The sequence below is a fragment of the Sphingomonas sp. IC-56 genome (assembly GCF_021043375.1).
Taxonomy (GTDB): Bacteria; Pseudomonadota; Alphaproteobacteria; order Sphingomonadales; family Sphingomonadaceae; genus Sphingomonas.
In genome coordinates this window covers 396,139-624,415 of sequence record NZ_JAJNDV010000001.1, presented here as the reverse complement: position 1 = coordinate 624,415, position 228,277 = coordinate 396,139, and the positions used below count along the sequence as shown (strand labels likewise).

The window sequence follows — 228,277 nt, the reverse complement described above, 5'->3', positions numbered from 1 at the left end:
CAGCCCACGGAACAGCGCCCGGGGCGAGCGCGACAGCACCAGCACCGCAACGGTGCGCCCGTTCACCACCACCGGCGCGGCATGATGGATGCGCAGGTCCGACGCGCGGCTGAGCCATTCCATGCGGTAGCGCGGCTGATAGTCGCCATTGCGCCGCAGCACTGTCGACGGCGCGCCTCTCCGCGCGGCATCGACTTCGGCGACACCGGAATAGCGCAGCCCGTCCTCAGGCCCGAGCAGCACGCGCCCCTGCGCATCCAGCAGCCGGATCGACGCCAGCGTCGTTCCCGCAGTTACGCGCAGCACCGGTGCCACCCGCGCCGCCGCCGTCCGCGCTTCCACACTGGCCGCGCCGCCGCTGGCAAGTGGGGCAGGACGCTCGGGCAGCACCTTGGTCGAGCGCAGGTCGATCGTCGACAGCGCGCCCCCGGCCAGATCCGCATCGCCATCCCCGACCGGCGGCACCACCCGAATCGTGCGCGCGCCGGGCCAGGCCGCACCCACCGCCGCAGACAGCGCTGCGCTCTGCGCGATCAGCTCAGCCTCGGTCTGGCGCACCAGCGTGTTCTCATAGACCCGCAGGAACAATGCGCCGATACCAGGCAGCGCCGCCACGAACACAAAGGTGATCAGCAGCAGCGTGCGCAGCCGCAGCCTTGGCCAGTGCCGCCGCACCGGGGCCTTGAAGGCTTCGATCAGCCCGCGCATGCGCCGATGCGATAGCCGATGCCCGCTCGCGTCTCCACGATGTCCTGGCACCCGGCTTGCGCGAACTTGGCGCGCAGGTTGCGGACATGGCTGTCGATCGTGCGGTCGGTGACGGCAAAGCCCGGCCCACGCAGCCGGTCGATGATCGCATCGCGGCTGAACACCTTGGCCGGCATCACTGCCAGCGTGCGGAGAATGCCGAACTCGGTCGCGGTCAGCGTTACCGGCGTGCCTGCCCAGCTCGCCTGCCACCCCTCGGGGTCGAGCGTCAGCTGACCATGCCGGATCGTCGTGCTCGCCTGCTCCACCTGGGGCGGGCGGCCCGCGACGCGGCGCAGGATCGCCATCACCCGTGCCACGACCTCACGCGGGGAGAACGGCTTGGTGACATAATCGTCGGCGCCCAGCTCGATCCCCAGGATGCGGTCGATCTCATCGTCGCGCGAGGACAGGAACAGGATCGGCACCTCGCCGCTCGCGCGCAGCCGCCGGCACACCTCCAGCCCATCCATGCGCGGCATGTTGATGTCGAGCACGATCAGGTCGGGCGCATGCGCCTCCGCCATTGTCAGCGCCTCTTCGCCGTCCGCCGCCTCCAGCGTGCCGAGCCCCGCCTTGGCCAGCGCGAACACCAGCAGCTGGCGGATATGCGGATCGTCGTCGGCGACAAGGATGGTGCGCGGCATGGGGCACAGGATCATTGCCGCGCCCCTGCGGTCAAGGGCGCAGGCGCAGGCTGGGGCAGCACCACCGCGCCGTCGCACCCGCGAGAGGCGCCGGCGGGCTGCGGCGCGGAGCGGGCAGGGGCGGGCCCGATCAGGCTGCGCACCTGCGCCAGCCGCTGGTGCCCGCGCATCGTCCAGCTATGCCAGTCCGCCTGTTGCCGCTCCAGGTTGGGCAGGATGTCCTGGCGCACGGCGCGCACCCGCGCGCGGAATTCGGGCGTCAGCGGCCGCGACTCCAGCTGGATCAGCGGCACCAGCGCCGCGCTGCCCATGCGCCGCATCTGGCACAGGTCCAGCGGCACGGCCTTGCCACCCACCTCGCGAGCATGCCGCACGTTCCACCGCGCCGCGACGGCATCCAGGTCGACGATCGTTCCCGTGCTCAGCACCAGCGTGGCGGCGAGCGCGTTGGCATTGATCAGCCACGCCGCGCTCTTGCCGGTGAGCATCCGCCAGCAGATCAGCACGAGCCCGAGCGCGACCAGCCCCATCCACACCAGCGCCGCGATCCGCCAGGCAGTCAGCATGTAGAGTTCGATGTAATCGCAGGTCCGCAGCACGCTCGACGCCACCAGCAGCAGGTTCTGCGCGATCCAAACCACCACCAGCCGCCGGATCAGCGGGTTCTCGGCCGTCGAGGAACCCGGCTTGAGCGTTCCCAGCACGAAGATGCCCGCCAGCAGCGCGGTCACGATCAGCGGATAGGCGCCCCGGTGCGCATATTCCGCCAGGGTCATGCCATCGGGCAGCGGCGCCCCGCTCCACAAAAAGGCGAGATCGAGTCCGTTCTGCACCGCGAACACCAGGTTGAACAACGCCAGCGACACCAGCACCGAGGCCGAGGAGGCCCCCGGCAGCGTCACCGCGATCCTGGGCAGCGCCCCTACGATCCGCGTCGCAAAGGCACGCGGCCGCAGGCTCGGCCACACCAGCACGACGACAAAGCCCCACAGCACGATCCGCCCTGCCGATGGCAGCGTCAGCCCCTGGAGCGCACGTTCGATCAGCGGATTGGCGCTTGCGAACAGCGCCACGAACAGCGCGGTCATCGCCAGCGGCAGCACCAACGTCGTCACCAGCCGCATCGGCCGTCCGCGCCCCCGCAGCCGCGTCAGCCGCCCCAGGTCGAGCAGCGGCGCGAACGGCCCGCTCGCGCCGTGCGCCGCCAGCCGCAGCGCCCAACGCCAGGCGTCGTCGAACGCGCCAACCCGCGGCATCAGCGCCGCCATCGACAGCGCCGCCCAGAACATCACCCACGCCAGCGGTCCAGGGTCATAGGCCAGCACCAGCGCGAACCCGCCCGCCGCCGCCAGCGCCCACACCCCGGGGCTCCGCCGCACCGCAGGCCGCACCAGCCCCAGCGTCACTGCCCAGGCGAGCATCGCCGCCCCCAACCAAGAGCCGACTTCGCCGACCAGCAAATCGGCGGCGACGATCGCCGCCACCAGCGCCAGCATCTTCACCCAGAAACTGAACCGCACGCCCATGCAAACCTCCCGAGGATCGCAGGCCGTTCTGCCCACGCGCCATGCAGCTCCACCCGCGGCGCCCATGGAAAGTCCGTGTAGAAACCGTGCAGGCGGCGGCTTTACGCCCGCATGCCCGCTGGCCTAAGCCTGCGCCCATGAAGCGCATCCTCCTCGTGCTCGCCGCCCTTGTGCTCCTCGGCGCAGGCTGGTTCCTGTTCGCCCGCACCCCCGGCGGCGTGCCCGTCTATGGCGTGGAAACCGTCGCGACCTTCAAGCACGACCCCCAGGCCTTCACCGAAGGGCTCTTCTTCCACAACGGCCTGCTTTACGAAGGCACCGGCGAGGAAGGCAGCTCGGGCATCCGCAAGGTGAAGCTGGAAACCGGCGAAGTGCTTCAGGAAGACCAGCTTCCCTCCCCCTATTTCGGCGAAGGCATCGTCGCCTGGAAGGATCGGCTCTACCAGGTCACCTGGAAGGATCAGGCCGGCTTCATCTACGGCCTGGACGACCTCGCCCCGCGCGGCAGCTTCTCCTACACCGGCGAAGGCTGGGGCATGACCCAGAATGGCGAGTCGATCATCCTGAGCGACGGCACCTCGAACCTGCGCTTCCTCGATCCCGAGACGATGGCGCCCAAGAGCACGCTCGCCGTCACCGCCAATGGCTGTCCGGTCGCCAAGCTCAACGAACTCGAATGGATCGACGGCCAGATCTACGCGAATATCTGGCAGACCAATCTGGTCGCGCGGATCGACCCGAAGACCGGCCACGTCCAAAGCTTCCTCGACGTCGGTGCGCTCGGCCCCAAGACCCGCGGCATCGACGACGTCGCCAACGGCATCGCCTATGACGCCAAGGCCAAGCGCCTGTTCGTCACCGGCAAGCGCTGGCCCGAGCTTTACCAGGTGAAGCAGGGCGGCACCGTGGATTCGCAGGAAGCCCAGACGCTGATGTCCTGCGCGCGCTGATTTGGTTCACGCGAAGGCGCGAAGCTCGCGAAGAAGTTTAGAGGTTCGCGCAGAGGCGCGGAGGCGCAGAGATGCTTGGCCCGCTTCATCGTCGGGAGACTATCGCGAGCTCGGCGCCTATCTATAGCGTTGTTCCTGCCGCTGCCGCGGCGGCTGAACCCCTCTGCGCCCTCTGCGCCTCTGCGCGAACAAACCCCTTCTTCAACCTTCGCGAACTTCGCGCCTTCGCGTGAACAATCCCAACTGCGGGCCTGAGCTCACCGGTCAGGGCCTGGCATTCGATGACGAAGCGGTGCTCGCTACCCCCGTCGCGCGCTAAATCGTTTCCCCCGGATGACCGGTAGCGTTACCAATCCAGGATGAAGGCGGCCGAGACCGGCACGGCTTTCAGCCACGCGGCGGGATAATCGGCAAAAGCCGGACCTGAAGCGGTTCAGCGTTGGAGAGGTCATGGCAGGAACCGGAAACAGCATTGTCGCGGACGCGGCGCAGCGGGTGGGGCGCTACCGCTGGATGGTGGTAGCGCTGCTGTTTGCGGCCACCGCGATCAACTATATCGATCGCCAGATGATCGGGCTGTTGAAGCCCACCATGATGGACGATCCGGCGCTGGGGCTCGATGAGCGCAGCTATGCCGACATCGTCGTGTGGTTCCAGGTTGCCTATGCCATCGGCTATCTCGGCTTCGGCAAGGTGGTCGACGCGATCGGCGCGCGGCTGGGCTATGCCGCGGCGGTGGTGGTCTGGACGATCGCCCATATGGCGCATGGCGGCGCGTACAGCGTGACCCAGTTCGCGATGGCACGCTTCGCGCTGGGCGTCGGCGAATCCGGCAACTTCCCCGCCGGCATCAAATCCGTGACCACCTGGTTCCCGCAAAAGGAACGCGCCTTTGCGGTCGGCATCTTCAATGCCGGCGCCAATGTCGGCGCGATCGCTGCGCCGCTCCTGTGCTTCGCGCTCGTGCCGATGATCGGCTGGCGTATGACCTTCATCGTCACCGGTACCTTCGGCGCGCTGTGGCTGGTCGCCTGGCTCGCGATGTACCGCGACAATCCCGCTTCCCATCAAAAGGTCGGCGCCGCCGAGCTCGCCCATATCACCCAGGATCCTGCCGATCCCGACGTGAAGACGCCGGGTCTGTGGCTGCGCCTGCTTGCCCAGCGGGAGACCTGGGCGTTTGCGCTGGGCAGGTTCTTCATCGACCCGATCTGGTGGTTCTACCTGTTCTGGCTGCCGGGCTATCTGGGAACGCAATACGGGCTGGACTTGAAGACCTGGTCCACCCCCACCGCCGCGCTGGCGCTGGGTGGCATCTACCTCATCTCCGACATCGGCAGCGTCGCGGGGGGCTGGCTCTCTGGCCGGCTGATCCATGCGGGCATGAGCGTCAACAAGGCGCGCAAGCTCACCATGTTGATCTGCGCCTTCTTCGTGCTACCGGTGGTGTTCGCCACCTCGGTGCCCAGCCTGTGGGCCAGCGTGCTGATCATCGGCATCGCGGCGGCGGCGCATCAGGGCTTCTCGGCCAATCTCTACACGCTTCCGTCCGATACCTTCCCGCGCTTCGCGGTGGGTGCGGTGATCGGCATTGGCGGCACGCTTGGCGCCATCGGCGGCGCGCTGTTCTCCAAATATTCGGGCGACGTGCTCGATCGGGTGGGCAGCTATGCGCCGATGTTCATTGCGGCCGGCGGCGCCTATTTCCTTGCCGTGCTGTCGGTGCACCTGCTCTCTCCGCGCCTCAAGCGCGTCGAGCATTTCCGCCGCTCTACGCCCTGGGCGGTGATCGTGGCTGTGCTGGCCGGGCTGATCGGCGCGATGATCTTCCTGGTCTCGGGCAAGAATGTGGAAGGCTGCATCCCCGTCTGGATGGGCCCGGCCACCCCATGCTTCCAGCCGGGTAGCTATTACACCATGCTCGCCATCTGCGCGGCGATCGCCATTGCTGCGATCATCGTGAACACGGTGATGCGCGAAAAGTTGGAGGTATAAGAAAGACCATGTCCAGGCCGTTGATACTGGATCCCGACCGGCTGTTTCCTGCCGACGAGCGCACACGCAGCATCGCACGCGCACTCTACGCGCAGGTCGCCGACCTGCCGATCATCAGCCCGCACGGGCACACCGATCCGCGCTGGTTCGCCACGGACGCAAACTGGTCCAACGCGACCGAGCTGCTGCTCGCGCCGGACCATTACATCTACCGCATGCTCTATTCACAGGGGATCGCGCTCGATGCCCTCTGCGTGCCCAGCAAGGCCGGGGTGCCCGCGACCGATCCGCGCGCGGCGTGGCGGACCTTTGCCGAGAACTACTTCCTGTTCCGGGGCACGCCCTCGCGCATGTGGCTCGACCATGTCTTTGCGGAAGTCTTCGGCTTCGACGTCGCGCTCGAGGCGTCGACGGCGGACCTGTATTACGATCGCATCAACGAAGCGCTGGCAACCGATGCACTCAAGCCGCGCGCGCTGTTCGACCGCTTCCGCCTGGAGTTCCTCGCCACCACCGAGGGGCCGCAGGACGATCTCTCCCACCACCATGCCATCCAGGCGAGTGGCTGGCCGGGCAGGGTGGTCACCACCTATCGCCCTGACGCGGTGATCGACGTGGAGCATGAACAGTTCGTCGGCGCGATGCGGACCTTTGCCGATCTGACTGGCGAGGACGTGTACAGCTGGGATGGCTATCTCGCCGCGCACCGTAAGCGCCGTGCCGACTTCCGCGCCGCTGGCGCCACCGCCACCGACCACGGCCATCCCACCGCGCGCACCGCAAACCTCAGCCGCTCGGAGGCCGAGGCGCTGTTCCGCAAGGTGACGGGCGGCGACTGGACCCCCGCCGATGCCGAGCTGTTCCGTGCCCAGATGCTGACCGAAATGGCGGCGATGAGCGTCGAGGATGGCATGGTCATGCAGATCCATCCCGGCTCCTTCCGCAACCACAATGGCGGCCTGTTCCACAGCCATGGCCGCGACAAGGGCGCCGACATTCCGACGCGCACCGACTATGTCCATGCGCTCAAGCCCTTGCTCGACCGCTTCGGCACCTCGACCGATCTGTCGATCATCCTCTTCACGCTCGACGAGACGACGTACGCGCGCGAGCTCGCGCCGCTGGCCGGTCACTATCCCTGCCTGAAGCTCGGCCCGGCATGGTGGTTTCACGATTCACCCGAAGGCATGCGCCGTTTCCGCGAAAACACGACCGAAACCGCCGGTTTCTACAACACGGTCGGCTTCAACGACGACACCCGCGCTTTCCTCTCCATCCCCGCGCGCCACGATGTCGCGCGGCGCGTGGACGCCGCTTTCCTCGCCCGTCTAGTTGCCGAAGGGCGGTTGCTGGACTGGGAAGCCGTTGAATTGATTGAAGAACTGACTTCGGGCCTGGTCCGCCGAGCCTACCGTCTCTGACTGCTATTCTGCCTCTACGGCACACTCAACTTGGGAGTCCCCATGCGCAACGCCACCGCCTCATATCCCCGCAAAAGGCTGCCAAGATGACCGATAACCGCCCCATCGCGTTCTTCGGCGAAGTGATGCTGCGCATCTCCCCGCCCGGCCGCGAGCTGTTGCTGCAGACCAACCAGTTCCAGGTGCATGTCGGTGGTGCCGAAGCGAATGTGGCCACGGGCCTTGCATCGCTCGGCCACGCCACGCGCATGGTCACGGCGGTGGCCGATAACCCGATGGGTGCGGCGATTACGCGTGAGCTGCGGGGACGGGGTGTGGATACCTCCACGATTGTCGCGGAAACAGGGCGCGTGGGTCTATATTTCCTCCAGCCCGGCGCTGGGCTGCGCGCTTCGGAAGTGATCTACGACCGATCGCATTCCGTGTTCGCCGACCGTTCGCCCGACGCGTGGGATTGGGAGGCGGCGCTCTCCGGCTGCCAGCGGCTGCACCTGTCCGGGATCACCCCAGCGATCGGCCCCAAAACCGCCGCGGCTGCCGTGGCGGCGGCGGAAGCGGCCAGTGCGCGCGGGATCCCCGTCTCGTTTGACGGCAATTACCGCGCCAAGCTCTGGGAAGCGTGGGAGAGCGATCCCAAGTCGGTGCTGACGCAGCTGGTCGGTCATGCCGACATCTTGTTTGGCAACCACCGCGACGTGTCGCTGCTGCTCGGCAAGACTTTCTCCGGTGATGGCCCCGAGCGCCGACGCGAGGCGGCTGAGGCGGCCTTTGCCGCGTTTCCGAAGCTCCGGCTGATGGCTTCGACTGCGCGGCATGTGGACGCCGCCGACAGCCACCGCGTCTCGGCGCGGGTCGACACGCGCGATGGCGGGTTCCAGACCCGCGAGGTACTGATCTCCGGCATCGTCGACCGGCTTGGTGCCGGCGACGCCTTTGCGGCGGGCGTGCTGCACGGGCTGCTCGAACGCGGCAATCCCGAACAGGCGGCGCGGGCCGGCCTTGCGCTGACCGCGCTCAAACACTCGCTGCCGGGCGACGCGAGCCTGTTCACGCGCGCCGATCTTGCCGCGTTCGAGAGCGGCGTGATGGACGTGCGGCGGTGACCATCGCGGCCGAGCGGGTGCGCGCACCGGCAGGGTGCGGGTCGGCGGACTCGGCGCGGGATATCCTGACGTCGAGTTGAACCTTTGGCGTAGCGCGCTACACCCTGGCGAAAAGGGGATTGCGGATGGCCAGCCTGTTTCGTTTGAAGCCTATCATCGCGGAGGGGGAGCGGCGATCCGAGCACCAACTGCGGCGAACCTTGTCGTGGCCGCATCTGGTCGCGCTGGGCGTAGGGGCGATTGTGGGCACGGGCATCCTGACGCTGATCGGTGTCGGCGCGGACCGGGCGGGGCCGGCGGTGATCGTGTCTTTCGTGATTGCCGGAGCGATCTGCGCGTGCGCGGCGCTGGCCTATGCCGAAATGGCGACGATGATCCCCACGTCGGGGAGTGCCTATACCTATAGCTATTCGGTGCTGGGCGAAGTCGTGGCCTGGGTGGTCGGGTGGAGCTTGCTCGCCGAATATACGCTGGTGGTGGCCACGGTCGCGGTAGGCTGGTCGGGATACACGACTGGCTTTCTGGCTGGACTGGGCGTGCATTTGCCTGCCGTGCTCACCCATGGGCCGGTGATGGCCGGCGGTGCCGTTGCCGAATGGGGGGTCAACGTGCCGGCGATGTTCATCGTGGCGGTGGTCGCTGGGCTGCTGATCGTCGGTACGCGGGAAAGCGCGACGCTGAACGCGATCCTGGTGGTAGTGAAGCTGATCGCGCTGGCCATCTTCGTCGCGGTCGCCTTGCCCTATTTCGACGCGGGCAATCTGGAGCCGTTCGCGCCGTTCGGCTTTTCCAAGCACCTGAGCGCCGACGGCGTGGAGCGCGGAGTGATGGCGGCCGCGGCGATCATCTTCTTTGCCTTCTATGGCTTCGACGCGATCTCGACCGCGGCCGAAGAGGCGAAGAACCCGAGCCGTGACCTGGCGATCGGCATTGTCGGGTCGATGCTGGCGTGCGTCGTGATCTACATGCTGGTGGCGGTGACGGCGGTGGGCGCGCTCAGCTATACCCGCTTTGCCGACAGCCCCGAGCCGCTGGCGCTGATCCTGCGCGAAATCGGCCAGCCCTTTACCGCCACGGTGCTCGCCGCCTCGGCGGTGATTGCGCTGCCGACGGTGATCCTGGCGTTCCTTTATGGACAGAGCCGCATCTTCTTCGTGATGGCACGCGACCGCATGCTGCCCGAGAGCCTGGCGCGGGTATCGCGGCGGGGGACGCCGGTGCGGATCACCATCTTCACGGCATGCGTGGTGACGTTCTTCGCCGCGTTCTTCCCGATCGACGAGATCGCGGCGCTGGCCAATGCGGGGACGTTGACGGCATTCGCGGCGGTGGGCCTTTGCATGCTGGTGATGCGGCGGCGCGCGCCAGAGGCGGTGCGGCCGTTCCGGACGCCGGCGCCGTGGCTGGTGGGCTTGGGGGCAATCTTTGGTTGCCTGTACCTGTTCGTCAGCCTGCCTGGGCAGACCCAGTTGCTGTTCGGCATCTGGAATGTGGTCGGACTGGGCGTCTACTTCGCTTACTCGCGCCGCAACGTGGACAAGGCAGCGTGAGCGGCTGGACCATTGGGATCATCGGCGGCTCCGGGCTCTACGGTGTCGACGGGATCGAGGAAGGCGAATGGGTTGAGGTGGCGAGCCCCTGGGGTCTGCCATCGGACAAGCTGTTCCGTGGGCGAGTCGGGCATGCCCGCGTGGTGTTCCTGCCGCGGCACGGGCGCGGGCACCGGATCAGCCCGTCCGAGCTTAACGCACGCGCGAATATCGACGTGCTGAAGCGCGTGGGCGTGACCGATGTGCTGGCGATCTCCTCGGTCGGCAGCCTGGCTGAGGATCGGCCGCCGGGGAGCTTCACGGTGGCCGACCAGTTCATCGACCGGACCAAGGGGCGATCATCGAGTTTCTTCGGAACCGGCATGGTGTCGCATGTGTCGATGGCAGACCCGGTTTGTCCGCGGCTGTCGGCTTTGGCGGCGCAGGCGGCCCGGGCTGCCGGGGCGCAGGTGCATGACGGAGGCACCTATCTGGCGATGGAGGGGCCGCAATTCTCCACCCGCGCCGAGAGCAGGCTGTACCGCAGCTGGGGTTGCGACATCATCGGCATGACGGCGATGCCCGAGGCCAAGCTCGCTCGCGAAGCCGAGCTTCCTTACGCACTGGTGGGGATGGTCACCGATTATGACTGCTGGCGCGAGGACGAAGCGGTTGTGGACGTTGCGCAGGTGATGGCGCAGCTTTCCGACAACGCCGCCAAAGCGCGCGGGCTGGTGACGCACTTGCTGCGGAACCTGCCGGTGGAGCGGCCGGCTTCGCCCATCGATACGTGCCTCGATGCGGCGCTGATCACCGCGCCCGGCGCGCGCGATCCGGCGGTGCTGGCGAAGCTGGATGCCGTGGCGGGCCGGGCATTGCGCCGGGCGGAAGTTTAGAAAAGTTTAGACCAAGTGCGTGTGTGGCAGCAGCGCTGGCTGGCTGGCTGGCTGGCTTTGCGGCGCCGCGAAGTCGAGAAGTTGCGGTCTCGCGCGGTTTGCGTTGGAGACGGCATGGGGCGCGACGGTGAGAAAGAGTGCTGCGCAGGCCAGCAGCGCAAATCCTACATTGCAAGCCGGCGGCTTTCCGGGAATGTCGGCTGCAATCGATTTGAGAGGAAGTGCGACGTGAAGAAGACGTGGGTGGTGGTGCTTGGGGTGCTGGGTCTTGGCGCGGCGGGGTTCGCAGTGGCGCAGACCGGGGAGCAGGGGCCGTCGCAGGACGCCGCATGGCACAACCGCCAGTCGCTGGCACTGGCCCAACTGAAGGCAAGCGACGGCTGGCAGTCGCTGCCGGGCGGGCTGCGCTGGCGGCGGGTGAAGGGCACCGGCACGGGCGCGCATCCGGTGGTCGAGGACACGGTCACGATCCATTATGCCGGCACGCTGATTGACGGCACCGAGTTCGACAGCTCCTATGCCCGCAACGAACCGGCCACCTTCCCGCTCGGCGCTCTGATCCCGGCCTGGCAGATGGCGGTGCCGATGATGGGCGTGGGCGACACCATCGAGATCGCGTCGCCGTCCGACCTGGCTTATGGCCCGGTAGGCAAGGGGCCAATCCCGGGTGGCGCGACGCTGCTGTTCAAGATCGAGCTGCTGGGGATCGAGGGGAAGTAAGGGCCCCTTAGGCTGGTGGCGGTTCCACGGCCGGGTTCGACGACGACAGCTACCGCCCAGTTGCAGACTCTTGCGACTTGCGCGACACCGGGCCATGCGTTGGACGGACCTTATGGCAGCCCCGATCGCCGCGGCTTGGAGCTACCTTCTTATCGCCGGCGTCGACGGTCTGATTGGCATTCAATCGCAGCACGTCGAGGGATATCCGGCTTCGGGTCAAGTGGTCCTGTATGCCGGTGTGCCCACCTTATTCTTGCTCCTACTTGCCAGCGCGGTTGTTTTCTCGCGCAAGGTCCGCTGGTTTCATGACGCGTACCCCTTCGCTATCGGGCTGTTAGCCTTCGCTCTCTTCCCAGTTCTGATGGTGTGGGGCGGAGGGGTCTAGGCGGTAAACGCGCCTGAACGTCGCCTAACCACCCAAATGCAGTCGTTGGACCCAGGATGCAAAAAGGCCGCGGTGGATGCCACCGCGGCCTTTTCTGTTGGGCTTCGCGTTCGCTTATGCGGCGAGTTTCCGCAGCACGTAGTGGAGGATGCCGCCGTTGAGGAAATACTCCAGCTCGTTGACGGTATCGATCCGGCAGCGGGTCTGGAAGGTCTCGGTGGTGCCGTCGGCGCGGGTGAGGGTGACTTCGACGTCCTGGCGGGGGCGGAGGTTGGCCACGCCGGTGATCGTGAAGGTTTCCGAGCCGTCGAGCTTGAGCGTCTGGCGGGTCACGCCTTCGGCGAACTGAAGGGGAAGCACGCCCATGCCGACCAGGTTCGAGCGGTGGATGCGCTCGAAGCTTTCGGTGATGACTGCGCGGACGCCGAGCAGGTTGGTGCCCTTTGCCGCCCAATCGCGCGAGGAGCCGGTGCCATATTCCTTGCCCGCGACGATCACGAGCGGGGTGTTGTCGGCCTTGTGGCGTTGGGCGGCGTCGTAGATCGGCATTACTTGATCGCCGTAGCGAGTCATGCCGCCTTCGATTCCGGGGACCATTTCGTTCTTGATGCGGATGTTGGCGAAAGTGCCGCGGACCATCACTTCGTCGTTGCCGCGGCGGGCGCCGTAGCTGTTGAAGTCCTTGCGGCTAACGCCGTGATCCTGAAGGAAACTTCCCGCAGGGCTGTCCGCCTTGATCGAACCGGCCGGCGAGATGTGGTCGGTGGTGATCGAATCGCCCAGGATCGCCAGCGGCTTGGCCCCGACGATATCCTGCACGGGTGCCGGGGTCATCGTAAGCCCTTCGAAATAGGGCGGATTGTGGATGTAGGTCGAGTTGGTCGGCCAGCTATAGGTGTCCGAACCGGTCACGGTGATGCCCTGCCAGTGACGATCGCCCAGATACACGTTGCCGTAGCGCGAGCGGAACATCTGGTCGTCGATGTTGGCGTTGATGAGGCCCTGGACCTCCTCATTGCTCGGCCAGATGTCCTTGAGGAACACCGGACCGTTGGTGCCCTCACCGATCGGCGTTTCGTACATGTCCTGCGTCACCGTGCCCTTGAGCGCATAGGCGACCACGAGCGGCGGCGAGGCGAGGAAGTTGGCGCGCACGTCCGGGCTCACGCGGCCTTCGAAGTTGCGGTTGCCCGAAAGGACCGAGGCCGCGACGATGTCGTTGCCGTTGATCGCGGCCGAAATCGGCTCGGCCAGAGGCCCCGAATTGCCGATGCAGGTGGTGCAACCATAGCCGACGAGGTTGAAGCCGATCGCGTCGAGATCTTCGCTCAGCCCAGCCTTGTTCAGATAGTCGGTCACAACCTGAGAGCCGGGGGCCAGCGAGGTCTTCACCCAGGGCTTGCGCGTGAGGCCGAGCGCGCGTGCCTTGCGCGCCACCAGGCCCGCGGCGATCAGCACCGACGGGTTGGAGGTGTTGGTGCACGAGGTGATCGCGGCGATCACCACGTCGCCGTCGCGGATGCCGTGATCGGCGCCCTCGACCGCGACTTCGGCGGCACGCTCCTTCTTGTACACCTTGGTCAGGTCACCGTTGAACACCTCGTCCACGCTGTCGAGGCTGACGCGGTCCTGCGGACGCTTCGGGCCGGCGAGCGACGGGCGCACGCTGCTCATGTCGAGCTCGAGCGTGTCGGTGAAGATCGGCTCGGGGCTGTCGACGTCGTGCCACATGCCCTGTGCCTTGGCATAGGCCTCGACCAGCGCGATCGTCTCGTCCGGACGACCGGTGAGACGCATATAGTCCATGGTCTTTTCATCGACCGGGAAGAAGCCGCAGGTCGCGCCGTACTCGGGCGCCATGTTGGCGATGGTCGCACGGTCGGCGAGCGTCATCGAGTGGAGGCCGGGGCCATAGAACTCGACGAAGCGGCCAACCACGCCACGCGCGCGCAGCATCTGGGTGACGGTGAGCACCAGGTCAGTGGCGGTGATGCCTTCCCCAAGCGCGCCGGTCAGCTTGAAGCCGACGACTTCGGGGATGAGCATGGAGACCGGCTGGCCGAGCATCGCGGCCTCAGCCTCGATCCCGCCCACGCCCCAGCCGAGCACGCCCAGGCCGTTGACCATGGTGGTGTGGCTGTCGGTGCCGACCAGCGTGTCGGGATAGGCGATGGTGGCGCCGTCGGGCGCGGTCGAGGACCAGACCGACTGCGAGATATATTCCAGGTTCACCTGGTGGCAGATGCCGGTGCCGGGGGGAACGACCTGGAAATTGTCGAGTGCCTTGGAGCCCCACTTCAGGAACTCATAGCGTTCGTTGTTGCGCTGATATTCCAGCTCGACGTTGTCCTCGAACGCCTTGGGCGTGCCGAATTCGTCGACCATGACCGAGTGATCGATGACGAGGTGGACGGGCACCTGCGGATTGATCTTGGCCGGGTTGCCGCCAAGCTTGGTGATCGCGTCGCGCATCGCGGCCAGATCGACCACGCAGGGAACGCCGGTGAAATCCTGCATCAGCACGCGGGCGGGGCGATACTGGATCTCGCGGTTGGAACGCGCGTCCTTCTGCCAATCGACCAGCGCCTGGGCATCGTCCTTGGTGACGGTGACGCCGTCTTCGAAGCGGAGCATGTTTTCCAACAGCACCTTCATCGAGAAGGGCAGGCGGGAAATGTCGCCCAGCTTCGCCGCGGCCTTGGGCAGCGAGTAGAAGGCATAGCTCTTGCCGGCGACGTCCAGCGTGTCGCGGGTGCCGAGCGTGTCGTTACCAATGGCGGTCATGGGTCTACGGGTTCCTTCCCAAATTCGTTCCGGCAAGGAACGCCTGGGGTCCGCAGAAGGGGCCGCGCGGGCGCGCCGGATGGCAGTTGAATACGAAGATTCGGGAGGGCCTTAGCGCGGCTTGGGGTGCGGGGGAAGGGGAGGGGTGTGAAGGTCAGCCTTGGCGACTGCTTAAAAAGAAGGCGCTGCCTACCGGCAGCGCCTTCATCGAGTGCGTCGCCTTTATTTACTCAGTCGTTTCATCATTCGATTGATTGATTCAGGGCTCCCTTCTGCAGTGAAGCCGTTACTGGTTTTCTGAACGCGTACGCCCGGGGGTGCCGCCGTCTTGATCGAGTGTTCGATAGCTGACTGAAACGACTTCTCCATCTCACGTCGAAGCTGACTAGATGAAGTGATGTTCTTCCCGTTGAAGGTAAGTTTGACCATCGCTCAGCCTTTCGGTGGAAAGGGGTCGTTTCCGTAGCTCCAGCTCTCGCGGAATTGAGAGTTTCTGCCTTGGATCCGGAGCTCAGAGGCTTGGTTCCGCGCAATGCCGCGAGCGATACCGATTGCCTCTGCCTGCGTGTCGCATCGTGCCGTCAGGCGAGAGTTCCCCTCGCCTCGAACGCCCCACGAACTTCCATTTCGGACAACGTACTGATTTTTACCGCTCATGTTCGTTCCTCTTACTTCTGACTGCCGCATCCTATTGACTTGTAGGAGCCGGCATGGTTCCTCCGTTTCAAGGATAAGGCAGTTTCAGCCGTAAGGCGACTTGTCTTACAACTGAGACAGTAGGGGCTGCCGACCCCTGAGTCAACGATGCTCTGGAGTTTTTATGACCCTTCCGATTGAGGATTTAGGGCGCCTGATAGCGCGGAAGCGAGGTGCCCGCGGCATCCGTGCCGCAGCCGCAGAGGCGGAGGTAAGTCCTGCCACTCTCTCCCGGGTGGAGAATGGGCATCTTCCTGATCTGGCAACCTTCGCGAAAATCTGCCGTTGGTTAGAAGTTGACCCCGCGCGCTTTTTGGGTGTCGAGCGAAAGCAGGACAATGAGGCTGGCGTTCGGGCAGTCGCCCACTTTCGTAAGACTTCAACAGTTTCGCCGGAAACTGCCACCTCGCTGGGGGCGTTGATTATAGCTGCGCAACGAGCACGACGTGCTCGCGCGGAGCTAGAGAGCGGCTCCTGATGCGGAGGGGGTTTAAGGCGAGTGCAGAACGGACCTCGCTGGCCGTGCGGGATCAGATGGGGCTCTCAAGCGAAGCTCCGCTATGCCCATGGCATTATGCCGACACGCTAAATGTCATCGTTTTTGAGGCGACCGACCTCGACTTAGATCCTGAACATGCTGAGCAGCTGCTAGTCAAAGATTCCTCAAGTTGGTCTGGAATGACCCTATTTGAGGAAGGAGTGTACGTTGTGGTGCTGAACTCCGCTCACTCGCGTGAGCGGCGTGCGGCTACCCTTATGCATGAACTAGCGCACATCATCCTTGAGCATGTTCCTGCAGATGTTGATGTTTCTCCCAGTGGCCTCGTCTTATTGTCTGATTTCTCTAGGGATCAGGAAGACGAGGCCGACTGGCTAGGAGGTGCGCTCCTTTTACCTGAAGCTGCTCTTACAAAGAGTAGATATAGTGGTATATCTATCATAGATATTGCCAAAAAATATGGTGTTAGTGAGCAACTATGTTCATGGCGTTGTAAAATGACCGGTGTGGAAAAGAGGTTATCTTTCCGCCAAAGATCATAAATGCATGATAGTTAAAGGTTTAGTGTATTCAAACTGAATATTCCAAAATTTCGCCATCTGGCGTTTTGATGGAAACGGAGAATGATCCGCCGATGGCCCGGCTCAATCTCCATAGCGCATCTAAGTCGGGCTCTGAGCGATTTTCAATTTTAGATACATTCGCTTGAGTGGTGCCCAGCAACTTTGCAGTTTCAACCTGAGACATATTCAAGGCCTTCCTCGCTCTTCGGAACAGGTCTGCTCCTTCGACAAACTCAGCCTTTACTCTCTCATAACGTTGAAGGTCTGCACCTTCTAGCTCTCGGCGCCACGCCGCTCCTTTCGTCTCATGTGTCATAACAGTTTCCTCCGGGGCTCGGTTTCCCGAGCCCCTGTTACAGTGACCATTCAGGCCAAGCTAAGCAGCAGCATCTCCGGCTTAACTTCAAGCCGGAGCCGCAGGCTGATACGCTGGAGCTGAAGCCAGAAGATTGCCCAAGCTAAGTCGGAAATCTCTGCTGGATCGCTCCACTCCACGGTTATCCGTGAATGCGCGGGGACTCCTGGTCCCCCAATTACATCGTGCCCCACTTGGACAACAGCATCGAAGAATGCTTGGAAGATGACGTAGTCATCAATCGGCAAACTGCGTATCGTTGAACCAAGATCAGGCGTTACATCGACAACGTGCTTGGACATGGTGTTGATAACCTTTCCGCGCGTAGGCGCTTACCAATTAAATATTTCATACTCATTCTCCTGTCTGCGCCCCGGCCTGTCCGAGGCGGCCACTTGCAATATGGTATATTCCGCATAGGAATACAACCCCCGGTTGTATTTTCTGATTGTGGATTTGCCCAGAGGTGGCGCTGGTGAGTTAGGAATGCGGCGGATTGGTGCCTGATCAGATCTTAGTCACCCGATCTTGCGCGGGCCCCTGCTCCTTGATCTGTCGGAAAGAAGAAGCGGGACGACGGCTCACAGCCCGAATGATGATCGGATTGGCGGGTGCGTTCGGCCCCGCGTGTTCCCATCTTGTTCTTGTCTTGTAGGATTTCGGGGCATAGCTGGTTGGCTCCTTTTGGCAGTGGGAGCGAGTCGGTGGGACAGGAGAAGAAGATCGGGGTGGCGCGCGAGCATCGGGTGCGCAGCGATGGGTGGACGCCGCTGCGGCAGCGAGCGTTCCTGCGGGCGCTGACCGAAATGGGCTGTGTGTCGGACGCGTGCAAGAAGGTGCAGGTTTCGACCACCTCGGCCTATCGGCTGCGCGCCAAGTCGAGCGAGTTTGCCGCCGCCTGGGCCAAGGCGCAGAAAAAGGGGCGGGCGGTGCTGGAAGAGGCGGCCTATTCCCGCGCGGTCGAAGGCTGGGACGAAGTGGTCGAGAAGGACGGGCAGGAAGTGTCGCGCAAGCGGCGCTATTCGGACTCGCTGCTGCGGCTGCTGGTGCAGCGCGGCGACCTGCAAAGCGGCTTTGGCGGCATGAGCCCGGACGAGCGCGAAAAGGCCGCGCACAAGGCGGCGGAAGCGGCGGGGGGATGCTTCTCCACGCCCAAGAGCGAAGGCAGCGCGCGCGAGCGGCTGGAGAAGAAGCTGCTTGAGATGGAGGCGCGGCTGACCCGGGGGACGATCCCGTGCCCGGATCACCACCCGTGCCCGACCTGCGACGGGGCCGGTCGGATCGACGATCCGGACTATGGCCGCGGGCATGGCTGAACAGTTGGGGCTTGGAACCGGGCGCGGGGCGGTTCATTACCCGGGACACATTCACTTCGGGAGTTGGGTTATGGTGCGCATGGGGCTGATGGCGGCGCTGGCCGTGAGTGCGTTGGGCGTGAGCGGCTGTGCGACGCCCGAGCAGAATGCGCGCTACATGGCGGGCAAGTTCCGCGCCCAGGCCGACCTGCGCAACGCCGCTGGCGAGACGGTGGGCACGGCGGTGGCCGAGGAAGTCGACGGCGCGATCCGGGTGATGGTGGAAGCGCGCGGACTCCCGGCGGGCGAGCATGGCACACATGTCCACACCACCGGCAAGTGCGTGGCGCCCGACTTTGCGAGCGCCGGGCCGCACTGGAACCCCACCACGCACCAGCATGGCAAGGAAAACCCGGCCGGGCCGCATGCCGGCGACATGCCCAATCTGAGCGTCGGCGCGGACGGGAGCGACCGCACGATCTTCACGCTGCCGGCCGGCACCTTCCAGCAGCTGATGGACGAGGACGGCGCGTCGCTGGTGATCCATGCCGGCGAGGACGACTACAAGACCGACCCGTCGGGCAATTCGGGCGGGCGCATCGCCTGTGGGGTGTTCCAGAGCGTCTAGATACTTTCTCCTGCTTGCCGGGCGCGGGCTTCGCGGCTCGCCTCGGCGGCGGGGACCAGACGATAGGCTGCGATCGCGGCGGCCACCGCCAGCGGCACGCTGAACAGCAGCGAGAGGATGCCGGTGGCCAGACTGCCGGTCAGGTCGGCGATGCGGCCGGCGAGATAGGGCCCTAACGCCAGGCCGATCAGCGTGGTGCCGATGAAGAAGGCCGCGGTCGCGGTGCCGCGCATGCGGGGCAGGACCAGATCCTGCGTCGCGGCGGCCGAGGCGCCGAGCGCTCCACAGGCGAGGATCTGGGTGAGCGGGAGCATCGCGTAGAAGAGCGGCTTGGCTGTAGTGGTGAAGGCGATCGCCATCGGGATGATCGGGGCCAGCGCGCCGAATAGGACCACCATGATGCGGCCCGAGGGGTGCCGTGCGCGCAGCCGGTCGGCGGCGATGCCGCCTCCGGTGACGCCGAGGAAGCCGGCCAGGATCGCCGGGCCGCCGATCATCAGCCCGGCTTCGCGCGCGCTGACCGCGAAGACCTGCGCGGCGTAGCTGGGGGCGAGGCCGGCGACGGCATAAGCGAGGAAGGCGTTGAGGCCATAAGCGAGCACGACGCAGAGGAAGGCGGGGGTGCCGACGATCAGGGCGAAGGTGGGCGCGTCGCGGTGGCGCAGCGCTGCCGCCCAGGAATAGACCGCATAGACGCCGATTCCGACCGCCAGCCACTGCGGCAGCGGCTCGCCGAGTGCGATCAGGCCCGCCACCGCTGCGGCGACGAGGCCGAGGACGAGCAGATTGCCGGGCAGCGCGCGGTTGCGGGCGGCGCCGATCAAGGTGAAGGGCGGGATGATGGTCAGCAGCTCGGCCGCGAAGCTGCGGAACGGGGCGGGGTGGGGCGGCGTCGCCAGCCCCTCCGACAGCCCGCGCGGGGGTTCGCGCAGGGTCGCTACCCACAGCGCGAGCAGGATGCCGGGCAGGCCAACGGCGAGGAAGGCGGCCTGCCAGCCCACCAGCCCTGCCGGGCCGCCATGGGGATAGGCCGCGTTCCAGCCATCGGCGATCGACCCGCCGATGAAAAGCGAGAAGCCCCCGCCGAAATAGATGCCGGCCGAATAGATGGCGAGCGCGGTGGCGCGCTGGCGCTTGGGGAACCAGTCGGACAGGAGCGAATAGGCCGAGGGGCTGGCGGTCGCCTCACCGATGCCGACGCCGATGCGCGCGCCGGCGAGCTGGACGCCCGAGCGCGCGAAGCCCGACAGCGCGGTCATCGCCGACCAGAGCGCCAGGCCCAGCGTCATCAGGCGGACGCGGTGCCAATTGTCGGCGAGGCGACCGAGCGGAATGCCGAACAGCGCGTAGAACACGCCGAACGCGGTGCCGTAGAGGAAGCCGATATCGGCATGGCTGAGCCCTAAGTCGCGGCGGATGTGGGGCGCGAGGATGGTCAGGATCTGGCGATCGATGAAGTTGAGCGCATAGACCAGGAACAGGACGAAGAGGACGTACCAGGAATAGGGGCCGGCCTTTTCGGGGGCGGTGGGAGCCATGCGTTCCTCTCCGTGCGGTTGGGTCTGATGTGCAGGCTACGCGCCATACCGATTTTACGAAAGGGGTGTTTTGAGGCCCGACTCATTGCCGTTATTGCGCTGAACCCTCACCCCGACCAGCATCGGGTAAACAGCGCCCCGCGCTGTTTAAGACGTGCGGGGCACGTCCGACCCGATGCTCCCGCAAGCGGGAGAGGGAGTTTGTTGTACTTGTTTCGAGGGATCGGGCTGATAGGCTGTTCGGGAGGGGGATAAACATGGTTGCTTATTTCGTCGACACGTTGCCGCATTTCCTGGCCTATTTCGCCGCGGCGGTGGCGTTGGCCGTGGCGTTTCTGGCTGTGTATGTGCTGATCACGCCGCACCGGGAGTTCGCGCTGATCGGGCAGGGGAACACGGCCGCGGCGGTGCAGGTGACGGGCACGTTCCTGGGTTTTGCGGTGCCGGTGGCGATGGTGATCGGCCATTCGGTAAGCATCCCCGACATGCTGATGTGGGGGGCGGTGGCAGCGGTGGTGCAGTTGCTGGTGTTCTTCGTGATCGCGCGGCTGATGTTCCGGTCGATCTCGCAGAAGATCGTAGAGGACTGCATGGCCTCGGGCGTGTTCGTGGGCGGCATGGGGCTGGGCTTCGGCGTGCTCCAGGCCGCGTGCATGGTTCCTTGAGCAGGAAGGCGGGGCCATGCGCAAGCAATTGACGATGACGACCGCGATGGCGGCGGCGCTGCTGGCGCTGCCGGCCTGTTCGTCGCGCAACGACGACTGGGAAGCGGTAACCGATCGCGACACGGCGGTATGCGTCGACAAGGACGGCAAGCGTGTCGACGACCGCCAGTGCAACCCGCAGGCGCGGGGCGCCTATGGCGGGGGTGGCGGCGGCATGTCGAACGCGTTCCTGTGGTATTATCTGGGACGCAACTCGGCGGTACCGTTCTACGGCGATTCCATTCGCGACCCGCGCTATGCCGGCCGCGGATCGTTCACGCCGACACAGGGCGTGCGCTATGCCGATGCGCCGCGCGCGAGCCGGATGACCCGGTCGCAGGCGGTGTCGCGCGGCGGGCTGGGCTCGCGCGGGCGCAGCTTCGGTTCCGGCCGCTCCTGAGGTGCAGCGCCACAGCATCGCGCCGCGGCCCGACTGGCAGAAGACCGTCGAGGAACAGGGGCTGATCTGGCACAGCGAAGGCGAAGGTGAGGGCGGCGGGCGCTATTGGGACGAGAGGGCGTACTATTCCTTCACGCTGGACGAGATCGAACGCATCGAGGCGGCGAGCGAGACCGTCTACCAGCTGTTCCTGGAGGCCGGCGAGCGGATCGTTTCCGATCCGGACGTCATGGCGCTGTTCGGCATTCCCGACTGGTGCCATGGCGCCGTTAAGGCGGCTTGGAAAAACGAGCCGCCGGCGCTGAACTATGGCCGGTTCGACTTCGGTTATGATGGGACGGGCGAGCCCAAGCTGTTCGAGTTCAACTGCGACACGCCGACTTCGATGCTGGAAGCCGGGGTGATCCAGTGGGAGTGGAAAGAAGACGTCTTCCCCGAGCTGGACCAGTTCAACAGCCTGCACGAAAAGCTAATCGGGCGCTGGGCCGATATCCGCGCGCGCCTGCCCGGACAGCGAGTGTGGTTCACCCATGCCGCCGACCCGTCGCACGAGGACACGATCACCACGACCTATATGCGCGACCTGGCGAGCCAGGCCGGGTTGGAGACGCTGGGCGTCGTGATCGACGATATCGGGCTCGATCCGTCGGGACGCGCGGTGGACGCCGATGACCAGCTGATCACCGCGATCTTCAAGCTGTATCCCTGGGAATGGATCGTCAGCGAGGAATATGGCCGCGACATCGTGCGCCATTTGCCTGAGACCGCCTGGATCGAGCCGATCTGGAAGATGCTGTGGAGCAACAAGGCGGTGCTTCAGGTGCTATGGGCGATGTTCCCCGGGCACCCGAACCTGCTGGCAGCCTCGGTAATCCGCGAGAAGATCGGTGGGGACTATGTCGCCAAGCCGTTCCTGGCGCGCGAGGGCGCGAACATCGAAGTGGTTGCCGGTGGCGCGACGCTGGCGCGGAGTTCCGGCGCGTATCGCGAAGGGCTGACCATGTATCAGGAACTGTATCGGCTGCGCGACTTCGGTGCGGGGTATCCGGTGCTGGGATGCTGGGTGGTGGATGGCGCCGCGGCCGGCATGGGGATCCGCGAGGATGGGCTGATCACGGGGAACGGCGCACGGTTCTTGCCGCATGTCATTCGGGGGTAGTTGCGGGCTCCTGCCCGGGAAGGGGAGGGGGCACGCACGATGGTGTGTGATCGAGGGGGACGCGGTAGGCGGCCTGCTTGTGGCGAGCCCCCTCCACCATGCTTGCGCATGGTCCCCCTCCCCGTGCCGGGGAGGATCTAGAAGGGGGTAGGTCATGGGGCGGCTGAGGGCGGCGACGGATACGTTGAAGGAACTCGCGGTGGTGTATCTGGCGCTGCTGTTCGCGGCGGCCGGTGCGTTTTGCGTGCTGGAAGGGCGGACGTTCCTGGAAAGCCTGTACTGGGCGGGGACCACGGCGACCTCTACCGGCTATGGCGACATCAGTCCCAAGACGCTGGCCGGGCAGGTCGTGGCGTTGGTGCTGATGCACGCCTCGATCTTCATGGTGGTGCCGTTGATCGTGGTGCGGCTGATCGACCGCATGAACGAGGACCGCGACGCGTTTACGCATGAAGAGCAGGTGCGGATCCTGGACAGCCTGGCCCGGATCGAGGCGCGGTTGGCGGAGCGGGAGCGTGACGATCCTCCCAGGAACGGGGAGGGGGACCGCGCACGCTAGTGCGTGGTGGAGGGGGATTGCCGCAGGCGACCCGCTTGTGGAGAGCCCCCTCCACTATGCGCCGACGCCTTGGAGCCCATCGCATGGTTCAGTGATCCTCCCCCGGAGGGGGAGGGGGACCAGCGAAGCTGGTGGAGGGGTAGTTTCCACAAGCGGGGGTCCACGAGGCGAATACCCCTCCACCACCAGCTTGCGCTGGCGGTCCCCCTCCCCCTCCGGGGGAGGATCGAGAAATCCGCCCCACGCGATCCTCAGGCCTCCCCCATCCGAGAGGATCTTCTAGCCTCTTAGTGGATAGCCTTCGACCGTTTCGTAGCTGGCGGCGTCGCGGCCGAGATGGCTTTCGAACAGGAGGAAGTGATCGAGCGTGAAGGGTGCACTCGACAGGCTGGCCTGCGCCTGGAGGAAGCTGTCGGTCAGCGCAGTGCCGGGCTTCATGCGGGCAAGGGTGATGTGCGGATGGTAGGCGCGGCGTTCCGGGGGCAGGCCGCAGCGGACCAGAGCCTGGTCGACCTTGCGGTGCAGGTCGGCGAGCGGGGCCTGCGGGGCGACGCCGGCCCAGAGCGCATGGGGGCGCCCCCGCGTGTCGAACTGGCCGACGCCCGATAGCGCGATGTCGACCGGTGGGGCGTGGATGTTGGCAAGCGCCAGCGCGATGTCTTCAGCCATCGGGCGGTCGACTTCGCCGATGAAGCGCAGGGTCACGTGAAGCTGCTCGTCATTTTGCCAGCGCGCGCCCGGGACGCCGCCCATCGCATCGAGGAGCAGCGCGCGAATGGCCGGGGGCGGCCGCAGGCCTACGAACAAACGGTGCATGGTCAGCAACATTAACTCACAGAACCGCCCGGCGCTCCCGGCGGTTTTGCTTGAAAAGGGTCGTTTCAGGCCCGATATTCGCACGTATCCGGATATTGTCCGGGCAAAGGAGTTTATAATGGCGAATTGGTCGGATCCCCGGACGGGCGCCGCGCCCTACGCGGCCGCAGGTGCACGCACCGAGGCACGCGATGCGGGGCTGCGGTCCTATATGCTGTCCGTTTACAACTACATGCTCTCGGGCGTTCTGCTGACGGCGATCATCGCGATGGTCTTCGCCAAGTCGAGCCTGATCGGCCTGCTGGTCCAGCAGACCGCGCGTGGCTACAGCCCGTCGATGCTCGGCTGGATCGTGACGCTGTCGCCGCTGGCGATCGTGTTCGCGATGAGCTTTGGCCAGAACCGCATGTCCGAAGGCACGCTCAAGGCGCTGTTCTTCGCCTATGCCGGCCTGTTGGGCGCGTCGCTCTCGACGATCTTCCTGACCTATACCGACACGTCGATCGCGCAGGTGTTCTTCGGCACCGCCGCCGGCTTCGGTGCGCTGAGCCTGTACGGCTACACCACCAAGAAGGACCTGTCGGGCTTCGGCACCTTCCTGATCATGGGTCTGGTCGGCCTGATCGTGGCGTCGATCGTCAACCTGTTCCTGCAGTCGAGCGTGATGAACCTGGTGATCAGCGTGATCGGCGTGCTGATCTTCGCAGGGCTCACCGCCTACGACACGCAGAAGATCAAGAGCATGTATGCCTATGTCGGCGGAACCGACATGCAGGGCAAGGCCGTGATCATGGGCGCGCTGACGCTCTATCTCGACTTCATCAACATGTTCCTGTTCCTGCTGCGCCTGTTCGGCAGCTCGCGCGACTAAGCCTCGCGCCACAGGATGAAGCATTTGCGGCCCGGCGGGGAAACTCGCCGGGCCGTTTTGCGTACCGAGCCTTTCAGCGGCGGGAACGCGAGCCGAAGACGGTTCGTTACAGGGCGGCAACGCTCAGGAGAGTGACCAATGACTTCGACCCCGAACCAACCGAACTCCATCGACAATGCGATGGACAAGATGTCGGTAGCGCCGGGCCCCGAGAGCGACGGCAGCGCCAAGGCCCCCGTCGGATCGGCGGATGCCGGTACCGACAAGTCCATTTCCGAACGGCTCGCCCGCAATCCGGACAACAAGGATGCGCGGCTGGACTGCGCGCTGGACGAGTCCATGGATGCGTCGGACCCGCCCTCGACCACGCAGCCGGGCCGTGGCGATGACTTGCCGGAGAGCTCGGGCTTCGACCCCAAGGCCGAGAAGAAGCTGGCCGGGGGCGATCAAGGCGGCGTGATCGACAAGATCAAGTCCGCGATCGGCCTCGGCTGACCGGTGAGCGCGTCGCCTGCGTCGGGGTGGCGCGCCAACATCGTATTGTATGCGGCGCTGGCCGCGAATGTCGGGATCGCCATCGCCAAGTTCGTGGCGGCGGCGATCACCGGTTCTTCCTCCATGCTGACCGAGGGCGTGCACAGCCTGGTCGACAGCGGCAACCAGTTGCTGCTGTTGTACGGCAAGCGCCGCGCGACGCGACCACCCGACGCGGTTCACCCCTTCGGCTATGGCCGCGAACTGTATTTCTGGGCGTTTGTGGTCGCCATCCTGATCTTCGGGCTGGGTGCGGGCGTGTCGGTCTATGAAGGCTGGAAGCACATCCAGTCCCCCGAGCCGTTGCAGGACCCGCTGGTCAACTACATCGTGCTGGGCGTGGCAGTGCTGCTCGAGGGCTCGTCCTGGATCGTCGCGGTGCGCGAGTTCGGCCGGGCCAAGGGCGCGCATGGCTGGTGGCAGGCGATCCGCGTTTCCAAGGATCCGACGACCTTTATCGTGCTGTTCGAGGATTCCGCCGCGCTGCTGGGCCTTATGGTGGCCGGCATCGGCATCTGGGCCAGCCATGCCTGGGGCGACCCACGCATCGACGGCGCGGCGTCGATCGTCATCGGGCTAATCCTAGCGGCGGTCGCGGCGCTGCTGGCGCGCGAGTCCAAGGGGCTGCTGATCGGCGAGCGCGCCGATCCCGCGCTAGTGGAGCAGATCCGCGCTTGCGTGAAAGCCGAGCCGCAGGTCACCGCCGTCAACCATGTCCGCACCATCCACACTGCGCCCGAGAGCGTGTTTGTCGCGATCAGCGCCGATTTCGAGCATACATTGCCGATGGGCGAGGCGGAGACCCTGATCGGGGATATGGAGCATCGGCTGCGCGCCACGCTGCCCCAGCTAACGTCGATCTATATCCGGCCGGAAAAGCGCGAGGATGCGCCGCCGATCGGGTGAGTGCAGGGCTATGGCTGGGCTATGGGCGCGGCTTTAAGCGCGCGCCCGCTCAGGCTGCGGGCGCTTCGCCGCCTTCTACGCGCGTCTGGCGGAGGTCCGTCTGAGCGTCGGCTTCGTCGATCGCCCGCAACAAGTCCTCGAACTTCTGGTCATCGGAAACGGGGAAGCAGCGCCTGAAGCCGCTCCCCAATCTCTCCAGGTCGCGCGTGGTCAACAGACCAACGGCGACGATCCGGTCCTGCGCCAATACTCCAACTCCGGCGAAAAATCTCTCCACGTCCCAACGTGGGTTAGCTCGGTTTGTGCCAACCGTTACGCTTTGTTGCTGTGAAATGACGATTCCGGCCGGGTTCAGCGCTTGAGAATGTCCAGCGCCGCGGCGGTCATCGCCTCGGTCGCGGTGCCCACCACCGCCTCGGCATCGGGGGCCCAGAAGGCGCTGTGCAGCGAGGGGAGCGGCGCCTTGCTGGCCTGCGCCGCTTCCCATTTCGCCGTCGGCACGCCCCCGACCCAGAAGATGGTGCTCTGGATCGATTGGTCGGCCAACCAGTAGCGGCTGAAATCCTCGCCGCCCATCACCGCGGGCGTGGTCGCGACGCGATCCTTGCCGAAGCGCGTGGTGAAAAGCTGGGTCAGGCGGTTCGAGAGCGGCTGGGTGTTGAAGGTGGAGGGGGTGAATTCATCCTTCACGGTCACCACCGGCATGCGGTCCTCGGGCATGCCCGCCGCGATCGCCTCCCCCTTGGCGATGCGGGCGATGCCGTCGAGCAGCTGCTTGCGGACCTCGGGTGTGAAAGAGCGTACGGTGAGCTGCATCGCCACTTCGCTGCCGATGATGTTGTGCTTCGACCCGCCATGGATCGAGCCGACGGTGACCACGGCGGACTGCTGCGGATCGATTTCGCGGCTGACCAGGGTTTGCAGCGCGCCGACAATGCGGGCGGCGAGGACGACGGGGTCCTTGGTGGTCTGGGGATAGGCGCCATGGCCGCCGACGCCCTTCACCAGAATGTCGACCGAGTCGACATTGGCGAGCGCATAGCCCGGCGTGATGCCGATCTGGCCGGCGGGCTGGCTGGCGCTGTCGTGAAAGGCGATGGCGAATTGCGGCTTGGGGAAGCGGGTGTAGAGCCCGTCGTCCAGCATCATCCGCGCACCCATGCCGCGCTCCTCGGCGGGCTGGGCGACCATCACCACCGTGCCCTTCCACTGCGCCTTCATGGCGGACAGGTTGCGCAGCGTGCCGATCCAGCTCGCCATGTGCGTGTCGTGGCCGCAGGCGTGCATGACGCCGGTTTCCTGGCCCTCTTCGGTGGTGGCGCGAACCTTGGACGCGAAGGGCAGGCCGGTGTCCTCGGTGACCGGCAGCCCGTCCATGTCGGCGCGGATCAGCAGCACGGGGCCGGGACCGTTCCTGAGCACGGCGACGACGCCGGTGCCGCCGACCTTCTCGGTCACTTCGAAGCCTGCCTTGCGCGCTTCGGCGGCGAGCTTGGCGGCGGATTTCACTTCGTGGAGGCTGAGTTCGGGGTTGGCGTGGAAGTCGCGGTAGAAGGTCATCAACTCGGGCATCGCCTTCTGCGTCGCGTCGTGGACCGGGTCGGCGGCCGCCGGCGCGGCGAGCGTGGCAGTGGCGGCGAGAAGGTAGCGCAGCATGAGGGTCCCCCGGGTTGTTGCCGGGAGTGTTGCGGGGGCGGTGAGGGGAGTCAAATGGCGAGCAATCCTCCCCCTCCGGGGGAGGATCATGGGGCGGGAACCAGCTCCGTCACGTCGAGCATGGGCTTGAAGCGCGGTAGGGCAGGGCCAGGCGCCATCGGCGCTCGCCGATGCGGTTCATGTAGCCGATCACGTCGACGCCGTAGGGCTGTGGGGTGCTCTGATCGCCCGGGACAGCCGCCGTCCCTCCGTCATCCCGGGCTCGACCCGGGATCCGCTTCTTCTGTCCCGCTGCCTCGAGGAGAAGCGGGACCCCGGGTCGAGCCCGGGGTGACGAGGAGAAGAACGGGTGGGTCGAACGGACGCTTAGCCGGCCGGGACCAGCTCCACGACGTCCAGCGTGGACTCAAAGCGGGGATAGGGCAGTACCAGCCGCCAGCGCTTGTCGCCGATGCGTTCGACATAGCCGATGATGTCGCGGGTGGCGTCGACGCCGTAGCGTAGCGGGGAACTCTCGTCGCCGAGCACCAGTGTGCCGAGGAACACGGCGCGTGCGTCGGTATCGGTGAAGAGCAGGCCGGTGGGACGTTGCGAGCCGGTGGCCTTATGCAGGCTCTTCACTTCGCCTTCGTCGCCGATGCGGCATTCGAACCAGGGATAGGCGGTGAAGTCGCGCATCGCCGTGCCCTGGCCGCCGAGCTTGAAGGTGCGGCAGCGATATTTGCCTGCGGGCGGGAGCGCGCCGGGCAGCGCCCGGTCGGGATCGAACAGCAAAGGTTCAGCGGCGATCGCCCTGCGGTCGGCGGCGCGCGCCTTGGGCAGCGCGACGCTCCAGGCGCGGCGCCAGTGGCGCAGGCGGTCACGGTCGGCCGGAGTCGCAATGGTCTGCCACGCCGCGCCGGTCGGCAGGCGCGTCGAGGTTGCCTCACGATACACGCTGCAGCCGGTGAGGCCGATGCCGATGGCCGCCGCGGGCAACATCCATTTGATCGCGCCAGCCACTCTGTGTTCCTTCATGCCGCCGTCCAGCCGCCGTCCATCGAATAATTGGCGCCGGTGATCGCGGCGGCTTCGTCCCTGCAGAGGAATAGCGCGAGGGCGGCGACTTGTTCCGGCAGCACGAACTGCTTGGTCGGCTGCGCGGCGAGAAGGACGTCGTTCATCACCTGCTCGCGCGTGAGGCCGCGGGCCTGCATCGTGTCGGGGATCTGGTTCTCGACCAGGGGCGTCCAGACATAGCCGGGCGAAATGCAGTTCACGGTGATGCCGTGCTGCGCGACTTCCAGCGCGACCGTCTTGGTCAGGCCGGCGATGCCGTGCTTGGCGGCGACATAGGCGGCCTTGTTGGGGCTGGCGACAAGGCTGTGCGCGCTGGCGGTGGTGAGGATACGGCCCCAGCCGCGGCGCTTCATGCCGGGCAGTGCCGCGCGCATGAGGTGGAAGGTCGAGGACAAGTTGATCGCGATGATCGCGTCCCACTTTTCCACCGGAAACTCGTCCACCGGGGCGACATGCTGGATGCCGGCGTTGGAGATCGCGATGTCGACGCTGCCGAATTCCGCCTCCGCGCGTGCGACCATTGCCGCAATCTGATCGGGCTGCGTCATGTCGGCGGGATCGTACAGCGCGCGGGTGCCGCTGGCCGCTTCCAACTCGGTGCGCGCCTGTTCGATGGCGTCGGCGTCACCAAAGCCGTTGATCAGGACATTGGCGCCTTGCGCAGCCAGCGCCCGGGCATAGGCCAAGCCGATGCCCGAGGTGGAGCCGGTGACGATGGCGGACTTGCCTTGAAGGAACATGCGACCCCGCGTTCGGTGAAGCCACAGGTCTAGGCCCATCCGCCGCCCCCGTGCAACGCTTCGCTGGTTGGGGCATTGTTGCGAACAGCCAACGAGAGGGAATGCCGATGCGGCTCGACGATCTGGATCCGACCGAACATGCCCGTGATCTGGGGTCGGGCGGCGGCGGAGGCGGCGGTTTCGGGCTGCTGGGATTCCTGCCGCTGCTGCTCGGGCGCGGCATGGGTTGTGGCAGCATCGGGCTGATCGTGGTCGTCGGCCTGATCTATCTGGCGATGAGCGGCGGCGGCGGCTTGCTGAGCGGCGGCGGTGGCGCCCCTGCAACCCAGCAGAGCAGCAGCCGCGGCGGCGGATCGGGCGCGGCCGTGTGCAACACCGCCGAGCGGCGCTTCTCGTGCCAGGTGATGACCAGCACCGAGCAAACCTGGGACACCATCTTCCGCAGTTCGGGCCAGCGCTACCAGCCCGCGACCATCAACTTCTACACGCGCGGCGTCCAGTCGGGCTGCGGCGCAGCGTCGTCGGCAGTGGGGCCGTTCTACTGCCCCGCGGACCAGGGCGTGTATCTCGACACGAGCTTCTTCGACGAACTGGCGCAGCGCTTCGGCGCCAAGGGCGACTTCGCCCAGGCCTATGTCATCGCGCACGAAGTCGGTCACCATGTCCAGAACCTGCTGGGCACCTCGACCGAAGTATCGCGGGCGCAGGCGCGGGCATCCAAGGCCGAGGGCAACCGCCTGTCGGTGCAGCTTGAGCTTCAGGCGGATTGCTTCGCTGGCGTCTGGGCGGCGCGCAACCGCAGCCGGATGGAGCCGGGCGATATCGAGGAAGGCATGACGGCCGCAAATGCGATCGGCGACGATACCTTGCAGCGGCAGGGGCAGGGCCAGGTGGTGCCGGAAACGTTCACCCATGGCAGCTCGGCGCAGCGCATGGAGTGGCTGCGGCGTGGGCTGGAGACGGGCGATCCGGCGCAGTGCAACACGTTCGAGGCGGTGCGGTAGAGAAGTCGCCGCTCCCAGAGGTGCATCTTCCTTCTGTCACCCCGGTTCAAGGCCGGGATGACGAAGAAGGGTGGGAGGCTGCGGCCTGCGCGGCTACACTGCGCGCCATGACCGACATGCTGCAAATCCCTGGGCGTCCAGCGCTCGCTTATCATCACACCCCCGGCGCCGGGCCGACGGTGGTGTTCCTGTGCGGCTATGCGTCGGACATGAACGGCACCAAGGCGCTGGCGCTAGAGGAATGGGCGCGGCGGGAAGGGCGCGCCTTTCTGCGCTTCGACTATGCCGGGTGCGGCGAAAGCGAGGGCGCGTTCGAGGACCAGACGCTCGCCGACTGGCGCGACGATGCGCTGCGGGTGATCGACCAGGTGGTGCAGGGGCCGGTGGTGCTGGTCGGCTCTTCGATGGGCGGCTGGGTGATGCTGCTGGTTGCCAAGGCGCGTGCGGAGATGGTCAAGGCCATGGTCGGCATCGCCGCGGCGCCGGACTTCACCGACTGGGGCTTCACCGAAGCGCAGAAGATGCGCATGCTCCAGGACGGGCGACTGGAAGAGCCTTCGCTCTATTCCGACAAGCCGACGGTGACGACGCGCGGCTTCTGGGCTTCCGGGGAGGCCAATCGCGTGATGATCGGCCCCATCGCGTTCGACGGGCCGGTGCGGCTGCTCCAGGGACAGCGCGATGCCGAAGTGCCGTGGGAGCGGGCGCCGGCACTTGCGGCGCTGATCCGTTCAGACGCCGTGCATACGGTGCTGGTCAAGGATGGCGATCATCGGCTTTCGCGCGAGGGTGACATCGCGCTGATCCTCCACGCGGTTCAGGATGTGCTTGCGCTATGTTCCTCTCCCTCCTCCTGAGCCTTCAGGCCGCTGCCGAGCCGCCGCGCTATTCGGCGTGCATGGACCTGGCGAGCAGCGATCCGGCCGCCGGGGTGCTGAACGCCTCGCGCTGGCGCGTCGATGGCGGCGGCATGCTGGCGCGGCAGTGCCTGGGCGTGGCCTATGCCAATCAGGAGAAGTGGAGCGCAGCGGCAGCGGCGTTCGAGGAAGCTGCGCGCGAGGCGATGGCAGCCAAGGACGCGCGGGCGGCGAATTACTGGGCGCAATCGGGCAACGCATGGCTGGCCGCCGGGGATGCAGCGAAGGCGCGGCAGGCGATCGACGCGGCGCTGGCCGGCGGCGGGCTGACCGGGCTGGCACTGGGCGAGGCGCATCTCGATCGTGCCCGGGCGCTGGTGGCGGCGAACAACCTGGAGGGTGCGCGCGACGACATCGACAAGGCACTGGTCGATGCCAAGGAGGACCCGCTCGCGTGGCTGTTGTCCGCAACGCTGGCGCGGCGGCAGGGCGACCTGCCGCGCGCGCGCCGTGACATCAGCGAGGCGCTGAAGCGGGCGGGGAACGACGCATCGGTGCAGCTGGAGGCAGGTAATGTCGCCGCAGCCGAGCGCGACGAGGCAGGTGCGCGGGCGGCGTGGGGCCGGGCGGCCGAATTGGGGCAGGATGGGCCCGTGGCGGCGGCGGCGCGCAAAGCGCTGGAGCAGTTTAACGCTAACTAGATCCTCCCCCGGAGGGGGAGGGGGACCAGCGAAGCTGGTGGAGGGGTGTTGGCCGCGGGTGGTGTCGCTTGTGGCGCTCCCCCTCCCCGTGCCGGGGAGGTTCTGGGTTGCTTGGCGTTGGTTCGCCCCTATCTCCGGCTGCGAACCTAATCACGGAGCCTCCATGCGCTATCTCCACACCATGATCCGCGTCACCGATCCCGACGCGACGATCGCCTTCTTCAATCTGCTCGGCCTCCAGGAAGTGCGGCGGATGGAGAATCAGGCGGGTCGCTTCACGCTGATCTTCCTCGCGACCGAGGCAGACATGAACGGGCCGGGCGAGCGGGCCAAGGCCGAGGTGGAGCTGACCTATAACTGGCCGGCCGAGGATGGCAGCGCACCGGAGGTGTACACCGGCGGGCGCAATTTCGGGCACTTGGCCTATTATGTCGACGACATTTACGAGACCTGCCAGCGGCTGCAGGACGGCGGCGTGACGATCAACCGCCCGCCGCGCGACGGCAACATGGCGTTCGTGAAGACGCCCGACGGGATCTCGATCGAACTGCTCCAGGATGGCCCCGCGCTGCCGCCTGCCGAGCCCTGGGCGTCGATGCCGAACACCGGCACCTGGTAAGCGCGATGCTCGAAATCGTCCGCATTCCCGTACTCAGCGACAATTATGTGTGGCTGGTCCATGACAGCGTCTCGGGCGAGACGATGGTGGTGGACCCGGGCGAGGCCGCGCCGGTGCTGGCGGAAGCGCAGCGGCGCGGCTGGACGATCTCGGCGATCTGGAACACGCACTGGCACCCCGATCACACCGGCGGCAATGCCGAGGTCAAGGCGGCCGCCGGCGCGCCGGTGATCGCGCCCGCCGCCGAGGCCGCAAAGATCCCCACTGCCGACCGTCTGGTCGGGGAGGGCGACACGGTGCGGCTGGGCGACCATGCTGCGGCGGTGCTGGAAGTGCCCGGGCATACCGCCGGGCACATCGCCTTTCACTTCGCCGAGGATGGGGTGATATTCACCGGCGACACGCTGTTCGCGATGGGCAGCGGGCGGCTGTTCGAGGGTACTGCCGAGCAGATGTTCGGCAACATGGCTCGGCTCAAGCAGCTGCCGCCCGAGACGCTGGTCTATTGCGCGCACGAATATACCCAGTCGAACGGCCGCTATGCGCGTGTGGCGGAGCCGGACAACCAGGCGATCGTCGAGCGGATGGTGGAAGTCGACGCTCTGCGTGCCGCAGGCGAGGCGACGGTGCCCACCACCATTGCGCTCGAACTGGCGACCAATCCGTTTCTGCGCGCGCCAAGCGCGGAAATCTTCGCCGAACGGCGCGCGGCCAAGGATGCATTTCGCGGCTGAAGGGTTGTAGCATGCGAGGACTGAAGAAAGAGGTTCGCATGATCCGCCTTGCCGTTCCCGCCATGCTGTTGCTTTCGCTGGGCGCCACCAGTGCCGAAACCCAGACCCGGGCTCCGGACGGGGCGACCGCGCGGGTGGAGAGGACGCTGGCCGGGCTGACGTCTGGCGCGCCGCAGCGCTGCCTGCGCCGCGACCGCGTCACCGAGCTTCGCACCGCTGCCAAGGTCATCCTCTATGTCGGCGGCCGGGATCGCGTGTGGCGCAACGACGTGGTCGGCGAAGGCTGTGACCGCGGCCTGCGGCGCGGCGACATCGTCGTCTCGCAGAGCCTGGTCGGCGACTCCTATTGCGAAGGCGATCTGGTTCACACACGCGTGCGCACCGGCGGCTCGCTGACCGGCAGCTGCTCGCTGGGTGCGTTCACGCCCTATACCCGCAACCGATAAACACAGGAGAGGTGCCATGCGGACGATGTGGATCATGGGTGCGCTGGCACTGGCCGGCTGTACGACGAATACGGAGATGCGCGCGTCGCAGCAGGCCGAGTCGAACGCGGCGCTGACCAAGGAACTGGAAGGGCGCGTTGCCGGCGCGCCGGTGAACTGCATCGGCAACAGCACCACCACGCGGCCGATGATCATCGACGAGACCACCATCCTCTATCGCGAGGGCGGGCGCGTGTACCGCAACACGCTGCCAGCCGCCTGTCCGCGGCTGCGCCCGTACAATACCATGATCACCGAAGTGCAGGGCGGACAGCTGTGCCGCAACGACCGTTTCCGCGTGCTGGAGCCGGGGACGTCGATCCCGGGTCCTTATTGCCGGCTGGGCGAGTTCGTCCCCTACGAGCGGCGGTAGTTTAATCCTTCCCGGAATGGGGAGGGGGGCCGGCCGAAGGCTGGTGGAAGGGGACCGCCACTGGCGAACCGCTCGCGGAAAGCCCCCTCCACCACCAGCTTTCGCTGGCGGTCCCCCTCCCCGTGCCGGGGAGGAGTGGCTTACTTCACCTCCAACTGATCCAGCACAAAGGCGGTCCATTCCGCCTGCTGGCGATAGCGTTCGAACCGGCCCGACTTGCCGCCATGCCCGGCTTCCATGTTGATGCGATAGACCAGCGGATTGCTGTCGGTCTTCTTCGCGCGCAGGCGAGCGACCCATTTGGTGGGCTCATAATATTGCACCTGGCTGTCCCATAGCCCGGTCGAGACGTACATCGCCGGATAAGCCTGCGCCGCGACATTGTCGTAGGGCGAGTAGCTCAGCATGTAGTCGTAGTACTGCTTCTGAGCCGGGTTGCCCCATTCGTCGAACTCGCCGGTGGTCAGCGGGATCGAGGTGTCGAGCATGGTGGTTACCACGTCGACAAACGGCACCTGCGCGACCAGCACCTTGTAGTCCTTGGGCGCGATGTTCGCGACGCCGCCCATCAGCAGCCCGCCGGCGCTGCCGCCCATCGCGCCGACGCGATCCTTGGCGGCATAGCCGTTGGCGACAAGATGCCGCGTCACGTCGACAAAATCGGTGAAGCTGTTCTTCTTGTTGAGCATCTTGCCCTGGTCGAACCAGGCGCGGCCCATTTCCTGGCCGCCGCGGATATGCGCGATGGCATAGACCATGCCGCGGTCGAGCATGCTGGGCAGCGCGGACTGAAAGGCAGGGTCGGACGAATAGCCATAGCTGCCATAGGCGTACTGGAAGAGCGCGGCGGTGCCGTCCTTCTTGAAGCCTTTGGCGTGCACCAGGCTGACCGGGATCTTCGTGCCGTCGCGCGCGGTCGCCCACACTCGCTCGGTGACGTATTTCGATGCGTCATAGCCCGGCACCGGCTGAACCTTGAGCACGCGGCGCTCGCCGGTCTTGTAGTTCACTTCGTACGTCGTGTTCGGCGTCACCAGCGAGTCATAGGTGTAGCGCAGCCAGTCGCTGTCCGGCTCCTCGTTGGTGCCCAGCGTCATCGCAAAGGCCGGCTCGTCGCTGGCCACCGCCTCGCTCTTCCCGCCGGGCTGAAGCACGCGGACGCGCTTGTTGCCGCCGGCGCGTTCCTCGATCGCCAGGAAGTTGTTGAAGGGCTGGAAATTCTCGATGAACACGATGTCGCTGGTGGGGACCAGGTCCTGCCACATCGCGCGGCCATGGCTGGCATGCGCTTCGTTCACCGTCATCAGCCGATAGTTCGGCGCCTGCCAGTTGGTGCGGATGATCCAGCGGTCGCCGAGATGGTCGGCCTGGTAGAGGAACTCGCGCTCACGCGGGGCAATCACCTGAAACGCGGCGGGGTTGGTGGTGGGCGCACAACGCTGTTCGTCGCTCGCAGTGCTGTGCAGGTAAATGCAGACGAAGCGGTCGGACGAGGTCGTGCCTATCCCCATGTAGAAGGTCTCGTCCTTCTCCTCATAGAGCAGCTTGTCGGCTGAGGCGGGGGTGCCGAGCACGTGTGCCTTCACCCGCTTGCCGAGCAGGGTGGTCGGGTCCTTCTCGACATAGAGGATCGTCTTGTTGTCGGCGCCCCAGGCGAAGCCGGGCTCCACGTTCGGGATGCTGTCGGAAAGCATCTTACCGGTGGCGAGATCCTTGATCTTCAGCACATATTGGCGGCGGCCGACCACATCCTCGCCAAAGGCGAGCAACTGGTTGTTGGGGCTGACCCGCGTGCCCGCGGTCGAGAAGAAGCTGTGCCCCTTGGCCATGGCCGGCTGGTCGAGCAGCACCTCTTCGGGCCCGGTCATGCTGCCCTTGCGGCGGGCGATCACCGGATAGTCGGCACCGGTGGCGAAGCGGGTGTAGTAGTAGTATCCGCGGCGCAGATAGGGGACCGAGCTGTCGTCCTGCTTGATGCGGCCGACAATCTCTCCGTACAGCTTTTCAGCGATCGGCTTCTGCGCCGCCAGCATCGCGTCGGCATAGGCGTTCTCGGCATTGAGATACGCCAGCATCTCCGGGTTCTTCCGCGTGTCGTCGCGCAGCCAGTAATATTCGTCGTTGCGGGTGGCGCCGAACGGCGCCTTGACCTGGTACGGCTTGGTGGCGGCGACCGGCGGCTTGGGCGCGTTTTGCGCCAGCGCGGCAGGCGCGGTCGTGGAAAGAAGGGCCGCAGCGGCCAGCAGCTTGGTCATGGAATTCCCCCGAAAACGCGAATCGCGATTGGAGGAGTGTGCCAAAGCCTTAGCCCAGTGGGTAGAGTGCTCCGGCGACCCAGCGCAGTTCGGCGCGCAGTACGCCCCAGGCACGGGCGGCGGCGCGGCTGTCCATGATCTCGATGCCGATGCCGCGGGCGGCAAGCGCCTTGGTGAGGGCGACGGGCGGGCGGACCAGACGATCGCCGGTGCCGAGCAGGATGAACTCGGGCTGGGGGTCGAGCGCCAGGGCCGGGGCGAGGTCCGCCTCGGTCAACTCGGCGATGGGCGGGGGCGCCCAGCCATCGGCGCGCTGGGGCGTGATGGCGAGGCCTTCGTATACATTCTCGTCGACGCGGAAACCGCGCCCCGAGAAGCCGGAGATCACCGGCCCATCGGCGCTGCGGCGTTCCATTTTCATCCTTCGCGCGGTCCGACGCGTTCGGCGTTGGAGGCGACGCCCGGCTTCTCGTCGCGCGGGCCGGGCTTGAGGCCCAGCGTGATGAGCAGAGACGAGGACACGTAAATCGAAGAATAGGTACCGACGACCACACCCAGCATCATCGCCGCGGTGAAGCTGCGCAACACATGGCCGCCGAAGATCAGCAGCGAGGCGAGCGCGAGCAGGATGGTGAGCGAGGTCATCACCGTGCGCGGCAGGGTCTCGTTGACCGACAGATCGATCAATTCGGCCATGCCCATCTTGCGGTACTTGCGCATATTCTCACGAATACGATCGTCGATCACCATCTTGTCGTTGATCGAATAGCCGATGATCGTCAGCACCGCCGCGACGATGTTCAAGTCGAACACCATCCAGGTGAGCGCGAAGAAGCCCAGCGTCATCAGCACGTCGTGGATGATGGCCACGGCCGTCGACACGCCGAACTGCCATTCGTAGCGCAGCCACGAGAAGATCGCGATGCCGATGATGGCAAGCAGCACGGCGAGCACGCCGTTGCGGATCAGCTCGTCCGACACCTTGCCCGACACGGTGGAGTAGTTGGAGAAGGTCGCGCCGGGGAACTTGGCCGCCAGCTCGGTCTTCACCCGCTCCACCATCTGGTCGACCGCGTCCGGAGCGTTAGAAGCCGGCAGCGGCATGCGGATGGTGACCGTGTTCTTGCCGCCCAGCTGCTGGAGCGTCGCTTCGCCCAGGCCCAGGCCGTTCACCGTGGAGCGGACCTCGTCGAGCTGGGGCGGCGTGGCGAACTTTTCCTCGATCGATACGCCGCCGACAAAGTCGACGCCCATGTTGAGGCCGCGGATGCCCACGATCGCCACTGCGGCGATGGTGAGCAGCAGCGTGATCGCGAAGGCGATGTGGCGGATGCGCACGAACTGGATGTTCGTGTTGTCCGGGATGATCTTGAGGAGCCGCATGGGATGCGTCCTTAAATGTTGATTTCGGTCGGCCGGTTACGGCGCAGCCAAAGCGTGACGAGCATGCGGGTAAAGACCACGGCGGTGAACACCGAGCTGGCGATACCAATCAGCAGCACCACCGCGAAGCCGCGAACCGGGCCGGAACCCAGGATCAGCATGATCACGCCGGCAATGGCGTGCGTCACGTTCGCTTCGAAGATCGTGCGGCTGGCTTCCTTGTAGCCCAGTTCCACCGACTGCATGATGCTGCGGCCGCGGCGGCGTTCCTCGCGGATACGCTCGTTGATCAGCACGTTGGCGTCGACCGCGGTACCGATGGTCAGCACGAAGCCGGCAATGCCCGGCAGCGTCAGCGTGGCGTTGAGCATGCCCATGACCGCCAGGATCATCAGGACGTTCAGCGTGACCGCGAAGGTCGCGTAGATGCCGAAGCGGCCATAGGTCAGCACCATGAAGGCGATGACCGCGACGATCGCGATGATCGATGCGGTGATGCCGGCGCGGATCGAGTCGGCACCCAGTTCAGGGCTGACGGTCGACTCCTGCACGACCTTCAGGTCGACGGGCAGCTTGCCCGAGCGCAGCGAAATGGCGAGCTGGTTGGCGCTCTCCACGGTGAAGCCGCCGTTGATGACGGCGCTGCCGCCCAGGATCGGTTCGTTGATGCGCGGGGCGGAAATGACGACATTGTCGACGACGATGGCGAAAGGCTTGCCGCTGTTTTCCTGCGTCACCTTGGCGAAGCGGCGCGAGCCGGCGCCGTCGAGCTGCAGCGTAACGCCCGGGGCGCCGCTCTGCGGGTCGAAGGACTGGCTGGCATCGACCAGCATGTCGCCGGTGATCATCGCGGTGCGCTGCACGGCGATGGGGCCGCCGCCTTCGGCATAGGGGAGGACGATCGAGCCCGCCGGCGCGACGCCGCGGGCCAAGTCTGCCGGATTGGCAGTGGTGTCGACCAGGTGGAAGGCGAGCTTGGCCGTCTTGCCGAGCAGGTTCTTGAGTGCGGTCGGATCCTGGAGACCCGGGACCTGGACGACGATGCGGTTGCCGCCTTCGCGCACCACGGTCGGCTCCAGCGTGCCGAGCGCGTTGATGCGGCGATCGACGACTTCGCGTGCGTCGTTCATCGCGGTTTCGATTGCCTGGTTCACGCCCGCCGTGGTGGGGGTGAGCACGAAGCGCGACGAGTCGATGACGGCGATGTCCCAGTCGCGCTGGCCAGTCGTTCCCACGCCGCTGGTCAGCGGCAGCAGCTTTTCACGCGCGGCGTCGACCTTGGACGAGTCGCGGACCATGAAGCTGAGCTTCCCGCCCTGAACCGAGATGTCGCCGATCTCGATACGCGGATCGCGGCGCATTTCGCTGCGGACCTGCTCGCGCATCTGTTCGAGACGGGACTGGGCCACGTCCTTAGTCTCGGCTTCCAGCAGCAGATAGCTGCCGCCGGCGAGGTCGAGACCCAGGTTGATCGCTGGCTTGGGAATCCACGAGGGCCAGGTTTCGCGCACATTCTTGGGCACGAAGCTCGGCACGGCGAGGAGGACCATGACCGCCAGGAAGGCGGAGATGGTCAGCACTTTCCAGCGCGGGAAATCCAGCATCAGTCGTTCGCGGGCTTGCCGCCCAGCGGGCGGACTTCGGCGATGCTGCCCTTGAGCGAGCGCACCTTCATGCCCGGGGCGAGCTCGACTTCGACTTCGCCTTCCTCGACGCGGGTGACCTTGCCGATCAGCCCGCCGCCGGTGACGACGGTGTCGCCCTTCTTCACGGCTTGGATCGAGTCCTGAAGCGACTTCATCCGCTTTTGCTGCGGACGGATCATCAGGAAGTAGAAGACGACAAAGATCAGGACGAGCGGCAGGAGCGACACGATCGCGCCTGCGGTCCCGCCGCCCTGGGCTGCCGCGCCTGCGGCCTGTGCATATGCTGGAGTGGCGAACATGGTTTCCGGATGCCAAAAATGGGGGGCGAAGACCGCCCCTTTGAAGCCGCGGGCGCTAACATGCGTGCTGGTTGCGTGCAACTATTGTCACGGACGCTTGCATCGCGCGGCGAAGCGGCATAGAGGGCGCTCCCTCGGTCGGGGCGTAGCGCAGCCTGGTAGCGCATCACACTGGGGGTGTGGGGGTCGCAGGTTCGAATCCTGTCGCCCCGACCAAGAGACACTAGCAAAAGCGGTGGGTTAAGGTGGGTCTGCTGACAGCGTCAGCGGGGCCCCATCGTGCTGTCTGGCGCATGCGTAACACCGGGACCGCCGGGTGCACGATTCGCGCATCCGCCGTTCATAGCAGCGGCTGGGGCTGAAGGCGCCGGCTGCTGGGCAGCGCTGCATGATCGAGCATCGGGGAGCTTAAAGGCGAACAGGTGGCGCGGGGCCGTAGCGAAGCGCGCTCAAGCGCTTCATCTCTGCCGGGGCGATTGAGCTCGTCCAGGACCTGGGTGGGGAGAGGGGACTAGTCCCTGATCTCGGCAGTCCAGCCCCGCTCGGTCAGATCCACCTGGTCGGCCGCGAAATGCTGATCGAAGCCTGCTTCCCACGGGAATATACCCGCACGATCCGGCCACACGATCTGTAGGCAGCCGAAGGAGTCGCCGCGGTAGAACCATCGGCTCCAGCCCAGGTAATCGGCGTAATGCCGTGGTGCGACGGGGAACGCATACGCAGGCAGGTTGGAGAAGAACGCATCTGTTCGCCTGCCGAGCGGCAGGGGCTGCCCGGCCTTCGCGCGTCTGAACAGGACCCAGAACATCTCATGCGCAACCGCATCGGCGGTGCTGAAAATCATGAGTTCGGGTTGTCCCGTGTTTACGGCAAAGCCAGTGGTATAGGAGAAGCCAGGCTTCTCCGGCTCGGCCAAGGCGGCGGTGCGAAGCCAACCGTGCCGACGGATATTGTCGACGAACGACAGCTCCGCATGATCCAATCGATCAGCGTCCCAATCCAGGGTCGTGATCACGGGTGGATCGCAGGCTGCAACGTGCAATCGTGCGGTACGCGGGCCCTCATGGTTCCATGCAGCCCCAGCCGTCGGGAAGCCCTCCGTACTCAGCCGCAATCGCGGCGAGGCGCTGTTCGGTTGCCGTGATGAACGCGCACGTTGGTATCACGGCCTGTGTTGTGACCGTCACGTCGAACGGAAAGCCCGGTTTGTCATAGGGCCGTACTACCGGCGTGAGCCCTTCCGCATCGGTTCGCCGCGCGAAAGCGATTGCGCCATCGCGTGTTGGGAAGAGATGATTGAAATCCATCGGCCGCGGTTGGCCGAGCTTGTCGCCGGCTGCCGCCATCGCCCGCAGGACGTCGGCATTCTCATCGTAAAGTGACATTTTGACAGCCTGACCGGCGCGCCTTTCCTTTCGGTTAAGCTGCCGGTTCGGCCCAGTCCGTCTGCACGATCGAGAACCGCCCCCCGCAGGCGGCGCCTTTCGGCACGCCTGCGGGATCAGCGGCGGCTCAGCCTAGCCTTACTGGCAGGCCAGGCACTCGTCATAGTCGGTGCTCTCGCCCAAGTTGAACTGGGGCTTTTCGATCGTGTTGTCGGCTTCCACGCCGCCGGCAAAGCCCGCGCGCTGCACCGACTTGGAGCGCAGATAATAGAGCGACTTGATGCCCAGTTCCCAGGCGCGGAAGTGCAGCATCAGCAGGTCCCACTTCTCCACATCCGCCGGGATGAACAGGTTGAGCGACTGCGACTGGTCGATATAGGGCGTGCGGTCCGCGGCGAGTTCGAGCAGCCAGCGCTGGTCGATCTCGAAGCTGGTCTTGTAGCAGTCCTTTTCCTCCTGCGCGAGGAAGTCGAGATGCTGCACCGATCCGCCCATTTCCAGGATCGAGTGCCACACCGCTTCGGAATTCTTGCTCTTTTCGATGAGCAGCTTTTCCAGATACGGATTGCGCACTACGAACGAGCCCGACAGCGTCTTGTGGGTGTAGATGTTGGCCGGGATCGGCTCGATGCACGCGCTGGTGCCGCCGCAGATGATTGAGATCGACGCCGTCGGCGCGATCGCCATCTTGCAGGAGAAGCGCTCCATCACGCCCATGTCGGCAGCGTCGGGGCAGGGGCCGCGCTCGACCGCGAGCTGCATCGAGGCTTCGTCGACCTGGCCCTTGATCTGCTTGAACATGCGCAGGTTCCACGACTTCGCCATCGCGCCCTCGAACGGGATGCCGCGCGCCTGGAGGAAGGAGTGGAAGCCCATCACGCCCAGACCCACCGAGCGCTCGCGCGCGGCGGAATAGGCGGCCTTTTCCATGCCCGGCTCGGCACGATCGATATAGTCCTGGAGCACGTTGTCGAGGAAGCGCATCACGTCCTCGACAAAGCCCTTCTCGTCCTTCCACTGGTCCCAGGTTTCCAGGTTCAGCGAGGACAGGCAGCACACCGCGGTGCGATCGTTGCCCAGGTGATCCTTGCCCGTGGGCAGGGTGATCTCGCTGCACAGGTTCGACGTCGAGACCTTGAGCCCCAGATCGCGGTGATGCTTGGGCATGGTCGAGTTCACATGGTCGGCGAAGACGATGTAGGGCTCGCCGGTGGCCAGGCGGGTTTCGACCAGCTTCTGGAACAGCGCGCGCGCGTCGACCTTGGACCGGACGCTGCCGTCCTTGGGGCTCTTCAGCTCCCATTCGGCGCCGTCGCGCACCGCTTCCATGAAGGCGTCGGGGATCAGCACGCCATGGTGCAGATTGAGCGCCTTGCGGTTGAAGTCGCCCGAGGGTTTGCGGATCTCGAGGAACTCCTCGATTTCGGGATGGCTGACGTCGAGATAGCAGGCCGCCGAGCCGCGGCGCAGCGAGCCCTGGCTGATCGCCAGGGTGAGCGAATCCATGACGCGGACGAACGGAATGATGCCGCTGGTCTTGCCATTGAGGCCCACCGGCTCGCCGATGCCGCGGACATTGCCCCAATAGGTGCCGATGCCGCCGCCGCGCGAGGCGAGCCAAACATTCTCGTTCCAGGTGTCGACGATGCCGTTCAGGCTGTCGGGCACCGAATTGAGGAAGCAGCTGATCGGCAGGCCGCGGCCCGTGCCGCCGTTCGACAGCACCGGCGTAGCGGGCATGAACCACAGCTTGGAAATATAGTCGTAGAGCCGCTGGGCGTGCGCGGCATCGTCGGCATAGGCCGAGGCCACCCGCACGAACAGGTCCTGGAAATTCTCGCCGGGCAGCAGGTAGCGGTCCTTCAGCGTTTCCTTGCCAAATTCCGTCAGCAGCGCGTCGCGCGAATGGTCGACCTCAACCGCGTACAGGCTGGGGTTGATGGCGCGGCTGTCCCGCTCCTTGGGCGCCGCCTTGGGGGCGGCGGTGGCGGCTTCGGCGACGGTTTCGTTCACGCTGGTTTTCGTGTCCCTGAATTCCATAGACTTAGCCCCTCCATCACGCGTTTCCCGGCCCGCCGATCCGGGCAGCCAGGTGCGACTCAAGGGGCGCGATCTGCAGCCTAGGCGTGAGAACAAAACAAGTCCATCGCTCTCAGGCCAGCCCTTGGCGACGCCGTTCCTGCATATGGGCATGCAGTCGGCGCCTCACCAGCGCTAGATGCTGCTCCTTGGTGCAACCACTACAAATTGTGCCAAAGCGCCGCGGGGCACAAGCGTTAAATCGGCGGAAAGGTTCGGGCACGCGACGGGTACGGCGCCCGCACCGGCCGCGACGCATGGTCAATCCTTGGCTTTGCGAAAGGCAAGAGAACACAGGCGGAACCGAAAAAATAATGGCGTGGAGGAAGTGGGCGGCTGGACCCTCCAGAACCTTCCCGGCACGGGGAGGGGGACCGCCGCCGTCAGGCGGTGGTGGAGGGGCTGCCCCAGATCGTGTCGCTGGTGGAGGGCCCCCTCCACCATGCTGGCGCATGGTCCCCCTCCCCGTGCCGGGGAGGATTGAAACACTCATCAAATGCACCCCGTGCAACCGCTAATCTGCATCAGGCACTGGATCGAAGCAGGCGCTCCCGCTTTATGCGCCCATGGCGACAGCGACGGCACCGGCGGGGCAGCAGGAGGAATGGCAACCCGCGCCGCACGAGCGCTCCCCCATTCCCGGCTCGCCGCCCACGCCCTGGCACCCGCCCGGGCGGCGCGTGGCCTATGCGGTGGTGGCGATTCTGGTGCTGATGGCCGGCTCGCTCGGCAACGCGATCGTCGCTGCCAATCTGACGACGCTTCAAGGGTCGCTGGGGCTCTACCAGGCAGAGATACAGTGGCTGCCTACGGTCTACGTCATGACCAACATCTCGGCGAACCTGGTGCTGATCAAGTTCCGCCAGCAATATGGCATCCGCCTGTTCACGCAGATATTCCTGATCCTGTTCGTGGCCGTCACCGCCGCGCACCTCATCACCCATAACTTCGCGACCGCGGTCGCGGTGCGGGCGATCAGCGGAGTCGCCGCGGCGGCGTGCAGCACCGTCGGCTTCCTCTACATGATCCAGGTGCCGACCCCGGCGCACCGGCTGAAGGGCATCGTCTTCGCCATCACCCTGCCGCAGACGGCGATCCCGCTTGCCCGGCTGTTCCCCAGCGAAGCGTTCGATGCCGAACGCTGGGAGACCATGTACCTGTTCGAACTGGGCCTGGCGCTCGCCTGCCTGGCGGCGGTGCGGTTGCTGGCGCTGCCGCCGGTGCAGCGGATCAAGTCGTTCGAGAAGATGGACTTCGTCACCTTTCCCTTCTTTGCAGGTGGCATGGCGCTGCTGGTCGCGGTGCTGGGCATGGGGCGCACCTTGTGGTGGTTCGAGGCGCCGTGGATCGCGCCGGCGCTGATCGGCGCGGCGATCCTGCTGCCGATCGCCTTCTTCATCGAGCACAACCGCCGCAACCCGCTGCTCAACACGCGCTGGCTGGCGAGCGGCGACATCCTCCGCTTCGCGCTCGTGTCGATCCTGGTGCGGGTGGTACTGTCCGAACAAAGCCTCGGCGCTTCCGGCCTGCTCACGGTGGTGGGCATGGGGCCGGAGCAGATCCGCACGCTCTACCTCGTGATCCTGCTGGGCACGGTGGCGGGCGCGATTGTCAGCGCCTGGACGATCGATCCGACCTTCCTTGGGCGGCCGATTCTGATTTCCCTGGCGCTGATCTGCGTCGGGGCCTTGCTCGATTCGAACTCGACCAATCTCACCCGGCCGCACGACATGTATGTCAGCCAGGCGCTGTTGGGGTTCGCCGCCGCGCTGTTCATCGGCCCGGCGATGATGGTCGGGCTCACCCGCGCCCTGGCCCACGGCCCTACGCACTTCGTCAGCTTCTTCGCGCTGTTCAGCATCACCCAGAGCATCGGCAGCCTGTTCGGCTCCGCGATGCTCGGCACCTTTCAGGTGGTGCGTGAGCGCGTGCACAGCGCGGACATCGCCGCGAACCTGGTCGCCGCCGACCCCCAGATCGTCCAGCGGCTTCAGCAGAATGCCGGGGCCTATGGCCGCGTGCTGGTGGACCCGGCGCTGCGGCAGGCGGAAGGCGCGGCAATATTGGCGCAACAAGCAAGTCGTGAAGCGAACATCCTGGCCTATAACGATGTTTTCCTGCTGATCGCGGCGATCGCGGCGGGGACCATCATCTGGGCCTCGGCACATATCATGCGGGTGCGGCGGGAAAACCTCGCCAAGGCCGCTGCACAGGCAGGAGCGAATTGATGGCTGAACGGGCGCCGCCCTCCACGGAAGCAGAACCGGTGGACCAGGCGACTGCCGCCACGACAGAGGGCGGCGATCCGCCGCCTGCGCCCGCCGCGCGCCGCTGGCATCCGCCACGCCCGGGCGCCGGCTCGCTGATCATTGCGGGCGTGATCCTGCTCGCGGCGGCGATCGCGATCCTGATGGCGCTGCGGGCAGGGCCGTTCGCCACCGACGAGCAGTCGACCGAGAATGCCTATGTCCGCGGTCAGGTGACGATCATCAGCCCGCAGGTCAGCGGCTATGTCGTCGACGTGCCGGTACAGGATTTCGCCCAGGTGCGGGCAGGGGCGGTGCTCGCGCGGATCGACGACCGCATCTATCGCCAGCGTGTCGACCAGGCGCTGGCGAGCGTCGCCAACCAGCGCGCGCAGCTCGCCAATTCCACCCAGGCCGCCGCCTCGCGCGCGGCTGGCGTCGGATCGCAGGAAGCCACGGTGCAGAATGCCCGGGCGCAGTTGCTGCGGGCACAGGCCGACATGGCGCGGGTCAACGACCTGGTCCGCGACGGATCGGTGTCGCTGCGCGAGCGCGACCAGACGCTGGCCTCGCTTCGCCAGGCGCAGGCTGCCGTCAATCAGGCGCTGGCCGCGCGCACCATTGCGCAGCAGGAAGTGCGCACGGTACAGGTCGGGCGCGGCGGGCTCGAGGCCGGGGTGCAGGGCGCGCAGGCCGCGCTGCGCCTTGCCCAGATCGATCTTGCCAACACGGTGATCCGCGCGCCCGTCGACGGGCAGCTGGGCGAGGTCGGCGTGCGGCGCGGGCAATATGTCACCGCGGGCACGCAGTTGATGGCGGTGGTGCCGCGCATGTTGTGGGTCACGGCCAACTTCAAGGAAGCGCAGACCGGCAAGATGCGCCCAGGGCAGCGCGCCAGCTTCACCGTCGATGCGTTGGACGGCGCCCGGCTGACCGGCCGTGTCGAACAGCTTGCGCCCGCTGCAGGCTCGGAGTTCGCGGTGATCCGCCCGGACAATGCCACCGGTAATTTCGTGAAGGTCCCGCAGCGCATCGCGGTGCGCATCCGTATCGATCCCAACCAGCCGCTGGCCGATCGCCTGCGCCCGGGCATGTCGGTGCGCGCGCGGGTGGAGGGGCTTCAGTGAAGCGCGCGCTGATCCTTGCCTTACTGCTGGCAAGCTGCGCAGGGCCCGGACCGCGCACTGCGCCGCCCCCCGGGCCGCAGGTGCCGCAGGGCTGGCGCGAGACCGGGGGAACGGGTGTCGCCGTTCAGCCAGGCTGGTGGAACGCGTTTGGCGATCCGGTGCTGAGCGACCTGGTCGCCCGTGCGCTTGCCAACAATCCCGACATCGCCCTCGCAGCCGCGCGGATCGAGGAGGCGCGCGCGCAGGAACGGCTCGCCCGTGCCGTGCTGTCGCCCGACGTCAGCGCCGGGGCATCGGCGGCGCAGTCTCGCTCGGTCGGCGCGCTCGGTTCGCCGATCGAGCAGACTCAGGCCTCGCCGACGCTGAGCGTCGCCTATGAGCTCGACCTGTTCGGCCGCAACCGGCCTGCGCGCGAGGCCACCCGGCTGGGCACGGTCGCTGCGCAAGCCGCACGCGACGCCGCCGCCCTGACGATCGCCTCCACCACAGCCTCCAGCTACCTGACGCTGCGCGCGCTGGACTCCCGTTTGCAGGTCGCCCGCGACACACTTGCTGCACGCAGCGAAGCGCTTCGCGTTGCCCGGCGGCGTGCGGAGACCGGCTACACCTCGCGCCTGGAGCTCAACCAGGCCGAAGCCGAATATCGCGCCACCGCGCAGGTCGTGCCGCAGACCGAACTCGCTATCCGCCGATCGGAGAACGCGCTGAGCGTGCTGCTTGGCGTCGCGCCTGCGGCGATCCCGCGCGGACGGACCCTTGCCGAACTGGTGCTGCCAGCGGTGCCGGGGGGACTGCCCTCCGATCTGCTCCGCCGCCGTCCCGACATCTTCGCGGCGGAAGCGCGTATTGCGGCCAGCGATGCGCGGCTGGAATCGGCGCGCGCCCAGTTCCTGCCCCGCATCAACCTGACCGGAACCGCGGGCGTGGCGCTGTCCTCCGTTCTTGCCGACCCGATCTCGCTATTCTCGCTGGGCGGCAGCATCCTTGCGCCGATCTTCGATAGTGGGCGCCTGCGCGCGGGGGTGGAGACCGCCGCCTCGCAGCGTGACCAGGCCGCGATCCAGTACCGCACCAATGTGCTGACGGCGTTCCGCGAAGTCGAGGACGGCTTGGCGGCGGTGGATCGCCAGGCCCGGGTAGAAGCCGAGGTCCGAGCCCAGCGCGCCGCGCTGGCCGAGGCGCTGGTCCATGCCAGCAACCGCTATCGCGCCGGCTACGCCTCGTACATCGAGCAGCTGGATGCGCAGCGCGGGCTCCTCTCGGCGGACCTGACGCTGATCCAGGCGAGGCTGGACCGCCTCACTGCGCTGGTCGACCTCTACCGCGCGTTCGGCGGCGGATGGGAAGGGGCGCCGGTCCGCTAGAGGCCCTCTTGCCAATCGCAAATCACCCTGTAGCTTCAGCGCTTTAGGGGGAAGCTATGCGACACGGTACCTGGGCACTGGCAACGGCACTCGCCATCACCACACCTGCCATCGCACAGGACCTTCCGCCTTCGCTTGCCACGTTCGAAGAAAAGTCGATCGACGAATTGCAGGCGATGATGGCCTCTACGGCACACTCCAGTGCCGAGATCACCGAGCTGTATATCCAGCGCATCAAGATGCTGGACCAGCGCGGCCCCACGCTGCGGTCGGTGATCGCCATCAGTCCGAATGCGCTGGAACAAGCCCGCGCCAGCGACGCCCGGCGCAAGGCCGGCAAGCTCAAGGGGCCGCTCGACGGCGTGCCCGTGCTCATCAAGGACAATATCGAAACCCGTGAGCTTCCCACCACTGCGGGCAGCCTGGCGCTGAAGGACAATTGGACGCGCCGCGATGCGCCGCTGGTCGCGCAGCTGCGGGCACAAGGGGCGGTGATCCTGGGCAAGACCAATTTGAGCGAATGGGCCAATATCCGCTCCACCAACTCCATGAGCGGTTGGAGCGCCGTCGGTGGTCTGGTCCGGAACCCCTATGCGCTCGACCGCACCTCCTGCGGTTCCTCCAGCGGCTCTGGCGCGGCGGTTGCCGCCAGCCTGGCGCCGGTGGCGGTGGGCACCGAGACCGATGGTTCGGTGGTGTGCCCTTCGGCAATGAACGGGCTGGTGGGCCTGAAGCCCACGCTGGGGCTGGTCAGCCGTACCCGCGTCGTGCCCATCAGCCATAGCCAGGATACGCCCGGGCCGATGGCGCGCACGGTCAAGGACGCCGCGATCCTGTTTTCCGCGATGGTGGGCAGCGATGCCGAAGACGCTGCGACCAAGGATGCGGGGCGGTACCGCCGCGACTATGCCGCCGGCCTGTCCGACACGGTGCTGCGGGGGATGCGGGTGGGCGTGTGGCGCCCGCAAATGGCCGCCGACCTGGGCGCGAAGTTCGATGCGGCGCTGGAACAGCTACGGCTTGCCGGGGCGGTGCTGGTCGACGTGAAGCTGCCCGAGTTGAAAGGGCTGGGGGAAGCGGAATCGCTGGTGCTTTATACCGAGCTCAAGGCCGATCTTAACGCCTATCTCGCTACCACGCCGGCGTCGGTGAAGACCCGGACGCTGGCGGAGGTGATGGCCTTCAACACCGCCAATGCAGCGGCCGAGATGCCGTTCTTTGGCCAGGAAGGCTTTGTGCGCGCGGAGGGCACCAAGGGGTTGGCCGATCCCGAATACCTGGCGGCCCGCGCAAAGTCGCAGCGGCAGGCGAGCGTCGAGGGGATCGATGCGATGCTGAAGGCCGGTAACGTGCAGCTGCTGGTGACGCCCACCTATGGGACGCCGTGGCTCAGCGATCCGGCCCATGGCGACCAGTTCACCGGACCTTCGGCCAGCGAACTGCCGGCGGTGTCCGGTTATCCCCACCTGACGGTGCCGATGGGGCTGGTCGGTGGCCTGCCGGCGGGACTTTCGTTCATCGGAACGGCGTATTCCGAGCAGATGCTGCTGAACGCCGGCTATGCCTATGAGCAGGCCAGCCATGCTCGGGTGGTGCCGACCTACCGGCCCAGCGTGCCGGCCGATCTGGGGCCGCGCGGCAACTAGGCGGAGGCGCTCAGCCGTCGGGCGAGCCGTGCCTGCCAGAGCAGGAGCAGCGGCATTTCGACCAGCTCGATCCCGAGCCCCGCGATGTGCCCGGGCGAGGGCAAGCCGACGCTCGCCAGCGACCAAAGCCGTGCGGTACCGCCGAGGATCACCATGGCGCCGAGCATCCGCGTCCGGCCGCCCTTGTGCTCCACATTCGGGATGCAGCTGGCGAAGAGCAGCAGCATGGCCAGGAACAGCCCCGAGACATAGCGGAAGTGGCTGTCGAGATCGGCGGGGATCGCGGGCGGGTGCCCGAGGAAGCTCGGTCCGCCGATCACGCCGGCCAGCGCAGCACTGAAGGGCAGCGGCAGGGTGAGCACCATTACGGCCTGCAACAGCCGCTTTTCGGCAGGGGGGGTCACTTGGCGTCCAGTTCGAGCAATTCCTCACGCACATGGATCGCGCCCAGCGACATGCGTACTTCGATTAGGAAATAGATCAGGCACGCCATCAGCAGCACCATCGAAACCACGAATGCCGCGGCGATGACCGCGCCGACGTGCAGCGCGAACAGCCGCGACACGAACATCATGGCCACCACGAAGCAGGTCGCCAGCGCGCTGGACACGCACAGGAAGATCGCCGTGTTGATCACCGAAATGCGCCGGTTGATCAGCCGCAGCTCCATGACGTGGCGCTCATGCTCGGGCCCGGTCGAGCTGGGGTGAAGCTGCTCGAGCTTGCGTGCGCGGTCGACGATGCGGGCGAGCCGCCCGACCATGACGTTCAGGATGGCGCCGAGCCCGGCCAGCAGAAACACCGGCGCGATCGCGGTTTGGATCGTGGCGGCGACGGTCGAGAGATACGGGCTTTCCATGCGGGCAGGTTATGGCGGCGGCGAACGCCTCGCGTCAAACCTGTTGGTAACCCGCCGTGGCTATGGTGCCGGCATGACCAAGCCGATGCCGTCCGCCAGTTTCACGCGCCTGACCCCGGCGCTGGGGCTGGAGTGTGTCGACGGCCTGGCGCTCGAGATCGACCAGGTGGCGGCGGGCGCTGCGCCGAGCCACCAGTTCCTGCGGCATGGCTGGTTCGCCGCCGCGCTGGAGGCGTATGGCGGCCAGGCGCGGACGCTGATCGTCACGCGGGAAGGCGAGCGGGTGGCGACGCTGCCGCTGGTGGCAGCGGGGCCGCGCCGGCTGGGCCTGATGGCCGTGCCGGGATGTTACTGGCCCTTTCGCAGTTTTCCGATGCGAGTGGATGCTGGCGTCGAGGAAGCCGGCGCTCTGCTGGACGGACTGGCCAGCCATGCCAGGGGGCTGCGGCTGGGGCCGGTCTATGATGGCGATCCGGCGCTGGAATTGCTCAAGGCGGCGGCGCGGGCGCGCGGATGGGCGGTGCTCGACCGGTTCCTGGGGGACAGCTTCGTGTTGGACCTCGCAGCGGTGAAGGCGCAGGGGCCTTGGCCACGAAGTTCGACGCTACGCAGCAACCGATACCATGAGAAGCAGCTTGGCAGCCTGGGTGCGGTGCGCTGGGACGTGGTGTCGGGCGAGGGATGGAGCGAGGCGGCGTTCGCCGATCTGGCGGAGGTGGAACGCAAGAGCTGGATTGCGACGCGCACCGACGGGTCGGGCGCCAAGTTCATCCGCGATGGGCACGGGGCCTTCTGGCGCGCGGCGGTGCGCGATCCGGTGATCGCGCAGATGCTGTCGGCGGCGATGCTGCATGTCGATGCCGCGCCCGCGGCGTTTTCGTTCGACCTCCATGCCGGGGCGCTCAAATATGTGATCGCCAATAGCTATGATCCCGCCTTTGCCAGGCAGTCGCCGGGCAAGCTGCTCTACTATCGCAACCTGGTTCGGGCGATCGGCGATGGCGTGGCGAGCGTGGACTGGGGTGCGGGTGACAGCGGCTACAAGCAGGGCACGGGTGCGCAGCGGGGGCCGGCGATCCGCGACTGGCTGTTCATCCGACCCGGGCTGCCGGCGATGGGCGCCAACCTGCTCAAGGGGGTGTGGCGGCGCAGCGGGAACGTCGAGGCTCGTTGAAACGGAACCGATCGCGCCGCCAGGGTATGAACCAAGGTGCGGATCGCGACCTACAATGTAAACGGCGTCAATGGACGCTTGCCCGTCCTGCTACGCTGGCTGGCGGAGAGCCAGCCCGACGTGGTGTGCCTTCAGGAGTTGAAGGCGCCCGACGAGAAGTTCCCGGAAGCCGCGATCCGCGACGCGGGTTATGGCGCGGTGTGGCACGGGCAGAAGAGCTGGAACGGCGTGGCGATCCTGGCGCGGGGTTGCGATCCGGTGGAGACCCGGCGCGGGCTGCCCGGAGAGCCGGAGGATGTGCAGAGCCGCTACCTTGAGGCGGCGGTGAACGGTGTGCTGGTGGGTGGGCTATACCTGCCCAACGGCAATCCCAAGCCGGGGCCGAAGTTCGACTACAAGCTGCGCTGGTTCGAACGGCTGATCGCGCACGCCGAGACGCTGATCGGGATGGACGCGCCGGTGGTGCTGGCGGGCGATTTCAACGTGATGCCGACAGAGCTGGACGTGTACAAGCCCGAGCGCTGGGTGGACGACGCGCTGTTCGCGCCCGAAGTGCGGGAGGCCTATGCCCGGCTGCTCGGCCAGGGCTGGACCGACGCGCTGCGCACGATGCATCCGGACGAGCGCATCTACACCTTCTGGGATTATTTTCGGAACGCCTGGGGCCGCAATGCGGGGCTGCGGATCGACCATCTGCTGTGCAACGCGCCCGCTGCCAAGCGGCTGAAGACCGCGGAGGTCGACCGGTTTGTGCGGGATTGGGAAAAGACCAGCGACCATGCGCCGGTGTGGATCGAGTTAGGCGCGTGATGTGACGCCCTTTGCATTGAACACCCCGGCGGCTCAGCCGTTCGACCGCCCGGGCGATCAGGAGATGCCATGTTCTTTTTCTTCTCGCGCAGGCTGGGCTGTGCCGGGTCCATCGCAGTATCGCTGGGGCTGACATTGCTGTTGCTGTGGCTGCTCGGGTGGCTGTGACGCGACGGTTCCTCGCATGGGCGGCGTTGCCGGCCGCGTGCCTGCTCGCGGCGTGCGGAAGCGGCGAGCCCGCGCAGCCTGCGCCGGAGATCACGCAGGAAGACCGCGACTATGGCGCGGAACATCATCCGCAGCTGCTGGCGGAGTTCGGCGGCGCCTATTCAGGGTCGCAGGCGCAATATGTGCGCTCGGTCGGCGAGCGGATCGCGCACGCTGCGCAGCTGGACGGTGAATGCACCTTCACGCTCGTCAACAGCGATGTCGTCAACGCCTTCGCGGTGCCAGGGTGCTACATCTATCTCACGCGCGGGCTGATGGCGGTGGTCACCAGCGAGGCGGAGCTTGCCTCCGTGCTGGGGCATGAAGTGGGGCATATCGTGGCCGAGCATTCGCAGCGGCAGGAACAGCGTTCGGTGTGGCGCAAGCTGGGCGTGATCGCGGTCAGCCTGACCGGCTCGGAGCGGCTGACCCAGCTGGCCGGGCAGGCGGCCCAATATTTTGGACTGCGCTATTCGCGGCGCCAGGAATATCAGGCCGACGATCTGGGCGTCGGCTATCTGCGCGCTGCCGGCTATGATGTGTATGCCGCCGCCGAGATGCTCGCCGATCTTCAGCGGCAGGAGCGGTTCATGCAAGCCACCAACGGCCGCGACGCCGCGCGCAGCATACCCGAATGGGCACTGAGCCACCCGCTGACGGAGAACCGGATCGAGCGGGCGCGCGAGACTGCGCGCAAGACGGGCCTGAAGGACGACGCGCTGCCCGAGAATGCGGATGCCTTTCTCGCCCGGGTGGACGGGCTGCTGTATGGCGATGATCCCGAACAAGGCTTTGTCATCGGCCGGCGCTTCGCCCATCCGATGATGCGGATCGGGTTCGAGGCGCCGAGCGGGTTCTCGCTCACCAACAGCCCCCAGGCAGTCGGGCTCAACGGTCCGCAGGGGCTGTCCGGCGAGTTCGGTGGGGGCGCGATCCCGGCGGGCGGACTGAAGGCCTATGCCGAGGCGCTGGCCGGCAAGGTGCTGGGCGATACACCGGCGCAGGTAGAACGGGCAGCCGCCACTCGGATCAACGGATTGCCGGCGATCCTGTTGGAGATGCGAGTGGCCGTGCGCGACGGGAGCATTCCGCTGTCCATTGCCGCCTATGACGGTGGCGGCGGGGAAGCCTATCACTTCATCATCGTGTCACCGCCCGGGGATCCGCAGGCGGCGGCGGTCACGGCGCTGTTCCAGTCCTTCCGCCGGCTGACGGCACAGGAGGCGGCGACTCTGCGGCCGAGAGTCATCCGCGCGGTGCGTGTGGGGGCAGGCGACACGCCCGACACGCTGGTGCGGCGCATGGCTGACCCCGCGCCTCGCGCGCTGTTCGAGCTGTTGAACGGCCGTGACGGTGGCCGGCCGCCAAGCGCGGGCGAGTTGGTGAAGATCGTGACCTACCGGGACGCGCGGTGAACCCGAACGCGGCCCGCCGCTTTCCTTCCGAACTGTATTGATGTTGAGCTTCGAGAGCACCCCTCCCTTCCAGGGAGGGGAAACTTAGGGCTCAGCTGCCGGTGTAGCGCACCCGCCATACCGTGTTGCCGACATCGTCGGCGACGAGCAGTTGTCCGGCCCGGTCAACCGCGACCGAGACCGGCCGGCCTCGTGCCTTGCCATCCTTCAGGAAGCCCCTGACGAAGTCGACCGGGTTGCCGGCGGGGCGGGCGCCGCGGAAGGGGATGAAGGCGACCTTGTAGCCGTGCGGCTCGCTGCGGTTCCAGCTGCCATGTTCGCCGACAAAGGCACCGCCGCGGAACTGCGCAGGGAAGGTCTGCCCGGTGTAGAAGGTGAGGCCGAGTGCTGCGACGTGCGAGCCGAGCGCATAATCGGGGGCAATCGCGCGTGCCACCAGGTCTGGCCGCTGCGGGCGCACCCGCGGATCGACGTGCTGACCGTAATAGCTGTACGGCCAGCCATAGAATGCGCCCGGTCGGACCGACGTCATGTAATCCGGCACCAGGTTCGGGCCCAATTCGTCACGCTCGTTGATCACGGCCCAAAGGGTGTTGGTGCCGGGGTAGAAGGTCAGGCCGTTGGGGTTGCGCAGTCCGCTGGCGAAAACCTTCGACAGGCCGGTAGCCGGATCGACTTCCAGGATCGCGGCGCGGTTCTTCTCGGCCTCTACACCACGCTCCATTGCGTTGCTGTTCGAGCCGACGCTGACATAAAGCCGCGTGCCGTCGGGACTGGCGGCCAGGCTCTTGGTCCAGTGGTGATTGATCGGGCCGGCGGGCAGGTCGACTACCTTCACCGCCGGCGCGGTGATCCGGGTTTCGCCCGGCGTGAAGGGGTAGCGCACGATCGCGTCGGTATTGGCGACGTACAAGGCGTTGCCGATCATGGTGATGCCGAACGGCGCGTTCAGGCGATCGATCAGCACGGAGCGACCGTCTGGGCGGCCATCGCCATTGGCGTCGCGGATCAGCGTGATGCGGTTGCTCGGGCCCGGTGCCTGGCCGCTCTTGGACTGGCCGTGCGCGCGCGCCATGACCCAGTCGCGGATCGGATCCTTGGGCCGCTGAACGGGCTCGCTGTTCTCGTTCCTGGATTCCACCACCAGAACGTCGCCGTTGGGCAATGGGAGGATGTTCCGCGGGTTGGACAAGCCGGTGGCGATCGCTTCGATACTGAAGCCGGCGGGGACGCTGGGCGTCTCTCCAGATTTCCAGCCGACGGTTTCATAGACGCCGACATCGGCGATCAGTTGCTCATGCGGCTCGGGAAGCAGGGGCGTCGCCCCATATTGCTTGGCTTCATCGAACGTGTCGCCGCCGCCACAGGCGGCGAGCGGCAGGAACGCGAAGGCGGCGGCGATCCGAATGTTCATCGCCGATCTCCCCGATTGGCCGTTTGCCAGAACCATCCGGCGAGCAGGCTGAGCACCACCGCGATGATCGACAGCGTCAGCCCCGTCGGAACCACGGCGGTCCAGCCGTCGCGGGCATGGATGAAGGAATTGAAGACCTCGACCACCCAGGCGGCGAGCAGCAAAATGAAGTGGAGCAGGAGGGCTCGGCTGCGCCCGCGCCCGGCGCGGAAAAGCTCCAGGATCAGGATCACGCCGGCAAAGCCGCCGCCGATGAGCCCGGCAAGAAGCAGCCAGCTCGAGAAGTCGATCCACATCATCTCGGGCGAGCCCGTATAAGCGATGTCCGTGATCAGCGCGCCGATGAAGCACACTATGGGGATCGGCAGCAGGGCGGTGTAGATCGGGTGCCCGGCTATCGCCAGCCAGTCACGACCATTCAAACGGGTGCCTTGCGCCATATCCACCTCTTGGTCAGATGCGGGGCTCTACGGGTGAGGAACCTGGTTGTTCCGCAGGGCCCGATCGCGCCGCGATGCATTTCGCGTGCGGAGGCGCTATCGAGCGCGGCATGGCTAAGAAGAAGCGTTACCTGACCGCGACCATGCCCGATGGCTATGTGAAGACGATCGGACCGACCTCCGCGCCCTTTACGCACTATTGGCGGATCGTCGCGTATCTCAGCAACGGCAAGACCGAAGTGTTCTGGGGGCATGCCAAGTCGCTGAAGGAAGCGCTGGGCAAGAAGGCGGCGACCGGCGAGGCCGCCCGTCAGCGGGCCTGGGAGCGGTTCGATTTCGAAGTGGTCGAACTCACCGAAACGCAGGGCTGAACCCCGGCGCTGCGGTTACCGGCGGTTCTTCCGCAGGATGCCGACGACGATCAGCAGGAAGGCGGCGAGGCGGCCCAGATATACCCAGGCGCGATACTCGTCGGACACGCTTTCGAGCGACAGGACCAGCTGGCTGATGCCCAGGAGCAGGAACGCCGCCGCGAAACACAGAAACAGCCCGTCGCGCGTGTCGCGCCAGAAGCGCAGGAAGAACAGCGCGGCGATGGCGAACCCGGCCGTCACCATTCCGGCGAGGATGTTGGCCAGGATCACGCGTCGTCCTCCAGATCCCAGATGAAGCCGAACAACAGGACCGCAACCGCCGCCAGCGACAGCAGCAGGCGCACGAGCCGGAAGTCGATCCAGGCGATCAGCAGCATGTCGATGACCAGGAACAGGTTGTTGACCGCCAGCAGCGCGAAACAGGCGGTGCTCCAGAGCAGCAGCCGCGCGCCGCTGACGCGGTAGCTGCGGCCAAGCAGCACGGCGCACAGCGCACTGGTGGCGAAACAGAGCAGATAGACCACGGCCGGGAAGATCGTGGCCATGCTCAATCCCTCCGCAGCTTGAAGGCGTCGGCGAACTGGCTGACCGAGGACGATCCGGCGGACACGATCATGCGGCGCACCGAGTCCGGGCGCTGCGCGTAGAGTTCTTCGGCAGCGGTGGCGAGGCGGTCCACCTGCTCGTTTACGGGGCAATAACGGATGGCGTCGGGCGTTTCCCGGACCAGCAGTCCAGCCGCAACGAGCGCGTCCGCACTCTGCGATACGACGAGGTCGCTGCTACGCATCGCGACGACCAGTTCGGCAAATCGCCAGGCGCGGTCCTGGTGCTTCCGAAGGAAACACAGCAACTCCAGCGACCACACCGAGCGAAAGGTGGATCGGATGAAACTGGAAACTTCTTGCTTGGCCGGCATGCCTCGGGCCGTCTCCCACCACGATCTCCCCCGTCCCCGGGAGGTTCCTAGCGCCTGCCGTCGATGCTGCAACCTTTTCAGGTCAAACCGTCGTTCACTTCCCCTAAATTCAAGGGCCTGCTATATATTCCTGCTTGGGGCAGGGGCCATGGATCGCCTCTGAACAACCCGAGCCGCAATGGAGAGTGATTCGTGAACGTTGAACCGGCCCGGGACGCACTTGATCGCCGTCAGCTCGTGGCCGCGCTTCGCAGCTTGCGGCGCGGCGACTTCTCGGTGCGTCTTCCTGAAGATCTGCCCGGCGTGGATGGCGAGATCGCGGCGCTGTTCAACGAAGTCGTGACGCTTGAAAACGACATGACCGACGAGTTCGACCGGCTGTCGCGCGTGGTCGGCAAGGAAGGCAAGATCACCCAGCGCGGCCATGTTCGTGGCGCGACCGGCGGCTGGGAGACCAAGCTGCGCGCCGTGAATGAACTGATCGACGACATGGTCCAGCCGACCGCAGAAGTCAGCCGCGTGATCGGCGCGGTGGCGAAGGGCGACCTGTCGCAGTCGATGACCGTCGAGATCGACGGCCGGCCGCTGCGCGGCGAGTTCCTGCGCATCGGCAAGGTGGTGAACACCATGGTCGAGCAGCTCGCCTCCTTCGCGTCGGAAGTGACCCGCGTGGCGCGCGAAGTGGGTACCGAGGGCAAGCTGGGCGGCCAGGCGACCGTGAAGGGCGTCGCCGGCACCTGGAAGGATCTGACCGACAACGTCAACGCGATGGCGACCAACCTGACGGGGCAGGTCCGCAACATCGCCGAAGTGACCACCGCCGTGGCCTCGGGCGACTTGTCCAAGAAGATCACCGTGGAAGTGAAGGGCGAGATCCTGGAGCTCAAGAACACCATCAACACCATGGTGGACCAGCTCAACTCCTTCGCCTCGGAAGTGACCCGCGTGGCCCGCGAAGTGGGTACCGAGGGCAAGCTGGGCGGCCAGGCGCGCGTGGAAGGCGTCGCCGGCACCTGGAAGGATCTGACCGACAATGTGAACCTGATGGCCGACAATCTGACCGGCCAGGTCCGCAACATCGCCGAAGTGACCACCGCCGTGGCGTCGGGCGATTTGTCCAAGAAGATCACGGTGGACGTGAAGGGCGAGATCCTGGAGCTGAAGAACACCATCAACGTGATGGTGGATCAGCTGAACGGCTTCGCCTCGGAAGTGACCCGCGTGGCGCGCGAAGTGGGTACCGAGGGCAAGCTGGGTGGTCAGGCGCAGGTGCCCGGCGTCGCCGGCACGTGGAAGGATCTGACCGACAACGTGAACCTGATGGCGGACAATCTGACCGGCCAGGTGCGTAACATCGCCGAAGTGACCACCGCCGTGGCCTCGGGCGATCTTTCCAAGAAAATCACGGTGGACGTGAAGGGCGAGATCCTGGAGCTGAAGAACACCATCAACGTGATGGTGGATCAGCTCAACGGCTTCGCGTCGGAAGTGACGCGCGTGGCGCGTGAAGTGGGTACCGAGGGCAAGCTCGGCGGCCAGGCGCAGGTGCCCGGCGTCGCCGGCACCTGGAAGGATCTGACCGACAACGTCAACCTGATGGCCGCGAACCTCACCGGCCAGGTGCGTAACATCGCCGACGTGACCACCGCCGTCGCCAAGGGCGATCTTTCCAAGAAGATCACCGTGGAAGTGCGCGGCGAGATCCTGGAGCTGAAGAACACCATCAACGTGATGGTGGACCAGTTGAACGGCTTCGCCTCGGAAGTGACCCGCGTGGCCCGCGAAGTGGGCTCCGAAGGCAAGCTCGGCGGCCAGGCCCAGGTGGAGGGCGTCGCCGGCACGTGGAAGGATCTGACCGACAATGTGAACCTGATGGCCGGCAACCTCACCGGCCAGGTTCGCAACATCGCCGAGGTGACCACCGCCGTGGCGCGGGGCGACTTGTCCAAGAAGATCACGGTGGACGTGAAGGGCGAGATTCTGGAGCTGAAGAACACCATCAACGTGATGGTGGATCAGCTCAACGGCTTCGCCTCGGAAGTGACCCGCGTGGCCCGCGAAGTGGGTTCGGACGGAAAGCTAGGCGGCCAGGCGCAAGTGCCCGGCGTCGGCGGCACGTGGAAGGATCTGACCGACAATGTGAACGCGATGGCCGCGAACCTTACCGGCCAAGTGCGTAACATCGCCGAAGTGACGACCGCGGTGGCAAAGGGCGACTTGTCCAAGAAGATCACCGTGGACGTGAAGGGCGAAATCCTGGAGCTCAAGAACACCATCAACACGATGGTGGATCAGCTGAACGGCTTCGCGTCGGAAGTGACTCGCGTGGCCCGCGAAGTGGGTACCGAGGGTAAGCTGGGCGGTCAGGCGCAGGTGCGCGGCGTCGCCGGCACCTGGGCGGATCTCACCGACAATGTGAACCTGATGGCGGCCAACCTGACCGGTCAGGTCCGCAACATTGCCGAAGTGACGACCGCGGTGGCGAAGGGCGACTTGTCCAAGAAGATCACCGTGGACGTAAAGGGCGAGATCCTAGAGCTGAAGAACACCATCAACACGATGGTGGACCAGCTGAACGGCTTCGCCTCGGAAGTGACCCGCGTGGCGCGCGAAGTGGGCACGGAGGGTAAGCTCGGCGGCCAGGCGCAGGTGCCGGGCGTGGGCGGTACCTGGAAGGATCTGACCGACAACGTCAACCTGATGGCGACCAACCTCACCAACCAGGTGCGCGGCATCGCCGACGTGGTGACCGCGGTGGCGCAGGGTAACCTCAAGCGCAAGCTGACCGTGGACGCCAAGGGCGAGATCGCCGCGCTGGCCGAAACGATCAACTTCATGATCGATACGCTGTCGACCTTCGGCGACCAGGTGACCAACATGGCCCGCGAAGTGGGTATCGAGGGGCGGCTGGGCGGCCAGGCTCGCGTGCCCGGCGCCGCCGGCCTGTGGCGCGATCTTACCGACAACGTGAACCAGCTCGCCGCCAACCTGACCAACCAGGTGCGCTCGATCGCCGACGTGGCGACCGCCGTCACCAAGGGCGATCTTACCCGCTCGATCGCGGTGGAAGCCTCGGGCGAAATGGCCGCGCTCAAGGACAACATCAACGAGATGATCCGCAACCTCAAGGAACAGACCTTGAAGAATGCGGAGCAGGATTGGCTCAAGACCAACCTGGCGCGCTTCAGCCGCATGCTCCAGGGCGAGCGCGATCTGTCGACCGTCTCGAACCTCATCATGTCCGAGCTCGCGCCGCTGGTGAACGCGCAATATGGCGTGTTCTACGTCACCGCGCGTGAGGGCGACGAGACCACGCTCCAGCTCGCCGCCAGCTACGGCGCGGAGAGCAAGGACCAGCTCAAGTCCAAGTTCGCCCTTCGCGAAGGGCTGGTCGGCCAGGCCGCCGCCGACAAGAGGCCGATCCTGCTCGAAAACGTGCCCGGCGACTTCCTGCGCATCGGTTCGGGCCTGGGCCATGCCGCCCCGGCCAACGTCACCATCCTGCCGGCGCTGTTCGAGGATGAAGTGAAGGCGGTGATCGAGCTCGCCTCCTTCAACGACTTCAACGAAACGCACCAGAGCTTCCTCGATCAGCTGATGGAATCGGTCGGCATCGTGCTCAACACGATCGCCGCCACCATGCGTACCGAGGGGCTGCTCAAGCAGTCGCAGCTGCTCACCCAGGAGCTTCAGGCCCGCCAGACCGAGCTGACCACCAAGCAGGAAGAGCTCCACAACACCAACGAGGAGCTGCAGGAAAAGGCGCAGCTGCTCGAAAACGAGAAGCGCCAGGTGGAGGCCAAGAATCTCGAAATCGAGATGGCCCGCCGCGCGCTGGAGGAAAAGGCCGAACAGCTCGCGCTCACCTCCAAGTACAAGTCCGAGTTCCTGGCGAACATGAGCCACGAGCTGCGTACCCCGCTCAACTCGCTGCTGATCCTGTCCAAGCTGCTGTCGGACAATCCACAGGGCAATCTGAACGAGAAGCAGGTTGAGTTCGCCCGCACGATCAATGGCGCGGGATCGGATCTGCTCAACCTCATAAACGACATTCTCGACTTGTCGAAGATCGAGTCGGGTACGGTTTCGATCGAGCTTGGCGAAATGCCGATGGCGGGGCTCAAGCAGCATATGGAGCGGACCTTCCGCCAGCTGGCCGCCGACAAGAATCTCGACTTCAACGTCCAGTTCGACGCGGGTCTGCCCGGCACCATCCGCACCGATGAAAAGCGCCTGCAACAGGTCGTGCTCAACCTGCTTTCCAACGCCTTCAAGTTCACGGCGAGCGGGTCGGTCACGCTGGCGGTGCGCACCGTGGCGAGCGGCTGGAGCACCAACCATGCGCTGCTCCGCAATGCCGACCGGGCGATCGCCATCGCCGTCACCGACACCGGCATCGGCATCCCGCAGGACAAGCAGAAGCTGATCTTCGAGGCGTTCCAGCAGGCCGACGGTACCACCAGCCGGAAATATGGCGGCACGGGGCTGGGCCTGTCGATCAGCCGCGAAATCGCGCGGTTGCTCGGCGGCGAGCTCCAGGTGCGCTCCAATCCGGGTGAGGGCTCGACCTTCACGCTGTTCGTGCCGCTCCAGGCGGTGGCCCCGGCGGGCGTTCCGCAGATCGGCACCACCGCGCGCTACGACAATAGCGGGGCGATGGTGCCGACCGCGCTTCCCGCCGCATTCGAGCTCTCCGACGATCGCGACGCGCTTCAGGGGGATCCGTTCGTGCTGATCGTGGAGGACGATCCCACCTTCGCCTCCATCCTGCTCGATATTGCGCGCGCTGCCGGGCTGAAGGGGATCGTGTCGACCGCCGGCGCCGGCACGCTGGCGCTGGTGCGCAAGCTTCAGCCGAATGCGATCACCCTCGATCTCGGCCTTTCCGACATCGACGGCTTCGTGCTGCTCGATCTGCTCAAGCATGACCCGCAGACCCGGCACGTGCCGATCCACGTCATCTCCGGCGCGGACAAGGTGGCCAAGGCGCTCGATCTGGGCGCCGATGGCGTGACCGAGAAGCCCGCGGACAAGGATGCGCTCGCCGCCGTCTTCCGCGATCTGGCCGAACAGGTCCGCACCGCGCCACGGGTCGTGCAGCTTGTCCCCGAACAGGCCGAGGCCCTGCACCAGGTCAGCCACGCCGTGCCCGAGCTTGCCGGCGCCAAGATCCTGATCGTCGACGACGACATCCGCAACATCTACTCGCTCACCAGCGTGCTGGAGAGCTATGGGGTAGAGGTGTCGCACGCCGAACGCGGCCGCGACGGCATCCTGATCCTCGAACAGACGCCTGGAATCGACATCGCCCTGATCGACATCATGATGCCTGAGATGGACGGGTACGAGACGATGCAGCAAATCCGTCAGCGCCCGGCGCTGGCCGACTTGCCGCTCGTCGCCGTGACGGCCAAGGCCATGAAGGGCGACCGTCAGAAGTGCCTCGACGCCGGCGCCTCCGATTACATTGCCAAGCCCGTCGATATCGACTTGCTGCTTGCCCTGCTCCGCGTGTGGATCGCCCGATCGCGCGAGGCTGCGCGAACGGTCGATCTGATCATCGCCGAGCCGAACTGAGGTAGGAATGCACGCAACCTTGTCGCCTGCACAGACGCTGGCGCTTTCCTCTGCCGAGGAAGGCCCTGTGCCGCGTGCCCGCGTGCTGCTGGTCGACGATGACGAGCGTAACCTGCTCGCCGTCTCCACTGTGCTGGAAGATGTGGCCGATGTGGTGGTCGCCAATTCGGGCGAGGAGGCGCTGCGCCAGCTGTTGAAGGGCGAGTTCGCGGTCATCCTGCTCGACGTCTACATGCCCGGCATGGACGGCTACGAAACCGCCCAGATCATCCGCTCGCGCGACCAGACCAAGCGCGTGCCGATCGTGTTCCTGTCGGCGGTGAACAAGGAAGCGCAGCACCTGATCCGCGGCTATTCGATGGGCGCGGTCGATTATGTCTTCAAGCCGGTCGACGCGACCATCCTGCGCTCGAAAGTGGCGGTGTTCGTCGACCTGTTCACCATGACCAAGGAGATTCAGCGAAAGGCGCGCCAGGAACAGGCGCTGCTGGACGCCAATCTGCGTGCCAATGCCGAACGGCTGCGGGTTGAGCAGGAGCTGCGCCGCGCGCAGCAGCGTCAGGAAGCGATCATCGAATCGCTGCCCATCGTCCTGTATCTCGAGGACGTGCACGCCAGCCCGCGCATGCCCAAGTTCGTCAGCGGCAATTTCTCGGCCGTTACCGGCTATGCGTTCGAGGAGATCGCCCGCGATCCATCGATGTGGATCGATCGGCTTCATCCCGAGGATCGCGCGCGCGTGATCGAGGCCATGGCGGGCCGGCCCTTCGGCCGGTCGCTGTCGGTCGAGTATCGCTGGCAATGCGCCGATGGTCAGTACAAGCATTTCCTCGACCAGGCCGTGCTGCTGCGCGACCCGCAGGGCAATCCGGTCGAATATGCCGGCACGCTGCTGGACGTCACCGAGCGCAAGGAGCTGGAAAGCCAGCTTACCCAGGCGCGCAAGATGGACGCGATCGGTCAGCTGACCGGCGGCATCGCCCATGACTTCAACAATCTGCTCGCCGCGGTTCTGGGCGGGCTCGGCATGATCGAGCGGCGCGTCGCGTTGACCGACGACCAGCGCAAGATCGTCGGCATGACCCGCCACGCCGCCGAGCAGGGGGCCGGGCTGGTCAAGCACCTGCTCGCCTTCGCCCGCCGGCAGAAGCTGGCGCCCGCGGTGATCGAAATCGACAAGCTGTCGGTCTCGGTGACCGATCTGCTCGCCCACACGCTGGGCGGACTGGTCGAATTGCACTGGGCACTCGAACCCGACGTATCCCCGGTGTTCGCGGATTCCGCCCAACTCGAACTCGCGCTGATGAACCTCGTCATCAACGCGCGCGACGCGATGCCGGACGGCGGCTCGATCACCGTTTCGGCGCGCAATGCCGAAATCGCCGCGGCCCAGCCGGGCGTCGATCTCGCCCCCGGCCGCTATGTCGTGCTCTCGGTCCAGGACACCGGCTGCGGCATTGAACAGCATCTGCTCGACCAGGTGCTCGAACCCTTCTTCACGACCAAGGCGGTGGGCAAGGGTACGGGGCTTGGACTCAGCATGGTCTATGGCTTCGCCCAACAGTCGGGCGGCGTGGTCCGCGTCGACAGCGAAGTGGGGAAGGGCACCTGCGTCGAGATCTGGCTGCCCGAGGGTGCGGCCCAGCAGGCGGACGTCATTCCGCTCATGGTCGAGAATTTAGGCTCGCCGCCAACGCTTAACATCCTGCTGGTCGACGATCACGACGCGGTCCGCACGACGACCGCCGCCTTGCTCGAGGATCTCGGCCACCGCGTGACGCACACCGCCGACGCGGGCTCCGCAGTGGAACTCGCGCGGCAGGATCCTCACGCGTTTGACCTGCTCATCACCGACTATGCGATGCCGCGCACCTCGGGCACCGAACTGGTGCGGCAGCTCCGCACCGTCTGCCCGGCGATCCCCGCGCTGATCATCACCGGCTATGCCGACGCGGACAAGCTGGCTGCCAGCGACTGCGCCGCGGTTCTCGAAAAGCCGTTCAGTCCCGAGCAGCTGAAAATGGCCCTTTACGGTACCACGCCGTTGCTACGGCAGGCGCAGTCGGTGGATCGGGAGGCTGTGGCTTAGGGACGATTGGCACCGCTCAGAGAGCTTGCACCAGCATCTCGCGGTTGATCTCTCGGACGGAGCGGGCGCCGCACAGCGCCATGGCGACCCGCATCTCGGCTTCGATTAGCCGCAGCATGTGCGAAACGCCTTCTTCGCCCCCGCCGGCCAAGGCATAGGCCCAGGCACGGCCCAGCAGCACCCCGTGGGCGCCAAGTGCCAGCATCTTCACGACGTCCAGGCCCGAGCGGACGCCTCCGTCCGCGAGGATGGTCAGCCGGTCACCCACGGCGTCGACAATCCCGGGCAGGACCGTGGCAGTGGCAGGGACTCCGTCGAGCTGCCGCCCGCCATGGTTGGACACGACGATGCCATCTGCCCCAAGCGCAGCGGCCTGTAGCGCGTCCTCCGGGTCGAGGATGCCCTTGATAACCAGCGGGCCGTCCCAGCTCTCACGAATGAAGTCCAGGTCGCGCCACTGGATCGACGGGTCGAAATTGTCGCGCATCCAGCCGAGGAAATCCTCCAGCCCGGTGCGGCCCGCGAGCGCCGGTGCGACATTGCCCAGATGGTGCGGCCGCCCAAACAGGCCGACATCCCAGGCCCAGCGCGGGCGCCGCATCGCCTGGCCAAGCCTGCGCAGGCCCCCGCGGAGCCCGGGGGCACCCGCAAGCCCGGACCGATAGTCCCGGTAGCGTGTGCCTGGCACCGGCATGTCCACTGTGAAGACAAGCGCCGAGCATCCCGCCTCCCGCGCCTGCGCCAGGAGATCGCGGACAAGGCCCCGGTCTCGGATCATGTAGAGCTGGAACCAGAGCGGATCGGTGCTGGCGTGGGCGACCTCGCCCAAAGGGCAGACGGACACGGTGGATAGGCAGAAGGGGACACCGGCCCTGTTCGCGGCGCGCACGGCCATGGTCTCGCCCCGCCGCGCGTTCATGCCGGCAAGGCCGATCGGTCCGAGCGCAACCGGCAGCGTCTGGCGCATGCCGAACAGGTCGGTCGAAAGGTCCAGCGCCGACACGTCGCGCAGCACGCGCTGACGCAGCGCGAGCTGCTCCAGCACGGTCACGTTGCGGCGAAGCGTCACCTCGGCATAGGCGCCGCCGTCCATATATTCGAACAGGAAGTGCGGCAGCCTCCGCCGGGCAAGCGTGCGATAGTCGAAAGCCGAGGCTGCCTTCACCATTGGGATCAGTCCGCCAGCACGCGCTGCTGCTGTTGTCCAAGCTTCTCGATGCCCAGCCGCATGACGTCGCCGCCCTTGAGGAAGAGCGGTGGCTTCTGGCCCATGCCGACGCCAGGCGGGGTGCCGGTGGAGATCACGTCTCCAGGCTGAAGCGACATGAACTGGCTGACATAGCTGACCAGGAAAGCGGGCTTGTAGACCATGGTGGCGCTGGAGCCGTCCTGGAAACGCTGGCCGTTGACCTCCAGCCACATGCCGAGGCTGCATGGATCACCGACTTCGTCCTTGGTAACGAGCCAGGGGCCGATCGGGCCGAAGGTGTCGCAGCCCTTGCCCTTGTCCCAGGTGCCATGACGTTCGAGTTGGTACTCGCGCTCCGACAGATCGTTGACGACGCAATAACCCGCGATGCATGCCTCGGCTTCTTCCTCCGAGACATATTTGGCGGTGCTGCCGATCACGACCGCCAACTCGACCTCCCAGTCGCTCTTGGTGGAGCCGCGGGGCAGGTGGACATCGTCATTGGGACCGATGATCGCGCTGGTCGCCTTGGTGAACAGGACAGGCTCAGGCGGGACGGTGGCGCCCGTTTCCGCGGCGTGATCCGAATAGTTCAGGCCGATGCAGAGGAACTTGCCCACTTGGCCAACGCATGGTCCGAGGCGCGGCTCGCCCTCGACGGGGGGCAGGCTGGCATGATCGAGCGTGGCCAGCCGGGCGAGGCTGGCGGGACTGATCGCGGCACCGGCGATGTCATCGACATGGGCGGACAAGTCGCGCAGCGCGCCGGTGGCGTCGATCAGGCCGGGCTTCTCGGCGCCGAGGGGGCCGTAGCGGACGAGCTTCATAAAGGGTCTCCTAAAGGCTGAGGCGGTAGATGCGGGCGGCATTGGCGCCGAAAACCGCGGGATGGTGGGACGCCGGTACGAGGCTGCGGGCGAGGTCGAGCCAGTCCGTATAGGAGGCGGCGAGGGTGAGCACAGGCCAATCGCTGCCCCAGATGAGCCGATCTGGCCCGAACATCTGCCATAGCATGTCGAAGGCGGGGCGGATTGCCTCCGGGTCCGCGCCGGGGGACAGTTCGGTAAGCAGGCCGGACAGCTTGCAGGCGGCGTTCGGATGCGCGGCGAGGGCCGCCATTCCGTCAGTCCAGGGTGCGAGATCGCCGAAGTCGGGCTTGGCAGCATGGTCGACGACGATCTGAAGGCTGCCGTGACGATCGGCCAGCCGCGCCAGGGCGGGGAGGTGGCAGGGGCGGATCAGCGCGTCGAGAACCAGTCCGTTGCGCTCGATCGCGAGCAGGCCGGGCGCGATCTCCAAGCGGTCGTACCAGTCGGCGGGCTGGTCCTGCACCATCGGGCGCAAGCCCTTCAGCTTAGGGTGGCGCGGGAATGTCTCTGGCCGAGTAATATCGGCCCAGCCGACCACGCCGCGCACGCGTGGGTTCGTGGCCAGGGCGAGCAGCCATGCAGTGTCAGCGGGGTGTTCCTGGGTCTGCACCAGGATCACGTCCTGCGCCGGCGTGGGCAGGTCCTCCAGGATGAAGTCGCGGTAGATCGGCTGTAGATCGGCTGTCGGCCAGGCGCAGCCATGCCGGCCCAACTGCCAGAGATGGACATGGGCGTCGATCACGCGGTCGCGCGGCGCGCCCTGAGCGCAAAGAGAACCACCACGGCGAAGCAGAGCGCGGGCACGAGCATTGCGTTCAGTATGGAACCGCTCACGTCCGAGACATAGCCCATGATCGCGGGGAAAACGGCGCCTCCGACAATTGCCATCACCAGGAGCGCCGAGGCGGACTTGGTGCGCGGTCCCAGGCCGTGAACGGACTCCGCGAAGATGGTCGGGTACATGATCGACATGAAGAAGCTGCTGGCAACCAGCGCGCCCAAGCCCATCATGCCGCCCGTCAGGGTCGCGGCAACGCACAGCAGTCCTGCCATTGCCGCAAATCCGGCGAGCAGCGGCAGCGGCGACAGTCGGCTCATCAGCGCGGCGCCGGCGAACCGCCCGACCATGAACAGCATGAGGGAAAGAGTCAGATAGCCCGCTGCTTGGTGCTCGGTGGTGCCGGGAACCGCCACTTCGGCATAGCGGATCAGGAAGCTCCAAATGCCGACCTGCGCACCGACATAGAAGAATTGAGCAGCTACGCCGGTGATCACGCGCGGGTTACGGAGAACGGAGCCGAAATCCTGCGCGGCGCCGACGCCTTCCTCCACCTCGCGTTCGGTGGCGATGGCGGGAAAGGGGGTGAAGCGGATCAGAAGCGCCCATAGCAGCACGCCCAGCCCAATGAGGAGATAGGGCATCTGCACCGCCGCAGCCTCGGTCGCGCGGAAGGTGGTGAGCGCGTCGGGGGTCATGGCTGCCATCTGCTCGGGCGTGACGGACACGCCAGACAGGATGAACCGGCTGCCAAGGACGACGCCAGCGATGGAGCCGAGCGGGTTGAACGCCTGAGCCAGGTTCAGCCGCCGTGAGGCCGTGTCTTGCGAGCCTAAGCGCGCGATCAGCGGGTTCGCGGAGGTCTCCAGAAAGGCAAGGCCGCTGGCGATCACGAACAGGGCGACAAGGAAGAAGGGATAGCTTTGCGCGCCTGCGGCCGGCCAGAACAGCAGCGCCCCCGAGGCATAGAGGCACAGGCCGAGCAGCACTGCGGCGCGGTATCCATAGGATCGCATGAACAGCGCGGCGGGGATCGCGAGGCAGAAATAGCCGAGATAGAAGGCCGACTGCACCAGCCCAGCCTGAAAATCGCCGAGCGTGAACAGCTTTTTGAAGTGCGCGATCAGCACGTCGTTGAGGTTGTTCGCGACACCCCACAGGAAGAACAATGCAACGATCAGGGCGAGGGGCAGCGGGCCGGCGACTGCGCTCCGGCGTCCTGTGTCGCTCATGCGTGGATACCCCGTCCGTCGATCCGAACCACCGGCACGAACCCGCCGGCGGGCTTTGGCGGCAGCGTCAGGTGAAGCCCCGCGCCATCCCTGCGATGGCCGACCACTCCGCCGCCTAGCAGTGTCACCTGCTCCACTTCACCCTGCCACTTGCCGCGGGCCAGGGAGGTGATGGTGATAGGACCTGTGGGCCAGGCGAGCATCGCTGCGTAGAGCGAGCCCTTGTTGGTCGTGAAGCGGATGTCCTGGGGCTTGAAGGCAGACGCGCTGTCCTCGTTCTGCATGCCCGGAGTAAGCACCGTGGGACCCTCGCCAAAGCGGCGCCAGGGCCGGGAGCCGTAGATCGCCTCGCCATTCACTGCGATCCAGCGGGCCATGTCGTCGAGGATCTTTTCTTCCTCTACGTCGATCGAGCCATCGCCGGGCTGGGGGATCGACAGCAGGAGGTTGCCGTTCTTCGACACCACGTCGGCCAGGCGCTGGATGACCATCTCTCCGCTCTTGTAGCTGCGGTCCCTCAGACGCGCGACATTATAGAACCAGTCACCGATGCAGGTGTCGGTCTGCCAGGGCTCGTCCCACAACCGGTCGGTGAAGCCTCGCTCGACATCCTGCACCACGCCGAAGCGCTCATGCGCCTTCAACTGCTTGGCGGTGATCACGACATCGATCTTGCCGTGCCACTCGATCGATCGGTTGTAATAGTCCGCCGCGGCTTCAAGCCCGACGGGGCCGAACGGAAGGCCGTAATCGTCGAAATAGACCATGTCCGGCCGGTATTTCTCGATCATGTCGGTTTGGCGGAGCAGCCAATTGGTGACGAAGCGCGTGTCGTTTGGCGGCCCATGCTCGACCCACTGGCCATTGTTCGCATCGTGCCACTTGTTCATAGCGTCGATGCTGTCGATGCCGTTGGGCATGACGGCATGGGCGCCCGTATAGAGCTCTTGAGGGTCGAGGCCGTCCCACCACTGCCCGGCGCCATCGTCCTTGCGAAGGCGGAAGGCGTCGTAGCGCTCCCCCTTGTGGGGCCCCACAGGATCATAGCCATAGGCCGGCTGGTACCAGTGCCACGCATGGGCGACATGGTTGGAGATGCCGAACTTCAGGCCAGCGCTGCGCGCCGCCTTTTTCCAGATGCCGATTACGTCCTTCTTCGGCCCGACCCGCGTGGCGTTCCAGGCGTGATAGCGGCTGTCGTAGCAGTCGAGATTGTCGTGGTGGCAGCCCAGCGACATGAAGTATTTCGCGCCGGCCTTCACGAAGCGGGCCATCAGCGCCTCTGGATCCCAGCGCTCGGCGGTCCAGAGGTTCTGGATGTCCTTCATCCCGAACTTGGAGGGATGGCCGTAAGTCCTGAGGTGGTGCTCGTACATGGGGTGCCCCTGCATGTACATGAAGCGGCCGTACCAATCGCCCTGCTCCGGCACCGATTGCGGGCCCCAGTGCGACCAGATGCCCAGCTTGGCGTCGCGGAACCAGTCGGGATAGCGGTAATTGTCGATTAGCGAGGGCCAGTTGGCCTGAACCGGGCCGCGCGCCTGACCCATGGGGCTCGCGGCGCGCGCCGCCTGCGCCATGCCGAGTGCGGCAGTGCCTGCAAGAAAGCCGCGGCGTCCAATGTGCATCGAGCGTTCCTTACTTCGCGCCGAGCGTGGCGCGGATCGCTGCCAGCGCGAGCGGCCGCATGATGGCATAGCCCTCCGGCGTCGGGTGAATGCCGTCGGTCGAAAGGCCGGCCTTCATCGCGCCGTCGGCCTGCGCCATGGCATGGTGATAGTCGACAAAGGTGAAGCCGTTCTCCGCTGCATAACCGCGCAACCAGTGGTTCATGATCGCGACCTGCGGAGCCGGCTGCTTGTCCTTGGCCCAAGGGAAGGCGCCTGCCGGCGGGATGGAGGCCAGGATGACCTTGATCCCATGTGCGCGGGCCAGTTCCGCCATGCTGCGGATATTGCCCTGGACCGTCTCCATCGTGGCAGCGCCGGTGTTGCCAGCGATGTCGTTGGTGCCGGCCATGATGTGCACCGCCTGCGGGCGAAGGTCGATTACGTCCTGACGGAAGCGCACCAGCATTTGCGGCGTGGTCTGGCCGCTGATGCCACGATCGACCAGTCCGTCCGTGAAGAAGGATCGGTCGTTGTTGATCCAATTGTCGGTGATGGAGTCGCCCATGAAGACGACACGAACCTTTTCCCTGCGAAGCGCTGCATTCTGGCTGCGATAGCGGCACAACTGGCCGAAATCGCGGGTCAGCATGTGCAGGTTCCACATCTGCCAGCCGGCGCCGTCTGACGGGGCTGCGTGCGTCGGGCAGGGGTCTGCGACGATGCCCGAGGGATCGTCGGCATGCGGGTCGCCAGGCAGCTTGGTTTGCGCAGCCGCGGGCACTGTGAAGCCGAAGAGCAACGCCGCGGAGGCTGATAATAGGTACCGTTGCGCCATTCGCTCGCTCTCCCGGCTGGACGGATCGATGTGCCGTCGCTTTTCCGTTGTGGTACCTTATGCCTGAACCTGTGCGCTAATAAAGAGGATATTCACAGGTGAACGAAAGGAGTGTTTCTGCTCCCCGCTTCATAATGCTGACGGGCGCGGATACACCAGCAGCCGAATCCAGGGGGAGCGGGCGTGAGCAAGGACGAGCAGGACAAGACCAGCGGAGTCGATCCGCGTTACCGTGCTCCCGCGCTGGAGAAAGGCTTGGACATCCTCGAGTTGCTCGCGGCCGAACCCAGGCCGATGACGCTGACGACTATCGTCAACAGCTTGGGCCGGTCGCATGGCGAGCTGTTCCGCATGGTGCAGGTGCTCGAGCATCGTGGCTATATCGAGCAGGATGGCTCGAACGACGGCTATCGGCTGACCGACCGGTTGTTCTCACTGGGCATGCAGCAGCCGCGCACGAAGAACCTGATAGAGGTTGCGCTGCCGGTGATGCGTGAGCTTGCTGCCAGCGTTTGTCAGTCCTGTCACCTGGCGCTGCACACGCGTGGCGAGATGGTGGTGGTGGCGCGGATGGAGTCCGGAGAGCAGCTCGGCTTCTCGGTTCGAGTCGGTTACCGGCGGCCGTTGATGCAGGCAGCATCAGGTGCGGTTCTCTACGCCTTTCAGCCAGACGATGTTCGGCAGCGTTGGGAGGCGTTTTTCGATCCCAAGCCCGACGCCGATGAACTCGCCGCGTTCCGGGCGCACGCTGACGGCATTCGCGAGCGGCATGTCGAGTTGACCCCGAGCAAGTTCGTGGCCGGCGTTACCGACATTTCCGCACCGGTGATGCGGGGCGGAATCGCCGCGGCGGCGCTCACGGTCCCGTACCTCAAGAAGCTGCAGGCGTCCCCCTCCGCCAAGGATACCGCTTTGCTGGTCCGCCAGGCGGCGGACCGGATCTCGGACCAGCTTGTCGAGGGGGACAGCCGCGTTTGATCCCGCGCTGCGGAGCGGCGACCTTGGTCTAGGCCGTCCACCCGCCATCGATCACGTGAATCTGCCCGGTGGTGAAGGCAGACTCGTCGGAAGCCAGGTAGAGCGCCAGCGCGGCGATTTCCTCTGCCTTGCCAACGCGGCCCATGGGCTGGCGGGCGTTGAAACTCGCCCAGGCGCCTTCATAGTCGCCCGTGTCGCGCAGGCGCTGGTGGAGCGATGGCGTATCCACCGTCCCAGGGCAGATTGCGTTGCAGCGCACGCCTTTCCCGACGAAATCGGACGCGACCGACTTGGTCAGGCCGATCACCGCTGCCTTGGAGGCGCCATAGGCAAAGCGGTTCGGCACGCCCGTGACTGAGCTGGCCACGGATGACATGTTGACGATCGAGCCGCCTCCCGCCGCGATCATCGCTGGAAGTGTCGCGCGGATCGTGCGGTACATGGCAGTGACGTTCAGGTCGAAGGAGAAGGCCCAGTCCTGCTCCGAGCAATCGAGGATGGTGCCCGCCGCGACATAGCCGGCGCAGTTGAACAAGATGTCCAGCGGCCCCGCCTCGGCAAGGACAGACTCGATCGCCTTTGAATCGAGCACGTCCAGTGCGCGATGGGCGGCGCCAAGCCCCTCCAGAAGCGCAGGGTCGCGATCCGTCGCCCAGACGGTTGCACCCTCGGCTGCGAAGATCTCAGCGGTGGCGCGTCCGATGCCTTGGCCTGCGCCGGTCACCAGCGCGGTCTTGCCTGCGAGCCGGCCCGTCATGCGGCGACCTTGGGCGCAGGCGTGGGCGCATTGGGTGCGAGCAGGGCTTCATGCCTCAGTTCGGCCCACAAGTCGGCTGGGATGTCGAATGCAACGCGGTCCATGGTTTCCTGCACTTCCTTTGCGCTTGCTAGTCCCGGAATGACACTGGCAACGGCCGGGTGGGCCATCGCAAACTGGAGCGCCGCGGCGCCCAGCGGTACGCCGTGACGTGCGCATACGGCCGCGATGCGCTGCGCGTTGTTCAGCACCTCTACCGGGGGCGGGGCGTAGTTATAGTGGCGTGCCGGTGCAGAGCCGCCAGCGAGCAGGCCCGAATTATAGGGGCCGCCGATCACGACAGCGGTGCCGGCCCGGGCACAGGTGGGGAACAGGTCATCGAGGGCGCCCTGTTCCAAAAGCGTATAGCGGCCCGCGAGCAGGATTATGTCGAGCGGCGCATGATCGAGCAGCTCCAGGCAAACTGGAATTTCGTTTACGCCGGCGCCGACCGCCCGCACCGCACCTTCATCGCGCAGCCGTTGGAGCGCGCGTAGTCCGCCGCCTTTCGTTAACTGTTCCCAATACTGCGCGTGCGCTTCGCCATGAGTGAGGCGCCCGATGTCGTGGATGTACAGGATATCAATGCGGGCGAGGCCGAGCCGCTGCAGACTGGCTTCGTGCGAGCGCAGGATGCCGTCATGGCTGTAATCGAAGCGCGCCTCGAACGGCATGGGCGTGTGGAAGCCATACCGCTCCGCGCCGGTGTCGGCGTCCGGCGCGGGGAAAAGGATGCGTCCGACCTTGGTCGATACGGTCGCCTTGCGCCCGCGGACTGCATCGCCCACGCGGCGTTCGCTGAGGCCCAGGCCATAATGGGGAGCGGTGTCGATATAGTGCAGGCCGAGGTCGAGCGCTGTGTCGAGTGTCGCGCGGGCATCGGCATCGGAGATCGCCCGGTACAGATTGCCGAGCGGAGCAGCGCCAAAGCCAAGCGCCGGTAGCTGAAAGCCCGACGTGCCGATCGGCCGCATGTCCACGCTCATTGCTCGGCCAGGCTGAAAATACGGTCCATCGGCACCCATTTCTCGCCAGCGGCGGCATGGGCCAGCGGCTTCTGAAACTTCCACATGAGGTCCTCCCATGCGGCGTTCTCCGGTGGAGGCGTGACGATGCGGGGAAAGTCGTCGGCCACTTCGGCGATCATCACCAGCCGGTCGGCCGTGCGCCAGATCTCCATCGCCTCGAAACCTTGGGCCCGTATGTGTGCCATCACTTCGGGCCAGATCGCCCCGGGGCTGTGGCGCGCCTCATATTCGGCGATCAGCGCGTCATCATCGACCAGGTCGAGCGCAAAGCAGAGGCGGCGGCTCATCGTGCGGCGAACCCTTTGGGCATGTAACTCTCCTTGCCGGCCACGTGTGGGGTGGTCTTCTTTGAATGGTCGAATAGCATATCAGCGTGCTTGCGCCAGCGATTGTTCACACATATGAAAACTGACAGCACCAGCAAAACGACGCTGGCAGCGAGAACAAGATGCCGCCCCTCGGGCTGCGGCCAGTGAGAGGGCAGTTCAGTCGATGCGGCACAGCGCGCACACCCGGTCCGAGGCTCGTTGCGGGCGATGACCAAGATTACAAAGCTTCGCGTCGTCGACGTCCGATTTCCTACGTCGCAGCATCTCGACGGCTCGGACGCGATGAACCCGGATCCGGATTACTCGGCTGCCTATTGCATGCTGGAAACCGATCAGAATGGGTTGGTAGGACATGGCCTGACCTTCACCATCGGGCGGGGCAATGATATCTGCTGCGCGGCGATTGAAGCGTTGGCGCCACTGGTCGAAGGGCTGGACCTCGACTGGATCAAGGAGGATGCCGGACGCTTCTGGCGGCATATCACCGGCGATAGCCAATTGCGCTGGATCGGACCCGAAAAGGGCGTGATCCATCTTGCCACCGGCGCGGTGGTGAATGCGGTGTGGGACCTTTGGGCTAAGGCCGAGGGCAAGCCGCTGTGGCGGTTGATCGGCGAGATGAGCCCGGCAGAGATCGTCCGGCTGATCGACTTCCGCTACATCACCGACTGCATCACTCCGGACGAGGCCGTCGCGTTGCTGACTGAGCGGATGGCGGGCAAGGCCGATCGCGTCGCCGCGCTCGAGGCCAGGGGATATCCTTGCTATACCACCTCCGCGGGTTGGCTGGGCTATTCGGACGAGAAGCTGGAGCGGCTATGCCGCGAAGCGGTCGACGAGGGCTTCAACCATGTGAAGCTGAAGGTTGGGCGCTCGCTGGAGGACGACATTCGCCGCGTGCGGATTGCTCGCGAGGCGCTCGGTCCCGAGCGGAAACTGATGATCGACGCGAACCAGGTCTGGGAAGTGGGCGAGGCGATCGACCATGTCCGCGCGCTTTCCTTTGCGCAGCCCTGGTTCATCGAGGAGCCGACCAGCCCGGACGATGTCGAAGGGCACCGCACGATCCGCGAGGCGATCCTGCCCGTGCAGGTAGCGACTGGCGAGATGTGCCAGAACCGCGTCTTGTTCAAACAGTTCATCATGCGACAGGCGATCGACGTGGTGCAGATCGACGCGTGCAGGCTGGGCGGCGTCAACGAGATCCTCGCGGTACTGCTCATGGCGGCCAAGTACGATCTTGCGGTGTGCCCGCATGCCGGCGGCGTCGGCCTGTGCGAGTATGTTCAGCATCTCTCGATGATTGACTATCTCTGCTTCTCGGGCACGACCCAGGGGCGCGTGGCCGAGTATGTGGACCACCTGCACGAGCATTTCGTCGAGCCCTGTGTGGTCAAGGGCGGCGCGTACATGCCGCCGCAAGCGCCAGGCTTCTCGATCGAGATGAAGATGGAGTCGATCGCGACCTACACCTGGGGCGGAGAAGCCTGAGGATTGGTCCTGCCGGGGCCGGCGAGGCTAATCCTCAGGGCATCGGGTCGCCGTAGATCACCCCGCGTCCGTCCGTGCCAAGATACACGCGCCCGAACGCCCAGGGGTCGCCCGAGATCACCCGGAAGCGGTTGCCCCATTGATGCGCGTCGTCGTTGATCCGGCGCCAGTTTTTGCCGCCATCAAGGCTGCGCCAAATGGCGGTCCTGCCTGCGCGCGCGGCGACGGTGTAGACGGCGGGCTGCCCCTTGGTTGTTCCCAAGCCGAGGCCGAACAGGGCGATATTCAGGTCGGCGGAGATGCGCGCGAACCGCTCGCCTCCATCGGTGCTGCGATAGAGCGCGCCGGCGCAATTGAGGAACAGATCCTCGGCTGCGAAGGGGGAGGCGACCAGCGCCGCCTGGCTTTCGCGGTTGCGCGGCCGGGCTGCGCCTAGATCTGGGCAGGCGCCGCGCGCGGCAACGGCGCTGAAGTGCAGCCCTCCGTCGATGCTGCCCAGCAAGCGGTTGCTGTCATGGTCGATTGCCCAGGCGCGGCGGGGATCGAGCTTGTCGGCGGTCACGCGGGCATTGGCGGGCAGTCCGGTGATTTCGGTCCAGTGCGCGCCGCGGTCCCGGGTGAGGAGCGGCCGTTCGGCGCCGACATAGAAGCGCTCGCCGTCCGCTGACACGCTGATAGGCGCCCGGCCATTCTCCTCAAGTGCGGTGCCGTCGCCTCGCCAGTTGGGCGTGCGGAGCGGGTGCCAACTGCGGCCGCCATCCGCCGACCAGCCCAGCCCAGCTTCGAGATGCTGCTTGGCGTGGACATTGCCGCTGCGGACGAGCACCAGCGGCGCCTTGCCGGCGTAATCGAGTGTGTTGGTGTTGGTGTTGCGCGGGTTGAGGTGCATGCCCGGTGGTGAGCGTCCCAGATCTTCGTGGATGAAACCGCCGAGATCGCCAAAGCCGGTGACCAGATGCGCGCCGCCAGTCGGGCTGGTGAGGGTGATGACCGCGGTCTGCTCAATGCCCTTCACCCAGGGCGTCCAATCCAGCCGTTGCTGGGCCGCGTTGAGTGTGACGTAGAGGGTGGCGCCGGTGGTATAGGCAAGCCGCGAGGGCCGGAAGGGATCGAGTGCCAGGCCAGCGATCCAGTGGCCGAACTCGGCTTCGGGTTTGCCCCAGTTCAGGAAGGGGGTGGTGCGGGTGTCGCGGTGGCTGCGGGGGCCGAGATCGGCCCAGCTAGAGCCTCCATCAGTCGAGCGCCAGATGGTGTCGCCTGGCCTCCAGCGGTTGAAGGTAGAGACGTAGAGGGTCCCGGCACGGCGCGGGTCGGCGGTGACGCCGAGATAGCCGCCCTCTGGCGCTCCAGGCCCCTTTTGCGGGGTGATGTCGCGGGATTTACCGTCAGCGGCGAGTGCCCAGACGGCACCTCGCAGCACGCCGTTCGGGCCGATGCCATCGGCATAGGTGATGTAGAGGGTGCCAGCACGGTCCATTGCCGCCTTGATCGGGAGCAGGTCGGCGGGGCCGCCTGGAACGCGAGTCCAGCTGCGGCCGGAATCGGCCGATTGGTAGAGTGCCTGGGCGCCTCTATCGGCGACGGAGGCGAAGACTCGGGCCGAACGCGGGTCGAAGAGGACGAAGCCGACGCCGCCATGGGTGCTGCGCGGGGCGGCAGCGCCGGCGCCGACATAGGGAAAGCTGGCGACGCGGGACCAATGGGCACCGCGATCGTCACTGCGCCACAGGCCGTCATGGCGCGAGCCGAACAGCAGGGTGGTGGGGCGATGGGGATCGACCGCGAGGCGTTCGCCAAGGCCCCGGCCATCCTCGTTGCCGCCCATGCGGAACGGGACGGGGTACGTCGTCCAGTTGGTTCCGAAATCATCCGAACGGAGGATCGCCGACGCGCCGCGGGCATGCATGCCGACGGCTGCGTAGACGCGCCGGGGCTCTGCCGGGTCGGGGGCGATGCTCTCCACACCATAGAAGCTGCCTTCGGCAAAGCCGTCCATCAGCGGAACCCAGCGCCCGGCGCGGTCCTCCCAGCGATAGGCGCCGCCCATGTCGGTGCGCAGATAGGCGATGCCGGGCGCGGCGGGGCTGAAGACGATGCCCGGCGCGAACCCGCCCGCGCCCACCACCACGTTGGACCAGCGATAGGGGACCGGATCGTGCGCGGCCTGTTGGCTGGTATTGGCGAGGCATAGCGCCGCGATGCCGAGAAGGGCGATGGTCCGGATCATGGAGATCAGTTCTGCCGGTCGGAAGCGGCGCAGTTCTGCGCGATGAAGTCGGCATGCGTCGGAATGGCGCCGACGCCGCGCAGGATCGTTTCGCGCATACGGTTTAGGGTCGAGCGCAACTGCTCGAACGAGACGCCGGAGGCAATCGGATCGAACCCGGCAGGCACGATCCCCTGGCCTTCAAACACCGCCTGCCAGCTGGTGGCGGTGAACAATTCGTCCTCGAACCGGAAGAAGCGGCCGCGGCTTCGGTACAGGTCGATCTTGTGCGCAAGGCTGTCGGGAATCGCCATCGTCCGACAGCGATCCCAGAAGGGGAGCCCGGTTCGCTCGTTGGCGACATAGTGCAGGATCAGGAAGTCGCGGATCCGCTTATATTCGACGGTGGAGGCGCGGTTGAACTGATCGATGTCGGCCTGGGCGAAGCCGGTATCGGGGAACATCGTCATCAGCCGCGTCAGCCCGCTTTGAATCAAGTGGATGCTGGTCGATTCCAGCGGTTCCATGAAGCCGCCGGCCAAGCCCAGTGCCACCACGTTGCGGTTCCAGAACTGGTGGCGGCGGCCGGTGGTGAAGCGGAGCAGCTTCGGGTCGGCCAAGGGGCGCCCTTCAATGCTCCCCAGCAGGACCGCGCAGGCTTCGTCGTCGCTGACATGGTCGCTGCAATAGACATGCCCGTTGCCGGTACGATGCTGAAGCGGGATGCGCCATTGCCACCCGGCCTCGCGCGCGGTGGAGCGGGTGAAGGGAGGCGGCGGGCCAGCACTTGCCGAGGGAACCGCGACTGCGCGGTTGCAGGGTAGCCAGTGGCTCCAGTCCTCGTACCCGGTACCCAAGACCTGCTCGATCAGCAGCCCGCGGAAGCCCGAGCAATCGATGAACAGCTCGGCGTCCAGCCGTCGGCCATCCTCGAGCCGCACCGCCGCGACAAAGCCGCGCTCGTCCAGTTCGCCATCGACGACGCGGCCCTCATGCCGGACCACGCCGCGCGCCTGGGCATATTCGCGCAGATAGCGGGCATAGAGGTTCGCGTCGAAATGAAAGGCGTATGCCAGGTTGGACAGCACGTTCTTGGGATTGGGATCGGGGCGCATGAACTTGCCCGCCCGGGCTGCGGCGCTAGGCAGGCTGTAATCCTCCAGCGTACCGGCTTCGTCGCCGATCAGGTCGCGCAGCCGGCGCCAGTAATGCGCGAAGTCGACATGACCGACATCGGCGCCGTAGCGACCGAAGGGATGGAAGTAGCGTGCGCCCTCCTGCTTCCAGCCGACAAACTCGATGCCCAGTTTGAAGGTGGCCTGTGTCCGCTGAATGAAAGCGTTCTCGTCGAGCCCGAGCACCCGGTTCAGATCAAGGATCGGCGGGATGGTAGCCTCGCCTACGCCTACCGTGCCGATCTCGTCCGACTCGACGAGTTCGATGCGGCAGGGCTGGTCCTCCAGCAATCGGGCAAGCGTCGCCGCGGCGATCCAGCCGGCAGTCCCGCCGCCGACGATCAGCACCTTGGAAATGGGCGCGAAGGGCACGTGCTTCTCCTCTCCCCGCTATTTCCGCAAATTGATGCGATTTTCATATCTGGGGAAGATTTTTGTAGACGATATCTTCAGCAGGGTGTAGCCCTAACCTGCTCAAAGTCCTCCGGCGGGTCCGCGCCCGCACAAAATAGAGGGGATGAAGGCGATCGGGAGGGGCGGAGTCCTAAGCTGCGAGGCCGCATATCGGCTCGCTTCTCCTCAATCAGTCTCCGGCTGGTGCAGCGTCCCGTGCGGGCGCGCTGCATGTCGGCGGCACCGGGAGGAAGACACATGGGCTCGACAGCCGGACAAGGGAAAAACTCGATGGAACAGACGCTTCGCCGCGCGTTGATGCTCGGCGTTTCGGTGGCAGCGCTGGGCGTAGCGCCGCATGCGATGGCGCAGGCTGGCAACGGCGGGCAAGCGAGCGGGCAGGATGCAGCTGTTACCGCGGGCCAGGAAGTTCCGCCCCGCATGGGCGCGACGCAGGACGAGGCTGCCATTGCAGAGGCCGATGAGGTCGTCGTCACCGGGCTTCGCGCCTCGCTCCAGTCCGCGCAGGCGATCAAGCAGAACGCCGACCAGTTCGTCGACTCCATCACCGCGATCGACATTGGCAAGCTGCCCGACAAGAACGTCGCCGAGACGCTGCAGCGCATCTCCGGCATCCAGATCACCCGCAACCGCGGCGAAGGCTCCGGCATTGCGATCCGCGGCCTGACTCAGGTGCGCACCGAGATCAATGGCCGTGACGCGTTCAGCGGCTCGGGTGGCCGCTCGCTGAGCTTCGAGGACGTGCCGTCCGAACTGCTTGCCGGCGTCGACGTCTACAAGAACCCGTCGGCCGACCTGATCGAAGGCGGTATCGGTGGCACGGTGAACCTGCGCACGCGCATGCCGTTTGACGAGCGTGGCACTGACTGGGTGGTCGCCGCCACTGTCGGGGCCAACAATTACGACCTGGTGGGTGACACCAAGTTCAACGCGTCGGGCCTGATCAGCAAGCGCTGGAGCACCGGGATCGGCGACATCGGCATCCTGTTCGATGCGTCCTATTTCGGCGGCGCCTTCCGCACCGACGAACTAGTGATCGAGCCGTATCGCAGCACGTCCGCAATCGACGGCACCAGCCGTTCGGTGCCGGTGGGCGCGGGTATCGGCGTCACCTACGGTGAGCGCGAGCGCAAGGGCTATTATGGCGCAGTGCAGTGGGCGCCGAACGAGAATCTTGAATTCTACGCAACGGGCCTGCGGTCTGAATATTATATCGAGACGCCCAATTATACGTCGTTCGTCACCCGCGGCACCGACACTGTTGGCCTTTCGGGCCTGACACCGTTGCCAGGCTTCCAGTTCGACGAGGATGGTGTGTTCCAGGCCGGCGGGTTCTCGGGCTTCACGCCCGATTGGTCGCTGCCGCCGACCTACGACAATCGCAACCAGCTCAACCTCGCCAACAACAGCCAGCTTTCGTACAACGATAGCGCGACGACCGATTTCTCGGGCGGCATGAAGTGGAAGATTAGTGATCGGCTGCGGCTGAACGTTGACCTTCAATATGTGAAGGCGAAGTTCGAGAACCGCAGCTACACCGCGTTCGGACAGCGCGACCTGGCATCCTACGCCATCGATCTGACCGGCGACCTTCCCCAGATCACCTTTGGCGGCCTCCCCGGCTCCGCCTCGATCAGCGAGCCGAGCAGCTACCGCATGACCGCGCTGATGGACCACAAGGAAGACAGCGACGCGGAGCAGAAGACGGCGCGCGCGGACCTCACCTGGGACTTTGAAGAGGGCTTCCTGAAGAGCATTTCGGTTGGCGGACGCGTGACCGATCGCACCGCGATCAACCGCAGCACTCCCTATAGCTGGTCCGGTGCAGTGGGTTCGGCGCTGCTGAACGATTCGCGTTTCAACGCAGTGGGTAATCCGTTCGCCGGTGACTTCTTCCATGGCAACAGCACCAGTGTCGGCAACGTGCCGTTCGTTGGCATATCGGCGCTGAGCGAAGGGACGGTGGCCGGCCTGTTCCAGAGCGTGGTGGGCCGCGGGCTGACCGACTATGGCACGCAGGACATCAACACCCAGGCAGAGAACACCTATGCCGGCTATGCCATGGTCCGGTTCGAAGGCGGGCCGATCGACGGCAATATCGGTGTGCGGGTCATCAAGACCAAGAACGAGGCGATCGGCAGCACCCGCCTGACCTATCGTCCGGACCTGTTGCCGACCACGGCGCAGGTGACGGTCGACCAGCCGTTCAATGCCGAACAGGATTACACCAAGGTCCTGCCGACGCTGAACCTGCGGGCGCACATCACCGATACGTTGCAGGCGCGCTTCGCGGCCGGCAAGGCGATGGCACGCCCGGCATTCGGCGATCTGCGCGCGATCCGCACGCTGTCGCTCAACTATAATCAGACGACGGCACCCGACGGCACCGTCACCGGGTATATTCCGACGACGCGGACCGGTGGGGGCGGCAACCCGTTGCTGAAGCCGGAGGAAAGCAAGCAGATCGACGCGGCGCTTGAATGGTACGCCAAGCCAGGCACGCTGCTGTACGGAACGGTCTTCTACAAGGACCTGACCAACTTCATCTACGACTCGGTGTTCGACGTGCAGTATGCGGTGCCGAACGGCACAGCGCAGACGTTCCAATATACCGGGCGTTTGAACGGCACGAACGGGTCGGTTAAGGGCTTCGAAATTGGCGGCAATACCTTCTTCGACTTCCTGCCGGGTGCGCTGTCGGGCTTCGGCGTACAGGCGAACCTGACCTATGCGGACTCCGATGCGCCGGGCAGCGGCGGTACGCTGCAGGACGGCGAGCGCGTCTCGACGCCGCTCCAGGGACTTTCCAAGTGGAGCTACAACCTGATCGGCATGTATGAGAAGTACGGCTTCACCGCGCGTGCTGCGTACAACTGGCGTGACGATTACCTCGAGACGGTGGCGGGCAACGGCACCGGCGGGGTTCCGATCTATCGCAAGGCCTATGGCCAGCTCGATGCGTCGATCTCGTACGACTTCTCGGAAAAGGTCTCGCTGACGCTGGACGCCGTCAACCTGCTGCGTCAGCGGCAGGAGAGCTACCAGAATGTCTCCACCAACCCGCGCTTCATCCGCTTGGAAGATCGCCGTGTTGGTCTGACTTTCCGTATCCGTAACTGAACAAGAAGGGCCGGTCGCAAGCGATGACTTCCTTTACCCGCCTGGCTTCGGCTCTTCTCCCCCTCGTGATCGCCGCCGCACCCGTTGCGGCGGCGGCGCAGGACGTGCCCCGCATCGCCACGCGCGAAGGCAAGCACGCCCTGATGGTCGACGGCGCGCCGTTCCTGATGCTCGGCGCGCAGGCGAACAATTCGAGCAACTATCCCGACGCGCTGCCCAAGGTGTGGCCGTTCCTGAAGCGGATCCACGCCAACACGCTGGAGATGCCGGTCGCCTGGGAGCAGGTCGAACCGGTCGAGGGACAGTTCGACTTCTCCTTTGTCGATACGCTGGTGGAGCAGGCGCGCGCCAACGACATGCGCCTGGTGCTGCTGTGGTTCGCGAGCTGGAAGAACACCGGCGCTACCTATGCGCCGGCCTGGGTGAAGTCGGACACGCGTCGGTTCGCGCGCATGACCAAGCCCGATGGCACCCCGCATTATGTGATCAGCCCGCATGGCCGCGCCACGCTGGAAGCCGACAAGCGCGCGTTCGTGGCGCTGATGACGCACCTGAAGCGGATCGATCCGCAGAACACCGTGATCATGGTGCAGCCGGAGAATGAAAGCGGCAGCTATGGGCTGGATCGCGACCATTCGCCCGAAGCGCGCAAGCTGTTCGCCGGCCCCGTTCCCGCGCCGCTGCTCAAGGCGATGCACAAGCAGCCGGGGAGCTGGAGCCAGGTGTTCGGCACCAGCGCCGACCGGTACTTCAATACTTGGTACTACGCGAAATATATCGGCGAGATCGCCGCGGCGGGCAAAGCCGTGAAGCCGCTGCCCATGTATGTGAACGCAGCGCTGGGTGACGCCTTCGATCCTGCCAAGGGTGCAGGCCCTTCGGGCGGGCCCAACTGGGACGTGATGCCGATCTGGAAGACCGCGGCGCCCGCGCTCGACCTGATCGCGCCGGATATCTACAACCGCAATCCCGAACAGGTGACCGGCTTCTTTGCCGCCTATGCCAAGCCGGACAATGCGCTGATGGTGCCCGAGATTGGCAATGCTGCCGAATATGGCCGCTTCCTGTGGCCGGCACTCGGGCATGGCGCGATCGGCTTCGCGCCGTTCGGCATGGATGAGACGGGCTTCTTCAACTACCCGCTCGGCGCCAAGCGCTTCGACGACGCGACGGTTGCTGCCTTTGCCGAACCCTATCGCCTGTTGCACCCGATCGCACGCGACTGGGCCAGAATCGCGTTCGAGAACCCGACCTGGGGAACGACCAAGGGAAGCGACGGCAAGGACCAGTCCCAGGTGCTCGGACGCTGGCGCGTCACGGCGCAATATGGTCACTGGCAGATGGGCGAGGCGAGCTGGACCTGGCTGAAGCAGGACAAGCATCCGATGGCCGACCAGCCCGAGGGTGGGGCCCTGGTCGCGCAGCTTGGTCCCGACACTTTCCTGCTGACCGGCCGCCATGTCCGCATGCGGCTGGGGTTGGCCGAGGGCAAGCAGGCCACGCAGATCGTCAGTGCCGAGGAGGGCACGTTCGTCGGCGGCCAGTGGCGGATGTCGCGGCGCTGGAATGGCGACCAGATCGACTATGGGTTCAACTTCACCGACAAGCCCGTGTTGCTGAAGGTGACGATGGGGACCTATCGCTGAGCCGATTGGCCGGCGAGACGGAACAACGAAGGAGTTTGAAGACGTGAAGCACTGGTTCCTCGGCGCTGCCGCAGCGCTGGCTCTGGCCCCCGGCGTCGCCGCTGCGCAGACCGTCGAGCGTATTCCCAACGGCGTGCTCGTCACTCCCGCTGAAGGCACGGCCAAGCGCGTGCGCGTGCTGGTCTATGGCGATGACAGCTTCCGAGTAACGGCTTCGCCGGCCGAGGACCTGAACCTGCCCACCAGCCTGATGGTGGTGGCCAAGCCGCATGGCGATTATGCGGTGAGCGAGGCCAACGGCGTCGTGACGGTGAAGGCACCGCGCGCCTCTGCGGAAATCCGGCTGCGCGACGGCCATGTTCAGTTCCGCAACGCCGCGGGCACGGTGGTGCTCGGCGAAACGCAGCGCGGCTTCACCCCGGTGAGCGTGGAGAACAAGCCCTTCCTCGCCACCCACCAGCAGTTCAACCGCGGCACCGATGAAGGCTTTTATGGCCTGGGTCAGCATCAGTACCGTCAGATGAATTACAACGGCCAGGACGTCGAACTGGCGCAGCACAACATGGACATCGCCGTCCCGTTCCTGGTGTCCACGCGCAACTACGGGCTGCTGTGGGACAACAACTCGATCACACGCTTCGGCAATCCCAAGCCCTATGACCATGTGGGGCAGGGGCTGAAGGTCACCAGCGGCGGCAAGCCAGGTTGGAAGGCCGAATACTTCCTCGACGGCAAGTCGGCGGTCACGCGCCAGGAAGCCTTCATCGACTATCAATTCATCAAGGACCAGAAGAACTGGCCCGAGGCCGGCAAGGCGAAGACCGTCGCATCGGCGAATGCGGGGCAGAACACCGCCGGCGTCGTAGTGGGCAAGCAGAACGTGGTGTGGACCGGCACCGTCCATCCCGAGGCTACCGGCGTTCACAAGTTTCGGCTCTATTCGTCGAGCTACATCAAGGTCTTTGCCGACAACAAGTTGGTCTATGACGGCTGGCGGGTGAACTGGAACCCGTGGTTCGAAAATATCGACCTGCCGATGACCAAGGGCAAGCCGGTTAACCTGCGCATCGAGTGGGAGCCTAATGCAGGCTATCTCGCGCTCTTCCATAGCGATCCGCTGCCCAAGCAGGACCGCAACTCGTTGTGGATGTCGTCGGAAGTCGGCCACTCGATCGACTATTACTTCGTCGGCGGCCGCAACATGGACGACGTGATCGCCGGCTATCGCGATCTTACCGGCAAGGCGTCGATGATGCCGAAATGGGCCTATGGCTTCTGGCAGAGCCGCCAGCGTTACGAGACGCAGGACCAGCTGGTCGGCGTGGTGCGCGAATACCGCAACCGCCAGATCCCGCTCGACAACATCGTTCAGGACTGGTTCTACTGGCCCGAGGACCAGTGGGGCAGCCACGACTTCGACAAGAAGCGTTTCCCCGATCCCGACAAGATGGTCGACGACGTTCACAAGATGAACGCGCGGATCATGATCTCGGTCTGGCCGAAATTCTATCCCAACACCGACAACGCCAAGGAACTGGCGGCAAAGGGCTATCTGTATCGCGGCAACCTTGATGCGCGCGAAAAGGACTGGGTCGGCCCGGGGTACGAGAATACCGACTATGATCCCTACGCGCCCGAAGCGCGGCAGATCTACTTCCGCCAGGTGCGGGACAAGCTGGTCAGCAAGGGCTTTGACGCGTGGTGGATGGACGCGACCGAGCCCGACATCCACTCCAACCTGTCGATCGACCAGCGCAAGGAGCGGATGGGGCCAACGGCGATCGGGCCGGGTGCAGAGCTGTTCAACTCCTTCCCCCTGGTCCACGCCGATGGCTTCGCCGAGGGTCTACGCAAGGCCGAGCCGGACAAGCGGCCGTTCATCCTGACGCGTTCGGGCTTTGCGGGCACGCAGCGTGCGTCCTCGGCGTTGTGGTCGGGCGACGTGGCGGCGCGCTGGGAAGATTTCCGCGACCAGATCTCGGCCGGCGTGAACCTGTCCATGTCGGGCATCCCCAACTGGACTCACGATATCGGCGGCTTCTCGGTCGAGGAGCGCTATACCGAGCAGCTGCCCGAGGCGATGCCGGAATGGCGCGAGCTCAACCTGCGCTGGTTCCAGTTCGGCGCCTTCTCACCGCTATTCCGCAGCCATGGCGAGACCCCGTTCCGCGAGATCTATGAGATCTCGAAGGGCGACGCGGCGATGTACGATTCGATGCTGTGGTACAACAAGCTGCGCTATCGGCTGATGCCCTACATCTACACCGTGGGCGCCGACACGCACTTCAAGGACGGCACGATCATGCGCGGGCTGGTCATGGACTTCCCGCAGGACCGCAAGGGCTGGAACGTCGACGACCAGTACATGTTTGGCCCCTCGCTGCTCGTGGCGCCGGTCACGCAGTTCAAGGCGCGGTCGCGCAGCGTCTATCTGCCGGCCGGCACCGGCTGGTACGCGATGGAGAGCGGCCGCTTCTTCAAGGGGGGGCAGTCAATTACCGCGGACGCGCCGCGTGAGCGGATGCCCCTGTTCGTGCGGGCAGGCTCCATCGTGCCGACCGGCCCCGACATCCAGTACACCGCGCAGGATAAGGGCGGGCCGCTGGTGCTGCACGTCTATACCGGTGCGAACGGCGAATTCTCGATCTACGAGGATGACGGGACTAGTCGGGATTATGAGAAGGGCCAGTTCACCCGCATTCCCGTGCAATGGAACGAGGCAGCCGGCACGCTGACGATCGGCGCCCGCCAAGGAAGCTACGACAAGATGCCGCCGCGCCGGAGCATCTCGGTCCGCTTCCACAATCCGGAACAGGCGACCGCGCTCAGCTTCGACACGGGACCGCAGGCATTCGTCTATGACGGTAAGCCCATCACGGTGCGGCGCCCCTAGCCGCGTCACGGACAGGTGATTACCCGCCCAGTAGCCTACTGGGCGGGTCGTCGCTGTTCTAGCTCATGTCCTATGATCGGAATATGCACGGCGACTGCGAGCCGGTTGTTCGGGCGAAGATAACCGCAGAAGCCGGCGATTCGTGCGGTATCAAACGCGCGTGTACCTGAAGTACCAGACCTCATGCCCCTGACGGCGGGCCTTGCGCTCGTAGCGGGTCTCGGGCCAGTCGTCGGGGCGCACCAGGAAGTCCTGCGCACTCTGCGCCTGCCAGACGAAGTCGCGGCGCTGCTCCATCACCATCATCGACCAGCGGCAATAAGTGGGATCATCGGTCCCCAGGCGGAACTCGCAGCCGGGCTTCAGCTTGCTGGCGATCAGGTCGAGCGGGCCATGGTTCATCATCCGCCGCTTGGCGTGCCGCGCCTTTCGCCAGGGGTCCGGGTGCAGCAGATACACGCGGGTAAGGCTCGCGTCGGGCAGGCGCTCCAGCACTTCCAGGGCGTCGCCCATATGGAGCCTGACATTGGTGAGGCTATCGTCGCGAATGTGGTTTAGGGCGCCCACGACGCCGTTCAGAAACGGCTCGCAGCCGATCAGGCCGTGATCGGGCCGCATCGCCGCCTGTCCGGCAAGATGCTCGCCGCCGCCAAAGCCGATCTCGAACTCGAGCGGGCGATCGTCGCCGAACAACGTGACCGCGTCCAGCGGGCCGGCATCGGGCACACTGACCTGCGGCAGCAATTCTTCGACAAGCGTGGATTGGCCGGCGCGCAGCTTATGGCCCTGGCGGCGGCCATAGAGGCGGCGGATGGAAACGGGATCGGACACGCGCGCCTGTTAGCGTGCCCGCCGGCAGGTGCAAGCTAGACTGCGACCGCCAGCGCCGGCTGCGCCGCGCGGTGGAGCGGAAAGGGCGCGCGCTGGTGATGGGCGAGGCGGCGATGGGTGGGCTGCAGGCTGCGCGGCTCGCGGCGGGGTATGTCGGCCTGGGGCAGCGGCAGCGGGCGTTCGGCCTGGACATGGCGCACGCCGATCGCCGCCAGGACGCGGCACTCGCCGGCACTCTCGGCACCGCGCGCGACCACGGTCACGCCCATGCTGCGGCACAGACGCATCACGCCTTCGGCGATCAGGCGGCGGGAAGGGCTGGCATCGATGTTGCGGACCAATGCCGGATCCAGCTTCACATAGCGTGGCGTGAAGCTGCTGAGCAATTTAAGCGCGATCGGACCGGCAGCGAACCCGTCGAACGCAATAGCCACGCCCCGTCCGGTGCAGACCCGCGCCAGCGCCGCCGCGCTGTTCAGGTCGCCGCGTTCATCCACGCTGATCTCCACGATGATGCGCTCCAACGGGAAGCGATAAGCGAGTGCGGTGCGGAACAGGTGCGACAGCAGCGGCTCGGCCATGCCGGCAGCCGCGCCAATCGGCACGGCGAGCAGGGCGTCGCTTTCGCGAAGCCCAGCGGCCACGGCCGCTTGAAGCGTTAGGGCGATGCGGCTGGCCTCAAGCGCGGGGCGCTGTTCGAGCGGCAGCGCCGCCAAGGCTGCGCCGAAGCTGCCGCCATCGGGTGCAGTGGCCAATGCCGCGTAGGCAAAAGCCTGGCGCAGGCCGGTCGTGGCCATCGGTTGAAACGTGATGCGGAGGTCGAGACGCGGATCGATGGCAGAAACGGTGCGGACGGTCATTGGCTTCCCCTTTCGAGCGGTGAATTATTGGTTAATGCCGCGTCCGAACACTCCGTGCGTCGCCGCGTTGGATTCCCCCCGATAGGGATTCTCCCGAGGCCGGGCCTCCGCGAACGGGAGGCTCGGCAACAGTTTATAACGACCCTGCCGGCGAACCTTCGCGGAAGCGGGGGGTTGTCAGGGCATGGGAAAGAACACGTCGAAGGGTTCGCAGCTTGCCGCGCGCGCCAGCAAGGTCGAGCGGATCGACGCCAGCATCGCCACCGCCGCCGTGGCGCATCGCGACAACCCAGCCGTGCGGGCCGTCGGGGCGCTGAGCGAGCTATCCGACCAGCCGCCCTTGCTGGCTGCGTCGGCCGTGACGCTCGCCGCCGGGCTGGTGCTGCGCCGGCCACGGTTGGCGCGGGCCGGGCTACGGATGCTCGCGAGCGAAATCGTGGCGACTGCGATCAAGGCCGGGATCAAGCGCTATGTCGCGCGCACGCGGCCGCACAAGATGCTGGAGGATGGGCGCTACCTGCTGCACCGGGACAAGAACGCCGACAAGAATGAGGGGCCCTGGAACAGCTTTCCGTCCGGGCACACGGCCGGCGCGGTGGCCGTTGGGCGGGCGCTCAGCCGCGAATACGCGGGTGCGTCCCATGCCGCTGCAGGCCTCGCCGCTGCAGTTGGTCTGGTTCAGCTGCCGCGCGGCACGCACTTTACGAGCGACGTGATCGCCGGCGCGGTGGTGGGATGGGTTGCCGAGGCGGCCGTGAACAAGGCCGTGAACGCCGGCACCGGGGCGCTCACTACGCGGATGGAGTAGCCACTACGGTTAGGCGGCGGCGCGGCGCAGCTGTGGAGCGGGAAGGGTGCCCGCTTCGGGCTTGGCGATCGCCTCGCCCTGCACCAGGTGCAGGCCGAAGCCGCCCAGTTTTTCCAGCACGGTCGGGCAATCGACGCCGGTGGCAATCGCCTTGAGCCCAAGGCTGCGAAGCCTGGGCGTCAGGTCCTCCAGGAGGATGCGGCGCGACCAGCTTGACGCGATCCCGGAGACCAGCTCCGGCTCCAGCTTCACCAGATCGGGCTTGTAGCGGCCGCAGGTGCCCAGGCCCGATTGCCCCGGACCCAGGCCCACAAATGCGGTCAGGCAGCCCAGCTTGCCATAGACATGGACGATCTCGGCCAGATGCGGTCCGCTTACCGCCTCGTAATCGTGGATCGCGAAGATCAGGCGCTCGGGAATCACCCCGCAGGCGCGTGCCGCCTGGAGCGCAGGCAGCAGGTGCTCGCTCGGTGCCGTGATCGCATCGGCAAAGGTGGGAATGCACAGCCGCGCGCCGCTCGTGCCAAGTCCCGCCGCCGCCGCCCAGCGAATCGCCGCAACGGCGCAGCGCCGGTCGAAGTTCACGCGCGCTTCGGCATCCATCGACGCGCGGATCTCCTGCGCGCTCGTGTCGCCAGCGCCACGCAGCACGGCCTCATAGGCATAGACTCGGCCGGCGCCGGTGTCGGCGATCGGCTGAAAGGCTATCGTGTTTGCGTTCTCGGCCATTCGACGGGGCTCCCCCTGCGACTCCATCATCCCATTCCTTTCCCGCAATCCTGCATGAAGAAACAGGATTACCGAAGCGTTTACGATGCTTCCGTAGAACCCGACTCTGCGGGAGCGGCCCCAGCTAATCGTAGACGCTTCTCCAAAAGCGAATGCTGTGCAGACAAGAAAAAGGCCGGAGGATCGCCCCTCCGGCCCGCTTTTCTTCAGGAACAACGTGTCAGGCGAGTGCCGCCTTCAAGTCCTCGGCCAGGTCGGTCTTTTCCCAGGGGAAGAAGTCGCCCTCTGCCTGGCGGCCGAAATGGCCATAAGCAGCGGTGCGCTCGTAGATCGGCTTGTTGAGGCCCAGGTGGGTGCGGATGCCGCGCGGGGTCATGCCGCCCAGCTTCTCGATGCCCTGGATTGCCGCCTCGATCTTGTCATCGCCCACCGTGCCCGTGCCGTGCGTGTCGACATAGAGCGACAGCGGCTTGGACACGCCGATCGCGTAGGCCAACTGGATCGTGCAGCGCTTGGCGAGTCCTGCGGCGACGATGTTCTTGGCGAGATAGCGGGTGATGTATGCTGCCGAACGGTCGACCTTGGTCGGGTCCTTGCCGGAGAACGCGCCGCCGCCATGGGGGCTGGCGCCGCCATAGGTGTCGACGATGATCTTGCGGCCGGTCAGGCCGGCGTCGCCGTCCGGGCCGCCGATCTCGAACGATCCGGTCGGGTTGATGTGATAGACGGTCTCGTCCGACAGCAGCTCGGCCGGGATCACATCCGCCACGACCTTCTTCACATAGGCCTTGAGCTCGGCTTCGTTGTCGCCTTCGTCATAGCCCTTGCCATGCTGAGTCGAGACGACGATCGCAGTGGCTGCGGCCGGCTTGCCATTCTCGAAGCGCAGCGTAACCTGGCTCTTCGCGTCGGGCTCCAGGAACGGCGCCGCGCCCGAATGACGGTCGGCGGCCATGCGCTCCAGGATCTTGTGGCTGTAGTACAGCGTGGCCGGCATCAGGTCCGGAGTCTCGTCGCAGGCGAAGCCGAACATGATGCCCTGGTCGCCGGCGCCTTCGTCCTTGTTGCCGCTGGCGTCCACGCCCTGCGCGATGTGTGCCGACTGGCCGTGCAGGTTATTCTCGAAGCGGAAGGTCTCCCAGTGGAAGCCGTCCTGCTCATAGCCGATGCGCTTCACCGTGTTGCGGACGGTGCGTTCGATCTCTTCCTGCGCGCCCTCAGCCCAGGCGCCGTTCTCGTACACGCCCTTGCAGCGGATTTCACCGGCAAGCACGACCAGCTGGGTGGTGGTCAGCGTCTCGCAGGCGATGCGCGCCTCGGGGTCCTTGGACAGGAACAGGTCGACGATAGCGTCGGAAATCTGGTCGGCGACCTTGTCGGGGTGGCCTTCCGAAACCGATTCGGACGTGAAGAGATAATTGGAACGCATGATTTTCCTCGAGCGGGTGGGAGGAAAGCAGGCCGTTGCCATGCCATATAAAGCTTTCCTTATATCCCTGCCCTAGCTGGCCCGGCGGCGGATGGCAACGGCCAAGAGCAGCAGCACCCCGGCAGCGATCAACACCATCCAATTGCCGACCCGCGAGAAGAGCGTCGGCGGCAGCGGGCGGGGCAGGGGCATTTCGATCGCGCCCTGCTGGCTTGCGGGAACGCTGCCCAGCACGTGCCCGCGCGCGTCGATCACTGCGGAAATGCCGGTCGGGGTGGAACGGAGTACGGGCAAACCTTCCTCGATCGCCCGCAGCCTGGCTTGGGCAAGATGCTCGGGCGGACCCCAGCTACCGAACCACGCGTCGTTGGAGGGATTGAACAACATGTCCGGTCGGTTCTTCGGGTCCACCACCTGCCCGGAGAAGATGATCTCGTAGCAGACCTGCACGCCAATCTTGCCGAAGCCGGGGATGCTCAGGGTCGCCGGACCAGGCCCAGGCACATAATCGACATCCCCCATCACCAGCCGCGACAATCCCAGCGGCTCGAGCAGCCCGCGCATTGGCAGATACTCGCCATAGGGCACCAGATGCGCCTTGTCGTAGCGCTGGCCGAGCATGCCGGAGGGCTCCAGCGGCCAGACGGAGTTTCCCGCGCCGGTCAGCGTGCCGCTGCGATCGAAGAACAGCGCGTTGCCGCTGACCAGCGCGATATCGCGGGGCCCAAGAATAGCCGCGATCTTGCCACGCACCCAGCGCGGATCGCCGCGGCGATAAAAGCGCGGATCGGGATAATCGTCCTCGACATAATGGTTCACCATCCCCTCGGGCCACACGACCAGGCGGGGCACGGCGCCGGGCTGGCCGCTGCCCTGCATCAGCTGCTCGATGGCGCGCTCGGGATAGTCGGGGGCGCTGACATTCTCTTGGCCGAGATTGGGCTGGACCACTCGGACATGCGGTGTGCCCGCGGGTGCTTCCGGTGCGCGGTCGGGCAGCAGGAAGCATGCCGCGAACACTGCGGCGCTGACGCCAAGCGGAACGAAGCGGCGGGTCGCTGCCAGAAGCAGCGTGCCCGCAGCGAGCACCGCCACGCCCGACAAGGCATAGGTGCCGATCCACGCTGCGATGTGCGCCACTGGCGTCGGCAGCCACAGCACCCCCAGCGGATTCCACGGATAACCGGTGAACAGCGTGCCCCGCAGCCATTCGGTGACGATCCAGGCCGCGGCGGCGGCCAGCACGCAGGGAAGGTCGGGCAGCTCGCCCCGGGACCGAACCGTGCGGCTGAACCGCCATGCTAGCCCCATCGCCAGCGCCGGAAACACCGCCAGGTACAGCGCTAGCGCCACCACCGCGAAATAGCCCAGCACCGGCGGCATCCGATCCTGATAGTCGAAGGCGTGCTGAATCCAGTTATTCCCGATGGTGAAGTGCCCGACGCCGAACACCCACCCGCGCGCCAAAGCCGACTTGAGGCTCGGCGCCTGATGCACCAGCCACAGCAGCGCCGCGAAGCAGGCGAGTGTGACGAACCACAGGTCCAGCGGCGCAAATCCGACAGGCGACAAAAGGCCGATGGCCAGGGCGAGGAGCAGCGGGCGGCGGAGCATGTGCTGCCTCTATCAAAAGGCGCTGCAAAGCGGGAGAGTGAGAACGAATGTCAGTCCAGATCCGAAACGATCACATGGTTTTCCCTCTATAAACCATAGAGGCCCATGATTTTTCGACGGGTCCAGCATCTAAGAGGGACACCATGACATTTGGCGGCTTCATCCAGCCTGACGAGCAGGCACAGGATCAGACCAAGCTAGCAGAGCATTTCGGGATCACCATCTATTCCGGCTATCAGTCGGTGTCTCAGTCGCGCAAACATGCCGGACAGAACCGTATTTACGACCGCGTCGCTGATCGGCTTGCGGCGCTCGATCTCGGGTATGAGGATCAGTGCTCAGCCAAATACTATTACGACCTCGTCCGCACACTGCGCGATCTGAATGGGCAGTTTGATCGGGTCGTCGAAGTTGGCGTCTTCATGGGCGGGTCGACCTCCTATCTTGCCGGGTGCATGCAGCCCTTCGATTTCGACCTGGACCTGGTCGATGTCAGTGCAGACTTTCTGCGGTTCAGCTATGAGCGTGTTCGCCGCATGTATCCGGAAGCCGCCACCAGGATTCGCCTCTTCCACGGTGACTTGCCATCCTATGTCCGTCACGGGATGTTGGCGAATACGACAAGCCGTTACATCATCCATCACGATGGCGCGCACGACTTCAATCAAGTTGTAAAAGACATGGCCTCGCTATCCTTCGTCAGGGACAAGATCGAAGCGATAATCGCCCAGGATACGCATCTACGCGGCACGATTGACCACATGAACTTCGTCGATATGGCTCTGTTTGCCGTATTTGGCATGGATTTGAAGTTCGCGACGATCGGAGAAGCGTATCCGGAGGGTCCGATGACGCAGCCCAACGCGTATCAGGGCAACTACTTCCTTCCCGGTGCCGCAGAGGGTGTCGTACTGCCGATGGCGGCGAACACCTTCCAGTATCCCCATCCCATGCTGCTAATGGATGACTTCCTGCCACCAGCGCTTGAGCACGCATCCGCTTCGGCCGCTTGAGGCAGGATCGCGCTTCGCTCGCAATCCATCTTCGAGTAGGAGCGGGGGCATGTCTCTGCGCCCGTTCCATCTCGCCTTTCCGGTCCACGACCTTGCTGCGGCCCGCACTTTCTACGGTGACGTGCTCGGCTGCCCGGAGGGGCGCTCGTCCGATCACTGGATCGACTTCGACCTGTTCGGGCATCAGATCGTCGCGCACTTGGATACCGCCACTAAGCCGGTGACCGCCGCCAGCGCCGTGGACGGCCATGACGTGCCGGTGCCGCACTTCGGCGTGGTGCTCACGATGCCGGACTGGGAAGCGCTGGCCGCGCGGGTCGAGACAGCCGGCATTCCCTTCGGCATCGCGCCGCATGTCCGCTTCAAGGGCCAGGTCGGCGAACAGGCGACGATGTTCTTTCGCGACCCCAGCGGCAACGCGCTCGAGTTCAAGGCGTTTGCCGATGACTCCCTTCTATTTGCACGCTGAGGTACTCCGTGGCTGATCCGATTACGCTCGACATTCCCCACAAGCTGGGCCGCGACGCCGCCAAGACCCGCATCGGCGGCGGCATCGGCAAGCTGGCCGACATGTTCCCCGGCGGCGGCACTGTCGATCAGCGCTGGGAAGGCGACACGATGCACTTCACCGTGAGCGCCATGGGCCAGAAGGTCGCCAGTCGGCTGGAGGTATTCGAGGACAAGGTCCACGCCGTGGTCGACCTGCCGCCGATGCTCGCGCTGTTCGCGGGCAAGATCCGCGAGAAGCTCGCGCGCGAAGCGCCCAAGCTCCTGAAGTAACCCGCCGCTGCCGGCGCGGGCGGTACGCTCAGTCCTGTTCTGCCGCCAGGGTGTGGGCCACCAACGCATTGGCATGGCCATGCCCCATCTGGTGATCGTTCTTCAGCATGGCGACCAACTCCACATGCTTGGCCGGAAGATGCGTGCGGATCAGCGCCTGCCACTCGGCAATGGGCTTGCCATATTTCTGCTCGATCGACGGGAAGTAGGAAGCGGGTCCCTTTGTGGGTTCGTCAGCCATGGTTCGCCTCCTCTCCATTTTGCGATCCAAAGCCTGGGCGCAGGGGACCTGGACGACAAGGCGGGTGCGTCGCGCCCAGGATCCGGCGCCGCTACTGCGCCGCGCTGACCCGCCAGATCATGTTGCCGACATCGTCTGCGACCAGCAGCGCGCCGGTGGCGTCGGTGATGACGCCGACGGGGCGGCCCTTCACCGTCTTGCCATCGGGGTTGATGAAGCCGGTGAGCACGTCGACCGGCTTGGCATCACGCACCGGGAAGCCGTTGTCGGCGAACGGCACATACACAACCTTGTAGCCCGAAGGCGGCGTGCGGTTCCACGAGCCGTGCAGGCCGACAAACGCGCCATTGCCCCAGCTTCCGCCAAGCTTGGCGTCGCTGGCGAAGCTCATGCCGAGCGGCGCAGTGTGCGCGCCGAGCGCGAAGTCCGGGCGCTTGGTATATTCGCGCAGATCGGGCCGTCCCGGCTCGACGCGCTTGTCTTCATAGCCGCCCCAGAAATTCCAGGGCCAGCCATAGAAACCGCCGAAATCGACCTGGGTCAGGTAATCGGGCGGCATGTCCGATCCGAGCATGTCGCGCTCGTTCACCACGGCCCACAGCGCGCCGGTGTGCGGCTCGAAGCCCATGCCGTTGACGTTGCGCAGGCCCCAGGCGAACAGGCGCAGTTTCTTGGTATCGGGGAACACCTGGACGATCATCGCGCGGCCGGCCTTGCTGCTGGCGCGCGCCATTTCGGCGGGGCCTTGCGCCGTATAGGCGGCGCCTTCGGCCTCCAGCCCATTCTCGGCGATGTTCGAAGCAGAGCCGATGCTGACATAGAGCGACTTGCCGTCAGGTGCGGCGACCACGTTGCGCGCCCAGTGATTGCCGCCTCCGGGCAAGTCTACGACCTTCTCTGCCTTGGCGGTGATCCTGGTCTGGCCGGGAGCGAAGGGGAAGCGCACCAGCGCATCGGTGTTGGCGACGTAAAGCCAGTTGCCCGCTAGCGCCATGCCGTAGGGCGAGTTGAGCCCGGTCAGCAGCACGGAACGCCGATCGGCAACGCCGTCGCCATTGATGTCGCGCAGCAGGGTGATGCGGTTGGCCGAAGGCACGCCGGCGCCTGCACGGCCCATGAACACGCGCATGAAGAAGCCGGTGATCCCGCCGCCTTCACGTGGCGGCGAATTGGTCTCCGCCACCAGCACATCGCCGTTCGGCAGGCGGTAGAGCCAGCGTGGATGGTCGAGCTTGTCGGCAAAGGCGACGACCTGAAGCCCCGCGGCCGCGGTCGGCTTGCTGCCGTTCCAGCCGACCGGCTTGGCTATGCCGACGGTCGGCAGCGTCTGGGTGCGGGTGGTGCTCAGCTGCGGCACGCGGCCGGTGACGGCCTGCTCGCTGAGTTGTGCCTTGTCGGGGCGCGACAGGTAGAACAACACGCCGCCGCCAACGACCAGTACCGCCACCAGCAGGATCAGGAGGCGCTTCATCCACTTCTTCATTCTTCGTCCTCGATACGCTGCACCGGCGGGTGCAGGCGCAGGCGGTTCACCTTGCGGCCGTCGGCGTCGATCACTTCCAGCTTCCAGCCGCTGGAATGCTCCAGGCAATCTCCGGGCTTGGGCACCTGCCCGGCCAGCACGAAGGCCAGACCGCCGATCGTATCGACATCCTCCTCGACTTCGGCCAGGCGCGGGTCGATCATCTCGGCAATGTCTTCCAGCTCGGCCCGCGCATCGGCTTCCCAGCCGCCGCCGTCGATCGGCACGATCAGCGCGGTGGGGGCATCGTCATGCTCGTCCTCGATCTCGCCGACGATCTCTTCGATCAGATCCTCGATGGTAATCAGCCCCTCGGTGCCCGAATATTCGTCGAGCACCACGGCGAGGTGCGTGCGGCTCAGCTGCATCTGCGCAAGCAGGTCGATCGCACCCATCGATTGCGGCACATAGAGCGGCTGGCGGATCAGTTCGGCGATGCTGTCCGGATGGGGTGCACCATTGGCCAGGATCGCGAACACGTCCTTGATATGGACCATGCCGATGATGGTATCGAGCTCGTCGCGATAGACCGGCAGCCGACTGTGCCCAGCCTCGGCAAACAGCGCGACCAGCCCGGCAAAGCTGGTGCTTTCCTCGACAGCGATGATGTCGGCGCGCGGTACGCCCATGTCGCCGGCGTCGCATTCGCCGAAATGCAGCAGATTGCGCAGCATCTGCCGCTCGATCGGTGCAAGGTCGCCTACCGGCGTCTTGCTGCCCTCTTCATCGGCTTCGTCGATCGCCTCTTCCAGGCGGTCGCGCAGCGTTTCTTCCTGTTCGTCACCGAACAACAAGGTGCGAATGCCGCGCCATATGCCGCCGCCTTCGCTGGAATCCTGGGTGGTGTTGGTAGTGTGACCGGAAGTGGTGCCGGTACTGGGGCCCTCGGGCATGTTCGTGGTCAATCCTCGCGAACGGTATAGGGGTCGTGCAGGCCAAGCTTGGAAAGCGCGGAGCGCTCCATCTCCTCCATCGCCTCGGCCTCGGCATCGTCCATATGGTCGTAGCCTAGCAGATGGAGCACGCCATGGACAATCAGGTGGGTGGCATGGTCCTGCGTCGAGATGCCGCGCTCGGCCGCCTCGGCTACGCAGACGTCATGCGCCAGAATGATGTCGCCCAAAATGACTTCGCCATCATCGCTGTTCTGCGTGACGGCATCGAGCAGGTCGGGCTGGATCATCGGAAAGGACAGGACGTTGGTCGGCTTGTCCTTTTGCCGATAGTCGCGGTTGAGGATGCGCACCTCCTCGTCGCTGGTCAGCCGCACCGCGACTTCGATCGCGGTCGGCCAGCCTAGCCACTCCGCATAGGGCGTCTCCCGGATCGCCGCCTCGGCCGCGCGATTGGCTAGGGCGTCCCAGTCGGCATCGGGCCACGGGGCTTCGGGAAGAGCGGCAACGTCAAGCATCCGGGCCTTCATAGGCATAGACGATGCGCCCGACCAGCGGGTGACGAACCACGTCGCCGGCATTGAAGCGGCTGATGGCAATGCCTTCGAGGCCCTCAAGCCGGCGGACGGCGTCGTTCAGGCCCGAAGCATTGGGACCGCCAGGAAGGTCGGTCTGGTTCGGATCGCCGCACACCACCATGCGGCTGTTCTGGCCGAAGCGGGTGAGGAACATCTTCATCTGCGCCGGCGTGGTGTTCTGCGCCTCGTCCAGGATCACGAAAGCGTCGGCCAGCGTCCGGCCGCGCATGAAGGCGATCGGCGCGATCTCGATCTCGCCCGAGGCAATGCGCCGCTCGACCTGTTCGGCGGGCAGGCAGTCATAGAGCGCGTCGTAGATCGGGCGGAGATAGGGGTCGACCTTCTCCTTCATGTCGCCGGGCAGGAAGCCCAGCCGCTCGCCAGCCTCGACTGCGGGGCGCGACAGGATCAGCCGCTGGACGTTGCCGGTGATGAGCTGCGCCACAGCCTGTGCGACCGCGAGATAGGTTTTGCCGGTGCCCGCGGGCCCGAGCGCGAAGATCAGGTCGTTCGAGATCAGGTCACGCATATAGTGCGTCTGGGCAACCGAGCGCGGCACGATCGTCTTCTTTCGGGTGCGGATCATGATCGCGGGCGGGGGGCCGCTGCCTTTGGGATCGGCGCGCATGATGCCGGCAAAGGTCGGCTCGTCGGACATGGCGATCACCGCCTCGATCAGCCCGGTATCGATCGCCTCGCCACGGATCACGCGGGTCTGGAGCTCGGTCAGCACTTCGCGGGCATGCGCCACGGCTTCCGCCGACCCCTCGATCACCACGCGCTGGCCGCGGGCGTGGATATACACGCCCAGCCGTTCCTCGAGCGCGAGGATGTTCGAATCATATTCCCCGAACAGCTGGGGCAGGAGCTGCGGCTTGTCGAACGTCACCTCGACCCGGGAGCGTTCACCCGATTGGGCGGGGACTGGCTTGCGGCTCATGCGGCTCCTTGGAGATAAAGGGAAAAATCGGTGACGTTGAGGAAGTTGCGGTCCTCAAATGGGTCTCGCAACTTCATGGGGAAAGGGGCTGCGCGGCCATCAAGGCCGTAACCGGGAACAGGAGCGGAAGTTCCGTTGCGCATGATCGCGCAGGAGGATGGCAGAGCAAGTCGAACAAGGACAGGGGGAAGATGCATCGATCTTCCCCCTGCCATGCGACTGGATCAGCCCTGCTTCAGCGAGGCCATGTCGATGACGAAGCGATACTTCACGTCGCTCTTCACCATCCGCGCATAGGCCGTGTCGATGTCCTGGATGTCGATCATCTCGACGTCCGACACGATGTTGTGGTCGCGGCAGAAGTCCAGCATCTCCTGCGTCTCGGCGATGCCGCCGATCAGCGAGCCGGCCAGCGAGCGCCGCCCGAACACCAGAGTGCCGACGTTCAGCGCCGGATGCGGTTCCTCAGGCACGCCGACCAGGGTCATGGTGCCGTCACGCTTGAGCAGCGACAGGAACGGATCGAGGTCGTGCGACGCTGCGACCGTGTTCAGGATGAAGTCGAAGCTGCCGGCATGTGCCGCCATTGCGTCGGCATCCTTGGACACGATCAGGTCGGTTGCGCCCAGACGCTTGGCGTCGTCGCGCTTGTTCGGCGAAGTCGAGAAGACATAAACCTCGGCGCCCATCGCCGCGGCGATCTTCAGGCCCATATGACCCAGACCGCCAAGGCCGACTACGCCGACCTTCTGGCCCGGTCCGACCTTCCAGTGCTTGAGCGGCGAATAGGTGGTGATGCCCGCGCAGAGCAGCGGCGCGACCGCGGCGAGATCCTTCTCGTCGTGCCCGACCTTTAGCACGAAGTCGCGATCGACGACGATATGGTCGGAATAGCCGCCAAAGGTATGGCCGCCCAGATGCTTGTCCGGGCCGTTATAGGTGCCGACGAAGCCGGTCTTCTCGCAATATTGCTCTTCGCCTGCGTTGCAGGACGGGCAATCCTGGCAGCTGTCGACCATGCAGCCGACCCCGGCGATGTCGCCGACGGCAAGGTCGGTCACGTCGCTGCCGACGGCGCTGACGCGGCCGACGATCTCGTGACCGGGAACGCACGGATAGAGCGTGCCGCCCCATTCGCCGCGCGCGGTGTGCAGGTCGGAGTGGCAGACGCCGCAGAACAGGATGTCGATCGCGACGTCGCGCGGGCCGGGGTCACGGCGCTGGAAATCGAACGGAGCGAAGGACGCTTCCGCATCGTGCACGGCATAGGCTTTGGCTGGGGTGGGCATGAGGCTTCCCTGAACTTGATTGGGTGCGCACCGAAAGGCGCTCCGGCGTAGATAGGAACGATCGGCCGCGTGTCAGGGGCGAGGGCGTGGTTTTTGTTTTCGCGATCGCTGAGCTTGCTTGTGTCCGAGCCCCCCAATGTGTTGCCGTTAAAGAAACGTCCCACGAGCGCAGCGAGGATGGTGGCGGCGTCCAGGATTGCCTCAGGTCGCGGCGTGGCGGTTCCACGGCATGATGCGCAGCAGGTTTGCCATGCCGCACCACCCCGTCATCCCCGCGAACATCAGCCCGGCACCGACGAACGCCGACAGCCCGAAAAACCCAGGGGCGGCGAACAGGCCGAGCAGAACACCACTCAGGACCAGCGCACCAGCGGTAATCTGCACCTGCCGCATGAGTTCCAATGGCTGAGAACGATCAGCGAGGATGGGCTGTCCTGCCTGCCGCCAGCCATCGATGCCGCCCTCGAGGATATAGGCTGGCGCACTGCCCGCCGCCGCGCTGAGTTGCGCCGCATTGGCGGCAGTTCGCATCCCCGACTTGCAGTGGAACACGACCGGGCGACCGTCGCGGGGCAAACCGGCTATCCGGTCGAGCGGGACGCTCATCGCGCCTGGAATGCGCTCGCGCGCATGTTCGTCGGCTCCGCGGATGTCGATCAGGCGCGCGCCGGCATCGATCGCGGCCCGGGTGTCTGCGGGGGAAAGGGTCGCAAGCGTCATGGGGTCAATCCTTGCAGTAGAGCTGGTAGAGGGTGGCGAGCAGCGTTTCGACGCGTGCGTCCGCGAGGGCGTACCAAAGCGTCTGGCTCTCACGCCGGAAGGTCACGAGGCCCTCGTCGCGCATCTTGGCGAGGTGCTGCGAGCAGGCCGATTGTGACAAGCCGACGTCACGCGCGAGATCGCCGACGGTAACCTCGCCATGCTCGACCAGCTTGCACAACAGCATTAGCCGACGCGCGTTGCCGATGGCCTTCAGCGTGTCGGCGACCTGCCCGGCTTTTGCCTCGAAGGTTGCCAGGTCCATCGCCCGCTTCAGCATCGCCACCACTCCATTAGATTTTGCTTATGTAGCAACTTCTAATATTTTAGCAACTGCTAATGCAGAGCGCCCGCTCAACCCGGCAGGCGGCCCTCAGATGGAAGGTGGCGATTTTCTCAGGCGGCGGCCTTCACGCGCTCCATGCCGGCCAGCGAGTTGGGATCGGCGCGGACGATCTCGACGTCGATCAGGTCACCGATCTGTGCGTTGGTGGTCAGGTGCACCGACTGGAGCCAAGGCGACTTGCCCAGCATCTGCCCCGGCAGCTTGCCCTTGCGCTCGATCAGCACCGTGCAGGTTCTGCCCAGCGTCGCTGCGTTGAACGCCGCCTGGTCGCGGTTGAGCGCGGCCTGAAGGCGCTGGAGGCGTTCGTCCATCACCTCCGGCGCGATCTGGTCAGCCATGTCGGCGGCGGGGGTGCCGGCGCGCGGGCTGTACTTGAAGCTGAAGCACTGCGCATAGCCGACCGCGTCGACCAGGCTCAGCGTATCGGCGAAGTCTTCCTCTGTCTCGCCGGGGAAGCCGACGATGAAGTCGCCAGACAGCGCAATGTCCGGACGCGCGGCGCGGACGCGCTCGAGCAGGCGCAGATAGCTGTCGCGCGTGTGCGACCGGTTCATCGCCTTGAGGATGCGGTCGCTCCCGGCCTGCACCGGCAGATGGAGGAACGGCATCAGCTTCTCCACTTCGGCATGGGCGCGGATGAGCCCCTCGCGCATGTCGTTGGGGTGGCTGGTGGTGTAGCGAATGCGGTGCAGCCCTTCGATCCGGTCGAGCGCGCGGATCAGCCCGTGCAGCCCGGTGCCGGCCTCGTCGTCCCACGCGTTGACGTTCTGCCCCAGCAACGTGATCTCGCGGGCGCCGGCGTCGACCAGCGCCCTGGCTTCGTCGACGATCGCGTCGAACGGCCGGCTGATCTCCGCCCCGCGGGTATAGGGCACCACGCAATAGGTGCAGAACTTGTCGCACCCTTCCTGCACGGTCAGGAACGCGCCCGGGCTCACCTTGCGCCGGGCCGGCAGCGCGCCGAATTTGCTCAGCGCCGGCATGTCGGTGTCGAGCGTCGCGGTGCCCGCAGCGGCGTCGCGCACCAGATCGGGCAGGTTGTGATAGGCCTGCGGGCCGACCACCACGTCCACCTTGGCGCGGCGGACGATCTCCTCGCCCTCGGCCTGCGCGACGCAGCCGGCGACCGCGATCATCGGGGTGCGGCCATGTTTGCGCAGCCGGCCGATGTCCGAATAGACCTTCTCGGTCGCCTTTTCGCGGATGTGGCAGGTGTTGAGCACCACCAGATCGGCGGCATTGGCATCGTCGGTCGCGGTCATGCCCTGCGCCGCCATCAGCTCGCCCATACGCTCGCCGTCATACACATTCATCTGACAGCCGAACGACTTAACGTGAAAGGTCTTGGGAGTCGGTTTCATGGCGGCCCTATACATAGTCTGACCCGGGAGGGGGAGAGGCCCCGCTTTGTCAGCTCTGGGCGTAGGCAAAGGGGCGGGGCGGATGGCCCAGTGCCTGCGTCAGCGCCGCCTCGATCCGCTGCCGCGCTTCGGCCGCCATCGCCTTGCGCCCCGGAAAGTCGGCGGGGTCGAAGGGCTCGAGGAAATGTACGCGTAGCGGAAAGCTGCCCTTGCGCGCCAAGATGCGCCGCGCATTGTTCAGCCCGCTTTCCTCGCCCACCCAGCCAATCTCCTCGCTTGCCGCACCATAATCCAGCAGCACCGGCTGGACCAGAATGCCGGGTGGCGGCGGCTCCAGCACGCGCAGCATCGGCGTCTTGAACGGCAACAGCGACTTGCCGTCGGTCGTGGTTCCTTCGGGGAAGATCGTGATCGCGCAGTGCTCGCCCAGCGCCTGCCGGACCTGATCGATCTGCCCGGCCACACCCATGCGGTTCTCGCGCTTGATGTATACCGTGCGGTTCAGCCCGGCGAGCCAGCCGACCACCGGCGCCTCGCCGATCTCCGACTTCGCGACGAACGCCGTGCCGCTGGCGCCGCCAAGCGCGAGGATGTCGATCCAGCTCACGTGATTGGACAAGTGGAACGCATCGTGCCGCCGCGGCGTGCCGATGGTGGTAACCCGCGCGCCCGCAATCCGTGCGACCAGTCCCAGGAAGCGCTGCGGCCAGGGGGAGGGGAGGCGGAACAGCCGCCAGGCCCCGTGCAGCGGCACATGGCTGAGCACCGCCAGCAGCAACAGGAATACGCGCCACCCCAGGCGCATCTGCTCGCGCGGGGTCAGCCTGATGGTGAGACCCTCGGCCGCCTGCGCTCGCCGTGGATCAGCCCTTGCGATCGAGGGCGACTCCATACAGCTCCATGCGATGGTCGACCAGGCGGAACCCCAGCCGCTCCGCGATCTGCTTCTGGAGCAGTTCGAGCTCGGGATCGACGAATTCGATCACGCGGCCGCTTTCGACATCGATCAGGTGATCGTGGTGCGCTTCCGGAGCCGGCTCGTAGCGCGCGCGGCCGTCGCCGAAATCATGGCGGTCCAAAATGCCGGCTTCCTCGAACAGCCGCACCGTGCGGTACACCGTCGCGATGGAAATGCCCGGATCGATCGCCGAAGCGCGCTCATACACCTTTTCCACGTCGGGGTGATCTTCGGCGTCCGACAGGACGCGCGCGATCACCTTGCGCTGTTCGGTGATGCGCAGGCCTTTTTCCTGGCAAAGGGCTTCAAGGTCGATCTTGCGGGGCATGGGGCCGATGTAGCCGCAATGGGCGCAAGGTAAAAGGGCTCAACATGCAAAACGCCGGTGCGAGCCCCAAGGCCCGCACCGGCGTTCGAAATCGCTAAAAGCGAAGCGGCTTAGCGCGTCTTGCGACGCTTGGTGCCCAGGCCGATCTTCTTCGCCAGGGTACGGCGCTGCTCGGCATAGTTCGGGGCGACCATCGGATAATCCGCCGGCAGGTTCCACTTGGTGCGGTACTGTTCGGGGGTCATCTGATAATGCGTCATCAGGTGGCGCTTGAGCATCTTCAGCTTCTTGCCGTCTTCCAGGCAAACGATGTAATCCGGCTTCACCGACGAACGGACCGAAACGGCCGGTTCCTGCTTCACTTCAGGCTCAGCAGGCGCGCTGCCGAGACCGGTCAGCGCGGTGTGAACGTTCTGAATAAGCTGCGGAAGATCGGATACGGCCACGCTGTTGTTGCTCACATGTGCGGCGACGATATCCGCAGTCAGCGAGATGAGCGTTTCCTGAATTTCCGACGAAGCGTCCATGATATTCCTTTCGACCCGATCGGGTGACTATTACTGTCCCTCTTCTCGTTCTATCGAACCATTTTGGATGGGGTGCAACCCGGTTAACCCTTTGTTATGCGAATTTTCATCGCAAATTGCGGGAAAAGGTCTGGGCGCCAAACAATTCGCCATCCTTGCCTTTGTAATAGTCTTTGCGCTCGCCGACTTTGTCGAAGCCGGCGCTGCGGTATAGCCGAACCGCATCGTTGCCGGCGCGCACCTCCAGGTGAAGTTGTTCGGCGCCGCGGCCCTGTGCTTCGGCGATTACTGCGCGCACCAGCGCCGCGCCGATGCCGCGCCGCTGGGCCGTGCGCCGGGTGGCGAGCAGCAGCAGTTCGGCGTCGCCCGCGACTTCCCGCGCCAGCGCGAAGCCCGCATCTTCCCCGTCCAAACTGGCGATCACCAGCCACACGCCCGGAAGCGACAGCATCCCCAGGCACTGCGCCTTGGTCCAGGCTTCGCCGAACTGCGGATCGAACGCGTCCTGCATGATCGTGTTCACCGACGCGAGATCCTGCGTGCCGCCTTCGCGCAGCTCGACCAGATGCACTCCGCTCATGCCAGCCCGCGCTCGGCCAGGGTCTTTGCGTCGGGCGCGCGGCCATAGATCGGCCGCGGCGGCAGGGCGGCGAAACCCGCGGGCAACAGCACCGCGTCGGCCGCGTCGGGCAGCGCATCGTGCAGATCCAGCCCCGGGTCCAGTGCCGCCAGCCGCTGCACGCCGCTGCCAAAGGCGCGGCGCGTGCCCAGCATCGCGCGCGCGTCCGGCGGCGTGAGCGACGCCAGCGGCCCTTCTTCGCCAAAGGGCGAGGACGTGAAGCCTTGCATGAACACCTCGCCATGTCCGCCTTCCAGCGTGACGGCCAGCGTAGCGAGATCGGGATCGGCGTGGAAGCGTGCCGCGGCGATCAGCGCCAGCGAGGAAAAGCCGAACACCGGCACGCCCCAGCCGATCGCCAGCCCGCGCGCGGCAGCCAGCCCGACGCGAACGCCGGTAAAGCTGCCCGGCCCGACATCGACCAGGATGCGGTCGGCGCGGCCCTGTCCTGGGAGCTCGGCGATCATCGGCACCAGCCGCTCGGCATGGCCGCGACCCACCACGTCATGCGCGCGTGCCACCACGGCACTGCCCTGGATCAGCGCGATCGAACAGGCGGCCGTGGCCGTTTCGATGACAAGCGTGGTGGTCACGCCCTCAAACGACGCGGTTGAACTTTTCGAATGGAGGGCGGGGGAGCCGCTCGTGGATGGAGGTTGGATCGCCATGTCCCAGGGTGCAGATGAAGTTGGATTGCACCCCCGGCTGGTCGCTGAAGAACGCCGCGTCAACGCCTGCATTGTCGAAACCCGACATCGGCCCGGTGTCGAAGCCCAGCGCGCGGGCGGCGGCGATCAGGAAAGCGCCCTGTAGCGAGGAGTTGCGCAGCGCATGATCGCGGCGGCTTTCCTCGGGAAACCAGTCGCGTGCGCCCGGCGCGTGCGGGAACAGCCAGTCGAGATGCTCGTGAAAGCCCAGGTCCATGCCGATGATGACGGTGGCGGGCGCCTTGCGGATCTTGTCGGGATTGCTGCCGGTCGCCAGCGCGGCCAGCCTTTCCTTGGATTCCGCGGTGGTGCACCACACGAACCGCGCCGACTGCTGGTTGACCGATGTCGGCGCCATCTTGGCCAGGTCATAGATGGCGCGGATATCGTCCTGCGTCACCGGCGCGTCGGTATAGCCGTTATAGCTGCGCGCGGTACGAAAGATCGTATCCAGCCCCGCATCGTCCAGGGGTCGGCCCATGCTGTCTATCCCTCTTGTTCTAGCTGCTTAGACCGCGCGGACTTCGGTCACTTCGGGAACATAGTGCTTGAGCAGCTGCTCGATCCCGTTCTTGAGCGTCGCGGTGGAAGAGGGACAGCCCGAGCAGGCGCCCTGCATCTGAAGATAGACCTTGCCCGCGTCGAACCCGCGATAGACAATATCGCCGCCGTCATTGGCGACCGCCGGGCGGACGCGCGTGTCGATCAGCTCACGGATCTGCGCGACGATGTCCGCGTCTTCGGGATTGTCGCCGCCAAAGTCCGCCGCTTCGCTCGGCACGCTGAAGCCCGCGGCGCTGCCCTGGCGGAACAGCGGCATGTTGGCGGAGAAATGGTCGAGCAGGATACCGAGCACGTCGGGCTTCAGCCCGACCCAGTCGACGCCCGGCGCGGCGGTGACCGAGATGAAGTCGCGCCCAAAGAATACGCCGGTCACATCGCCCAGCCCGAACAGCGCATCGGCAAGCGGCGAAGCCTCCGCCTCCTCGGGAGTGGCGAAGTCGCGGGTGCCGGCTTCCATGACGGTGCGGCCCGGCATGAACTTCAGCGTCGCGGGATTGGGGGTCGGTTCGGTCTCGATCAACATGGTTCCCATGTGGTCCCGCGCGCGCGAACGATCAAGCCGGGACGCAGAAACACTTGGTTTCACTCAGTACAGCCCGGCGGCTCGCCCGATCCGTACACCTCCGCGACAGCTTGATACTGGCATGGGCGTGCCCTCCCCATTAGATGAGGCCGCATGCTTCGTTCCTTGCGCACCGCGCTTCTCGCCTCTTTCGCTGTTGTTTCCCTGGTTCCGGTCGCGCCGATCCAGGCGCAGACCGCGCCCCGCCAGGTCCAGACCGCCGATGATCCGTGGCTCTACAAGGGCAGCGACCTTGTTCATGACGAACAGTGGAAGTTCGGCCGGCTGTCCAACGGCCTGCGCTATGCCGTGCGCAAGAATGGCGTGCCGCCGGGCCAGGTGGCGGTGCGCGTCCGGATCGACGCGGGCTCGCTGATGGAAAAGGACAGCGAGCGCGGCTTTGCCCACTTGCTCGAGCACCTTTCCTTCCGCGGATCGGTGCACGTGCCCGATGGCGAGTCGAAGCGGATCTGGCAGCGCCTGGGCGTCACCTTCGGGTCGGACAGCAACGCCAGCACGACCTTTACCCAGACGGTCTACAAGCTCGACTTGCCCATGGCGACGCCGACCGGGCTGGACGAAAGCATGAAGATCCTGGCCGGCATGATGTCCGGCCCGATCATCAACGCGGCGTCGCTCAATGCCGAGCGCCCGGTGGTGATGGCCGAGGGCCGCGAGCAGCCCGGACCGCAGAAGCGGATGCAGGACCAGATGCTGGAACTGATGTTCGCCGGACAGCCGCTTGCCGACCGTGAGCCGATCGGTACGCCCGAGACGCTGACCGCCGCCACGCCCGAAAGCGTGCAGGCGTTCCACCAACGCTGGTACCGTCCCGAGCGTGCGACCGTGATCATTTCGGGCGACGTTGATCCCGCCCTGCTCGAAGCCATGGTGGTCAAGCATTTCACTGCGTGGAAGGGCGTCGGCCCCGCGCCCGCTAACCCCGACTTCGGCAAGCCCGACAAGGATCATGCCATCGCCGCCAGCCTGGTCGAACCGGCGCTTCAGCCGGTGGCGATGATGGCAATCGTGCGGCCCTGGACCGTGTTCTCCGACACAGTGATCTTCAACCAAAAGCGCATGGTCGATCTGGTCGCGATCCGCATCATCAACCGGCGGCTCGAATCGCGTGCGCGCTCTGGTGGCCCGTTCATCGCCGCCGGCGCGGACCTGAGCGACATCGCCCGTTCGGCCAACATCACCACGGTGCAGGTCCTGCCTTCGGGGGACGACTGGGAAGGGTCGCTGCGCGAAGTGCGCGGCATGATCGCCGACGCCGCCGCCTCGCCACCCACTCAGGCCGAGATCGACCGCGAACTCGCCGAGATCAGCGCGTCGATGCAGCAGCGGATCAACACCGCGCCAGTGGAGGCGGGCGCCAAGCTCGCCGACGATCTGGTCGAGGCTGTCGACATCAACGAAACCGTGACGACGCCGCAGGCGAGCTACGACATCCTCAAGCAGGCGATCGCCGCGAAGATGTTCACCCCCGCCACGGTGCAGGCCGCGTCCAAGCGCGTGTTCGAGGGCACGGCAGTGCGCGCGCTTGTCAACACCCGCACCCCCGATCCGCAGGCCGTGACCAAGGTGACTGCCGCGCTCCAGGCCAACGTCACCGGCGTGGGCAAGCGCAAGGCGATCGGCAATGTCAGCATCGACCAGCTGCCCAAGCTCGGTGCGCCCGCAACCGTGGTCAGCCGCGAACCGCTGCTCCAGGGGACCGACATCACCAAGGTGGTGCTCTCCAACGGCGTCCGCCTGCTCATGCGGCAGGACCCGAGCGAAACCGGCAAGGTGTACGTCAATGTGCGCTTCGGCCGCGGTCTGAACGCCGTGCCCGGCGATCGGCCCACGCCGCTCTGGGCCGGGGAGACCGCGCTGATGGCCAGCGGCATTGGCAAGCTGGGGCAGGAAGAGCTCGACGCGCTCACTGGTAACCGCCAGATCGGTCTCGGCTTCGACGTCTCCGACGATTCGTTCAGCTTCATCGGCCAGACCAACAAGGCCGATCTCGCCGACCAGCTGCGCCTGTTCGCGACCAAGCTCGCGCATCCGACCTGGGATCCCAATCCGGTGCTGCGCGCCAAGGCGGCGATGCTGTCGGGCTATGCCGGGCTGTCGGCTTCGCCCGACGGCGTGCTGGGGCGCGATCTGGAGCGGCTCAGCCGTTCGGGCGACCAGCGCTTCGGCCTGCCGAGCCGCGAAGTGATCGAGGCGACGACGCCGGCATCCTTCCGTCAGTTCTGGGAGCCGCTGCTGGCGACCGGTCCGATCGAAGTGGAAGTATTCGGCGACATGGATGCTGAGGCGACCTTGAAGGCCGTGGCCGCCACCTTCGGCGCATTGAAGCCGCGCCCTGCCGTTGCCGCGCCCGCCACCCCGGTCAAGTTCCCCGCGCATGTCGCCACGCCGGTGGTGCGCACGCATACCGGCAAGAGTGACCAGGCCGCGGCGGCGATCGCCTGGCCCACTGGCGGCGGCACTGCCGGCATCACCGAGAGCCGCCGGCTCGACCTGCTCGCCGCGATTTTCCGCGACCGGCTGATCGACCAACTGCGCAGCCAGGCGGGCGTGAGCTATTCGCCCAACGTCGCCAGCCAGTGGCCGCTCGGCATGGCGAATGGGGGCAAGCTGATCGCTCTCGGCATGGTGCCGCCCGACAAGACCGAGTTCTTCTTCAAGCTCTCCCGCGACATCGCCGCCGATCTGGTCGCCAAGCCGATTGACGCCGACGAACTGGAACGGGCGGTCGCGCCGCTCAAGCAGCAGATCCTGCGCGCATCGAGCGGCAACATGTTCTGGATGCGGCTGGTGGCGGGTGGGAGCTATGACCCGGCGATCGTGCGCGGCGTCGAAACGCTGGCGCAGGATTATTCCAAGGTCAACCCGGCAGACATCCAGGCGCTGGCCGTCAAATATCTGCGCCCCGACGCCGATTGGACCATGGTGGTCGTGCCGGAAAAGGCGGAGAAGTAAGCCTTTCTACCCCCTCCCTTCCAGGGAGGGGTTGGGGGTGGGTGGCGAGCGCAAGCGAGCACCCGTCCTCGCGGCAAAGGAAAAGGCCGGGGGATCGACCCCGGCCTTTTCCACACCCACCCCTTGATCCCCTCCCTTGCAGGGAGGGGCTAGACTGTCTTCAATACAACGCGTCCAACCGCTCGCCATATACCCGCTTCAAGATATGCCGGCGGATCTTCAAGCTCGGCGTCAGCTGCTCGTTCTCGATGGTGAACGGCGCGTCGGCGATGATGAATTTTCGGACCCGCTCGGTCACCGACAGCTCACGGTTCACACGCTCCACGGCTTTGCCGACCGCAGCCTTGTACTCGGCGTCGCGCGACAGGTCCTTGAAGCTGCACCGCGTGCCGTTCTTCGCGCACCATTCCTGCGTCCACTCAGGATCTGGCACCAGCACCGCGGTCATGTACGGCTTCTTGTCGCCCGCGATCATCGCCTGCAGGATCTCGTTCTGCAGCGTCAGCATGCCTTCGACCTTTTGCGGCGCGACATTGTCGCCCTTGTCGTTGACGATGATGTCCTTCTTGCGGTCGGTGATCTTGATCCGGCCCTTGTCGTCGATCACGCCGATATCGCCGGTGTGGAGCCACCCGTCCTTCAGGACGCGCGCCGTCTCCTCCTCGTTGCGCCAATAGCCGTGCATGACCAGCTCGCCGCGCACCAGGATCTCGCCATCCTCGGCGATGCGCACTTCGGTGTTCGCCAGCGGTGGGCCGACAGTGTCGTGCTTCAGCCCGGCTTGCGGCCGGTTGCACGAGATCACCGGCGCAGCCTCGGTCTGGCCATAGCCCTGCAACAGCGTGAGCCCCAGCGAGTCGAAAAAGATGCCGACTTCCGGATTGAGCGGCGCACCGCCCGAAACCATCGCCTTGATCCGACCGCCAAAGCGCTTGGAAATCTTGGGCTTCAGCGTCGTGTTGATCAGCAGCTGCATCGGCTTGTCGAGCACCGAGCCGTTGCCCGCGGCCTTTTTCGCGCCCAGCTCCAACGCCTTGCCGAGCAGGTAGTTGGCGAACTTGCCCTGCTTCTCGACCTGCTTGGTGATGCGGGTGCGCAGCACTTCGAACAGGCGCGGCACCACCACCATGATCGTCGGCCGCACCTCCTCGATGTTCGACGCGAGCTTTTCCAGCCCTTCGGAATAATAGATCTGCCCGCCCAGCCCGATCGGGAAGAACTGCCCGCCGCTATGCTCGTATGCGTGGGAGAGGGGGAGGAACGACAGGAACACCTCGTCCTCCCACCCGAAATCCTCGGAAATCACGGTGCAGCAGCCATTGACGTTGTGCAGGATCGCGCCGTGGTGCTGCATCACCCCGCGCGGGGATCCGCCGGTGCCGCTGGTATAGATGATGCACGCCAGGTCCGACCGGCCAAAGGTCGCGCGCGCCGCCACCGCCTCGGGCTCGGCGGCATGCGTCGCGATCAGCTGCTCCCAGTCATGAAATGCCAGCGCGCCATGCTGCCCGATGCGCAGATCCTCGATCCCGATGATCATCCGCGCCGAGGAGGACCGGATCGCGGCAGGCAACAGCGTCTTGGCCAGCTTCGCGTTCGCCACCACGATCGCGCACGCACCCGAATTCTCGATGATGTGCAGATGGTCGCGTTCGGTGTTGGTGGTGTAGGTCGGCACCGTCACACATCCCGCGGCCATGATCGCCAGGTCGGTGATGCAGAATTCCGGCCGGTTCTCCGCCACCAGCATCACCCGGTCGCCCGGTTTCAGCCCCAGCGCCTGGAACGCATTGGCCAGGCTCGCGACCTTGCGCGCCGCCTCCGCCCAGCTGGTTGGCTGCCACGCCCCCTCGGCCTTGTGCCACAGGAACGGCGCCTCGCCCTTCTCGCGCGCCCGCGTGAAGAACATCTGCACCAGATTGTCGAACCGCTCGAGTGTACGCATTCCTCTCCCCTAGTCGGGCGCTCTTGGCGGCGCCGCGTTTATTCCGATGGCCGGTTCGGCTGAGCCCCCACGCGGCGGATCACCGTCACCGCGCCGCGCTGGTCCATCGCCACGCCTTCGCTGCGCGGATCGGCGGCGCCGACCCAGCGTCCGCGCACGCGCTCGATCGCATTGGCCTTCAGCCCCATCGGCGCGACCTGCACGCGCTCGCCCAGCGCCTGGAGTGCCGGCACCATCGCTTCCAGTTCGGTGCCCTTCTCGACCGTGGCGGTCATCCCCGGCGCATAGACCAGCCCCAGGCCAATCGCGTCCTGCGCCGACAGCTTCCAGTCGAGCACGCCGATCAGCGCCTTGGCCACCTGGGCGATGATCGTCGATCCGCCCGCCGCGCCTACCGCCACACGCACCTTGCCATCGGGTCCATAGACGATGGTCGGCGCCATCGAGCTGCGCGGCCGCTTGCCCGGCTCCAGCCGGTTGGCGACCAGATAGCCCTGCTTCTCCGGCACGATGTCGAAATCGGTCAGCTCGTTGTTGAGCACCACGCCGTCCATCGACAGCCCCGATCCGAACGGCCCCTCCACGGTGGTGGTCACCTGCACCACATTGCCGGCCGCGTCCGCAACCGCCAGGTCGGTGGTGCCGGGCACCTCGCTCGGCGCCACCCGAACCCGCGGCGGCGCGCCTGCCGGCTGTCCCGCTTCCACACTCGCCATGGTCTTGGTCGCGTCGATCAGCGCCGAACGCCCGGCGATATAGCGCCGGTCGAGCAGCCCCTTGAGTGGCACCTGCACATAATCGGGATCGCCCAGATATTGGTCGCGATCGGCATAGGCGAGGCGCGACGACTCGGCGAACAGGTGCCAGGCAGTGGGCGAATTCTTGCCCAGCTTGCCCATGTCGAACCGCTCCAGCTGCTGGAGGATCATCAGCACGGTCACCCCGCCCGACGAAGGCGGCCCCATCGAACACACGGTGTACACGCGGTACTTGCCGCACAGCGGCGGGCGCTCCTTGGCATCATAGGCCGCCAGGTCGCCGAGCGTCATCTTCGACGGATTGCGCGCCGCGCCGTTCACGGTCGCGACCAGCTTCTGCGCCTGCGCGCCGACATAGAAGCTGTCGGGCCCCAGCCTCGCCACCCGCTCGAACAACGCCGCCTGTTCCGGATTGCGCACCGTGCTGCCCACCGCCAGCGGCGCGCCGCCAGCCGTGAAGAAGATCGCGCGCAGCCCCGCATCGACATGCCCGGCGAACTGAGTCAGCGAATTGTTGAGCCGCGGCGTGACTTCGAAGCCGCCCCGCGCCAGCCGGATCGCCGGATCGAACAGCCTCGCCCAGGGCAACTTGCCCGATTTGCGGTGCGCCAGCGCCATTGCGCGGAGCGTTCCCGGCACCCCGACGCTGCGCCCACCCGGCACCGCGTCGCGGCGGCTCAGCGGCTTGCCCTCGGCATCGTAGAACCAGCGCGGATCGGCTGCCATCGGCGCAGTCTCGCGGCCATCGATGGTCGTGGTCCGCTTTGACTTCGCGTCATACTGCACCACGAAGCTGCCGCCGCCGATGCCCGAGCTTTGTGGCTCCACGACGTTGAGCGCCAGCATGGTGGCGATCGCCGCGTCGGTCGCGCTGCCGCCGGCGCGCAGGATCTCGACGCCCGCCGCTGCGGCGCGCGGATCGGCCGCGCTCACCATGCCTTGCGCCAGCGCGGGGGCGGGCAGGAGGAAAAGGGCGAGCGCTGCGACCAGTTGCTTCATTGCGTCACGGCCTAACCCGATTTGCGGGCGCGGCAAAGATGCTAGATCAGCGTGCGGCAAGCCCGCGCACTATCTCGCGTGCCAGCCCAGGACCGCGATACACCAGCGCGCTGTACACCTGCACCAGCACCGCGCCCATCTCCAGCCGTCGCCGCGCCTCGTCTGCCCCGTCGATCCCGCCGGCCGAAATCACCGGCAGCGCGCCGCCCGCGATCGCCAGCGCTTCGCCCAGCTTGGCGCGCGCCAGTTCGCGCAGCGGCGCGCCCGACAATCCACCGGCCTCGCCGCCACGGTGCGAGCGGAGCGGCGGGCGCGAAATGGTGGTGTTGGACACGATCAGCGCGTCGATATGGTGGGTTGTCGCCGCCTGGATGGCGCCTTCCACGCCTGCCTGGTCCAGGTCGGGCGCGATCTTGAGGAACACCGGGCGGCGCGCGCCGCCGGCCAGGATGCGCGCTTCGTCCACGGCCGCCAGCAACTCGTCCAGCGCGGGGCGCGACTGAAGATCGCGCAGCCCGGGCGTGTTGGGCGAACTGACATTGATCGTCAGGTAATCGGCCAGCGGCGCGGCGCGGCGCACCCCGGCGACATAGTCCGCCACCCGGTCGGGCGAATCCTTGTTCGCCCCGACATTGATGCCCAGCACGCCCTCACGCTGCTTCAGCCGTGCGACTCGCTCCAGTGCCGCCTGCAAGCCGTCATTGTTGAAGCCCATGCGGTTGATCACGGCTTCATCCTCGGCCAGCCGGAACAGCCGCGGCTTGGGATTACCCGCCTGCGGGCGCGGGGTCAGCGTGCCGATTTCCACTGCGCCAAAGCCCAGGCCGAACAGCCCGGCAATCGCCTCGCCATTCTTGTCCAGTCCCGCGGCCAGGCCGACCGGGTTGGGAAAGGTGATGCCCGCCACCTCGACCGGCAGGGCGATGTCCGATGCGTTCCGGAACGGGGTTCCCGCCGCGCCCCAGCCGCGCAGGGCAAGGATGGTGGCGCGGTGCGCAAGCTCGGCATCAAGGGCAAACAGGGCGGATCGGAGAGGGTAGGCCATGCCGCAGGCCCTTCGCATTGCGAAATCGCGTCGTCAAAGTGTGCGATGTCGATTCCGTCCAATACGCCGAATACGAGTCGGGCTAATCGGTTTTTGCGACCCGAGGGGTTCACCTTTTCAACGGGGGGAACCCTTTCTCTTAGCCCGGCCAGGCAACTGGCCGGGCTACTTTTATTGTGCTGGCGATCTGGTATATCCCTGCGCAATAAACAGAAATCCGTGCCGGGAGCTCAGGTCTGGAAATGCGGGCGGCCATTCGTCGAAAGATAGGTCCGGAGCCGATCGGCCCGCTGGCCGTCGCCCGCGCGACTATTGAAATGAAGAAGGCGACCGGGCGGCTGCTGCCGCACGTCGACAGCTATTTCCTGTATCGTTGCGACGCCGACGAGTTCGAACGAACCGAGCGTGTCGACCTGGGTCAGATCCGCTTCCTGCTCGAAGGGGAGGGGGAGGTCACGTATCCCGATGGCCATGTCGAACGCAGCAAGCCGATCATGGTGTGCGGCCCCGGCACCGCCGCTGCCCATTACAAGCTGCGCGGCCCGGTCACCTGTTTTGGCGTGACGTTGCGCGCGGTGGGGTGGAAGGCGCTGATCGGCCTGCCGGCGCACAAGTTCACCGACCACAATATCGATGGCTCCAAGCTGTTCTGCGAAAAAGCGGCGGCATTGCTCCAGCAATTGCGCGGCATGACGACGCTGGATCAGATGATCTCGGCGCTCGCGCCCTTGCTCATCATGCGGCAAGAGGAAGTGAAGCCGGTTCCCGAACCGCACTTCCCGTTCCTTGAAGCGGTGCGCGAGTGGGCGGCGAGCGAGGATCCCACCATCGACGAGCTTTACGCGGCCATCAGCGAGACCAGCGGTCTGGGCGAGCGCCAGGTGCAGCGGCTTTGCCTGGAATATTTCGGCAACTCGCCTGCCAAGCTGAAGCGCAAGTTCCGGGCGGTGCGCGCGGCGATGCAGATCTATCAGGGCGCGCCGATGATGGACGTGGTCGGGCCCTTTGCTGATCAGTCGCACATGATCAACGAAGTGAAGCATTTCACCGGCCACACGCCGACCAGCCTGCGATCGGGCATCGATCCGGTGCTGGCCGTCACGCTGGGCGATACCGGCTTCCGCTTCCTGCCGGAAGTTTTCCCCGAAGAGGTTGACCTCCGCCGCAACTGAGCCCATCTGCCAATCGGATCAAGTTCGTCCGATTGTACGCCCATGATGCCGTTGCACCGCCGGGCCAGAAGGAATCGATGCGTCTCTCAAGCCTTGCCGACTATGCCGTGGTGATGATGGCCGCCGCTGCGCGCCATTGCGGCGCGTCGTGCCGGCTGAACGCGACGGCGCTGGCCGGGGAGACCGGACTGCCGCTGCCCACCGTGCAGAAGCTGGTGAGCAAGCTCTCGGCAGCCGGGCTGATCGAGAGCGCCCGCGGCACCGGCGGCGGCTTCCGCCTCGCCCGGCCCGCCGCGGCAATCTCGGTCGCCGACATTGTCGAGGCGATCGAGGGGCCGATCGCGCTGACCACCTGTGTCGACGTGAGCCGCCACGACTGCGCGGTTGAGGGTTCGTGCCGGGTCCGCCCGCACTGGGCCGCAGTGAATGGCGCCGTGAAGGGCGCGTTGGCGGGGGTAAGCCTCGCGAGTCTGAGTAGGGAAGCCTGATGGCCACCAGGAATGCCGAGGCGCACGCCGCCGCGAACAAGAAGTATGAATGGGGCTTCGCCTCGGACGTCGAACAGGAGTTCGCGCCCAAGGGGCTGAGCGAGGACACCGTCCGCTACATCTCCGCCAAGAAGGGCGAGCCCGCCTGGATGCTTGACTGGCGGCTGAAGGCGTTTGCCGCCTGGCAGGCGATGGAGTTGCCCGAATGGGCCAAGCTCGCGATCCCTGAGATCGATTATCAGGACGCGTATTATTACGCGGAGCCCAAGGCGAAGAAGACGATCGGCTCGCTCGACGAGCTCGATCCCGAGATCCTGCGCGTCTACGAAAAGCTCGGCATCCCGATCGAGGAGCAGAAGGTCCTCGCCGGCGTCGAGGGCGCGCGCAAGGTCGCCGTGGACGCAGTGTTCGACAGCGTCTCGGTCGCCACCACCTTCCGCAAGGAGCTGGAGGCCGCCGGCGTCATCTTCCGCTCGATCTCCGAAGCGGTGCGCGAATATCCCGACCTGGTGCGCAAGTATCTAGGCAAGGTCGTGCCGGTGCGCGACAATTTCTTCTCCGCACTCAACGCCGCGGTCTTTTCCGACGGCACCTTCGTCTACATCCCCGAAGGCGTGCGCTGCCCCATGGAGCTGAGCACCTATTTCCGCATCAACGCGGAGAATACCGGCCAGTTCGAGCGCACCCTGATCGTCGCCGACAAGGGTAGCTATGTCAGCTACCTCGAAGGCTGCACCGCCCCGATGCGCGACGAGAACCAGCTCCACGCCGCCGTGGTCGAGCTGGTCGCGATGGACGATGCCGAGATCAAATATTCCACCGTCCAGAACTGGTATCCCGGTGACGAGAACGGCGTCGGCGGCATCTTCAACTTCGTGACCAAGCGCGCTTTGTGCGAGGGCAAGAATTCGAAGGTCAGCTGGACCCAGGTCGAGACCGGCAGCGCGATCACCTGGAAATACCCGTCGTGCATCCTCAAGGGCGACGGCTCGGTCGGCGAATTCTACTCGGTCGCCGTCACCAACGGCCGCCAGCAAGCCGATACCGGCACCAAGATGCTGCATCTGGGCAAGAACACCCGCTCGACCATCGTGTCGAAGGGGATCAGCGCCGGCCGCAGCGACAACACCTATCGCGGCCAGGTGCTGGTCCAGCCCGGCGCGGAGAATGTCCGGAACTTCACCCAGTGCGACAGCCTGTTGCTCGGCGATCAGTGCGGTGCCCACACCGTGCCTTATATCGAGGTCAAGAATCCCTCCGCCCAGATCGAGCACGAGGCGACGACGTCGAAGATCAGCGAGGACCAGCTCTTCTATGCCCGTCAGCGCGGGCTCGATCAGGAAGCGGCGGTCGCGCTGATCGTGAACGGCTTCGCCAAGGAAGTGCTGCAGCAACTGCCGATGGAATTCGCGGTAGAGGCGCAGAAGCTGCTCGGTATCAGCCTCGAAGGCTCGGTCGGCTAAGCGGAGAAAGCTAGATGAGTATTGGAATCCTCCTCGCCGCCATGGTGCAGACCGTGAACGTCAGCGGCGGCGTCGAAGTCGAAAAGATGCCCCAGATCGGCATCGCCACGCGCCACGCCCGCTGCATCGTCCGCCGCATCGGCGTGGCACCGCGCGACGAGGGCGCACGCCAGGCCGCGATCGACACCGCAGTGCGCGATTGCCGCGCCTATGTCGAAAGCGATTTCGCGCAAGGCCGCGTCCAGCGCGGCGACCGGCTGGTGAGCGGCCGCTGGTGGAAGGGCATGCAGCGCACGCTCGACGCCATCGAGCGCGACGTGGCCGAGGCGATCGTCACCCCCAAGCAATACAAGATCATCTGGCAGTTGCCGGATGGCGGCCGCGTCGACGTCTACAACGCGCCCGGCGTGCTGACCTCCGTCCGCCTGCTCACCGTGCCGCTCTGAACCCTGGAAGAACCATGCTGAATATCGAAAACCTCCGCGCCGAAGTGGAAGGCAAGGAAATCCTCAAGGGCCTCTCGCTCCAGGTGAACGCGGGCGAAGTGCACGCGATCATGGGCCCCAATGGCGCGGGCAAGTCGACGCTCGGCTATGTGCTGGGCGGCCGCGGCAATTACGAGCCGACCGGCGGCACCGTGACGCTGAACGGCGAAGACCTGCTGGAGATGGAACCCGACCAGCGCGCCGCCGCCGGCCTGTTCCTCGGCTTCCAGTATCCGGTCGAAATCCCCGGCATCTCCAACGTCCAGTTCCTGCGCGAGGCGCTCAACAGCCAGCGCCGCGTCCGTGGCGAAGCCCCGCTTTCGGGCGCCGAGTTCCTGAAACTCGCCCGCGCCCAGGCCGACCTGCTCGGCATGAACCAGGACATGCTCAAGCGCCCGGTCAATGTCGGTTTTTCTGGCGGCGAGAAGAAGCGCAACGAGATGGTGCAGATGGGCATCCTCGGCCCCAAGCTCGCGATCCTCGACGAGACCGATTCCGGCCTCGATATCGACGCGCTGAAAGCAGTCGGCGACGGCATCAACCGCATCATGCGCGCGCCGGACAAGGCGGTGATCCTGATCACGCACTATCAGCGCCTGCTCGATTACGTGAAGCCCGACTTCGTCCATGTCCTCGCCGATGGCCGCATCGTGCGCTCAGGCGGCGCCGAACTGGCGCTGGAGCTTGAACGCGAAGGCTATGGAGCGATCGCGGCGTGAGCAGGCTGAATCAGATCCTCCCTGAGCTCCGCTCGGGGAGGGGGACCACGCGCAGCGTGGTGGAGGGGCGCCGCGCAGCGGCGGACTCGGTGCGAGGCTCCACCGCGACGATGTCGCGGCCCCTCCACCACCGGCCTGCGGCCGGCGGTCCCCCTCCCCAAGCAAGCTTGGGGAGGATCTAATGACCAGCCTCCTCCAACTCCCCACCCCCAAGCAGGAAGCCTGGCGCTGGGCCGACATGGCCGCGCTGCGCAATGCTGCCGAAACGCCGCGCGCACCCACGGGCACCAATCCGCAGGACCTGTTCCTCGACCTGGAAGGCCCGCGCCTCCTGTTCGTCGACGGCGTGTTCGATCCGGCGCGCAGCACGCCCGGCCCGCTCAGCATCACCCGCTGGACCCCGGAAACCACGCACCCGCTTGGCCAACTCGCAGCAGGGGAGGGCTGGACCCTCACCCTCGCCGCGCAACAGGCCGCAACCTGCATCCAAATCGTCCATCTCGGCTCGGGCGGCGAAAGCCATGTCCCCGCGCAGATCGTCCTCGCCGAAGATGCCGTCGCCTCGATGGTGGAAACCTTTGCCGGCACCGGCTGGGCCAATCGCCTGACCCAGATAAAGCTCGCCCGCGGCGCCCGCCTGATGCGCTCGGTGCGCCTGGTGCAGTCGGCCGGTTTCGTCTCCACCCGCGACGAGGCCGAGATCGGCGAGGCCGCGAGCCTGGTTTCGGTGTTCCTCGCCGCCGGCGGCATGGCCAGCCGCATCGATGGCGGCCTGACGCTCACCGGCAAGGGCGCGTTCGCCGAAATGGGCGGCGCGCTGCTCACCCGCGAAACGCAGAAGCAGGAAGCCGCCGTCGCCGTCCGCCACGAAGCGACCGAAGGCTCCTCGCGCCAGCTATGGCGCGCTGTCGCCGCCGACCGCTCGACGGCGAGTCTCGCCGCCCGCGTCGAAGTCGCCCGCGGCGCCCAGCAGACCGATGGCGAGCAATCGCTGCGCGGCCTCCTGCTGCAACGCACCGCCACGGTGAACCTCAAGCCCGAGCTCGAGATCTTCGCCGACGACGTGAAATGCGCCCATGGCGCTACGGTCGGCGAACTCGACAAGCGTGCGCTCTTCTACCTGCAAAGCCGCGGCGTTCCCGAAAACCGCGCCAAGGCACTGCTCACCCGCGCCTTCGTCGCCGATGCGCTGGCCCGCATCGGCGAAGACGCCGTCCGCGAAGCCTTCGCCGCGGACGCAGACCGCTGGCTGGACACGGCGCTGTGAGTGACACTTCTCAAATCCTCCCCGAAACGGGGAGGGGGACCGCCAGCGAAGCTGGTGGTGGAGGGGGCTCGCCACCAGCGGGCACCTTTGCGGCCACCCCCCTCCACCAGCCTGCGGCTGGTCCCCCTCCCCGTGCCGGGGAGGATTTGACGGCTGCCCCCCTCGACGTCCTCGCCGACTTCCCCGCAATCCCTTCCGGCTGGGCCTATCTCGACACCGCCGCTACCTCGCAAAAGCCCCGCCCGGTCATCGACGCGATCACCCGCGGCTATGGCGAGACCTACGCCACGGTGCATCGCGGCGTGTACCAGCGCTCGGCGGACATGACGCTGGCCTTCGAAGCCGCGCGCGAACGCGTCGCCCGCTTCATTGGCGCCAAGCCCCAGGAAGTGATCTTCACCCGCGGCGCGACCGAGGGCATCAACCTGGTCGCGCAGTGCTGGGCCGCCACCAACCTCAAGCCCGGCGACCGCATCCTGCTCTCCATGCTGGAGCACCATTCCAACATCGTGCCGTGGCAGATGGTGGCCGAACGCACCGGCGCGCAGATCGACGTCGTGCCGCTGACCGGTGACCACCGCATCGACCTTGATGCGATGGCGGCGATGCTGACCGAGCAGCACAAGCTGGTCGCGCTCGCCCATGTCTCCAACGTGGTCGGTTCGGTCCTCGACGCGAAGCGCGCAGTCGAACTCGCGCACGCAGTCGGCGCCAAGATCCTGCTCGACGGCTGCCAGGCCGTGCCGCGCCTCCCCGTGAACGTCGCCGACCTAGGCTGCGACTTCTACGTCTTCTCCGGGCACAAGCTCTACGGCCCGACCGGCATCGGCGTGCTGTGGGGCCGCTACGACCTGCTCGACGCGATGCCGCCTTACCAAGGCGGCGGATCGATGATCGACCGCGTGACCTTTGCCAAGACCACCTACGCCCCGCCGCCGGGCAGGTTCGAAGCGGGCACCCCGCACATCGTCGGCGTGGTCGGCCTCCACGCCGCGATCGACTATGTCGATGGCATCGGCCTGGATCGCATCCACGCCCACGAAACCGCGTTGGTTACGCAGGCGCGCGACGCGCTGTCGCAGATCAATAGCGTCCGCCTGTTCGGCCCCGACGACAGCGCCGGGATCGTCAGTTTTGCCGTCGAGGGGGTGCATCCGCACGACGTCGCCACCATCTTGGATGAAGGCAATGTCGCCATCCGCGCCGGCCACCACTGCGCCCAGCCGCTGATGGACAGCCTGGGCGTTCCGGCGACGGCACGGGCCAGCTTCGGCGTGTACAATGGCGCAGGCGATATCGCCGCGCTGGTGAAGGGTATCGAGAGAGTGACGAGGATCTTCGGATGAACGAAGAGCGCAAGATCATGGTGGAAGAAGTCGACGCCGTCGAGGCGGCGCCGCGCGCCCGTGTCGAGGACGCAGTGGCTGCGCCGGTCGACGCCCCGGCGCCCGAGCGGCAGCGCGACTACCTCTCCGGCTTCCTGGCGCAAAAGCCTGAGCCGCATCCGGCCGGCGAACCGGGCGGTGAGCTCTACGACGCGGTCATCGAGGCGTTGAAAGAGATCTACGATCCCGAAATCCCGGTGAACATCTACGATCTCGGCCTGATCTACGGCGTCGACATCACTGCCGACGGTCACGCCGCGGTGCAGATGACGCTGACCACCCCGCATTGCCCGGTTGCCGAATCGATGCCCGGCGAAGTCGAGCTGCGCGTGGGTTCCGTGCCCGGCATAGGCCATGCCGAAGTGAACCTCGTCTGGGATCCGCCATGGGACCCGCAAAAGATGAGCGACGACGCCAAGCTCGAACTGGGCATGCTCTAATGACCGACGTGAAGACCCGCGCGCGCCCCGCCGCGCTCAACCTGACGCCCTCGGCCGAACAGCGCATCGCCGACCTGATGGCGAAGGCGCCCGAGGGCACCGTCGGCGTCAAGCTGTCGACCCCGCGCCGCGGCTGTTCGGGTCTCGCTTACTCGGTCGACTATGTCACGGAAGCCAAGCCCTTCGACGAGCGCATCGAAACCCCGGGCGGCACTTTCTTCGTCGACGGCGCCTCGATCCTCTATTTGATCGGCTCGACCATGGACTGGGTAGAGGACGACTTCACCGCCGGCTTCGTCTTCCAGAACCCGAACGCCAAAGGCAGCTGCGGCTGCGGCGAAAGCTTCACCGTCTAAGCCTTCCCCTCCCTGCAAGGGAGGGGATCAAGGGGTGGGTTATGAAAAGGGCCGGGGCTCGATGCCCCGGCCCTTTTCTTTGCCTCAAGCGTTAAGCTCGCCTTCGGCCCACATCCACCCCTTCCCTTGCAGGGAGGGGCCGCCATTGGCAGGGCCGGCAAAACACTTCGGAGAGTTGGATGTCCTTCCCACAGCCCTACACCGCCGATCCCGCCCGCTATGACGGCCGCATGCCGTACCGTCGCTGCGGCCGCTCGGGCCTCGATCTGCCGGCGATCTCCCTCGGGCTCTGGCAGAATTTCGGTGGCACCGATGTGTTCGAAACCGGCCGCGCGATGCTCCGCCGCGCCTTCGACCGGGGCGTCACCCATTTCGATCTCGCGAACAATTACGGCCCGCCTTATGGCTCGGCCGAGGAGAATTTCGGCCGCGTCATGGCGACCGACTTCGCGCAGCACCGCGACGAACTGATCATCTCCACCAAGGCCGGTTGGGACATGTGGCCCGGGCCGTACGGTGATGTCGGCGGCAGCCGGAAGTATCTGATCGCCTCGTGCGACCAGAGCCTCAAGCGCATGGGCCTGGACTATGTCGACATCTTCTATTCGCACCGCGTCGATCCCAAGACCCCGCTCGAAGAGACGATGGGCGCGCTCGCCCAGATCCACCGGCAGGGCAAGGCGCTCTATGTCGGCATCTCCTCCTACTCGCCCGAACTGACGCGTCAGGCCGCCGCGATCCTGGCCGAGTACAAGGTGCCGCTGCTCATCCACCAGCCGAGCTATTCGATGCTCAACCGCTGGGTGGAGGAGAGCCTGCTCGACACGCTCGACGATCTCGGCACCGGCTGCATCGCCTTTTCGCCGCTGGCGCAGGGCATGCTCAGCAACAAGTATCTGAACGGCGTGCCGCAGGACGCCCGCGCGGCCAAGGGCGGCTCGCTCGGCGAGAACCTTCTGAGCGAGGACAACCTCGCCCGCATCCGTGCGGTCAACGACATCGCCCATCGCCGTGGCCAGACGCTCGCGCAAATGGCGATCGCCTGGGTGCTGCGCGATCCCCGCGTCACTTCCGCGCTGATCGGTGCGCGTACCGTCGAACAACTCGATAATTCGCTCGATGCGGTCAAAAACCTCGATTTCAGCCCCGAAGAACTCGCCGAAATCGACCGCCACGCCACCGAAGGCGCGACCGATCTGTGGAAAGTATCCTCCACGCTCCAGGAACTTCCCCAGCGATGAGCGTCGCCTTTCGCCGGGAAAGTGACGAGGAGCACAAGGAACCCAAGTTCGAGATCCCGATGGTCCCGGGCCCGAACCTGGTGACCCCGCGCGGCCTTGCCTTGATCGAAGCCAAGGTCGCCGAGCTGGAGGGTGCTATCGCCTTGGAAACGCAGGAAGAACCGCGCGAAGCGCTGCGCCGGGAGCTGCGCTACTGGAACACCCGCCGCACCACTGCGGAGATCGCGCCTAGCCCGGAGGACGGGGTGGCGGGCATCGGCACCCGAGTCCGCATCCGTCTGGCCGGCAAGGAGCGTGTCCTCGAAATCGTCGGCCATGACGAGGCCGAACCCGCCGCGGACCGGCTCTCCTTCCAGGCGCCTCTGGCTAAGGCATTGATCAGATTGGAAGAAGGTGAGCGCGCCGACTTCAATGGCCGCCCCGACGCCATCGAAATCCTCGCCGTCGAAAGCTTGTTTTCCGCGTCGAACAGATAGTGGCCAGCTTCGTTTAAGTCCTGCAAAACCCAGGAGAACGACATGCCAGACGAACCCGAAAAGGTCCTCCCAAAGCCCGGCGAAACCGACACCACCCGCTTCGGCATGGAAGACGGCGACAACACCGACACCCCCGCCACCGGCACCGACCCGGACCGCCAGTCCCCCTCGGACGACTAGCACTCCGCACCCCGGCGTAGAGCCGGGGTGCCTCAAATAAGAAGCGCGCAAGAGCTACCCGAACAACGGCAGCTCAACCGCGGCCATCTCCTCCCGCGCTTCGAAGTTCGAAACCGTCACGCCCACCAACCTGATGCCCTTCTCCGCGGGCAGCACCGACCGGATCAGTCCCAGGCTCGCGGCATGCAGCGCCACCTTGCTATCGACCACACCAGGGTAGCTGCGGCTACGGGTGATCTGCTGGAAGTCCTGGTACTTCACCTTAACGGTCACGGTGCGCCCAAACGCCTGCGCCTTGTCGCACCATCCCCAGACATCATCCGCCATGCGGAGCACCCCCGCCTCGATCTCGCCCGCTTCGGTCAAGTCATGGTGGAAGGTCGTCTCCGACCCGGACGATTTGCGCACCCGGTGCGCCTCTACGGGACGCTCGTCTTCTGCCCGGGCAATCGCATAATACCAGGCCGCCGAACTGCCGAAATGTGCCTGGAGAAACGCGATCGACTTCGCGCGCAGATCCGCGCCCGTCTCGATGCCAAGCGACTGCATCTTCCGTGCCGTCACGGGACCCACCCCGTGGAAGCGCGAAACCGGCAGCGTCTCCACCCAGGCCGCGCCCATGTCGGGCGTCACGGCAAACTGGCCATTGGGCTTGCGGTGGTCGGAGGCGAGCTTAGCCAGGAACTTGTTGTACGAAATGCCCGCCGAGGCGGTCAGTCCGGTTTCCTCCAGGATGCGTGCACGGATCGCCTTCGCAGTTGCCCAGGCGGTGGGGAGGTCCTGCTTGTTGTCGGTCACGTCGAGATAAGCTTCGTCGAGCGACAGTGGCTGGATGCGATCGGTGAATTCGGCGAAGATCGCGTGGATCTGGCGGGATACGTTCTTGTAGACGTCGAAACGGGGGCGGACGAACACTAGCTCTGGGCAGCGGCGGAGTGCAGTGACGGAGGGAAGGGCGGACTTCACTCCGAAGGTGCGCGCCTCATAGCTGGCGGCGGCTACGACGCCGCGGGCGGCTGGCGAGCCGACAGCGACGGGTTTGCCGCGCAGTTCGGGATTATCGCGCTGCTCCACCGACGCGTAAAAGGCGTCCATATCGACATGGATGATCTTGCGGACCATGGAGGCGCCTTAGACTAATGCGAACGGATGGGGAACACTCCAGAGTCAGGAATAGCGTTCCTCACCCCACGGATCGCCGCGCATATGGTAGCCATTGACCTCCCAAAAACCCGGTTTGTCGCGCCCGATCAGCTCAATGCGCGCGATCCACTTCGCGCTTTTCCAGAAATAGAGATGCGGCACCACCAGCCGAACGGGGCCGCCATGTTCGCGCGTCAGTGGCTTGCCTTCCCATTCGCGCACCAGCAGTGCGTCGGGCGAAGCGAAGTCGGCGAGCGGCAGGTTGGTGGTATAGCCGTCATAGCCGTGGAGCATCACCGCCACTGCCTCGTCGCGCGGCTGCACCTGGTCGAGCAGCGTGCGGGTGGGAACGCCTTTCCAGCGATTGTCATAGCGCGACCAGGTGGTGACGCAGTGGATGTCGCTCACCCGATCCTCGTGCGGCAAGGCGAGGAATGCATCCCAATCGAGCGTGAGTGGCCGCTCCACCAGCCCGTCCACCGCCAGCTTCCAGCGGTGCAGGCCAATGTCGGGCTGCCGGCCCAGGTCGAGCACCGGCCAGTTCTTGACCAGATGCTGCCCGGGCGGCAGCCGTTCGCCCTGCGGCGTGGCGGCATGGCCGGTCAGAAACTTGCCCGCTTCGGCCCAACCGCGCTTGGAGCGCGTCAGCTTGCTGTCGTCGGGCAGGTCGTCGGCCACTAGGCGTCTCCGCGGTGTTCAGGATCAACCGCGCACGAAGGCGAGCAGATCGGCGTTCAAAATGTCGGCATTGACCGTCAGCATGCCGTGCGAAAAGCCTTGGTAGAGCTTCAGCGTCGCGTCCGGCAGGATGTCGGCCGACAGTACGCCTGCGTTCTGGTACGGCACGACCTGGTCGTCGTCGCCGTGCAGGACCAAAGTGGGCACGGTGATCGCCTTCAGGTCCTCGGTCTGGTCGGTTTCGGAGAACGCCTTGATGCCATCGTAATGGGCCTGGGCGCTGCCCATCATGCCCTGGCGCCACCAATTGTCGATCACCGCCTGCTTTACCTCCGCGCCATCCCGGTTGAAGCCGTAGAAGGGGCCGGACGCCACGGCCCTGAAGAACTCGGCGCGGTTGCCGGCCAGTGCCTTGCGGAAGCCGTCGAACACCTCGATTTCCAGACCGCCGGGATAACGCTCCGTCTTCAGCATGATCGGCGGCACGGCGCTGACCAGCACCGCCTTGGCAACGCGGCCCTGAGGGATGCCATGCTGGGCGACATAGCGTGCGACTTCGCCGCCGCCGGTGGAGTGGCCGATATGGACGGCGCTGCGCAGGTCGAGATGTTCGGCAACCGCGGCCGCATCGGCGGCATAATGATCCATGTCGTGGCCGAAATCGACCTGGGCCGAGCGGCCATGGCCGCGCCGATCATGCGCGACGACGCGGTAACCCTGGGCGAGGAAGAACAGCATCTGCCCGTCCCAATCGTCGGACGACAGCGGCCAGCCATGGTGGAACATGATGGGCTGGGCGTCCTTGGGGCCCCAGTCCTTGAAGAAAGTGTCGACGCCGTCGGTGGTGGTGACAATGGGCATCACGATAACTCCCCTGCAGATGGTGGGCCAGGGCCCGTGGCTTGGAGGTATCCGGCTGAGCCTCTCCCGATCAGCCGTTCAACGTTCGACGCGCTGCCGTGGTCGTTGACCCGTCGGCAGCGCGAGGTGCGGCCTCCTTCGACTCGAGCGGGGGCCGACCTGAGGATGAGCATGCGCAGGATATGTGTCGTCGCCAAGTCCGTGCATGCTTGGAAGGTATGTCCGCGCCGCGATCCGTTCGGCAGGCGCGGTCAGTGGCGCGCAGCCGGCGCATTCGGTGAATGGGGGCAGGGGCGGGGGAGGGGGAGGATTGTAGGCGTATTCAGCCCGAGTTCCCTGGCGGTGGCCGGAGTGGGGTCATGAGAGGGGAGAGCGCTTCCGCGTGATCCGATTCCATGCAGCTGGCCCCGGCCTTCGCCGGGGAACTGTTGCGCAAAGGGCGGCCCCGAACCCTTGTCCGGAGCCAGCCCGATGCCGGACGCCGTAGCTTACTTCTTGGCGGTGAGGTGCTTGCTGAGATGCTTGTTCATCTCGAACATGCTCACCGACTTTTTGCCGAAAATCTTGGACAGCTTGTCGTCGCCGTTGATCTGGCGCCGGTCCTTGGCATCCTGAAGATCGTTCTTCTTGATGTAGTCCCACACCTTCTTGACGACCTCGCTGCGGGGCAGGTCGTCGTTGCCGACGATCTCGGCCAGATCCTCAGAAGGCGTGACGGGTGCGGTGATGCCGCCGCGCGCACCGCCAGCGGGCTTACCCGTGGCCTTGACCTTCTTCTCGGCCGCAGCCGTTTCGTCCTTGCCGCGCTTTTCCGCCGATCGTGCCATCATCTGCTCCCTGTTGTTCGACCGTGATGCTGCAGGGCTATACGCCGCTTCCCGAGCTTCGTTGCCCGGCAGGCACGAAAAAGCGCCGAACGGAGCGCGTCGAAGCGGGTAGAAGCGAAACGACCGCCGGTCGAAGCGGCGCTTGGGAGAGGGCCCGACCCACTGAGCTTGTCCGCGCAACCTGCGGAGATCGCAAGTGAAGCCGTTTTTGCCCTTCTAAGCTAGACCCGCTGCAAAGTGGCCCATTTTTCAAGAACGCTGAAGAACTTCTACAGGTAAAAATTTCAGACTGCGCACGCGCCGGCCTTAGCCATGACGGCAGACCTTGCGGCTCGGCGCTCAAGCCATGAACCTGATGGTCACTGCCGCGCAGGTCGCTTTGCTGCATACTGAGCCCCGTGGGCGGATTCATTATGCTCCAGCTGGTTGACGTGAGCACGCAAAATGGCTTCCAAGATGGAATGTCAGGCAACCCCCTCCCACTGGGCGATCTTTCTTCGCTCGTCGGCTATCATCTGCGACGCGCCTCCGCGGCATTCGCGCTCGACTTCCAGGAAGCGGTGAAGGGGACCGGCATGCGCCAGGTGCTGGTCGGCATCCTCTCCATCATCGCGGCCAACCCGCGGGTCAATCAGGGCACCGTCGGCGCTGCGCTTGGCATCAAGCGCGCCAACATGGTCTCGCTGATCAACGAACTTGTCGATGGTGGGCTGGTCGCGCGGGAAGTCTCACCCACCGACAGGCGGGCTTTTTCGCTCACGCTGACGCAAGCCGGGGAGGCGATGCGTCAGGAGTGCACCGCGCGGATCCAGGCACACGAGGCACAGATGCTCGCGGACATGACCGCCCAGGAGCGGGAGACGCTGCTGGAGCTTCTGGGGCGGATCGCTGCCAAACGTCTCTGAGGCTCATCCTCCTAGCGTGCCGAACCGCCCGCAGCGTGCTTTACTACTCGCCCGCCAGGATCAGTGCGTCGAGCGCGACGACGCCCTTGCCCTGCGGATAGACCACCACCGGGTTGAGGTCGATCTCGCGGATAGCCGGCGTTCCCGCGAGGACGCTTCCCAATGTCACAACGAGATCGGCGACCGCGTTCACGTCCAGTGCGGGCGACCCGCGATAGCCGTCCAGCAATGCGCCCTGCTTGAGCCCCCGCAGCGCCGCGATGACAGCTTCGCGTGGCAGGTCATGGGGCAGCAGGCAAACGTCGTGGAGCAGTTCGGCAGTAACGCCGCCGAAGCCGATCAGGATCACCGGCCCCCATTCGGGATCGTTCCTGGCACCGACGATCAACTCGACGCCGCGCGCGCCCATCGCCTCGACCAGCCCTCCATCGAGCACAATATCCGCCTTATAGGCGGCGACGTTGGCGTGGAGCTTTGCCCAGGCAGCCTCGAGCGCGGCTTCGTCGGCGATGTTCAGGATGACGCCGCCGGCGTCGCTCTTGTGGCTGAGCGCTGCGGCCTGTGCCTTGAGGACGACGGGATAGCCGACCTCGGCAGCGGTTTGCTTCGCTTGTGCCAGGGCGGCGGCGAAGCCGCCGCTGGGGAAGGGGATGCCCAAGGGCGCGAGCAGCGCCTTGGCACGATATTCAGGAACGACGCCGCTTGGCAGGTCGAGCTTTTGCGCAGGTGCTTCGCTCCTTCCGAAGTCTCGCTCGGCGAGCTTCGACAACTGCCGCAATGCCCGGAAAGCGCGATCGGCGGACGGGAAGTAGGGGACGCCGATCGCCCGAAGCCCGGCAATGTGCGCGGCGTCGAAGGGCGCTCCTTCGTCGAGCCCCGCGAAGATTACCGGCTTTTCGGGCGCGATCTGTTGCACCGCGTCGATGATGTAGGGAAATTTGCGCGCGGCAGTGGCTTCATCGGTCTGGATGATGCCGATCACGATTGCGGCGAAATCGTCATCCTCGAGTAGCGGCTGGAGTGTGCGGCGGTAGAGATCGGGATCGACCAGTGCCTGGGCGGTCAGGTCCATCGGATTCGAGACCGGGATGAAGTCGGGGATGGCAGCGCGGAGCTTCGCTTCGGTATGTGCCCCGACGACGGGAAGGCCCAGGCCGATCTGCTCGGCAAGATCCAGCACCAGTGCCTTGAAACAGCCGCTCTCGGTCAGCACGCCGACGCCGCCGCGGCCAACCGGCTTGGCACGATGTGCGATCTCGATGACGTCGGCGAGTTCCTCCAGGCTGTCGACCAGCACCACGCCGGCGCGCTCGACCTTGGCCTTCATCAACTGCCAGTCGCCAGCCATTGCGCCGGTATGCGTCGCGGCGGACTCGCGCGCGGCGCTCGATTTCCCCGGGTGGAGCAACACGATGGTTTTGCCGGCGGCACGAGCCTGTTCGGCCAGTTCCAGGAAGCGCGCGGGCTTTCGGAACTGCTCGACGATCATGCCGATCACGCGTGTGTGGCCGGCATGGATCAGATGCTCGACATAATCCTCGACGCCGCTCGCGGCCTCGTTGCCCGTTGAGACCGAGATCGAAATGCCCAGATCCTTGGCCATCAGCGTGGTGCCGAGCACCACCGCCATCGCGCCGGACTGGCTGACGATGCCCACGCCCGGCGCGTCGCCGAGCCTGACCGCAGGCGTTTCGACAAACGTCAGGGCGACGCCGTCGACGTAATTGACCAGACCAAGGCAATTGGGCCCCTCGATCACCATGCCGCTTTCGGCGGCGATGCGCGCGACTTCCGCCTGCGCGGCAAGACCTTCCTCGCCTCCCTCGGCAAAGCCGGCCGAGAAGATGACGGCCGCGCCGACGCCCCGGGCTGCAAGTTCGCGCACCGCGCCGAGCACGGCAGGGCCCGGGATCGCCAACACCGCCGCGTCCACGCCCTCAGGCAGTTCGCCGATCGATTTGAGGCAGAGGCGCCCGTCAATCTCGTCCCGCTTGGGGTTGATGAGGTGAACTTCGCCGGCAAAGCCATGCCGGTCCAGATTGCGCAGCACCGAGTTGCCGAGCGCGCCCGGGGTAGGCGACGCGCCGACGATCGCGACGGAGCGGGGGGCAAGCAGGCGAGTGAGATTGGGCATCATGGTTCCACGGCTTGCTGCACCCCGGCCTGAGCCGGAGCGCAGTGCTAATCGGCGGCGCGGGGCAGTCGAACCGCCGACCGCGCCGAAACTTGCCCCCCGGCCTCCGCCGTGGGGCCGAGGCTTATGCCTTCACCTTGTCCTTGTCGTACGCGCCGAGGCCGGGCTTGTAGCTCTTCTCGTCGATGAACTGGCGGATGCCTTCCTTGCGGCCTTCATTGTCGTAGGAGTTCGCGGCTTCCTGCGCGCGGATCAGGTAATCCTCGGCCTCATCATAGGTCATCACGCCGACGCGGCGGACCGCGTCCTTGGTCGCCTTGAGCGCGACAGGGTTCTTGGCGAGCAGCACCTTGGCCACTTCGGTGACGCGGTCCTTGAGCGTGGCCAGCGGCAGCGCTTCGTTGACCAGGCCCCAGTCGGCGGCGGTCTTGCCGTCGATATTCTCGCCCATCATGGCATGGTACATGGCCTTGCGGAACGACAGGAGCTCGGTCGCCACCTTGGTCGCGCCGCCGCCGGGCAGGATGCCCCAGTTGATTTCGCTCAGGCCGAATTTGGCTTCTTCCGCCGCGAAGGCGAGATCGCAGGCGAAGAGCGGGCCATAGCCGCCGCCAAAGCACCAGCCGTTGACCATCGCGATCGTCGGCTTCTGATACCAGCGCAGGCGACGCCACCAGCCATAGCTCTCACGCTGCGCCTGGCGCGTGCCGGCCAGACCCTTGGCCTCGGTCTCACGGAAATATTCCTTCAGGTCCATGCCCGCGGTCCAGGCCGAACCTTCGCCTGCGAGAACGAGCACACCCACGGCCGGGTCGTGCTCGAGGAGGTCGAGCACTTCCATCATGTCGCGGTTGAGCGTCGGGCTCATCGCATTGCGCTTGTCGGGACGGTTGAAGCGCACCCAGGCGATGCCATTCTCGACGTCATAGGCCACGACGCCATTGCTGCTGGTATTGGTCATTGCGGATAGTCCTCTATTAAGTCGACCCGATCCTCAGATCGGATAATGGCCCGGCAGGGTCTCGATCGTTACCCAGCGCAGCTCAGTGAAAGCGTCGATGCCGGCCTTGCCGCCGAAGCGCCCGTAGCCGCTGGCCTTTGTGCCGCCGAAAGGCATCTGCGCCTCGTCGTGCACGGTCGGGCCATTGACGTGGCAGATGCCGGATTTGATCTGCTTGGCGACCCGCAGGCCACGCGCAGTGTCTTTGGTGAAGACTGCGGCGGACAGGCCATATTCGGTGTCATTGGCCAGCTCGATCGCATGCGCCTCGTCCCGGGCGCGGATGATGCCCACGACAGGCCCGAAGCTCTCGTCCCGGAAGATGCGCATGTCGGTGGTGACCTTGTCGATCACGGTGGCGGGCATCAGCACGCCGTTGCTTTCACCGCCCGCGATCCGCTCCGCACCCTTGGCCAGCGCGTCCTCGATCAGCCCGCCGACACAATCCACGGTCTTCTGATCGACCACCGCGCCGAGCTGGGTCTTGCCCTCAGCGGGGTTACCGACCGCGAGCGTCTTGGCCTTGGCTGCGAACTTTTCGGCGAACGCATCGGCGACGCTGTCGACGACGATGATCCGCTCGGTCGACATGCAGATCTGGCCCGAGTTCATGAACGCACCGAACGCCGCTGCCTTGATCGCTTCGTCGAGGTCGGCGTCGTCGAGCACGATGAAGGGTGCCTTGCCGCCCAGTTCGAGCAGCACGGGCTTCAGATGCTCGGCCGCCCGCTTGGCGATGATCCGGCCGACATGGGTGGAGCCAGTGAAGTTAATCCGGCGAACATGGCGGTTGTCGATCAGCGCGCCGACGATCTCGCCTGCATCCTCGGGTGCGTTGGAGATCAGGTTCACGGTGCCCTCGGGCAGTGCTTCCTGGAAAGCTTCAACGATCAACGCGTGCGTCTTCGGACACGCCTCGCTGGCTTTGAGGATCACGGTGTTGCCGCAAGCCAGCGGCATGGCGATCGCGCGGACGCCCAGAATGATCGGGGCGTTCCACGGTGCGATGCCGACCATCACGCCCACCGGCTCGCGCAGCGCCATGGCAATGCAGCCGGGCTTGTCGGACGGGATCACCTCGCCGCCGATCTGGGTGGTCATCGCCGCGGCCTCACGAACGATCCCGGCCGCGAGCATCAGGTTGAAGCCGGCCCACGGCGGCGTCGCGCCGATCTCGTCGACCATGGCAGCAATGAACTGGTCCTTGCGCGCCTCCAGAGCTTCCGCGGCCTTGTTCAGGATCGCGCGGCGAGCGTTGGGGCCCAGTGCCGACCAGGCCGGAAACGCGGCGGCGGCAGCCTCGCAGGCGGCATCAACATCGGCGACAGTGGAAGCCGTTGTGGTCGTGGCGACATTGCCGGTCACTGGATTGCGGCGTTCGAACGTACGGGCTGCGCCCTCAAGCAAACTGGCCACTGCGTCCTCTCCTCTTTATTGTTATGACGGATAACTTAGTCAGAACTCGGCTGCAAGCGTGTATCGCTCGTTTTGTGCTCCATCCGCAGCAGGCTCGATGCCGAGACACCGGGACCCAGCGCGAGGATCCGCGCTGCTGCGGCCGCCGCTCTCCCGGAGTCGAGCGGGATCGCGGCACGGCTTGCGCACAGGATGAACTTGTCGATCAGCGCGGTGTTCGAAAGCGGGTTGCCGGGATGACCGGCGGCTTGCGGCACCTGGCGTTCGAGTCGCTCGCCCGAGCGCAGGATCAGCGTGAGCGATCCACTCGCCGCGTGCTCACGTCCCCAGGCAGGATTGCGACGCTCAACCACACGCTGCGCCAGTTCGAGCACCGGGCTGTCGGCACGCGCCGCATCGCCGAACGAGTCGAGCGAGACGCTGCCATGAACCAGCGCGTGTGCGGTGGTGAACGGGATCGAGAACTTGGCCTGGATGGAATTCTCGGGCGCGGCCTTGGCGGAATGGGGCCGGATCAGCATTTCCTGCACCGGGCCGATCTCGGCCTCGGCACGCACGATCTCCCGCCAGTCGCAACGCTGGCGAAGTTCCAGTGCGGCCTCGATATAGGCATGGGTGCCGCGGCAGCATGGCCAGGGCTTGAAGCTGACTTCATCGCCAAGGAACCGCGTCCCGAGATCGGCAGTGAGCGCGTCTGTCGGGCCACCGCCGCCATAGATGGCGAAAAAGCCCGCGCGCCCTTCGAGCGGCTCGGCGAAGGCGCGCGCGTCGGCCTGGGCGAGCAACGCGGCCTCGACCGCGCCGCGCGCGGCGAACGCTTCTCGAACTCCGCGCAGGGGGGAGCCGGGATCATATTTGATTTCGCCGGGGAAGCTGGCGGAGAGCATCGCCAACCCCATCGCGTCGCATATGCCCTTCGCGTCCAGCCCGATCAGCTTGGCGCAAGCGGCGGCGGAGGCGATCAGCCCGACCAGCGCCGGCGGGTACCAGCCACCTTCCTCGTAAGTGCGTGCAGGCGCGATCGACAGGCGGCATGCCAGGTCGCTTCCCGCTGTCATTGCCGCAAGGAAGCGCCCGCCGTCGATACGCGGGTCGGCATCGGATAGCGCGAGCAGTGCCGGAACCAGCGCGGCGTTGGGATGTGCTGCGCCGGGATCAAAGGCGTCGCCGAAATCCATCGCATGGGCGAGCGCCCCGTTTGCCAGTGCTGCCGCGACGGGATTTGTGCAGGTATCGATGCCGAGGACGCGCGAAGGCCCAGCACCCTGAGCGAGTGCGAGGTTACGGTAAGGCAGCGCTTCGGCTGCAAGGCCGGTAGCGGCGAGCGTTACCCCCAGCGCATCGAGCAAGGCGCGGCGCGTGGCGTCGCGGGTCGTCTCTTCCAGCTGATCGTAGCTGACACATGCGACGTGGGTCGCAACCCGCGCAGAAAGCCCGCGATTTGTTTCATCTGAAAACATTCTATGCAACCGCTTTCATCGGAACTATTCGGGATGCAAGCACAAAATGGGAGAGTGAGATGCCGTACCCTATTCATGCCCTGGCACTCGCGATGGGCGCAGTGGCTGCGATCCCTGCGGGCACTCCGCTCGCTGCACAGCAGGTACCCTCAGCCCGCTCGCTCTCCGGGACGCTGCCGGGGGGTGCCAAGTGGGTGGCGGAAGTCCCGTCCAACTGGAACGGTACGCTGCTGCTGTGGAGCAGGGGCTATTCGCCCACCGCCGGGTCGCCTGAAGCAGCGACGCGCGGGATGAACAGGCAATTGCTTGATGCCGGCTATGCCATTGCAGGGTCCGATTATGGCGCTGGCGGCTGGTCGTTGGCTGAAGCGGTGCCGGCACAGCGCGCAACGATTGCCGCGTTCGCCGCAGCGCACGCCAAGCCGAGGCGCGTGATCGCATGGGGCTATTCGATGGGCGGGCTGGTCACCACGGCGCTCGCGGAGCAGGAAAAGCCCGCGATCCATGGCGCGCTGGCGATGTGCGCCTCGATCGGCGGCGCGGTGGGGATGATGAACATGGCGCTGGATGGCGCTTATGCCTTCCGCACCCTGGTCGCGCCCGATGCCGGCATTCGCCTGGTCGACGTTGACGATGACCGCGCGAATGCGGGGCGCGTGAACGACGCATTGAAGCTGGCCATGACGACGCCCGAGGGCCGCGCACGGGTGACACTAGCCGGTGTGCTCGGCGGCCTTCCCGGCTGGACGAGCCGCGACAAGCCCGAACCCGATGCAAGCGATTACGAAGCCCAGGCCGATGAGGTCGGACGCAGCTTTGCCATGGGCATCTTCCTGCCGCGCACCGATCAAGAGCAACGCGCCGGCGGGGTGTTTTCGTGGAGTACGGGAGTCGATTACCGCCAGCAGCTTACACTTTCGGGCCGCCGGCCCATGGTCGAGGCCCTGTATCGGAAGGCCGGGCTCGATCTCGACGCCGAGCTCGCCCGCCTCAACGCGGGGGAGCGCGTCGCGGCGAAGCCCAGCGCAGTCGACTATATGGTGCGCCACTATACGCCCAACGCGAAGCCGCGGGTTCCGTTGCTGGCGGTGCAGACCATTGGCGACGGGCTGACTTCGCCTTCGCTTCAACGCGGCTATGCCGAAGCGGCGAGGGGAAGGGACGTAAAGAGCGTCTATGTCCGCGGTGCCGGTCATTGCACCTTCTCGCCCGAGGCGGTGATGGCATCGATCCGCTTCCTCGATACGCGTCTGGAGCACGGGAAATGGGGGACCGCACCTGCCATGTTCGTGCCGCACACGCCGCCGCCGATGCTGCGGCCCTTTGTTCGCGGGCGCGAGGTGCGTTAGTTCTGCCGATAGCCACCCCGGCGGGTCCCGGGGTGGCTATCGTGGCTCAATCGATGCGCTTCTTTTCCACCGTCCACTGCGTGTCGGTGCAGAGCCCGCAATCGGCACCTTTGAAAGTCTTCGCCGCGGTGGCGTCGCCGCGAAGCTGCCAGTCGAGCCACCTGACCAAGACCTGCGCCACTGCTCCGCCATTGGGCTCGGCGAAGGTTCCTCCATGGCCGACGTTCAGGTTTGCCAGCATGACCGGGACATGCTCGATCTTGCGCACATCGTCGGTGCCGTTCGGATACGCGATGTCGCTTGGTCCCCCGAGCACATAGAGCACCGGGGTGTGCAGCGTCTTGAGCAGCGACTTGTCGACGCTCATGCCGGCGATCGGATTGGTTCCGTCGGTGAAGATGCCGCTGTTGTGCACGATCACGGTGCCGACCCGCGGATCGCCCGCAAGCTGCAGCGCCTGCAGCCCGCCACAGCTATGCCCGGCAACGGCGACCATCTTGGGATCGATGCGCCCATGATAGGCGCTGCCCTTGCGGCCATTCTCCGCCAGCGCCCAGTCGATGCCGGCGCGAACATCTTGCGCAGTGGTGACGACGGCGAGCTTCTTGGGCACCGCCGGGCGTGTCTGGGGTTTCGCGCTGGCGCCCGGGCCGCTCAGGATCTTGCCCGGAGCGATGACGAGATAGCCGTGGGACGCGATCTCGGCCAGGTGGAAGCGGGCGCTCGCGCCATCGTCGACACAGCCGCCATTGCCCCAGACCAGCACCCCGAGCTTGCGCCCACCCAGCGCCTGCAGATTCGCAGGGCGATAGACGACGTGGTCCGCCAGAGTGGGATCGACCTCCTTGATCGCGGGATATGCACCGGTGCCGGGCGTGTCGGGCAAAGCGTTCGCCGCCGCGCGGGCGGCGGCGGCGGCATCGACGGGCGGGTTCTGCGGAGCCTGCTGTGCCAATGCACTCGTGCTGAACAGCGCAAGCAAGGCGAATCCATAGCGCATTCCACTCTCCCCATATATGTTATGGATGAAAGCTATTCGCCCGCCATGGTCAGATGCAAGCGATTTCAGGCGCTTTCGCGGGCGATCACGCGGAAGCCGACGTCGATCTTGGTCTCGGTCCTCTCGCCTGCTGCGCGGGCCCGCAGGACACGCAGCACCTCGCGCGCAATTCGCGCGCCGTCTATGTCCACAGACGTGATCGTCGGGCGCATGTCACCTGCCATTCGGAGATTGCCGAAGCCGGTGACGGCAAGCTGATCGGGCACGCGGATGCCGGCCGCCTGCGCCTCGATGATCAATCCTTGTGCGATCCAGTCCGATCCGCACACCACCACATCGGGCCGCTCGGGCAAGTCGGCGAGGGCGCGATAGCTCAGCCGGCCCTGGCCGAAATGGCTGGGCACATTGACCTCGAGCCGCGTCGGCTCAACCCCGCCGTCGCGGACCCAGCGATCGGTGAAGCCCATTGCCCGCCGCTCGGAGCGGCTGGAGCGTGGTACCACCAGATGGGGGCGGCGATAGCCGCGCCCACGCAGGAAGCGCGCCATTTCTTCCCCGGCCGCGCGGTGCGAAAAGCCAACAGCTACGTCGATCGGTTCCTCCGGCAGGCCCCAGGTTTCGATAACGGTCACAGGCGTGGCGCGCAGCCGCGCCCGTGTTTCGGCGTCGCTCACGATCCCGGTCAGGATGATTGCATCCACCCGGCGCGCCAAGGCCATGTTGATCTCGGCTTCGAGACGGGCGTTGTCAGGGCCGGTGAGCGCAAGGACGACGCTGTTGCCGTCATTGGCGAGCCCGTCGATCATCGATTCGACCGTGTCGTTGAAGATCGACGCCGCGATGTCGGGCACCAGCGCTGCGATGAGGCGCGTGCGGCTGCCCGCCAGCGCGCCGGCAGTCATATTGGGCACATAGCTGGTCGCCGCGATCGCCTCGCGTATCCGCTCTGCGGTCCCTTTTGCCACGACTTCGGGGTTGTTGAGGAAGCGCGACACGGTGGCGGCGGACACACCTGCATGCGCGGCGACATCGTCCAGACGGGGAGGGCGGGTGGCCATGTCCGCTGTATGCCGGACCTACACCAAAATGCAAAAGACGCTTGCAAGCGCTTGCATCCACAATTACGCCTATTGTTATGTCACATGACTTCGATCCGTTAACTCCCGAGACCTTCGACAGCGCTCATGCCGATTATTCGCGCCTGCGCGACCAATGTCCCGTGGCCCACAGTGATGCCTGGGGTGGCTTTTGGGCACTGATGAAGCACGACGACGTTGCCGCCGCGGCGAGCGACTGGAAGACCTTCGTCACGTCGAAGCAGAATGTGATCCCCAAGGTGGCGTTTACTGGTCGCCGACCCCCGCTGCACCTCGATCCGCCCGAGCACACCCCTTATCGCCGCGCGCTGGCGCCGCTGTTCACCGAGCGTCGCATCGCCCGGCTCGAACCGGTGATCCGCGGCATCTGCCGCGACCTGCTGGCGACGATGGTCGCCAAAGGCGGCGGCGATGCCGTGGCCGATTATTCGGCGCACATGCCGATCGCCACCTTCGCCCATTGGATGAACCTGTCGGCGGATGCCGTCGCAGAGCTTACCCGGGTGGGTCAGCGCTACAATATCGCGGTCCAGTTCGCGGACATGGAGGCGACCAAGGAGTCCAGTCTTCTCCTCTATGACATGGCACGCGACATCGTCGCCGATCGCCGTGCGAACCCACTGTCAGAGGATGAAGACGCGACGAGCGCACTGCTTGCCGTGCGCGTCGATGGCGAGCCGCTGCCCGAAGAGTTGATCGTCGGCACGATTCGTCAGGTTCTGGTCGTCGGCATCATCGCCCCGGGCGTGATGATCGGGTCGATCGCCGTGCATCTCAGCCGGGACCGCGTGCTCCAGTCGCAGCTGCGCGCCGATCCGTCTCTGGTGCCTGCGGCTGTCGATGAATTCCTGCGGCTTTACACGCCCTATCGCGGCTTTGCCCGCACGGCGGTCGAGGATGTCACCATTCGGGGCTGCCCGATCCCGGCAGGCGAGCCGATCGCGCTCGTCTATGCCTCGGCCAACCGGGATGCTGACGTGTTCGAGGATCCGGAGACGTTCCGTATCGATCGGCCTAACATGAGGGACTCGCTGGCCTTCGGGCGGGGCCCGCACACGTGCATCGGCGCCGGTCTTGCCAAGCTTGAGCTGGTAGTCGCGGTAGAGGAACTGCTCGCCGCCGCGCCCGGCTTCTCGCTGACCGAAGAGCCGCGTCCGACGCGCTTTCCTGAGATCGGCGCGCTCACCGCGCCGATCGCGTTCGAAGGGGTGGCGGCATGAGCCATGTCTTCCTGGCCGTCGGCGATCTGGCGATGGATCGCGACCATTACGATGAGAGCTTCGTCGATACGCGCGACGTGCTTACCGCCGCCGACATCACCTTTGGCCAGATCGAAACCAGCTTCGCTGAAAAAGGCGTCCGGCTGCCCCAGGCGCGCCACGCCGTGCTAGCACGGCCCGACGGTGCTGCGGCGCTGGGCCGCGCCGGCTTCGACATCGTCTCGTTGGCGGGCAACCATGTGCTCGATTGGGGTAACGACGCCTTCTTCGAGACCCAGGCGAACTTGCACGCGGCCGGCGTGAAGACGGTCGGCGCCGGCGCGAACATCGCGGAAGCCCGCAAACCGGTATTCTTCACGCTGGGCGACGGCACCACGGTCGCTGTGCTCGCTTATTGTAGCATCCTGCCGCACAGCTATTGGGCCGATGAGCGGCGTCCCGGCTGTACGCCGATGCGCGCCTTCACGGTTTATGAGCAGATCGAGCACGATCAGCCTGGCACGCCCGCGCGCATCCACACCTATCCGCATCGCGAAGACCTGGCGGCCATGGAAGCCGATATCCGCGCAGCGAAGGCCAAGGCCGACGTGGTTATCGTGTCGCAACATTGGGGTATCCACTTCGTCCGCGCATCGATCGCCGACTATCAGCGCGACGTCGCCCGCGCGGCCATTGCCGCCGGTGCCGATGCGATCCTGGGCGGGCACGCACACATTCTGAAGGGTTGCGAGATGATGGACGGCAAGCCCGTCTTCTACTCGCTGTGCAACTTCGCAACCGACCTGAGGATGGACCCCGTCCACGCCGCATCGAAGAGCTTCAACGAAATCCGCGTGCTTGCTGAGGAATGGGAGCCGGATTTCGACAGTCTCTATAATTTCCCCAAGGCATCCCGGCTGTCGATGGCGGCACGGCTCGAAATTGGAGGCGGGCGCATCGTCCGCTCCGGCTTCCTGCCGCTGCATATCGATCGGGACGCCGTGCCGCGCTTCGTTCAGCCGGGGAGCGACCGGCATGCCGAAGTCGTCGAGTACATGACGGCGATCACTCAAGAGGCAGGGCTCAACGCCCGCTACCGCGTGGAGAGCGACATGGTGGTCATGGAAGAAGCGGCATGAGTGCCGCCAAGGCGAGCGGCGCGTCCGCATTTCCGCTCGAAGGCTATGTCTTCCTCTACCTGATCGCGTACCTGCCCAACGTGATCATCACCAAGCTGGTGACGAGCACGGTGCATCCGGGTCTCGGCCGGCCGTTAACGGGCTTGGAGACGCTGCCGGCGTCGCTGATCATCAGCCTTTTGCTGACTTATCTCTTCATCTGGCGGTCAGGCTGGCACAAGGATGCGCACGGCGTGATGGTGCTCGGGCGCCGTATCCCAGTGCCCACCAAATACACCTTCTATTCGGGTCTTGGCACGGCGCTGGTGCTGTTCACTGTGCCGCTTTCCTTTACGTTCGAAGGCGTCAGCATCCCGTTCATCCAGTTGCTGATGCGGGGCGACATCTTGCTGATCGCGCCGATCGTCGACTTGATCTTTGGCCGACGAGTGCGCTGGTGGAGCTGGACCGCACTGGTCATGGTGCTCGTCGCAATGGTGATCACGCTGAAGGACCGTGGCGGGCTCTATCTGCCGCCGCTCGCGATCCTCACGGTGGTCCTTTATACGATCGGCTACTTCGTCCGTCTGATCGTGATGACGAAGATTTCTAAGAGCGGCGATCCCGCCTCGGTGCGCCAGTATTTCGTCGAGGAGAAGATATTCGCGCTGCCGCTGTCGGTGGCGATCCTCGCCGCGATCTCTGCTTCCGGCATTGGCTCGCAATCGGGTGCGCTTGGCTGGGGCTTCCTCTCGGTGTGGACCGATCCCGTGATCCTGCCGCTGTTCGCAATCGGCGTGACCCTCACCATCGTGTCGGTGTTCGCGATCATCATCCTGCTTGATCCCCGCGAGAACGCCTATTGCGTGCCGCTCGAGCGCGCCGCCAGCCTGGTGGCTGGTGTGGGCGGTGCGTTGATCCTGGCTTGGGTTTGGGGACTTCCGCAACCGCGTCCTGCCGAACTGGTGGGCGCGGCCATCCTGATCGCCGCCATTGTGTTGCTTTCGCTTGCACCCCGCTTCGCCGACCGGTCCGCGCGGGCGGCGCGCGCCGAAACCGTCTGATTTACGACAAGTAGCACCAGAACCGCAGAGACATGCGGGTACTTTAGGAGGGAAGATTGGATACTTTTGTCACCCGTCGCGCGGCCGTCTTGCTCGGCCGCACGGCCATGGGCGCGCTCGCCCTCGCTCTCTCCGCACCCGCACTGGCGCAGGTGGAGACACCCGCTGCTCCGGAAGCCGACGCCGAGGAACAGAGCGTCGTCATAACCGGCAGCCGCATCCGCGGTATCGATCCTGTCGGTTCGGCGGTCATCGCGATCGACGCTGACCAGATCCTGGAAGAGCCCGTCAGCTCGACGAACGATATTCTGCGCCGCGTGCCTCAGGTCGTGTCCCTCGGCGCCAATCGGGCGGGCGGCAGTGCACAGAACGGCGCGGCGAACGCAACGCGCGGCGCGGGCATCAACCTGCGTGGCCTTTCGACGAACGCCACGCTGCTTCTGTACGACGGCAAGCGCCTGCCGCCACAGGGCACGCAGGGTCAGTTCACTGATCCTTCGGCCATCCCATCGATAGCGTTGGGCAGGATCGAAGTCGTCGCCGACGGCACCTCCGCTGTCTATGGCTCGGACGCAGTTGCCGGCGTCGTCAACCTCATCCTGCGCAAGGACTTCTCCGGCATCCAGGCACGTGCCCGCTACGGCATGACCGAGGGCGACTATTACGAATCCCAGGCCGCGCTGCTCGTTGGTCATAAGTGGGACGGCGGCTGGATCATGGCGGCCGGTGAATATACCAAGAACAACAATCTGTTCGGTTCCGAGCTCGACTTCTACACGTCGGACAATCGAGCCCGTGGCGGCCGTGACTTGCGCGGCACCAACTGCGCGCCGGGAACACTGGTCGCGGGCGGCGTCAACTACGCCATCCCGCAAGGGGGCGTGACCGCCGGCAATGTCGGCAGCCTGGTCGCGGGCACACGGAACCAGTGCGAGTTCAACGACATCGCCCAGGTGATCCCCGAGCAGGAGCGCTGGAGCGGCGTCGCCGCGGCCAGCCACGAGATCACGGACGGGATCCGCATCTTCGCCGATGGTTTCTACTCGCGCCGCAGCGGAGCCTTGTTGTTCAATCCGACGGTCAACGCCACGGTACCCAGGACCAACCCGTTCTTCGTGTCGCCGGTCCCCGGCGCAGCCTCGGTGACGGTGCAGACCACGTTCCTTGGCGACACCGGGCCACTTGCCAATCCCTATCACGCGAGCACATGGAACGCGACCGCGGGTCTTGAAGCCGATCTGTTCGGGGATTTCCAGGGCACCGTTTACTACGCCTATGGCAAGTCGGAGGAGGTGGCCGACCGGCGTCGGTCGGGCGTCAACGGCGGCGCACTGAACGCAGCGCTGGCCGATACCAACCCGGCGACTGCCCTCAACGTGTTCGGCGGACCGAACAATCCTGCGACGTTGGCCCGGATCACCGACAACTTCTTCGTGATCGAAGGCCGCACCCGGCTCGAAGTGGTTAACGCGCAGATGGACGGATCGCTGTTCGCGCTGCCGGGTGGGAGCGCTCGCATCGCGATCGGCGGCGAGCATCGCGTTGAATATACCTACACTTCGCTGTTGCAGGGCCAGGCGGCGACGCAGGCGCGCACCGCCGACGACGGCAGCCGCAACGTCGACGCGGTATTCGCCGAACTGTTCATCCCGCTGGTCGGCGCGGGCAACGCATCGCCGGGGCTGGAGCGGCTTTCGCTCAGCATCGCTGGCCGCTACGAACATTACAGCGACTTTGGCAGCACCACTAATCCCAAGGTTGGCCTGACTTACTCGCCTTTGCGGGGACTTACGCTCAAGGGCACGTACGGCACATCGTTCCGTGCCCCCACCTTCAGCGAAGTGTCCACGGTTGGCGGTGGCGCGGGCTTGTACTTCGATACGCTGCCCGGGCCGAGCGGCAACCTGATCGGGATTGGTATTGCGGGCGGAAATCCCGGCCTGGAGCCGGAAAAGGCGACCACCTGGTCATTCGGCGTGGATGTTGCGCCGCCGACCATTCCTGGCCTGAATGCCTCGCTGAACTATTTCCGGATCGATTATACCGACCAGATCCAGGCGTTGCGCGGCACCCCGGGCCTGCTGACGAACCCGATCTATGGCCAGTTCGTCCAGTTCAACCCGACTGCGGCGCAAGTCAGTGCGCTGGTGAATTCGGGGCTTCCGCTGAACGCCGCGATCAACCAGTCGCTGGTGACCTTCATCGCGGATGGCCGACGTCAGAACCTCGGCACGTCGCTGCTGCGAGGCCTCGATTTCACCGCCGCCTATCGCTGGGACTGGAGCGGGGTCCAGCTCGATGCCGGAGTCCAGGGCACCTATGTCCTTGATTATCTGTTCGAAGCGGTGCCGGGATCGGGCCTGGTCGATGTGCTCGATACCATCGGCTTCATCCAGAAATTCCGCACCCAGGCAGACGTCGGCGCGCAGTATGGCGGGTTCAAGACCCGGCTGACCTGGAACCACCTGAACGGCTATACCAACACCACCTCCACCGTGGTGCGTGAGGTTGGCAACTATGACACGTTCGACCTGCTGGTCGGATATGACTTCAACGAACAGGTCAACCTGTCGCTCGACGTGCGCAATTTGTTCAACGAGGATCCGCCCTTCGTCGACACAACCAATGGCTTCGATCCGCAGGCAGCGAACCCGATCCCGCGGCTGTTCGCGATCACGGCGAATGTGAAGTTCTGATGCCGCTTCTGCTGGCTGCAACCCTGGCCGGGTGCGCTTCCCTCACCGGAGCGCACCCCGGTGGGGTGGTCGTAACGGCGGCGACTGCGATTACGCCCTCACCAAGCTGGGCGCCGGAGACCAAGAGTTTCTATCGGCCCAGCCCGGTCAGCGTGAAGCTGTGCCGGGTGGAGGGTGTGATCGAGGGCAATATCGGTTTCGAATTGTGGCTGCCCGAAGACTGGAACGGGCGGCTGCTCGGAGCCGGCGTCGGCGGTGATGCGGGCATCTTCAACTACAGCGACATGAGCCGCCGAGTGGAACAGGGGTTCGCCACCGTGACCACGGACAGCGGGCACAAGGCGAGCCAGGCGCGCTGGATGGCGGATGCCAAGGCGCGGGTGGATTACGAGCATCGCGCGGTGCACCTGACCGCAGTTGCCGCCAAGGCGCTGGCCACTACGTTCTACGGCCGCGCCGTTGATCGCAGCTACTTCACGGGCTGTTCGGGCGGCGGGCGGCAGGCGCTGAAGGAGATGCAGAACTATCCCGGCGACTACGACGGTGTGATCGCCGGCGCGCCGGGACCGTATATGCCGCTGCAATCGGTGCGGATGATGTGGGGCGCACTGCTCCAGAAGCACGATCGGGCAGGGGCGCTGAGCGATGACGACTGGGCGCTGTACGAGCGCAAGGCGACCGCCGCGTGCGACAAGATCGACGGCGTCGCGGATGGGGTCATCGAGAACCCGCTGCGCTGCAAGTTCAAGGTCGAAGCGCTGGCGTGCAAGCCGGGCCAGAGCTCCGACTGCCTCTCGCCTGCCAAGCTCAAGATGCTTCGCACGATCGTCAGCCCGATGCCCGACGAACAGGGTAGGGCGATGGATTGGGGCCTCTATCCCGGCGTCCGTACCCGTCCGGGGCCGCCGTCGCCGCTGCTGCGGGCGATGTGGGCGGACGGCGTGTACAACGACGCGAATTGGAACGAGGACAGCTTCCGCCGCACTGCCGACCTTCAGGCTGCCAACCGGGCGATGCCGGAGCTTCGCGCGGACAAGACTGCGATCCAGCCATTCCTCAAAGCAGGTGGCAAGGCGATCCTCTACCACGGTTGGGCCGATCCTTCGACCAATGCGGGCCCGACCCTTGGCTATTATGCCAGCCTGGCACGTGCCCATGGCGGCGCCGAAAAGCTTGCCGAGTCGGTGCGCCTGTTCATGGTGCCGGGCATGTATCACTGCACGCGCGGACCGGGTGCGGACGCCTTTGGCGGGTCGGGACATCCCAGCTGGCCCAACGATCCCCAGCGCGACGTGCTTTGGGCGCTGATCCGGTGGGTTGAGCAGGGCCAGGCGCCCGAGCGTCTGACCGCCACGAAGCTGGAGGGAGATCAACTGCGCTTCACACGCACCCTTTGTCCGTTCCCCAAGGCGGCACGCTATAACGGCGTGGGCCCGCAGGAGGTTGCTGCGTCCTACAGCTGCCAGACTGATCCCACCCTGGTCCGCACGCTCGGGGCAAGCAAGCCGAGATGATGCCACCGGCATCTCCCGGATGCTGTCCGTTCAGCTAGACTATTCGGTGGCGGGGGGCTGGTGGCGGATGCCGAGCAACGCGACTGCCGCAATTGCCGAGCCCAGGCTCATCAGGATCGCCACGCTGTCGAGAACATAGCCTGCGGCGAAAAGCAGCCCGGCGAGCGCCGGGGCCAGAGCCGATCCGCCACGACCTACCCCGATGACGAAGCCGGTTGCGGTGGCGCGGAGCCCGGTTGGAAAGGTTCGTGCGAGCAAGGCGTAAAGCCCCACCACGCCGGCATTGGTGAAGAAGCCTGCCGCCGCGGCAACCATCGACAAGCCCTGCAGGTCGGTCTGCGCCCGGCCGAAAGCGATAACGAGCGCCACGGATGCGACCATCGCGCCGATCGTCAATGCAAGCAGCCGCACCCTCGCAGTGAGCAGTCCTAGCAACAGCGAGCCGGTTGCACCGCCGACGCTTGCCCAAACCAGCACGCCTGCGGCGGCGGCTGGCGCGAAGCCCATGTCGACCACGATCTTCGGGATCCATTTCAGGATGAAATAGAAGGTCATGATGTGCATCAGATAGGCAAGGGTGAGCAGCATGGTCGCGCGCGCCATGTCGGGCGCGAACAATTCGGCTGCGGCAGCTTTGCTTGGCCGCGCCTCGGCCAAGGGCAGCGATGCGACGGGGGCATGGCCCATCCGCGCGAGGACGGCGTTCACGCGCTTCAGTGCGTTCGCCGGCCGCTTGTGCATCAGGAACGCGATGCTTTCGGGCGCAAAGAAAAGCACCAGCGGGATGAAGCAGACGGTAGCAATTGCGCCGAACACGAACACCGACTGCCAGCCATACATGCCCAGCAGCACGGCCGATATCGAACCGCCGATGATCGTACCCACCGGATAGCCAGCGGCCATCAGCACCACGGCTAAGGCCAGCCGCTTGCCGTTCGCCGCCTCGGCAACGGCGGCGTTGGTGGCAGCCAGCATGCCCCCGATTCCAAGGCCCGTGAGCACCCGCCATGCCGACAGCGTCATCACATCGTGCGAGGTGGCCGCGCCCAGCATGCCGATCGTCATCAGCACCAGGCAGCCGAGGATCGTCGCGCGCCGCCCCACGCGGTCCGCCACGCCGCCGAGGATGAGCGAGCCGAGCGCCATGCCCACCAGCTCCATCGAGAGGACTAGGCCAAGCCCGGCACGGTCTATCCCCCATGCCTTGGCAATGCCCGGCGAGGCGAAGCTGATGGAGAGCACATCGAAGCCGTCGAGCGCGTTGAGCCCCACCATCACCGCGATGACGCCCCACTGGAAGCGGGACATAGGCTCACGGTCGATCAATGCTCGAGGGTCCATGCTAATCATTCATCGCTCTCCGCCTTTTGGCTGAGAATGGAAGATTATGCTATGGGACGCAACAATCTAGCGGTGGATGCGCCTGAGCATTTCCATGAGCGTCGCCAACTCGTCGGTCGTAAAGCGGCGCGTCAACCATTGCTCGTGCTCGGCGATCGCCGTCTGCGCTTCCTTCAGCAGCGCGCTTCCTTGGGCAGTGAGAGCGAGAGCCACGCGCCGCGCGTCACTTTCGCTCTTGCCCCGCTCGAGAAGCCCGCGCTTTTCCAGTGCGTGGACGATCGCCATCGTCGTCGCCCGGTCCATGTCGAGCGCCCGCGCTAGGTCGGTCTGAGAAATGCCCGGATGATCGCCGGCCAGCCACAGCACCGATACCTGCTTTTGCGTCAACGTCAGCCCGGCGAAGCGCTCGGCGAAATGCCGCTGCACTGCCCCGTGCGCAAGGCGAATGTTCAGCCCAAGGATCTCTTCGAGCGCCCCAAGGCCGACAGGCGTTTCAGGCATCCGTAGCCGAAGCCTCGATGGCCTTGCGGATGATCGCGCGCGCCCGCACCGTGCCCAGATCGATCGAGTAGCCGCGCAGCTTCATGTCCGGGTTTGCATCGATCGAGCGCTGCTGCGCTTCCAGCACTTCGACATCTTCATCGAACACCTGTCCCTGCTGCGCCTTGAAGCGCGCTGTGAAGCCCAAGTCTTCGATATCGAAGTTGCGCGCCATTCCCCAGAAATAATGCGTCGTGGTCTCGCTCTCCGGAGTCATCGCATCGACCACGAAGCCGCGAACGCCTTGGTCGTGCCGCTCCGGGGTTGCTCCGGCTTCCACCGGAGCTACACCGACGTCGATCAGCACGTTGCTCGGCTGGAGGAAGTGGCAGATCTGCCAGCGGTCGACCGGCCCATCGGCCTTCAATGCATCGCGCCAGAAGGGTGGGGGGTCGATGTTCGCCATCCAACGGCGAACGCGAACTTGGTCTCCGTCGACTTCCGTTTCGATCGGTGTCTCGTTGATCTCCGGCTGGCCTATCGATCCCTGGTGGACGTAGGTTTCATGGCTAAGGTCCATCAGATTGTCGATCATCAGCCGATAGTCGCAACGGACATGGTTGTAGCCGCCGTCAAAGGTCCAGCCCGGTGCGCTGCACGGCCAGAAATCCGGTATCAGAGCCAGGTCTGCCTTCTCCGGCTCACCGATCCACACCCAGACGAAGCGGTGCCTCTCGACCACCGGATAAAGCTGCGCGCATACTCCCTTGGGCACGCGCTCGCTTTTGATTGGCATTTCGGTCGCGCATCCGTCGGGGCCGAGTAGCAGCCCGTGGTAGCGGCAGCGCACGGAGTCCCCTTCCTTATAGCCCATGGACAGGGGCAGCAGGCGGTGCGGACAGGCATCGCGCATAGCCACGAGACTGCGATCGAGCTTGCGGTAAAGCATCACCGGTTCGTTGCAGATCTTCCGCGCCAGCGGCGTCCGATCGACTTCGCTGTCCCACGCCGCGACGTACCACCGATTTGGTATCCAGGTCATCCTGCTCTCCTTGTCCGCTTGCAGCGCGGTTTCAGGAAATGTACGCAACACGTACAAATTGAGTCAAGATTGTACGTTCTGCATACAATTATTGCGTAGGAGAGCTCAGCATGACCAAGCCCCCGTTTCGCGCCGATCACGTCGGCAGCTTCCTGCGGCCAAAGGCACTGATCGACGCCCGCGCCGCGTTCAAAGAGGGGCGCGTGGACGCAGCGGAGCTTCGCCAGGTTGAAGACGAGGCGATCCGCGGCGTGGTCGCAATGCAGGAGGGGCTGGGGCTCAAGGGCATTACCGACGGTGAATTCCGCCGCACCTATTTCCACACCGACTTCCTGCTTCAGCTGAACGGCGTCGAAGAGACCGGCGGCACTCAGGTCAAGTTTCACAACCATGGCGGCACCGATCTGGAATATGCGCCCCCCGTCATGAGCATCACGGGCAAGGTGGAGCACGCCCGCGACATCCAGCGCCGCGATTTCGAATTCCTGGCTTCGGTGACCCGCCAGACGCCCAAGGTGACGATCCCGTCACCGACGATGCTGCACTTCCGCGGCGGCCGGGATGCGATCAACGCCGACGCATATCCCGATCTCGATCAGTTTTATCAGGATCTGTCGGCCGCCTATCGTGCGGAAATCGCCAGCCTGGCCGATGCCGGATGCCGCTATCTTCAGCTCGACGACACCAACCTGGCCTATTTGTGCGACGATACGCAGCGCGAGAATGCCCGCAAGCGCGGCATGGACCCTGACGAGCTGCCGCGCCTTTATGCCCGCATCATCAACGACTCGATCCGGGACAAGCCCGCTGATATGACGGTCTGCGTGCATCTGTGCCGCGGCAACTTCCGCTCAAGCTGGGCGGCTGAGGGCGGATATGAGCCCGTCGCCGAGACGCTGTTCAACGAACTCGCGGTCGACGGCTATTTCTTGGAATATGACGATCCCCGCTCGGGCGACTTCGCGCCGCTGCGCCATGTACCCAAGAACAAGACCGTGGTGCTCGGGCTGGTCACGACCAAGCTGGCGGACATGGAAAGCGCGGAGGATGTGAAGGCCCGTATCGACCAGGCGGCGAAATTCATGCCGCTCGATCAGATGGCGCTGTCGCCGCAATGCGGCTTCTCGTCCACAGTGCACGGCAACGACATCGCGATGGATCAGCAAGCCGCCAAGATGCGGCTGGTGATCGACGTCGCCAAGGACGTCTGGGGCGAACTCTGAGTCGAAGCGGTCGCCCCCGGCGCGAGCCGGGGGTGACGGTGGTCAGGCCAGCTCTTCGCCCGGCAACGTCTCGGTATCGATCTGCGCCTGCATTGCCGCGCTGTAGCGTGCGCCGCGAATCGTGCCGTCGAAGATTGCGCTTATGCGGTCGACGGTCGCATCCTCCAGCACGATCGAAGCGGCTGCGACGTTCTCTTCGAGATGCACGATACTCCGGGTGCCGGGTATGGGCACCACATGAGCGCCGCGCGCCAGTACCCAGGCGAGCGTCAGTTGTGCGGGCGTGTGTCCCAGCTCGGTCGCGAGCGCCTCGAACGCCCGGACCGCCACCAGGTTGTGCGATAGGTTAGGCTCGGTGAAGCGCGGCATTGCGGCGCGAATGTCGCCCTCGACATAGCCAGCCGCGTGCACTGCCCCGGCAAGCAGCCCGCGCGCCACGGGCGAGAAGGCGACGAAGCCGATGCCGAGTTCGGCGCAAGTCTCAAGCACCGCCACTTCGGGGTTGCGCACCATCGGCGAGTATTCGGTTTGCACGGCGGCGATGGGGTGCACAGCTTGCGCACGGCGGATCGTCGCTGAGGACATTTCGCTCAGGCCGATCGCGCCAATCTTGCCAGCTTCCTTTGCCCGCACCAGCGCGCCGACCGATTCCTCGATCGGCACGTTCCGGTCGAGCCGATGCATGTAGTACAAGTCGATATGGTCGGTGCCGAGCCGCACCAGCGCCTGGTCGAGCGTCTTGGCGATAGCCTCGGGCGAGCCGTTGAGCCCCCGCTTGCCGTCGATCATGTCGAGCACGCACTTGCTCGCCAGCGTGAATTCCTGCCGACGGTGCATCACTGTGCTACCGATCAGGCGCTCGTTGTTCCCGCCCCCGTAGAGGGCGGCGGTGTCGAGGAAGGTGATGCCGAGGTCGAGCGCCCGATTGAGCAGCTCCGCCCCATCCTCCGGCGACGGCGGTACGCCATAGGCGTGGCTGAGGTTCATGCACCCCAGGCCGATTGCGGAGACCGAGAATGGGCCGAGCTGGCGGACGGGCAGGTTGGTCAGGGCGGTGGTCCCATGTCGATTTTTGACGATCGCAAGCCGCATGGCGCGCGAGCGACTCTTTTGCTCCAGTGCTTCGCTGAAGTACAGCAGAGCGGCCGGCGGATTGCCGCTGATGGAGGACTTCTTCGGCTCCCTAGCCGGACTCGTCCGCTTGCTGTCCATTGGTCGAGAGCAGGCCGTTCAGCGGTTTCGTGCCGCCTCGGTGGCTGCGCGCTACCTGTGGGGGGCTGCGCCCAAACTCGCTGCGCCCGGACGCCGCCGGGCCGAGTAGGCGGTCACCGGTCCTTCCAGAAACGCGGCGATCTGGCGGTCGACAGCGTCTTCGTCGCTGCTTTCGCGGTTGTAATTGTCCAGGTCGAGCGAAAGCACCGGAACCCCTGCGCGGCGTAGTGCGCGCAGCACAAAGGGATCCGCATCGGACAGCGCCACCGCGCCATCGACTGCGTGGCTCTCGGCCTCCCGAACGTGCCATGCGCCCGCCCAGCTTGGCATGCGCAACTCGTCGCCCATCGTCACGAAGCGCGCTGCCAGCGCGTGCATCGGGTTCTGTCCGGGGGCCGTTCGTCGGATATAGCCATCGGCGGCGAGCGCGAGATACATGGACCAGACGAACACCGCGCCGTGGCTCTCTTCCCAGCGCTGATAAAAGCCCATGTCGCTCCACATGCCGCGCCCGACCCACATCAGCCGAAGCCTCTCGCTCGCGCAGGCGGCTTCGCCCGCTTCGTGCCGCGCCCGAACCTCTTCATAGAAGTCGCGGGCAGCGTCGCGCGCCCAGGTCGTACCGCGATGCCATTGGGGGACCATGGTCGCGGGCATCGTGTCGGCGACCGAGACCGGGACCGGATGGGCGCCTGCAATCAGGTCGCGGGTCTTGCGGTAATAATCCTCCTGCTCGTTCACCAGATCCATGATCTCGGCGAATTTCGCCCCATTGAAGCGGCGGTCGCTGGTCGCTTCGATGCGAGTGATGAGCGCGTGCAGTTCCTCGACCATCAGGTCGATGCGGTGGGGCTCGATCACCTCGTCCCAATGGTCCTGAAGGCTGTCCCACCAGTCGAGCGGGATATCGAGGCGGGTTTCGATGCTGCGCTCGAACAGGAACATGTCGGCGTCGGTCTCGCGCGCCCAATGCTCGAAGATGCGCGGCGTGGCGTCGGTGCCCAATACCGCCTGGACATAAGCTGGCCGTGGCAGGCCGCCCCATGGCGCCTGATCGGCATCGGTGTCGAACGCGGCGGCGAGGCCCTGCGAACTGTAAGCCTCGGCATCACTGGGATAGCCGCGATCGCGCAGCAGCTGAAAATAGCGGGGTGACTGCTGCTTGGCAGCGGCGATCGACGCCCACCATTGATTGACCACGAACGGCACGTCCATCGCCCGCAGGATCTCCTGCGGGCTGTTGGCATTGACGACGGCGAGCGGCGCGCCGGCGTCCACGCGGGCGCGCAGCCCCTGAAACCACTCGCGCTGGAACGCACCGAAGCCGGCGATCGAAGCGAGCGACTTGCGGCTGCGGCGGCCGTCGCTGCGAGGCCGGGGAGGAGCGGAGGACTTCTCGCGTGCAGGTACAGGGGTGGCGGCGCCGACACGCTCGACGGTGATGCCGCGGTCTTGGAGACCGCGCGCCAGCCAGCCTGCATCCCATGCCGTAGCCTCGTCACCGTCGGACTCGACGATAACCGCGCGGGTCGTGCCCAGCGCCCTCATGCGAGCGGCAATATGCTCGAGCCGTGTGGGTGCGGGCACCAGCATCCGCGGCGTGAGCCGGGCCGGATCCGCAAGGCCATCCAGCGTAGTAGGGCAATCGATCCAGCCATCCACCTGCGGATCTCCCCAGTCCTGATCGTCGCCCACCGTGACGAGGCCGCGCGCATCGAGTTCGCGCTGGCGAGCCGTGGAATATTGCGCGGAGCCGATGGCGAAGACGGGAGTGCCTTCCCGCCCGGCTGCGATATCGGCGACGAGGGCGCGCCACTCGGCCGGGGGAAGGGCATGTGCGGCGGCGATGGCGGCGACGCGCAGCGGCCCGGCAAGATGGGCAATGGCGGTTGGACGCGTGCGCTCTTCCGCGGCGGCAGCGGCGAAGTCGACAAGCATTTGCCCGGGCTCCAGGCCGTTCAGCCACTCCACCAGCGCTGCGATCCGCCCCGTGTTATACTTTCGGCTCGACGGACGCGGCATGTGCAGCAGATCAAGCATGTGCACCGGCCGCGGCGGCATGTCGCCCGTGCGCAGCAACTCACGAACGGTAGCGAAGAGTTGCGGCAGTTCGCTGTTCGCGTGCGTGAAAAGCAGGGGATCGCCGCTGCAGTCGGCGACGATCTGTTGCAGCAGCGAGCGACCGCGATGCGACAGCGTACCGTTGCCGGCGAGCATGTTGGCGTCCGGCGTCGGACCCGGTCGCGGCACCATACGTACTGGCGACAGACCAGCGGCGCGCAGCAACGCGTAGGGAGCGTCCTGGCCTAGCACGCGAATGACGCGGGCGCCCTCGCTGCGCAGTCGATCGGCGACTGCGCCGGGATCGTCGCATGCCGCGATGAGGCGCGCCGCTGCATCGGTCATCAGATCACACCCCTTGCGCGAAGGTCGGCGATCCGTTCGGCCGAATAGCCCAGCGCATCGCCAAGGACGCGATCGTTATGCTCGCCGACCGCGATGGGCATGACATCGTCGAAGCCAGTGTCGGCGTCGGAGAACACGATGGGAATGCCTGCCGTGCGCAAATCGACTGCGGAACTGTAGCTGGGGTGGGCCACCGGAACTGCTTCGTGCCGGCTGACTACGCGCTCGTCGAGCAGGGCGTCCTCTGGGTGACGAACCGGGGCGACTGGCACGCCTTGCGCCTCCAACGCTGCGACGGCGGTGGCAACCGGCAGGGTGCGCGACCAGGCGTTGATCGTCTCCTCCAGAACCGCAGCATTCGCGACGCGCATGTCGCGGCTGGCGAAACGCGGGTCGCTCGCCAATTCAGGCTGGCCCATGGCGCGGAACAGCCCGAGCGCCAGTTTCTCGTGCACCGCGACTACTGCGATGTAGCCATCAGCGCATTCAAACACGCCGAACGGGGACAGGCGCTGAACCGTCAGCCCGGTGCGCGCCTGCATGCCCGCCGCGGCCATGGCCGACCAGTTCTCGATGGCGACGAAGCTGGTGAGTGCACCGAGCATCGACACGTCGATATGCTGTCCCACCCCAGTGCGGTGGCGCTGTTCGAGCGCGGAAAGGATGCCGATCACCGAAAACACGGGTGCGAGCATGTCCGCGATAGGAATGCCGATGCGTACCGGCGGCTCGTCAGGGCCGCCGCTCGAATACATCGCGCCCGACAGCGCCTGGATGATGATGTCCATCGCCTTGCCGCCTTCGGGCGCAGTGGCCCCGAAACCCGAGAGCGAGCAGTAGACGATGCGCGGGTTGGCTGCCTTCGCCGCTTCATAGCCGACGCCGAGCCGGTCGGCGGTGCCGGCTGTGAAATTCTCGACAACAATGTCGGCGGTGCGGACCAGATCGAGGAACACCTCGCGCGCCTCGGGTTGCTTGAGGTTGAGCGTGACGCCCAACTTGCCGCGCGCACGAGTCAAGTGGCTGATCGATACGTCGTCGTCGTGGCGGCGATCGACCGTGATGCCGTCACGGCCGACATAGGGGCTGTTGTCGCGCGCCAAGTCACCGCCCTTGGGGTCTTCGACTTTGATGACCTCAGCGCCCAGCCCGGCGAGCAGCAGCGTCGCATAGGGCCCGGCCAGCGCGCGGGTGAGATCGATGACGCGCAGACCGGCAAGCGGGCGTTCACGGGTAAGATCGGTCACTGCAATTTTCCTTCAAGCGCGGCAATTTGCGCGTCGTCATAGCCAAGGGTCGCCAGCACCTCGGCCGTATCCGCGCCAGCCGGAGACGCCGGCTGAGTGAGAACGGCGGGCGTGTCGGAGAGTTTGATGGGGCAGCCGGTGTGGCGCACGGTGCCGCCGGGGGCGGGCAAGTCGATCACCATGCCGCGCGCCTGGTTGTGGGGGTCGTCGAGCGCTTCGGCGACGCTCAGCACTGGCGCGAACTGCGTGCCTGCGGCTTCAAGGATGCCGAGCCATTCAGCGCGCGGCTTCGTCGCTATCACGCTGGCGATCCCCTCCTTCATCATCGGCCACTCGGCGCGGTCCATCTGCCGATCTGCGAGTTCAGGCAGGCCGATCGTCTCGACAAAAACTCGCCAGTAACGGGGCTCCATGTCCGTGGTGACCAGATACAGGCCGTCCGCGCAGGCCCAGATGCCACTGTCGGCGCGGTGCATGCCCTTTGGCGGCGCCTTGGCGAGATCGGTGTTGCGGGACAGGATGTTCGCGATCAGGGCCAGCGAAGCATCGCTCATCGCGATGTCGACCTGCTGCCCCTTTCCTGTCGCGGCGCGGGCGATGACGGCGGCAAGGATGCCGATGACGGCATTGGAGCCGCTGAGCAGGTCGGCAACCGGAACGCCGGGGAAGGCCGGGCGATCAGGATCTTCACCCATTCGCGACAGCGCGCCAGCAATGGCTAGAGCGACCGGATCATGGCCGGGCTTGCGTGCATAGGGACCCGTCTGACCGCACAGCGTGACTGAGCAGTAGATGAGGCGCGAATTAAGCGCGGCCATCTCGGCCCAGCCATAGCCCATGCTGCCCATCACCCCCGGACGGTAATCCTCAACCAGAATGTCCGCGCTTTCGATCAGCCGGTGGATGGCCGCGCGCCCCTCGTCTGATCCGGGATCGATCAGCACGCTCTTCTTGCCGCGTGCGAAGATGTCGTGCGCGCGAAGCCGGGCGTTCTGTTCGTCCGACAGTTTATCCCAGCCGAATACCTTGCGCTGCTTGGCGAGCTCGCGGGGGTTCTCGATGCGGATGACTTCGGCACCCATGTCCGCAAGCATCCAGGTGCAGTAGGGCCCGGGAAGGAATTTGCTGAAGTCCACGACCTTCAGCCCCGCAAGTGCGCTCATTCAGTCTCTCCGCCATCGAGCGACGAGACCCAGAGCGGCCCCGGAAGTCTCACGCCATCCACGTCCCGCCACAGGCCGCGCGCGGCGAGATGATCGCTGGCGAGCGCATCCTGCGGCGTGTCGATCCACGACAAGCCCAGGCCCGCCTGCTGCGACATAGCGCCCAGTTCGGCGCGGGTGTGGCGCAGGAAAAAGGCTCCGACGACGGCTTCCCATTCAACCAGCGTCTCGCGCGGAACGTCGGCGACGAGTATCGCATCCCAATCGACCTGCGCCAGCGGTCCGGCGGCGTCGCCCATCGCCTTGACCATCCCGCGCATCATCGGCTGGTTGTCGACGAGCGCCCAGGTCACGAAGCCGTCCGCGCAGGGCCAGACCTGTCGCACGCCCGATTTGCCGCGGACCAGCAGGTTGCCGGTGCGGTTGCCGACGCGGCCCGTCCATTGCCAGGTCAGCGGCTCACGATAATTGGCGAGGACCGCAGACTGGTAGGCCGATACCTCGACCAGCTGTCCCCGACCGGAGGCGGCGCGCGCGTGTAGCGCAGTGAGCGCGGCAGTGGCTGCCTGGATACCCGCCAGTGCATAGGCCTGTTGACCCGGGAGGGTAAGCGGCGGGCGATCGGGGTCGCCGATGATCGTCATCAGCCCCGATCGGGCCATCAGGGTCAGGTCGCTTGCTGGGCGACTGCCGAGTGGGCCATCGGGGAGGAAGGGCGCGACCACGACGTCGATCAGCGCCGGATTGGCGGCAGCGAGCGCGCCGTGATCCAGTCCGGGATTGCGGATGACGATGTCGGCGGTGGCAAGCAGGACCTCCGCGTCGCCAACCGTCTTGCCCGCGCTCCAGGCCGGCTGGCCTGCCTCGGCACGGACGACGCGTGCGCCAAGTTCAGCAAGCATGCGGCCGGCGAGTTCGCCGAGGCCGTCGGTGAGGTCAACGACGACGAGATGCGAGAGCAGCGGGGTCATGCAAGCGCTCCCGCTGCGGCCAGCTCGGTGACTTCCTGCTCGCTCATGCCGAGCAGTTCGACGAAAATCTCGCGGTTGTGCTCGCCCAGATTGGGGGGCGCCGCGACACGGATATCGCTCTCGGAGAACCGCAGCGGCGGGGCGGGCATGTCGCAGGTGCCTAGCTTCGAATGCGTGATTGCGCGGTAATGGCCGCGCTCGGCAAGTTCGGGATCGGTGAATACGTCGCGACCGTCATTGACGGCCTCGGCGGGGACACCGAGCGCCGTCAGCCTGTCGGCGAGGGCATGCTTGTCGTGGTGGCGGGTCCAGCCAGACAAGGCAGCGTCAAGGGCGTCCTCGTTCGCCTTTCGCCCTTCCAAGGTCACGAAGCGGGAGTCCGCAATGCCGGCGGTGTCGGCGAGAGCCGCCCATTCGGCGTCGGTGCGGGCGACGATCGCGACCCACTGATCGTGGCCGCGCGCGGGATACGCGCCGTGGGGGGAGTGGTAGGCAGACCCATTGCCGGGCTTCCCTACGTTTCCGGTCTGCGCATCGATAAACTGATCGGCCATGACGTGGATCAACGGCTCGGTCTGGCTGATGTCGATATGCTGGCCTTGGCCGGTCCGCCGGCGATGCTCGATTGCGGCGAGCGTCGCCACGGTGGCGAACATCGGGGCGACGACATCTCCATAGGCGAACGGCGCCATGTGCGGATCGCGATCCGGCCAGCCGGAGAGTGCCGCCATCCCCGACAGCGCGCCCGCCGAATTGCCATAGCCGCGCATGGTTCCAAGCGGGCCCGAGCGGCCGGCGACGCTGACGCTGATCTGGATGATAGCTGGATTGATGGCCTTCAGCGTGTCGAACGAAAGGCCGATGCGATCCATATAGCCGTGGCTGAAATTCTCGACGACCACGTCTGCCCAAGCAACCAGCTTCTTCGCCACTTCGATCCCGCGCGGATCGGACAGGTTGATCGTCACACCCATTTTGCTGGTGTTGGTGATGCCGAAGAAAACCGAGGCGTCCGGATCGCGCCCGCCGCCTGCAAAGGGCGGGGACATGCGACCGAGATCGAGCCGCTTGCGCGACTCGATCTTGATGACAGTGGCGCCCATGTCCGCCAGGTCCTTGGTGGCGCGCGGGCCGGCGCCGACCCAGGAGAAGTCGGCAACCTTGATGCCGTGTAGGGGAAGAGTCACGATTCTGGTTCCCTGTCGCATTTAATGTTGCCGCTCGCGATCAGGCGCTGGGCTTCGCGGAGCACCGGCACCGCGTCGATGTCGAGGCTGCCGAGCCGCTGGGCCTGGCCGAGCGCATCCTGGTTGTAGAGGGTGTCGAAGCGGCGCTGTTCCTGGGCGGGGATGGCGTTGAAGGTGATCCCTTCGGCCTTTCCGTAATCGATCCCGGCCTGCTCGGCCTTGAGCAGCTGGCGGTTGAGCGCGGCTTCCCATTGCTTGCGGCCTTCTGCCAGCAACTGCTGCAGATCGGGGGGCAGGCGGTTCCACGCCTTGTCCGACATCGCCCGGGCCGGATAGGCGCCGCGGCTGAACCGGATCGTCGTGAAATGCTTGCCAACCTCGGCGAAATGCAGGCTGCGGATTGTATCAGCGGGGGCAACGACGCCGTCGATCACGCCTTTGGCCAACGCCGAATAGACTTCGCCCATCGGCATGTTGACCGGGTCTGCGCCGAGCTGCTTCAGAATGTCGACGGCATCGCTTTGCGAGCGCAGCCGCAGGCCCTTGAAGTCGGCGAGGCTGCGGATCGGGCGATCGCGGGTGAGCACGCCGGGGAAATTGCCGCCCTGTACCGCCAGGACATGCAGGCCATGCGTTTCCTTCGCGAATTGCGGGAATTGCGCGGCGAGGCAGTCATAGACCGCGACCTGGTCCGGAATGGTCCGGACCCCGCCATAGAAGCCTGACTGGCCGCGCAGGAGATGCGCCCCGCCCTTGGCATAGATAGGCGTGATCAGACCGATATCGGCGACGCCGTGGCGGATCTCCTCCATGCTCATGTCGGCGGAGAGCAGCGCTCCGGACCAATAGGGCCTGAAGGCGATCCGGCCGTTGCTGTTCGCCTGAACCCATTTCATCCATTCCTGGTCGGCAAGGCCGAACGGATGAGTCGGAGGATAGGGGCTGGCATAGGTCAGGACATGCTCGGCCGTCGCCTGAGGCGCGGCGTTGCATCCGGCCAGCGCGAGCGCCAGGAGACCGGCGCACAGGGTCTGGGTGATACGCATGGTCAGCCCGCCATCATGCTGGGGAGCCACAGCGTGACCACCGGAAAGGCGATCAGCATGGCCAGGTGGAAGAAGTCGGCAATCAGGAAGGGGACGATGCCGCGGAAGATGGCGCCGAGCGGAATGTCCTTTCCGATAGCCTGGATGACATAGACGTTGAGCCCCAACGGGGGGTGGACGAAGCCGATCTCCATGGCGCGCACCAGGAAGATGCCGAACCAGATCGGGCTGTAGCCCAGCTCCATGACGATCGGCAGGAAGATGGGCGTCGTCAGCAGCATCAGCGCAAGCCCGTCCAGGAACGAGCCGAGCACCAGCAGCATCACCGCGATGACGATGACGACGACAACCGGGCTGGCGTCGAGTTCGCGCACCGTGTTCGACATCAGGTCAGCAATGCCAGTGACGCTGATGAAGGTGGCGAACAGAATCGCGCCGAAGATGATCAGGTAGATCATGCCGGTGGTCGTCAGCGTTTTGGCAAAGGCAGCGCCGATCGCGTCGCGCTTGAAGGCACCGCGCAGGACCATCAGTCCGAAGGCGGCGAGTACGCCCACCGATGCTGCTTCGGTGGGCGTGAACCAGCCTATCATCAGGCCGCCGATCACGAACACGACCAGGACCAGGATATCCAGGATGCCGAGCAGCCCCCGCATCCGGCTCCGCCAGCCTATCCGGGCCGATCGGGGCCCGAGCTCCGGCCGCAGCCAGCACATGATTGCCACGGCGGCCATGTAGAACAGCGCCTGGCTGATGCCGGGAATGACCGCCGCAGTGAACAGCCGGCCGATTGAAACTTCGGCGATGATGCCGAAGACGATCAGCGCGCCGGAGGGCGGGATCAGCGCGCCCAGCGTCCCGCCAGCGGCGAGTGCGCCGGCCGCAAATCCCGGACTATAGCCCGCGCGCCGCATTTCAGGGAGTGCGGCGGAGCCAACGGTTGCCACCGTCGCGAGGCTCGACCCGCTGATCGCCCCGAAGCCCGCGCAGCCGGCGATGGACGCAAGAGCGAGCCCGCCCCGGCGATGCCCGACGAACCGCGCCGCCACGTCGAAGAAGTCGCGGCTGGCCCCTGCCGCGAAGCAGAGGTGCGCCATCAGCAGGAATAGCGGCAGGACGCCGAGTTCGTACTTGTTCGCGACTTCGAACACGACGACGCCTGCCTTGACCAGCGCGGCCTCGGGCGAAAGCATGACCATCAGGCCAAGCACGCCGGTAAGCGCCAGGCTGACGCCGATGGGCACGCCCATGGTCAGCAGGACGAGCAGGCCCAGAATGCCTGCAAGGCCGATGAGTTCAGGCGTCATGCCCTGCCTCCGTTGCCGGACGGCGCGCCACCGCCGCCTTGAGGAAGAGTAGGGCGACGAAGCCGAGCGCGACGATCATCAGCAGGCGGAGCCAACGCAGCGGGATGTGGAGCAGTTCGGAGCGCTCATGCCCGTTCCACACGTCCCCCAGCAAGATGACCGATCCGATGAGCAGCAGCCCGACCGCGGCGGCGCCAAGCAGAGCAGCCACCCGGGCCAGTAGGGCCCGGCGGCCCGGCGCCAGACGATCGGTTACGATGTGGACGGCGGCATGCCCATGGTTCAGCGTGACGGTGACCAATGATGCGGCGGCGATGAAGACGATCGCCACCTGGACGATCTCTATCGAGCCGAGCAGCGCGAAGCCGGTGTGGCGGCCGAGCACGGCGATCGAATCCGCTGCGGTAGCCAGCAACAGGCCTGCCGACCCAACATAGAAGGCAGCCTTGCCCGCCGTACCGCGTGCGGCGGGTTCCTCGCTTGCCGGCGGGGCGGCATCGGTGACGGGAAGGGACACGCCTGACCTCTCAAGATTGACAGCCTTCGGGGCGGGCCGTCTAATGAGAGAAACTATCGAAACCGTATATTTTATCAACCGTATATTTTCCGCATCAATTGCGGGTATCGAGGAACTCGTGAAGCGAAGCAGCGCTGACGTGACCGACAATGGCGGCGAGCGCCGGATGCAGCTGGGGCGACTGGGGGATTATGTCGGCTTTCGCATGCGCCGCGTGCAGAACCAGCTCTCGGCTGATTTCGCGGCTGCCACGGCTCAGTACGAGATACGTTCGGGCCTGTTCTCCTCGCTTGCCCTGATCGATGCCAATCCAGGGCTGTCGCAGCAGGAGTTGTCGAGCACGGTTGGGCTCGACAAGTCGATAACCGTCCAGATCGTCGATGAACTGGAGCGGCGCGGCTGGGCTCGGCGCGAACGCTCGACCGTGGACCGCCGCCGTCACGCGCTGGTGTTGTTGCCCGAAGGCAAGGCGTTCCTGGACGAGCTGTTCACCATCATGGAAGGGGTGGAGGCCGAGGTGCTGGCGCAGCTCAGCGCGGAAGAGCGCCCGATCTTCGACGCCGCGCTCGATCGGATGTACGATGTCTTTCACCGTTGAGGGCGCGCGGCGCGCGGCCGGGTGGACCGCGGGCAGCATCATCGTTCTGGGGCCTTACATCCGTCTGGGTCAGCGCGACGCAACGGCAGCCGAATAGGCAGCCGGGGCATAAGGAAGCGTGACGGTTGAGCGATGCTTCTCATCGTTCAGGATGCGGATCCTCGACGCGGTTTTTGGCGCCTGACGCTCGCGCGGGTCCCAGCCGGTGACAGTGACCTGCAGGCGGTGCCCCTTGCGGAATACATAGGAAGCCGGGAGCATCGCAAACTGTAGCGGCGCGGGCTCGCCCGGCGTGAGCGACTGGGCGTCCTCGGCATAGCCGCGATGCCAGGGCAGGCCAGCATTGTCCCACGGCGCAGGAGTCACCTTACGGATGCTTGCTTTCAGGCGCCCCTCCGTGACGACCGTCACCTTGCCATCGGGTGCCACGTCCTCGAGATAGGCGAAGACATGCTCGTCCGGCGCGTCGGAAACGATCCACAGGTCGACGGTGGGATGACCGGTGATCTCCGTATCGGCGGCTACCCCCATGCTCCACGACGCACCAAGGCCCGGGATGTGGCAGGGCTGGGCCGCTGCGCCGCCAGCACCCGGGCATTTGCCTTCGCGCCGGACGGTGAAGGACGTGGCCGCCGCCTTGCCCGGCTGTGCCGCGAGCCGGTTCTCGCCGCCAAGGTGGAAGGCGCGCATTTGCGTGCCCGGCAGCGGGAAGCGGGCTGCGGAGCGCCAGCCGGCACCTTCGGGCGCATTGATCGTGAAATAATGGACCGGCGCGTCGCGCGTCGTGCCGGTGTCGATGCCCTTGAGATGCTGGTCGAAGAAGCGGAGCACTTCGGTGGCGACGAGTTGTTCGTGCCCGGTGGTCGCGCAATGCGTCCATGGGCCGATGATGATCTTCGGGCGATTGGGCAGGTTGGCCTGGGCAATCAGCCCCTGAGCGCGGAAATCGTCGTACCAGCCGCCCATGATGTATGTCGCGACCTTGGACGTATCAAGCTGGGGCTTGTAACTGCTGACGCTGCCCTCGCCCCAGAAGCGGCTGAATGTGAGCGGCGAGAAGCTGTCGCGATAAGGCATGGAAGCCATCAGGTCGAACAGATTGCTCGCCCCCTGATGCTCCTCCGCTGCCTGGCGCAGCAGCACGCGGTCGTCGTCGCCCTCGAGCGGCGTGGACTTCATGTCCTCCTCAAGCGTGCGGGAGGGGCCGGTGCCCCAGTTGGCGATCATCCCTCCGCGGGTAAAGCCGTCGAACTTGTTCCAGTTGAAGCAGCCGGCGAACACTGCCTTCAGGCTGGGGGGCAGCACCGTCATCGCGTGCATCACGGCCTCGCCAGTGTTGGAGCAGCCGTAGATCGCGGTCTTGCCCGACGACCAGGGCTGGCGCGCGGCCCATTCGTTGATCTCATAGGCATCATGCGCCTCGTTGCGATCCTGATAGCCGCGGCGCTTGCCGAACGACGCGCCCGACCCTCGCCGTGCAGCGGTGACGAGGACATAGCCATGGCCCACGATGCTGCCGACGCCATAGGCGCCGCGAAAGGCGCTGAAGGTGCCGTCCTCGGCCGCAATGCTGCCGGTCTTGTAGGGGCTACGGATGTCGAGCGATCCGGTCCAGATGACCGGGAAGCGACCCGGGGCAGGCTTGCCGTCGATCGCCGGGCGCGTGACGCTGACCGCGATACGCACGCCATCGCGCATCGTCACATATTCGGAGGTGACGACCGCGTCCTTGTACTGGAGTGCGGGTGCGTAGTGGCCGAAGCTTGGGGCCTTCTGGGCCAGGGCCGCGGCAGGCGCGGTGGCAATCAATAAGGCGACGACGGAACGGATCATCGAAACGACTCCCGGGCAAACATGCGTGCTTCGGCTTTCTGGGCTGCGGCATCGGGTGCGCGCAGCCATCGGTGGGAGACCAGCGCGTCGGCGGCGGCGTCGAAGCGGCGGAGATATTCGGTCTGTCCGCCGGGGTAGAGCTGAGCCAGCCGCTCTGCAGGCAGCGGCACGCGGCGCATCGGAATAAAGGCGCTGCCGATGCCGGGCCGAACGGGGTCACATCCGCTGCCGTCAGGCGCGGGGCCGTAGCGCGCAAGGGGGACGGCGATCTGCGCCGGGCGAATGCCGCCCAGCGTGTTGCCGTTCGCGTCACGGCGCTGGACGCCTTCTGTGTGCTGGAGCCGCTCCGCACGCGGGGCGGCGATGCCGTTGCGTGACCAGCGATCGAGATTTTCGAGCGCGGCCGAGGCGAAGGCGGCCATGTCGATGTCGGTCTGCGGCAAGGGGCAGGTGTCCGGCCGTGCCGGCTGGGGCTCGCCGAGGCGCTCGGCGATCTGGCGGTCAGAGACAGTGCCGCGGCGGCGGCTGGAGCCATGCGTAACCCCGGGAAGCTCATAGAGCCGGTGCGCGCCGGGTGCGCCATCCTTGTCGGGCGTTTGCGGCTCGCGATTGGAGATCGCCTCATTCTCGCTCTGCAATTCGATCACCGGCACATCGATGGGGACGTTGGAACGCCGCGGATCTGTTTCGGCTAGGTTCGCCGCGCGCGAGTTGATCGGAACATAGCCAGAGCGAAAGCTGAAGGACGAGATGCCGATCAAATAGCCGTCGATCAGGGGCTTGCCGTTCGGCAGCCGCGCCATGGCGTGGAAGCCGGAGTTGATGAAGGTGCGCAGGAAGCTGCCGGTGAAGGACCAGCCCTGGGCATAGGCGCGCGTGACCTTCAGGCCCTTGAGCGGTCCATCGGCCGAACGGATCAGCCGCGCCGTGTCGGCGAACACGTCCCAGCGGATTCCGTCTTCGTCGGCGGGCCAGTTGATGGGCGCATAACGTTCTGCGTTGAACCAACTCAGCACCTTCGTCGCCATCATCGGCACGGGTCCCGCCGGGGCACGCCGCGTATTGTCGTCGGCCCCGATCATCACGCCGACGAAGGCATCGCCGCGCTCCATCGCGTAATCGGCGATGGTGCTCCAGTTGCTGTTGCTCATCACGGGATGGAAGGGGTTCAGCTGGATGCTGCCGCTGAACCGATGCGGATCACGTGGCCGTATAACGATCAGGCGCGTGGTGTACGGCACGTCCGCGCGCTCGATGGCAGGCTTTCCGGAAGTGTCATAGCCGTAGACATTGGCAGTGCCCGTCTGAAACCATTCCTCCCGGACATATCCTGCCCGCTCGAGCGCCGCTGCCTCAGGCGTGCCGGGAAGGCCCGGATCGAGCCAGATCTGCGATGTGGCGGTGGGCTCGGGCGCGCGGGTGACCGTGTCGGGAAGCCCAGGTGCGGCAAGCGCGAGCAGCGAGGCGACAAGGGTCAGGCGGATCATCGGCCGCGGCTTCCCGGACTCACGCAGCTGAAGGAAGCGGCCTGGTTCGGATCACCGCTCTTATAGGTCGAGCGCTGCGGATAGGGGCAGATGAGCCGAGTGCGCGTGACCTTTCCGTCCTGCACCTTGGAAGCGATCATCGAACCGGGAGCCCGGCCATGTTCCACCCAGGCTTCGAGCGCGGTGAGCAGGTCGTGGCGGGCGTCGGGCACCGGCGCATCACGGCCTGCTCCGCCAATCTGATCGGGACCGGGCCCGCCTGCGCAGTGATGGACACCGGGCAGCGTGTAGAGCCGCGCGAACCGCGCGGTCGGCGCAGCACCGCCGGCCTGTTTGGTGAGTGCGTCATGATAGTCGACGACCATTCGCCCGGCCACCGCTCCGTCGAGCCACCCGGTGTACTGGATCAACTTGCCACCCCGCTTCTGGAAGGCGGACGGGTTGGGATCGTCGGCGCGAAGTTCGGGCATTACCCGGTCGATCGCGGCCAAGTCCTTCGCCACGTCGAAGTCCTTGCCGTTCCAATCGCGCAGCCCTCGGACGGCCTGCCCGAAGGTGCCGATCGCGAGCGGCGAGCGGCCGTTGTCGACGAGGACGCCGGGCAGCAGACCGCCATCGATCGCACGACCGGAAGAGTCGCGAAGCGGCGCGTAGATGCGCTCGGCAAAGGCGACCTGCGCGGATGATAGGCAATTGCCCTTCTCGCCCGGCTTGCAGGTCAGCGAAGCGATCTTGAAGGTACAGGCGCGCGGATCCTCGACCAGCCCGTCGGCGACACCGTCGGCCGCATCGCAGGCGGCGGTGCCGCGGTCGGCAATCAACTGCCAGTTCGCGGGAGACATCAGGCCAGGATGGCTGTCGCGCTGGAGAATCTCCCACATGCGCCGCACGGTCATCTCCGGCGTCTTTGGGCCATTGGCGCCGCTGATGATGCCGTCGTAATCGGCCGGATAGCGTTGCAGCTCCTTCAGGCCCTGCCGCCCTCCGCCCGAACAGCCGATGAAGTAGCTGTAACGGGCGTCGGCACCGTAATGTGCGGCCAGGATCGCCTTCGACTTGACCGCTAGCAGGTGGTTGGCCCGGTGCGTGAAGTTCTCTCGTGCGCGCGCATCGAGCATCCAGGCCGGATCGGACATCTTGTGCCCAGTGTCGGTCGACGCGGCGGCATAGCCGCGGCTGACTCCGCGCGGCAGATCCTGGAAGTTGAACGTTCCCGCTGCGCCGCCCACACCGCCAGCCAGGAACTTGCCATTCCATTCCGCTTTGGCCGGGAGCCACAGTTCAAACGCGATGGTCCGCTCGATCGTCCCCTGCACACGGCAGAAGGGGCGCGACACTGTGGCGGTGGGCATGCGGCCCGTGGGCATCCCGCTTGCCCAGGCGGCCCCCGCGGCAGTGGGTGTGGCAGCGGTGACCACCACGTCGGGAATGTTGAGCGAGGCGACGCCCGCGCACGCCTGGGCCAGCGCCTGCGGCACATCCTGCGCGGGCGGGGGAGTCGCCGACGTGAGGAGCAACGCGGCTACGGGGATCAGCGGGCGTGGAATCATCTTTTGGCTCCGGTTTCGCAGCGGTAGGATTCGGCGCGTTCGACAGGGCCGCCGGTATAGCGGACGCGCGCGGGGAAGGCGCACGCGGGACGCGCCCGGACCAGCTTGTCGCCGTCGAACTGCGCAGTGCGGACCTGTACAGGCGCGGGGCCGCCGTCGAGCCAGACCTCCAGTGCCGTGAGCAGGTCGTCGCCCGCGCCGCGCGACATGCCTTCGCCTGTAAGGCCGCCCGCGCCGCCGAAGCGGTCGGGTACATCGCCGCCGCGGCAATGATCCATGCCCGGCATCATGAACAGCCGGGCGAAGCTTTGCGTGCGGGCCGCACCGAAGCGTTTCTGTAGCGCCCGGTGATAGTCGATCGTCGGCTGTGCTGCGACGAGCGCGTCGGCCCATCCATGGTAGAGGATCAGCTTGCCGCCGCGGCTGACGAACAACTCGATCCGCGGATCGTCCGCGTGTAGGTTCATCACCTTGTCGATGGCAGGCAGATCGCGCGCGATCACGAAGTCGCGCACGTCCCAATTCGCGCTGCGGTGGATGCCCTGGCCGAACAGCACGGTGGCAAGGTATTTGGGGCCTGGCGTGAACGGCTCGGGCGCGGGCACGGGAGAAATCGGCGTTCCGGGGGGGATGCCGGAGTCGATCCGCTTGCCCTTTTCGTCGTGCAGGGGCGCGTAGATGCGCGTGGCAAGCGCCACCTGGGGCGGGGTCAGGCAGGCGGGGCCGCTCTGTCCGGGCGTGCATGCCAGCAGCGCGGGCGTGAAGCGGCAGGCGCGCGGATCCTCGATGAGGCCGTCCTTCACGCCGTCCTCGGGATCGCATTTGGCGACGGCGCCGTCGGCGATGCGCTTCCAGCCCGCGGCGTCCAGTACGCCGCGATGCCGATCGTGCTGGATCATCTCCCACAGCCGCCGCGCGCTCATCGCTGGCGTGTTGACGCCGGGCGCACCGGCAAGGATGCCGTCATAGTCGTTGGGGAAGCGCTGCATCTCAGTCATTGCCTGACGCCCGCCGCCCGAGCAGCCGACGAAGATCGCCTTGCGCGGTGCGGCGCCAAAATAGGCGGCCGTCAGTGCCTTGCCCTTGATCGCCAGCAGATGGTTGGCGCGTTCTGCGTAATTGGCTGCGCGATCGGGCCTGCCCAGCAGCCATGTCTCGTCGGAGGCCTTATGCCCCGTGTCGGTCGAGGCCGCCGCATAGCCGCGCTCCACACCGCGGGCGAGATCGGGATAGGCGAAGCTCCCGGCCTGGCCACCGACCCCAGCGCCCAGAAATCGGCGGTTCCATACCGAAGCGTCGGGGAGCCACAGTTCGAAGCCGATCTCGGCCTCGATCACGCCCTCGACACGGCAGAAGCCGTGCGTCGGCCGATAGCCGCGCGCGATCGCGACCGGCTCCGCCGCCAGGACGCGGGTGGCTTTCTCGATGCGGATGTCGCCCGGCAAGGCAACCTGCGTGCCGCAGAGCTCCGCCGTCCCGGACGAACCAGCGGTTGCGGGCGCTGCGTTTCCAGGGAGGAAAAGCGCGGCGCCCGCTGCCGAAGCCGCGACGATCAGGGTGATCGCCGTGCGGATCATCGCCCCGGCCTTAGAACGACTTGCGGATGTCGAAGGCGATGAAGCGGCCGATCGGGGAGGCGTTCTGGCTGTCCCAGGCCGAGCTTCCGTTGATCACGTCGGGCGGGTCGCGATCGAACACATTCTGCGCCGAAAGCGTCAGCCGAAGACCGTTGAACGGCCCTTCGTCGCCGAAGTTATAGCTGATCGATGCGTCGAACGTATTATAGGCCTCGACCCGCTGGTTCGTACTCACCGAATTGTTGAGGTAGTCGCCCACATGGTTCCAATATCCGTTGACGGACCAGTTGCTGTTCGACCAGCCCAGATTGCCGCGGATGCGGGTATCGACCGGAAAGTTGATGATGTTGAGAGCGTTCTGGAACGGCACGCCGGGTGCTGAGGATCGGTCGGAATTCAGGATCTGGGTGAGTGCCGCGCCGGCAGTGAAGGCGCCGATCGCGGTATCAATTCGCTGGTTGACCTGCACGTCGATCCCGTCCTGGTGCAGCTCGCCCAGATTGTCGCGGCGTCCGTCGACGATCAACAGCAGGTTTGCCGCAGGCTCGCGCAGGCTTTCCAGATTGGGATGGTTTAGCAGCGCCTCGACCTGTGCGGCGGAGGGGTTGCGGACGACGTACTGGCCGTAGAGCGCGTTGTTGCTCAGGATCGTATCGCCACCCAGCACGCTGATCACGTTGCTGTACTTGATGTTGTAATAGGTCGCGGACGCGCTGAACCCCCTGAGGAATGCAGGCCGGAAATCCGCGCCGATCGACCAGGTGGTCGCCTCTTCCGGATCGAGGTCGGTATTGCCGCCATTCTGGAAGATGCCGCGCTTCCTGACACCGCCATCCACAAAATCCTGAATGAAGATGTTGTAGATCGCGTCCGAGGAGTCGATCAGCGACGGCGCGCGGAATGACGTGCCCCAGCTACCGCGCAGTCGGAAGCCGTCCACGGGAGTCCAGGTAACGCCGACCTTCGGATTGAACGTGTCACCGAAGTCGGAATACTCCTCGTAGCGAGCGGCCAGCTGGACCGTCAGCTCCTGAAAGCCGCCGGTCGCGTTCGCCGCGCCGAACACGGGGATGTTCAGCTCGCCGAAAACCGCCTTGTTATTGCGGGACTTGGCGCGATCGCGATCCAGCAGCAGATCGTTCGCCCGGTTCTTGATGGACGAGTAGATGACGTAGCGCAGATCGTTCTCGTGATACTCGGCGCCGAAGGCCGCACGCACGTCGCCGCCCCCGATCGCGAACAGCGGGCCATCCAGCTTCAGCGTGAAGTCGCGACTCTTGTTGGTCGTGAAGCTGTCCCGGACACCCCAGACATCGGCCAGGGTCGCTGGATTATTGTTCTCGAGAGCGCCGTTGCCGAAGGGATTGAGCGCAGTGGCCGGATCGGAGCTGGCCAGCGCGAGCGGTATGAACTGGAGGTTGTTGACGTCCGCGGTTCTGGCGCGCCCGCGATTCTTGCTGATCGACGCGGTAGCGTTGACCTGCCAGTCGCCATCCAAGTCGTAGCTGAGCCTCAGCGCATTCTGCCAACCCACATCGGAGCCGGACCAACTTGCGTTGCGGGCAGCGTCGAGGAAGCGATATTCGACCTGAACGGTCTGCGCGAGCGGGTTCGTCGGATGCACGAAGAACGGGTTGCTGCGCGGGACGGTAAGCGTCGCCGTCGGCGGCTGCACCCGCTCAAAGAAGGTCCGATTGCTGTAGAAACCTTCATAGTTAAGGGTCAGGCGATCAGTTAAATTCTGATAGGCGCTGACGAAGACAGAATGGCGTTCCTGATCAGGCAGCAGGTCTCCCCAGCGCCCGGAGTCGAACAAATTCGGCGATCCGGCGGTCAGCCCGGCTGCGGTGAGGTTGCGGCCGCTCCCGTTGGGCAAAGGATAGCGGACGCCCCCGACGATGATGTTGCCCGGCGCAGTGAAGGTAGAGCGCTGATCGGTTCCGCCGATCGAACGCAGGTCCGAACTGGTGAAGTCTCGATCCGCCGCTTCCAGGTTGCTGCGGTGATAATATTCATACGCGGCAATTACGCCGCCGCTTGCCCATTTGCGGCTCAACAGCGCCGATCCCTGCATCTGGTCAAGGCCGTCGGCCCCGCCATAACGCAGCTGCACTTCAGCGCCGTTAAACGGGCGGCGGGTGATCATGTTGACCACGCCAGCGACTGCGTCGGCACCGTAGATAGCTGAAGCGCCGTCGGGCACGACCTCGAGCCGCTCGATCGCAATCGCCGGGATCATGCTGGGGTCGGCGAGCGCCCGAATGGTACCGTTGGGCGCAAGCCGCCTGCCGTTGAGTAGGAGCAGCGTGGCCTCATCAGACAGGCCGCGCAGATTGATGCTCGACGTGCGGGTGCGGTTCGCGGCCGCATCCTGCGCGCCGCCGCGGCGGCTTTCGTCCGAGCCGATATTCACGACCTGGGGCAGGGTGCGGGCGATATCCGACGAAGTCGCGGCGCCGCTGGTGATGAAATCTTCCCGGCTGAGCTGGACGGACGCCGAAGCAGGCGCTCCCACGCCACGAATGCTGGTGCCGGTCACGACGACCTCGCCAGCGCTTTCTGGCTGTCCGGCTGCCTCCTCTTGTGTGGTCGAGGGCGGCAGCGGCACGTCCGCTTGCGCCCATGCCTGTCCCGCGGTCATCAACGCGACCGACGCCGCTCCTACGAGTAGCTGCGAAGCCCTCATCATGCTCTCCTAACCTGATCAGCCGCTTTCCGCGATCTAAATAGATATCAACACAAACAATACGTATCGTCAACGTTTGTTGATGCGGATTTTTAGGAGAGCCTGAAGAAGGCTAAGGGCCTTCAGCTGCCGGGCTGCAGGTCGGGCCAGTAGAGCCGCATGGGATTGGCGACGAGCAACTTGTGCTGGAGTTCGGGCGTAGGCGCGATGCGCGGGATCACGTCGACCAACGCGCCGTCATCGGGGATGTTGGTTTCCATGTTCGGGTGCGGCCAGTCGGTCCCCCACAGCACGCGGTCCGGATAAGCTTCGACCAGCGGGCGGACCGCCGCGACGAAATCGTGATAAGGCGCGCCCCGGGCGTCGAGCCGATCGGGGCAGGTCACCTTGGTCCAGATATCCTCGCGGCTGTCGAGCAGGGTCCGGAAAGCCCGCATGTCCGTACCTTCGGAGCCCTGAGCAACATCGGGGCGCCCCATATGGTCGATCACGACAGGGGTTGGGATTGCGGCAAGAAAAGGCTTCATCTCCTCCAGGATGTCGGCCTCGAAATAAACGACGACATGCCAGCCGAGCCGCCCAATCCGGTGTGCAACTTCCAGGAACTTGTCCTTTGGAGCATCGTCCACCAGCCGCTTGAGGAAGTTGAAACGGACACCGCGGATGCCGCCTGCGTGGAGCGCGTCGAGCTCTGTATTACTAATGGCAGGGTCGACCACGGCCACGCCGCGCGCCATGCCTTCAGACTGGGCGATGGCATTCAGCGTCGCGGCATTGTCCGTCCCATGGCAGCTCGCCTGGACGATCACATTGCGCGCAAAGCCCAGCCTGTCGCGCAGCGCGAACAGCATCTCCGGCCCAGCGTCCTGGGGCAGATACTTCGCCTTGGGACTGAACGGAAACGCGGCCTGAGGCCCGAACACATGGCAATGCGCATCCACCGCGCCAGGCGGGGGCACATAGGCAGGCGCTGACGGCGCCAGCGTCCAGCTGCGGATACGGCCTTCTTCGTCGATGCTCACGCGAATACCACTCCATCCATCAGCTTGCGTGCGGTGCGCAACATGCCCGCTTCGACCGGATTTCCCGCTGCATCGACGCTCACCACGCATTCGGTCACGCCTGTCGGGTGCTCGACCCCTAGCGTCTTGGTCTTGCCACCCGGCACGATGGCGACAGTTTGCGCAGGCGATCCGGGGATCAGGCAGGCAGTGGCGACGCTGACCGCGCCGAGCACCCCGATCGAGGCGTGGACCCGGTGTGGGATCAGCGAGCGTACCGCGATCGCGCCGCCGGCACTGGGCGGCGCGACGAGCATCATCTTGGGCACCGACTTCTCCGTGACGTCGCCGAGGTTCATCAGCAGGCCGGCCTTCAGGCGAATGGCTTCGATGCGGGCTTTCAGGTCAGTGTCCGCGTCGAGCGTATCGCGGTCCTCATACCCAGTGGCGCCCACGTCGCTGGCAGCGAAGACCACACAGGGCATGCCATTGTCGATCAGCGTGCAGCGAACCCCTTCGATTTCATCGACGGCGTTGCCCGTGGGCAGCAGCGCGCCGCAGGAGGAGCCAGCGGTGTCGCGAAAGGCCAGCGAGATCGGGGCGGCCGCGCCTGGCACGCCGCTGATGGCAGCCTCGCCGGAATAGGTAACTTCGCCGCCCGGCGTCACAACAGTGGCGACGGCGACTTGCCCGGTATTCTCCATGAAGATCGCGACGCGCGTTTCTTCGCCGACTGCCTCGATCAAGCCGCGCTCGATCGCGAACGGGCCGACGCCGGCAAGCATGTTGCCGCAATTCTGGCTGTCGGTGACGATCGCCTGATCGACGAAGACCTGGAGGAATAGATAGTCGACATCCACCCCATCGCGGCTCGACTTCCTGACCACCGCGACCTTCGACGTCAACGGGTCGGCGCTGCCCATGCCGTCGATCTGGCGCGGATCGGGCGAGCCCATGATGCGAAGCAGGAACGCATCCCGCTCGGCCACATCTTGCGGAAGCTCCGAGGCCAGGAAAAAGGCGCCCTTTGACGTGCCGGCGCGCATCCACATGGCGCGCACGCCCTCAGACATATTTCAGGCCCATCGCCTCAAGCTTGCCGCGCATGTCGTAGATGTCGAGGCCAAGCTCGCCCGCCGCGAGACGCTTGCGCTTGCCTTCCTCGGCGGCTTCGCGGGCCTGCGCCTTTTCCAGCACCGAAGCGGCGTCGGCTCGCTTGACCACGCACACGCCGTCGTCGTCTGCGACGATCACGTCGCCCGCTTCGACTGCCGCACCGGCGCAGACGATGGGTACGTTGACTGATCCGAGCGTCGCCTTGATCGTACCTTGCGCGAACACTGCCTTCGACCAGACTGGGAAGCCCATCTGCGAAAGGTCGCGGACATCGCGCACACCGGCATTGATGATGAGGCCGCGGCAGCCCCGTGCCATGGCTGAGGTTGCGAGCAGGTCTCCGAAGTAACCGTCTTCGCACGGACTGGTGGGTGCGAGCACGAGGATGTCGCCTGGCTGCAATTGCTCGATCGCCACATGGACCATCCAATTGTCGCCGGGAGGGGCCGAGATGGTGACGGCCGAGCCGGCGATGCGCGCCCCCGCATAGATGGGGCGCATGTGGCTGGCGAGCAGTCCAATGCGGCCTTGCGCCTCGTGGACGGTGGCCACTCCCGCAGCCGCGAGGCCGTCTATCACCGCCAGATCGGCGCGCGCGATGTTCTGGACGACCTTGCCTGCCATGCCATTCTCCTTGATCTTCCGACTGCCTCTGGTGGCGGCACGCTTCAATTCACTATTGCGGAGCGGCCATAAGATTTTGCTATGTGGTGGCATGGCTGCCGCACCATTCGACTTGAACCTGCGCCATCTGCGCGCCATCCAGGCGATCGCGGCGAGAGGCAGCATGAGCGCCGCCGCCCAAGCCGTGAACCTGTCGCAGCCGGCGCTCACGCAAGGCATCGCAAAGCTTGAGCGTCAGCTGGGCGTCACGTTGTTCGAGCGGCGCACGGACGGCATGCCCCCGACTGCGGCAGGCAGGGTCTTTGCCGAGCGCGTCGCGACAGCGATCGGCCACCTGGCCGCGGCGGCACCCAGGCGCGGTGGGCGTGGCTTTGCCCGACCCGAGCTGTTGATGACGGCTACCCAGCTCGGCGCCTTTCTTGCGCTCGCCGATGCCGGGAGCTTTGTCGGTGCGGCACACGCCACCGCCCTATCGCAACCCGCCTTGCACCGCGCAGTCCGCGATCTGGAGCAATTGGGTGCCCAGCCACTGGTGGATCGGCGGGGTCGCGGGGTCGTGCTCACCGATGCCGGGAGGCGGCTCGCCCGGGGAGTACGCCTCGCGGCGGCCGAACTCGCCGCTGCAATCGCTGAAACCGCACCCGATGGAAGGGAGGGGGGGCGGATCACGATAGGCGCAATGCCGCTTTGCCGAGCACTCCTACTCCCCGCGGCCCTGGCGAAATTCGTGACGACGGGATCGAAGGCCACGATCGACGTCGTAGAGGGCTCGTGGCGCGAGCTGGTCGAGCCGCTGCGCGACGGCGCCGTCGATTTCCTGATCGGGGCGCTCAGGCCGGATGCGGTGCCAGACCTGGTCCAGAAACCGCTCTTCGTGGATCGGCTGACTGTCGTCGGGCGCCTGGGACACCCACTAGCAAAGCAAACCCCGGATCTCGACTCCCTAGCCCGCTATCCCTGGATCGTCGGGCCGGCGGGCACCCCGCTGCGCACCCATTGGGAAGCGATCTTTGCAGGACGGGCGTTGCCCCCCGTGCCAATCGAATGCGGGTCGGTGATGACCATCCGTGGCGTGCTGCGTGACAGCGATTTCCTGACCCTGATTTCGCCCGATCAGGTCGCACTCGAGATCAGCGCCGGCATGCTCACCACCATCGGGGACCCTCTGCCGGGTACGGTTCGGACCATCGGCGTGACCACTCGTGCCGACTGGCGTCCGACGCTGGCGCAAAGCCGGTTGCTGGCGTTGATAGACGAACAGGGACTTCAGCTTTCCGAATAGCCGGCGCTGCAATTGGATTGGTCGGCGGAAAGGCTGCGGCATAGCCCTTGATCCATGGAGAGGATTGGGCTGATCGGATTTGGCGAGGCCGGTGCTGCGTTCGCGGCAGGGGCTGAATGGGTGCCGTATGCCCGCGCCTATGACCGCAAAACCGACGATCCCGCCACGCGTGCTGCCAAGCAGGCCGACTATGCTGCGGCCGTCGTTGTGGGCACGACCACTGCCGCCGAAGCGCTCAATGGAACGCGGGCAGTCTTTTCGTTGGTGACTGCCGACCAGGCACTTGCGACCGCTGAAAGCGCGGTGCCCGCCCCCGGCACGCTGTGGCTCGATTGCAACTCCGTCGCCCCTGATACCAAGCGCGCAGCGGCGCGGGCGATAGAAGCGGCGGGCGCACGCTATGTCGATGTCGCGGTGATGGCACCGGTGCACCCCGCCCGGCGCGGCGTGCCGCTGCTGGTGAGTGGCCCACATGCCGAGGACGGCGCGGCGATGCTCGTGCGGCTGGGCTTCGCCAACGTTGGTGTCGTGACCGGCTCGGTGGGGGCAGCGTCCGCGATCAAGATGATCCGGTCGGTGATGGTGAAGGGGCTGGAAGCGCTTTCCGCCGAATGCGTGCTGGCCGCCGAGGCCGCCGGAGTGCGCGACCAGGTGATCGCGTCGCTCGACGCCAGCTGGCGCGCGGAAAGCTGGGCCACGCGCTTCGATTACAACCTCGACCGGATGCTGACGCACGGCATTCGCCGCGCCGCCGAGATGCAAGAAGTGGTCAAGACGCTCGAGGCACTGGGTACCGGTTCGTCGATGTCGCGCGGCACGATCGAGCGCCAGCGCGCCGCTGGCGCAGTTGGCCAAACTGCACCCGCAGGGCTCGAGGCCAAGCTCTCCCTGCTTCTTCCGCGCCGAGAGGACGCTGCCCCATGATCATCGACTGCCACGGCCACTACACCACTGCTCCCGCGCCCCATAACGAATGGCGTGAGGCGCAGAAGGCGGCGTTCAAGGCCGGCGACAGGCCCCCGTCCTATCCCGCGATCAGTGACGACGAGATCCGCGAGACGCTGGAGGCCAACCAGATCCGGTTGCTCAAGGAGCGCGGCGCGGACATGACGATTTTCAGCCCACGCGCATCGGCGATGGCCCCGCATGTGGGCGACGAAAGCGTCAGCAAGGCCTGGGCAGTCGCGAACAACGACCTGATCAAGCGCTGTGCCGATCTGTATCCCGAGATCTTCGCTCCGGTGTGCATGTTGCCGCAGAACCCGGCTGCGGACATGGCAGGGTCGATCGCCGAGCTCGATCGCTGCGTCGGCATGGGCTTCATCGGCTGCAACCTGAACCCCGATCCGGGCGGCGGGCACTTCAAGTCTCCCCCGCTGACCGACCGTTTCTGGTACCCGTTCTACGAGAAGATGGTCGAGCTGAACGTGCCGGCGATGATCCACGTTTCGGGCAGCTGCAATCCCGGGCTGCACGCGACGGGCGCCTATTATATCGCGGCGGATACGATAGCCTTCATGCAGTTGATCGAAGGCAACCTGTTCGCCGATTTTCCCACGCTGCGCTTCATCATCCCGCACGGCGGCGGCGCGGTGCCCTATCACTGGGGGCGCTATCGTGGGCTGGCCGACATGCTCAAGCAGCCGAGCCTCGAAGGGCACGTGATGAACAACGTGTATTTCGACACCTGTGTCTATCACCAGCCGGGCATCGACCTGCTGGCCGAAGTGATCGATACCAAGAACATCCTGTTCGGCAGCGAGATGGTCGGCGCCGTCCGCGGGATCGATCCGCAAACCGGGCATTATTTCGACGACACCAAGCGCTATGTCGATGCGCTGCCGATCTCCGAGGCGCAACGCCACGCGATCTATGAGGGCAACGCCCGGCGCGTATTCCCCCGGCTGGATGCCCAATTGAAGGAGCGCGGACTGTGAGCGAGCCGCGCGACATCCACGCCTATCTCGCGGAGATGGAGGACATTCCGGGCACGCGCGTCTTTACAGCGAAGCGCGCACGCCAGGGGTATCACCTCAACCAGTTCGCGATGAGCCTGATGAAGGCCGAAAACCGCGAGCGCTGGAAGGCCGACGAAGCCGCCTATCTCGACGAATGGCAGCTGACGCCGGAGCAGAAGGCGGCGGTGCTGGCGCGCGATTACAACGCGCTGCTCGATCTCGGCGGCAACATCTATTTCTTGTCCAAGGTCTTTTCGACCGACGGCAAGAGCTTTCTCCAGGCCGTGAGCACGATGACCGGCGTTTCGGTCGAAGAATATCAGGCGATGATGAATGCGGGCGGGCGTTCGCCCGAAGGCCTGCGCTCGATGAAGGACAAGCGCTGATGGCCCGGATCACCGCAGGCGTGGCCTCCAGCCACGTGCCGCTGCTCGGCGTCGCCCACGACCAGAAGAAGGACCGTGACGCCTATTTTGGCCCGATCTTCGCCGGCTATGACTGGACCCGGGAGTGGGAGAAGGCCGAGAAGCCCGACGTCGTCATCCTGGTTTATAACGACCACGCCTCCGCGTTCGACATGAAGATCATCCCTACCTTCGCGATCGGCTGCGGCGAGCGCTACAAGCCCGCTGACGAGGGCTGGGGGCCCCGCGCGGTGCCCGACGTGATCGGCCATCCTGACCTCGCCTGGCACATCGCCCAGAGCTTGATCCTCGACGAATTCGACATGACGATCATCAACGAGATGGACGTGGACCACGGGCTCACCGTGCCGCTCAGCATGATGTTCGGCGACGTGCCGGAGTGGCCGTGCAAGGTGATCCCGCTGGCGGTGAACGTCGTCACCTATCCGCCGCCCTCCGGCAATCGCTGCTGGGCGCTGGGCGAGGCGATCGCCCGCGCCGTCGCGAGCTTCCCTGAGGACCTGAACGTTCAGGTCTGGGGCACTGGCGGCATGAGCCACCAGCTTCAGGGGCCGCGCGCCGGGCTGATCAATCGGGAATGGGACAACATGTTCCTCGACGGATTGGTAGGCGACAGCGACCATCTGCGCCGTATCCCGCACATCGAATATCTGCGCGAAACGGGCAGCGAAGGCATCGAGATGGTGATGTGGCTGATCATGCGCGGGAGCCTGGGCAAGGCGACGCGCGCCCTGCACCGCCACTACCACGTGCCGTGCTCGAACACAGCGATCGGCCATATGGTGCTGGAACCTGTCTGATCATCTCGAACACTTCCCTGCAGCCAAGGTCCGCAAGGGGTGGGACCTAGCTGCCCTCCCGAAGAATCGCATGGGGCACGGCCCCAACCCAAACCCTCTCCTGAAGGAGAGGGGCTTGAGAAGGAGAAGACATGAAAATCGCTCTCGCCGGTGCCGGCGCCTTTGGTGAAAAGCACCTCGACGCTCTGAAGCTCATCGGCGGCGTCGAGGTCGTCTCAGTGGTCGGCCGCAGGCTCGAGCCCACCCAGGCAGTCGCCGCCAAATACGGTATCGGCCACTCGACCACTGAGCTTGCCGAAGCGCTGGCGATACCCGGCCTCGACGCGGTGATCCTGGCGACGCCCACGCAAATGCATGCGGCGCAGGCGATCCAGTGCATGCAAGCCGGCAAGCATGTTCAGGTAGAAATCCCGCTGTGCGACAACCTCGCCGATGGCGAAGCCGTGCTCGCCAAGCAGCAGGAGACCGGGCTGGTGGCGATGGTTGGCCACACCCGGCGGTTCAACCCGAGCCACCAGTTCATCCACAACAAGATCACCGCGGGCGAGCTGAACATCCAGCAGATGGACGTCCAGACCTATTTCTTCCGCCGCAAGAACATGAATGCCAAGGGCGAGGCACGCTCCTGGACCGATCACCTGCTGTGGCACCATGCGGCACACACCGTCGACCTCTTCGCCTATCAAGCCGGGCCGATCGTCGCTGCAAATGCGATCCAGGGGCCGACCCACCCGGAGCTGGGCATCGCCATGGACATGTCGATCCAGCTGAAGGCCGAAAGCGGGGCGATCTGCACGCTTTCGCTCAGCTTCAACAATGACGGGCCGCTCGGCACCTTCTTCCGCTACATCTGCGACAACGCCACCTGGATCGCGCGCTATGACGATCTGGTGACGGGCAAGGAAGAGCCGGTGGACCTGACCGGCGTCGCCCTCTCTACCAACGGCATCGAATTGCAGGATCGCGAATTCGTCGCTGCGATCCGGGAGGGGCGCGAGCCCAATGCGAGCGTGGCGCAGGTGCTGCCCTGCTATCGCGTGCTCGACGCGCTCGAGAAGCAGCTGACCGCATGAGGAAGCCCGTCGCGATCATCGGCGCCGGGCCGTCCGGACTGCTGCTCGGGCATCTGCTCAAGCAGGCGGGCGTCGACTGCATCATCGTCGAGCGCCAGGCGCGCGAATATGTCGAGGGGCGCATCCGCGCCGGCGTCTTGGAAACCGTAACGACCGATCTGATGCACAAGCTGGGCATCGACACTGGCCTCAACGCGAATGGGCTGCACGAGGAAGGATTCAACCTCGCCGACGGTGAGAGGCGGATCCGCATTGAGATCACCGCCCTCACCGGCAAGCATGTCGTCGTCTACGGCCAGACCGAGGTCACCAGGGACCTGATCGACGCGGCGCCGGAGCGTGGGCTGGAGATCGTGTTCGAGGCGAAGGATCTGGCGATCCACGGGGCGGACAGCGATGCGCCCGCGATTACCTATTCCAGGGATGGCATCGAGCATCGCGTGGATTGTGACTTCATCGCCGGATGCGATGGATTTCACGGGCCTTCGCGCAAGTCGATCCCTGCGCCCCTGGTGCGCGAATTCGAGCGGGAATATCCCTTCGGCTGGCTCGGCATCCTGGCCGACGTTCCGCCCTGCCATCCCGAGCTGATCTATTCGAATGGCCCGCGCGGCTTCGCACTGGCATCCATGCGCTCGCCGACGCGCAGCCGTTATTACATCCAGGTGCCGCTGACCGATCGGGTCGAGGACTGGAGCGAGGACCGGCTGTGGGAGGAACTGGCGCTGCGCTTCGACTCGATCAGCGAACGCGGCGTAACGCGTGGACCGGCACTGGAGATGTCGATCGCGCCGCTGCGTTCCTATGTCTGCGAGACGATGCGCCACGGCCGACTGTTCCTTGCCGGCGACGCCGCGCACATCGTGCCGCCCACGGGCGCCAAGGGCCTTAACCTGGCCGCATCCGACGTGGCCTATCTCGCCGATGCGCTGATCGGGCACTACAGGCAAGGCGACGACAGCGCCCTTGCTGCCTATGAAGCAAGGGCGCTGGCCCGGATCTGGAAGGCAGAGCGCTTCAGCTGGTATCTCACCAAGCTGATGCACCGCTTTCCCGAGGACGGCCCGTTCGAACACCGCATGCAGCAGGCCGAGCTCAACTATGTCGCGCAATCGCGTGCCATGCAGCTTGCGATCGCGGAAAACTACGTGGGACTGCCGCTCTGAGCACCTGACCCCGGGCCCGACCTTGATCGGGCTCGGCATGCGTATAAGCGCGCGACGCGCAGACAGCAGGCGCATCCGCTTTCATCCTGGCGTGTGTGGCCGTTGAGCAGGGGATAGCCCCGAACAGCGGTACGCACTGCCAGTAATTGGCTGCTGAAACCGAAGACCGGACATGGGCGCCGGGGAACACCCTCATTCGCTTGTGTGGCGGCGAAAGTTGACGCTGCACGCATCTTCTCATCCACGTACTAGCGAATGATTCTAAGCCGCAAAAAACAAGGAGAAGAAAGTGGTGCCCGGGGACGGAGTCGAACCGCCGACACTGCGATTTTCAGTCGCATGCTCTACCAACTGAGCTACCCGGGCATGTCCCGACGAGTGCGGGAGCGGGCCTCTTAGTCGCGCGAATCGAGCCTGTCCAGCCCAGTTTGTGCATCTGGGTCAACTGGGTCGCCGGGGACGCGATATCCCTCGCCCAGCCACTGCAGCAGGTCGCGGTCGCGGCACCCCTTGCTGCAAAAGGGCTTGTGTTCGCTTTGAACCGGCTTGCCGCACAGCGGGCAGGCGTCACGCTTTGCCAATGATCAGTCCTTTGCGGATGTGAAGGTCGTCGCGCCGCCGGTGCGCCGCGCCAGTTCCGCGGTCCAGTCCGGCCGCTGCGCCAGCCGCCGCCCGATCCGCTGCGTCACCATATGGGTGGGGGGCGGCGGCGGTGGAAGCCGTTCCAGCCGGCGAAGCTCGGCACGCGTTTCGGCCCCCACCAGATCGGCGCGCAGTAGCTCGGGCAGCGAAGGCCGGCGGCGCCGGCGCACGATTTGGAGGAAGCCGAAACCGTTGACGGTGGTCCGCTCGAAGGGCTGCGGCAGCGCCGCGTCGATCGCTTCGGCGATTGCCTGGCGGGCCTGCTTGTTGGCGAGCGTGGGGAAGTCGATGCCGATCGAGCCGGTGATGCCATGCCGCTCGATGGCGCGCGCCACGGCATGCGCTGCGGCAACCGCCAGCGGCTCGAGCGGGGCAGGGCCGTCGACATCGAACAGTGTCATTGCGGGCGTGGGGGACAGGCGCAGCGCGCCGCCGGCGAAGCGGATTTCGCCATTGATCGCCTCGTCGAGGATTTCGGACCAGCCGGCCTCCTCCAGCAAGTCGCTTTCATGCGCGCGCAGCTGGCGTGTCGGCACGTCGCCGGCGTGGATGCGCGTGAGCAGATCGGGCCCTGGGGCGATCGGCGCGTCGGGCGCAGCGGGCACGGCCTTGGGCAGCTTGGGGCGGCCGGGCTCGGGGATGGATTCGCGCACGATGCGGACCTTGAAGCTGGCGCCCTGCGTCACCCCCTTGGGCAGCGGATCGCACAGCGCATCCTCGCCGCTTTCCAGCGTGACCTTGCCCGTGCTGCGGTCGACCAGCCGCGCCATGGCGACGGTGTCGACGCGCGGGCCGCTACCTTCCAGCTCGATGCGTGCCTTCCAGATGGTACCGCGCGACACAAGCGCGGCGCGAACCTCGCCGATCCCCAGCTCGTACAGCCACTCAGCCAAGCGGGTAGCCGGCGCTTTCCAGCAGCGCGCGCGTTTCGAACAAGGGCAGGCCAACGACACCGGAATGGGTGCCATCGATGCGCCGCACAAACGCTTCCGCACGGCCCTGGATCGCATAGCCGCCGGCCTTGCCCAGCCCTTCGCCGCACGCGATGTACCGGGCGATCTCCTGCTCGGTCAGCCGCTTGAAGATGACCACCGTATCGGCAAGCCGCGTGCGCGCCCGGCCGTCGGCCCCGATCACGCACACCGCCGACAGCGCATGGTGGCGGCGGCCCGAAAGCAGGCCCAGCAGGCGGCGCTGTGTATCTTCGGTTTCGGCGGGCGGAAGGATGCGGCGGCCCAGCGCGACCGTCGTGTCGCCCGCAATCACCAGTTCGCCGTCCTCGCGGGGAACGGCTTGCGCCTTTTCGCGCGCTAGCCGCGTCGCATAGTCACGCGGCAGTTCGCCGGGCCTGGGACTCTCGTCGATATCGGGCGCGGCGACGCGCGCAGGGGCGGCGCCGATGCGCGTCAGCAGGTCCAGCCGCCGCGGCGAGGTGGAAGCCAGGACCAGCCGCATGCCGCAGCGTTCACTTGAAGCGATAGGTAATGCGGCCTTTTGTCAGGTCGTAGGGCGTCAGTTCGACGAGCACTTCGTCGCCTACCAGCACGCGGATGCGGTTCTTGCGCATCTTGCCGGCAGTATGGCCGAGGATCTCGTGATCATTTTCAAGCCGAACACGGAACATGGCGTTGGGCAGAAGCTCAACCACCTGACCCCGCATTTCCAGAAGTTCTTCTTTCGCCAAAAACTGCCTCGTTACGGTAAGCGCCCGCGGAAACGGCGGAGCCTTTACAGGGGCATGCCGGAAAAGAAAAGGCCCCGCCCAAGTGCGCTCGGGCGGGGCCGTACGGTCACCCCGCCGCCTGTCCGGCGAGCGCCGCCAGCAGCAGCAGCGCGACGATGTTGGTGATCTTGATCATCGGATTCACCGCTGGGCCGGCGGTGTCCTTGTACGGATCGCCGACGGTGTCGCCGGTCACCGCCGCCTTGTGCGCTTCGGATCCCTTGCCGCCATAGTTGCCGTCCTCGATATACTTCTTGGCATTGTCCCAGGCGCCGCCGCCGCTGGTCATCGAGATGGCGACGAACAGGCCGGAGACGATCACGCCGAGCAGCATCGCGCCCAGTGCCGCGAAGCCTTCATTCTGTCCGGCGACGGCCGTCACGATGAAGTACACCGCGATCGGGCTGAGCACCGGCAGCAGCGAGGGGATGATCATTTCCTTGATCGCGGCACGGGTGACGATGTCGACGGTGCGGGCATAGTTGGGGCGGCTGGTGCCCTGCATGATGCCGGGATTGTCGCGGAACTGGTTGCGGACGTCCTCCACCACGTGGCCGGCCGCACGGCCGACCGCGGTCATGCCGAACGCGCCGAACAGATAGGGGAGCAGTGCCCCGAGCAGCAGCCCGACGATGACATATGGATTGCTGAGCGAGAAATCGACATTGGCGTTGGGGAAGAACTCGCGCAGGTCGGTAGTGTACGCCCCGAACAGCACCAAAGCCGCCAGTGCCGCCGATCCGATCGCGTAGCCCTTGGTCACGGCCTTGGTGGTGTTGCCCACCGCGTCGAGGGCGTCGGTCCGGTGGCGGACTTCATCCTCCAGCCCCGCCATCTCGGCGATGCCGCCGGCATTGTCGGTCACAGGGCCGTACGCGTCGAGCGCAACCACCATGCCGGCCACCGCCAGCAGCGAGGTCGCCGCGAACGCAACGCCGATGATCCCGGCGATCTGATAGGTCGCGATCACCGCCACCACGATCACCAAGGTCGGCAGTGCAGTGGATTCCAGGCTGATCGCCAGCCCCTGGATGACGTTGGTGCCGTGCCCGGTCACCGATGCCTTGGCGATCGACTTGACCGGGCGATAATTGGTGCCGGTGTAGTATTCGGTGATCCACACCAGCAGGCCGGTGACCGCCAGGCCGATCATCATGCAGTAGAACAGGTCCCAGCCGGTGAATTGCGGCCCGCTGGTGAGGCCGAGATTGGCTTCATCGGTGAGCGCAGTCGAGGTGCCGTTCAGGAAGCCGCTCGAATCCGGCGCGCCGCCGATCAGCGCGCTCATGTCGCCCAGCGCGTAGCTGGTGACCAACCAGATCGCCGGCACCGACAGGAGCACCGTGGTCCAGAACCCCTTGTACAGCGCGCCCATGATCGACTGGCCCTTGCCCAGCCGCACCATGTACGTCCCGATGATCGAGGTGATGATGCACACGCCGCCCACGATCAGCGGCAGCGCCATCAGCGTGGTGAGCAACTCGCTGTCCAGCCCGCGCATCAGCAGCGCGATGGACACCATGGTGAGGCCAAGGGTCACGACATAGGTCTCGAACAGGTCGGCGGCCATGCCCGCGCAGTCGCCGACATTGTCGCCGACATTGTCCGCGATCACCGCCGGGTTGCGGGGGTCATCCTCCGGGATGCCGGCTTCAACTTTGCCCACCAGGTCGGCGCCTACGTCGGCCGCCTTGGTGAAGATGCCGCCGCCCAGCCGCGCGAAGATCGAGATCAGCGAAGCGCCAAAGGCCAGTGAGGTCAGCGTCTCGATCACCGGCCGGTCATTGGGCGGATGGCCGTCAACCGCGACCAGGTACCAGAACAGCACCGCGATGGAGAGCAGCCCGAGGCCAGCTACCAGCATGCCCGTCACCGCGCCGGAGCGGAAGGCGAGCGTAAGCCCGCCCTGCAACGATCCGCGCGCAGCCTCGGCCGTGCGGACATTGGCGCGTACCGAGATGTTCATGCCGACAAAACCTGCAACGCCGGAAAGCACCGCGCCGATCAGGAAACCGAGCGTCGACAGCTCCCCCAGAGTGAAGAACAGCACCACGGCAACGATCGCGCCGACAATGGCAATGGTAAGATATTGGCGGCCAAGATACGCCTTGGCCCCCTCCTGGATGGCGGCGGCGATGTCCTGCATCCGTGCATTGCCCGCCGGCGCGCGCAGAACCTGTCCACTGGTAAGGAAGCCATAAGCCACGGCCACCAGGCCGCAAGCAATGGCGAAATAGACTAACGTCATCGAGTAAGTCCTCCCTGAGACTTGGGCTCCGCGTCGGTCTCCTGCCGATCTACGGAAGGGAAGGGGAGGGTAACACGGGGGCGAACCAGTGCAACCCGCTCAGCTATGTTGATATCCCAAGGATCCTTCGGGTGCCGCGCCGTCGAGCAACAGCGGGTGCCCTCCGGGCGCCAGCATGGTACCAATGCGGACCGCCGGCACCGGCAGGACGATGTCAGCAGGCGCGGCGAACAGCAGCGCGTAATCGTCCCCCCAGCGCACGGCCGCGGCCCAGTCGTCGGTCGACATGCCAGCGGGGAAAGGCACCGCGTCGAGCTTGATAGAGGCCGTGCACCCGCTCGCCACCGCCATCCGGCTGGCGTCGAGCAGCAGCCCGTCGGACACGTCCATCATCGCATGCACCAGCGGCGCCAGCGCGCGGCCCTCGCTGAGCATCGGCTGCGGGCGGAGATAGGCTGCGCCGTCACCGGCCTGAAATCCCAGCATCGCCGCGCCGATCGTCCCAGCAACATAGAGCGCATCGCCCACGCGCGCGCCCGTCCGCGCCGGCACCGGGGTTACGGTCGCCCGTCCGATGGCGGTGCAGCCAAAAACAGGGGGTCCCTGCGGCCGGATCGTGTCACCGCCGAGCAGCGGCACCTGGTAGCGCTCCAGAACTTCGCGCAGGCCCTCTACGACACCCTCGCTTTGCTCAATCAGTGAAGCGCCGATCAGCACACCCAGCGGCTCGGCGCCCTTGGACGCGAGGTCGGACAGGTTCACCGCAACGAGCTTCCAGGCGATGTCCGCAGGATCGGTGCCGGGGCGGTAATGCACGCCCTCGGCAATCGCATCATGGGTGAGCACCAGCGTCTCGCTGCCAACCTCGAGCAGCGCGCAATCATCGCGCAGGTCCTGCGCCCCCGGGTGCAGCGGCAGGGTCCGCAGCGCGGCGATGAAGGAAGCTTCGTCCATCAATTCCTCCCCCGGAGGGGGAGGGGGACCATGCGCAGCATGGTGGAGGGGTATTCTCCGCGGGCTTTGAACAATGAGGAGAATACCCCTCCACCACGCACTGCGTGCGCGGTCCCCCTCCCCCTCCGGGGGAGGATCAAATTCAACCCCGCACTTCCTTCGCGACCGCGTCAAGCAGCCCGTTGGCAAACCCCTTCTCGCGGCGGTCGTAGAACGCGTCAGTCACGTCGAGATACTCGTTGATCACCGCGCCCACCGGAATGTCCTGCCGCGCGATCAGTTCGTACGTCCCCGCGCGCAGGATCTGGCGCATCGGCTTGTCGAGCCGCTCCAGCGACCACCCCGTCGACAGCTTGCCCGCGATCACGCGGTCGATCTCCTCGACCCGCGCAGTCACGCCCTTGACGATATCGTCGAACAGGATGCTGTCCGCGTCGGCATATTCCTCGTCCTCGATCGTCGCGCCCAGCCGATGCTGGTGGAACTCGTGCAACAGCGAGGGGATCGGCGTGCCTTCCATCTCATGCTGGTAGAGCGCCTGCACGGCGGCAAGCCGCGCGGCGGCGCGAGCCTTGGAACGCGTGCGGGACTTGGGGCTGGGCATCGAAAGATCCTTCTGTCTCGGCCCTCCAACGCAGGAAGGCCGAGGGAGTTTAGCGATCCAGACGGATCGCCACCGAACGGGCATGGGCCGGCAGCCCTTCGGCATTGGCGAGGGCTACCGCGGCCGGCCCGATAGCAGCCAGCCCGCTTTCGTCCAATCCCAGAAAGCTGGTCCGCTTCATGAAGTCGAGCACGGAAAGTCCCGAAGCGAAACGCGCGCGCCGCCCGGTCGGAAGGACATGGTTCGGCCCGGCGACATAATCCCCAACGGCTTCGGGCGTGTGCCGCCCCAGGAAAACCGATCCGGCGTGCCGCACCAGTTCGAAAAGATCGTCGGCCTCGTCGCAGGCGAGTTCGAGATGCTCGGGCGCCAGTCGGTCGACCAGCGGGATGGCATCGGCGAGGCTGGGCACCAGCACGATCGCGCCGTTGGCATCCCAACTCGCCCTTGCCGTCTCGCGCGTGGCCAGCGTCTCGATCTGCGCGTCCACTGCCGCGGCGACTGCGTCGGCCAACGCGGCGTCGTCGGTGAACAGGATCGACTGACTGGTCGGGTCATGCTCGGCCTGGCTCAGCAGGTCGGCGGCAATCCATTCGGGATCGTTCTTGCCGTCGGCAACGACGACGATCTCGGATGGGCCCGCGACCATGTCGATGCCCACCACGCCGTAAAGCTGGCGCTTGGCCTCCGCGACCCAGGCATTGCCGGGCCCAGTAATCACGTCGACCGGCGCGATGCTGTCGGTGCCATAGGCCAACGCCGCAATCGCCTGCGCGCCGCCGACGCGCCATAGCTCGTCCACGCCGGCCACATGCGCCGCGGCGAGCACCAGCGGGTTCACCTCGCCATTCGGCGTCGGCGTTACCATCACCAGCCGCTTCACGCCTGCAGCCTTCGCCGGAATCGCGTTCATCAGCACCGACGACGGATAGGCCGCGCGCCCACCGGGCACATACACGCCCGCCGCATCCACCGGGCGCCAGCGCGCGCCCAGGCGAATGCCCTGCTCGACGGTCTCGCTGTTCTCCGGCACCTGCTTGACGTGATACGCCGCGATGCGCTCGGCCGCGAGCTCCAGCGCGCCGCGCAACTCGTCGGTCAGCCCTTCATACGCCGCCAGGCACGCCGCACGATCGATCGTCCACCCCGAAGCATCCAGGTCGAACCGGTCGAAGCGATGCGTCAGCTCCCTTAGTGCCGCGTCACCCTCATCACGCACCCGCGCGATGATCGCGGCCACATCGCGCGCGACATCGGCGTCCGCTTCGCGCCGCGCATTGACCAGTTCGGTGAACGCTGCTGCGAAAGTCGCAGAACTGGAGTCGAGCCGGATCATGCCACCGCCCTCCGGAACCCGTCGACGAGCGGCACGACTTCGGTCGCGCGCGTCTTGAACGCCGCCCGGTTGACCACCAGCCGGCTGGTTACTTCGGCGATCACTTCCACTTCCACCAATCCGTTTTCCTTCAGCGTGCGGCCCGACGACACCAGGTCGACGATGCGCGGCGCCAGCCCCAGTACGGGTGCCAGCTCCATCGCGCCGTTCAGCTTCACGCACTCGGCCTGAACGCCCCGCGCCTCGAAATGCGCGCGGGTGATGTGGGGATATTTGGTGGCGATGCGTACGTGGCTCCAGCCGCGCGGATCGTCTTTCTCGGCCATGTCGGCGGGCTCGGCGACCGAAACCCGGCACCGCCCGATCCCCAGGTCGACCGGCGCATAGAGCTCGGAATACGCGAACTCGGCCAGCACGTCAGACCCGACGATTCCCAGCTGCGCCGCACCATGCGCGACAAAGGTCGCGACATCGAACGCGCGCACGCGGATCAGGTCGATCATGGGGTTGTTGGTGGAAAAGCGCAGCGCGCGGCTGTTCTCGTCGCTGAACGCCGGCTCGGGGACGATCCCGACGGCCGCCAGCAGCGGCAGCGCTTCTTCGAGAATCCGGCCCTTGGGCACGGCGAGGATCAAGGGTTCTTGCATGGGAGGCCGGGCTTTACTGGCAGCCCCTGCCGCGCGCAACACGAACGGCCCGCAGCAAAACTTCGCCGCAGGCAAGCAGGTTGCAATGTAGGATTTGGTCTGCTGAACTTCGCTCGAGGCTCTTTGACAAGGTTCGTCGATAGCATCCGCCAGCATGCGAAAAGCGTGCTTTGGCCTAAACTTTTCTAAACTTCCGCCGCCAGCCAGCCACGCAGCGCCCTGTTCACCGCCTCGGGCTTCTCCCAAGGGATGAAGTGCCCGCCATCCTCGATCTTCACCACGCTGAGGTTCGGCACATAGGGCGGAAGCCCGTCCACCTGCATGGGCAGCAGCGCCTTGTCCTGCATGCCCCAGATCACCAGCGTCGGCTGGGTGACGGGCGGGAAGGGGGCGTCGAGCTCGGCCGGGCGCGCCACGTCTTCATCGGGCTTAGGCACGTCGAAGCTGCTGGCCCGATACCAGTTGAGCATCGCCGTCATCGCGCCGGGCTGGCTCCACTGGTCCATGTAGATCGCCTTTTCCTCGCCACCGATGCCGCCCACCACATGCTGGGCAAACCCGGAGGCGAAGAAGTGCTCCAGCGCGCTGCCGGTCATGCCCTGGTCGAGCGCGGTGTTGCGGAAGGTGTTGACGTATTGGCTCGCCTTGCGCTGGTCGCGGCTGTCATACAGGCTCTTCTGGAAGACGCGCGGATGGGGCGCGTTCAGGATCACCAGCCGCTTCACGCGCAGCGGATGCAGGATCGCGGCGCCCCAGGCGATGGCGCCGCCCCAGTCATGCCCCACCAGCGTAAAGTGCTTCACGTCCAGCGCATCGGCTAGCCCCATCAGGTCGGCGATGATCTTGTCGGCCTTGTAGCTCTCCACGCCCTCGGGCTTTGAGGAGCGCGCATAGCCCCGCTGGTCCGGCGCGATCACATAATGGTCGCGTGCGAGTTCCGGGATCTGGTGCCGCCAGGTGCGGTGCGACTCCGGAAAGCCATGGAGCAGGATGATCGGCGGATTGGCGGGATCGCCGGCAATGGCGACATCCAGTTCGACGCCGGTCGCAAGAGCAATGCGCTGCAAGTCCATGATCTCTCCTGTTCGCGATTTCAGCCGGTAGACGCGGAAGTACCTGCCGCCGTTCCCGGCAGCGGCCGCTTGCCCTTGGTGCGGCTGGTCAGGTGAAACTGCCCGCACCGCTCGCAATGATAGGGGCGCAGCACGATGTCCGCCGCCATTGCGGCGGCGACGGCGTCCGGTTCAGACGCATATCGCCGCTTGCGGGCGCAGATGCTCAGCCGCGTGCGCATGGATCAGGGATAGCTGACCGTCTTGGGCACTTCGGGAATGGGGATCCACTCCTTGTCGTCGCCTGGCACCTTGGGGAAGCGGCCGGCCTTCCAGTCGTCCTTGGCCTGGTTGATCCGGTCGCGGCTGGAGGAGACGAAGTTCCACCAAACATGGCGCGGGGTGGTGAACGCCTCGCCACCGCACAGCATCACCCGACCCCCGCACTCCGAGCGCAGCGTCGCCCGCGTTCCCGGGCGCAGCACGTAAAGCCGCAGCGGCATCAGCTCCAAGCCGTCCAGCGTCGCGTCGCCCATCGCCACATACAGCGCGCGCTCGTCCGCCGCCGGGTCGATCGGGATGCTCGCGCCGGGCTCCAGCATGATGTCGGCATAGATGGTCTGGGCATAGTTGGTGGTTGGTGCCGAGGCACCCCACAGCTCGCCCATCACCACGCGGGCAGTCGCGCCGCTCGCCTGGATGACCGGCAGGTCTTCGGCGGGCACATGCTCGAACGCCGGGTCCATGTCCTCGTTGCGCTCGGGCAGCGCCAGCCAGGTCTGGATGCCCGACAGCTCCGGCCCGACCGCGCGCTCGGCCGAAGGCGAGCGCTCCGAATGGACGATGCCGTGCCCGGCCGTCATCAGGTTCACCGCGCCCGGCGCGATCGTCGCGAAGGTGCCGAGCGAGTCGCGATGGTCGATCGCCCCGGCATAGAGATACGTCACCGCCGCCAGGTTGATATGCGGGTGCGGCCGCACGTCGATGCCGCTGCCAACGCTCAACCGCGCAGGCCCCATCTGGTCGAAGAAGATAAAGGGTCCCACCATCGTCCGCGGCTTGGAGGGCAGGGTGCGGTGGACCTTGAATCCGCCCAGGTCATGGGTGGTCGGCTCGATGGTCTGGAGGATCAGGTCGGCAGGGGCGAGGTCACTCATTGCACGTCTCCGGGTGCCCGTGCCTTGATGGCCAGGGCGTGGATGCGGGTTTCCAGCAGGTCTGCCAGCGCCTGGTTCACCAGCCGCTGCCGTGCAACGCGCGAAAGTCCGGCGAATGCAGGGGCTTCCACCGTAACGGTGAAGTGCGTTTCGCCCGTGCCGTCATCTCCCAGATGGCCGCGATGCTGGGCGCTGTCGTTGGAAACATGCAGCTGCGTCGGGTTGAGCGAAGCCATGAGACGAGCGGCGATCTGATCGGCCAAGGGGGCGCTGGAAGGCATTGTCATCGCGCCTATATAGGCCGCTTTGCCGAGGGAGTCGCGTGGCCAGCAGCCAGCCCAAGAAAGATCGTCCGAACGCCCGTTTCCATGGCCGCGTGGAAGCGCCCGGGCGGCTGTGCGCAGAAGCCGGCTGCGACCAGGCCGGCGAGTTCCGCGCGCCACCACTGGGGGGTACCGGACACACTGCCGATGGCCCGCCGCAGTTTCGTTGGCTGTGCCTGGAGCATGTCCGCGCGTTCAATTCCGGCTACAACTTCTTCAAGGGCATGAGCCCCGACGAGATCCACGATGCGCAGCGCCCGCTGGCCGGCTGGGAGCGCGAGACGCGTGCCTTCAATGCCACCGGCGGCACCGACCGTCCCCCGCGCTGGGCCGATTTCGCCGACCCGCTCGACGCGATCGGTGCGCGCTTTCGCGACCGGGTGAAGGATCGCGGCGAGCGCAAGGACGGCAAGCCGCTGTCCGGCCCGGACCGGGAGGCGCTGAAGACGCTCGACCTGGAAATCGATGCCGACCGTGCTGGGCTGCGCAAACGCTATTCGGAGCTGGTCCGCAAATTCCACCCCGACCGCAACGGCGGCGACCGCAGCAACGAAGACCGGCTGCGGCGCGTGATCGCAGCGTATCAGCAGCTCAAGGGCTCGCCTGCCTTCGCTTAAGCGGTCGGCTCCTCGGCAATCCGCCTGGCGACTGCCTCCCACTGCTCGGCCACCTTGCTCCAGCCGTCGGCGAAACCCATCGCTTCGTGCTGGGCCTTGGCCTCTGCCGTCCAGTGGCGGGCCGTGCCGCGATAACGGGTGCGCTCGCCTTCCGGCTCGAACTCGAACAGGCCGACCATGAACGGGCCCGCCGGGTTCCAGCCATGGCTGAAGGCATCGGTGAAGACGATCCGCCGCTGCGGCACCACCTCCAGATACACGCCTTCGTTGGGCATCATCTCGCCGTTCGGGCCGTGCATCGTCACTACCGAGCGCCCGCCGGCGCGCAGGTCCATCTCGACGACTTCGGCGCGCCAGGGCGCCGGGCAGAGCCATTCGCCCAGATGATCGGTATAGGCCCGCCACACGGCTTCGATCGGCGCGTCGATCAGCCGCTCGACGACGAGTTCATGGATGCTGTCTTGCTCCTGCATCTTGTCCCCCTCAGCTTTTCGTGCCCACCAGTCCGAAGCGCGCGCCGTGGGGATCGCTGGCGACCACGATCCAGTCGCCGCCCGGAACCTCGTGCGGCGCCATGTGCACTGTGCCGCCCGCATCCTGCACACGCGCATGTGCCGCCTCGATATCCCCCACGCGGAAATAGAACTGCCAGCCGACAGGTTCGCCGGGTGGCGCACACATCACCGCGCCGATCTGCACCCCGCCATGAGCCAGGAAGCTGTATTCGCCCATATCGCCCATCGGCATGGCGCCGTCGCGAGACCAGCCGAACTGTTCGGCATAGAAGGCGAGGGCCGCCTGATCGTCCCGGGTCATCAGCTCGTGCCAGGTGCAATGACCCTCCGCCGTGGCATCGAAGGCGCGGCTTGCCTCCGGGCTTGCGCCGCGCATCAGGTAAAAGGGTGCGCGTTGGGGGTCCGCGACCAGCGCCATGCGCCCGACGCCGTTCAGGGTCGTCGGCGGCATAATCGCGGTTCCGCCCGCGGCCTCTATCCTGGCGAAGGCCGCATCGACATCGTCCACACCGATATAGCCCAACCAGCGCGCCTGCGATGGCGCACCGGCCGGCGTCTTCATGACCCCGCCAATGCCGTGCCCATCGACTGCGCTCAGGATGCGATAATCGTCGGGCCCTTTGATCGTCGCGCCACCAAAGCCGGCAACGCTCCAGCCGATGACCTGGGTGTAGAATGCCTGCGCGGCATCGGGATCGCCGGTGATCAGCTCGTACCAGATCGGGGTACCATGGGGATTGGTCATATCCGCCTCCCTTCAGGCTTTGACGTCGACAATGGGTTCGAACCCGCCCCAGAACATGCGCTTGCCGTCGAACGGCATCTCGGCGGGTGGCTTCATGCGGTCGTCGGCCATGACCTTTTCCCAGCCTGAGTCGCGGGTCGCCTTGTCGGGCCAGATGATCCAGGAAAAGACCGGCGTCTCGCCGTCCTCGGCCTTCAGCGCGCGATAGAAGTCGGTCACTTCGCCGCGCGGCACGTCGTGGCCAAAGCCTTCCACCACCTGCAGTGCGCCATGTTCGATGAAGATGGGCGCCGCCTGAGCGGCCATGTCGCGATAGGCTTCCTTGTCCTTGGCCGGTGCCACGAACCCGTCGATATACGGCATGTCGGTCCTCCTTCAGGCTGCGATGGATGCGTCGTCACGAAAGTCCGCCAGCTGCGCGGCGATGGCGGCACCGTATCCTGGTCGCTCAAGGCAGCGCCGTTGATAGGCTGCGAGGTTCGGATGCTCCGCAAGCAGATCGGTCGATTCCAGCGCGCGCAGCGCAGACGCCATGATCAGGTCACCGGCGGTGAACTGTTCCTCCAGAAAGTCGCGCCTGCCCAGCGCGTCGGCCAAATGGCCCAGCCGCGTCCGGATCGTCTGGACCAGGCTCGGCCGGCGCAGCCTCGCCCAGTCCTCTCCGGCCGCGAAGACGTCGACGGTGACCAGTTCCATCAGCATCGGCTCGACGCTGTTGAGCGCGGCGACCAGCCATGCCGTGGCCCGTGCCCGGCCGCCGATGTCGGTCGGAAGCAGCGCGTCGCACGTGCTAGCGATGTGCAGCACGATCGCGCCGGATTCGAACAACTGCACCTGGGCGTCGCGATAGGCGGGCACCTGCCCAAAGGGTTGTTCGGCGAAATAATCCTGCGGTCGCTTCAACGCGCTGATCAGCCGGGTGCGATAGGTCCTTCCCGCTTCCTCCAGCGCCCATCGCACGCGGAAGTCGCGAACATAACCGCGCGCGAAATCGGGAACCCAGTCGAATGCAGTGACTTCGATGTCGCTGTTCGGGTCGACAGGCATGATCCTCTCCTTCTTCTGGCTAAGGTGTTCGGCATCAGGCCGCTTCGGCGTCACCCGCCATCGCAGCCTTGGCGGCCTCCAGGTCCATGAAGAACGGCCCGAAGCTGTGCCCATCGAGATCCTCGAACGAGCGGCCGTACATCCAGCCATGGTCGTCGGGTTCGTTGACGTCGCCCTTGCTTCCGGCTGCGATTGCCCGCTCCACAACGGCATCGACTGCCTCGCGGCTGTCGAAGGAAAGGCACAGGATCACCTCGCTGGTGGCCGCCGTATCGGCGATCGCCTTGTGCGGCATGAAACTGCGATAGAAATCGTGGCTGAGGAGCATGATCGATATCTCGTCCGACCACCGCATCGAAGCGCCCTGTTCGTTGCTGAACTGCTCGTCCTTGGTGAAGCCGATCGCCTCGTAAAACGCCGTCGATCTGGCGACATCTGCCACCGGCAAGTTCACGAAGATCATCTTCGACATCGTTCTTCTCCCGCTTGGAAACGCTGCGTTGGCGAATCGTCTTGTTGAATTGAATGCGCCTGACAGTTACAAAAAACAACTATGAAGTCACAAAAAGTAACCGAAACGGATTTCAACAAGGCACGACGTTGGTATCAGGACGCATGCGGCACGGCGCTTGCGATGGATCTGATCGGGGAGCGGTGGTCGCTGCTGATCGTGCGCGAACTGCTGCTTGGCCCGCGCCGCTTCGGCGAGATCCGCAGCGCGCTTACAGGGCTGAGCGCCAACATCCTCACTCAGCGGCTCGAAGGACTGGAAAAGGGCGGCATCCTGCGCCGCGAAACCCTGCCGTCACCCGCCAACACGCAGGTCTATGCTCTCACCCGGTGGGGGCGGGCGCTGGAGGAGCCGATCTTCGCGCTCAGCCGATGGGCGGCGGGATCGCCCGCGCATGACGTGACCATGCCGCTCAGCAACACCGCCTTCATGCTGTCGCTGCGCACGATGATGGACCCGGTGGCGTCGCGCGACCTAGGCCTGGACCTGGGGTTCCTTGTCGGCGGGGAGCCATTCCGCGCAGCAATCCTTGATGGCCGGCTTGAGGTTCGGCGCGAAGATCCTGCGGGTGCCGAGCTTCTGTTCGAGGGGCAGCCGCTGGCCCTGGCACACAGCTTCTATGGCCCCGTCCTGCTCGTCGAAAATATCGCGGCGGAAAAGCTGCGCGTGACGGGAAATCTGCAAACCGCCCAACGCTTCGTCGACCTTTTCCGACTTCCTGCGTTCCTGAGCGACTGAACCCCCGCCGCGTGTGTTGCGGTGCACGCCGCCAGGGCTTAGGCGGGCTTGAACGCTACTGATCGGATTGCATTGATGGCCGACCTCTCCAACACCCAGCCGGACAGCCGGGACACCACCATCCTCCAGGCTCCCGACAAGACGGTGAGCGTGCGCGACCTGTTCGGCATCGACATCGACATGGAAGTGCCGGCCTTCAGCGAGGCGGACGAGCGCGTGCCCGATCTCGACCCGGCCTATGTCTTCGACGCTGACACCACGCTCGCGATCCTTGCCGGCTTCGCGCACAACCGCCGCGTGATGATCCAGGGCTATCACGGCACCGGCAAGTCGTCGCACATCGAACAGGTGGCGGCGCGGCTCAACTGGCCGTGCATCCGCATCAACCTGGACGCGCATATCAGCCGTATCGACCTGATCGGCCGCGACGCGATCGTGCTCAAGGACGGCCAGCAGGTCACCGAATTCCGCGAGGGCCTGCTGCCCTGGGCCCTGCAGACGCCGACCGCGTTGGTGTTCGACGAATATGACGCCGGCCGCCCCGACGTGATGTTCGTGATCCAGCGCGTGCTGGAGACCGAGGGCAAGCTGACCCTGCTCGACCAGAACCGAGTCATCCGCCCGAACCCGTGGTTCCGGCTGTTCGCAACCGCCAACACGGTGGGCCTGGGCGACACCAGTGGGCTCTATCATGGCACGCAGCAGATCAACCAGGGCCAGATGGACCGCTGGAACGTGGTCGTCACCCTCAACTATCTGCCCGCTGCGACCGAGGCGCGGATCGTGCTCGCCAAGTCGGGCGACTATGACAAGCCGGGCGGCAAGGAACTGGTCGAGAACATGGTCCGCGTCGCCGAGCTCACCCGCCGCGGCTTCATCAACGGCGACATCTCCACCGTAATGAGCCCGCGCACGGTGATCACCTGGGCGCAGAATGCCGACATCTTCAAGGATGTGGGCTTCGCCTTCCGCCTCTCGTTCCTCAACAAGTGCGACGAGGCCGAGCGTGCGCAGGTCGCCGAATATTATCAGCGCGTCTTCGGCAAGGACCTGCCCGAAAGCGTTGTGGGGAAGGCATAAGCGCGCGTGGCCGCCGACTCTCCGCTTGAACAATTCCGTGCCGTGCTCGGCGGCACGGCGCGTGCGCTTTCGGGCGAGGCGGAGGCGGAGCTGAGCTTCACCACCGATCCGCCGCGCCAGGACGGGCGCAGCATCAAGGTGCCGATGCCGCCGCGCGGGCTTCCGGCCGAACAGGTGGCTGAGGCGCGTGGCTTTGCCGACAGCTTCGCGCTGCGCATGCGCCACCATGACAACGCCGTGCATCTGCGCCATTCGCCCGCCGATCCGATTGCGCGCGGCGTGTTCGACGCGGTCGAGACAGCGCGGATCGAGGCGCTGGGCGGGCGCGGCTATGCCGGCATCGCCGACAATCTCGACCATGCGCTCGCGGTTCGCCTGCGCTCCGATCCGATCGCCCGCGCGCGCAATCGCGAGGAAGTGCCGCTGTCGACCGCGCTGGGGCTGATGGTGCGCGAGCGGCTGACCGGGCGCGAGGCGCCGGCCAGTGCCGCGATGGGCCTGGCGCTGGTGCGCGACTGGGTGGAGGAAAAGGCCGGCGGCGATCTGGACGCGCTGGCGCTCGCGATCGACGATCAGCGCGCCTATGCGGCGCTCGCCACCAAGCTTCTGCAGGAGCTGGAGCTGGTCGAGGGCGAAGTGCTTCCCGACGAAGCCGATGAAGGCGGCGAGGAAGACGAAGGCAACAACGACCAGGAACAGCCTGGCGAGGAAGAGGGCGACACCCAGTCCGAACAAGGCGAGGGTGAAGTAGAGGCGCGCGGCGAGCAGCGCGAGTCCGACGAAACCGAGGACGGCGAGCAGCAGCAGTCCGACGCGATGGACGATGGCGATGGCGAGCCGGGTGACGAAGGCGAGGAGGGCATGGTGCCCAATCGCCCGAACCGTGCGCACAGCGATCTTCCGCCGTTGTTCGACTATCGGCCCTACACCACTCAGTTCGACGAAGTGATCGCCGCCACCGACCTGTGCGACGCCGAAGAGCTCGACCGGTTGCGCTCCTATCTCGACCAGCAGCTGGTCCATTTGCAGGGCGCGGTGACCAAGCTCGCCAACCGGCTCCAGCGCCGGCTGATGGCGCAGCAGTCGCGCAGCTGGGACTTTGACCAGGACGAAGGGATGCTCGACGCCGCCCGGTTGGCGCGCGTGGTGGTGAACCCCACTCAGTCCCTCAGCTACAAGATCGAGCGCGATACCGAGTTCAAGGACACGGTCGTGACGCTGCTGATCGACAATTCGGGGTCGATGCGCGGCCGCCCGATCTCGATCGCCGCGATCAGCGCCGACATTCTCGCCCGCACGCTGGAGCGGGTAGGGGTCAAGACCGAGGTGCTCGGCTTCACCACCCGCGCTTGGAAGGGCGGCCAGTCGCGCGAGAAGTGGCTGGCCGAGGGCCGCCCCGCACAACCGGGCCGCCTCAACGACGTGCGGCACATCGTGTACAAACAGGCCGACGAGCCCTGGCGCCGCGCGAAGCGCTCGCTGGGGCTGATGATGCGCGAAGGGCTGCTCAAGGAGAATATCGACGGCGAGGCGCTGCTATGGGCGCATGGCCGGCTGATCGCGCGGCCCGAGGACCGCAAGATCCTGATGGTGATCTCCGACGGCGCACCGGTGGATGACTCCACCCTGTCCGTCAATTCCGGCTCCTATCTGGAGCGGCATTTGCGCCAGGTGATCGGCTGGATCGAGGCGCGCTCGCCCGTCAGCCTGGTGGCGATCGGCATCGGCCACGACGTGACGCGCTATTATGACCGTGCGGTCACGATCATGGATGCCGAGCAGCTGGCTGGGACGATGGTCGAGCAGCTGGCGTCGCTGTTCGACACCGAATGACGCTTGATCCGCCCCCGGGGGGCTTCCGGGGGCCGGTCAAGCGCTCGATCACCATCGCCGGACACCAGACCTCGATCAGCTTGGAGCCATTGTTCTGGCAGGCATTGGAGACCGAAGCCGCCGCGCGTGCGCTGCCACTCAGCGCGTTGGTGGCTGCAATCGACCATGCCCGCATCCAGGGCGAGGATCCTCCCAACCTGGCCAGCGCCATTCGCAGCTGGCTGATTGCGCGCAGTAGCTAGAGCTCGCCGCGACAAAGTTGCGAAACACTCGCATTAGCATTGACTCTGCGAATGGCTCGCAATAGACGCCCTGGCAACGATAGCCAAAAGGGGCATTCTTCCTGTGATCCGATCCCAGTCTTCCGGCCGTTCCGCGGCGCCCGCCTTTCTCGCGCTCGCCTGTGTCGGCTTCGTCGCGACTGCGCCGGCCGCGCAAGCAGGCGATCTTGAGCCGGCTGCGGACGCGTCCAAGGAAGCGGCTCCGGCGGAAGGGGAGTCCGATCAGGACCACGTCGTCGTAACCGGCGCCCGCAACGAGCAGGCGGGCCCCAAGGCCACGGCAAAGGTGGTGGACACGCCCCGCTCCGTAGTGGTGCTGCCCAAGGACGTCATCGAGCAGACCGGCTCCGTCACGCTGGCCGACGCGCTGCGCACGGTGCCCGGCATCACCTTTGGCGCGGCCGAGGGCGGCAACCCGGTTGGCGACCGCCCTTTCATCCGCGGCTTCGACAGCCAGGGTTCGACCTTTGTCGACGGCGTGCGCGACATTGGTGCACAGAGCCGCGAGACCTTCGCCGTCGAGCAGGTGCAGGTGGTGCGCGGCTCGGACTCGACGCTGGGCGGCCGCGGCAGCGCGGGCGGTTCGATCAACATCATCACCAAGCTGCCGGTGCAGGGCGATTTCGTCCGCGCGACGGCAAGCCTTGGCACCGACGATTACAAGCGCGCGACGATCGACCTGAACCAGGACCTGGGCTCCACCATCGGCCTGCGCATCGCGGCGATGTACCACGATCAGGACTTTGCCGGGCGCGAAGCGATCTGGGCGAAGCGCTGGGGCGTAGCGCCGTCGCTCACGCTCGGGCTGGGCACCGACACGCGGCTGACGCTCGGCTATTACTATCTCCAGACCGAGGAACTGCCCGACAGCGGCATTCCCTATCTGTACACCATCGGCAACGCGCCGGGCACTGGCGAGATCTATTCCGAGCCTGCGATGGGAGACTATACCGCCGCCAACGGCGTCTCTGGGCGCGTGGACCGCGACACCTTCTATGGCCTGAAATCCCGCGACTTCCGCGACACCACCACGCATCAGGCCACCCTGCGCGTCGAACATGATTTCGGCGGCGTCACCCTGCGCAACAGCGCGCGCTACAGCTTCAATTCCCAGGCCTATATCTTCACCCAGCCCGACGACCAGCAGGGCAATGTCTACAACACCGGCCAGGTCTGGCGCCGCGCCAACACCCGCTATGGCTATGCCGAGGCGCTGAGCAACCAGACCGACCTGTACGGTGTGTTCAACACCGGCTCGATCAAGCACAGCTTCGCGGTCGGCGCGGAACTCAGCTGGGAAAAGGCGCGGCGCGGCACCTATGCCGTCAACGCCGGTAGCGCGACGGCGCGGTGCAACACGCTCGGCCTCTCACGCTTCAATTGCACCAGCGCCTTCTCGGCCAACCCCAACGACCCGTGGGTCAATTACGCCAACGACACGGTCGGTTCGCCCCAGACGCCGATCACCAAGAACGCGCACAGCGCCGAGACCCAGAACGACGCGCACACCGTCTCGGTCTATGGCTTCGACACGATCACGCTGCTCCCGCAGCTGCTGCTGAACGTCGGGCTGCGCTTCGATCGCTTCACCTCGAAGGTGACGCCCGGCCTCGCGGCCGGCGCCGCCACCACCTTCAGCCTCGAGCGCACCGACGAACTGTTCAACTGGCAGGCGGGCCTGGTGTTCAAGCCCACGCGCACCACCAGCCTCTATGCCAGCTACGCAACCTCGGCGACGCCGCCCAACAGCCTGCTTGGCGAAGGGCAGGAGGGTAATAGCCTGGGCACCACCAACACCCCGGCCGCGGTCGCGCTGCTCGACAGCCTGAAGGTCGAGAAGTCGAAGTCCTACGAAGTCGGCGCAAAGGCGGCGTTGTTCGACAACCAGCTTTCGCTCAGCCTCGCCGCGTTCCAGACCGACACCGACAACGCCCGCGTGACCGGTCCCAACAACACCGTGGAGTTCATCGGCACCCGCCGCATCCGCGGCATCGAGTTCAACGCCAATGGCAATGTCACGCCGTGGCTCAACCTGTTCGGCGGCTATTCGCATCTGGATCCGGTCATCACCGATGGCGGCTTCACCGCGCTGACCGCCGCCGCGACCGGGCTCCAGCCCGCGCGCGCCGTCCTGGTCCCCTCGGTCAACACCGGCCGCCAGGCACCCCAGACCGCGCGCGACAGCTTCACCCTCTGGGCGACCGTGAAGCCCACCACCGGCCTCAGCATCGGCGGCGGCGCCTTCTACATGAGCCGCGTATTCGGCGGCTACGCCGACAACCGCACCGCCACGCAGAACGCGGCCGGCGTGGTGACGGTGAACCCCGCCACCAAGGTGCTGGTGCGCTCCGTGCCCGATTACTGGCGCTTCGACGCGCGCATCGGCTACGCGATCAACGATCGCATCGACCTGAGCGTCAACGTGCAGAACCTGACGAACAAGACCTATTACCCCCAGGCCTTCACCGCGCACTATGCGGCAATCGCGCCCGGCCGCTCCGCCTTCGCGACGCTGGGGATCAAGTTCTGACCAGCCGCGCCGATCTCGACACGCTCTCCCCCCAGGAGGTCGCCGCCCGCTTGTCCGGTTCGCCGGAGGAGCGGGCGGCGCTCATCCGCCAGGGGGCCGAGGCAGGCGTGGCCGAGGCACAGGCGGTGTGGGCGCAGATGCTGCTAGACCAGGGCGACGCCAAGGCCGCCTTTAGCTGGTTCAACCAGGCCGCGGCACAGGGCCACCTGATGGCGCTCAACATGGTCGGGCGCTGCTACGATCTCGGCTGGGGCGTGCCCGTCGACAAGGTCCGCGCCGCCGAATGCTTCCGCATCGCCGCCGAGCGTGGGCTCGACTGGGGCATGTACAATTACGCCACCGCGCTGACGCTTGGCGAAGGCGTGGCGGAGGACAAGCCCGCCGCGCTGCAATGGTTCGAGCGTGCCGCCGCCATGGGCAACGCCAAGGCGATCAATTACGTCGGCAGCTTCCACGAGGATGGCTGGGTCGTTCCCCGCGACATGGCCAAGGCCGCTTCCTGTTATGCCAGCGCGGCACAAGGCGGCGATTTCCGTGGCGCCTTCAACCACGCCCGCATGCTGGCCGAGGCGGGCGACCTCGACGCCGCCCGCCACTGGCTGAGCCGCTGTGCCGAAACCGCCACACCCGCCTTCCTGGCCAAGGCACGCGCCTGGCTGCGCGGCTCGCGCTGGCCCGAACTAGAGACTGCACTGCCATGATGATCGCGATACCCGACCTGCTCGACGCCGCGCAGGTGCAGCGCCTGCGCGCGCTCATCGACGCGGCCGAATGGATCGACGGCAACGCCACTTCGGGCCATCAGTCGGCGCTCGCCAAGAAGAACGAGCAGCTTCCCGAAAACAGCACCGCCGCGCGCGAAGCCGGCGCGATGGTGCTCGACGCACTGGGCAGCTCGCCCCTGTTCTTCGCCGCCGCCCTGCCGCTCAAGGTCTTTCCGCCCCTGTTCAACCGCTATGGCCAAGGCCAGACCTTCGGCACCCATGTCGACAATGCCATCCGCATCCAGCGCGGCACCGAGTTCCGCATCCGCAGCGACCTGTCGATGACGCTCTTCCTGGAAGACCCAGCCAACTATGACGGCGGCGAATTGGTGGTGGAGGACCATTTCGGCGTCCAGCAGGTGAAGCTCCCCGCCGGCCACGCCGTGCTCTATCCCTCCTCCAGCCTGCACCATGTGACGCCGGTCACGCGCGGCACGCGCGTCGCCTCGTTCTTCTGGCTGCAATCCATGGTCCGCGACGACGGCGCGCGGCGCGTCCTGTTCGACCTCGACCAGTCGGTGCAGCGCCTCACCGCGCAGCTCGGCGGCGCGGATCGCTCGGTGATCGAGCTGACCGGCACCTATCACAACCTGCTGCGCCGCTGGGCCGACGCCTGAGCCAGTACCCGTCACCCCGGCGCTAAGCCGGGGTCCCGCTTCCTCTTTCCGGCGACAGTACAAAACTGCCCGCCTGTTCCGCTTGCACCACGCCCAAAGACGCGGAAGGGAAGGGCGAATAACGGGATCAGGAGGCACAATGCGGTTCACGGTCACGGCGATGCTCTGCGCGGCCGCACTGACAAGCGCCGCGCCGGCGCAAGAGCGCGCCCCGGCGGCTAAGCGCAAGCCGATGGACGCGCTCGCCCAGACGCTGCTTGCGCTGACCCCGCCCGCAGGGTTTAGCGGCACACGCCCGCTGGGCACGCTGCGCGCGCAACCGTCCCCCATCCGCTGGCTCCCCACGCCAAAGCCCGAGGATGCGCAATCCTGGAAGGTCGGCACGCTGGCGGGCGCCAACGTGACCGCGCCCCGATCCGACACCCCGTCCACTCTGACCTTCAGCTGGTTGGGACAGACCGGCCAGCCGCTCGGCTTCAATCCCGTGATCGCCTTCAGGAAGGCCGGCATGGAGGTGCAGGCGCTTTATTGCGCGTCGATGGTGTCGGAAGGGACCAACTACTTTTTCGTCTCCGCACCCGGCAAGCGCCCGGGCGTGCTGTCGGTCTATGCCTATGACGCGCCGATCGGGATCGCATCGGTGGAATGGACCATCAGCTATCGCCTCGACGGACACGTCCCGACGCTTGAAGAGGCGCAAGCCGAAGCCGATCTCGACATCAGCACCGATTGCTCGACCAAGACCTTCGGCCCGGTCGAACAGATCAGCCATGCAAAGGCGGTCGCCCGCACGCGCCGGGCGGAGGCGCCAGGTTCCTGACGCAGCGCTTCAGGCCCGTTGGATCACTGATAGCGCAGCGTCTTGTCGAACCCTTCATTCGCCTTGGTCATCTTGGCGAGCTTCCTCAGATAGGCGCGGACGTGCCGTTCGAAGCGCGCATCGTCATGGATGCCGGTGACCGGATAGTCGTCCTGCGCGATCAGTTCCTTCACGCGCTTGGCCAGTGCAGCCTGGTCGTTCGTGCACTCCGCTGACTTCAGCGCGCCGCAAACCCATTCCTCGGCAGCCGCCTGGTCATATTCGTCGCGCGCTTCATAGCCGCGGCGGTCCGCTGCGGCCTGATCCAGCTTCGATGCCGCGAACCGGCGTTCCAGCCATTTGCGCACCTGCTCCGCGTCCCATGGCTTGGGCGAACTTGTCATCATTTTCTCCAGAACCGCGCCGTCGCTGCATCGCGCAAGGGGGACGGGGCTTTGCCAGCGCTCCTGCCACCCCGGGCGCTGCCGAGGCAAGCCGCCCCTATGCCAGCATCGCCGCCAATCGGGGCGACAGCTGCTCGCCTGCGCCCCGCACCGCCATGTGCGCCGCCAATCCCTGGCGTTCAGCAAGCGCCATTCCCGACGGCCCCAGCACCGTGAGCGCCGTCGCCCAGGCATCGGCCAGCATGCAGCTGGGGTGCAGCACGGTGACCGAGGCCACGCCGTTGGTCAGTGGCCGTCCGGTGCGAGGATCGATCGTATGGGCATAATCGCGCCCGGCATGGCGGAAGCTGCGCCGGTAATCGCCCGAGGTCGCCACCGACAGCCCGTGCAGCGCCACCCGGATCGGCGCGTTGGCGACGCCTGGGGCGGGCTCCAATTCCACCCACCAGGGCTGGCCATCGGGCTTGATCCCTTCGCCGCGCAACTCGCCGCCAATCTCCACCAGGAAGTCGGCGCATCCCAGGCTTCGCAGCCGCTCGGCCACCGCATCGACCGCATGTCCCTTGGCGATACCCGAAAAGTCGAGCGCCACCGGCGCAAGCCGCCGCGCCCGGCGGCCGTCCTGCTCGATGTGGCGGTGCCCGGGGCTTTCCAGCACTGCGGCAATTTCGGCATCGCTCGGGATAGCAGCGCGCGCGCCGGAAGGCCCGAAACCCCACAGATCGGCCAACAGCCCCATTGCAGGATCGAACGCCCCGCCGCTCGCCCCGGCGATCGACAGCCCGGCGGCGAGTACCTGCGCAAAGCCTGCTGGAAGCGGCTGCCAGCGGCCGGGTTCGGAACGGTTGAACCGGCTGAGCGCGGAGTCCGGTTCCCAATGGCTCATCTCGGCAACGACGCGCGCAAGCACAGCCTCGATTTCGGCCTGCAACGCCCGATCGTCAGCACCCGTGCTATCCGCATCGTCGAAACCATCAGTTCCCCGGCGAAGGCCGGGGCCCAGCTGCATCGCGCGCGGGGCACCATCCCTGCGCCCTCGATCCTCTGTCGAAGCAGTTCCCCGGCCTTCGCCGGGAAACTGCGTGCGCTTCGGTTCTGGCAGCGCGCCGCCATCGGGCACCACCACCCGCACCGACCACGCCGTTCCCATCGTCCCGCCGGCAAACCCCACCACCCGCGCGTCCGCCTGCCGCCGGTGGAACGCCGCCGGCGACAGGCCCAGGGGAATGGCGATGCGCGGCTCGATCAGGGGGCCAGCACTTCCAGCGTGGTGGTGTAGCTGATCCGCCGCCCGCGCGGCATGGCGCGGGGAGCGCCCTGGCCAGCACCGGGACCTTCCGCGCGCGGCGCGTCGGGCGTGACGTTCAACCAGTACATGCCGGGCTCGGGCCAGGTGATGCTCACCTTGCCCTGCGCGTCAGTCTTGAGGTCCATCTGCTTCAACGCGTCGCGATAGCGGATGCCACCGGGGATCGCAGTGACGTACAGGTTCGCGCCCGGCTTCCCATCGACCAGGAACTGGAAGGTCGCGGCTTCGCCGGCCACCAGATCATTGGGGTGCGTCACCGGCACCAGCTCCAGCCCCTTGCCGGTCGGCTTGAAGACGGTGTTGGTGGGCGCGCCCTGCGTCACGAAGATCTCGTTGCGGGCATAACCCTCGCTGGTTTGCACGTCGGTGGCGCCGGCCGGGATCACGCTGGCCAGCTTGTCCGGGCTCGTCCCGCGCGGCAGCATCTTGGTCTCGCCATTCAGCTTGTAGCTGCCGAACACGCTCTGGTTGATCGTGCCGATCCGATACGTGCCCTGTTGCGTCAGGTGCACGTCGAAGGTCGCACGGTAGCGGCCGACGCTGTGGTTCTCGACCTTGCCTTCCGTACCGTCGGGCTGGAGCACGCTCGGCACGGCGCGGAAGGGCTGGTGGTCGAAATAGAACAGGTCGTTCGACACCGCGGCGTCCACGGTAACCCAATTGTCGGTGCCCGAGATCGTCGTGGAAGAAGGCAGGAACCACATGCGGTGGGCAAGCGCAGCCGGCGCGGCGACTGCCGCCGCTGCGGCAAAGGCGAGCAGGGGTTTGCGAAGGTTCATTGGGTGGTCCTTCCGGTTAACGCTTGAGAGTGAAGGAAACGGCGCCCAGCTCGGTCGAGCCCTTGCGCGCTCCGCTGGCAGCGGTGCCGTTCCAGCTAAAGGGGATGCGGACCATCTCGCGCCCGCCGACTTCGCGGGCAGCCTCGACCACCAGCGTGTATTCGCCAGGCGTCAGCCGCGGCATCGCGCCGCGTCCGCCGACCAGTTGCAGTCGCTGCGTGCCGGGAGCGCGAGTTGCGCCGCTCACGCCGTCTGCCGGGAAGGTCATGCCGCGTCCGCTGGTGCGCCACCATTGGCGAATGTCGCGCAGCCACTTGGTGCCTTCGCCGCCGCGCATGTCGGTGTCGTACCAGACCGACAGGGTGCGGGGGGTCGTGCCCTGCTTTTCCAGCCAGATCGCGACATAGGGCTTATGATATTCCGCGACGCTCAGGCGCGGGATGTCGATCGACAGGTTCAGCGTCTGCGCGCCGGCGCCCGCCGGGAACAGCGCTCCCGCGCCGATCGCGGCGGCCGTGAGGCGGCGGGTGAAGCGGATCTGCATGGATAAGCCTCGCTTAGTGGATCAGGAAGATGGCGATGAGCGCCGGGATGACGAGCCCCATGCCGACCAGCGGCCAGGTGCTCTTGCGGTGCCGCGAATGCATCTGGAGCAGGACAAGTCCCGTTAGCGTGAAGACGATGCAGGCGAACACGAAGATGTCGATGAACCACTTCCAAGCGGTGCCGGCATTGCGGCCCTTGTGAAGGTCGTTGAGGTAGGCGATCGCGCCGCGCGAACTGCGCTCGCTGGTGATCTCGCCGGTCACCCGGTCGATCGACACCCAGGCGTCGCCGCCGGGGCGGGGCAGGGCGAGGTAGATCTCGTCCGACGACCATTCGGCGATGCCCTGCGCGCGCATGCCCGTGGCATTTTCAACATAGTCGGCGATGCCCGCGGGCAGCGGCTTCTTGGTGTCCGCCGCATTGTCTGCGTGCACTTGCGTCAACAACTGCTCAGGCAGCTGCGCCTTGCGCTCCACCGACTGCGGCGATCCTTCGATATCCGCGGCGTGATTCAGCGTGAAGCCGGTCAGCGCGAACAGCAGCAGCCCGACCAGGCTAATCGCCGAGCTCATCCAGTGCCAGGTGTGCAACTGCTTGAGCCAGAAGCTTTTTCGATTGCGCTTCTTGGAGGCCGGGGCGGCGGGGGCGTGCATGAAAGGCGGCAATGCTCGATCGTTTCGGACACCCTGCGATAACGCGAACGACTCGCAATTGCAATCACCATGCGGGGAAGAAACCCCTCCCCCGCACAACTTTCACCAACTTACCGACCCAACAAAACCCGCGCCTGTCCCGCAATTTGCGCCAGCATCGCCGCATTCGGCGCCGCCGTCTGCCGCGCCCGCTGCACCAGCGCCGCAAATTGCGCCACCCGCGGCCCGTGCATCGACAGCCAGGCGTCGACGCCGCCCCGCGGATCACCGTCGGGCAAGCGACTGAGAAAATCGAGCCGCAGCTGCTGGAAATCGCGCGCAAGCCCCGCGATCAGCAGCCGCTCCCACGGATCGCCGGTCGTGATCCGCGCCGCCGTCGCCTGCGCCCAGTCGAGGCCAAGCACTTGGCCCAGATGCGTGAAGGCGCGCGTCAGCTCGGTCTCGTCGATGCCGCGCCGGATGCTCAGTTCGGCCAGACCAACCGCCCCGTCCATTTCGAACAGCCGCACAACCCGATCGATCAACTCGGCTGGTGCCCCGGTCGCCTGGAGCTTGGCGGCGATGCGCACGCTTTGCGCCTTTACTTCGTCGAGCAGCAGCGCCTTGGCCTGGCGATCTAGCGCCTCGATGCCGGGCTTCAACCGCTCGATGATGCGGCGCGGACTTGCGCCCGAGGGCGCTGCCCGCAGCACATCCGCCATCTGGCCGCGCACCGCCAGCGCCATCTCATCGAACAGTGCTAAGCGAGCGCGCTCGTCGATCTGGGCCGTTTCGATCGCTTCCCAGGTATCGCCAAGGCAGAACAGCCGCTCGGCAACCACAAAGGCAACGGCGATATCGCCGATCGCCGCGCCTTCTTCCTCCGCCAGCTCGAAGGGGTGGAGAACGCCGAGCCGGTTCACCAGCCGGTTGGCCAGCTTGGTCGCGACGATCTCGTTGCGAAGCCGGTGTTCCTTGATCGCCGAGGTAAACCGCGTCTGCATCGCCTCCGGGAAGGCGGCTAGCAGATCGCCTTCCAGCTCGGGATCGTCCGACAGCCGACGGCCTTCAATCGCATCCTGCAGCGCCAGCTTGGTGGACGCCAGCAGCACCGCCAGCTCGGGCCGGGTCAGGCCACGTCCGTCCTGTGCGCGGCGCAGGAGTTCCTCGTTGGAGCCCAAACCCTCGACTGCGCGGTCGAGGCGGCCGGATGCTTCGAGGATCTCCACCACGCGGATGTAGCTCGGCAGCGATACCGCGCCGTCATTTTCCATGAAGGAGAGCGCCAGCGTCTGAAGGCGATTGTCCTCCAGCACCAGCTCCGCGACATTGTCCGTCATCTCGGCGAGGAAGGTGTTGCGATCCTCGAACTCGAGCCGGCCCTCGATCACCTCCCGGTTGAGCGCGATCTTGATGTTGACCTCATTGTCCGAGCAATCGACCCCTGCCGAGTTATCAATGAAGTCAGTGTTGATCCGCCCGCCTGCGGCGGCAAAGGCGATTCGCGCCGCCTGCGTGACGCCGAGATTGGCGCCTTCGCCGAGCACGCGTGCACGCAGCTGCTCGGCATTGACGCGCAGTCGGTCGTTCGCCGGATCGCCCACCTCCGAATGGCTTTCGCTGGCAGCCTTTACATAGGTGCCGATGCCGCCGAACCAGAGAAGATCAACCTGTGCCTTCAGGATCGCGTTAATCAGGCTGGTGGGATCGATCTCATCCTGAGTGAGCCCGAGCAGTGCCTGCACTTCGGCGCTGAGCGGGATGGTCTTCGCGGTGCGGGCGAACACACCGCCGCCCTGCGAGATCAGAGTGGGATCATAGTCTGCCCAGCTTGAGCGCGGCAGCGCGAACATGCGTGCGCGCTCTTCCCAGCTCCTCGCCGGATCGGGATCGGGATCGAGGAAGATGTGGCGGTGGTCGAACGCCGCAACCAGCTTGATCGCCTTGGACAGCAGCATCCCATTGCCGAACACGTCGCCCGACATGTCGCCACAGCCGGCAACGCGCACCGGCTCGGACTGCACGTCCACGCCGAGTTCAAGGAAGTGGCGGCGCACGGACACCCAGGCGCCCTTGGCGGTGATGCCCATCGCCTTGTGATCGTAGCCATGGCTTCCGCCCGAGGCGAACGCGTCCCCAAGCCAGAAGTCGCGGTCGGTGGCGATGGCATTGGCCACGTCGGAGAACGTGGCGGTGCCCTTGTCCGCCGCCACGACGAAATAAGGGTCGTCACCGTCGAGCACGGCCACGCTGTCGGGGTGGACCACTGCGCCAGCGACGATGTTGTCAGTGATCGACAGCAGCGCGCGGATAAAGATGCGATAGCTCTCGGTTCCTTCGGCGAGCCATGCGTCACGGTCGGCAGCCGGGGAGGGGAGCAGCTTGGGATAGAAGCCGCCCTTTGCACCCGTCGGCACGATGACTGCGTTCTTCACGCGCTGCGCCTTCATCAGGCCCAGGATTTCGGTGCGGAAGTCGTCGCGGCGATCGGACCAGCGCAGCCCACCGCGCGCCACCGGACCGGCGCGCAAGTGGATGCCCTCCACGCGCGGGCTGTAGACCCAGATCTCGCGCCAAGGCAGGGGCTGCGGCAGGCCAGGCACCAACTTGGAATCGAGCTTGAACGCCAGTGCTTCCTGCGCAGCCGGCGCGAACGCATTGGTGCGCAGCGTGGCTAGCACCACGCCCTTCAGCGTGCGCAGGATGCGGTCGTCGTCGATCGCCGACACCTGGTCCAGCCCGGCATTGATTGCCTGAGTTGCAGCATCGAGGGCGGCATCGTCCCGCGTTCGGGCCGGATCATGGGCAGCCTGAAAGCGCTCGATCAGCGCGGCGGCGACAGCAGGCGCGCGGCGGATCGCGTCCACTACAGTCGCCATGCCATAGGGGAGACCTGCCTGACGGAGATAGCGGAACCAGGCGCGGAACAGCACCACGGCGCTCGGCTGCATGCCCGTTTCGACGATCAGCCGGTTGAACGTGTCATTCTCGGCAGTGCCTTCCAGCACTGCGGCGATCGCATCCTCCACCAGCTCGGGCTCCCTGGCGAGCACTGGCGAGCCGGCGGTGAGCGCCACCTGGAAGTCGTGCAGGAACATGCCGTTGCCAAGTTCGGTCGGCACTTCCTCGATGACGCGGAAACCGAAATTCTCGAAGGCCGGCACGGCGTCCGAAAGGGCCAGCGCGCCGCCTTGGGCGTAGAGCTTGATGCGATAGGCGCTGTCGTTCGTCGGGTGCGGCGTGATGCGCACCGATCGAGCACCCGGGGCGTCCAGCGTTGCAAGGCGCAGCACGTCACGCGCCGCTTCCTCGGGGGTGCTCGTCGCGCGATACACCATGGGGAAGGCCTGAGCGAAACGCAGCGCCAGCCGCGTCGAGGCACTGCCGGCCTGTTCGGCCAGCGCCGCTTCGACAGCAGGCACCCAGCCGCGAACCATCCGCTTGAGCGTGCCATCAAGTACCTCGGCGTCGGGCATGCTGCCGCCGCCGCGCAGGTCCAGCGTGTAGCGGAGAAGGGCGACGACGCCGTCCTCCAGCGCGATCGACCAGTTGATCACCTTAGCATTGGACGCCTCGCTCAGCATCTCGCCAATGGCTTCGCGGCGCCCTGGCGAAACCTCGTCGCGCGGCAACCATACAAAGGCGAACAGGTGGCGTCCGAGCAGCGAGCGCACCAGAAGCAGCTTGGCCCGTGGCCGGTCGGCGACCGACATGGTGGTGAGCACCAGCCGCTCCAGCGACTCCGCGTCGAACGCAGTGGTCAGGTCGTGGGGTAGCGCCATCAGCGCGTGTGCCATCGCCTTGCCAGTGTGCCCCTTAGGGTCGAAGCCGAGCTTGCCCTCAAGCGATCGCAACCGTGCGCGCAAGATTGGCACTTCATCCGGCGCGGCGAACAGCGCCGCGCTGGTCCAAAGCCCTGCATGGATCGACAGGCCGGTGACGTTTGCGCCGGCACCGTTCGGCATGACGACGATATCCAGCGGCACGCGGCGATGCACGGTAGAGATCGCATTCGACTTCAGCAGCAGCGGCGCTTCGCCGCCCGCGCGGAAGTGTTCCAGCGCCGCCTGACGCGAGGCTTCGGCCAGGATCGGCGTTTCCAACGGGTAGCGCGCGAGCCCGAGCTGGTCGGACGCGCGGCCTTCCGCTTGCCACTGCTCGTGCGCCAGCAGCGTCATCGCGCCCCCGCCAAACCAGTGCAGCAGGGCGGCGGCTTCGGTCGACGTGCACCGCTCCGCATCGACCTTCATCGCGGCCTGCAGCGCAGGCCAATCTTCGACGGCGCCGCGGACCTGTTCCAGGCTATGCTCGATCTCGCCGATCAGTGCGCGTCGGGTGCGGGCGTCACCGCGTTCCATTTCGATGTAGATCATCGATTCGGACTGCCCGCCGCCGATCGAGATCAGCTTGCCTTCCCCGTCCCGCTCCACGGGAATCACGGGGTGAATGATGCGGTAGATGGCGATGTCGTGCGCGGCGATCGCCGCCGCGATCGAGTCGACCAGGAAGGGCCGGTCGTCGTTGATGACGGCGAGCCGCATCTGCCGCCGCTCCTCGTCGAGATAGGTCTCAAGCCGGATCTGCGGCTTGCCAGGGGGGCGAATGGCCGCCGTCTCGGCGACATAGCGTGCAGCCTCGGCCCGCTCGCCCTCATCCAGTCCTTCCAACTCTCCCGGCAGCGCTCCATCGAGCAGCCGTGCCTCGAACGCCTGCGTCAGCGACGTCATCATGTTTTTCATGCGCGGTGCTATGCTCCCCTCGACTTTGGACCTCAAGGCTTGAGCACGGGGAAAAGTTGCCAGCGCAGCGCCGGGTTAGGCGGCGGCCCTCCGGATCGCCCGCTCGGTCAGCGCGGTATCGTCCTCCATCTTGGCGACGATATCCAGGCCCTGGGCGCCGGCCCGCGCCAGCAGCACCACGAACTCGCCTGCCGCGCCGTCCGGGGTAATCTCGACATGGGCGAGGGGAGGGCGGCTGCGCAGTTCGGCGGCCGCCTGCGCGAACACGTCCTGCTTGGCGGCCGGACGGCGATGCTCGCGCTCCGCCTTGACGATCGCCTTGATGCCGCCCTCGGCGCTTTCCAGAAACGGCCTGAGGCCGCGCAGGGGAACGGCGTTGCGCTTGGCGTGGTTCAGCACAGCAGCGAATTCGGTAACTCGAGTCTTGTCGTAGTCGGGGCCGAAGACGAGCTTGATTGGCGGCGTCATGGGCGCCCGCGCCTGGAGCGTGAGACCGTAATCCTTAAGGAGGCCGAGATAGCCGTCGCGATCGCGTTCGGTGGCGAGCGCGAAATCATAGGCGTGACCGAGCGCGCGGTACAACGCCGCGCGGCTCCGCGTGTCAGAGGTGCGTGCGGCAGCTGCCGACTCGCGGGCAAGGCTGAGTTGATCCCACAGCGTGTCGGCTTCGAGCTCAGCGCCAGTCTCAGTGTCGGCCGGTTCCTCGCTATCGCCAAATCCGCCGCTCGGGCCATCGGCCCAGACCGGCGCGGGCGCCGCGGGCGCAGGGGCCGCACGGCGCGACGCCTCAACTTCGGCGTTCAGCCGAGCCTGCGTCGCGGCGTCCACCAGTTCCTTCCAGTTGATGACGCCGTAGATAAAGTCGATCTTCTCCCCGTCGGAGGAGAAAGGCATCAGGATGCCGCGATACAGCGTGTTGTGTCCGCGCTGGCCGACGAACTCCGCCTCGAAACCGATCGGCGCGCGATTGGCGATGATCTGCAAATAATGGTCGGTGAGCCGCGACAGCAGCGACCTGCTGGGCACTTCTGCGACCTTGCGAAGGCCTACGCTGAAGCCGCACTCCTCGCGTAGCGCTGCGCCCAGATAGCGAATCTCGGGATCATCCACGCCGCGCGTGAAGTCCAGCAGCACACTGTTCGGTCCGAAATCCGCGATGTTGCCGGGGTGCAGATCTTCGATCGAAGGGTAGGCGCGGCCATGCAGCAGCGACACCCAGTGATTATAGGCGCGCACATGCATCCGCCGTTCGTCGGTGCCGATCTCCAGCGGACGGTCCGCGACGGCCTCGTCCGGCTCGCCCGCGGAATGCGAGTCGAACGGATCGTTCATGCCGTGGGTCATATCCATGCACGTGCTCCACTGCGGGCAAGCGCCCGTCAAACAAGAGCCCGGTTTGTGCACGCTGCGTGGTAAACGACGCGTAAAGTGCCCGGCGGAAAGATACGGATGCAGCAATCTCCGCGAGACCCGCTTGTCAGCGCCGTTCCGTGCTGGTAAGCGCGCCGCTCTTTCCAGACGCAACCAGCGTCTGGCGGGCCGCTTTAGCTCAGTTGGTAGAGCATCGCATTCGTAATGCGGGGGTCACAGGTTCGAGTCCTGTAAGCGGCACCACTTCATGCCTTTGAAATGATTACCTTGTTTGCTGGAGTCGCATGGCTTTCGCGCTAATCCCTCGTGGGAATGAAGCACAGAGGGCCAGCTTCGTGCCTAGAAGCGGCGACTCTTCCCCACTAGGGTGACTTACTTGGTACCGCGCCCTTTTAGGCTTTCGGCCGCTCGGATTTGCGTGCTTCCCTGAAGGTCGGTCACGGCAAAGGTGAAGCCGGGCTGGAGCGCAAAGGCGCCCACTTCGCCGCGGCTGTTGATGGCCAGGAAACCAACCTGCGCGTCGCGAACGGCGTCGCCGCGGAGCTTGGCGATGTGCAGCACGGCCTCGCGGCATGCGGCTTGCGGGGACATGCCCGCGCGCATGGAGCCAACAACGCGTGCCGAACCAACGATGCGCGTAACTTCCTCGCCCACGCCGGTCGCGGTCGCAGCGCCAACGCCGGCTTCCACGAACAAGCCGGATCCCGCCTGCGGGGAATCACCCACGCGGCCGCGCAGCTTGAACGCCATGCCCGACGTGGTGCACGCGCCCGCAAGCTTCCCGTCGGGTGCACAGGCCACCATGCCGATCGTGTCGTGATCCAGCGCCGAGCCGCGGATGTTCTCGCTGTTCGCGATCGGCTGGTACTTGGCCGTTTTGAGCCATTCGCGCCACGCCTTCTCGGCTTCCGGCGTCAGCAGCTTGGTCTTCTCGAAACCCTCTGCAGTCGCGAACTGGCGTGCGCCTTCGCCAACCAGGAAGGTGTGGGGCGTCTTCTCCATCACGCGCCGCGCGACCGAGATCGGGTGCATGAAGTCTTCCAGCGCCGCCACTGCGCCGACATTGCCGCGATCGTCCATGATGATCGCGTCCAGCGTCACATGGCCATCGCGGTCAGGATAGCCGGCATAGCCGACCGAATGATTCTCGGGGTCCGCCTCGGGTACCCGCGCGCCGGCTTCGACTGCATCGAGCAGGCTGCCGGACTTCTTCCACTGTGCATAGGCCGCGGCGTTGGCTGCCGCGCCGAAGTCCCAGGTGGACACGATCAGCGCACGTCGCTTGCTCTGGGCGAAAACGGGGCCCGCGGCTGCAGCCCCGCCAATCCCCAGCACCATTGCTCCTCGGCGAGACGTGTCCATGGCTAACCCCTTTATCCGGCTGCCGATGAGCAACCGTTCCAGCCGGGATGCTATGCTTACGCCCTCGACCTGGAAAGAAATTGTCACAGGCCGAAGATCAATTCAATACCAGATTATCCTTTGGTACTAGGGACATTCAATCCCGCATCAGGCGCACAAACTGCGTTGATCTGGGGTCGCGCCCGCTTACCCGTGCAGGTGGCTGGCGCTCCTGCACTTCCGAAAAAGCGCCCAGACCAGTGATCCTCATCAGCGTTAGGGCACGAACCCGCCGATGCCCGCCACGGCCAGCTTAGTGGCCGGAACCGCCGTTTCGGCAAAGGTGAGCCGCAGATAGTGCGCGGTACGAGCCCGCGCAAAGACGATGCGTTGCGTCGAGAGGGCATAGGCGATGTTGGAGAACTCTCCCGTCGCCGCCGGCTCCCAGTTGGTACCATCTCGGCTCGTCTCCGCCAGATAGCCGCGTGGCGGCGCAGCCCCCGTCATGACCTGACGCGATGGAGTCAGGCTGAACCCGGCAAGCTCGGTCATCGCGCCCAGATTGGCGACGACGCGCGCCGGCTTTCCTGGCGTCGGACTTGGCTGCACCCAGATGGTACCAGCTTCGTTGTCGAGCAGCTTCTCGGCGCCGGGGGCGCTCGCCTCGACGATGCGCCATTTGGTCACGTCGAGCACGCTCGGGTCGGTCGAAACGATGGCGGGAACCGGCACCGACGCAACCGAGTGGAACAGCGCAAACTCGCTGATCGCCGGGGCGACGGGCGCCTCCAGCACGCGCAGCCGAACCCGGCGGGGCGCGATCGGGGTGGGCAGGCGGATGATCCGCTGCGCCGAGATGCATTCATGCTCGGCAAGCGTCTGCCAGCTGCCGCCGATCTCGGCATCGACCGCAAAGCGCGTGACACGCACTCCGAGCGGGAGGTATTCGCGCAGCCGGATCACGTCGAAATGCGTGCCGGGCTTGAGGTCGAGCGTGAGCGTGGGCGTAGTGACAGTGTCGGGGCTCGCCCAATAGGTCTCGCGATTGCCGTCGAGCACGCGTGCGGGCGCGAAGCCGGAGCGGCTGTGGCTGGCGTGCGCCACTGCGCCCTGGGCGAGATCGCGCGCGAAGGTCGCGCGTATGGCGTCACCAAATGACTTGAGGATTTTGAAATCCTGGTCCGGAATGCGGCCGCGCCGATCGGGTGGGATGTTGAGGTTCAGGTTGGTGCCGCGTCCGACGGACTCGTCATAAAGCCGCACCAGCCGCTCGGGGCTCTTGACCTTGGAGTCCTCGTCGGAATGGTAGAACCAGCCCGGACGGATCGACACGTCGGTCTCCGCCGGCCACCAGATCGCGCCGCCGCGTACACCGGCATTGCCGTTCTTCTGGTCATAGGGTTCGTTCGGCATCGTCGGCCAGCACGGATCGCCCGCAACGCCGTCCTCATTGCCTACCCAGCGGATATCGGCGCCCAGTGGATCGAAGGTGCAGGCGTTTGGCTGGAGCTTGTGGACCAGCGCCACGATCGAAGGCCAATTGTAATAGCGCGGCGCATCGATCTTCCGCGCCTCGCGCGCGCCGCCATAATAGCCGTCGCCGCCATTGGCGCCGTCGAACCAAACTTCGAACAGCTCGCCATAGCGCGTGCAGAGTTCGGTCAGCTGCGTGCGGAAATAGTCGACATAGGCGGGGCGGCCATATTCGGGATGGTTGCGGTCCCAGGGCGAGAGATACAGGCCGAACGGCAGCTTGGCGCGTTTGCACGCGTCGGCCATCTCGCGGACGATGTCGCCTTTGCCATTCTTGTAGGGACTGTTGCGGATGCAATGTTCGGTCAGCATCGTCGGCCACAGGCAGAAACCGTCATGATGCTTGGCGGTGAGGATCAGCCCCTGAAGACCGCCGGCCTTGGCCGCGGCCACTATCTGGTCCGCGTCGAAATCGCTGGGGTTGAACAGCTTGGGGCTCTCGTCGCCGAACCCCCATTCCTTGTCGGTGTAGGTGTTGATCGAGAAATGGACGAAGGCGTATTGTTCGCGCCCGTGCCACGTCCACTGGCGCGGGCTCGGCGTCGCGCCGAAAGGCTTGGGCGCGCGCGCCGCGGCTAGGGCGGGGGCGGCGGGGAGTGCTGCACCAGCAAGGCCGGTGGCGATCAGGGTGCGCCGGGAAAGCTCGGTCATGGGATCCTCTTGTCTCAGGCGGGCGTGCGGCCGAACGACGGCGGGCGGTCGGCAAGGGCGCGACCGAAGCTGCGGTTGGGGGTGCGGGACATGGTGAAGCGCAGCGTGCCGCCGACGGCGAGATCGCGATGCGAGATCCAGCTCTTGGTCCAGGGGCGGCCGTTCCAGGTCACTGCGGCGACATAGGGGGTGTCGGGGCCATTGCCCGGCGCTTCGATCACCAGCTTGCGCGTGCCCAGCTTCAGCGTCACGCGGGTGAACAGGGGCGATCCGAACACATAGGCGGCTTCGACCGGGTCGACGGGGTAGAAGCCGAGCGCGGACAGCACGAACCAGGCGCTCATCTGCCCGCAGTCATCGTTGCCGATGATGCCGTCGGGATCGTTCTTGTACATCTCGACGCAGAGGCGGCGGACCATGGCCTGGGTTTTCCAGGGCGCGCCGACATAGCTGTAGAGATAGGGCGCGTGCTGGTCAGGTTCGTTGCCGTGCGCGTACTGGCCGACCAGTCCCGAGATGTCGGGTGGGGCGTTGGCGGGCAGGGTGGAGGGCGCGTTGAACAGCGCGTCGAGCTTTGCCTCGAACTTCGCGTCGCCGCCGATATGCGCGATCAGGCCATAGATGTCGTGCTGGTTGAGGAAGGTCGCCTGCCAGCCATTGGCTTCCGTATAGTCGCGCCAATCGGGTTCGGGCATGTGGCCGAGCTGGATGGGGTCATAGTCCTTCCACCAACTGCCGTTGGCGAACCGGGGGCGGGCAAAGCCGATCTTACCGTCGATGACGTTGCGCCAATTGCCTGAGCGCTTGAGGAGGCGATCGGCGTCCTGGGGGGCACCAGCGGCTCTAGCGAGATGGGCGGAGGCCCAATCGTCATAAGCATATTCCTGGGTGCGGCTTACGCTCTCATTGACCTTGTCCGCGGGGACGTAGTTGAGTGTGCCGTAGAGGCTGCGGCCTTTGCTATTTTCCAGGTCCGGCGCAGAAAAGTCGAAGCTTCTCCGGTAGATAGCGGGCCAGGCGGCGGCATAGTCGGCTGGAATGCCCTTGGCATGGGCTTCGGCCAGTGGAACCACCCCGTGCCAGCCGATCATGGTGCCGGTTTCCTTGCCCTGAAGCGGCCAGACGAGCGGGCCGAAGGGCGATTGGGCGGTCTGGCGGATCAGGTCGTCGACCATGAGCTTGGTCTTGTCCGGCGCGACGAGCGTCAGCAGCGGATGGAGCGCGCGGTACGTGTCCCACAGCGAATAGCTGCTGAAGGCAGCGCCGCCGACGGGGACGGTTTGCACCGTGCCGTCGAGTCCGGGGTAGCGGCCATCCACGTCCGAGACGAGGGTCGGCGCGACCTGGGCATGGTAGAGGGCCGAAGACAGGATGGTGCGCTGGTCGGCGCTGCCGCCCTCTACCTGGATGGTGTCCAGCGCCTTTGCCCAGCGCGCCGAGGCGTCGCGGCGGACGCGGTCGAAGTTCCAGTGCTTGGCATCAGCCTGGAGATTGGCGCGTGCGCCGACGGCATCGACCGCGGAAATGCCGCAGCGGACCAGCACCGGCGCGCTGCCGGCGTCGTTATAATGAAGGACGGCCTTCAAGCGCTTGCCGGTGACCCCTGTCGAGCCGGCGGGCTGGGGCAGATCATGGTCGCCATGGAAGGTGATGCGATCGGGCTGGCGCGAGAATTGCATCGCGAAGAAGATGCGGCGGCCCTTGGCCCAGCGGAACACACGGCGGGTGCCGGTGAGCGTGCCGTCGGTTTGGATGGCGAGCGATGCTTCGTCGATCAGCGGACGCGCGCCGGTGCGCTCAAGCACCAGGTGCGACAAGTCGATCAGCAGATGCCCGGCACCCTTGGGGAAACGATAGCGGTGCCAGCCGGTGCGATCGGTAACGGTCAGTTCGGCCTGCACGCCGGTTTCGAGCGCCACGCGGTAATAGCCTGGTTCGGCATGTTCGCCCGAGAAGCGCTGGCGGTAACCGGCGTCCGGGTTCTCCACCGTACCGGGCTGCAACTGCACCGGACCCGCCGAGGGCACCACCAGCACGTCGAGCATGTCGCCGATGCCGGTGCCCGAAAGATGCGTGTGCGAGAAGCCGAGGATCGAGGTGTCGCCGCGATGATAGCCCGAGCAGGTCTCCCAGCGCTCCACGCCGGTATCGGGGCTGAGCTGGACCATGCCGAACGGCACGGTCGCGCCGGGATAGGTGTGGCCGGTGCCGCCGGTGCCGATGAACAGGTTGGGCGCGGCCCCTTGCTTGCCGCGAGCGGCAGCGGCGGGCAGCGTGGAAGCGGCAAGCCCCAATGCGCTCGAGGCGAGCAGCTGGCGACGGGTGGGAGTCAAAGCGAACCTGCCAGCAGATGCGGCCGAGTGCCGGCCAGGTGGACGATCAATTCACCGAACAGGCCATTGGCCCAGGCGAACCATTCCCGCGTGAACTTGGAGGGATCGTCGTGGTCGACCGCTTCATGGATGAAGCCGGTGCCGCCATCGCTGTCGCGGATCATGCGCAGGCATTGGCGGATCGTCGCATCATCGCTGCGCGTGAAGGCGCGCATCACTAGCGACATGGGCCAGACCTGGTTCAGCCCGACATGGGGGCCGCCAATCCCCTCGACCACGCGTCCGCGCGACCAATAGGGATTGTTCTCGCTCCACGCTGCCGCGGCGGTGCGCTGGAACAGCGGGTCGTTCGCGGGCAGGCAGCCGAGATAGGCAAGCGCGGAGAGCGACGGGACATTGGCGTCGTCCATGAAAAGCGCGTTGCCGAAGCCATCGATCTCGAACGGAATGACTTCGCTGCCATCGGGCAGCCGCATGCGCGCGTACTTGCGCAGCGCCGCATCGACTTCGTCAGCCAGCGCCACGGCTTCGTTCGCCAGCGCCGCGTCACCGCGCGCTGCATTCGCCACCACCGCGAGTTCACGCAGCGCCGTCACGGCGAAATAGTTGGACGGGATCAGGAACGGGTAGACGCAGGCGTCGTCGGAGGGACGGAAGCCGCAATGGATCAGGCCTACGGCACGCGACGGCGCGCCATAGCCGTCGAGCGGCAGGGACTCGCTTGGAATGTTGCTCTTGCGCTGGAAGCGGTACGGCCCCTTGCCGTCCTTGCGCTGCTGTTCGCGGAAGGTGGCGATGCTCAGCCGCGCGGCTTCTGCCCAGCGGGTATCGAACGGGGTCTTGTCGCCGGTTGCCTGCCAATAGCCATGCGCGAGGCGCATCGGATAGCAGAGCGAGTCGATCTCCCATTTGCGCTCGGCGACGCCGGGCTTGAGCGGGAAGCGATCGTCGAGCGACCAGCTGAGGTTCGTCTTGGCGGACGGATCCTCCATGAACGCGTTGGCGTAGGGATCGATCAGGATCGAGCGCGACTGGCGCGCGATCAGGCCATGGTAGAGCCGCCGCAGATCGGCATCCTGTTTTGCCAGGTGGAGATAGGGCTTCACCTGCGCCGAGCTGTCGCGCAGCCAGAGCGCGTTGATGTCGCCGGTACGCACGAACGCATCGGGCGCGCCGTCCACCGTGCGCATCGCCACGGTGGTGTCCAGCGTGTTGGGGTAACAATTGCCGAACATCCAGCGCAGCTTGGGATCGGCGATCTTCTTCGAAACGCGCACGATCTCGCGCTCGACCGCCTTGCTGACGAATTTGCGGTCGACGGGCTTGGGGCGATGGCTGACGAAGCCGGTTTTCTGCGCGAAGGCAGGGGTGGCGGCGAGGGCGAGGCCCGCGCCGATCATGGTCCGGCGGTTAATCACTTGGGCAACTCCTGTGCTTCGCCGTTCAGGGTAAAGTCGGCCCATTGGCCCGGCGCGCTGCCGGGCTGGCCGCCGCCGACCCACAGGCGATAGGCGCCGGGCACCACCCGCCGCGTGCCGTCGCGCGCGACGGTGCTGAGGCTGCGCGGGTCGAGCGTGAAGCGCAGCGTCGACGCCTTGCCGGGCTTGAGGGTCACGCGGCGGAAGCCGGCGAGCTCGCGCTGGAGGATCGGGGTGGTCATGGTGCGCGCCTTGAGCGCGGGCGGGACGACATAGGCCTGCACCACTTCGTCGCCGGCGCGGGCGCCGCTGTTGCGCACGCGGACGCTGACTTCCACCGGGGCGCCGAGCGCGCCGGCCTTTGCCGTCAGCGCGTCATAGGCGAAGCTGGTATAGCTGAGCCCATGGCCAAAGCCCCAGAGCGGCGTACCGGTGAAGAAGCGGTAGGTCCGCTCCTTCATGCCATAGTCGACGAACGCCGGCAGGTCCGAAGTGGACTTGTAGAAGGTGACCGGCAGGCGGCCCGAGGGGTTGTTGAGCCCGGCGAGCGTCTCGGCAATCGCGGTGCCGCCGGATTCGCCGGGATACCAGGCAGTGAGGATCGCGTCGGCTTGTGCAGGATCGACTGCGATCGCGCTGCCATTGGTCAGCACCAGCACCACCGGCTTGCCGGTGTCGCGCAGCGCCTGGAGCAGGCGCTGCTGGGCGAAGGGCAGGCCGATATCGGTGCGGTCGCCGCCGGCAAAACCGGGAACGGTGACCTGGAGCGCTTCGCCTTCCAGATCGGGCGACAGGCCAAGCACCGCGACGATCACGTCCGCGTCCTTGGCGGCGGTCACTGCCTGGGTGAGCAGCGGCTCGGCAGGCGGGAGCCAGAGCAGGCGAATGCCTTCATCCTCGCCGGCATGATCGAGCTCCATGCGGAAGCTGTGGCGGCTGCCATCGCTGGTGAAGGGCATTTCCACGCGGGTCTTGCCGAGCAGGCCCTGGTGGAGCGGTTTGTTGTCGATCCACAGCCGGACGCTGTCATGCGTCTTGCAGTCTGTCCAGCAGGCGGGGATCTCGAGCGCCAACGTGTAGCGGCCGGGGCCCGGGGGCACGATCTCGCCCGACCAGCGCACCGCGAACCCCTTTGCGTCCAGCTCTGGCAGCGGCGCGACGCGGGTATAGTTGAAGTCGATGCGCCGATCCTGGCGGACAGCGGCGGGCGCTCCGGTGACGGTGGCGCTGGCGAAATATTCTGCCTTCAGCCCTGGCTTGCCGTCGGCCGTGAAGGCGGTTTCGGGCATCACCACCGGGGCGCCGTCGGCGAGTACCGAGCCCTGCGCATAGCGGACGTTCGCCGCGCCGAACTGGCGGCGGATGCCATCGAGCGGAGTCACCGGCGTCTTGGCGGTGCCGTGGTAATTGCCCTCCAGCACGTTCAGGTCATCGGCATTGGCGCCGATCACGGCGATGCGGCTGCCGGGCTTGAGCGGCAGGCGGTCGGCATCGTTCTTGAGCAGCACGATTGCCTTGCGAGCGGCGTCGAGCGCCAGGGCGCGGTTGGCGGGTGTGCCGACTTCGCTGGGCTTGATGCGGTTCCACGGGCTGGTGGCGCCGAGGATGGTGCCGAGCGCCTGGCGGGCCGAGAGCGCGCGGGTGAGGGCGGTGTCGATCTCCGCCTCGCTCACCAGCCCGCGTGCGACTGCTTCGGGGAGGGCAGCATAGGTGTTGCCGCAGTTGAGGTCGTTGCCGCCCTTGATCGCCGCTGCCGACGCCGCTGCGCCGTCCAAGCGGTAATGGTGGAACAGGTGGATGTTGGCGACCGCGTCGCAGTCCGACACGGTGAAACCGTTAAAGCCCCAATCGGTGCGCAGCCGCGTGTTCATCAACTCGGGCAGCGCGCAGAGCGGTACGCCGTGGATCGAGTTGTACGCGCACATGAGCGAACGCGCTTTTCCTTCCGTGACCGCAAGGCGGAAGGCGGGGAGATAGGTGGATTCCAGGTCCTGGGGGCTGGGATCGACATCGAAGCTGTCGCGCCCGGCCTCGGGCCCGCTGTGCACGGCATAGTGCTTGGGGGTGGCGATGACCTTGGGGAATTTGGGGTCGGGCCCTTGCAGCCCGCGGATGAAGGCGACGCCGAGATGGCCGGTGAGGTAGGGGTCCTCGCCATAGGTTTCCTGGCCACGGCCCCAGCGCGGATCGCGGAAGATGTTGATGTTGGGCGACCAGATGGTCAGCCCTTCATAGATCCGGCGATCGGCGTTCAGCGGCCGGGCGTTGAACTTGGCGCGGGCTTCGGTGGCGACGACGTCGCCGACCTTGCCGAGCAGGTCGACGTCCCAGGTGGCGGCGAGGCCGATCGCCTGGGGGAAGACCGTGGCGTAGCCGTTGCGGGCGAGGCCGTGCAGCCCCTCGTTCCACCAATCGAAGGCGGGGAGGCCGGCTTCCGCATTGGCGGGGGCGGTGCTTTGCAGCTGGGCCGCCTTTTCCTCCAGCGTCATGGTGGCGATGGCTTTCGCGAGCGCATCGGCATCGGGCTCTGCGGCGGCGAGGAGCAGGAACGGGATCATGACTGGGGTCCAAGCGTACGAAGGGTGAGGGCGCGTTGCAGCGCTTGGGGATCGGCCTGCGAGGCGACGGTGATCGTCACGTTCTCGCCCGGCAGCAGATCGAAGCCGTCGTCCGAGGGCTGGGCGGCGATGCTGCCGAAGTCGAGCATCACCGCACGGGCAAGCGCCGTGGCGGTGATCGTCACCCGATTGCCGTCCCAGCGCGCGGTTAGGCCGGGGGCGGGATAGGCCATGTCCTTCGGCACCGCGCGTTCGACGATCGTGCGGGACACGCTGCGACCGCCGATGATCAGCTCGGCCACGGCATAGCTGGCGTTCGCCGGGGCGGCACCGAACAGGTCGGCGTCGATGATCCTGGCGACTTCCTGAGCGCCGAGCGGGGTCAGGGTAACGTCGGCGCCACGCGCGCCAAGCGCCGCGTCGAGAGGCGTGTGCGCCGCATCGGTGCCGCGCTCGCTGAGCGGCTTGCCGGCCATGTCGAACGCGCGGATGCGCCATTGCGCCGCGAGGGGCTGGGTGGCGTCGGAGACCAAGGCGACGCGGGTAGCGCCGTCGCGATGCTCGGTGACGATCGCCTGGGGCGCGAAGAAGCGGCGCGCGGCATAATGGAGCAGCTTCCACTGGCCGCTATAGTCGACGCTCGCCCAGGAGATTGCCGGCCAGGTGTCGTTGAGCTGCCAGTAGAGCGAGCCGAGCGTGGTGGGGCGGCAGGCGCGATGATGGCGCGCGGCCATATCGATTGCCTGCGCCTGATTGACCTGGGTCAGGTACACCGTGTCGGCAAAGTCCTTCGGCGCGCGCAGGCGCTGGTCGAGGTAGAGCTTGAGGCGGCTATTGCCTTCGCCGGCGAGGAATTTCTGGTGCGCCTTGAGTACAGGGCTCTCCAGCGTCAGTGGGCCATCGCCTGCGAAGCCGCGGATCGTCGACAGGTCGGGCATGGCCTGGAAGCCGTATTCCGACATGAAGCGCGGGCAGCTGTCGAGATAGCGCTCGACCGGCTTGGAGCCCGACCACACGTCCCAGAAATGGCGGTCGCCGTCCTTGTCGGTGTCGGTCGGCGCCTCGTAATCGGTGGCGGGCGAGTTGTTCCAATAGGGCGTGCCCGGCGAGCGGGTGAGCACGGCGTTGCGCAGCACGCGGTCGAACAGCACGGCCATGCCGACGCCGATCCGCTCTTGTTCATCCGCGCCAACGCGCTTCTTGAAGGCCTTGCGGTCCGACCAGTTTTCCCAGCCGGCCAGGATCTCGTTGCCGCCCGACCACGCGATGACAGAGGGGTGCGGCTGGAGCCGTTCGACCTGCTCCTCAGCCTCGATGCGGACATTCTCGCGGAAGGCGGCGTCGGGGGGCGTGACTGCCCCGCCGAACATGAAATCCTGCCAGATCATCAGGCCCATCTTGTCGGCGATCTCGTAGAACGCGTCGTCCAGATAGTATCCGCCGCCCCAAACACGGATCATGTTCATGTGCACGTCGCGGGCACTCTGGAGGATATGCTCCATCTGCGCGCGGGGGACGCGGGCGGGGAAGTTGTCGAACGGGATCAGGTTCGCGCCCTTGGCGAATACGGGCACGCCGTTGACCTTGAAGCCGAAGCTGCCGTCCTTGCGGATCAGCTCCACGGTGCGCAGGCCAAGCGTCTGCGCGATGCGGTCGCTGGTTTCACCGCCGTCGATCAGTGCGCCGGTGACGCTGTAGAGCGGCTGGTCGCCATAGCCGACCGGCCACCAGCGCCGGGGCTTGGAGACCGTAAGCGGCACGCTGATTTCGTTGATGCCGGCAGCGACCGTGAAGCTGCGCTTGACGCTCTGCTTCTTGCCCCCGGGCGCGGTTAGGGTCGTGTTGAGCGTGAAGGAGCCGGCGCGGTCGGCGACGATGCGGTAGCGGGCGACGAGGCGCGCCTCGGCGGCGTTGATCGCTTCCTGGTCGACGCGCAGGTTGTCGATGCGGGCTTCGTCCCACGCCTCGAGCTTCACTGGGCGCCACAGGCCGATGTTGACCAGGCGGGGACCCCAGTCCCAGCTCCAATGGTATTTGGGTTTGCGGATATAGGGCGAGGTCTGCTTGCCCTTGGGTTCGTCGCCGAACTCGGACTCATATTCACCGGGCAGCGGATTGGCTTCGGCGAGCACGCGCGGCTGGAGCGTTCGGATCGGCGAGGCGAAGGAGACGATCAACTCGTTGCGTCCGACCTTGAGCGCGGACTTGGCGTCGACGCGCCAGCGGCGATGCGCGTTGTCGGCGGTGAGCAGCCGCGTGCCGTTGAGCGACACGGTAGCGAAGGTATCGAGCCCGTCGAACACGAGGTCGAGATGATCGCGCTTGAGCATCGCCGGGGTGACGTCGATCACCTTGCGGAACTGCCAGGCGGTAAGGCCGGCCCATTGAATCGGCGCCTGGTTGATCCCCTTGAACGGATCGGGCGCGCGACCGAGCGCGATCAGATCCTGCTGGACGCTGCCGGGCACGCGCGCGGCAAACCAGCTTGCTTCGGCCGGCCGAGTCTTGGCAGCGGCGTCGGTGGGATCGATGCGGACTTCCCAGGCGCCATCGAGCGACAGCGTCTCGCGCGGATCGGCGAGCGCGGGCAGGGCGGCGGACAGCAGCGGCAAGGCGAGCAGCGCGCGAGTCACTTGGCTGCTCCCTCGGTCAGCACGACCTTTTCGACCGTGTAGAAGGGGGCCGATGCCGGCGAAGTGAACTGGAAGCACAAGTCTTCGTCTCCCTGCATCTGCGGGAACGTGCCCGAGAAGCTGAACTGGGTGGGTGCGGTTGCCGGATCGGGCAGCGCAAAGCTGCCGACCACGATCGGCTTGACCCTCTTGTCGGTGGCTGCGGCGGTGCAGCGGGCGGTGATTACCAGCTCGCCGTGCATCGTTGCGGGATAGGGATCGCGGCGCCTGCCGGTGTCGTGCGCCAGGCCCCAGTGGCGCGCCAGCCGCGTGACGCTGACGGTGAAGCCCTTCGCGATGCTCAGCGGTGCGGCGGGGTAGGCGGTGCAGGTGTTGAACAGGTCGATGTTATAGACCGGCGCAGTGGCGGCCTGATCGGGCGTGAGCGGCACGCGCAGGTAAAGCGAGCCGCCGGGGCACGCCGCCATGTCCGAGGTGGTACGGGTCAGCAGCGCAGGCCGGCTGGTGTCGAACGCGCGCGGCGCTGCGGTGGCATTGCCGGCCTTGTCGAATGCGGCGGCCCGGATCGTGGCGCCCGACTTGAGCGTGAGCGGCTCCTTGTACACCGGCGACTTGGCCGTCGGGTCGCGGCCATTGAGCGTGTAGCGGATCGTGCCATAGGGCGCCTGGGTTGCGAGCGCGACCACAGCCTTGTTGGTGCGCAACGCGTCGCCGCGACTGCCCTGAAGCTCGTAGCTGACCGCGAAGGCGCCATCGGCGACATGCATGCCCGATCGCTGCCAGCGGCCGATCTGCGGCTGGACGCGGCCGAGGAAGCTGGCGAAGTCGCGCTTGTCCTTGGCGGACCAGGTCATCTCCGCGATGGCGGCGGCGCGCGGGAAAAAGGCGTGCTGCACCTGGGCAGGGGTGATCAGATACTCGCTCCAAGCATTGCCCTGTGCGCCAAGCACATGCCTGGCCCTGTCCGCGGAAATGCCGGCGGGCACCGGTTCGTAGCGGTAGATCTTTTCCAGCGACTGGACGGCGAGCCGGCCGTTCCACTCGTCGGGCAAGTTGCTCTGCAGCTGGTCGAGATAGAGCAGTGGCGCCGGGCTCAGCACCACGTCATGCCCCTGATTGGCGGCCTCGACCGCCCCCTTTTCGCCGCGCCACGACATCACCGAGGCGGAGGCGGGCAGGCCGCCCTCCAGGATCTCGTCCCAGCCGATCAGGCGACGGCCCTTGGTCGCGAGATACTTGCCGAACTCCCCGATCATCCAGCTTTGCAGTTCGTTCTCGCTCTTGAGGCCGAGTGCCTTGATCTGCGCCTGGACCTTGGGCGAGCGCTCCCACTGGTCCTTGATCGCCTCGTCACCGCCCAGATGAATGAAGGTGCTGGGGAACACCTCCACCAGTTCATCGAGCACGTTCTTGACGAACTGCATGCCTTCGGGCGCCGGGTTGAACAGATAGGGCATGACGCCCCAGTCGTGACCGACCTCGGGCGCGTCGGCGAACACGCTGAACTCAGGATAGGCGGCGGCGAGCGCCTGGGCGTGACCCGGCAAGTCGATCTCGGGGACGATCGTCACCCCGCGCTCGGCCGCATAGGCGACCAGCGCCTTCAATTGTTCCTGCGTGTAGAAGCCGCCATGGCGCGGCCCGACCGGCCCGCCGCTCGAGGGCGGGGTGCGCCAGCCGCCGAGTTGCGTGAGCTTGGGGTAGCGCTTCACTTCGAAGCGCCAGCCCTGATCGTCGGTCAGATGGAGGTGCAGCGTGTTGAGCTTCACCGAGGCCATTTGGTCGACGATCTTGTAGACGTCTTCAATCGGCTGGAAGTGGCGCGCCACATCCATCAGCAGCCCGCGCCAGCCGAAGCGCGGGGCGTCCTCAATCGTCACTGCCTGGACCCGTACCGGCTTGCCGAACGCGCGGTCGGGGCTGAGCAGCTGCGCGGCGGTCATGGCGCCATAGACCAGTCCGCGATCGTTCGAGGCCGCGATACGGATCCCGCGGGCATCCACCGTCAGGCGATAGGCTTCGTCACCGATCACCGTGTTGTCGCGGGTGAAGCGGATCGCGCCGGTGCCGGTGCGGGGGACCAG

Annotated in this window: 208 protein-coding genes, 3 tRNA genes and 1 pseudogene (2 of these 212 running past the window's edge); 86 read left to right on the top strand and 126 right to left on the bottom strand. The window is 66.0% G+C overall.

Annotation, left to right across the window (positions count from 1 at the left end):
- The 3 genes in view from LQ953_RS03110 to LQ953_RS03100 are tightly spaced (each overlapping or abutting the next) and all read right to left on the bottom strand, a layout consistent with a single transcriptional unit that may run on beyond the window.
- On the bottom strand, positions 1-708 hold the start of the coding sequence (locus tag LQ953_RS03110; protein WP_231029185.1) for a sensor histidine kinase. 885 nt of this gene lie to the left of the window's left edge; only the first 708 of its 1,593 coding nucleotides appear in the window; the start codon lies at positions 706-708; the stop codon falls past the left edge of the window.
- Complete coding sequence (locus LQ953_RS03105; protein ID WP_231029184.1) at positions 696-1,409, bottom strand: response regulator transcription factor; 714 nt, start codon at positions 1,407-1,409, stop codon at positions 696-698. Before LQ953_RS03105 ends, LQ953_RS03110 begins: the two co-directional genes overlap by 13 nt.
- Positions 1,406-2,920 (bottom strand): DUF4153 domain-containing protein, encoded by a 1,515-nt coding sequence (locus LQ953_RS03100; RefSeq protein ID WP_231029183.1) that lies wholly within the window; start codon positions 2,918-2,920, stop codon positions 1,406-1,408. Before LQ953_RS03100 ends, LQ953_RS03105 begins: the two co-directional genes overlap by 4 nt.
- A 137-nt stretch (positions 2,921-3,057) precedes the next feature.
- Between LQ953_RS03100 and LQ953_RS03095 the strand changes: the two genes are divergently transcribed.
- From LQ953_RS03095 to LQ953_RS03060, 8 genes and pseudogenes are all read left to right on the top strand, one after another.
- Positions 3,058-3,870 (top strand): glutaminyl-peptide cyclotransferase, encoded by an 813-nt coding sequence (locus LQ953_RS03095; RefSeq protein ID WP_231029182.1) that lies wholly within the window; start codon positions 3,058-3,060, stop codon positions 3,868-3,870.
- A 450-nt stretch (positions 3,871-4,320) separates the two neighbouring features.
- Positions 4,321-5,628, top strand: a pseudogene (locus tag LQ953_RS03090) (MFS transporter); the annotation flags it as partial.
- A gap of 245 nt (positions 5,629-5,873) precedes the next feature.
- Positions 5,874-7,286, top strand: a complete 1,413-nt coding sequence (gene uxaC, locus LQ953_RS03085; protein WP_231029181.1) for a glucuronate isomerase — start codon at positions 5,874-5,876, stop codon at positions 7,284-7,286.
- A gap of 86 nt (positions 7,287-7,372) precedes the next feature.
- Positions 7,373-8,389, top strand: coding sequence for a sugar kinase (locus LQ953_RS03080; RefSeq protein WP_231029180.1), 1,017 nt, complete (start codon positions 7,373-7,375; stop codon positions 8,387-8,389).
- Between the two features lie 125 nt (positions 8,390-8,514).
- A complete protein-coding gene (locus LQ953_RS03075; protein ID WP_231029179.1) occupies positions 8,515-9,939 on the top strand; it encodes an amino acid permease in 1,425 nt (474 codons plus the stop codon).
- Positions 9,936-10,814: an S-methyl-5'-thioadenosine phosphorylase gene (mtnP, locus tag LQ953_RS03070; RefSeq protein ID WP_231029178.1), complete on the top strand. Its 879-nt coding sequence runs from the start codon at positions 9,936-9,938 to the stop codon at positions 10,812-10,814. Before LQ953_RS03075 ends, mtnP begins: the two co-directional genes overlap by 4 nt.
- Before the next feature lie 228 nt (positions 10,815-11,042).
- Entirely contained in the window at positions 11,043-11,534 is a 492-nt protein-coding gene (locus LQ953_RS03065) for an FKBP-type peptidyl-prolyl cis-trans isomerase (RefSeq protein WP_443026531.1), read from the top strand.
- A gap of 112 nt (positions 11,535-11,646) precedes the next feature.
- The gene (locus LQ953_RS03060) at positions 11,647-11,919 is read left to right on the top strand and encodes a hypothetical protein (RefSeq protein ID WP_231029177.1); all 273 of its coding nucleotides are present in this window, start codon (positions 11,647-11,649) and stop codon (positions 11,917-11,919) included.
- 114 nt (positions 11,920-12,033) lie between these two features.
- On the opposite strand, the gene acnA is transcribed toward LQ953_RS03060, so the two are convergent.
- The gene (gene acnA / locus LQ953_RS03055) at positions 12,034-14,703 is read right to left on the bottom strand and encodes an aconitate hydratase AcnA (protein ID WP_231029176.1); all 2,670 of its coding nucleotides are present in this window, start codon (positions 14,701-14,703) and stop codon (positions 12,034-12,036) included.
- A 432-nt stretch (positions 14,704-15,135) separates the two neighbouring features.
- Entirely contained in the window at positions 15,136-15,360 is a 225-nt protein-coding gene (locus tag LQ953_RS03050; protein ID WP_231029175.1) for a DUF2188 domain-containing protein, read from the bottom strand.
- 163 nt (positions 15,361-15,523) lie between these two features.
- Between LQ953_RS03050 and LQ953_RS03045 the strand changes: the two genes are divergently transcribed.
- Positions 15,524-15,877, top strand: a complete 354-nt coding sequence (locus tag LQ953_RS03045) for a helix-turn-helix domain-containing protein (protein WP_231029174.1) — start codon at positions 15,524-15,526, stop codon at positions 15,875-15,877.
- Positions 15,878-15,921: 44 nt separating this feature from the next.
- On the top strand, positions 15,922-16,440 hold the full coding sequence (locus tag LQ953_RS03040; RefSeq protein ID WP_231029173.1) for an ImmA/IrrE family metallo-endopeptidase: 519 nt from the start codon (positions 15,922-15,924) through the stop codon (positions 16,438-16,440).
- A gap of 28 nt (positions 16,441-16,468) precedes the next feature.
- Here the strand turns inward: LQ953_RS03040 and LQ953_RS03035 are convergent, their stop codons facing one another.
- Both LQ953_RS03035 and LQ953_RS03030 read right to left on the bottom strand, forming a co-directional pair.
- Positions 16,469-16,777: a helix-turn-helix domain-containing protein gene (locus tag LQ953_RS03035; RefSeq protein WP_231029172.1), complete on the bottom strand. Its 309-nt coding sequence runs from the start codon at positions 16,775-16,777 to the stop codon at positions 16,469-16,471.
- A gap of 50 nt (positions 16,778-16,827) precedes the next feature.
- Positions 16,828-17,118 (bottom strand): hypothetical protein, encoded by a 291-nt coding sequence (locus LQ953_RS03030; RefSeq protein ID WP_231029171.1) that lies wholly within the window; start codon positions 17,116-17,118, stop codon positions 16,828-16,830.
- Positions 17,119-17,520: 402 nt separating this feature from the next.
- Between LQ953_RS03030 and LQ953_RS03025 the strand changes: the two genes are divergently transcribed.
- Positions 17,521-18,132, top strand: coding sequence for a hypothetical protein (locus tag LQ953_RS03025; RefSeq protein ID WP_231029170.1), 612 nt, complete (start codon positions 17,521-17,523; stop codon positions 18,130-18,132).
- A 70-nt stretch (positions 18,133-18,202) separates the two neighbouring features.
- The gene (locus LQ953_RS03020) at positions 18,203-18,739 is read left to right on the top strand and encodes a superoxide dismutase family protein (protein ID WP_231029169.1); all 537 of its coding nucleotides are present in this window, start codon (positions 18,203-18,205) and stop codon (positions 18,737-18,739) included.
- Here the strand turns inward: LQ953_RS03020 and LQ953_RS03015 are convergent.
- Complete coding sequence (locus tag LQ953_RS03015) at positions 18,736-20,277, bottom strand: spinster family MFS transporter (RefSeq protein ID WP_231029168.1); 1,542 nt, start codon at positions 20,275-20,277, stop codon at positions 18,736-18,738. The genes LQ953_RS03020 and LQ953_RS03015 overlap by 4 nt on opposite strands.
- Positions 20,278-20,534: 257 nt before the next feature.
- On the opposite strand from LQ953_RS03015, the gene LQ953_RS03010 reads away from it, so the two are divergent.
- The 4 genes from LQ953_RS03010 (at position 20,535) to LQ953_RS02995 (ending at position 23,099) form a co-directional block, all read left to right on the top strand.
- Positions 20,535-20,942 carry a DUF350 domain-containing protein gene (locus tag LQ953_RS03010; RefSeq protein WP_231029167.1) on the top strand — a complete coding sequence of 136 codons (408 nt, stop codon included), beginning with the start codon at positions 20,535-20,537 and terminating at the stop codon, positions 20,940-20,942.
- A 16-nt stretch (positions 20,943-20,958) separates the two neighbouring features.
- Positions 20,959-21,381, top strand: coding sequence for a hypothetical protein (locus tag LQ953_RS03005; RefSeq protein WP_231029166.1), 423 nt, complete (start codon positions 20,959-20,961; stop codon positions 21,379-21,381).
- Position 21,382: 1 nt separating this feature from the next.
- Positions 21,383-22,540, top strand: coding sequence for a glutathionylspermidine synthase family protein (locus LQ953_RS03000; RefSeq protein ID WP_231029165.1), 1,158 nt, complete (start codon positions 21,383-21,385; stop codon positions 22,538-22,540).
- A 154-nt stretch (positions 22,541-22,694) separates the two neighbouring features.
- A complete protein-coding gene (locus tag LQ953_RS02995) occupies positions 22,695-23,099 on the top strand; it encodes a potassium channel family protein (protein WP_231029164.1) in 405 nt (134 codons plus the stop codon).
- A gap of 279 nt (positions 23,100-23,378) precedes the next feature.
- Here the strand turns inward: LQ953_RS02995 and thpR are convergent, their stop codons facing one another.
- Positions 23,379-23,915 carry an RNA 2',3'-cyclic phosphodiesterase gene (gene thpR / locus LQ953_RS02990; protein ID WP_231029163.1) on the bottom strand — a complete coding sequence of 179 codons (537 nt, stop codon included), beginning with the start codon at positions 23,913-23,915 and terminating at the stop codon, positions 23,379-23,381.
- 118 nt (positions 23,916-24,033) lie between these two features.
- On the opposite strand from thpR, the gene LQ953_RS02985 reads away from it, so the two are divergent.
- The 3 genes from LQ953_RS02985 to LQ953_RS02975 all read left to right on the top strand — a co-directional run bounded on the left by LQ953_RS02985 (position 24,034) and on the right by LQ953_RS02975 (position 26,226).
- The gene (locus LQ953_RS02985) at positions 24,034-24,786 is read left to right on the top strand and encodes a Bax inhibitor-1/YccA family protein (RefSeq protein ID WP_231029152.1); all 753 of its coding nucleotides are present in this window, start codon (positions 24,034-24,036) and stop codon (positions 24,784-24,786) included.
- A gap of 138 nt (positions 24,787-24,924) precedes the next feature.
- A complete protein-coding gene (locus tag LQ953_RS02980; protein ID WP_231029151.1) occupies positions 24,925-25,281 on the top strand; it encodes a hypothetical protein in 357 nt (118 codons plus the stop codon).
- Between the two features lie 3 nt (positions 25,282-25,284).
- Entirely contained in the window at positions 25,285-26,226 is a 942-nt protein-coding gene (locus tag LQ953_RS02975) for a cation diffusion facilitator family transporter (protein ID WP_231029150.1), read from the top strand.
- A 49-nt stretch (positions 26,227-26,275) separates the two neighbouring features.
- Here LQ953_RS02975 and LQ953_RS02970 read toward each other — a convergent pair whose 3' ends face one another.
- The 4 genes from LQ953_RS02970 to LQ953_RS02955 form a co-directional block, all read right to left on the bottom strand.
- Positions 26,276-26,473 (bottom strand): hypothetical protein, encoded by a 198-nt coding sequence (locus LQ953_RS02970; protein WP_231029149.1) that lies wholly within the window; start codon positions 26,471-26,473, stop codon positions 26,276-26,278.
- Positions 26,474-26,577: 104 nt separating this feature from the next.
- Entirely contained in the window at positions 26,578-27,882 is a 1,305-nt protein-coding gene (locus tag LQ953_RS02965) for an amidohydrolase (protein ID WP_231029148.1), read from the bottom strand.
- A 366-nt stretch (positions 27,883-28,248) separates the two neighbouring features.
- Positions 28,249-28,899, bottom strand: coding sequence for a DUF4893 domain-containing protein (locus LQ953_RS02960; RefSeq protein ID WP_231029147.1), 651 nt, complete (start codon positions 28,897-28,899; stop codon positions 28,249-28,251).
- A complete protein-coding gene (locus LQ953_RS02955) occupies positions 28,896-29,681 on the bottom strand; it encodes a 3-hydroxybutyrate dehydrogenase (RefSeq protein ID WP_231029146.1) in 786 nt (261 codons plus the stop codon). The genes LQ953_RS02960 and LQ953_RS02955 overlap by 4 nt, the downstream gene beginning before the upstream one ends.
- A 107-nt stretch (positions 29,682-29,788) precedes the next feature.
- Between LQ953_RS02955 and ypfJ the strand changes: the two genes are divergently transcribed.
- The 7 genes from ypfJ to LQ953_RS02920 all read left to right on the top strand — a co-directional run bounded on the left by ypfJ (position 29,789) and on the right by LQ953_RS02920 (position 34,454).
- A complete protein-coding gene (gene ypfJ, locus LQ953_RS02950) occupies positions 29,789-30,685 on the top strand; it encodes a KPN_02809 family neutral zinc metallopeptidase (protein WP_231029236.1) in 897 nt (298 codons plus the stop codon).
- 107 nt (positions 30,686-30,792) lie between these two features.
- The gene (locus LQ953_RS02945) at positions 30,793-31,542 is read left to right on the top strand and encodes an alpha/beta hydrolase (RefSeq protein ID WP_231029144.1); all 750 of its coding nucleotides are present in this window, start codon (positions 30,793-30,795) and stop codon (positions 31,540-31,542) included.
- Positions 31,521-32,243, top strand: coding sequence for a tetratricopeptide repeat protein (locus LQ953_RS02940; RefSeq protein ID WP_231029142.1), 723 nt, complete (start codon positions 31,521-31,523; stop codon positions 32,241-32,243). Before LQ953_RS02945 ends, LQ953_RS02940 begins: the two co-directional genes overlap by 22 nt.
- Before the next feature lie 163 nt (positions 32,244-32,406).
- Entirely contained in the window at positions 32,407-32,862 is a 456-nt protein-coding gene (locus LQ953_RS02935) for a VOC family protein (protein WP_231029140.1), read from the top strand.
- 5 nt (positions 32,863-32,867) lie between these two features.
- Entirely contained in the window at positions 32,868-33,596 is a 729-nt protein-coding gene (gloB, locus tag LQ953_RS02930; protein ID WP_231029138.1) for a hydroxyacylglutathione hydrolase, read from the top strand.
- Between the two features lie 38 nt (positions 33,597-33,634).
- The gene (locus LQ953_RS02925) at positions 33,635-34,042 is read left to right on the top strand and encodes a hypothetical protein (protein ID WP_231029133.1); all 408 of its coding nucleotides are present in this window, start codon (positions 33,635-33,637) and stop codon (positions 34,040-34,042) included.
- A gap of 16 nt (positions 34,043-34,058) precedes the next feature.
- Positions 34,059-34,454 (top strand): hypothetical protein, encoded by a 396-nt coding sequence (locus LQ953_RS02920; RefSeq protein ID WP_231029132.1) that lies wholly within the window; start codon positions 34,059-34,061, stop codon positions 34,452-34,454.
- 140 nt (positions 34,455-34,594) lie between these two features.
- On the opposite strand, the gene LQ953_RS02915 is transcribed toward LQ953_RS02920, so the two are convergent.
- From LQ953_RS02915 to yajC, 5 genes are read right to left on the bottom strand one after another with little or no spacing between them, the layout of a single operon-like run.
- A complete protein-coding gene (locus LQ953_RS02915) occupies positions 34,595-36,709 on the bottom strand; it encodes a S9 family peptidase (RefSeq protein ID WP_231029129.1) in 2,115 nt (704 codons plus the stop codon).
- 49 nt (positions 36,710-36,758) lie between these two features.
- The gene (locus LQ953_RS02910) at positions 36,759-37,130 is read right to left on the bottom strand and encodes an Mth938-like domain-containing protein (RefSeq protein ID WP_231029125.1); all 372 of its coding nucleotides are present in this window, start codon (positions 37,128-37,130) and stop codon (positions 36,759-36,761) included.
- Positions 37,127-38,092: a protein translocase subunit SecF gene (secF, locus tag LQ953_RS02905; RefSeq protein ID WP_231029109.1), complete on the bottom strand. Its 966-nt coding sequence runs from the start codon at positions 38,090-38,092 to the stop codon at positions 37,127-37,129. Before secF ends, LQ953_RS02910 begins: the two co-directional genes overlap by 4 nt.
- Positions 38,093-38,103: 11 nt before the next feature.
- Positions 38,104-39,696, bottom strand: coding sequence for a protein translocase subunit SecD (gene secD, locus LQ953_RS02900; protein WP_231029106.1), 1,593 nt, complete (start codon positions 39,694-39,696; stop codon positions 38,104-38,106).
- Positions 39,696-40,037 carry a preprotein translocase subunit YajC gene (gene yajC / locus LQ953_RS02895; RefSeq protein WP_231029104.1) on the bottom strand — a complete coding sequence of 114 codons (342 nt, stop codon included), beginning with the start codon at positions 40,035-40,037 and terminating at the stop codon, positions 39,696-39,698. The genes secD and yajC overlap by 1 nt, the downstream gene beginning before the upstream one ends.
- A 139-nt stretch (positions 40,038-40,176) precedes the next feature.
- Here yajC and LQ953_RS02890 point away from each other — a divergent pair.
- Positions 40,177-40,253: transfer RNA gene (locus LQ953_RS02890), tRNA-Pro, on the top strand.
- 295 nt (positions 40,254-40,548) lie between these two features.
- On the opposite strand, the gene LQ953_RS02885 is transcribed toward LQ953_RS02890, so the two are convergent.
- From LQ953_RS02885 to LQ953_RS02875, 3 genes are all read right to left on the bottom strand, one after another.
- Entirely contained in the window at positions 40,549-41,052 is a 504-nt protein-coding gene (locus LQ953_RS02885) for a DUF4262 domain-containing protein (protein WP_231029102.1), read from the bottom strand.
- Between the two features lie 46 nt (positions 41,053-41,098).
- Positions 41,099-41,422 carry a ribonuclease E inhibitor RraB gene (locus tag LQ953_RS02880; RefSeq protein ID WP_231029100.1) on the bottom strand — a complete coding sequence of 108 codons (324 nt, stop codon included), beginning with the start codon at positions 41,420-41,422 and terminating at the stop codon, positions 41,099-41,101.
- Positions 41,423-41,560: 138 nt separating this feature from the next.
- On the bottom strand, positions 41,561-43,462 hold the full coding sequence (locus tag LQ953_RS02875) for a ribonucleoside-diphosphate reductase subunit alpha (protein ID WP_231029098.1): 1,902 nt from the start codon (positions 43,460-43,462) through the stop codon (positions 41,561-41,563).
- 605 nt (positions 43,463-44,067) lie between these two features.
- Here LQ953_RS02875 and LQ953_RS02870 point away from each other — a divergent pair.
- The 4 genes from LQ953_RS02870 to LQ953_RS02855 are packed head-to-tail and all read left to right on the top strand — an operon-like array spanning position 44,068 to position 49,884.
- Entirely contained in the window at positions 44,068-45,729 is a 1,662-nt protein-coding gene (locus LQ953_RS02870; RefSeq protein ID WP_231029096.1) for an MFS transporter, read from the top strand.
- Positions 45,729-46,874: an HlyD family secretion protein gene (locus LQ953_RS02865; protein ID WP_231029095.1), complete on the top strand. Its 1,146-nt coding sequence runs from the start codon at positions 45,729-45,731 to the stop codon at positions 46,872-46,874. The genes LQ953_RS02870 and LQ953_RS02865 overlap by 1 nt, the downstream gene beginning before the upstream one ends.
- Positions 46,871-48,238, top strand: coding sequence for an efflux transporter outer membrane subunit (locus tag LQ953_RS02860; protein ID WP_231029094.1), 1,368 nt, complete (start codon positions 46,871-46,873; stop codon positions 48,236-48,238). Before LQ953_RS02865 ends, LQ953_RS02860 begins: the two co-directional genes overlap by 4 nt.
- Positions 48,239-48,294: 56 nt before the next feature.
- Positions 48,295-49,884 carry an amidase gene (locus LQ953_RS02855; protein WP_231029093.1) on the top strand — a complete coding sequence of 530 codons (1,590 nt, stop codon included), beginning with the start codon at positions 48,295-48,297 and terminating at the stop codon, positions 49,882-49,884.
- Here the strand turns inward: LQ953_RS02855 and LQ953_RS02850 are convergent.
- Positions 49,881-50,288: a DUF4345 domain-containing protein gene (locus LQ953_RS02850; RefSeq protein ID WP_231029092.1), complete on the bottom strand. Its 408-nt coding sequence runs from the start codon at positions 50,286-50,288 to the stop codon at positions 49,881-49,883. The genes LQ953_RS02855 and LQ953_RS02850 overlap by 4 nt on opposite strands.
- Positions 50,285-50,743, bottom strand: a complete 459-nt coding sequence (locus tag LQ953_RS02845) for a DUF2721 domain-containing protein (RefSeq protein WP_231029091.1) — start codon at positions 50,741-50,743, stop codon at positions 50,285-50,287. The genes LQ953_RS02850 and LQ953_RS02845 overlap by 4 nt, the downstream gene beginning before the upstream one ends.
- Between LQ953_RS02845 and LQ953_RS02840 the strand changes: the two genes are divergently transcribed.
- From LQ953_RS02840 to LQ953_RS02830, 3 genes are all read left to right on the top strand, one after another.
- The gene (locus tag LQ953_RS02840) at positions 50,742-51,917 is read left to right on the top strand and encodes a GNAT family N-acetyltransferase (protein ID WP_231029089.1); all 1,176 of its coding nucleotides are present in this window, start codon (positions 50,742-50,744) and stop codon (positions 51,915-51,917) included. The genes LQ953_RS02845 and LQ953_RS02840 overlap by 2 nt on opposite strands.
- A 36-nt stretch (positions 51,918-51,953) precedes the next feature.
- Positions 51,954-52,727 carry an exodeoxyribonuclease III gene (gene xth / locus LQ953_RS02835; protein ID WP_231029088.1) on the top strand — a complete coding sequence of 258 codons (774 nt, stop codon included), beginning with the start codon at positions 51,954-51,956 and terminating at the stop codon, positions 52,725-52,727.
- Between the two features lie 158 nt (positions 52,728-52,885).
- Positions 52,886-54,349, top strand: a complete 1,464-nt coding sequence (locus LQ953_RS02830; protein WP_231029086.1) for a M48 family metalloprotease — start codon at positions 52,886-52,888, stop codon at positions 54,347-54,349.
- A 91-nt stretch (positions 54,350-54,440) separates the two neighbouring features.
- Here LQ953_RS02830 and LQ953_RS02825 read toward each other — a convergent pair whose 3' ends face one another.
- Positions 54,441-55,763, bottom strand: a complete 1,323-nt coding sequence (locus LQ953_RS02825) for a PQQ-dependent sugar dehydrogenase (RefSeq protein WP_231029083.1) — start codon at positions 55,761-55,763, stop codon at positions 54,441-54,443.
- Positions 55,760-56,203, bottom strand: a complete 444-nt coding sequence (locus tag LQ953_RS02820; protein WP_231029081.1) for a DUF2231 domain-containing protein — start codon at positions 56,201-56,203, stop codon at positions 55,760-55,762. The genes LQ953_RS02825 and LQ953_RS02820 overlap by 4 nt, the downstream gene beginning before the upstream one ends.
- 110 nt (positions 56,204-56,313) lie before the next feature.
- Between LQ953_RS02820 and LQ953_RS02815 the strand changes: the two genes are divergently transcribed.
- The gene (locus LQ953_RS02815; RefSeq protein ID WP_231029079.1) at positions 56,314-56,574 is read left to right on the top strand and encodes a hypothetical protein; all 261 of its coding nucleotides are present in this window, start codon (positions 56,314-56,316) and stop codon (positions 56,572-56,574) included.
- Between the two features lie 15 nt (positions 56,575-56,589).
- Here LQ953_RS02815 and LQ953_RS02810 read toward each other — a convergent pair whose 3' ends face one another.
- From LQ953_RS02810 to LQ953_RS02800, 3 genes are read right to left on the bottom strand one after another with little or no spacing between them, the layout of a single operon-like run.
- Positions 56,590-56,847 carry a DUF5985 family protein gene (locus LQ953_RS02810; protein ID WP_231029077.1) on the bottom strand — a complete coding sequence of 86 codons (258 nt, stop codon included), beginning with the start codon at positions 56,845-56,847 and terminating at the stop codon, positions 56,590-56,592.
- Positions 56,844-57,122: a DUF5985 family protein gene (locus tag LQ953_RS02805; protein WP_231029068.1), complete on the bottom strand. Its 279-nt coding sequence runs from the start codon at positions 57,120-57,122 to the stop codon at positions 56,844-56,846. The genes LQ953_RS02810 and LQ953_RS02805 overlap by 4 nt, the downstream gene beginning before the upstream one ends.
- 2 nt (positions 57,123-57,124) lie before the next feature.
- Complete coding sequence (locus tag LQ953_RS02800) at positions 57,125-57,496, bottom strand: hypothetical protein (protein ID WP_231029066.1); 372 nt, start codon at positions 57,494-57,496, stop codon at positions 57,125-57,127.
- 192 nt (positions 57,497-57,688) lie between these two features.
- On the opposite strand from LQ953_RS02800, the gene LQ953_RS02795 reads away from it, so the two are divergent.
- Both LQ953_RS02795 and LQ953_RS02790 read left to right on the top strand, forming a co-directional pair.
- Entirely contained in the window at positions 57,689-63,073 is a 5,385-nt protein-coding gene (locus LQ953_RS02795; protein WP_231029064.1) for a HAMP domain-containing protein, read from the top strand.
- Positions 63,074-63,080: 7 nt separating this feature from the next.
- Positions 63,081-65,162: a response regulator gene (locus LQ953_RS02790; RefSeq protein WP_231029063.1), complete on the top strand. Its 2,082-nt coding sequence runs from the start codon at positions 63,081-63,083 to the stop codon at positions 65,160-65,162.
- Between the two features lie 16 nt (positions 65,163-65,178).
- Here the strand turns inward: LQ953_RS02790 and lldD are convergent, their stop codons facing one another.
- The 6 genes from lldD to LQ953_RS02760 are packed head-to-tail and all read right to left on the bottom strand — an operon-like array spanning position 65,179 to position 71,675.
- A complete protein-coding gene (lldD, locus tag LQ953_RS02785; protein ID WP_231029062.1) occupies positions 65,179-66,330 on the bottom strand; it encodes an FMN-dependent L-lactate dehydrogenase LldD in 1,152 nt (383 codons plus the stop codon).
- Positions 66,331-66,335: 5 nt separating this feature from the next.
- Positions 66,336-67,178: a fumarylacetoacetate hydrolase family protein gene (locus LQ953_RS02780; RefSeq protein ID WP_231029061.1), complete on the bottom strand. Its 843-nt coding sequence runs from the start codon at positions 67,176-67,178 to the stop codon at positions 66,336-66,338.
- A 10-nt stretch (positions 67,179-67,188) separates the two neighbouring features.
- A complete protein-coding gene (locus tag LQ953_RS02775) occupies positions 67,189-67,962 on the bottom strand; it encodes an amidohydrolase family protein (protein ID WP_231029059.1) in 774 nt (257 codons plus the stop codon).
- Complete coding sequence (fucP, locus tag LQ953_RS02770) at positions 67,959-69,230, bottom strand: L-fucose:H+ symporter permease (protein WP_231029056.1); 1,272 nt, start codon at positions 69,228-69,230, stop codon at positions 67,959-67,961. The genes LQ953_RS02775 and fucP overlap by 4 nt, the downstream gene beginning before the upstream one ends.
- Positions 69,227-70,858, bottom strand: coding sequence for an alpha-L-fucosidase (locus LQ953_RS02765; RefSeq protein WP_231029054.1), 1,632 nt, complete (start codon positions 70,856-70,858; stop codon positions 69,227-69,229). The genes fucP and LQ953_RS02765 overlap by 4 nt, the downstream gene beginning before the upstream one ends.
- A 10-nt stretch (positions 70,859-70,868) precedes the next feature.
- Complete coding sequence (locus LQ953_RS02760) at positions 70,869-71,675, bottom strand: SGNH/GDSL hydrolase family protein (RefSeq protein ID WP_231029052.1); 807 nt, start codon at positions 71,673-71,675, stop codon at positions 70,869-70,871.
- A gap of 183 nt (positions 71,676-71,858) precedes the next feature.
- On the opposite strand from LQ953_RS02760, the gene LQ953_RS02755 reads away from it, so the two are divergent.
- Complete coding sequence (locus LQ953_RS02755) at positions 71,859-72,653, top strand: IclR family transcriptional regulator (RefSeq protein ID WP_231029050.1); 795 nt, start codon at positions 71,859-71,861, stop codon at positions 72,651-72,653.
- A gap of 28 nt (positions 72,654-72,681) precedes the next feature.
- On the opposite strand, the gene LQ953_RS02750 is transcribed toward LQ953_RS02755, so the two are convergent.
- Genes LQ953_RS02750 through LQ953_RS02740 form a run of 3 tightly spaced genes read right to left on the bottom strand, consistent with a single transcriptional unit; the run spans position 72,682 to position 74,764 of the window.
- Positions 72,682-73,410 (bottom strand): SDR family oxidoreductase, encoded by a 729-nt coding sequence (locus tag LQ953_RS02750; protein ID WP_231029048.1) that lies wholly within the window; start codon positions 73,408-73,410, stop codon positions 72,682-72,684.
- Positions 73,407-74,435 carry an aldo/keto reductase gene (locus LQ953_RS02745; RefSeq protein ID WP_231029045.1) on the bottom strand — a complete coding sequence of 343 codons (1,029 nt, stop codon included), beginning with the start codon at positions 74,433-74,435 and terminating at the stop codon, positions 73,407-73,409. Before LQ953_RS02745 ends, LQ953_RS02750 begins: the two co-directional genes overlap by 4 nt.
- Positions 74,432-74,764: an L-rhamnose mutarotase gene (locus tag LQ953_RS02740; RefSeq protein WP_231029043.1), complete on the bottom strand. Its 333-nt coding sequence runs from the start codon at positions 74,762-74,764 to the stop codon at positions 74,432-74,434. The genes LQ953_RS02745 and LQ953_RS02740 overlap by 4 nt, the downstream gene beginning before the upstream one ends.
- A 249-nt stretch (positions 74,765-75,013) precedes the next feature.
- On the opposite strand from LQ953_RS02740, the gene LQ953_RS02735 reads away from it, so the two are divergent.
- A complete protein-coding gene (locus tag LQ953_RS02735) occupies positions 75,014-76,297 on the top strand; it encodes an L-fuconate dehydratase (RefSeq protein ID WP_231029041.1) in 1,284 nt (427 codons plus the stop codon).
- Between the two features lie 34 nt (positions 76,298-76,331).
- Here the strand turns inward: LQ953_RS02735 and LQ953_RS02730 are convergent, their stop codons facing one another.
- Entirely contained in the window at positions 76,332-78,524 is a 2,193-nt protein-coding gene (locus LQ953_RS02730) for a hypothetical protein (protein WP_231029039.1), read from the bottom strand.
- 5 nt (positions 78,525-78,529) lie between these two features.
- A complete protein-coding gene (locus LQ953_RS02725) occupies positions 78,530-80,050 on the bottom strand; it encodes a tryptophan halogenase family protein (RefSeq protein ID WP_231029038.1) in 1,521 nt (506 codons plus the stop codon).
- Between the two features lie 312 nt (positions 80,051-80,362).
- Between LQ953_RS02725 and LQ953_RS02720 the strand changes: the two genes are divergently transcribed.
- Genes LQ953_RS02720 through LQ953_RS02710 form a run of 3 tightly spaced genes read left to right on the top strand, consistent with a single transcriptional unit; the run spans position 80,363 to position 87,751 of the window.
- Entirely contained in the window at positions 80,363-83,212 is a 2,850-nt protein-coding gene (locus LQ953_RS02720) for a TonB-dependent receptor (RefSeq protein WP_231029029.1), read from the top strand.
- A gap of 23 nt (positions 83,213-83,235) precedes the next feature.
- Entirely contained in the window at positions 83,236-84,858 is a 1,623-nt protein-coding gene (locus LQ953_RS02715; RefSeq protein ID WP_231029027.1) for a DUF5597 domain-containing protein, read from the top strand.
- Between the two features lie 43 nt (positions 84,859-84,901).
- Entirely contained in the window at positions 84,902-87,751 is a 2,850-nt protein-coding gene (locus LQ953_RS02710; RefSeq protein WP_231029026.1) for a TIM-barrel domain-containing protein, read from the top strand.
- Between the two features lie 150 nt (positions 87,752-87,901).
- On the opposite strand, the gene trmB is transcribed toward LQ953_RS02710, so the two are convergent.
- Positions 87,902-88,582 (bottom strand): tRNA (guanine(46)-N(7))-methyltransferase TrmB, encoded by a 681-nt coding sequence (trmB, locus tag LQ953_RS02705; protein ID WP_231029024.1) that lies wholly within the window; start codon positions 88,580-88,582, stop codon positions 87,902-87,904.
- A gap of 35 nt (positions 88,583-88,617) precedes the next feature.
- Positions 88,618-89,442: an EAL domain-containing protein gene (locus LQ953_RS02700; protein ID WP_231029022.1), complete on the bottom strand. Its 825-nt coding sequence runs from the start codon at positions 89,440-89,442 to the stop codon at positions 88,618-88,620.
- A gap of 184 nt (positions 89,443-89,626) precedes the next feature.
- Between LQ953_RS02700 and LQ953_RS02695 the strand changes: the two genes are divergently transcribed.
- Positions 89,627-90,250, top strand: coding sequence for a phosphatase PAP2 family protein (locus LQ953_RS02695; RefSeq protein ID WP_231029020.1), 624 nt, complete (start codon positions 89,627-89,629; stop codon positions 90,248-90,250).
- Positions 90,251-90,259: 9 nt separating this feature from the next.
- Here LQ953_RS02695 and LQ953_RS02690 read toward each other — a convergent pair whose 3' ends face one another.
- From LQ953_RS02690 to lnt, 3 genes are all read right to left on the bottom strand, one after another.
- Positions 90,260-90,979: an EAL domain-containing protein gene (locus LQ953_RS02690; RefSeq protein ID WP_231029018.1), complete on the bottom strand. Its 720-nt coding sequence runs from the start codon at positions 90,977-90,979 to the stop codon at positions 90,260-90,262.
- Positions 90,980-91,199: 220 nt separating this feature from the next.
- Positions 91,200-92,408, bottom strand: a complete 1,209-nt coding sequence (gene metK / locus LQ953_RS02685; RefSeq protein ID WP_231029017.1) for a methionine adenosyltransferase — start codon at positions 92,406-92,408, stop codon at positions 91,200-91,202.
- Between the two features lie 72 nt (positions 92,409-92,480).
- A complete protein-coding gene (gene lnt, locus LQ953_RS02680; RefSeq protein ID WP_231029015.1) occupies positions 92,481-94,022 on the bottom strand; it encodes an apolipoprotein N-acyltransferase in 1,542 nt (513 codons plus the stop codon).
- Between the two features lie 143 nt (positions 94,023-94,165).
- On the opposite strand from lnt, the gene LQ953_RS02675 reads away from it, so the two are divergent.
- The 3 genes from LQ953_RS02675 to LQ953_RS02665 are packed head-to-tail and all read left to right on the top strand — an operon-like array spanning position 94,166 to position 95,815.
- Positions 94,166-95,035: a class I SAM-dependent methyltransferase gene (locus LQ953_RS02675; protein WP_231029013.1), complete on the top strand. Its 870-nt coding sequence runs from the start codon at positions 94,166-94,168 to the stop codon at positions 95,033-95,035.
- A 49-nt stretch (positions 95,036-95,084) separates the two neighbouring features.
- Entirely contained in the window at positions 95,085-95,504 is a 420-nt protein-coding gene (locus LQ953_RS02670) for a VOC family protein (protein ID WP_231029011.1), read from the top strand.
- A gap of 8 nt (positions 95,505-95,512) precedes the next feature.
- Entirely contained in the window at positions 95,513-95,815 is a 303-nt protein-coding gene (locus tag LQ953_RS02665; RefSeq protein ID WP_231029009.1) for a polyhydroxyalkanoic acid system family protein, read from the top strand.
- A 28-nt stretch (positions 95,816-95,843) separates the two neighbouring features.
- On the opposite strand, the gene LQ953_RS02660 is transcribed toward LQ953_RS02665, so the two are convergent.
- From LQ953_RS02660 to LQ953_RS02585, 16 genes are all read right to left on the bottom strand, one after another.
- Entirely contained in the window at positions 95,844-96,056 is a 213-nt protein-coding gene (locus tag LQ953_RS02660) for a DUF4287 domain-containing protein (protein WP_231029007.1), read from the bottom strand.
- Positions 96,057-96,147: 91 nt separating this feature from the next.
- On the bottom strand, positions 96,148-97,527 hold the full coding sequence (locus LQ953_RS02655; protein WP_231029004.1) for a PQQ-dependent sugar dehydrogenase: 1,380 nt from the start codon (positions 97,525-97,527) through the stop codon (positions 96,148-96,150).
- 8 nt (positions 97,528-97,535) lie between these two features.
- Entirely contained in the window at positions 97,536-98,471 is a 936-nt protein-coding gene (locus LQ953_RS02650) for a hemolysin family protein (RefSeq protein WP_231029003.1), read from the bottom strand.
- Positions 98,472-98,479: 8 nt separating this feature from the next.
- Positions 98,480-98,989, bottom strand: a complete 510-nt coding sequence (gene ybeY, locus LQ953_RS02645; RefSeq protein WP_231029001.1) for an rRNA maturation RNase YbeY — start codon at positions 98,987-98,989, stop codon at positions 98,480-98,482.
- Complete coding sequence (locus LQ953_RS02640) at positions 98,982-99,989, bottom strand: PhoH family protein (RefSeq protein WP_231028999.1); 1,008 nt, start codon at positions 99,987-99,989, stop codon at positions 98,982-98,984. Before LQ953_RS02640 ends, ybeY begins: the two co-directional genes overlap by 8 nt.
- Before the next feature lie 224 nt (positions 99,990-100,213).
- Entirely contained in the window at positions 100,214-101,278 is a 1,065-nt protein-coding gene (locus LQ953_RS02635) for an NAD(P)-dependent alcohol dehydrogenase (RefSeq protein WP_231028986.1), read from the bottom strand.
- 201 nt (positions 101,279-101,479) lie between these two features.
- Positions 101,480-101,998, bottom strand: a complete 519-nt coding sequence (locus LQ953_RS02630; protein ID WP_231028985.1) for a rhodanese family protein — start codon at positions 101,996-101,998, stop codon at positions 101,480-101,482.
- Between the two features lie 4 nt (positions 101,999-102,002).
- Complete coding sequence (locus LQ953_RS02625; protein ID WP_231028984.1) at positions 102,003-102,317, bottom strand: ArsR/SmtB family transcription factor; 315 nt, start codon at positions 102,315-102,317, stop codon at positions 102,003-102,005.
- Positions 102,318-102,433: 116 nt separating this feature from the next.
- Positions 102,434-103,759, bottom strand: a complete 1,326-nt coding sequence (miaB, locus tag LQ953_RS02620; protein ID WP_443026530.1) for a tRNA (N6-isopentenyl adenosine(37)-C2)-methylthiotransferase MiaB — start codon at positions 103,757-103,759, stop codon at positions 102,434-102,436.
- A 34-nt stretch (positions 103,760-103,793) separates the two neighbouring features.
- A complete protein-coding gene (locus LQ953_RS02615; RefSeq protein ID WP_231028968.1) occupies positions 103,794-104,636 on the bottom strand; it encodes a lysophospholipid acyltransferase family protein in 843 nt (280 codons plus the stop codon).
- Positions 104,608-105,030: a Fur family transcriptional regulator gene (locus tag LQ953_RS02610; protein WP_231028961.1), complete on the bottom strand. Its 423-nt coding sequence runs from the start codon at positions 105,028-105,030 to the stop codon at positions 104,608-104,610. Before LQ953_RS02610 ends, LQ953_RS02615 begins: the two co-directional genes overlap by 29 nt.
- A 110-nt stretch (positions 105,031-105,140) precedes the next feature.
- Positions 105,141-105,557: a MucR family transcriptional regulator gene (locus tag LQ953_RS02605; protein WP_231028958.1), complete on the bottom strand. Its 417-nt coding sequence runs from the start codon at positions 105,555-105,557 to the stop codon at positions 105,141-105,143.
- Positions 105,558-105,663: 106 nt separating this feature from the next.
- The gene (locus LQ953_RS02600) at positions 105,664-106,137 is read right to left on the bottom strand and encodes a GNAT family N-acetyltransferase (RefSeq protein WP_231028955.1); all 474 of its coding nucleotides are present in this window, start codon (positions 106,135-106,137) and stop codon (positions 105,664-105,666) included.
- Complete coding sequence (gene tsaB / locus LQ953_RS02595; RefSeq protein ID WP_231028953.1) at positions 106,134-106,769, bottom strand: tRNA (adenosine(37)-N6)-threonylcarbamoyltransferase complex dimerization subunit type 1 TsaB; 636 nt, start codon at positions 106,767-106,769, stop codon at positions 106,134-106,136. Before tsaB ends, LQ953_RS02600 begins: the two co-directional genes overlap by 4 nt.
- A gap of 4 nt (positions 106,770-106,773) precedes the next feature.
- Complete coding sequence (locus tag LQ953_RS02590; protein ID WP_231028952.1) at positions 106,774-107,364, bottom strand: malonic semialdehyde reductase; 591 nt, start codon at positions 107,362-107,364, stop codon at positions 106,774-106,776.
- Positions 107,365-107,391: 27 nt separating this feature from the next.
- Positions 107,392-107,970 (bottom strand): NifU family protein, encoded by a 579-nt coding sequence (locus LQ953_RS02585; RefSeq protein ID WP_231029235.1) that lies wholly within the window; start codon positions 107,968-107,970, stop codon positions 107,392-107,394.
- A gap of 153 nt (positions 107,971-108,123) precedes the next feature.
- Here LQ953_RS02585 and LQ953_RS02580 point away from each other — a divergent pair, with 153 nt between their 5' ends.
- Positions 108,124-110,985 carry a M16 family metallopeptidase gene (locus tag LQ953_RS02580; protein ID WP_231028951.1) on the top strand — a complete coding sequence of 954 codons (2,862 nt, stop codon included), beginning with the start codon at positions 108,124-108,126 and terminating at the stop codon, positions 110,983-110,985.
- A 160-nt stretch (positions 110,986-111,145) separates the two neighbouring features.
- On the opposite strand, the gene LQ953_RS02575 is transcribed toward LQ953_RS02580, so the two are convergent.
- Genes LQ953_RS02575 through LQ953_RS02565 form a run of 3 tightly spaced genes read right to left on the bottom strand, consistent with a single transcriptional unit; the run spans position 111,146 to position 115,732 of the window.
- The gene (locus tag LQ953_RS02575; RefSeq protein WP_231028949.1) at positions 111,146-112,930 is read right to left on the bottom strand and encodes an AMP-dependent synthetase/ligase; all 1,785 of its coding nucleotides are present in this window, start codon (positions 112,928-112,930) and stop codon (positions 111,146-111,148) included.
- A gap of 38 nt (positions 112,931-112,968) precedes the next feature.
- Complete coding sequence (ggt, locus tag LQ953_RS02570) at positions 112,969-114,687, bottom strand: gamma-glutamyltransferase (RefSeq protein ID WP_231028948.1); 1,719 nt, start codon at positions 114,685-114,687, stop codon at positions 112,969-112,971.
- A 46-nt stretch (positions 114,688-114,733) separates the two neighbouring features.
- A complete protein-coding gene (locus LQ953_RS02565; protein ID WP_231028939.1) occupies positions 114,734-115,732 on the bottom strand; it encodes a quinone-dependent dihydroorotate dehydrogenase in 999 nt (332 codons plus the stop codon).
- Positions 115,733-116,049: 317 nt separating this feature from the next.
- On the opposite strand from LQ953_RS02565, the gene LQ953_RS02560 reads away from it, so the two are divergent.
- From LQ953_RS02560 to LQ953_RS02505, 12 genes are all read left to right on the top strand, one after another.
- Positions 116,050-116,904: a helix-turn-helix domain-containing protein gene (locus LQ953_RS02560; RefSeq protein WP_231028937.1), complete on the top strand. Its 855-nt coding sequence runs from the start codon at positions 116,050-116,052 to the stop codon at positions 116,902-116,904.
- 77 nt (positions 116,905-116,981) lie between these two features.
- The gene (locus tag LQ953_RS02555; protein WP_231028935.1) at positions 116,982-117,392 is read left to right on the top strand and encodes an SUF system Fe-S cluster assembly regulator; all 411 of its coding nucleotides are present in this window, start codon (positions 116,982-116,984) and stop codon (positions 117,390-117,392) included.
- Positions 117,392-118,855 (top strand): Fe-S cluster assembly protein SufB, encoded by a 1,464-nt coding sequence (gene sufB, locus LQ953_RS02550; protein WP_231028933.1) that lies wholly within the window; start codon positions 117,392-117,394, stop codon positions 118,853-118,855. The genes LQ953_RS02555 and sufB overlap by 1 nt, the downstream gene beginning before the upstream one ends.
- A gap of 14 nt (positions 118,856-118,869) precedes the next feature.
- On the top strand, positions 118,870-119,301 hold the full coding sequence (locus tag LQ953_RS02545) for a hypothetical protein (RefSeq protein WP_231028930.1): 432 nt from the start codon (positions 118,870-118,872) through the stop codon (positions 119,299-119,301).
- Between the two features lie 14 nt (positions 119,302-119,315).
- Complete coding sequence (gene sufC, locus LQ953_RS02540; RefSeq protein WP_231028929.1) at positions 119,316-120,059, top strand: Fe-S cluster assembly ATPase SufC; 744 nt, start codon at positions 119,316-119,318, stop codon at positions 120,057-120,059.
- Positions 120,060-120,240: 181 nt separating this feature from the next.
- Positions 120,241-121,326 (top strand): SufB/SufD family protein, encoded by a 1,086-nt coding sequence (locus tag LQ953_RS02535; RefSeq protein ID WP_231028928.1) that lies wholly within the window; start codon positions 120,241-120,243, stop codon positions 121,324-121,326.
- Positions 121,327-121,472: 146 nt separating this feature from the next.
- Entirely contained in the window at positions 121,473-122,672 is a 1,200-nt protein-coding gene (locus tag LQ953_RS02530) for a cysteine desulfurase (protein WP_231028927.1), read from the top strand.
- Complete coding sequence (locus tag LQ953_RS02525; protein ID WP_231028926.1) at positions 122,669-123,151, top strand: SUF system Fe-S cluster assembly protein; 483 nt, start codon at positions 122,669-122,671, stop codon at positions 123,149-123,151. The genes LQ953_RS02530 and LQ953_RS02525 overlap by 4 nt, the downstream gene beginning before the upstream one ends.
- On the top strand, positions 123,151-123,507 hold the full coding sequence (locus tag LQ953_RS02520; RefSeq protein ID WP_231028925.1) for a HesB/IscA family protein: 357 nt from the start codon (positions 123,151-123,153) through the stop codon (positions 123,505-123,507). Before LQ953_RS02525 ends, LQ953_RS02520 begins: the two co-directional genes overlap by 1 nt.
- A gap of 179 nt (positions 123,508-123,686) precedes the next feature.
- The gene (gene mgrA, locus LQ953_RS02515) at positions 123,687-124,748 is read left to right on the top strand and encodes an L-glyceraldehyde 3-phosphate reductase (RefSeq protein WP_231028923.1); all 1,062 of its coding nucleotides are present in this window, start codon (positions 123,687-123,689) and stop codon (positions 124,746-124,748) included.
- Positions 124,745-125,224 carry a GreA/GreB family elongation factor gene (locus LQ953_RS02510; RefSeq protein WP_231028921.1) on the top strand — a complete coding sequence of 160 codons (480 nt, stop codon included), beginning with the start codon at positions 124,745-124,747 and terminating at the stop codon, positions 125,222-125,224. Before mgrA ends, LQ953_RS02510 begins: the two co-directional genes overlap by 4 nt.
- Positions 125,225-125,266: 42 nt before the next feature.
- Positions 125,267-125,404: a hypothetical protein gene (locus tag LQ953_RS02505; RefSeq protein WP_231028920.1), complete on the top strand. Its 138-nt coding sequence runs from the start codon at positions 125,267-125,269 to the stop codon at positions 125,402-125,404.
- A gap of 54 nt (positions 125,405-125,458) precedes the next feature.
- Here LQ953_RS02505 and dinB read toward each other — a convergent pair whose 3' ends face one another.
- The 4 genes from dinB to LQ953_RS02485 form a co-directional block, all read right to left on the bottom strand.
- Positions 125,459-126,526 carry a DNA polymerase IV gene (dinB, locus tag LQ953_RS02500; protein ID WP_231028919.1) on the bottom strand — a complete coding sequence of 356 codons (1,068 nt, stop codon included), beginning with the start codon at positions 126,524-126,526 and terminating at the stop codon, positions 125,459-125,461.
- Between the two features lie 45 nt (positions 126,527-126,571).
- Positions 126,572-127,225, bottom strand: a complete 654-nt coding sequence (locus tag LQ953_RS02495) for a sulfite oxidase-like oxidoreductase (protein ID WP_231028914.1) — start codon at positions 127,223-127,225, stop codon at positions 126,572-126,574.
- A gap of 24 nt (positions 127,226-127,249) precedes the next feature.
- Positions 127,250-128,086 (bottom strand): alpha/beta fold hydrolase, encoded by an 837-nt coding sequence (locus LQ953_RS02490; protein ID WP_231028912.1) that lies wholly within the window; start codon positions 128,084-128,086, stop codon positions 127,250-127,252.
- Between the two features lie 488 nt (positions 128,087-128,574).
- Entirely contained in the window at positions 128,575-128,913 is a 339-nt protein-coding gene (locus LQ953_RS02485) for an SWIB/MDM2 domain-containing protein (protein ID WP_330999369.1), read from the bottom strand.
- Positions 128,914-129,374: 461 nt separating this feature from the next.
- Between LQ953_RS02485 and LQ953_RS02480 the strand changes: the two genes are divergently transcribed.
- Entirely contained in the window at positions 129,375-129,818 is a 444-nt protein-coding gene (locus tag LQ953_RS02480) for a MarR family winged helix-turn-helix transcriptional regulator (protein ID WP_231028910.1), read from the top strand.
- A 43-nt stretch (positions 129,819-129,861) separates the two neighbouring features.
- Here the strand turns inward: LQ953_RS02480 and LQ953_RS02475 are convergent, their stop codons facing one another.
- The 4 genes from LQ953_RS02475 to LQ953_RS02460 all read right to left on the bottom strand — a co-directional run bounded on the left by LQ953_RS02475 (position 129,862) and on the right by LQ953_RS02460 (position 135,828).
- Positions 129,862-131,952 carry an acetate--CoA ligase family protein gene (locus LQ953_RS02475; RefSeq protein WP_231028909.1) on the bottom strand — a complete coding sequence of 697 codons (2,091 nt, stop codon included), beginning with the start codon at positions 131,950-131,952 and terminating at the stop codon, positions 129,862-129,864.
- A gap of 124 nt (positions 131,953-132,076) precedes the next feature.
- Positions 132,077-132,913 carry a p-hydroxycinnamoyl CoA hydratase/lyase gene (locus LQ953_RS02470; RefSeq protein ID WP_231028908.1) on the bottom strand — a complete coding sequence of 279 codons (837 nt, stop codon included), beginning with the start codon at positions 132,911-132,913 and terminating at the stop codon, positions 132,077-132,079.
- Between the two features lie 33 nt (positions 132,914-132,946).
- Positions 132,947-134,368, bottom strand: coding sequence for an aldehyde dehydrogenase (locus LQ953_RS02465; protein WP_231028907.1), 1,422 nt, complete (start codon positions 134,366-134,368; stop codon positions 132,947-132,949).
- A 35-nt stretch (positions 134,369-134,403) separates the two neighbouring features.
- Positions 134,404-135,828, bottom strand: coding sequence for an MmgE/PrpD family protein (locus LQ953_RS02460; protein ID WP_231028906.1), 1,425 nt, complete (start codon positions 135,826-135,828; stop codon positions 134,404-134,406).
- A gap of 59 nt (positions 135,829-135,887) precedes the next feature.
- On the opposite strand from LQ953_RS02460, the gene LQ953_RS02455 reads away from it, so the two are divergent.
- Positions 135,888-137,177: an alpha/beta fold hydrolase gene (locus tag LQ953_RS02455; RefSeq protein WP_231028905.1), complete on the top strand. Its 1,290-nt coding sequence runs from the start codon at positions 135,888-135,890 to the stop codon at positions 137,175-137,177.
- 46 nt (positions 137,178-137,223) lie between these two features.
- Here LQ953_RS02455 and LQ953_RS02450 read toward each other — a convergent pair whose 3' ends face one another.
- Both LQ953_RS02450 and LQ953_RS02445 read right to left on the bottom strand, forming a co-directional pair.
- Positions 137,224-138,177 (bottom strand): hypothetical protein, encoded by a 954-nt coding sequence (locus LQ953_RS02450; RefSeq protein ID WP_231028903.1) that lies wholly within the window; start codon positions 138,175-138,177, stop codon positions 137,224-137,226.
- Between the two features lie 65 nt (positions 138,178-138,242).
- Positions 138,243-139,235 (bottom strand): LacI family DNA-binding transcriptional regulator, encoded by a 993-nt coding sequence (locus LQ953_RS02445; protein WP_231028901.1) that lies wholly within the window; start codon positions 139,233-139,235, stop codon positions 138,243-138,245.
- Between the two features lie 200 nt (positions 139,236-139,435).
- Here LQ953_RS02445 and LQ953_RS02440 point away from each other — a divergent pair, with 200 nt between their 5' ends.
- The 5 genes from LQ953_RS02440 to LQ953_RS02420 are packed head-to-tail and all read left to right on the top strand — an operon-like array spanning position 139,436 to position 146,865.
- Complete coding sequence (locus LQ953_RS02440) at positions 139,436-140,494, top strand: cytochrome P450 (RefSeq protein WP_231028899.1); 1,059 nt, start codon at positions 139,436-139,438, stop codon at positions 140,492-140,494.
- Positions 140,491-141,612 carry a CapA family protein gene (locus tag LQ953_RS02435; RefSeq protein WP_231028897.1) on the top strand — a complete coding sequence of 374 codons (1,122 nt, stop codon included), beginning with the start codon at positions 140,491-140,493 and terminating at the stop codon, positions 141,610-141,612. The genes LQ953_RS02440 and LQ953_RS02435 overlap by 4 nt, the downstream gene beginning before the upstream one ends.
- Positions 141,609-142,655, top strand: coding sequence for a hypothetical protein (locus LQ953_RS02430; protein ID WP_231028896.1), 1,047 nt, complete (start codon positions 141,609-141,611; stop codon positions 142,653-142,655). The genes LQ953_RS02435 and LQ953_RS02430 overlap by 4 nt, the downstream gene beginning before the upstream one ends.
- A gap of 56 nt (positions 142,656-142,711) precedes the next feature.
- Complete coding sequence (locus LQ953_RS02425) at positions 142,712-145,351, top strand: TonB-dependent receptor plug domain-containing protein (RefSeq protein WP_231028894.1); 2,640 nt, start codon at positions 142,712-142,714, stop codon at positions 145,349-145,351.
- On the top strand, positions 145,351-146,865 hold the full coding sequence (locus LQ953_RS02420) for a tannase/feruloyl esterase family alpha/beta hydrolase (RefSeq protein WP_231028891.1): 1,515 nt from the start codon (positions 145,351-145,353) through the stop codon (positions 146,863-146,865). Before LQ953_RS02425 ends, LQ953_RS02420 begins: the two co-directional genes overlap by 1 nt.
- Positions 146,866-146,904: 39 nt before the next feature.
- Here the strand turns inward: LQ953_RS02420 and LQ953_RS02415 are convergent, their stop codons facing one another.
- From LQ953_RS02415 to LQ953_RS02405, 3 genes are read right to left on the bottom strand one after another with little or no spacing between them, the layout of a single operon-like run.
- Entirely contained in the window at positions 146,905-148,215 is a 1,311-nt protein-coding gene (locus LQ953_RS02415) for an MFS transporter (protein ID WP_231028889.1), read from the bottom strand.
- Between the two features lie 57 nt (positions 148,216-148,272).
- A complete protein-coding gene (locus tag LQ953_RS02410) occupies positions 148,273-148,707 on the bottom strand; it encodes a MarR family winged helix-turn-helix transcriptional regulator (RefSeq protein WP_231028888.1) in 435 nt (144 codons plus the stop codon).
- Positions 148,700-149,728: an aromatic ring-hydroxylating dioxygenase subunit alpha gene (locus LQ953_RS02405; RefSeq protein WP_231028886.1), complete on the bottom strand. Its 1,029-nt coding sequence runs from the start codon at positions 149,726-149,728 to the stop codon at positions 148,700-148,702. The genes LQ953_RS02410 and LQ953_RS02405 overlap by 8 nt, the downstream gene beginning before the upstream one ends.
- A 110-nt stretch (positions 149,729-149,838) precedes the next feature.
- On the opposite strand from LQ953_RS02405, the gene LQ953_RS02400 reads away from it, so the two are divergent.
- Complete coding sequence (locus LQ953_RS02400) at positions 149,839-150,951, top strand: 5-methyltetrahydropteroyltriglutamate--homocysteine S-methyltransferase (protein WP_231028884.1); 1,113 nt, start codon at positions 149,839-149,841, stop codon at positions 150,949-150,951.
- A gap of 42 nt (positions 150,952-150,993) precedes the next feature.
- Here the strand turns inward: LQ953_RS02400 and LQ953_RS02395 are convergent, their stop codons facing one another.
- From LQ953_RS02395 to LQ953_RS02355, 9 genes are all read right to left on the bottom strand, one after another.
- Complete coding sequence (locus tag LQ953_RS02395) at positions 150,994-152,043, bottom strand: aldo/keto reductase (protein ID WP_231028882.1); 1,050 nt, start codon at positions 152,041-152,043, stop codon at positions 150,994-150,996.
- A 171-nt stretch (positions 152,044-152,214) separates the two neighbouring features.
- Positions 152,215-154,569, bottom strand: a complete 2,355-nt coding sequence (locus LQ953_RS02390) for a 2-hydroxyacyl-CoA dehydratase family protein (RefSeq protein WP_231028881.1) — start codon at positions 154,567-154,569, stop codon at positions 152,215-152,217.
- Positions 154,569-155,816, bottom strand: coding sequence for a CaiB/BaiF CoA transferase family protein (locus tag LQ953_RS02385; RefSeq protein WP_231028879.1), 1,248 nt, complete (start codon positions 155,814-155,816; stop codon positions 154,569-154,571). The genes LQ953_RS02390 and LQ953_RS02385 overlap by 1 nt, the downstream gene beginning before the upstream one ends.
- Entirely contained in the window at positions 155,813-156,979 is a 1,167-nt protein-coding gene (locus LQ953_RS02380) for a CaiB/BaiF CoA transferase family protein (RefSeq protein ID WP_231028877.1), read from the bottom strand. Before LQ953_RS02380 ends, LQ953_RS02385 begins: the two co-directional genes overlap by 4 nt.
- A complete protein-coding gene (locus tag LQ953_RS02375; protein WP_231028875.1) occupies positions 156,976-157,950 on the bottom strand; it encodes a CoA transferase in 975 nt (324 codons plus the stop codon). Before LQ953_RS02375 ends, LQ953_RS02380 begins: the two co-directional genes overlap by 4 nt.
- Complete coding sequence (locus LQ953_RS02370; RefSeq protein ID WP_231028872.1) at positions 157,947-159,137, bottom strand: CaiB/BaiF CoA transferase family protein; 1,191 nt, start codon at positions 159,135-159,137, stop codon at positions 157,947-157,949. Before LQ953_RS02370 ends, LQ953_RS02375 begins: the two co-directional genes overlap by 4 nt.
- Positions 159,134-160,183: a TRAP transporter substrate-binding protein DctP gene (gene dctP, locus LQ953_RS02365; protein ID WP_231028871.1), complete on the bottom strand. Its 1,050-nt coding sequence runs from the start codon at positions 160,181-160,183 to the stop codon at positions 159,134-159,136. The genes LQ953_RS02370 and dctP overlap by 4 nt, the downstream gene beginning before the upstream one ends.
- Before the next feature lie 2 nt (positions 160,184-160,185).
- Positions 160,186-161,490, bottom strand: coding sequence for a TRAP transporter large permease (locus tag LQ953_RS02360; protein ID WP_231028870.1), 1,305 nt, complete (start codon positions 161,488-161,490; stop codon positions 160,186-160,188).
- Positions 161,480-162,007: a TRAP transporter small permease subunit gene (locus LQ953_RS02355; protein WP_231028869.1), complete on the bottom strand. Its 528-nt coding sequence runs from the start codon at positions 162,005-162,007 to the stop codon at positions 161,480-161,482. Before LQ953_RS02355 ends, LQ953_RS02360 begins: the two co-directional genes overlap by 11 nt.
- Before the next feature lie 139 nt (positions 162,008-162,146).
- Here LQ953_RS02355 and LQ953_RS02350 point away from each other — a divergent pair, with 139 nt between their 5' ends.
- Positions 162,147-162,605, top strand: a complete 459-nt coding sequence (locus LQ953_RS02350; RefSeq protein ID WP_231028868.1) for a MarR family winged helix-turn-helix transcriptional regulator — start codon at positions 162,147-162,149, stop codon at positions 162,603-162,605.
- A gap of 69 nt (positions 162,606-162,674) precedes the next feature.
- On the opposite strand, the gene LQ953_RS02345 is transcribed toward LQ953_RS02350, so the two are convergent.
- From LQ953_RS02345 to ligK, 8 genes are all read right to left on the bottom strand, one after another.
- Positions 162,675-164,438 (bottom strand): CocE/NonD family hydrolase, encoded by a 1,764-nt coding sequence (locus tag LQ953_RS02345; RefSeq protein WP_231028867.1) that lies wholly within the window; start codon positions 164,436-164,438, stop codon positions 162,675-162,677.
- On the bottom strand, positions 164,435-165,925 hold the full coding sequence (locus tag LQ953_RS02340; protein ID WP_231028866.1) for an alpha/beta hydrolase domain-containing protein: 1,491 nt from the start codon (positions 165,923-165,925) through the stop codon (positions 164,435-164,437). Before LQ953_RS02340 ends, LQ953_RS02345 begins: the two co-directional genes overlap by 4 nt.
- Positions 165,922-167,475: a tannase/feruloyl esterase family alpha/beta hydrolase gene (locus LQ953_RS02335; RefSeq protein WP_231028865.1), complete on the bottom strand. Its 1,554-nt coding sequence runs from the start codon at positions 167,473-167,475 to the stop codon at positions 165,922-165,924. Before LQ953_RS02335 ends, LQ953_RS02340 begins: the two co-directional genes overlap by 4 nt.
- On the bottom strand, positions 167,472-169,052 hold the full coding sequence (locus LQ953_RS02330) for a tannase/feruloyl esterase family alpha/beta hydrolase (protein WP_231028864.1): 1,581 nt from the start codon (positions 169,050-169,052) through the stop codon (positions 167,472-167,474). Before LQ953_RS02330 ends, LQ953_RS02335 begins: the two co-directional genes overlap by 4 nt.
- Positions 169,053-169,062: 10 nt before the next feature.
- Positions 169,063-171,738: a TonB-dependent receptor plug domain-containing protein gene (locus LQ953_RS02325; protein ID WP_231028863.1), complete on the bottom strand. Its 2,676-nt coding sequence runs from the start codon at positions 171,736-171,738 to the stop codon at positions 169,063-169,065.
- 122 nt (positions 171,739-171,860) lie between these two features.
- A complete protein-coding gene (locus LQ953_RS02320; RefSeq protein WP_330999368.1) occupies positions 171,861-172,760 on the bottom strand; it encodes an amidohydrolase family protein in 900 nt (299 codons plus the stop codon).
- Positions 172,757-173,812, bottom strand: coding sequence for a 4-oxalomesaconate tautomerase (locus LQ953_RS02315; RefSeq protein WP_231028861.1), 1,056 nt, complete (start codon positions 173,810-173,812; stop codon positions 172,757-172,759). The genes LQ953_RS02320 and LQ953_RS02315 overlap by 4 nt, the downstream gene beginning before the upstream one ends.
- Entirely contained in the window at positions 173,805-174,479 is a 675-nt protein-coding gene (gene ligK / locus LQ953_RS02310) for a 4-carboxy-4-hydroxy-2-oxoadipate aldolase/oxaloacetate decarboxylase (RefSeq protein ID WP_231028859.1), read from the bottom strand. The genes LQ953_RS02315 and ligK overlap by 8 nt, the downstream gene beginning before the upstream one ends.
- A gap of 91 nt (positions 174,480-174,570) precedes the next feature.
- Here ligK and LQ953_RS02305 point away from each other — a divergent pair, with 91 nt between their 5' ends.
- From LQ953_RS02305 to pobA, 7 genes are all read left to right on the top strand, one after another.
- Positions 174,571-175,761, top strand: coding sequence for a LysR family transcriptional regulator (locus LQ953_RS02305; RefSeq protein WP_231028856.1), 1,191 nt, complete (start codon positions 174,571-174,573; stop codon positions 175,759-175,761).
- 54 nt (positions 175,762-175,815) lie between these two features.
- The gene (locus LQ953_RS02300; protein ID WP_231028854.1) at positions 175,816-176,685 is read left to right on the top strand and encodes an NAD(P)-dependent oxidoreductase; all 870 of its coding nucleotides are present in this window, start codon (positions 175,816-175,818) and stop codon (positions 176,683-176,685) included.
- Positions 176,682-177,698 (top strand): amidohydrolase family protein, encoded by a 1,017-nt coding sequence (locus tag LQ953_RS02295; protein WP_231028852.1) that lies wholly within the window; start codon positions 176,682-176,684, stop codon positions 177,696-177,698. Before LQ953_RS02300 ends, LQ953_RS02295 begins: the two co-directional genes overlap by 4 nt.
- A complete protein-coding gene (ligA, locus tag LQ953_RS02290; protein WP_231028851.1) occupies positions 177,695-178,105 on the top strand; it encodes a protocatechuate 4,5-dioxygenase subunit alpha in 411 nt (136 codons plus the stop codon). Before LQ953_RS02295 ends, ligA begins: the two co-directional genes overlap by 4 nt.
- Positions 178,105-178,944 carry a class III extradiol dioxygenase subunit beta gene (locus tag LQ953_RS02285; RefSeq protein WP_231028849.1) on the top strand — a complete coding sequence of 280 codons (840 nt, stop codon included), beginning with the start codon at positions 178,105-178,107 and terminating at the stop codon, positions 178,942-178,944. Before ligA ends, LQ953_RS02285 begins: the two co-directional genes overlap by 1 nt.
- A gap of 131 nt (positions 178,945-179,075) precedes the next feature.
- Entirely contained in the window at positions 179,076-180,017 is a 942-nt protein-coding gene (locus LQ953_RS02280) for a Gfo/Idh/MocA family oxidoreductase (RefSeq protein ID WP_231028847.1), read from the top strand.
- Complete coding sequence (pobA, locus tag LQ953_RS02275; RefSeq protein WP_231028845.1) at positions 180,014-181,183, top strand: 4-hydroxybenzoate 3-monooxygenase; 1,170 nt, start codon at positions 180,014-180,016, stop codon at positions 181,181-181,183. Before LQ953_RS02280 ends, pobA begins: the two co-directional genes overlap by 4 nt.
- A 290-nt stretch (positions 181,184-181,473) precedes the next feature.
- On the opposite strand, the gene LQ953_RS02270 is transcribed toward pobA, so the two are convergent.
- The 14 genes from LQ953_RS02270 to LQ953_RS02205 all read right to left on the bottom strand — a co-directional run bounded on the left by LQ953_RS02270 (position 181,474) and on the right by LQ953_RS02205 (position 191,833).
- A tRNA-Phe gene (locus tag LQ953_RS02270) sits at positions 181,474-181,549 on the bottom strand.
- A 29-nt stretch (positions 181,550-181,578) separates the two neighbouring features.
- Positions 181,579-181,764 (bottom strand): DNA gyrase inhibitor YacG, encoded by a 186-nt coding sequence (locus tag LQ953_RS02265; protein ID WP_231028843.1) that lies wholly within the window; start codon positions 181,762-181,764, stop codon positions 181,579-181,581.
- Positions 181,765-181,767: 3 nt separating this feature from the next.
- Positions 181,768-182,718, bottom strand: coding sequence for a ribonuclease (locus tag LQ953_RS02260; RefSeq protein WP_231028841.1), 951 nt, complete (start codon positions 182,716-182,718; stop codon positions 181,768-181,770).
- A complete protein-coding gene (locus LQ953_RS02255) occupies positions 182,711-183,280 on the bottom strand; it encodes a Maf family protein (RefSeq protein ID WP_231028839.1) in 570 nt (189 codons plus the stop codon). Before LQ953_RS02255 ends, LQ953_RS02260 begins: the two co-directional genes overlap by 8 nt.
- 10 nt (positions 183,281-183,290) lie before the next feature.
- On the bottom strand, positions 183,291-183,509 hold the full coding sequence (gene infA / locus LQ953_RS02250) for a translation initiation factor IF-1 (RefSeq protein WP_003049127.1): 219 nt from the start codon (positions 183,507-183,509) through the stop codon (positions 183,291-183,293).
- Between the two features lie 106 nt (positions 183,510-183,615).
- Positions 183,616-185,796 carry a sodium-translocating pyrophosphatase gene (locus LQ953_RS02245; RefSeq protein ID WP_231028837.1) on the bottom strand — a complete coding sequence of 727 codons (2,181 nt, stop codon included), beginning with the start codon at positions 185,794-185,796 and terminating at the stop codon, positions 183,616-183,618.
- Positions 185,797-185,895: 99 nt separating this feature from the next.
- On the bottom strand, positions 185,896-186,750 hold the full coding sequence (thiL, locus tag LQ953_RS02240) for a thiamine-phosphate kinase (protein ID WP_231028836.1): 855 nt from the start codon (positions 186,748-186,750) through the stop codon (positions 185,896-185,898).
- Between the two features lie 142 nt (positions 186,751-186,892).
- A complete protein-coding gene (gene nusB, locus LQ953_RS02235; protein WP_231028834.1) occupies positions 186,893-187,354 on the bottom strand; it encodes a transcription antitermination factor NusB in 462 nt (153 codons plus the stop codon).
- Between the two features lie 49 nt (positions 187,355-187,403).
- Positions 187,404-188,690, bottom strand: a complete 1,287-nt coding sequence (gene hisD, locus LQ953_RS02230) for a histidinol dehydrogenase (RefSeq protein ID WP_231028832.1) — start codon at positions 188,688-188,690, stop codon at positions 187,404-187,406.
- The gene (gene hisG, locus LQ953_RS02225) at positions 188,687-189,337 is read right to left on the bottom strand and encodes an ATP phosphoribosyltransferase (protein ID WP_231028830.1); all 651 of its coding nucleotides are present in this window, start codon (positions 189,335-189,337) and stop codon (positions 188,687-188,689) included. Before hisG ends, hisD begins: the two co-directional genes overlap by 4 nt.
- 185 nt (positions 189,338-189,522) lie before the next feature.
- Positions 189,523-190,410, bottom strand: coding sequence for an alpha/beta fold hydrolase (locus LQ953_RS02220; protein WP_231028828.1), 888 nt, complete (start codon positions 190,408-190,410; stop codon positions 189,523-189,525).
- A 20-nt stretch (positions 190,411-190,430) separates the two neighbouring features.
- Positions 190,431-190,631, bottom strand: coding sequence for a hypothetical protein (locus LQ953_RS02215; protein WP_231028826.1), 201 nt, complete (start codon positions 190,629-190,631; stop codon positions 190,431-190,433).
- Positions 190,632-190,634: 3 nt separating this feature from the next.
- On the bottom strand, positions 190,635-191,546 hold the full coding sequence (locus LQ953_RS02210) for a pirin family protein (protein WP_231028825.1): 912 nt from the start codon (positions 191,544-191,546) through the stop codon (positions 190,635-190,637).
- The gene (locus LQ953_RS02205) at positions 191,543-191,833 is read right to left on the bottom strand and encodes a BolA family protein (RefSeq protein ID WP_231028823.1); all 291 of its coding nucleotides are present in this window, start codon (positions 191,831-191,833) and stop codon (positions 191,543-191,545) included. Before LQ953_RS02205 ends, LQ953_RS02210 begins: the two co-directional genes overlap by 4 nt.
- A gap of 35 nt (positions 191,834-191,868) precedes the next feature.
- Between LQ953_RS02205 and LQ953_RS02200 the strand changes: the two genes are divergently transcribed.
- Positions 191,869-192,486, top strand: a complete 618-nt coding sequence (locus LQ953_RS02200; protein ID WP_443026529.1) for a J domain-containing protein — start codon at positions 191,869-191,871, stop codon at positions 192,484-192,486.
- On the opposite strand, the gene LQ953_RS02195 is transcribed toward LQ953_RS02200, so the two are convergent.
- From LQ953_RS02195 to LQ953_RS02175, 5 genes are read right to left on the bottom strand one after another with little or no spacing between them, the layout of a single operon-like run.
- Positions 192,483-192,959 (bottom strand): SRPBCC family protein, encoded by a 477-nt coding sequence (locus tag LQ953_RS02195; RefSeq protein WP_231028821.1) that lies wholly within the window; start codon positions 192,957-192,959, stop codon positions 192,483-192,485. The two genes, LQ953_RS02200 and LQ953_RS02195, sit on opposite strands and share 4 nt — an antisense overlap.
- Before the next feature lie 10 nt (positions 192,960-192,969).
- The gene (locus tag LQ953_RS02190) at positions 192,970-193,746 is read right to left on the bottom strand and encodes a VOC family protein (protein ID WP_231028819.1); all 777 of its coding nucleotides are present in this window, start codon (positions 193,744-193,746) and stop codon (positions 192,970-192,972) included.
- Between the two features lie 12 nt (positions 193,747-193,758).
- Positions 193,759-194,109 carry a DUF1428 domain-containing protein gene (locus LQ953_RS02185; RefSeq protein WP_231028818.1) on the bottom strand — a complete coding sequence of 117 codons (351 nt, stop codon included), beginning with the start codon at positions 194,107-194,109 and terminating at the stop codon, positions 193,759-193,761.
- A 12-nt stretch (positions 194,110-194,121) separates the two neighbouring features.
- On the bottom strand, positions 194,122-194,793 hold the full coding sequence (locus tag LQ953_RS02180) for a glutathione S-transferase family protein (RefSeq protein ID WP_231028816.1): 672 nt from the start codon (positions 194,791-194,793) through the stop codon (positions 194,122-194,124).
- Positions 194,794-194,827: 34 nt separating this feature from the next.
- Positions 194,828-195,265, bottom strand: a complete 438-nt coding sequence (locus LQ953_RS02175; protein ID WP_231028814.1) for a VOC family protein — start codon at positions 195,263-195,265, stop codon at positions 194,828-194,830.
- Between the two features lie 81 nt (positions 195,266-195,346).
- On the opposite strand from LQ953_RS02175, the gene LQ953_RS02170 reads away from it, so the two are divergent.
- The 8 genes from LQ953_RS02170 to LQ953_RS02135 all read left to right on the top strand — a co-directional run bounded on the left by LQ953_RS02170 (position 195,347) and on the right by LQ953_RS02135 (position 203,967).
- Entirely contained in the window at positions 195,347-196,042 is a 696-nt protein-coding gene (locus tag LQ953_RS02170; RefSeq protein ID WP_231028806.1) for a winged helix-turn-helix transcriptional regulator, read from the top strand.
- Positions 196,043-196,117: 75 nt separating this feature from the next.
- A complete protein-coding gene (cobS, locus tag LQ953_RS02165) occupies positions 196,118-197,122 on the top strand; it encodes a cobaltochelatase subunit CobS (protein WP_231028804.1) in 1,005 nt (334 codons plus the stop codon).
- A 6-nt stretch (positions 197,123-197,128) separates the two neighbouring features.
- A complete protein-coding gene (gene cobT, locus LQ953_RS02160) occupies positions 197,129-198,955 on the top strand; it encodes a cobaltochelatase subunit CobT (RefSeq protein WP_231028803.1) in 1,827 nt (608 codons plus the stop codon).
- Positions 198,952-199,197: a ribbon-helix-helix domain-containing protein gene (locus LQ953_RS02155; protein ID WP_231028801.1), complete on the top strand. Its 246-nt coding sequence runs from the start codon at positions 198,952-198,954 to the stop codon at positions 199,195-199,197. Before cobT ends, LQ953_RS02155 begins: the two co-directional genes overlap by 4 nt.
- A 103-nt stretch (positions 199,198-199,300) precedes the next feature.
- Positions 199,301-201,766: a TonB-dependent receptor gene (locus LQ953_RS02150; protein ID WP_231028800.1), complete on the top strand. Its 2,466-nt coding sequence runs from the start codon at positions 199,301-199,303 to the stop codon at positions 201,764-201,766.
- The gene (locus LQ953_RS02145; protein WP_443026536.1) at positions 201,763-202,467 is read left to right on the top strand and encodes a tetratricopeptide repeat protein; all 705 of its coding nucleotides are present in this window, start codon (positions 201,763-201,765) and stop codon (positions 202,465-202,467) included. The genes LQ953_RS02150 and LQ953_RS02145 overlap by 4 nt, the downstream gene beginning before the upstream one ends.
- Positions 202,464-203,147: a Fe2+-dependent dioxygenase gene (locus LQ953_RS02140; RefSeq protein WP_231028798.1), complete on the top strand. Its 684-nt coding sequence runs from the start codon at positions 202,464-202,466 to the stop codon at positions 203,145-203,147. Before LQ953_RS02145 ends, LQ953_RS02140 begins: the two co-directional genes overlap by 4 nt.
- 139 nt (positions 203,148-203,286) lie before the next feature.
- A complete protein-coding gene (locus tag LQ953_RS02135) occupies positions 203,287-203,967 on the top strand; it encodes a hypothetical protein (RefSeq protein ID WP_231028797.1) in 681 nt (226 codons plus the stop codon).
- 23 nt (positions 203,968-203,990) lie between these two features.
- Here the strand turns inward: LQ953_RS02135 and LQ953_RS02130 are convergent, their stop codons facing one another.
- Positions 203,991-204,350, bottom strand: coding sequence for a hypothetical protein (locus LQ953_RS02130; RefSeq protein WP_231028796.1), 360 nt, complete (start codon positions 204,348-204,350; stop codon positions 203,991-203,993).
- 97 nt (positions 204,351-204,447) lie between these two features.
- Entirely contained in the window at positions 204,448-205,236 is a 789-nt protein-coding gene (locus tag LQ953_RS02125; protein ID WP_330999367.1) for an FAD:protein FMN transferase, read from the bottom strand.
- Here LQ953_RS02125 and LQ953_RS02120 point away from each other — a divergent pair.
- Entirely contained in the window at positions 205,228-205,629 is a 402-nt protein-coding gene (locus tag LQ953_RS02120) for a hypothetical protein (RefSeq protein ID WP_231029243.1), read from the top strand. The genes LQ953_RS02125 and LQ953_RS02120 overlap by 9 nt on opposite strands.
- Here the strand turns inward: LQ953_RS02120 and LQ953_RS02115 are convergent.
- From LQ953_RS02115 to LQ953_RS02095, 5 genes are all read right to left on the bottom strand, one after another.
- Positions 205,596-206,438, bottom strand: a complete 843-nt coding sequence (locus tag LQ953_RS02115; RefSeq protein ID WP_231028795.1) for a DUF4198 domain-containing protein — start codon at positions 206,436-206,438, stop codon at positions 205,596-205,598. The two genes, LQ953_RS02120 and LQ953_RS02115, sit on opposite strands and share 34 nt — an antisense overlap.
- A 16-nt stretch (positions 206,439-206,454) precedes the next feature.
- Positions 206,455-206,982 (bottom strand): DUF2271 domain-containing protein, encoded by a 528-nt coding sequence (locus LQ953_RS02110; protein ID WP_231028794.1) that lies wholly within the window; start codon positions 206,980-206,982, stop codon positions 206,455-206,457.
- 13 nt (positions 206,983-206,995) lie between these two features.
- Positions 206,996-207,637: a PepSY-associated TM helix domain-containing protein gene (locus tag LQ953_RS02105; RefSeq protein WP_231028792.1), complete on the bottom strand. Its 642-nt coding sequence runs from the start codon at positions 207,635-207,637 to the stop codon at positions 206,996-206,998.
- A 110-nt stretch (positions 207,638-207,747) separates the two neighbouring features.
- On the bottom strand, positions 207,748-212,355 hold the full coding sequence (locus LQ953_RS02100; RefSeq protein WP_231028790.1) for an NAD-glutamate dehydrogenase: 4,608 nt from the start codon (positions 212,353-212,355) through the stop codon (positions 207,748-207,750).
- Between the two features lie 75 nt (positions 212,356-212,430).
- Positions 212,431-213,705, bottom strand: a complete 1,275-nt coding sequence (locus LQ953_RS02095) for a PAS domain-containing protein (RefSeq protein WP_443026528.1) — start codon at positions 213,703-213,705, stop codon at positions 212,431-212,433.
- 188 nt (positions 213,706-213,893) lie between these two features.
- Here LQ953_RS02095 and LQ953_RS02090 point away from each other — a divergent pair.
- Positions 213,894-213,969: transfer RNA gene (locus LQ953_RS02090), tRNA-Thr, on the top strand.
- Positions 213,970-214,098: 129 nt separating this feature from the next.
- Here LQ953_RS02090 and LQ953_RS02085 read toward each other — a convergent pair.
- The 7 genes from LQ953_RS02085 to LQ953_RS02055 all read right to left on the bottom strand — a co-directional run.
- Entirely contained in the window at positions 214,099-215,088 is a 990-nt protein-coding gene (locus LQ953_RS02085; RefSeq protein WP_231028788.1) for a N(4)-(beta-N-acetylglucosaminyl)-L-asparaginase, read from the bottom strand.
- A gap of 255 nt (positions 215,089-215,343) precedes the next feature.
- A complete protein-coding gene (locus tag LQ953_RS02080; protein WP_231028786.1) occupies positions 215,344-217,251 on the bottom strand; it encodes an alpha-L-fucosidase in 1,908 nt (635 codons plus the stop codon).
- Between the two features lie 14 nt (positions 217,252-217,265).
- Entirely contained in the window at positions 217,266-219,584 is a 2,319-nt protein-coding gene (locus LQ953_RS02075; protein ID WP_231028784.1) for a GH92 family glycosyl hydrolase, read from the bottom strand.
- On the bottom strand, positions 219,581-221,002 hold the full coding sequence (locus LQ953_RS02070; RefSeq protein ID WP_443026527.1) for a glycoside hydrolase family 125 protein: 1,422 nt from the start codon (positions 221,000-221,002) through the stop codon (positions 219,581-219,583). The genes LQ953_RS02075 and LQ953_RS02070 overlap by 4 nt, the downstream gene beginning before the upstream one ends.
- Positions 220,999-223,560, bottom strand: coding sequence for a glycoside hydrolase family 3 C-terminal domain-containing protein (locus LQ953_RS02065; RefSeq protein ID WP_231028782.1), 2,562 nt, complete (start codon positions 223,558-223,560; stop codon positions 220,999-221,001). Before LQ953_RS02065 ends, LQ953_RS02070 begins: the two co-directional genes overlap by 4 nt.
- Positions 223,557-226,193, bottom strand: coding sequence for a beta-mannosidase (locus LQ953_RS02060; protein WP_231028781.1), 2,637 nt, complete (start codon positions 226,191-226,193; stop codon positions 223,557-223,559). The genes LQ953_RS02065 and LQ953_RS02060 overlap by 4 nt, the downstream gene beginning before the upstream one ends.
- Positions 226,190-228,277: the 3' portion of a beta-N-acetylhexosaminidase gene (locus LQ953_RS02055; protein WP_231028779.1), read on the bottom strand. The gene runs 240 nt beyond the window's last position; 2,088 of the gene's 2,328 nt are visible here — the last part of the coding sequence; its start codon lies beyond the right edge, outside the window — the gene reads right to left on this strand; it ends in the stop codon at positions 226,190-226,192. Before LQ953_RS02055 ends, LQ953_RS02060 begins: the two co-directional genes overlap by 4 nt.

Coding starts and splice junctions, on each gene's coding strand:
- LQ953_RS03105 (WP_231029184.1), bottom strand. CDS start 1,409: ATGATCCTGTGCCCCATGCCGCGCACCATCCTTGTCGCCGACGACGAT.
- LQ953_RS03100 (WP_231029183.1), bottom strand. CDS start 2,920: ATGGGCGTGCGGTTCAGTTTCTGGGTGAAGATGCTGGCGCTGGTGGCG.
- LQ953_RS03095 (WP_231029182.1), top strand. CDS start 3,058: ATGAAGCGCATCCTCCTCGTGCTCGCCGCCCTTGTGCTCCTCGGCGCA.
- uxaC (WP_231029181.1), top strand. CDS start 5,874: ATGTCCAGGCCGTTGATACTGGATCCCGACCGGCTGTTTCCTGCCGAC.
- LQ953_RS03080 (WP_231029180.1), top strand. CDS start 7,373: ATGACCGATAACCGCCCCATCGCGTTCTTCGGCGAAGTGATGCTGCGC.
- LQ953_RS03075 (WP_231029179.1), top strand. CDS start 8,515: ATGGCCAGCCTGTTTCGTTTGAAGCCTATCATCGCGGAGGGGGAGCGG.
- LQ953_RS03060 (WP_231029177.1), top strand. CDS start 11,647: ATGGCAGCCCCGATCGCCGCGGCTTGGAGCTACCTTCTTATCGCCGGC.
- acnA (WP_231029176.1), bottom strand. CDS start 14,703: ATGACCGCCATTGGTAACGACACGCTCGGCACCCGCGACACGCTGGAC.
- LQ953_RS03050 (WP_231029175.1), bottom strand. CDS start 15,360: ATGAGCGGTAAAAATCAGTACGTTGTCCGAAATGGAAGTTCGTGGGGC.
- LQ953_RS03045 (WP_231029174.1), top strand. CDS start 15,524: ATGACCCTTCCGATTGAGGATTTAGGGCGCCTGATAGCGCGGAAGCGA.
- LQ953_RS03035 (WP_231029172.1), bottom strand. CDS start 16,777: ATGACACATGAGACGAAAGGAGCGGCGTGGCGCCGAGAGCTAGAAGGT.
- LQ953_RS03030 (WP_231029171.1), bottom strand. CDS start 17,118: ATGTCCAAGCACGTTGTCGATGTAACGCCTGATCTTGGTTCAACGATA.
- LQ953_RS03020 (WP_231029169.1), top strand. CDS start 18,203: ATGGTGCGCATGGGGCTGATGGCGGCGCTGGCCGTGAGTGCGTTGGGC.
- LQ953_RS03015 (WP_231029168.1), bottom strand. CDS start 20,277: ATGGCTCCCACCGCCCCCGAAAAGGCCGGCCCCTATTCCTGGTACGTC.
- LQ953_RS03010 (WP_231029167.1), top strand. CDS start 20,535: ATGGTTGCTTATTTCGTCGACACGTTGCCGCATTTCCTGGCCTATTTC.
- LQ953_RS03005 (WP_231029166.1), top strand. CDS start 20,959: ATGCGCAAGCAATTGACGATGACGACCGCGATGGCGGCGGCGCTGCTG.
- LQ953_RS02995 (WP_231029164.1), top strand. CDS start 22,695: ATGGGGCGGCTGAGGGCGGCGACGGATACGTTGAAGGAACTCGCGGTG.
- thpR (WP_231029163.1), bottom strand. CDS start 23,915: ATGCACCGTTTGTTCGTAGGCCTGCGGCCGCCCCCGGCCATTCGCGCG.
- LQ953_RS02985 (WP_231029152.1), top strand. CDS start 24,034: ATGGCGAATTGGTCGGATCCCCGGACGGGCGCCGCGCCCTACGCGGCC.
- LQ953_RS02980 (WP_231029151.1), top strand. CDS start 24,925: ATGACTTCGACCCCGAACCAACCGAACTCCATCGACAATGCGATGGAC.
- LQ953_RS02965 (WP_231029148.1), bottom strand. CDS start 27,882: ATGCTGCGCTACCTTCTCGCCGCCACTGCCACGCTCGCCGCGCCGGCG.
- LQ953_RS02960 (WP_231029147.1), bottom strand. CDS start 28,899: ATGAAGGAACACAGAGTGGCTGGCGCGATCAAATGGATGTTGCCCGCG.
- LQ953_RS02955 (WP_231029146.1), bottom strand. CDS start 29,681: ATGTTCCTTCAAGGCAAGTCCGCCATCGTCACCGGCTCCACCTCGGGC.
- ypfJ (WP_231029236.1), top strand. CDS start 29,789: ATGCGGCTCGACGATCTGGATCCGACCGAACATGCCCGTGATCTGGGG.
- LQ953_RS02945 (WP_231029144.1), top strand. CDS start 30,793: ATGACCGACATGCTGCAAATCCCTGGGCGTCCAGCGCTCGCTTATCAT.
- LQ953_RS02940 (WP_231029142.1), top strand. CDS start 31,521: ATGTTCCTCTCCCTCCTCCTGAGCCTTCAGGCCGCTGCCGAGCCGCCG.
- LQ953_RS02935 (WP_231029140.1), top strand. CDS start 32,407: ATGCGCTATCTCCACACCATGATCCGCGTCACCGATCCCGACGCGACG.
- gloB (WP_231029138.1), top strand. CDS start 32,868: ATGCTCGAAATCGTCCGCATTCCCGTACTCAGCGACAATTATGTGTGG.
- LQ953_RS02925 (WP_231029133.1), top strand. CDS start 33,635: ATGATCCGCCTTGCCGTTCCCGCCATGCTGTTGCTTTCGCTGGGCGCC.
- LQ953_RS02920 (WP_231029132.1), top strand. CDS start 34,059: ATGCGGACGATGTGGATCATGGGTGCGCTGGCACTGGCCGGCTGTACG.
- LQ953_RS02915 (WP_231029129.1), bottom strand. CDS start 36,709: ATGACCAAGCTGCTGGCCGCTGCGGCCCTTCTTTCCACGACCGCGCCT.
- LQ953_RS02910 (WP_231029125.1), bottom strand. CDS start 37,130: ATGAAAATGGAACGCCGCAGCGCCGATGGGCCGGTGATCTCCGGCTTC.
- secF (WP_231029109.1), bottom strand. CDS start 38,092: ATGCGGCTCCTCAAGATCATCCCGGACAACACGAACATCCAGTTCGTG.
- secD (WP_231029106.1), bottom strand. CDS start 39,696: ATGCTGGATTTCCCGCGCTGGAAAGTGCTGACCATCTCCGCCTTCCTG.
- yajC (WP_231029104.1), bottom strand. CDS start 40,037: ATGTTCGCCACTCCAGCATATGCACAGGCCGCAGGCGCGGCAGCCCAG.
- LQ953_RS02880 (WP_231029100.1), bottom strand. CDS start 41,422: ATGTCACTTTACGATGAGAATGCCGACGTCCTGCGGGCGATGGCGGCA.
- LQ953_RS02875 (WP_231029098.1), bottom strand. CDS start 43,462: ATGGAATTCAGGGACACGAAAACCAGCGTGAACGAAACCGTCGCCGAA.
- LQ953_RS02870 (WP_231029096.1), top strand. CDS start 44,068: ATGGCGACAGCGACGGCACCGGCGGGGCAGCAGGAGGAATGGCAACCC.
- LQ953_RS02865 (WP_231029095.1), top strand. CDS start 45,729: ATGGCTGAACGGGCGCCGCCCTCCACGGAAGCAGAACCGGTGGACCAG.
- LQ953_RS02855 (WP_231029093.1), top strand. CDS start 48,295: ATGCGACACGGTACCTGGGCACTGGCAACGGCACTCGCCATCACCACA.
- LQ953_RS02840 (WP_231029089.1), top strand. CDS start 50,742: ATGCGGGCAGGTTATGGCGGCGGCGAACGCCTCGCGTCAAACCTGTTG.
- LQ953_RS02845 (WP_231029091.1), bottom strand. CDS start 50,743: ATGGAAAGCCCGTATCTCTCGACCGTCGCCGCCACGATCCAAACCGCG.
- LQ953_RS02825 (WP_231029083.1), bottom strand. CDS start 55,763: ATGAACATTCGGATCGCCGCCGCCTTCGCGTTCCTGCCGCTCGCCGCC.
- LQ953_RS02820 (WP_231029081.1), bottom strand. CDS start 56,203: ATGGCGCAAGGCACCCGTTTGAATGGTCGTGACTGGCTGGCGATAGCC.
- LQ953_RS02815 (WP_231029079.1), top strand. CDS start 56,314: ATGGCTAAGAAGAAGCGTTACCTGACCGCGACCATGCCCGATGGCTAT.
- LQ953_RS02805 (WP_231029068.1), bottom strand. CDS start 57,122: ATGGCCACGATCTTCCCGGCCGTGGTCTATCTGCTCTGTTTCGCCACC.
- LQ953_RS02800 (WP_231029066.1), bottom strand. CDS start 57,496: ATGCCGGCCAAGCAAGAAGTTTCCAGTTTCATCCGATCCACCTTTCGC.
- LQ953_RS02790 (WP_231029063.1), top strand. CDS start 63,081: ATGCACGCAACCTTGTCGCCTGCACAGACGCTGGCGCTTTCCTCTGCC.
- lldD (WP_231029062.1), bottom strand. CDS start 66,330: ATGGTGAAGGCAGCCTCGGCTTTCGACTATCGCACGCTTGCCCGGCGG.
- LQ953_RS02780 (WP_231029061.1), bottom strand. CDS start 67,178: ATGAAGCTCGTCCGCTACGGCCCCCTCGGCGCCGAGAAGCCCGGCCTG.
- fucP (WP_231029056.1), bottom strand. CDS start 69,230: ATGAGCGACACAGGACGCCGGAGCGCAGTCGCCGGCCCGCTGCCCCTC.
- LQ953_RS02765 (WP_231029054.1), bottom strand. CDS start 70,858: ATGCACATTGGACGCCGCGGCTTTCTTGCAGGCACTGCCGCACTCGGC.
- LQ953_RS02760 (WP_231029052.1), bottom strand. CDS start 71,675: ATGGCGCAACGGTACCTATTATCAGCCTCCGCGGCGTTGCTCTTCGGC.
- LQ953_RS02750 (WP_231029048.1), bottom strand. CDS start 73,410: ATGACGGGCCGGCTCGCAGGCAAGACCGCGCTGGTGACCGGCGCAGGC.
- LQ953_RS02745 (WP_231029045.1), bottom strand. CDS start 74,435: ATGAGCGTGGACATGCGGCCGATCGGCACGTCGGGCTTTCAGCTACCG.
- LQ953_RS02740 (WP_231029043.1), bottom strand. CDS start 74,764: ATGAGCCGCCGCCTCTGCTTTGCGCTCGACCTGGTCGATGATGACGCG.
- LQ953_RS02735 (WP_231029041.1), top strand. CDS start 75,014: ATGACCAAGATTACAAAGCTTCGCGTCGTCGACGTCCGATTTCCTACG.
- LQ953_RS02730 (WP_231029039.1), bottom strand. CDS start 78,524: ATGATCCGGACCATCGCCCTTCTCGGCATCGCGGCGCTATGCCTCGCC.
- LQ953_RS02720 (WP_231029029.1), top strand. CDS start 80,363: ATGGAACAGACGCTTCGCCGCGCGTTGATGCTCGGCGTTTCGGTGGCA.
- LQ953_RS02715 (WP_231029027.1), top strand. CDS start 83,236: ATGACTTCCTTTACCCGCCTGGCTTCGGCTCTTCTCCCCCTCGTGATC.
- LQ953_RS02700 (WP_231029022.1), bottom strand. CDS start 89,442: ATGACCGTCCGCACCGTTTCTGCCATCGATCCGCGTCTCGACCTCCGC.
- LQ953_RS02695 (WP_231029020.1), top strand. CDS start 89,627: ATGGGAAAGAACACGTCGAAGGGTTCGCAGCTTGCCGCGCGCGCCAGC.
- LQ953_RS02690 (WP_231029018.1), bottom strand. CDS start 90,979: ATGGCCGAGAACGCAAACACGATAGCCTTTCAGCCGATCGCCGACACC.
- metK (WP_231029017.1), bottom strand. CDS start 92,408: ATGCGTTCCAATTATCTCTTCACGTCCGAATCGGTTTCGGAAGGCCAC.
- lnt (WP_231029015.1), bottom strand. CDS start 94,022: ATGCTCCGCCGCCCGCTGCTCCTCGCCCTGGCCATCGGCCTTTTGTCG.
- LQ953_RS02675 (WP_231029013.1), top strand. CDS start 94,166: ATGACATTTGGCGGCTTCATCCAGCCTGACGAGCAGGCACAGGATCAG.
- LQ953_RS02670 (WP_231029011.1), top strand. CDS start 95,085: ATGTCTCTGCGCCCGTTCCATCTCGCCTTTCCGGTCCACGACCTTGCT.
- LQ953_RS02660 (WP_231029007.1), bottom strand. CDS start 96,056: ATGGCTGACGAACCCACAAAGGGACCCGCTTCCTACTTCCCGTCGATC.
- LQ953_RS02655 (WP_231029004.1), bottom strand. CDS start 97,527: ATGAAGCGCCTCCTGATCCTGCTGGTGGCGGTACTGGTCGTTGGCGGC.
- LQ953_RS02650 (WP_231029003.1), bottom strand. CDS start 98,471: ATGCCCGAGGGCCCCAGTACCGGCACCACTTCCGGTCACACTACCAAC.
- ybeY (WP_231029001.1), bottom strand. CDS start 98,989: ATGCTTGACGTTGCCGCTCTTCCCGAAGCCCCGTGGCCCGATGCCGAC.
- LQ953_RS02640 (WP_231028999.1), bottom strand. CDS start 99,989: ATGAGCCGCAAGCCAGTCCCCGCCCAATCGGGTGAACGCTCCCGGGTC.
- LQ953_RS02635 (WP_231028986.1), bottom strand. CDS start 101,278: ATGCCCACCCCAGCCAAAGCCTATGCCGTGCACGATGCGGAAGCGTCC.
- LQ953_RS02630 (WP_231028985.1), bottom strand. CDS start 101,998: ATGACGCTTGCGACCCTTTCCCCCGCAGACACCCGGGCCGCGATCGAT.
- LQ953_RS02625 (WP_231028984.1), bottom strand. CDS start 102,317: ATGCTGAAGCGGGCGATGGACCTGGCAACCTTCGAGGCAAAAGCCGGG.
- miaB (WP_443026530.1), bottom strand. CDS start 103,759: ATGTATAGGGCCGCCATGAAACCGACTCCCAAGACCTTTCACGTTAAG.
- LQ953_RS02615 (WP_231028968.1), bottom strand. CDS start 104,636: ATGGAGTCGCCCTCGATCGCAAGGGCTGATCCACGGCGAGCGCAGGCG.
- LQ953_RS02610 (WP_231028961.1), bottom strand. CDS start 105,030: ATGCCCCGCAAGATCGACCTTGAAGCCCTTTGCCAGGAAAAAGGCCTG.
- LQ953_RS02605 (WP_231028958.1), bottom strand. CDS start 105,557: ATGGACGCTTCGTCGGAAATTCAGGAAACGCTCATCTCGCTGACTGCG.
- LQ953_RS02600 (WP_231028955.1), bottom strand. CDS start 106,137: ATGAGCGGAGTGCATCTGGTCGAGCTGCGCGAAGGCGGCACGCAGGAT.
- LQ953_RS02590 (WP_231028952.1), bottom strand. CDS start 107,364: ATGGGCCGACCCCTGGACGATGCGGGGCTGGATACGATCTTTCGTACC.
- LQ953_RS02585 (WP_231029235.1), bottom strand. CDS start 107,970: ATGTTGATCGAGACCGAACCGACCCCCAATCCCGCGACGCTGAAGTTC.
- LQ953_RS02580 (WP_231028951.1), top strand. CDS start 108,124: ATGCTTCGTTCCTTGCGCACCGCGCTTCTCGCCTCTTTCGCTGTTGTT.
- LQ953_RS02575 (WP_231028949.1), bottom strand. CDS start 112,930: ATGCGTACACTCGAGCGGTTCGACAATCTGGTGCAGATGTTCTTCACG.
- ggt (WP_231028948.1), bottom strand. CDS start 114,687: ATGAAGCAACTGGTCGCAGCGCTCGCCCTTTTCCTCCTGCCCGCCCCC.
- LQ953_RS02565 (WP_231028939.1), bottom strand. CDS start 115,732: ATGGCCTACCCTCTCCGATCCGCCCTGTTTGCCCTTGATGCCGAGCTT.
- LQ953_RS02560 (WP_231028937.1), top strand. CDS start 116,050: ATGAAGAAGGCGACCGGGCGGCTGCTGCCGCACGTCGACAGCTATTTC.
- LQ953_RS02555 (WP_231028935.1), top strand. CDS start 116,982: ATGCGTCTCTCAAGCCTTGCCGACTATGCCGTGGTGATGATGGCCGCC.
- sufB (WP_231028933.1), top strand. CDS start 117,392: ATGGCCACCAGGAATGCCGAGGCGCACGCCGCCGCGAACAAGAAGTAT.
- LQ953_RS02545 (WP_231028930.1), top strand. CDS start 118,870: ATGAGTATTGGAATCCTCCTCGCCGCCATGGTGCAGACCGTGAACGTC.
- sufC (WP_231028929.1), top strand. CDS start 119,316: ATGCTGAATATCGAAAACCTCCGCGCCGAAGTGGAAGGCAAGGAAATC.
- LQ953_RS02535 (WP_231028928.1), top strand. CDS start 120,241: ATGACCAGCCTCCTCCAACTCCCCACCCCCAAGCAGGAAGCCTGGCGC.
- LQ953_RS02525 (WP_231028926.1), top strand. CDS start 122,669: ATGAACGAAGAGCGCAAGATCATGGTGGAAGAAGTCGACGCCGTCGAG.
- LQ953_RS02520 (WP_231028925.1), top strand. CDS start 123,151: ATGACCGACGTGAAGACCCGCGCGCGCCCCGCCGCGCTCAACCTGACG.
- mgrA (WP_231028923.1), top strand. CDS start 123,687: ATGTCCTTCCCACAGCCCTACACCGCCGATCCCGCCCGCTATGACGGC.
- LQ953_RS02510 (WP_231028921.1), top strand. CDS start 124,745: ATGAGCGTCGCCTTTCGCCGGGAAAGTGACGAGGAGCACAAGGAACCC.
- LQ953_RS02505 (WP_231028920.1), top strand. CDS start 125,267: ATGCCAGACGAACCCGAAAAGGTCCTCCCAAAGCCCGGCGAAACCGAC.
- dinB (WP_231028919.1), bottom strand. CDS start 126,526: ATGGTCCGCAAGATCATCCATGTCGATATGGACGCCTTTTACGCGTCG.
- LQ953_RS02490 (WP_231028912.1), bottom strand. CDS start 128,086: ATGCCCATTGTCACCACCACCGACGGCGTCGACACTTTCTTCAAGGAC.
- LQ953_RS02485 (WP_330999369.1), bottom strand. CDS start 128,913: ATGGCACGATCGGCGGAAAAGCGCGGCAAGGACGAAACGGCTGCGGCC.
- LQ953_RS02480 (WP_231028910.1), top strand. CDS start 129,375: ATGTCAGGCAACCCCCTCCCACTGGGCGATCTTTCTTCGCTCGTCGGC.
- LQ953_RS02475 (WP_231028909.1), bottom strand. CDS start 131,952: ATGCCCAATCTCACTCGCCTGCTTGCCCCCCGCTCCGTCGCGATCGTC.
- LQ953_RS02470 (WP_231028908.1), bottom strand. CDS start 132,913: ATGACCAATACCAGCAGCAATGGCGTCGTGGCCTATGACGTCGAGAAT.
- LQ953_RS02460 (WP_231028906.1), bottom strand. CDS start 135,828: ATGTTTTCAGATGAAACAAATCGCGGGCTTTCTGCGCGGGTTGCGACC.
- LQ953_RS02455 (WP_231028905.1), top strand. CDS start 135,888: ATGCCGTACCCTATTCATGCCCTGGCACTCGCGATGGGCGCAGTGGCT.
- LQ953_RS02450 (WP_231028903.1), bottom strand. CDS start 138,177: ATGCGCTATGGATTCGCCTTGCTTGCGCTGTTCAGCACGAGTGCATTG.
- LQ953_RS02445 (WP_231028901.1), bottom strand. CDS start 139,235: ATGGCCACCCGCCCTCCCCGTCTGGACGATGTCGCCGCGCATGCAGGT.
- LQ953_RS02440 (WP_231028899.1), top strand. CDS start 139,436: ATGAAGCACGACGACGTTGCCGCCGCGGCGAGCGACTGGAAGACCTTC.
- LQ953_RS02435 (WP_231028897.1), top strand. CDS start 140,491: ATGAGCCATGTCTTCCTGGCCGTCGGCGATCTGGCGATGGATCGCGAC.
- LQ953_RS02430 (WP_231028896.1), top strand. CDS start 141,609: ATGAGTGCCGCCAAGGCGAGCGGCGCGTCCGCATTTCCGCTCGAAGGC.
- LQ953_RS02420 (WP_231028891.1), top strand. CDS start 145,351: ATGCCGCTTCTGCTGGCTGCAACCCTGGCCGGGTGCGCTTCCCTCACC.
- LQ953_RS02415 (WP_231028889.1), bottom strand. CDS start 148,215: ATGATTAGCATGGACCCTCGAGCATTGATCGACCGTGAGCCTATGTCC.
- LQ953_RS02410 (WP_231028888.1), bottom strand. CDS start 148,707: ATGCCTGAAACGCCTGTCGGCCTTGGGGCGCTCGAAGAGATCCTTGGG.
- LQ953_RS02405 (WP_231028886.1), bottom strand. CDS start 149,728: ATGACCTGGATACCAAATCGGTGGTACGTCGCGGCGTGGGACAGCGAA.
- LQ953_RS02400 (WP_231028884.1), top strand. CDS start 149,839: ATGACCAAGCCCCCGTTTCGCGCCGATCACGTCGGCAGCTTCCTGCGG.
- LQ953_RS02395 (WP_231028882.1), bottom strand. CDS start 152,043: ATGCGGCTTGCGATCGTCAAAAATCGACATGGGACCACCGCCCTGACC.
- LQ953_RS02390 (WP_231028881.1), bottom strand. CDS start 154,569: ATGACCGATGCAGCGGCGCGCCTCATCGCGGCATGCGACGATCCCGGC.
- LQ953_RS02380 (WP_231028877.1), bottom strand. CDS start 156,979: ATGAGCGCACTTGCGGGGCTGAAGGTCGTGGACTTCAGCAAATTCCTT.
- LQ953_RS02375 (WP_231028875.1), bottom strand. CDS start 157,950: ATGACCCCGCTGCTCTCGCATCTCGTCGTCGTTGACCTCACCGACGGC.
- dctP (WP_231028871.1), bottom strand. CDS start 160,183: ATGCGTATCACCCAGACCCTGTGCGCCGGTCTCCTGGCGCTCGCGCTG.
- LQ953_RS02360 (WP_231028870.1), bottom strand. CDS start 161,490: ATGACGCCTGAACTCATCGGCCTTGCAGGCATTCTGGGCCTGCTCGTC.
- LQ953_RS02345 (WP_231028867.1), bottom strand. CDS start 164,438: ATGATCCGTTCCGTCGTCGCCTTATTGATTGCCACCGCGCCTGCCGCG.
- LQ953_RS02340 (WP_231028866.1), bottom strand. CDS start 165,925: ATGATCCGCCTGACCCTTGTCGCCTCGCTGCTCGCGCTTGCCGCACCT.
- LQ953_RS02335 (WP_231028865.1), bottom strand. CDS start 167,475: ATGATTCCACGCCCGCTGATCCCCGTAGCCGCGTTGCTCCTCACGTCG.
- LQ953_RS02330 (WP_231028864.1), bottom strand. CDS start 169,052: ATGATCCGCACGGCGATCACCCTGATCGTCGCGGCTTCGGCAGCGGGC.
- LQ953_RS02325 (WP_231028863.1), bottom strand. CDS start 171,738: ATGAGGGCTTCGCAGCTACTCGTAGGAGCGGCGTCGGTCGCGTTGATG.
- LQ953_RS02315 (WP_231028861.1), bottom strand. CDS start 173,812: ATGTCTGAGGGCGTGCGCGCCATGTGGATGCGCGCCGGCACGTCAAAG.
- ligK (WP_231028859.1), bottom strand. CDS start 174,479: ATGGCAGGCAAGGTCGTCCAGAACATCGCGCGCGCCGATCTGGCGGTG.
- LQ953_RS02305 (WP_231028856.1), top strand. CDS start 174,571: ATGGCTGCCGCACCATTCGACTTGAACCTGCGCCATCTGCGCGCCATC.
- LQ953_RS02300 (WP_231028854.1), top strand. CDS start 175,816: ATGGAGAGGATTGGGCTGATCGGATTTGGCGAGGCCGGTGCTGCGTTC.
- LQ953_RS02295 (WP_231028852.1), top strand. CDS start 176,682: ATGATCATCGACTGCCACGGCCACTACACCACTGCTCCCGCGCCCCAT.
- LQ953_RS02285 (WP_231028849.1), top strand. CDS start 178,105: ATGGCCCGGATCACCGCAGGCGTGGCCTCCAGCCACGTGCCGCTGCTC.
- LQ953_RS02280 (WP_231028847.1), top strand. CDS start 179,076: ATGAAAATCGCTCTCGCCGGTGCCGGCGCCTTTGGTGAAAAGCACCTC.
- pobA (WP_231028845.1), top strand. CDS start 180,014: ATGAGGAAGCCCGTCGCGATCATCGGCGCCGGGCCGTCCGGACTGCTG.
- LQ953_RS02255 (WP_231028839.1), bottom strand. CDS start 183,280: ATGCGGCTGGTCCTGGCTTCCACCTCGCCGCGGCGGCTGGACCTGCTG.
- LQ953_RS02245 (WP_231028837.1), bottom strand. CDS start 185,796: ATGACGTTAGTCTATTTCGCCATTGCTTGCGGCCTGGTGGCCGTGGCT.
- thiL (WP_231028836.1), bottom strand. CDS start 186,750: ATGGACGAAGCTTCCTTCATCGCCGCGCTGCGGACCCTGCCGCTGCAC.
- nusB (WP_231028834.1), bottom strand. CDS start 187,354: ATGCCCAGCCCCAAGTCCCGCACGCGTTCCAAGGCTCGCGCCGCCGCG.
- hisD (WP_231028832.1), bottom strand. CDS start 188,690: ATGATCCGGCTCGACTCCAGTTCTGCGACTTTCGCAGCAGCGTTCACC.
- hisG (WP_231028830.1), bottom strand. CDS start 189,337: ATGCAAGAACCCTTGATCCTCGCCGTGCCCAAGGGCCGGATTCTCGAA.
- LQ953_RS02220 (WP_231028828.1), bottom strand. CDS start 190,410: ATGGACTTGCAGCGCATTGCTCTTGCGACCGGCGTCGAACTGGATGTC.
- LQ953_RS02215 (WP_231028826.1), bottom strand. CDS start 190,631: ATGCGCACGCGGCTGAGCATCTGCGCCCGCAAGCGGCGATATGCGTCT.
- LQ953_RS02210 (WP_231028825.1), bottom strand. CDS start 191,546: ATGAGTGACCTCGCCCCTGCCGACCTGATCCTCCAGACCATCGAGCCG.
- LQ953_RS02205 (WP_231028823.1), bottom strand. CDS start 191,833: ATGACAATGCCTTCCAGCGCCCCCTTGGCCGATCAGATCGCCGCTCGT.
- LQ953_RS02195 (WP_231028821.1), bottom strand. CDS start 192,959: ATGCAGGAGCAAGACAGCATCCATGAACTCGTCGTCGAGCGGCTGATC.
- LQ953_RS02190 (WP_231028819.1), bottom strand. CDS start 193,746: ATGACCAATCCCCATGGTACCCCGATCTGGTACGAGCTGATCACCGGC.
- LQ953_RS02185 (WP_231028818.1), bottom strand. CDS start 194,109: ATGCCGTATATCGACGGGTTCGTGGCACCGGCCAAGGACAAGGAAGCC.
- LQ953_RS02180 (WP_231028816.1), bottom strand. CDS start 194,793: ATGCCTGTCGACCCGAACAGCGACATCGAAGTCACTGCATTCGACTGG.
- LQ953_RS02175 (WP_231028814.1), bottom strand. CDS start 195,265: ATGTCGAAGATGATCTTCGTGAACTTGCCGGTGGCAGATGTCGCCAGA.
- LQ953_RS02170 (WP_231028806.1), top strand. CDS start 195,347: ATGAAGTCACAAAAAGTAACCGAAACGGATTTCAACAAGGCACGACGT.
- cobS (WP_231028804.1), top strand. CDS start 196,118: ATGGCCGACCTCTCCAACACCCAGCCGGACAGCCGGGACACCACCATC.
- LQ953_RS02155 (WP_231028801.1), top strand. CDS start 198,952: ATGACGCTTGATCCGCCCCCGGGGGGCTTCCGGGGGCCGGTCAAGCGC.
- LQ953_RS02140 (WP_231028798.1), top strand. CDS start 202,464: ATGATGATCGCGATACCCGACCTGCTCGACGCCGCGCAGGTGCAGCGC.
- LQ953_RS02135 (WP_231028797.1), top strand. CDS start 203,287: ATGCGGTTCACGGTCACGGCGATGCTCTGCGCGGCCGCACTGACAAGC.
- LQ953_RS02130 (WP_231028796.1), bottom strand. CDS start 204,350: ATGACAAGTTCGCCCAAGCCATGGGACGCGGAGCAGGTGCGCAAATGG.
- LQ953_RS02120 (WP_231029243.1), top strand. CDS start 205,228: ATGGCTCATCTCGGCAACGACGCGCGCAAGCACAGCCTCGATTTCGGC.
- LQ953_RS02125 (WP_330999367.1), bottom strand. CDS start 205,236: ATGAGCCATTGGGAACCGGACTCCGCGCTCAGCCGGTTCAACCGTTCC.
- LQ953_RS02115 (WP_231028795.1), bottom strand. CDS start 206,438: ATGAACCTTCGCAAACCCCTGCTCGCCTTTGCCGCAGCGGCGGCAGTC.
- LQ953_RS02110 (WP_231028794.1), bottom strand. CDS start 206,982: ATGCAGATCCGCTTCACCCGCCGCCTCACGGCCGCCGCGATCGGCGCG.
- LQ953_RS02105 (WP_231028792.1), bottom strand. CDS start 207,637: ATGCACGCCCCCGCCGCCCCGGCCTCCAAGAAGCGCAATCGAAAAAGC.
- LQ953_RS02100 (WP_231028790.1), bottom strand. CDS start 212,355: ATGAAAAACATGATGACGTCGCTGACGCAGGCGTTCGAGGCACGGCTG.
- LQ953_RS02095 (WP_443026528.1), bottom strand. CDS start 213,705: ATGGATATGACCCACGGCATGAACGATCCGTTCGACTCGCATTCCGCG.
- LQ953_RS02085 (WP_231028788.1), bottom strand. CDS start 215,088: ATGGACACGTCTCGCCGAGGAGCAATGGTGCTGGGGATTGGCGGGGCT.
- LQ953_RS02080 (WP_231028786.1), bottom strand. CDS start 217,251: ATGACCGAGCTTTCCCGGCGCACCCTGATCGCCACCGGCCTTGCTGGT.
- LQ953_RS02065 (WP_231028782.1), bottom strand. CDS start 223,560: ATGATCCCGTTCCTGCTCCTCGCCGCCGCAGAGCCCGATGCCGATGCG.